Annotated in this window: 217 protein-coding genes, 2 tRNA genes, 1 other RNA gene and 1 pseudogene (1 of these 221 only partly in view); 105 read left to right on the top strand and 116 right to left on the bottom strand. The window is 63.2% G+C overall.

Going from position 1 to position 227271, the window contains the following annotated elements; all coding sequences use genetic code 11:
• The 4 genes from dnaN to HNQ71_RS30760 all read left to right on the top strand — a co-directional run.
• Positions 1-277 carry the final stretch of a DNA polymerase III subunit beta gene (gene dnaN / locus HNQ71_RS30775; protein WP_095082385.1) on the top strand. 842 nt of this gene lie to the left of the window's left edge, so the window shows 277 of its 1119 coding nt (coding positions 843-1119); the start codon falls outside the window, past its left edge; it ends in the stop codon at positions 275-277.
• 186 nt (positions 278-463) lie between these two features.
• Positions 464-1603 carry a DNA replication/repair protein RecF gene (gene recF / locus HNQ71_RS30770; RefSeq protein ID WP_184877586.1) on the top strand — a complete coding sequence of 380 codons (1140 nt, stop codon included), beginning with the start codon at positions 464-466 and terminating at the stop codon, positions 1601-1603.
• 155 nt (positions 1604-1758) lie between these two features.
• Positions 1759-2514, top strand: coding sequence for a molybdopterin-synthase adenylyltransferase MoeB (locus HNQ71_RS30765; protein WP_184877584.1), 756 nt, complete (start codon positions 1759-1761; stop codon positions 2512-2514).
• Positions 2515-2518: 4 nt separating this feature from the next.
• The gene (locus HNQ71_RS30760; protein WP_184877582.1) at positions 2519-3007 is read left to right on the top strand and encodes a GNAT family N-acetyltransferase; all 489 of its coding nucleotides are present in this window, start codon (positions 2519-2521) and stop codon (positions 3005-3007) included.
• A gap of 27 nt (positions 3008-3034) precedes the next feature.
• Here the strand turns inward: HNQ71_RS30760 and HNQ71_RS30755 are convergent, their stop codons facing one another.
• Positions 3035-4036, bottom strand: coding sequence for a 2-hydroxyacid dehydrogenase (locus HNQ71_RS30755; protein WP_184877580.1), 1002 nt, complete (start codon positions 4034-4036; stop codon positions 3035-3037).
• Between the two features lie 151 nt (positions 4037-4187).
• Between HNQ71_RS30755 and HNQ71_RS30750 the strand changes: the two genes are divergently transcribed.
• A complete protein-coding gene (locus tag HNQ71_RS30750) occupies positions 4188-4748 on the top strand; it encodes an SH3 domain-containing protein (RefSeq protein ID WP_184877579.1) in 561 nt (186 codons plus the stop codon).
• Between the two features lie 55 nt (positions 4749-4803).
• Here HNQ71_RS30750 and HNQ71_RS30745 read toward each other — a convergent pair whose 3' ends face one another.
• Both HNQ71_RS30745 and irrA read right to left on the bottom strand, forming a co-directional pair.
• Positions 4804-5163: a DUF4260 domain-containing protein gene (locus HNQ71_RS30745; RefSeq protein WP_184877577.1), complete on the bottom strand. Its 360-nt coding sequence runs from the start codon at positions 5161-5163 to the stop codon at positions 4804-4806.
• A 60-nt stretch (positions 5164-5223) separates the two neighbouring features.
• Positions 5224-5655: an iron response transcriptional regulator IrrA gene (irrA, locus tag HNQ71_RS30740; RefSeq protein WP_184877576.1), complete on the bottom strand. Its 432-nt coding sequence runs from the start codon at positions 5653-5655 to the stop codon at positions 5224-5226.
• Positions 5656-5898: 243 nt separating this feature from the next.
• Here irrA and fabA point away from each other — a divergent pair, with 243 nt between their 5' ends.
• From fabA to HNQ71_RS30720, 4 genes are all read left to right on the top strand, one after another.
• A complete protein-coding gene (gene fabA, locus HNQ71_RS30735; protein WP_184877574.1) occupies positions 5899-6417 on the top strand; it encodes a 3-hydroxyacyl-[acyl-carrier-protein] dehydratase FabA in 519 nt (172 codons plus the stop codon).
• A gap of 37 nt (positions 6418-6454) precedes the next feature.
• Positions 6455-7675 carry a beta-ketoacyl-ACP synthase I gene (fabB, locus tag HNQ71_RS30730; protein ID WP_184877572.1) on the top strand — a complete coding sequence of 407 codons (1221 nt, stop codon included), beginning with the start codon at positions 6455-6457 and terminating at the stop codon, positions 7673-7675.
• A 32-nt stretch (positions 7676-7707) separates the two neighbouring features.
• Positions 7708-8520, top strand: a complete 813-nt coding sequence (gene fabI, locus HNQ71_RS30725) for an enoyl-ACP reductase FabI (RefSeq protein ID WP_184877571.1) — start codon at positions 7708-7710, stop codon at positions 8518-8520.
• Between the two features lie 207 nt (positions 8521-8727).
• A complete protein-coding gene (locus HNQ71_RS30720) occupies positions 8728-10272 on the top strand; it encodes a putative bifunctional diguanylate cyclase/phosphodiesterase (protein WP_184877569.1) in 1545 nt (514 codons plus the stop codon).
• 72 nt (positions 10273-10344) lie between these two features.
• Here the strand turns inward: HNQ71_RS30720 and HNQ71_RS30715 are convergent, their stop codons facing one another.
• The 10 genes from HNQ71_RS30715 to rimP form a co-directional block, all read right to left on the bottom strand.
• Positions 10345-11364, bottom strand: coding sequence for a class I SAM-dependent methyltransferase (locus HNQ71_RS30715; protein WP_184877567.1), 1020 nt, complete (start codon positions 11362-11364; stop codon positions 10345-10347).
• Between the two features lie 114 nt (positions 11365-11478).
• Complete coding sequence (pnp, locus tag HNQ71_RS30710) at positions 11479-13626, bottom strand: polyribonucleotide nucleotidyltransferase (RefSeq protein ID WP_184877565.1); 2148 nt, start codon at positions 13624-13626, stop codon at positions 11479-11481.
• Positions 13627-13903: 277 nt separating this feature from the next.
• Positions 13904-14215, bottom strand: coding sequence for a 30S ribosomal protein S15 (gene rpsO, locus HNQ71_RS30705; RefSeq protein ID WP_269470859.1), 312 nt, complete (start codon positions 14213-14215; stop codon positions 13904-13906).
• Positions 14216-14355: 140 nt separating this feature from the next.
• Positions 14356-15450, bottom strand: a complete 1095-nt coding sequence (gene corA, locus HNQ71_RS30700; protein ID WP_184877564.1) for a magnesium/cobalt transporter CorA — start codon at positions 15448-15450, stop codon at positions 14356-14358.
• 104 nt (positions 15451-15554) lie between these two features.
• Complete coding sequence (gene truB, locus HNQ71_RS30695) at positions 15555-16550, bottom strand: tRNA pseudouridine(55) synthase TruB (RefSeq protein ID WP_184877562.1); 996 nt, start codon at positions 16548-16550, stop codon at positions 15555-15557.
• Positions 16550-16975 (bottom strand): 30S ribosome-binding factor RbfA, encoded by a 426-nt coding sequence (gene rbfA / locus HNQ71_RS30690; protein WP_184877560.1) that lies wholly within the window; start codon positions 16973-16975, stop codon positions 16550-16552. Before rbfA ends, truB begins: the two co-directional genes overlap by 1 nt.
• A 123-nt stretch (positions 16976-17098) precedes the next feature.
• Complete coding sequence (gene infB, locus HNQ71_RS30685) at positions 17099-19666, bottom strand: translation initiation factor IF-2 (protein ID WP_184877558.1); 2568 nt, start codon at positions 19664-19666, stop codon at positions 17099-17101.
• Positions 19663-20313 carry an RNA-binding protein gene (locus tag HNQ71_RS30680; protein WP_184877742.1) on the bottom strand — a complete coding sequence of 217 codons (651 nt, stop codon included), beginning with the start codon at positions 20311-20313 and terminating at the stop codon, positions 19663-19665. Before HNQ71_RS30680 ends, infB begins: the two co-directional genes overlap by 4 nt.
• 38 nt (positions 20314-20351) lie before the next feature.
• Positions 20352-21947, bottom strand: coding sequence for a transcription termination factor NusA (gene nusA / locus HNQ71_RS30675; protein WP_184877555.1), 1596 nt, complete (start codon positions 21945-21947; stop codon positions 20352-20354).
• A gap of 49 nt (positions 21948-21996) precedes the next feature.
• Complete coding sequence (gene rimP / locus HNQ71_RS30670; RefSeq protein WP_184877553.1) at positions 21997-22644, bottom strand: ribosome maturation factor RimP; 648 nt, start codon at positions 22642-22644, stop codon at positions 21997-21999.
• A gap of 289 nt (positions 22645-22933) precedes the next feature.
• On the opposite strand from rimP, the gene HNQ71_RS30665 reads away from it, so the two are divergent.
• Positions 22934-23098, top strand: coding sequence for a hypothetical protein (locus HNQ71_RS30665; protein WP_184877536.1), 165 nt, complete (start codon positions 22934-22936; stop codon positions 23096-23098).
• Positions 23099-23168: 70 nt separating this feature from the next.
• Here HNQ71_RS30665 and trmB read toward each other — a convergent pair whose 3' ends face one another.
• The 18 genes from trmB to HNQ71_RS30575 form a co-directional block, all read right to left on the bottom strand.
• The gene (trmB, locus tag HNQ71_RS30660) at positions 23169-23870 is read right to left on the bottom strand and encodes a tRNA (guanine(46)-N(7))-methyltransferase TrmB (RefSeq protein WP_184877535.1); all 702 of its coding nucleotides are present in this window, start codon (positions 23868-23870) and stop codon (positions 23169-23171) included.
• Between the two features lie 23 nt (positions 23871-23893).
• Positions 23894-25159 carry a methionine adenosyltransferase gene (metK, locus tag HNQ71_RS30655; RefSeq protein ID WP_184877533.1) on the bottom strand — a complete coding sequence of 422 codons (1266 nt, stop codon included), beginning with the start codon at positions 25157-25159 and terminating at the stop codon, positions 23894-23896.
• Between the two features lie 170 nt (positions 25160-25329).
• Positions 25330-25749, bottom strand: a complete 420-nt coding sequence (locus HNQ71_RS30650; RefSeq protein WP_095082429.1) for a helix-turn-helix domain-containing protein — start codon at positions 25747-25749, stop codon at positions 25330-25332.
• Positions 25750-25890: 141 nt separating this feature from the next.
• Positions 25891-27483 carry an apolipoprotein N-acyltransferase gene (gene lnt / locus HNQ71_RS30645; protein ID WP_184877531.1) on the bottom strand — a complete coding sequence of 531 codons (1593 nt, stop codon included), beginning with the start codon at positions 27481-27483 and terminating at the stop codon, positions 25891-25893.
• 103 nt (positions 27484-27586) lie between these two features.
• Positions 27587-28054, bottom strand: coding sequence for a VOC family protein (locus HNQ71_RS30640; RefSeq protein WP_184877529.1), 468 nt, complete (start codon positions 28052-28054; stop codon positions 27587-27589).
• A 36-nt stretch (positions 28055-28090) separates the two neighbouring features.
• Complete coding sequence (locus HNQ71_RS30635) at positions 28091-29164, bottom strand: hemolysin family protein (protein ID WP_184877527.1); 1074 nt, start codon at positions 29162-29164, stop codon at positions 28091-28093.
• A gap of 28 nt (positions 29165-29192) precedes the next feature.
• On the bottom strand, positions 29193-29699 hold the full coding sequence (gene ybeY / locus HNQ71_RS30630; RefSeq protein WP_184877525.1) for an rRNA maturation RNase YbeY: 507 nt from the start codon (positions 29697-29699) through the stop codon (positions 29193-29195).
• An 18-nt stretch (positions 29700-29717) separates the two neighbouring features.
• The gene (locus HNQ71_RS30625) at positions 29718-30710 is read right to left on the bottom strand and encodes a PhoH family protein (RefSeq protein WP_023758127.1); all 993 of its coding nucleotides are present in this window, start codon (positions 30708-30710) and stop codon (positions 29718-29720) included.
• Positions 30711-30793: 83 nt separating this feature from the next.
• Entirely contained in the window at positions 30794-32203 is a 1410-nt protein-coding gene (miaB, locus tag HNQ71_RS30620; protein ID WP_184877515.1) for a tRNA (N6-isopentenyl adenosine(37)-C2)-methylthiotransferase MiaB, read from the bottom strand.
• Between the two features lie 86 nt (positions 32204-32289).
• The gene (olsA, locus tag HNQ71_RS30615; RefSeq protein WP_184877513.1) at positions 32290-33090 is read right to left on the bottom strand and encodes a lyso-ornithine lipid O-acyltransferase; all 801 of its coding nucleotides are present in this window, start codon (positions 33088-33090) and stop codon (positions 32290-32292) included.
• Positions 33091-33173: 83 nt separating this feature from the next.
• Positions 33174-33668: a ribosomal protein S18-alanine N-acetyltransferase gene (gene rimI / locus HNQ71_RS30610; protein ID WP_184877511.1), complete on the bottom strand. Its 495-nt coding sequence runs from the start codon at positions 33666-33668 to the stop codon at positions 33174-33176.
• Position 33669: 1 nt separating this feature from the next.
• Positions 33670-34347, bottom strand: coding sequence for a tRNA (adenosine(37)-N6)-threonylcarbamoyltransferase complex dimerization subunit type 1 TsaB (gene tsaB / locus HNQ71_RS30605; RefSeq protein WP_184877509.1), 678 nt, complete (start codon positions 34345-34347; stop codon positions 33670-33672).
• Positions 34348-34454: 107 nt separating this feature from the next.
• Positions 34455-35561: a DUF1513 domain-containing protein gene (locus HNQ71_RS30600; RefSeq protein WP_184877507.1), complete on the bottom strand. Its 1107-nt coding sequence runs from the start codon at positions 35559-35561 to the stop codon at positions 34455-34457.
• Positions 35562-35563: 2 nt separating this feature from the next.
• Positions 35564-36643, bottom strand: a complete 1080-nt coding sequence (locus HNQ71_RS30595) for an imelysin family protein (RefSeq protein ID WP_184877505.1) — start codon at positions 36641-36643, stop codon at positions 35564-35566.
• The gene (locus tag HNQ71_RS30590; RefSeq protein WP_184877503.1) at positions 36643-38244 is read right to left on the bottom strand and encodes a di-heme oxidoreductase family protein; all 1602 of its coding nucleotides are present in this window, start codon (positions 38242-38244) and stop codon (positions 36643-36645) included. Before HNQ71_RS30590 ends, HNQ71_RS30595 begins: the two co-directional genes overlap by 1 nt.
• Before the next feature lie 12 nt (positions 38245-38256).
• A complete protein-coding gene (gene bfr, locus HNQ71_RS30585) occupies positions 38257-38742 on the bottom strand; it encodes a bacterioferritin (protein ID WP_184877501.1) in 486 nt (161 codons plus the stop codon).
• Positions 38708-39019 carry a (2Fe-2S)-binding protein gene (locus tag HNQ71_RS30580; protein ID WP_184877499.1) on the bottom strand — a complete coding sequence of 104 codons (312 nt, stop codon included), beginning with the start codon at positions 39017-39019 and terminating at the stop codon, positions 38708-38710. Before HNQ71_RS30580 ends, bfr begins: the two co-directional genes overlap by 35 nt.
• A 113-nt stretch (positions 39020-39132) precedes the next feature.
• A complete protein-coding gene (locus HNQ71_RS30575; protein ID WP_184877740.1) occupies positions 39133-40425 on the bottom strand; it encodes an imelysin family protein in 1293 nt (430 codons plus the stop codon).
• Positions 40426-40876: 451 nt separating this feature from the next.
• On the opposite strand from HNQ71_RS30575, the gene HNQ71_RS30570 reads away from it, so the two are divergent.
• Positions 40877-42130, top strand: a complete 1254-nt coding sequence (locus HNQ71_RS30570) for an NAD(P)/FAD-dependent oxidoreductase (protein ID WP_184877497.1) — start codon at positions 40877-40879, stop codon at positions 42128-42130.
• Positions 42131-42144: 14 nt separating this feature from the next.
• Here the strand turns inward: HNQ71_RS30570 and HNQ71_RS30565 are convergent, their stop codons facing one another.
• Positions 42145-43422: a 4-aminobutyrate--2-oxoglutarate transaminase gene (locus HNQ71_RS30565; protein WP_184877495.1), complete on the bottom strand. Its 1278-nt coding sequence runs from the start codon at positions 43420-43422 to the stop codon at positions 42145-42147.
• A gap of 239 nt (positions 43423-43661) precedes the next feature.
• Between HNQ71_RS30565 and HNQ71_RS30560 the strand changes: the two genes are divergently transcribed.
• The 3 genes from HNQ71_RS30560 to HNQ71_RS30550 are packed head-to-tail and all read left to right on the top strand — an operon-like array spanning position 43662 to position 48969.
• On the top strand, positions 43662-44795 hold the full coding sequence (locus HNQ71_RS30560) for an efflux RND transporter periplasmic adaptor subunit (protein ID WP_184877493.1): 1134 nt from the start codon (positions 43662-43664) through the stop codon (positions 44793-44795).
• On the top strand, positions 44792-45868 hold the full coding sequence (locus HNQ71_RS30555; RefSeq protein ID WP_184877491.1) for an efflux RND transporter periplasmic adaptor subunit: 1077 nt from the start codon (positions 44792-44794) through the stop codon (positions 45866-45868). Before HNQ71_RS30560 ends, HNQ71_RS30555 begins: the two co-directional genes overlap by 4 nt.
• The gene (locus HNQ71_RS30550; protein WP_281391478.1) at positions 45868-48969 is read left to right on the top strand and encodes an efflux RND transporter permease subunit; all 3102 of its coding nucleotides are present in this window, start codon (positions 45868-45870) and stop codon (positions 48967-48969) included. The genes HNQ71_RS30555 and HNQ71_RS30550 overlap by 1 nt, the downstream gene beginning before the upstream one ends.
• Positions 48970-49000: 31 nt before the next feature.
• Here the strand turns inward: HNQ71_RS30550 and HNQ71_RS30545 are convergent, their stop codons facing one another.
• The 5 genes from HNQ71_RS30545 to HNQ71_RS30525 are packed head-to-tail and all read right to left on the bottom strand — an operon-like array spanning position 49001 to position 54214.
• A complete protein-coding gene (locus HNQ71_RS30545) occupies positions 49001-49747 on the bottom strand; it encodes an ABC transporter ATP-binding protein (RefSeq protein ID WP_184877489.1) in 747 nt (248 codons plus the stop codon).
• A complete protein-coding gene (locus HNQ71_RS30540; RefSeq protein ID WP_184877487.1) occupies positions 49744-50577 on the bottom strand; it encodes an ABC transporter ATP-binding protein in 834 nt (277 codons plus the stop codon). The genes HNQ71_RS30545 and HNQ71_RS30540 overlap by 4 nt, the downstream gene beginning before the upstream one ends.
• Positions 50574-51494, bottom strand: coding sequence for a nickel transporter permease (nikC, locus tag HNQ71_RS30535; RefSeq protein ID WP_184877485.1), 921 nt, complete (start codon positions 51492-51494; stop codon positions 50574-50576). The genes HNQ71_RS30540 and nikC overlap by 4 nt, the downstream gene beginning before the upstream one ends.
• Positions 51491-52552, bottom strand: a complete 1062-nt coding sequence (locus tag HNQ71_RS30530) for an ABC transporter permease (RefSeq protein WP_184877483.1) — start codon at positions 52550-52552, stop codon at positions 51491-51493. Before HNQ71_RS30530 ends, nikC begins: the two co-directional genes overlap by 4 nt.
• 18 nt (positions 52553-52570) lie before the next feature.
• Entirely contained in the window at positions 52571-54214 is a 1644-nt protein-coding gene (locus HNQ71_RS30525; protein ID WP_184877481.1) for an ABC transporter substrate-binding protein, read from the bottom strand.
• Between HNQ71_RS30525 and HNQ71_RS30520 the strand changes: the two genes are divergently transcribed.
• On the top strand, positions 54159-54428 hold the full coding sequence (locus tag HNQ71_RS30520; protein ID WP_184877750.1) for a hypothetical protein: 270 nt from the start codon (positions 54159-54161) through the stop codon (positions 54426-54428). The two genes, HNQ71_RS30525 and HNQ71_RS30520, sit on opposite strands and share 56 nt — an antisense overlap.
• Positions 54429-54467: 39 nt before the next feature.
• Here HNQ71_RS30520 and HNQ71_RS30515 read toward each other — a convergent pair whose 3' ends face one another.
• The 7 genes from HNQ71_RS30515 to ffs all read right to left on the bottom strand — a co-directional run bounded on the left by HNQ71_RS30515 (position 54468) and on the right by ffs (position 60296).
• Entirely contained in the window at positions 54468-55727 is a 1260-nt protein-coding gene (locus HNQ71_RS30515; protein WP_184877479.1) for a lytic murein transglycosylase, read from the bottom strand.
• A 29-nt stretch (positions 55728-55756) separates the two neighbouring features.
• Positions 55757-56362, bottom strand: a complete 606-nt coding sequence (gene recR / locus HNQ71_RS30510; RefSeq protein ID WP_184877477.1) for a recombination mediator RecR — start codon at positions 56360-56362, stop codon at positions 55757-55759.
• A gap of 88 nt (positions 56363-56450) precedes the next feature.
• The gene (locus HNQ71_RS30505) at positions 56451-57377 is read right to left on the bottom strand and encodes a cell wall hydrolase (protein ID WP_184877475.1); all 927 of its coding nucleotides are present in this window, start codon (positions 57375-57377) and stop codon (positions 56451-56453) included.
• Between the two features lie 131 nt (positions 57378-57508).
• Positions 57509-57916, bottom strand: coding sequence for a hypothetical protein (locus HNQ71_RS30500; protein ID WP_184877473.1), 408 nt, complete (start codon positions 57914-57916; stop codon positions 57509-57511).
• A 20-nt stretch (positions 57917-57936) separates the two neighbouring features.
• On the bottom strand, positions 57937-58260 hold the full coding sequence (locus HNQ71_RS30495) for a YbaB/EbfC family nucleoid-associated protein (protein ID WP_013527931.1): 324 nt from the start codon (positions 58258-58260) through the stop codon (positions 57937-57939).
• Positions 58261-58291: 31 nt separating this feature from the next.
• On the bottom strand, positions 58292-60094 hold the full coding sequence (locus HNQ71_RS30490) for a DNA polymerase III subunit gamma/tau (protein ID WP_184877471.1): 1803 nt from the start codon (positions 60092-60094) through the stop codon (positions 58292-58294).
• A gap of 105 nt (positions 60095-60199) precedes the next feature.
• Positions 60200-60296: signal recognition particle sRNA small type (gene ffs, locus HNQ71_RS30485), an RNA gene on the bottom strand.
• 154 nt (positions 60297-60450) lie between these two features.
• Between ffs and HNQ71_RS30480 the strand changes: the two genes are divergently transcribed.
• The 3 genes from HNQ71_RS30480 to HNQ71_RS30470 are packed head-to-tail and all read left to right on the top strand — an operon-like array spanning position 60451 to position 62195.
• Positions 60451-60870, top strand: a complete 420-nt coding sequence (locus HNQ71_RS30480) for an HIT family protein (protein WP_184877469.1) — start codon at positions 60451-60453, stop codon at positions 60868-60870.
• A 37-nt stretch (positions 60871-60907) separates the two neighbouring features.
• Complete coding sequence (nudC, locus tag HNQ71_RS30475; RefSeq protein ID WP_184877467.1) at positions 60908-61852, top strand: NAD(+) diphosphatase; 945 nt, start codon at positions 60908-60910, stop codon at positions 61850-61852.
• A 37-nt stretch (positions 61853-61889) separates the two neighbouring features.
• Positions 61890-62195, top strand: coding sequence for a Dabb family protein (locus tag HNQ71_RS30470; RefSeq protein ID WP_184877465.1), 306 nt, complete (start codon positions 61890-61892; stop codon positions 62193-62195).
• A gap of 99 nt (positions 62196-62294) precedes the next feature.
• On the opposite strand, the gene HNQ71_RS30465 is transcribed toward HNQ71_RS30470, so the two are convergent.
• A complete protein-coding gene (locus tag HNQ71_RS30465) occupies positions 62295-63158 on the bottom strand; it encodes a prephenate dehydratase (protein WP_184877463.1) in 864 nt (287 codons plus the stop codon).
• 42 nt (positions 63159-63200) lie between these two features.
• On the bottom strand, positions 63201-63929 hold the full coding sequence (locus HNQ71_RS30460) for a 3-deoxy-manno-octulosonate cytidylyltransferase (protein WP_184877461.1): 729 nt from the start codon (positions 63927-63929) through the stop codon (positions 63201-63203).
• 193 nt (positions 63930-64122) lie between these two features.
• Between HNQ71_RS30460 and HNQ71_RS30455 the strand changes: the two genes are divergently transcribed.
• The 7 genes from HNQ71_RS30455 (at position 64123) to HNQ71_RS30425 (ending at position 73621) form a co-directional block, all read left to right on the top strand.
• Positions 64123-64830: a c-type cytochrome gene (locus tag HNQ71_RS30455; protein WP_184877460.1), complete on the top strand. Its 708-nt coding sequence runs from the start codon at positions 64123-64125 to the stop codon at positions 64828-64830.
• Between the two features lie 164 nt (positions 64831-64994).
• Positions 64995-66872: an extracellular solute-binding protein gene (locus tag HNQ71_RS30450; RefSeq protein WP_184877458.1), complete on the top strand. Its 1878-nt coding sequence runs from the start codon at positions 64995-64997 to the stop codon at positions 66870-66872.
• Positions 66872-68740 carry an extracellular solute-binding protein gene (locus HNQ71_RS30445; protein WP_184877456.1) on the top strand — a complete coding sequence of 623 codons (1869 nt, stop codon included), beginning with the start codon at positions 66872-66874 and terminating at the stop codon, positions 68738-68740. The genes HNQ71_RS30450 and HNQ71_RS30445 overlap by 1 nt, the downstream gene beginning before the upstream one ends.
• 30 nt (positions 68741-68770) lie before the next feature.
• Positions 68771-69868, top strand: coding sequence for a microcin C ABC transporter permease YejB (locus HNQ71_RS30440; RefSeq protein ID WP_095082500.1), 1098 nt, complete (start codon positions 68771-68773; stop codon positions 69866-69868).
• On the top strand, positions 69868-71013 hold the full coding sequence (locus HNQ71_RS30435) for an ABC transporter permease (RefSeq protein ID WP_184877454.1): 1146 nt from the start codon (positions 69868-69870) through the stop codon (positions 71011-71013). Before HNQ71_RS30440 ends, HNQ71_RS30435 begins: the two co-directional genes overlap by 1 nt.
• Positions 71010-72641, top strand: coding sequence for an ABC transporter ATP-binding protein (locus tag HNQ71_RS30430; RefSeq protein WP_184877452.1), 1632 nt, complete (start codon positions 71010-71012; stop codon positions 72639-72641). The genes HNQ71_RS30435 and HNQ71_RS30430 overlap by 4 nt, the downstream gene beginning before the upstream one ends.
• A gap of 38 nt (positions 72642-72679) precedes the next feature.
• Positions 72680-73621, top strand: a complete 942-nt coding sequence (locus HNQ71_RS30425; protein ID WP_184877450.1) for a 2-hydroxyacid dehydrogenase — start codon at positions 72680-72682, stop codon at positions 73619-73621.
• A 101-nt stretch (positions 73622-73722) separates the two neighbouring features.
• On the opposite strand, the gene HNQ71_RS30420 is transcribed toward HNQ71_RS30425, so the two are convergent.
• Positions 73723-74079: a hypothetical protein gene (locus HNQ71_RS30420; RefSeq protein ID WP_184877448.1), complete on the bottom strand. Its 357-nt coding sequence runs from the start codon at positions 74077-74079 to the stop codon at positions 73723-73725.
• A 123-nt stretch (positions 74080-74202) separates the two neighbouring features.
• Positions 74203-75117 carry a class I SAM-dependent DNA methyltransferase gene (locus tag HNQ71_RS30415; protein ID WP_184877446.1) on the bottom strand — a complete coding sequence of 305 codons (915 nt, stop codon included), beginning with the start codon at positions 75115-75117 and terminating at the stop codon, positions 74203-74205.
• 106 nt (positions 75118-75223) lie between these two features.
• Between HNQ71_RS30415 and HNQ71_RS30410 the strand changes: the two genes are divergently transcribed.
• Both HNQ71_RS30410 and HNQ71_RS30405 read left to right on the top strand, forming a co-directional pair.
• A complete protein-coding gene (locus tag HNQ71_RS30410) occupies positions 75224-76231 on the top strand; it encodes a ligase-associated DNA damage response exonuclease (RefSeq protein ID WP_184877444.1) in 1008 nt (335 codons plus the stop codon).
• Between the two features lie 4 nt (positions 76232-76235).
• Entirely contained in the window at positions 76236-77837 is a 1602-nt protein-coding gene (locus HNQ71_RS30405; protein ID WP_184877442.1) for a cisplatin damage response ATP-dependent DNA ligase, read from the top strand.
• A gap of 138 nt (positions 77838-77975) precedes the next feature.
• Here the strand turns inward: HNQ71_RS30405 and HNQ71_RS30400 are convergent, their stop codons facing one another.
• Complete coding sequence (locus tag HNQ71_RS30400) at positions 77976-79148, bottom strand: hypothetical protein (protein ID WP_184877440.1); 1173 nt, start codon at positions 79146-79148, stop codon at positions 77976-77978.
• A gap of 328 nt (positions 79149-79476) precedes the next feature.
• On the opposite strand from HNQ71_RS30400, the gene HNQ71_RS30395 reads away from it, so the two are divergent.
• Positions 79477-79552, top strand: a tRNA-Thr gene (locus HNQ71_RS30395).
• A gap of 80 nt (positions 79553-79632) precedes the next feature.
• On the opposite strand, the gene HNQ71_RS30390 is transcribed toward HNQ71_RS30395, so the two are convergent.
• The 3 genes from HNQ71_RS30390 to HNQ71_RS30380 are packed head-to-tail and all read right to left on the bottom strand — an operon-like array spanning position 79633 to position 80522.
• Positions 79633-80055 (bottom strand): DUF488 family protein, N3 subclade, encoded by a 423-nt coding sequence (locus tag HNQ71_RS30390; RefSeq protein ID WP_184877438.1) that lies wholly within the window; start codon positions 80053-80055, stop codon positions 79633-79635.
• 34 nt (positions 80056-80089) lie between these two features.
• Positions 80090-80362 (bottom strand): hypothetical protein, encoded by a 273-nt coding sequence (locus HNQ71_RS30385; RefSeq protein WP_184877436.1) that lies wholly within the window; start codon positions 80360-80362, stop codon positions 80090-80092.
• Positions 80355-80522: a hypothetical protein gene (locus HNQ71_RS30380; protein ID WP_184877434.1), complete on the bottom strand. Its 168-nt coding sequence runs from the start codon at positions 80520-80522 to the stop codon at positions 80355-80357. The genes HNQ71_RS30385 and HNQ71_RS30380 overlap by 8 nt, the downstream gene beginning before the upstream one ends.
• Positions 80523-80879: 357 nt before the next feature.
• Between HNQ71_RS30380 and HNQ71_RS30375 the strand changes: the two genes are divergently transcribed.
• Positions 80880-81305 (top strand): hypothetical protein, encoded by a 426-nt coding sequence (locus tag HNQ71_RS30375; RefSeq protein ID WP_184877432.1) that lies wholly within the window; start codon positions 80880-80882, stop codon positions 81303-81305.
• 20 nt (positions 81306-81325) lie between these two features.
• Here the strand turns inward: HNQ71_RS30375 and HNQ71_RS30370 are convergent, their stop codons facing one another.
• The 3 genes from HNQ71_RS30370 to HNQ71_RS30360 form a co-directional block, all read right to left on the bottom strand.
• The gene (locus HNQ71_RS30370; RefSeq protein ID WP_184877430.1) at positions 81326-81577 is read right to left on the bottom strand and encodes a hypothetical protein; all 252 of its coding nucleotides are present in this window, start codon (positions 81575-81577) and stop codon (positions 81326-81328) included.
• A 570-nt stretch (positions 81578-82147) separates the two neighbouring features.
• The gene (locus HNQ71_RS30365; RefSeq protein WP_184877429.1) at positions 82148-84724 is read right to left on the bottom strand and encodes a DEAD/DEAH box helicase; all 2577 of its coding nucleotides are present in this window, start codon (positions 84722-84724) and stop codon (positions 82148-82150) included.
• Positions 84721-86862, bottom strand: coding sequence for a site-specific DNA-methyltransferase (locus HNQ71_RS30360; RefSeq protein ID WP_184877427.1), 2142 nt, complete (start codon positions 86860-86862; stop codon positions 84721-84723). The genes HNQ71_RS30365 and HNQ71_RS30360 overlap by 4 nt, the downstream gene beginning before the upstream one ends.
• Before the next feature lie 282 nt (positions 86863-87144).
• Here HNQ71_RS30360 and HNQ71_RS30355 point away from each other — a divergent pair, with 282 nt between their 5' ends.
• Together HNQ71_RS30355 and HNQ71_RS30350 are read left to right on the top strand one after the other, a co-directional pair.
• Positions 87145-88563 (top strand): PIN-like domain-containing protein, encoded by a 1419-nt coding sequence (locus HNQ71_RS30355; protein ID WP_184877425.1) that lies wholly within the window; start codon positions 87145-87147, stop codon positions 88561-88563.
• A 208-nt stretch (positions 88564-88771) separates the two neighbouring features.
• On the top strand, positions 88772-89041 hold the full coding sequence (locus HNQ71_RS30350; protein WP_184877423.1) for a hypothetical protein: 270 nt from the start codon (positions 88772-88774) through the stop codon (positions 89039-89041).
• Positions 89042-89372: 331 nt separating this feature from the next.
• Here the strand turns inward: HNQ71_RS30350 and HNQ71_RS30345 are convergent, their stop codons facing one another.
• The 4 genes from HNQ71_RS30345 to HNQ71_RS30330 form a co-directional block, all read right to left on the bottom strand.
• Positions 89373-89696 carry a HigA family addiction module antitoxin gene (locus HNQ71_RS30345; protein ID WP_184877422.1) on the bottom strand — a complete coding sequence of 108 codons (324 nt, stop codon included), beginning with the start codon at positions 89694-89696 and terminating at the stop codon, positions 89373-89375.
• Between the two features lie 52 nt (positions 89697-89748).
• Positions 89749-90051, bottom strand: coding sequence for an addiction module antidote protein (locus HNQ71_RS30340; RefSeq protein WP_184877420.1), 303 nt, complete (start codon positions 90049-90051; stop codon positions 89749-89751).
• Complete coding sequence (locus HNQ71_RS30335) at positions 89978-90340, bottom strand: type II toxin-antitoxin system RelE/ParE family toxin (RefSeq protein WP_210334104.1); 363 nt, start codon at positions 90338-90340, stop codon at positions 89978-89980. Before HNQ71_RS30335 ends, HNQ71_RS30340 begins: the two co-directional genes overlap by 74 nt.
• 153 nt (positions 90341-90493) lie before the next feature.
• Positions 90494-90787, bottom strand: a complete 294-nt coding sequence (locus HNQ71_RS30330) for a hypothetical protein (RefSeq protein ID WP_184877418.1) — start codon at positions 90785-90787, stop codon at positions 90494-90496.
• A 56-nt stretch (positions 90788-90843) separates the two neighbouring features.
• On the opposite strand from HNQ71_RS30330, the gene HNQ71_RS30325 reads away from it, so the two are divergent.
• Positions 90844-91719, top strand: coding sequence for a hypothetical protein (locus HNQ71_RS30325; RefSeq protein WP_184877416.1), 876 nt, complete (start codon positions 90844-90846; stop codon positions 91717-91719).
• A 546-nt stretch (positions 91720-92265) separates the two neighbouring features.
• Here the strand turns inward: HNQ71_RS30325 and HNQ71_RS30320 are convergent.
• From HNQ71_RS30320 to HNQ71_RS30295, 6 genes are all read right to left on the bottom strand, one after another.
• Positions 92266-92589 carry a hypothetical protein gene (locus tag HNQ71_RS30320; protein WP_184877414.1) on the bottom strand — a complete coding sequence of 108 codons (324 nt, stop codon included), beginning with the start codon at positions 92587-92589 and terminating at the stop codon, positions 92266-92268.
• A 195-nt stretch (positions 92590-92784) separates the two neighbouring features.
• Positions 92785-93390 (bottom strand): helix-turn-helix domain-containing protein, encoded by a 606-nt coding sequence (locus HNQ71_RS30315; RefSeq protein ID WP_184877412.1) that lies wholly within the window; start codon positions 93388-93390, stop codon positions 92785-92787.
• Positions 93391-94641: 1251 nt separating this feature from the next.
• Entirely contained in the window at positions 94642-94845 is a 204-nt protein-coding gene (locus HNQ71_RS30310) for a DNA-binding protein (RefSeq protein WP_184877410.1), read from the bottom strand.
• 85 nt (positions 94846-94930) lie between these two features.
• On the bottom strand, positions 94931-95596 hold the full coding sequence (locus tag HNQ71_RS30305; protein ID WP_184877408.1) for a hypothetical protein: 666 nt from the start codon (positions 95594-95596) through the stop codon (positions 94931-94933).
• Positions 95596-96948, bottom strand: coding sequence for a tyrosine-type recombinase/integrase (locus tag HNQ71_RS30300; RefSeq protein ID WP_184877406.1), 1353 nt, complete (start codon positions 96946-96948; stop codon positions 95596-95598). The genes HNQ71_RS30305 and HNQ71_RS30300 overlap by 1 nt, the downstream gene beginning before the upstream one ends.
• A 302-nt stretch (positions 96949-97250) precedes the next feature.
• Positions 97251-97326 (bottom strand) — tRNA-Cys (locus HNQ71_RS30295).
• A gap of 150 nt (positions 97327-97476) precedes the next feature.
• On the opposite strand from HNQ71_RS30295, the gene HNQ71_RS30290 reads away from it, so the two are divergent.
• The 8 genes from HNQ71_RS30290 (at position 97477) to HNQ71_RS30255 (ending at position 103142) form a co-directional block, all read left to right on the top strand.
• Complete coding sequence (locus HNQ71_RS30290; protein WP_095082538.1) at positions 97477-97665, top strand: YodC family protein; 189 nt, start codon at positions 97477-97479, stop codon at positions 97663-97665.
• A 234-nt stretch (positions 97666-97899) separates the two neighbouring features.
• Positions 97900-98328 (top strand): EF-hand domain-containing protein, encoded by a 429-nt coding sequence (locus tag HNQ71_RS30285; protein WP_184877404.1) that lies wholly within the window; start codon positions 97900-97902, stop codon positions 98326-98328.
• A 45-nt stretch (positions 98329-98373) separates the two neighbouring features.
• A complete protein-coding gene (locus HNQ71_RS30280) occupies positions 98374-98916 on the top strand; it encodes an RNA polymerase sigma factor (protein ID WP_184877402.1) in 543 nt (180 codons plus the stop codon).
• A 38-nt stretch (positions 98917-98954) separates the two neighbouring features.
• Positions 98955-99407 carry a hypothetical protein gene (locus HNQ71_RS30275; RefSeq protein WP_184877400.1) on the top strand — a complete coding sequence of 151 codons (453 nt, stop codon included), beginning with the start codon at positions 98955-98957 and terminating at the stop codon, positions 99405-99407.
• Positions 99404-99859 carry a periplasmic heavy metal sensor gene (locus HNQ71_RS30270; RefSeq protein ID WP_184877398.1) on the top strand — a complete coding sequence of 152 codons (456 nt, stop codon included), beginning with the start codon at positions 99404-99406 and terminating at the stop codon, positions 99857-99859. Before HNQ71_RS30275 ends, HNQ71_RS30270 begins: the two co-directional genes overlap by 4 nt.
• Positions 99860-99963: 104 nt before the next feature.
• Positions 99964-100242, top strand: a complete 279-nt coding sequence (locus HNQ71_RS30265) for a GCG_CRPN prefix-to-repeats domain-containing protein (protein ID WP_184877396.1) — start codon at positions 99964-99966, stop codon at positions 100240-100242.
• Between the two features lie 118 nt (positions 100243-100360).
• On the top strand, positions 100361-101857 hold the full coding sequence (locus HNQ71_RS30260; protein WP_281391470.1) for a DUF1800 domain-containing protein: 1497 nt from the start codon (positions 100361-100363) through the stop codon (positions 101855-101857).
• A 49-nt stretch (positions 101858-101906) separates the two neighbouring features.
• On the top strand, positions 101907-103142 hold the full coding sequence (locus HNQ71_RS30255) for a DUF1501 domain-containing protein (RefSeq protein WP_184877394.1): 1236 nt from the start codon (positions 101907-101909) through the stop codon (positions 103140-103142).
• A gap of 11 nt (positions 103143-103153) precedes the next feature.
• Here HNQ71_RS30255 and HNQ71_RS30250 read toward each other — a convergent pair whose 3' ends face one another.
• From HNQ71_RS30250 to HNQ71_RS30230, 5 genes are read right to left on the bottom strand one after another with little or no spacing between them, the layout of a single operon-like run.
• On the bottom strand, positions 103154-104710 hold the full coding sequence (locus HNQ71_RS30250; RefSeq protein ID WP_184877392.1) for an indolepyruvate oxidoreductase subunit beta family protein: 1557 nt from the start codon (positions 104708-104710) through the stop codon (positions 103154-103156).
• Complete coding sequence (locus tag HNQ71_RS30245) at positions 104703-106856, bottom strand: thiamine pyrophosphate-dependent enzyme (RefSeq protein ID WP_184877390.1); 2154 nt, start codon at positions 106854-106856, stop codon at positions 104703-104705. The genes HNQ71_RS30250 and HNQ71_RS30245 overlap by 8 nt, the downstream gene beginning before the upstream one ends.
• Before the next feature lie 44 nt (positions 106857-106900).
• The gene (locus HNQ71_RS30240) at positions 106901-107383 is read right to left on the bottom strand and encodes a MarR family winged helix-turn-helix transcriptional regulator (protein WP_184877388.1); all 483 of its coding nucleotides are present in this window, start codon (positions 107381-107383) and stop codon (positions 106901-106903) included.
• On the bottom strand, positions 107383-108954 hold the full coding sequence (locus HNQ71_RS30235; RefSeq protein ID WP_184877386.1) for an NAD(P)-binding protein: 1572 nt from the start codon (positions 108952-108954) through the stop codon (positions 107383-107385). Before HNQ71_RS30235 ends, HNQ71_RS30240 begins: the two co-directional genes overlap by 1 nt.
• 15 nt (positions 108955-108969) lie before the next feature.
• A complete protein-coding gene (locus HNQ71_RS30230; protein WP_184877384.1) occupies positions 108970-109761 on the bottom strand; it encodes a cyclase family protein in 792 nt (263 codons plus the stop codon).
• A gap of 119 nt (positions 109762-109880) precedes the next feature.
• Here HNQ71_RS30230 and HNQ71_RS30225 point away from each other — a divergent pair, with 119 nt between their 5' ends.
• The 13 genes from HNQ71_RS30225 (at position 109881) to HNQ71_RS30165 (ending at position 123501) form a co-directional block, all read left to right on the top strand.
• Entirely contained in the window at positions 109881-111455 is a 1575-nt protein-coding gene (locus tag HNQ71_RS30225) for an FAD-dependent oxidoreductase (protein ID WP_184877382.1), read from the top strand.
• A gap of 112 nt (positions 111456-111567) precedes the next feature.
• Positions 111568-113097 (top strand): ABC transporter substrate-binding protein, encoded by a 1530-nt coding sequence (locus tag HNQ71_RS30220; protein ID WP_184877380.1) that lies wholly within the window; start codon positions 111568-111570, stop codon positions 113095-113097.
• Positions 113098-113186: 89 nt separating this feature from the next.
• Complete coding sequence (locus HNQ71_RS30215) at positions 113187-114194, top strand: ABC transporter permease (protein ID WP_184877378.1); 1008 nt, start codon at positions 113187-113189, stop codon at positions 114192-114194.
• Complete coding sequence (locus HNQ71_RS30210) at positions 114187-115035, top strand: ABC transporter permease (protein WP_184877376.1); 849 nt, start codon at positions 114187-114189, stop codon at positions 115033-115035. The genes HNQ71_RS30215 and HNQ71_RS30210 overlap by 8 nt, the downstream gene beginning before the upstream one ends.
• A complete protein-coding gene (locus HNQ71_RS30205; RefSeq protein WP_184877374.1) occupies positions 115032-115910 on the top strand; it encodes an ABC transporter ATP-binding protein in 879 nt (292 codons plus the stop codon). The genes HNQ71_RS30210 and HNQ71_RS30205 overlap by 4 nt, the downstream gene beginning before the upstream one ends.
• Complete coding sequence (locus tag HNQ71_RS30200; RefSeq protein ID WP_184877372.1) at positions 115903-116736, top strand: ATP-binding cassette domain-containing protein; 834 nt, start codon at positions 115903-115905, stop codon at positions 116734-116736. Before HNQ71_RS30205 ends, HNQ71_RS30200 begins: the two co-directional genes overlap by 8 nt.
• Before the next feature lie 79 nt (positions 116737-116815).
• Positions 116816-117415 (top strand): VOC family protein, encoded by a 600-nt coding sequence (locus tag HNQ71_RS30195; RefSeq protein WP_184877370.1) that lies wholly within the window; start codon positions 116816-116818, stop codon positions 117413-117415.
• Between the two features lie 141 nt (positions 117416-117556).
• Positions 117557-119851 (top strand): bifunctional salicylyl-CoA 5-hydroxylase/oxidoreductase, encoded by a 2295-nt coding sequence (locus tag HNQ71_RS30190; protein WP_184877368.1) that lies wholly within the window; start codon positions 117557-117559, stop codon positions 119849-119851.
• On the top strand, positions 119848-120621 hold the full coding sequence (locus HNQ71_RS30185) for an SDR family NAD(P)-dependent oxidoreductase (RefSeq protein WP_184877366.1): 774 nt from the start codon (positions 119848-119850) through the stop codon (positions 120619-120621). Before HNQ71_RS30190 ends, HNQ71_RS30185 begins: the two co-directional genes overlap by 4 nt.
• On the top strand, positions 120615-121085 hold the full coding sequence (locus tag HNQ71_RS30180; protein ID WP_184877364.1) for a MarR family winged helix-turn-helix transcriptional regulator: 471 nt from the start codon (positions 120615-120617) through the stop codon (positions 121083-121085). Before HNQ71_RS30185 ends, HNQ71_RS30180 begins: the two co-directional genes overlap by 7 nt.
• A complete protein-coding gene (locus HNQ71_RS30175) occupies positions 121082-121894 on the top strand; it encodes an enoyl-CoA hydratase family protein (RefSeq protein ID WP_184877362.1) in 813 nt (270 codons plus the stop codon). Before HNQ71_RS30180 ends, HNQ71_RS30175 begins: the two co-directional genes overlap by 4 nt.
• A complete protein-coding gene (locus tag HNQ71_RS30170; RefSeq protein ID WP_184877360.1) occupies positions 121894-123042 on the top strand; it encodes an acyl-CoA dehydrogenase family protein in 1149 nt (382 codons plus the stop codon). Before HNQ71_RS30175 ends, HNQ71_RS30170 begins: the two co-directional genes overlap by 1 nt.
• 63 nt (positions 123043-123105) lie before the next feature.
• Entirely contained in the window at positions 123106-123501 is a 396-nt protein-coding gene (locus HNQ71_RS30165; protein ID WP_184877358.1) for a RidA family protein, read from the top strand.
• A 7-nt stretch (positions 123502-123508) separates the two neighbouring features.
• On the opposite strand, the gene HNQ71_RS30160 is transcribed toward HNQ71_RS30165, so the two are convergent.
• Positions 123509-124600: an LLM class flavin-dependent oxidoreductase gene (locus HNQ71_RS30160; RefSeq protein WP_184877357.1), complete on the bottom strand. Its 1092-nt coding sequence runs from the start codon at positions 124598-124600 to the stop codon at positions 123509-123511.
• A 122-nt stretch (positions 124601-124722) separates the two neighbouring features.
• On the opposite strand from HNQ71_RS30160, the gene HNQ71_RS30155 reads away from it, so the two are divergent.
• Positions 124723-125499 (top strand): HpcH/HpaI aldolase family protein, encoded by a 777-nt coding sequence (locus HNQ71_RS30155; protein WP_184877355.1) that lies wholly within the window; start codon positions 124723-124725, stop codon positions 125497-125499.
• Here HNQ71_RS30155 and HNQ71_RS30150 read toward each other — a convergent pair.
• Complete coding sequence (locus tag HNQ71_RS30150) at positions 125496-125642, bottom strand: hypothetical protein (RefSeq protein WP_184877353.1); 147 nt, start codon at positions 125640-125642, stop codon at positions 125496-125498. The two genes, HNQ71_RS30155 and HNQ71_RS30150, sit on opposite strands and share 4 nt — an antisense overlap.
• A 41-nt stretch (positions 125643-125683) precedes the next feature.
• Here HNQ71_RS30150 and HNQ71_RS30145 point away from each other — a divergent pair, with 41 nt between their 5' ends.
• The 4 genes from HNQ71_RS30145 (at position 125684) to HNQ71_RS30130 (ending at position 129916) form a co-directional block, all read left to right on the top strand.
• A complete protein-coding gene (locus tag HNQ71_RS30145) occupies positions 125684-126874 on the top strand; it encodes a pyridoxal phosphate-dependent aminotransferase (RefSeq protein WP_184877734.1) in 1191 nt (396 codons plus the stop codon).
• An 89-nt stretch (positions 126875-126963) separates the two neighbouring features.
• Positions 126964-127761 carry an ABC transporter substrate-binding protein gene (locus HNQ71_RS30140; protein WP_184877351.1) on the top strand — a complete coding sequence of 266 codons (798 nt, stop codon included), beginning with the start codon at positions 126964-126966 and terminating at the stop codon, positions 127759-127761.
• 159 nt (positions 127762-127920) lie between these two features.
• Entirely contained in the window at positions 127921-128595 is a 675-nt protein-coding gene (locus HNQ71_RS30135; RefSeq protein ID WP_184877349.1) for an amino acid ABC transporter permease, read from the top strand.
• Between the two features lie 46 nt (positions 128596-128641).
• Positions 128642-129916: a cysteine desulfurase-like protein gene (locus HNQ71_RS30130; RefSeq protein WP_184877347.1), complete on the top strand. Its 1275-nt coding sequence runs from the start codon at positions 128642-128644 to the stop codon at positions 129914-129916.
• Between the two features lie 157 nt (positions 129917-130073).
• On the opposite strand, the gene HNQ71_RS30125 is transcribed toward HNQ71_RS30130, so the two are convergent.
• The 5 genes from HNQ71_RS30125 to HNQ71_RS30105 are packed head-to-tail and all read right to left on the bottom strand — an operon-like array spanning position 130074 to position 135312.
• The gene (locus HNQ71_RS30125) at positions 130074-130904 is read right to left on the bottom strand and encodes a dipeptide ABC transporter ATP-binding protein (protein ID WP_184877345.1); all 831 of its coding nucleotides are present in this window, start codon (positions 130902-130904) and stop codon (positions 130074-130076) included.
• Entirely contained in the window at positions 130901-131752 is an 852-nt protein-coding gene (locus HNQ71_RS30120) for an ABC transporter ATP-binding protein (RefSeq protein ID WP_184877343.1), read from the bottom strand. The genes HNQ71_RS30125 and HNQ71_RS30120 overlap by 4 nt, the downstream gene beginning before the upstream one ends.
• A complete protein-coding gene (locus HNQ71_RS30115) occupies positions 131752-132636 on the bottom strand; it encodes an ABC transporter permease subunit (protein ID WP_246462206.1) in 885 nt (294 codons plus the stop codon). Before HNQ71_RS30115 ends, HNQ71_RS30120 begins: the two co-directional genes overlap by 1 nt.
• A 26-nt stretch (positions 132637-132662) precedes the next feature.
• Positions 132663-133670, bottom strand: a complete 1008-nt coding sequence (locus HNQ71_RS30110; RefSeq protein WP_184877338.1) for an ABC transporter permease subunit — start codon at positions 133668-133670, stop codon at positions 132663-132665.
• Positions 133671-133713: 43 nt separating this feature from the next.
• The gene (locus tag HNQ71_RS30105) at positions 133714-135312 is read right to left on the bottom strand and encodes an ABC transporter substrate-binding protein (protein ID WP_184877335.1); all 1599 of its coding nucleotides are present in this window, start codon (positions 135310-135312) and stop codon (positions 133714-133716) included.
• A 456-nt stretch (positions 135313-135768) separates the two neighbouring features.
• Here HNQ71_RS30105 and HNQ71_RS30100 point away from each other — a divergent pair, with 456 nt between their 5' ends.
• Positions 135769-137787: a long-chain-fatty-acid--CoA ligase gene (locus HNQ71_RS30100; protein WP_184877332.1), complete on the top strand. Its 2019-nt coding sequence runs from the start codon at positions 135769-135771 to the stop codon at positions 137785-137787.
• The gene (locus HNQ71_RS30095) at positions 137784-138515 is read left to right on the top strand and encodes a class I SAM-dependent methyltransferase (RefSeq protein ID WP_184877330.1); all 732 of its coding nucleotides are present in this window, start codon (positions 137784-137786) and stop codon (positions 138513-138515) included. Before HNQ71_RS30100 ends, HNQ71_RS30095 begins: the two co-directional genes overlap by 4 nt.
• A gap of 1 nt (position 138516) precedes the next feature.
• Here the strand turns inward: HNQ71_RS30095 and HNQ71_RS30090 are convergent, their stop codons facing one another.
• Positions 138517-139239: an HAD family hydrolase gene (locus HNQ71_RS30090; RefSeq protein ID WP_184877328.1), complete on the bottom strand. Its 723-nt coding sequence runs from the start codon at positions 139237-139239 to the stop codon at positions 138517-138519.
• A 5-nt stretch (positions 139240-139244) separates the two neighbouring features.
• The gene (gene pgi, locus HNQ71_RS30085; RefSeq protein WP_425492281.1) at positions 139245-140888 is read right to left on the bottom strand and encodes a glucose-6-phosphate isomerase; all 1644 of its coding nucleotides are present in this window, start codon (positions 140886-140888) and stop codon (positions 139245-139247) included.
• Between the two features lie 324 nt (positions 140889-141212).
• On the opposite strand from pgi, the gene pdxR reads away from it, so the two are divergent.
• Entirely contained in the window at positions 141213-142706 is a 1494-nt protein-coding gene (pdxR, locus tag HNQ71_RS30080; protein ID WP_184877324.1) for a MocR-like pyridoxine biosynthesis transcription factor PdxR, read from the top strand.
• 191 nt (positions 142707-142897) lie between these two features.
• Positions 142898-144484: a trimethylamine methyltransferase family protein gene (locus tag HNQ71_RS30075; RefSeq protein ID WP_184877322.1), complete on the top strand. Its 1587-nt coding sequence runs from the start codon at positions 142898-142900 to the stop codon at positions 144482-144484.
• Between the two features lie 15 nt (positions 144485-144499).
• Here the strand turns inward: HNQ71_RS30075 and HNQ71_RS30070 are convergent, their stop codons facing one another.
• From HNQ71_RS30070 to HNQ71_RS30060, 3 genes are all read right to left on the bottom strand, one after another.
• Complete coding sequence (locus HNQ71_RS30070; RefSeq protein WP_184877732.1) at positions 144500-144898, bottom strand: hypothetical protein; 399 nt, start codon at positions 144896-144898, stop codon at positions 144500-144502.
• A gap of 123 nt (positions 144899-145021) precedes the next feature.
• Positions 145022-146407 (bottom strand): chromate efflux transporter, encoded by a 1386-nt coding sequence (gene chrA, locus HNQ71_RS30065; RefSeq protein ID WP_184877319.1) that lies wholly within the window; start codon positions 146405-146407, stop codon positions 145022-145024.
• On the bottom strand, positions 146404-147228 hold the full coding sequence (locus HNQ71_RS30060) for a chromate resistance protein ChrB domain-containing protein (protein WP_184877317.1): 825 nt from the start codon (positions 147226-147228) through the stop codon (positions 146404-146406). Before HNQ71_RS30060 ends, chrA begins: the two co-directional genes overlap by 4 nt.
• Between HNQ71_RS30060 and HNQ71_RS30055 the strand changes: the two genes are divergently transcribed.
• A complete protein-coding gene (locus tag HNQ71_RS30055) occupies positions 147227-147421 on the top strand; it encodes a hypothetical protein (protein WP_184877315.1) in 195 nt (64 codons plus the stop codon). The genes HNQ71_RS30060 and HNQ71_RS30055 overlap by 2 nt on opposite strands.
• On the opposite strand, the gene HNQ71_RS30050 is transcribed toward HNQ71_RS30055, so the two are convergent.
• Complete coding sequence (locus tag HNQ71_RS30050) at positions 147415-149220, bottom strand: IlvD/Edd family dehydratase (RefSeq protein ID WP_184877313.1); 1806 nt, start codon at positions 149218-149220, stop codon at positions 147415-147417. The genes HNQ71_RS30055 and HNQ71_RS30050 overlap by 7 nt on opposite strands.
• 146 nt (positions 149221-149366) lie before the next feature.
• On the opposite strand from HNQ71_RS30050, the gene HNQ71_RS30045 reads away from it, so the two are divergent.
• Positions 149367-149819, top strand: coding sequence for an SRPBCC family protein (locus HNQ71_RS30045; RefSeq protein WP_184877311.1), 453 nt, complete (start codon positions 149367-149369; stop codon positions 149817-149819).
• A gap of 61 nt (positions 149820-149880) precedes the next feature.
• Here the strand turns inward: HNQ71_RS30045 and HNQ71_RS30040 are convergent, their stop codons facing one another.
• Positions 149881-151059 carry an Mrp/NBP35 family ATP-binding protein gene (locus tag HNQ71_RS30040; RefSeq protein WP_184877309.1) on the bottom strand — a complete coding sequence of 393 codons (1179 nt, stop codon included), beginning with the start codon at positions 151057-151059 and terminating at the stop codon, positions 149881-149883.
• A 219-nt stretch (positions 151060-151278) separates the two neighbouring features.
• On the opposite strand from HNQ71_RS30040, the gene HNQ71_RS30035 reads away from it, so the two are divergent.
• The 11 genes from HNQ71_RS30035 to HNQ71_RS29985 all read left to right on the top strand — a co-directional run bounded on the left by HNQ71_RS30035 (position 151279) and on the right by HNQ71_RS29985 (position 161962).
• Positions 151279-151656 (top strand): VOC family protein, encoded by a 378-nt coding sequence (locus tag HNQ71_RS30035; RefSeq protein WP_184877307.1) that lies wholly within the window; start codon positions 151279-151281, stop codon positions 151654-151656.
• Between the two features lie 141 nt (positions 151657-151797).
• Positions 151798-152697, top strand: coding sequence for a LysR family transcriptional regulator (locus tag HNQ71_RS30030; RefSeq protein ID WP_184877305.1), 900 nt, complete (start codon positions 151798-151800; stop codon positions 152695-152697).
• A 134-nt stretch (positions 152698-152831) separates the two neighbouring features.
• The gene (locus tag HNQ71_RS30025; RefSeq protein WP_184877302.1) at positions 152832-153311 is read left to right on the top strand and encodes a formate dehydrogenase subunit gamma; all 480 of its coding nucleotides are present in this window, start codon (positions 152832-152834) and stop codon (positions 153309-153311) included.
• A complete protein-coding gene (locus tag HNQ71_RS30020) occupies positions 153308-154864 on the top strand; it encodes a formate dehydrogenase beta subunit (protein WP_184877300.1) in 1557 nt (518 codons plus the stop codon). The genes HNQ71_RS30025 and HNQ71_RS30020 overlap by 4 nt, the downstream gene beginning before the upstream one ends.
• 10 nt (positions 154865-154874) lie before the next feature.
• A complete protein-coding gene (gene fdhF, locus HNQ71_RS30015; RefSeq protein ID WP_184877298.1) occupies positions 154875-157787 on the top strand; it encodes a formate dehydrogenase subunit alpha in 2913 nt (970 codons plus the stop codon).
• A 2-nt stretch (positions 157788-157789) separates the two neighbouring features.
• Positions 157790-158620: a formate dehydrogenase accessory sulfurtransferase FdhD gene (gene fdhD, locus HNQ71_RS30010; RefSeq protein WP_184877296.1), complete on the top strand. Its 831-nt coding sequence runs from the start codon at positions 157790-157792 to the stop codon at positions 158618-158620.
• Positions 158610-158921, top strand: a complete 312-nt coding sequence (locus HNQ71_RS30005) for a formate dehydrogenase subunit delta (RefSeq protein ID WP_184877294.1) — start codon at positions 158610-158612, stop codon at positions 158919-158921. The genes fdhD and HNQ71_RS30005 overlap by 11 nt, the downstream gene beginning before the upstream one ends.
• 110 nt (positions 158922-159031) lie before the next feature.
• Positions 159032-160585: an alpha/beta fold hydrolase gene (locus HNQ71_RS35730; RefSeq protein WP_184877292.1), complete on the top strand. Its 1554-nt coding sequence runs from the start codon at positions 159032-159034 to the stop codon at positions 160583-160585.
• Positions 160586-160694: 109 nt separating this feature from the next.
• Complete coding sequence (locus HNQ71_RS29995) at positions 160695-161174, top strand: carboxymuconolactone decarboxylase family protein (protein ID WP_184877289.1); 480 nt, start codon at positions 160695-160697, stop codon at positions 161172-161174.
• An 83-nt stretch (positions 161175-161257) separates the two neighbouring features.
• Positions 161258-161620 carry a nuclear transport factor 2 family protein gene (locus HNQ71_RS29990; protein WP_184877287.1) on the top strand — a complete coding sequence of 121 codons (363 nt, stop codon included), beginning with the start codon at positions 161258-161260 and terminating at the stop codon, positions 161618-161620.
• A 27-nt stretch (positions 161621-161647) separates the two neighbouring features.
• Positions 161648-161962, top strand: a complete 315-nt coding sequence (locus HNQ71_RS29985; protein ID WP_184877285.1) for a hypothetical protein — start codon at positions 161648-161650, stop codon at positions 161960-161962.
• A 52-nt stretch (positions 161963-162014) separates the two neighbouring features.
• Here the strand turns inward: HNQ71_RS29985 and HNQ71_RS29980 are convergent, their stop codons facing one another.
• From HNQ71_RS29980 to HNQ71_RS29950, 7 genes are all read right to left on the bottom strand, one after another.
• A complete protein-coding gene (locus tag HNQ71_RS29980) occupies positions 162015-162500 on the bottom strand; it encodes an ester cyclase (protein WP_184877284.1) in 486 nt (161 codons plus the stop codon).
• A 49-nt stretch (positions 162501-162549) separates the two neighbouring features.
• Positions 162550-163977, bottom strand: coding sequence for a gamma-aminobutyraldehyde dehydrogenase (locus HNQ71_RS29975; RefSeq protein WP_184877282.1), 1428 nt, complete (start codon positions 163975-163977; stop codon positions 162550-162552).
• A gap of 29 nt (positions 163978-164006) precedes the next feature.
• Positions 164007-164822, bottom strand: a complete 816-nt coding sequence (locus HNQ71_RS29970) for an ABC transporter permease (protein ID WP_184877280.1) — start codon at positions 164820-164822, stop codon at positions 164007-164009.
• A complete protein-coding gene (locus HNQ71_RS29965) occupies positions 164812-165780 on the bottom strand; it encodes an ABC transporter permease (protein WP_184877277.1) in 969 nt (322 codons plus the stop codon). The genes HNQ71_RS29970 and HNQ71_RS29965 overlap by 11 nt, the downstream gene beginning before the upstream one ends.
• Positions 165777-166787: an ABC transporter ATP-binding protein gene (locus HNQ71_RS29960; protein ID WP_184877275.1), complete on the bottom strand. Its 1011-nt coding sequence runs from the start codon at positions 166785-166787 to the stop codon at positions 165777-165779. The genes HNQ71_RS29965 and HNQ71_RS29960 overlap by 4 nt, the downstream gene beginning before the upstream one ends.
• Positions 166788-167002: 215 nt before the next feature.
• Positions 167003-168157, bottom strand: a complete 1155-nt coding sequence (locus tag HNQ71_RS29955; RefSeq protein WP_184877273.1) for an ABC transporter substrate-binding protein — start codon at positions 168155-168157, stop codon at positions 167003-167005.
• A 215-nt stretch (positions 168158-168372) separates the two neighbouring features.
• Positions 168373-169218: a class I SAM-dependent methyltransferase gene (locus tag HNQ71_RS29950; RefSeq protein WP_184877271.1), complete on the bottom strand. Its 846-nt coding sequence runs from the start codon at positions 169216-169218 to the stop codon at positions 168373-168375.
• Between HNQ71_RS29950 and HNQ71_RS35910 the strand changes: the two are divergent.
• Positions 169217-169402, top strand: a pseudogene (locus HNQ71_RS35910) (MerR family DNA-binding transcriptional regulator); the annotation flags it as partial. The gene HNQ71_RS29950 and the pseudogene HNQ71_RS35910 sit on opposite strands and share 2 nt — an antisense overlap.
• A gap of 94 nt (positions 169403-169496) precedes the next feature.
• Positions 169497-169778: a MerR family transcriptional regulator gene (locus HNQ71_RS35905; protein WP_425492280.1), complete on the top strand. Its 282-nt coding sequence runs from the start codon at positions 169497-169499 to the stop codon at positions 169776-169778.
• A gap of 4 nt (positions 169779-169782) precedes the next feature.
• Here the strand turns inward: HNQ71_RS35905 and HNQ71_RS29940 are convergent, their stop codons facing one another.
• From HNQ71_RS29940 to HNQ71_RS29930, 3 genes are all read right to left on the bottom strand, one after another.
• Complete coding sequence (locus tag HNQ71_RS29940; RefSeq protein WP_184877269.1) at positions 169783-170688, bottom strand: LysR family transcriptional regulator; 906 nt, start codon at positions 170686-170688, stop codon at positions 169783-169785.
• Positions 170689-170769: 81 nt separating this feature from the next.
• The gene (locus tag HNQ71_RS29935; RefSeq protein WP_184877267.1) at positions 170770-171387 is read right to left on the bottom strand and encodes a DedA family protein; all 618 of its coding nucleotides are present in this window, start codon (positions 171385-171387) and stop codon (positions 170770-170772) included.
• Complete coding sequence (locus tag HNQ71_RS29930) at positions 171384-171983, bottom strand: class I SAM-dependent methyltransferase (RefSeq protein ID WP_184877265.1); 600 nt, start codon at positions 171981-171983, stop codon at positions 171384-171386. The genes HNQ71_RS29935 and HNQ71_RS29930 overlap by 4 nt, the downstream gene beginning before the upstream one ends.
• Positions 171984-172273: 290 nt before the next feature.
• On the opposite strand from HNQ71_RS29930, the gene HNQ71_RS29925 reads away from it, so the two are divergent.
• Positions 172274-172948, top strand: a complete 675-nt coding sequence (locus tag HNQ71_RS29925; protein ID WP_184877263.1) for a response regulator transcription factor — start codon at positions 172274-172276, stop codon at positions 172946-172948.
• A gap of 10 nt (positions 172949-172958) precedes the next feature.
• On the top strand, positions 172959-174320 hold the full coding sequence (locus tag HNQ71_RS29920) for a sensor histidine kinase (protein ID WP_184877261.1): 1362 nt from the start codon (positions 172959-172961) through the stop codon (positions 174318-174320).
• 31 nt (positions 174321-174351) lie between these two features.
• Here HNQ71_RS29920 and HNQ71_RS29915 read toward each other — a convergent pair whose 3' ends face one another.
• Positions 174352-175128, bottom strand: a complete 777-nt coding sequence (locus HNQ71_RS29915) for a DeoR/GlpR family DNA-binding transcription regulator (RefSeq protein ID WP_184877259.1) — start codon at positions 175126-175128, stop codon at positions 174352-174354.
• 428 nt (positions 175129-175556) lie between these two features.
• On the opposite strand from HNQ71_RS29915, the gene HNQ71_RS29910 reads away from it, so the two are divergent.
• Positions 175557-176444 carry a phosphotransferase gene (locus HNQ71_RS29910; RefSeq protein WP_184877257.1) on the top strand — a complete coding sequence of 296 codons (888 nt, stop codon included), beginning with the start codon at positions 175557-175559 and terminating at the stop codon, positions 176442-176444.
• A complete protein-coding gene (locus HNQ71_RS29905) occupies positions 176441-178882 on the top strand; it encodes a GcvT family protein (RefSeq protein WP_184877255.1) in 2442 nt (813 codons plus the stop codon). The genes HNQ71_RS29910 and HNQ71_RS29905 overlap by 4 nt, the downstream gene beginning before the upstream one ends.
• A gap of 19 nt (positions 178883-178901) precedes the next feature.
• Here the strand turns inward: HNQ71_RS29905 and HNQ71_RS29900 are convergent, their stop codons facing one another.
• Complete coding sequence (locus tag HNQ71_RS29900; RefSeq protein WP_210334102.1) at positions 178902-179564, bottom strand: class I SAM-dependent DNA methyltransferase; 663 nt, start codon at positions 179562-179564, stop codon at positions 178902-178904.
• Positions 179565-179633: 69 nt separating this feature from the next.
• Here HNQ71_RS29900 and HNQ71_RS29895 point away from each other — a divergent pair, with 69 nt between their 5' ends.
• Positions 179634-180536 carry a phosphotransferase family protein gene (locus HNQ71_RS29895; RefSeq protein WP_184877251.1) on the top strand — a complete coding sequence of 301 codons (903 nt, stop codon included), beginning with the start codon at positions 179634-179636 and terminating at the stop codon, positions 180534-180536.
• A gap of 18 nt (positions 180537-180554) precedes the next feature.
• Here HNQ71_RS29895 and HNQ71_RS29890 read toward each other — a convergent pair whose 3' ends face one another.
• From HNQ71_RS29890 to ilvD, 3 genes are all read right to left on the bottom strand, one after another.
• Positions 180555-181478: a DMT family transporter gene (locus tag HNQ71_RS29890; protein ID WP_184877249.1), complete on the bottom strand. Its 924-nt coding sequence runs from the start codon at positions 181476-181478 to the stop codon at positions 180555-180557.
• Positions 181479-181710: 232 nt separating this feature from the next.
• Positions 181711-183003, bottom strand: a complete 1293-nt coding sequence (locus tag HNQ71_RS29885) for an amidohydrolase family protein (RefSeq protein ID WP_184877247.1) — start codon at positions 183001-183003, stop codon at positions 181711-181713.
• A 260-nt stretch (positions 183004-183263) separates the two neighbouring features.
• Positions 183264-185108 (bottom strand): dihydroxy-acid dehydratase, encoded by a 1845-nt coding sequence (gene ilvD, locus HNQ71_RS29880; RefSeq protein ID WP_184877245.1) that lies wholly within the window; start codon positions 185106-185108, stop codon positions 183264-183266.
• 197 nt (positions 185109-185305) lie between these two features.
• Between ilvD and HNQ71_RS29875 the strand changes: the two genes are divergently transcribed.
• The 3 genes from HNQ71_RS29875 to HNQ71_RS29865 all read left to right on the top strand — a co-directional run bounded on the left by HNQ71_RS29875 (position 185306) and on the right by HNQ71_RS29865 (position 186760).
• The gene (locus HNQ71_RS29875; RefSeq protein ID WP_184877243.1) at positions 185306-185650 is read left to right on the top strand and encodes an ArsR/SmtB family transcription factor; all 345 of its coding nucleotides are present in this window, start codon (positions 185306-185308) and stop codon (positions 185648-185650) included.
• Between the two features lie 72 nt (positions 185651-185722).
• Positions 185723-186250: an SRPBCC family protein gene (locus tag HNQ71_RS29870; protein WP_210334101.1), complete on the top strand. Its 528-nt coding sequence runs from the start codon at positions 185723-185725 to the stop codon at positions 186248-186250.
• A gap of 39 nt (positions 186251-186289) precedes the next feature.
• Positions 186290-186760: a VOC family protein gene (locus HNQ71_RS29865; protein WP_184877240.1), complete on the top strand. Its 471-nt coding sequence runs from the start codon at positions 186290-186292 to the stop codon at positions 186758-186760.
• 180 nt (positions 186761-186940) lie between these two features.
• On the opposite strand, the gene HNQ71_RS29860 is transcribed toward HNQ71_RS29865, so the two are convergent.
• The 3 genes from HNQ71_RS29860 to HNQ71_RS29850 all read right to left on the bottom strand — a co-directional run bounded on the left by HNQ71_RS29860 (position 186941) and on the right by HNQ71_RS29850 (position 190156).
• Positions 186941-188533, bottom strand: a complete 1593-nt coding sequence (locus tag HNQ71_RS29860; protein ID WP_184877238.1) for a peptide chain release factor 3 — start codon at positions 188531-188533, stop codon at positions 186941-186943.
• A 100-nt stretch (positions 188534-188633) separates the two neighbouring features.
• Positions 188634-189563, bottom strand: a complete 930-nt coding sequence (locus HNQ71_RS29855; RefSeq protein ID WP_184877236.1) for a haloalkane dehalogenase — start codon at positions 189561-189563, stop codon at positions 188634-188636.
• Positions 189560-190156 carry a TetR family transcriptional regulator C-terminal domain-containing protein gene (locus HNQ71_RS29850; RefSeq protein WP_184877234.1) on the bottom strand — a complete coding sequence of 199 codons (597 nt, stop codon included), beginning with the start codon at positions 190154-190156 and terminating at the stop codon, positions 189560-189562. The genes HNQ71_RS29855 and HNQ71_RS29850 overlap by 4 nt, the downstream gene beginning before the upstream one ends.
• Before the next feature lie 120 nt (positions 190157-190276).
• On the opposite strand from HNQ71_RS29850, the gene HNQ71_RS29845 reads away from it, so the two are divergent.
• A complete protein-coding gene (locus tag HNQ71_RS29845; protein WP_184877232.1) occupies positions 190277-191350 on the top strand; it encodes an NAD(P)/FAD-dependent oxidoreductase in 1074 nt (357 codons plus the stop codon).
• Here the strand turns inward: HNQ71_RS29845 and HNQ71_RS29840 are convergent.
• The 3 genes from HNQ71_RS29840 to HNQ71_RS29830 all read right to left on the bottom strand — a co-directional run bounded on the left by HNQ71_RS29840 (position 191344) and on the right by HNQ71_RS29830 (position 194122).
• Positions 191344-192717, bottom strand: a complete 1374-nt coding sequence (locus tag HNQ71_RS29840) for an amidase (protein ID WP_184877230.1) — start codon at positions 192715-192717, stop codon at positions 191344-191346. The two genes, HNQ71_RS29845 and HNQ71_RS29840, sit on opposite strands and share 7 nt — an antisense overlap.
• Positions 192718-193057: 340 nt before the next feature.
• Positions 193058-193858 carry a class II glutamine amidotransferase gene (locus HNQ71_RS29835; protein WP_184877228.1) on the bottom strand — a complete coding sequence of 267 codons (801 nt, stop codon included), beginning with the start codon at positions 193856-193858 and terminating at the stop codon, positions 193058-193060.
• Positions 193859-193873: 15 nt separating this feature from the next.
• Entirely contained in the window at positions 193874-194122 is a 249-nt protein-coding gene (locus HNQ71_RS29830; RefSeq protein WP_184877226.1) for a DUF6356 family protein, read from the bottom strand.
• A gap of 115 nt (positions 194123-194237) precedes the next feature.
• On the opposite strand from HNQ71_RS29830, the gene HNQ71_RS29825 reads away from it, so the two are divergent.
• From HNQ71_RS29825 to HNQ71_RS29800, 6 genes are all read left to right on the top strand, one after another.
• On the top strand, positions 194238-194708 hold the full coding sequence (locus HNQ71_RS29825; protein WP_184877730.1) for an Lrp/AsnC family transcriptional regulator: 471 nt from the start codon (positions 194238-194240) through the stop codon (positions 194706-194708).
• A 131-nt stretch (positions 194709-194839) separates the two neighbouring features.
• Positions 194840-195325: a dUTP diphosphatase gene (gene dut, locus HNQ71_RS29820; RefSeq protein WP_184877224.1), complete on the top strand. Its 486-nt coding sequence runs from the start codon at positions 194840-194842 to the stop codon at positions 195323-195325.
• Complete coding sequence (locus HNQ71_RS29815) at positions 195325-195990, top strand: HAD family hydrolase (RefSeq protein ID WP_184877222.1); 666 nt, start codon at positions 195325-195327, stop codon at positions 195988-195990. The genes dut and HNQ71_RS29815 overlap by 1 nt, the downstream gene beginning before the upstream one ends.
• Before the next feature lie 72 nt (positions 195991-196062).
• Positions 196063-196917, top strand: coding sequence for a hypothetical protein (locus HNQ71_RS29810; protein ID WP_184877220.1), 855 nt, complete (start codon positions 196063-196065; stop codon positions 196915-196917).
• A gap of 78 nt (positions 196918-196995) precedes the next feature.
• Positions 196996-197799: an isocitrate lyase/PEP mutase family protein gene (locus HNQ71_RS29805; protein ID WP_184877218.1), complete on the top strand. Its 804-nt coding sequence runs from the start codon at positions 196996-196998 to the stop codon at positions 197797-197799.
• A 12-nt stretch (positions 197800-197811) separates the two neighbouring features.
• Positions 197812-198810: a proline racemase family protein gene (locus HNQ71_RS29800; RefSeq protein ID WP_184877216.1), complete on the top strand. Its 999-nt coding sequence runs from the start codon at positions 197812-197814 to the stop codon at positions 198808-198810.
• A 7-nt stretch (positions 198811-198817) separates the two neighbouring features.
• Here the strand turns inward: HNQ71_RS29800 and HNQ71_RS29795 are convergent, their stop codons facing one another.
• Positions 198818-199528 carry a sulfate transporter family protein gene (locus HNQ71_RS29795; protein WP_184877214.1) on the bottom strand — a complete coding sequence of 237 codons (711 nt, stop codon included), beginning with the start codon at positions 199526-199528 and terminating at the stop codon, positions 198818-198820.
• Positions 199529-199873: 345 nt separating this feature from the next.
• On the bottom strand, positions 199874-200758 hold the full coding sequence (locus HNQ71_RS29790; RefSeq protein WP_246462202.1) for an EamA family transporter: 885 nt from the start codon (positions 200756-200758) through the stop codon (positions 199874-199876).
• 308 nt (positions 200759-201066) lie between these two features.
• On the opposite strand from HNQ71_RS29790, the gene HNQ71_RS29785 reads away from it, so the two are divergent.
• Together HNQ71_RS29785 and HNQ71_RS29780 are read left to right on the top strand one after the other, a co-directional pair.
• The gene (locus tag HNQ71_RS29785; RefSeq protein WP_184877210.1) at positions 201067-202059 is read left to right on the top strand and encodes an adenosine kinase; all 993 of its coding nucleotides are present in this window, start codon (positions 201067-201069) and stop codon (positions 202057-202059) included.
• Between the two features lie 391 nt (positions 202060-202450).
• Positions 202451-203164 carry an antitoxin Xre/MbcA/ParS-like domain-containing protein gene (locus tag HNQ71_RS29780; RefSeq protein WP_184877208.1) on the top strand — a complete coding sequence of 238 codons (714 nt, stop codon included), beginning with the start codon at positions 202451-202453 and terminating at the stop codon, positions 203162-203164.
• Positions 203165-203175: 11 nt separating this feature from the next.
• On the opposite strand, the gene HNQ71_RS29775 is transcribed toward HNQ71_RS29780, so the two are convergent.
• The 3 genes from HNQ71_RS29775 to HNQ71_RS29770 all read right to left on the bottom strand — a co-directional run bounded on the left by HNQ71_RS29775 (position 203176) and on the right by HNQ71_RS29770 (position 206819).
• Positions 203176-204267 (bottom strand): diguanylate cyclase domain-containing protein, encoded by a 1092-nt coding sequence (locus HNQ71_RS29775; protein ID WP_184877206.1) that lies wholly within the window; start codon positions 204265-204267, stop codon positions 203176-203178.
• A complete protein-coding gene (locus HNQ71_RS35900; RefSeq protein WP_425492286.1) occupies positions 204264-204323 on the bottom strand; it encodes a hypothetical protein in 60 nt (19 codons plus the stop codon). The genes HNQ71_RS29775 and HNQ71_RS35900 overlap by 4 nt, the downstream gene beginning before the upstream one ends.
• 216 nt (positions 204324-204539) lie before the next feature.
• Positions 204540-206819 carry an NADP-dependent malic enzyme gene (locus tag HNQ71_RS29770; RefSeq protein WP_184877204.1) on the bottom strand — a complete coding sequence of 760 codons (2280 nt, stop codon included), beginning with the start codon at positions 206817-206819 and terminating at the stop codon, positions 204540-204542.
• 219 nt (positions 206820-207038) lie between these two features.
• Here HNQ71_RS29770 and mutS point away from each other — a divergent pair, with 219 nt between their 5' ends.
• Positions 207039-209762 carry a DNA mismatch repair protein MutS gene (gene mutS / locus HNQ71_RS29765; protein WP_425492285.1) on the top strand — a complete coding sequence of 908 codons (2724 nt, stop codon included), beginning with the start codon at positions 207039-207041 and terminating at the stop codon, positions 209760-209762.
• Here the strand turns inward: mutS and HNQ71_RS29760 are convergent, their stop codons facing one another.
• From HNQ71_RS29760 to HNQ71_RS29750, 3 genes are all read right to left on the bottom strand, one after another.
• Positions 209763-210608: an aldo/keto reductase gene (locus HNQ71_RS29760; RefSeq protein ID WP_184877201.1), complete on the bottom strand. Its 846-nt coding sequence runs from the start codon at positions 210606-210608 to the stop codon at positions 209763-209765.
• A gap of 89 nt (positions 210609-210697) precedes the next feature.
• On the bottom strand, positions 210698-211090 hold the full coding sequence (copM, locus tag HNQ71_RS29755) for a CopM family metallochaperone (protein ID WP_184877199.1): 393 nt from the start codon (positions 211088-211090) through the stop codon (positions 210698-210700).
• A gap of 43 nt (positions 211091-211133) precedes the next feature.
• Positions 211134-213497 carry a heavy metal translocating P-type ATPase gene (locus HNQ71_RS29750; protein WP_184877197.1) on the bottom strand — a complete coding sequence of 788 codons (2364 nt, stop codon included), beginning with the start codon at positions 213495-213497 and terminating at the stop codon, positions 211134-211136.
• A gap of 200 nt (positions 213498-213697) precedes the next feature.
• On the opposite strand from HNQ71_RS29750, the gene HNQ71_RS29745 reads away from it, so the two are divergent.
• The 6 genes from HNQ71_RS29745 (at position 213698) to HNQ71_RS29720 (ending at position 221582) form a co-directional block, all read left to right on the top strand.
• Positions 213698-214549, top strand: coding sequence for a glycosyltransferase family 25 protein (locus tag HNQ71_RS29745; protein ID WP_184877196.1), 852 nt, complete (start codon positions 213698-213700; stop codon positions 214547-214549).
• A 33-nt stretch (positions 214550-214582) separates the two neighbouring features.
• Complete coding sequence (locus tag HNQ71_RS29740) at positions 214583-217384, top strand: [protein-PII] uridylyltransferase (RefSeq protein ID WP_184877194.1); 2802 nt, start codon at positions 214583-214585, stop codon at positions 217382-217384.
• 46 nt (positions 217385-217430) lie between these two features.
• On the top strand, positions 217431-219038 hold the full coding sequence (murJ, locus tag HNQ71_RS29735; RefSeq protein ID WP_184877192.1) for a murein biosynthesis integral membrane protein MurJ: 1608 nt from the start codon (positions 217431-217433) through the stop codon (positions 219036-219038).
• Positions 219039-219156: 118 nt separating this feature from the next.
• Positions 219157-220224 carry a tryptophan--tRNA ligase gene (gene trpS / locus HNQ71_RS29730; RefSeq protein WP_184877190.1) on the top strand — a complete coding sequence of 356 codons (1068 nt, stop codon included), beginning with the start codon at positions 219157-219159 and terminating at the stop codon, positions 220222-220224.
• A gap of 104 nt (positions 220225-220328) precedes the next feature.
• The gene (locus HNQ71_RS29725; RefSeq protein ID WP_184877188.1) at positions 220329-220820 is read left to right on the top strand and encodes a universal stress protein; all 492 of its coding nucleotides are present in this window, start codon (positions 220329-220331) and stop codon (positions 220818-220820) included.
• Positions 220821-221012: 192 nt separating this feature from the next.
• On the top strand, positions 221013-221582 hold the full coding sequence (locus tag HNQ71_RS29720) for a NifU family protein (protein WP_184877186.1): 570 nt from the start codon (positions 221013-221015) through the stop codon (positions 221580-221582).
• Between the two features lie 196 nt (positions 221583-221778).
• On the opposite strand, the gene HNQ71_RS29715 is transcribed toward HNQ71_RS29720, so the two are convergent.
• The gene (locus HNQ71_RS29715) at positions 221779-222396 is read right to left on the bottom strand and encodes a L,D-transpeptidase (protein ID WP_184877184.1); all 618 of its coding nucleotides are present in this window, start codon (positions 222394-222396) and stop codon (positions 221779-221781) included.
• A gap of 213 nt (positions 222397-222609) precedes the next feature.
• Between HNQ71_RS29715 and cueR the strand changes: the two genes are divergently transcribed.
• The gene (cueR, locus tag HNQ71_RS29710) at positions 222610-223032 is read left to right on the top strand and encodes a Cu(I)-responsive transcriptional regulator (RefSeq protein ID WP_184877182.1); all 423 of its coding nucleotides are present in this window, start codon (positions 222610-222612) and stop codon (positions 223030-223032) included.
• 57 nt (positions 223033-223089) lie between these two features.
• On the opposite strand, the gene HNQ71_RS29705 is transcribed toward cueR, so the two are convergent.
• Together HNQ71_RS29705 and HNQ71_RS29700 are read right to left on the bottom strand one after the other, a co-directional pair.
• Complete coding sequence (locus HNQ71_RS29705) at positions 223090-223275, bottom strand: hypothetical protein (RefSeq protein WP_184877179.1); 186 nt, start codon at positions 223273-223275, stop codon at positions 223090-223092.
• Between the two features lie 312 nt (positions 223276-223587).
• A complete protein-coding gene (locus HNQ71_RS29700; protein WP_184877177.1) occupies positions 223588-224154 on the bottom strand; it encodes an NADPH-dependent FMN reductase in 567 nt (188 codons plus the stop codon).
• 917 nt (positions 224155-225071) lie between these two features.
• Between HNQ71_RS29700 and HNQ71_RS29695 the strand changes: the two genes are divergently transcribed.
• The 3 genes from HNQ71_RS29695 to HNQ71_RS29685 all read left to right on the top strand — a co-directional run bounded on the left by HNQ71_RS29695 (position 225072) and on the right by HNQ71_RS29685 (position 227072).
• Positions 225072-226025 (top strand): IS1595 family transposase, encoded by a 954-nt coding sequence (locus HNQ71_RS29695; protein WP_184877175.1) that lies wholly within the window; start codon positions 225072-225074, stop codon positions 226023-226025.
• Between the two features lie 57 nt (positions 226026-226082).
• Positions 226083-226619 carry a Panacea domain-containing protein gene (locus HNQ71_RS29690; protein ID WP_184877173.1) on the top strand — a complete coding sequence of 179 codons (537 nt, stop codon included), beginning with the start codon at positions 226083-226085 and terminating at the stop codon, positions 226617-226619.
• Positions 226620-226859: 240 nt separating this feature from the next.
• Positions 226860-227072: a hypothetical protein gene (locus tag HNQ71_RS29685; protein ID WP_184877171.1), complete on the top strand. Its 213-nt coding sequence runs from the start codon at positions 226860-226862 to the stop codon at positions 227070-227072.
• Positions 227073-227271 lie beyond the last annotated feature (199 nt).

The raw sequence follows: 227271 nt of genomic DNA, 5'->3' as shown, positions 1-227271 counted from the left end.
CGAACGTGGCCGCGCGGTGAAGCTTTCGATCAGCGACGGCCAGGTGACGCTTGCGGTCAACAATCCGGATTCAGGCAGCGCCACCGAGGAACTGGCCGCCGACTATTCGTCCGATCCGATCGAGATCGGCTTCAACGCCAAGTACCTGCTCGATGTCGCCGCACAGCTGACCGGCACCGAGGCCAAGTTCATGCTCGCCGACGCCGGTTCGCCGACGCTGATCCACGACATGGCCGATGAGACCGCACTTTATGTGCTGATGCCGATGCGGGTCTAGCCGGCGCGGCGTCACCAATCCGGCGCCACGACTGGACCGGCAGCGAGAACGATGGTTGCGGCGACTTCCAGAGCAATTCCAGGAAAAGTATGAAACGGTTTTCCGCCCGGAATTGCGTCAAAACAAAGAGTTGGAGCGATTCTGCGTTTCCGTGAAACGACGAACCGCTCTTTAGGCGGATAGCGGTTGCCGGCACAGACTCACATAAGTAAGCTTACACTTACTAATTTCCGCAACTATGCGGGGTTGGCGATCGACTTGGTGCCTGGTGCCGTGGTCTTTTCCGGCGACAACGGTGCCGGCAAGACCAATCTTCTCGAAGCGATCTCCTTGCTGACGCCGGGACGCGGCTTGCGCCGCGCGCCTTATGCGGATGTCGCGCGCGAAGGCGGCGACGGCGGCTTTGCCCTGCACGCCCGGCTCGATGGGCCCGACGGCCAGGTCGAGATCGGTACTGGCATTTCAGGTGGCGACAGTGCCGGCGAAGGCGGCAGGCGGGTGCGTATCAACGGCGCTTCGGCGCGATCAGCCGAAGAGATGCTGGAGTGGCTGCGCGTGGTGTGGCTGACGCCGGCGATGGACGCCTTGTTCACCGGACCGGCCGCGGATCGCCGGCGCTTTCTCGACCGGCTGGTGCTGGCGATCGACCCCGGCCACGGCCAGCGCGCGATCGACTACGAAAAGGCGATGCGCGGCCGCAATCGGTTGCTTGTTGAAGGCTCCCGGGACGACCGCTGGTTCGACGCGATCGAGACACAAATGGCCGAAACCGGTGTGGCAATCGCCGCCGCACGCGCCGAGATGGTGCGCCTGCTGGCCGCGATGATCGACAGGCTGCCCGACACTGGACCGTTTCCGCAGGCCGATATCGGCCTTTCGGGTGACCTGGAGGCCGAAATTGCCATCGCTCCGGCCGTCGATGTCGAGGAGCGGTTCCGCCGGACGCTTGCCGAGGGTCGTGACCGCGACCGCGCCGCCGGGCGCACGCTCGAGGGACCTCACCGTTCGGATCTGGTGGTTCGGCACCGTCCCAAGGCAATGCCGGCCGAACTCTGCTCGACGGGTGAGCAGAAGGCGCTGCTGGTCGGCATCGTCCTGTCGCACGCCCGGCTGACGGGCGAGATGTCAGGCATGACACCGATCCTGCTGCTCGACGAAATCGCCGCACATCTGGATGGCGGGCGGCGCGCGGCGCTGTTTTCCATCCTCGAAGACCTGAACTGCCAGGCATTCATGACCGGGACCGATGCAGCGCTGTTTTCCAGTCTCAAGGGGCGTGCGCAATTCCTGACTGTCGACCACGGCACGGTTGGGCCAACGATCTAAATCTTTGTCTAAGTATGTCGTCGTCCCAAAACCGCTGACATTTCTGGGCGCCATGCATCGGGTTTATGCATGGCGTGGTCCCAAAAGCGCTTCACACTTTTGGGCGCCATGCATTAGCTCCTGACAAGGTTTTTCAGCCGCTATATGGTCCGGTAATGACCACTGCCACCCTGACCGCCGACGAGATCGAACGCTATGCCCGCCACATCGTGCTGCCCGAGGTCGGCGGCGCCGGCCAGCAGAGGCTGAAGCAGGCGCGGGTGCTGGTGATCGGCGCCGGCGGACTGGGTGCGCCGGTGCTCGAATATCTTGCCGCCGCCGGCGTCGGCACGCTCGGCGTGATCGACGATGACACCGTGTCGCTTTCCAACCTGCAGCGCCAGGTCATTCACGGCACCGACACCGTCGGCATGCTGAAAACCGATAGTGCCAAGGCGGCAATCGCGCGCATCAATCCCAACACCGCTGTCGAGATACACGCGTTCCGGCTGACCGCGGACAACGCCCCTGCCCTCGTCGCCCGTTACGACATCGTCGTTGATGGTTCCGACAATTTTGAAACCCGCTATACGGTGGCCGACGCCTGCGCGAGCGAGAGGAAACCGCTGGTGCACGCCGCCGTCGGACGCTTCGATGGTTCGGTGACCGTGCTGAAGCCATTTGAAGACGGCAAGGACGGGAAGCCAAATCCGGGCTATCGCGATCTGTTTCCGGAAGCGCCGCCGCCTGGCCTGGTGCCGTCCTGTGCCGAGGCCGGGGTGCTTGGTGCGCTGACCGGTGTTGTCGGCACGCTGCAGGCGATGGAGGCGATCAAGCTGATCACCGGCATCGGCGAGCCGCTGGTCGGCCGGCTACTGCTCTATGATGGGCTGGCCGCGCGCTTCGATACGATCCGCTACAAGAGAAGCTGATATCGTGGATCGGACCGAAGCTGTTTCCATCACGCGGATCCCGGCCGATTTCGACCGTTGGGACGATGTGCTCGCACTGATCATGCACGCGTTCGCCACCATGGACGGTGTCATCGACCCGCCCTCCTCGGCGCATCTGCTGACCGCCGAAACTTTACGCGACAAGGCGCGGTGTGAGACCGGATTCGTGGCCTTCGAGGGGGACAGGATCGTGGGCTGCGTTTTTGCCCTTGAAAGGACAGCGGAATTTTACGTCGGTAAGCTCGCCGTCGCGCCGGATTGTCAGGGACAAGGCATTGGCCGGCGGCTGATGCTGGCGGTCGAGGATCTTGCCCGCAGCCGCGGCAAGGCTGCGGTCGAACTTCAGACGCGGATCGAGTTGACCGGAAACCATGCTGCCTTTGCCCGCCTCGGCTTTCACGAGACCGAACGGACGGCGCATGAGGGCTACATCTGGCCGACCTCGATCACCATGCGCAAGGTCCTTGCGTAAGCCTGGACTTTCGTTCGAAGGCTGGTGTCAGGTTCTGAGCGGCAGCACGCGATCCGGCGGCCGGTGGCCGTCGACGAATGCGCGGATGTTGATGATGACCCTTTCGCCCATGTCGATGCGGCCTTCGAGCGTCGCCGAGCCCATATGCGGCAGGAGCACGACCTTGCCCTTGGCGGCGAGCTTCAGCAGCTTGCCGTTCAGTGCCGGCTCGTGCTCGTAGACGTCGAGGCCGGCTCCGGCGAGCTTGCCGTCCTGGATCATCTTCACCAGCGCCTCTTCGTCGATGATGTCGCCGCGCGCGGTGTTGACGACGTAGGCCGTAGGCTGCAGCAGCGCCAACCGCCGCGCCGAAAGCAGATGGAAGGTCGCCGGCGTTGACGGGCAATTGACTGAAATAATGTCCATGCGGGCCAGCATCTGGTCGAGGCTTTCCCAATAGGTCGCCTCCAGCTCGTCTTCCACGGCCGGTAGCACGCGATGGCGGTTGTGGTAGTGGATCGACAGGCCGAAGGCCTTGGCGCGCCTCGCGACCGCGGTACCGATGCGCCCCATGCCAACAATGCCGAGCCGCTTGCCCCAGATGCGGCGGCCAAGCATCCAGGTCGGCGACCAGCCGGCCCATTTCTTGTCGCCGGTGAGCACGTTGGCGCCTTCCGCCAGACGCCGCGGCACCGCCAGCATCAGCGCCAGGGTCATGTCGGCGGTGTCCTCGGTCAGCACATTGGGCGTGTTGGTGACGGTGATGCCCTTCCTGGCTGCCGCCGTGACATCGATCTTGTCGACGCCATTGCCGAAATTGGCGATCAGCTTGAGATTGTCGCCGGCCTGGGCGATTAGCGCCGCGTCGATCTGATCGGTCACCGTCGGCACCAGCACGTCGGCTTCCTTGACCGCCGCGACCAGCTCCGGCTGCGTCATCGGCCTGTCCTCGACATTCAGCCGGGCGTCGAACAGTTCGCGCATGCGGGTCTCGACCGGGTCGGGCAGCTTTCGCGTGATGACCACGAGAGGCTTCTTTTTGCCTGCCATTGTTTCCTCGTACCCCGATCTCGTTGAGACCTCTTTAACCAAGACCGGCGAAACTGAAAGCCGGTCGCGGTGCCGATTACCCCATGTAACAAGCGGTGCCGCCGAAGACAAAGAAAAAGGGGCGCCAAGGCAAGCGCCGAAAGGAACGAAAGTGTCTGGTTTCGCGTCGCTTCGCCTGACCCTCAGTGCAGCATTTCTCGGCGCTCTGCTTTATTCTCCGCTTGCCGCGGCGCAGAGTGCGGCAGCACCTGCCCAGAGCGTCGTCACGCTTGGCCCGAGCGGTCTGCCGCTGCCGCGATTCGTCAGCCTGAAATCCGGCCGCGTCAACTCGCGCGTCGGGCCCGGCGCCAACTACTCGGTCGACTGGATGTATATGAAGGCCGGCCTGCCGATGGAGATCATCCAGGAATTCGATACATGGCGCCGCGTACGCGATGCCGACGGTTCGGAGGGCTGGATCAACCAGTCGCTGCTTTCCGGCCGGCGCACCGCAATCGTCGCCCCGTGGCAGCGGGGCAAGGGCGCCCAGGTCAACCTTCTCAACAGCCCTGAAAATGACGCAAGGGTCGTCGCGATGGTGGAGCCTGGCGTCATGGGCACGATCAAGTCCTGCGACGGCCAGTGGTGCGAAATGACGTTCGAGGGCCACACCGGCTGGCTCGCCCAGTCGCTGGTCTGGGGCGCCTATCCCGGTGAACGGGTCAAGGACTGATTTTTTGACCGTTTGACCACGATCGTTCCGGACCAAAGAGTTTCCAAACAGCCTCTTAGCGGCCGATACGGCCCAGATGCGTGTCCTGAAAGCCGGTTGACAGCTTCAGGCCGTAGCCCAGCGCACGATCGATGGCGATGTGGGCGATCCAGATCAATGCAAGCGCCGTCGCGGTCACTCTGCCGGACAGGTGACCGGCAAGCAGAAGCAGCACGGGCACGATCAGGATATGCAAGGCGTTGTAGGCAAGGGCACCGGCGCGCGGCCCCGCCAGATAGCCTGACATGGACAGGTCAGGCGCCAGGATAAGCAGTCCGAAAAGCCACCAGCTTATGCCGGTTGACCCGTAGAAGACGATGGCAGCCACCGCAACGATGGCCCATTCGAGCCGAATTGTCAGGTCGAGGGGTTTCATTCCTGGCCGATCATTCTTGGCCGATCATTCCGGCCTTGCCGTTCATTCGGGCGTCGCCGGTCATTCGCAGCGCTTGGGGCGCAGCCTCACCACGATGTCGACATTGGCGATTTCCATCCCCTCCGGCGGCTCCGGCAGGTTGGCGACCGTCACCGGACCGCTGTCGATGTCGAATATGCGGTTTTCACCTTCGATGTAGAAATGGTGGTGGTCGGAGGTGTTGGTGTCGAAATAGGTCTTCGCGCCCTCGACGGCGAGGATGCGCAACAGGCCCGCCTGGGTGAACTGGTGAAGGGCATTGTAGACGGTGGCCAGGGACACCGGCACGCCGGCGGCGACCGCCTCCTCGTGTAGTTCCTCGGCCGACAGATGGCGGTCGCCCTTGGCGAAAAGCAGGTCGGCCAGCGCAATGCGCTGGCGTGTCGGCCTCAGGCCGGCTTCACGGACCCGCTTGTCCACAGTGACATTTTCCTTCCGACCGTCCAGGCCCATCTTCTCGTCGAACCCCACAGTTCCGCCCTAAGACACGCCCAGAATGGCAAAAAAATGAATGTCTGCCGAAACCGGACCCCTGCTGACATATATTCTGTCGTCCGAATGCGATCAATAGCGCGCATTGACCCGGGCGGACGAGCAGGTTAAGCGCAAACGCCGGTTTCCGGCCTGAAACAGATTGTGTTAGGAAACCAACGACAAGGGCGCCCGATAGCCCGGAACGATGTGGGGACGAAATTGATGGCGGGATCGAAATCCAGCTACGACTACGAGGAATTGCTGGCCTGCGCCCGCGGCGAACTGTTCGGACCGGGCAATGCCCAGCTTCCCTATCCGCCCATGCTGATGTTCGACCGTATCACCGAGATCAGCCAGACGGGCGGCACCTTCGACAAGGGCTTCATCCGCGCGGAATTCGACATCAAGCCGGACCTGTGGTTCTTTGCCTGCCATTTCATCGGCAATCCGATCATGCCCGGGTGCCTCGGCCTCGACGCCATGTGGCAATTGACGGGCTTCTATCTCGGCTGGCTCGGAGAACCCGGCAAGGGAATGGCGCTGTCGACAGGTGAGGTAAAATTCAAGGGCATGGTGACGCCCTCGGTGAAGAAGGTCGAGTATGGGATCGACTTCAAGCGCGTGATGCGCGGCCGGCTGGTGCTCGGCATCGCCGATGGCTGGCTGAAAGCTGATGGCGAACCCATATACGCGGCAACGGATTTGAAGGTCGGTCTGTCCAAGCAGTCGGCGGTCGGCTGACCGGCATCCCCGGCTGACCCCCTGGAAGGAGTTGCGAATGAGACGTGTCGTAGTCACAGGCATCGGCATCGTGTCGTCGATCGGCAACAATGCCAACGAGGTGCAAACCTCGCTGCATGACGCCAGATCCGGCATCAGCTTCTCCGATTCCTTCGCCGAGCATGGCTTCCGCTGCCAGGTCTGGGGAGCGCCGACGCTCGATCCATCCGCGATGATCGATCGTCGTGCGATGCGCTTCCTGTCGAAAGGTGCCGCCTGGAACCACGTCGCCATGGATCAGGCGATCGCGGATGCCGGCCTCGGCGAGAGCGACATCACCAATGAGCGCACCGGCATCGTCATGGGATCGGGCGGACCATCGACCAGCACCATCGTCGAGGCGGCAGAGATCACGCTGAAGAACAACAGCCCCAAGCGCATCGGTCCGTTCGCGGTGCCGAAAGCGATGTCGTCGACCGCATCGGCAACGCTTGCCACATGGTTCAAGATCCACGGCGTCAACTACTCGATCTCGTCGGCGTGCTCGACCTCGGCGCATTGCATCGGCAATGGCTACGAACTGATCCAGTGGGGCAAGCAGGACATGGTCTTTGCCGGCGGTCACGAGGACCTCGACTGGACGATGTCCGACCTGTTCGACGCCATGGGCGCCATGTCGTCGAAATTCAACGACCGGGCATCCGCCGCCTCGCGCGCCTATGACGCCAATCGCGACGGCTTCGTCATCGCCGGCGGCGCCGGCGTGCTGGTGCTGGAAGAGCTGGAACATGCCAAGGCGCGCGGCGCCAAGATCTACGCCGAGATCGTCGGCTATGGCGCGACCTCGGACGGCTTCGACATGGTGGCGCCATCCGGCGAAGGCGCGGTCCGCTGCATGCGCCAGGCAATGGCGACAGTTTCCACACCGGTCGACTACATCAACACGCATGGCACGTCGACGCCGGTGGGAGATTCCAAGGAAATGGCCGCGATCCGCGAGGTGTTCGGCCAAGAGATGCCGTACATCACGTCGACGAAATCGCTGACCGGCCATTCTCTGGGCGCCGCCGGCGTGCAGGAATCCATCTACTCGATCCTGATGATGCAAGGCGGTTTCATCGGCGAGAGTGCCCATATCGAGACCCTCGACCCCGAATTCGAGGGCATGCCGATCGTGCGAAAGCGTATCGACAACGCCAAGATCGACACTGTTTTGTCAAATTCGTTCGGCTTCGGTGGCACCAACGCAACGCTCATTTTCCAGCGCTATTCCGCGTAAGGCCAGCGTTGTTTTCATAAGGATTGGCGGCCATGGACGGATTGATGAAGGGCAAGCGCGGGCTTGTCATGGGTGTCGCCAACGATCATTCGATCGCCTGGGGCATCGCCCGGAAATTGTCCGAACATGGGGCGGACCTCGCCTTCACCTATCAGGGTGACGCCTTCAGGCGCCGGGTAAAGCCACTCGCCGACAAGCTCGGCGCCTCGCTGGTCATGCCGTGCGACGTCGAGGACAGCGCTTCGGTCGCCGCCACCTTCGAAACCCTGGGGAATGCCTGGGGCGGGCTTGATTTCGTCGTCCACGCCATCGGCTTTTCCGACAAGAACGAACTGAAGGGCCTCTACGCCGACACCAGCCGGGACAATTTCGTCCGCACCATGGTGATCTCCTGCTATTCCTTCACCGAGGTCGCCCGTCATGCGGCCGCCTTGATGAAGGACGGCGGATCGATGATCACGCTGACCTATGCGGGTTCGGTCCGTGTCATGCCGAACTACAATGTCATGGGCGTCGCCAAGGCCGGGCTGGAGGCGAGTGTGCGTTACCTCGCCAACGACTACGGTCCGCGCGGTATCCGGGTGAACGGCATATCGGCAGGACCGGTGCGCACGCTCGCCGGCGCGGGGATTTCCGATGCGCGCCACATGTTCTCCTACCAGCAGCGCAACTCGCCGCTGCGCCGCACCGTGACCATCGACGAGGTCGGCGGTTCCGCGCTTTATCTGTTGTCCGATCTGTCTTCGGGCGTTACCGGCGAAATCCATTATGTCGATTCCGGCTATCACATCGTTTCCATGCCGACGCTCGATGAATTGAAGCAGACCGATAACGGGCGAGACTAATGCATGGCGCCCAAAAGTGCGCAGCGGTTTTGGGACGACGACGCGCATAAAAACAAAAGCTTAAAATGCGCCGACGAAATCCGTTTCAACGAGACGCGCTTTAATCCGCCTAAGAAATACTACCGGTCCAATAAAATTGGACGCATTCGCGGAAACTCATTTTAAGGACATATCCGCTAGAAAGCCCTGTACTCTGGGGACCTTTCAATGTCGGCCGTCAGCAACCCGAAGCGAACACCGGTGTTCCGGCTGCTCACCATAGCAAGCTCGGGTATCGGCAGTTTCGTCCTCGGACTCTGGGGCCTGAAGCATGGTCTCAGCGATAGTTTTGCCGGGATATCGGCGGACATGATGGTCGCGATGATGGCCGCCCTGTGCGCACTGGCGGCGTCGGTGGCCGCGATGTCCTTCTTCGCCGGCGTCGATGAATCGGCGGATTTCGTCTTCGAGGAAACCCAATTCGACAAGCTGACCGGCCTGCTGGCACGTCCGGCGATGGTCGGCAAGATCGCCGAGGCGGCATGCGCGACGAGCCGGACCGGCGAGCCGGTGTTCCTCATCGACGTCGACATCGATCGGTTCAAGCAGATCAACGACGCCATCGGCTACAGCCAGGGCGACGAGTTGATCCGTGAGTTCACCAAGCGATTGAAGACTTGCCTACCGCAACGGGCGGTGATCGGACGTATCGGCGCCGGTGAATTCGCGATCCTCCTCCCCGACAATCAGGTGTCAGGGTCACTGGAAAGTGCCACCGAGAGGCTCATCGACGAGATGATGGAGCCCTATGAGCTCAGCACGCACATGCAATCGGTCAGCCTGTCGGTAGGCATCGTGGCGATGCCAAAAGACGGTGTCGATCCCGTCCTCATCCTGCGCCGCTCCAATCTGGCGCTGCAGAATGCGCGCGCCAGCGGCCTCGGCAACTGGTCGGTCTTCCACGCGGAAATGGGCAGGGTCGCCGACCATCGCCAGTGGGTCGAATCCGAGCTGAACGTTGCCTTCGAGCGGGGCGACTTCGACCTTCACTACCAGCCGCAGCTCGATCTCCCAACCGGCCGCATCGTTGGCTATGAAGCGCTGATCCGCTGGCGGCATCCCGAACGCGGCATGATCCCGCCGATGGAGTTCATTCCGATCGCCGAGGAAACCGGCATGATCGGTCCGATCGGAGAGTGGGTGCTGCGCAAGGCCTGCAGCGACGCGCGCCATCTGCCCGAAGACTGCTTCGTCGCCGTCAACATCTCGCCCGTGCAGTTCATGACCAAGGACTTCGTCGGTATCGTGCGTGACACCATGACCAGCACCGGCATCAAGCCGTCGCGGCTGGAACTGGAAGTGACCGAGACCGCGATGATGCAGGACCGCGACCGCGCCGCCACCATCCTGAAGCAGTTGGCAGACATGGGCATCTCGGTTGCCGTCGATGATTTCGGCACCGGCTATTCCAATCTGAGCTACCTGATCGACTTCTCGTTCGGCAAGCTGAAGATCGACCGCTCCTTCGTCAGCCGCCTCGACACGGACTCCAGCTCCGGCGCAGTCGTTTCGACCATCGTCGGGCTTTCGCGCGCACTTGGCGTCAGCATCATCGCCGAAGGCGTCGAAACCGAAAGCCAGGCGACGCTGCTTAGGGCAGCCGGCTGCGAAGTGGTGCAAGGCTACCTGTTCGGCAGGCCGGCGCCACTCAGGTTCAGGGTCGGCGACGCTCACGTCACCGACGAGACGCGGCGCGTCGCCAATCTGCATTGAACGCGGCGCCGCATCTGTTCTCTCGAGCATGATCTTTTTCGAAAACCGGTTCCCACTTTTCGGGATCAAGCTTTAACGACGCGCGACAAGCACCTTGAACATACCGTCGCGGGCAAGCTCGGCATGGCTCGAAAAAGCAGCCGACAGCACCGGCTCGTAGGGAAGCTGACGGTTGGCCACCATGAACAGCCGCCCGCCGGGCTTCAGGGCCTTGGCCGCGGCGCGGATCATGCCGGCGCCGATCTCCGGCTCGGCCGCGCGGCTGCGGTGAAAGGGCGGGTTCATGGCGATCGCGTCATAGCGCTTCTCGACCGGCTCCTTCAGCAGATCAGTCCAGAAGAATTCCCTGGTGATTGACTGGCCAACCTCTGCCAGATTGAGCTTTGCGGCTTCGAGCGAGGCGAAGTCCGCCTCATAGAGGTCGAGCGCCGAGATGCCCGGCGCCCGGGCGGCTATCTCGGCAGCCACATACCCCCAGCCGGCGCAGAAATCGGCGACGCTGCCACGCAGATCATTGGGCAGGTTCTCGACCAGTAATCTCGAGCCTGTATCGACCCGATCGAAGGAAAACATGCCGGGCGCCGTGCGAAACCGGCCTTCCACCAGCAGAGCGGGATTGGCCGCGCGCAGATCTTGCGCGGCGGCCAGGTCGGCAGGCCGGCGGAACCAGAAGGCGATGCCGTGATATTTCGGCAGATGGCCCTCAAGCGGCACCAGTTCGCCTACACGCTTGCGCAGGCTGGCGATGCCGTCGTCCTTGCCGCCGGCAATGACGATCAACCCCCCCGGCGCCACGCGCTCGAGCGCCTCGGCGAGGCGCAATTCGTTCAGGCCGCGATGCCGGCCGACAAGCACAAGTGCCATGTCGAAACCACCACCTTCGGCCTGCGCGGTGACGATGAGCCCAGACGCCTGCAACGCGCGAAAATGCGGCCGGAAGCCCTGTACGAGGTGAAGCTCGGCCTCGAAGCCTTCGGGCGGGCGAAAGCCCGGTTCAGCGCCAAGAAACAGGGCGCGATCGCCTTTTCGCGGCAACGGAACCGCCTCGGCCTCAAAGGGATGAAAAAGCGTCTTCAGCGGCTCGGCGGACATTGTTCGATCTCGAAGCGAGGCCTGAGGAAAGGCGGGCCAAAAATGAAACCCAGGCTGAAAATGAAAACGGGCGCGACATAAGCCGCGCCCGCTTCGATTACGATCTCAGGCCGATCAGGCGGCGTTTTCTTCGCCTTCGGTCTTCTTGTCGCGGGCGAGTTCCTTGCCGGTGGCCTGGTCGACGACCTTCATCGACAGGCGGACCTTGCCGCGCTCGTCGAAGCCCATCAGCTTAACCCAGACCTTGTCGCCTTCCTTGACGACGTCCGAGGTCTTGGCGACCCGGTCGTTGGCAAGCTGCGAGATGTGGACGAGACCGTCACGCGGACCGAAGAAGTTCACGAAAGCGCCGAAGTCGGCGGTCTTGACGACCGTGCCTTCGTAGATCTCGCCGACTTCCGGCTCGGCGACGATGGTGTGGATCCACTTCTTCGCCGCCTCGATCTCCTTGGCGTTCGACGAAGCGATCTTGACGGTGCCGTCGTCCTCGATGTTGATCTTGGCGCCGGTCTTTTCGACGATCTCGCGGATGACCTTGCCGCCCGAGCCGATGACGTCGCGGATCTTGTCGGTCGGGATGTGCATGACCTCGATGCGCGGCGCGAACTCACCGAGTTCCGAACGCGCGCCGGAGAGCGCATTCGACATCTCGCCGAGGATATGCAGGCGGCCGTCCTTGGCCTGGCCGAGCGCGATCTGCATGATCTCCTCGGTGATGCCGTCGATCTTGATGTCCATCTGCAGCGAGGTGATGCCGTTGGCGGTGCCGGCGACCTTGAAGTCCATGTCGCCGAGGTGATCCTCGTCGCCGAGGATGTCGGAGAGAACAGCGAAACGCTCGCCCTCCTTGATCAGGCCCATGGCGATACCGGCAACTGGCTTGGCCAGCGGAACACCGGCATCCATCAGCGCCAGCGAGGTGCCGCAGACGGTCGCCATCGACGACGAGCCGTTGGACTCGGTGATCTCCGAGACGACGCGCAGCGTGTAGGGGAACTGGTCAGCGCTCGGCAGCATCGGGCGGATAGCGCGCCAGGCGAGCTTGCCATGGCCGATTTCGCGGCGGCCCGGCGAACCCATGCGGCCGGTTTCACCGACCGAGTAGGGGGGGAAGTTGTAGTGAAGGAGGAACTTCTCCTTGTACATGCCGGTCAGCGAATCGACATACTGCTCGTCCTCGCCGGTGCCGAGCGTGGCAACGACCAGTGCCTGGGTCTCGCCGCGGGTGAACAGCGCCGAACCGTGGGTGCGCGGCAGGACGCCGACTTCGGAGACGATCTTGCGGACCGTCTTGAGGTCGCGGCCATCGATGCGCGAGCCGGTGTCGAGGATGTTCCAGCGCACGACCTTGGCCTGGAGTTCCTTGAACACGGCGCCGATCTGCTCGGACGTGTACTTGGCGTCTTCGCCCTCAGCCGGAGCAAACGCGGCCTTGACCTTCGCCTTGACGGCGTCGACGGCGGCGTAGCGCTTCTGCTTGTCGGTGTTCTTGTAAGCATCGCGAAGCTCGCCTTCGACGATCTTCAGCATTTCGGCTTCGAGCGCGGAATAGTCCGGCGCGGTGAAGTCGCGCGGCTCCTTGGCGGCAACTTCGGCCAGCTTGATGATGGCATCGATGACCGGCTGGAAGCCCTTGTGGCCGAACATGACGGCACCGAGCATCAGCTCTTCGCCAAGTTCCTTGGCTTCGGACTCGACCATCAGAACGGCGTCGGTGGTGCCGGCGACGACGAGGTCGAGCTTGGATTCCTGCATCTCGTCGACATGCGGGTTGAGCACGTATTCGCCGTTGATGTAGCCGACGCGGGCGCCGCCGATCGGGCCCATGAAGGGAACGCCCGAAAGGGTCAGGGCCGCCGAGGTGGCGACGATCGACAGGATGTCGGGATCGTTCTCGAGGTCATGCTGGACGACGGTGACGACGATCTGGGTGTCGTTTTTGTAGCCTGCGGCGAAAAGCGGGCGGATCGGGCGGTCGATGAGGCGGGAAACCAACGTTTCCTTTTCGCTCGGACGGCCTTCGCGCTTGAAATAGCCGCCCGGGATTTTGCCGGCGGCGTAGGTCTTTTCCTGGTAGTTGACGGTCAGCGGGAAGAAATCGAGGCCTGGCTTCGGCTCCTTCATCGAAACGACGGTGGCGAGAACCTTGGTCTCACCGTAGGTCGCGAGCACCGCGCCGTCGGCCTGGCGCGCGATCTTGCCGGTTTCGAGGATGAGCGGGCGACCGCCCCATTCGATTTCCACTTTGTGGTGATTGAACATGTCTTGTCCTTAATAAGCGGAAAGGGCCGCGCCGTTTCACGGTGCGCGGATGCCCTTTCCCTGGCTTCCTTTCTCGGGCAGCCACGGGCAAGACAACGGGAAGCTCGGGTGGTTTTAGCGCTGCGAGCGCGCGAGCGTCCTGCAATCCTGCCCCATGACCGTCCATGGGCGGTTTCGAGTGGCCCTCTGCGTGCTCGAAACCGGGTCTGGCCAGTCGATGCGACTGGCAGAATGCGCGACCGGCGGGCCCTCCGAAGAAAGCCCGCCGGTCAATTCGTCAACGGCGCAGACCGAGCTTCTCGATCAGCGTCTGGTAGCGCGCGTCGTCCTTGCGCTTGAGATAATCAAGCAGGCTGCGGCGCTGGGAGACGAGAGCGAGCAGACCACGGCGGGAATGGTTATCCTTCTTGTGGTCCTTGAAATGGTCGGTCAGGTTCTTGATGCGCTCGGAAAGGATGGCCACTTGGACTTCCGGAGACCCGGTATCGCCCTTGGCGGTTGCGAATTCACCCATCAATTCCTGTTTGCGCTCGGCAGTAATCGACATCGTGTTTTTCCTTATCTGTTTGAGGAAACGGGTCGCCCTCAGCCGGGATGTCGTCCAGCAGGGGCCGGTGCAAGCAAAGCGTCATAGCGCTATGCTGCGGCGCGTATAGTGCAATTCCCGGGAAAACACCAGCCCAATTCACAAGCCGGCTTTTCAGCCCAAAATGACAGGTTTTATCCTTGTTATAGCCATTTCTTCCATTTGAAGAAGGCGATCAGCCCAAACGCGACAAGCGCCATGAACAGCAACGATGCCGGATAGCCATAATAGGCTTTCAGCTCCGGCATGTTCCAGGGCGAAGACTCCGGATCGAAATTCATGCCCCAGATGCCGACCAGGAAGGTGAGCGGCATGAAGATGACCGAGACGATGGTGAGGTAGCTGATGACGTCGTTGGTGCGCGCCTGGCTCAGCGACAGATGCATCTCGATCAGGCCGGTCAGCATGTCGCGCTGGGTTTCGACCAGTTCGATCAGCCTGAGCGAATGGTCGAGCGTGTCGTTGAGAAAGATCTTGGTTTCGGCCTTCACATAGGGCACGTCGTTGCGGATTAGCGTTGCCAGCGCATCGCGCATCGGCCACAGCACCCCCTTCAGCACATTGGCATCGCGCCGCAATTCATGCAGCTGCCGCATCTGATGCTTGTGTGTCGTGTGCAGCATTTCGTCCTCGATGCCGTCGACCATGTCGCCCGCGGCCTCGATCGGCGGGAAATAGCTGTCGACGACAGCGTCGATCAGCGCGTAGGCGAGGTAGTCGGCGCCGCGCGCGCGCAACCGGTTGGGCGCCGAGCTCTCGATGCGCTTGCGCACGGGATTGAACGGATCGCCTTCACGCTCCTGGAAGGTGACGACGAAGTTCTTGCCGAAGAAGACGGCGATCTGCTCGTAGCGGTGCGACGTAACATCGTCGATCATCCTGACGACGACGAAGGCATGATCCTCGAAGAAGTCTACCTTCGGCCGCTGGCCGGTGTTGACGACGTCCTCCAGCGCCAGCGGATGCAGGCTGAAAATGCGGCCGATCTCCTCGATCAGCGGAATGTTGGCGAGGCCGGTGCAGTCGAGCCAGATGACCGGCCATTTGTCGCAATGGGTGTTCAGGTCGTCGATGCTGGCATTTTCGATGGTCTTGAATTTCTGCGGCGAGATCAGGGTCAGCCGCAGTTCCGAGCGCCGCGCTGCCGGATCGGCGATCAGCGTGCCAGGCGACGCCCCGACCGGCGGCCGCCGCGTCTTCACCGGCGCCCGCTTTTTCACCGCCTCGGCCTTTTCCATATGCCCCTCGAGCGCAAAGTCGACCTGAAGTTAAAACCTTGTTTTGTTTTGTCGCAATTCCGGACGGAAAACCGCTCTCGCTTTTCCTGGAATTGCTTTGGCCGTCAGCCGGCAAAGACCCGCTTGGGCTTGAACATGCCTTGCTCGATGGCACCGATGGCGACCAGCTTGCCGCGCGCCGTGGCGCAGGCTTCCTCGGCTTCCACTGGTGCGTCGCGGCCGCGGATGATGACCGGATTGCCGAGGCGGATCTTCGTCGCCGCTTCGTCGCTGATGGCGACCTGCGGCAGGCAGTCGAGGGCAGCGGATGTATCCACCAAAAGCGCGTCGATGGGGTCGAAGTCGATCGGCGCTTCCACCGCGCCAGCGGCTTCAACCGTGTCAGCGGCATCTGTCGCGTCCGGGTCGTCTTCACCCGGCGCGCCGAAACGGGCGGCCTCCAGTTCGGCGATGGTGACGAAGTCCTCCGGCGTGAACGGCTCGACCTCGACCCGGCGCAGTTCGGAAATATGGCCGAAACAGCCGAGATCGCGGCCCATGTCGCGGGCCAGCGAGCGCACATAGGTGCCCTTGCCGCATTCGACCTCGAAAACAGTATGGTCGCCATCGTGCTCGACAATATCGAGCCGGCCGATCTCGACCTCTCGTGCGGGTATGTCGACCGTCGCACCGTCGCGGGCCAGATCATAGGCGCGCTCGCCTGATATCTTGATGGCCGAGAATTGCGGCGGCGTCTGCATGATGACGCCGGTGTATTTCGGCAGCAGCGCAAGCACCTCGGCTTCCGCTGGACGCAGGTCCGAGCTCTTCGTCACAGGACCTTCGAGGTCATCGGTCGAACGCTCCTGCCCCCAGGCAACGGTGAAGCGATAGATCTTGGCGCCGTCCTGCACGTAAGGCACGGTCTTGGTGGCTTCGCCAAGCGCGATCGGCAGCATGCCGGACGCCAGCGGATCGAGCGTGCCGGCATGGCCGGCCTTTTCCGCCTGGAACAGCCATTTGATCTTTGAGACGGCTTCGGTCGAACCCATGCCGACCGGCTTGTCCAGGACCAGCCAGCCCGAGATCGGCCGGCCCTTCTTCTTGCCGCGACGCGCCACTATTCGGTGTCCTTGTTGTCGTCTTTGTCCTGGTCTTCGGAGCCAAGATCGCGCGCTACTTCGGGCGACTTCAAGAGATCGTTGATCCTGGCGAAATTGTCGAAGGAGGTGTCGAGCTTGAAGCGGAACTCCGGCATGAACTTCATCTGCCGCAGCGCGCCGGAGACACGGCCACGCACGAACTTCGCATGCTTGTTCAGCGCCTCGACCACCGCATCGGTATCCTTGGCGCCGAGCGGAGAGACGAAAGCGGTGGCGACCTTCAGGTCGGGCGACATGCGCACTTCCGAGACCGAAACCACGGTGTTCTCGATCAGCGGATCGATGATCTCGCCGCGCTGCAAGGTTTCGGACAAGGCATGGCGCACCTGTTCGGCGACGCGCAGCATGCGCTGGGATGGGCTGGATGTGGTTGGACGGGGCATTTTTCTCGATCCTGAAAGCGTGGGGCGCGGGATGGGACCGTGCCGCATGTTTCATATGGTCATTCAACAGGACTGGGGCGGCGGTCTTTCGACCACCGCCCGGTATCGACAAGTCACTCGAACTCAGAGCGTCCGGGTCACCATCTCGACGCGGAAGCACTCGATGATGTCGCCGACGCGCATGTCCTCGTAGTTCTGGAAAGCCATGCCGCACTCCTGGCCGCCGGGAACTTCCGCAACCTCGTCCTTGAAGCGCTTCAGGGTCTTCAGCGTGCCTTCGTGGATGACGACATTGTCGCGGATCAGGCGCACGCCCGCACCACGCTCGACCTTGCCTTCGGTGACACGGCAGCCGGCGATCTTGCCGACCTTGGTGATGTCGAAGATTTCGAGGATCTGCGCATTGCCGATGAAGGTCTCGCGACGCTCCGGCGACAACAGGCCCGACAGAGCCGCCTTCACGTCATCCACAAGGTTGTAGATGATCGAGTAGTAGCGAATCTCGATGCCGGCGGCAGCGGCAGCGGCTCGTGCCTGCACGTTGGCACGAACATTGAAGCCGATGATCGCCGCACCCGAAGTCTCCGCCAGCGACACGTCGCTTTCGGTGATGGCACCGGCGCCGGCATGAACGATGCGCGCACGCACTTCGTCGGTGCCGAGCTTGTCGAGCGCCGCGTTGATCGCCTCTATCGAGCCCTGCACGTCGCCCTTGATGACCAGCGGGAATTCCTTCAGCCCGCTTGTCTGCAACTGCGACATCATCTGCTCGAGCGAACCGCGCTGACCGGCATGCTTGGCAACCGCCTTCTCGCGCGCCAGACGCTGGCGATATTCGGTGATCTCGCGGGCACGGGCTTCGTTGTTGACCACGGCGAAGCGGTCACCGGCCTGCGGAGTACCCTGCAGGCCAAGCACTTCGACCGGCATCGCCGGCGGTGCTTCCTTGATCTGCCCGCCACGATCGTTGACCAGCGCGCGCACCCGGCCCCATTCGTTGCCTGCGACAAGGATGTCGCCCGGCATCAGCGTGCCGGTCTGCACCAGCACGGTGGCGACGGGGCCACGGCCCTTGTCGAGTTGGGCCTCGATGACGACACCCTCGGCGGTACGGTCCGGATTGGCCTTGAGGTCGAGGATTTCGGCCTGCAGCAGGATCGCCTCGAGCAGCTTGTCGAGATTGGTGCCCTTGGTCGCCGACACTTCGACGTCCAGCACTTCACCGCCCATGGATTCGACGAAGACCTCGTGGCGCAGCAGTTCGGAGCGCACCTTCTGCGGATCGGCATCATGCTTGTCGATCTTGTTGATCGCCACGATGATCGGAACGCCGGCCGCCTTGGCGTGGCTGATCGATTCGATCGTCTGCGGCATGACGCTGTCGTCGGCCGCAACCACCAGGATGGCGATGTCGGTCGCCTGGGCGCCGCGAGCACGCATCGCCGTGAAGGCGGCGTGGCCGGGCGTGTCGATGAAGGTGATCTTGTGACCGTTCTTCTCGACTTGGTAGGCGCCAATATGCTGGGTGATGCCACCGGCTTCGCCGGAGACGACATTGGCATTGCGAATGGCGTCGAGCAGCGAGGTCTTGCCGTGATCGACGTGGCCCATGATCGTCACGACGGGCGGACGTGTCACCAGGTCCTCGGCATTGTCGGCGATGTTGAACAGGCCTTCCTCGATGTCGGATTCGGCGACGCGGCGAACCGTATGGCCGAATTCGGTGGCAACCAGTTCCGCCGTATCGGCGTCGATGACGTCGCCTGGCTTCAGGATCTGGCCCTGCTTCATGAAGAACTTGACCAGGTCGACCGCACGCTCGGACATGCGTTGCGCAAGTTCCTGGATGGTGATGGTTTCTGGCAAGATCACTTCGCGCATGACTTTCTCGCGCGGCTCATTGTGCATCGCGCGCTTGAATTTTTCCTGGCGGCGGCGCATCGATGACAGCGAACGGGCCCGCGCGTCCTCATCGGACAATGCGGAATTCAGCGTCAGCTTGCCACGGCGGCGATCTTCCTCGGCCTTGGTCGGCTTGGCCGGACGCGCCACTTCAGGCGTGACCGGACGGCGCACCGGCACACCGGCGCTAGTCCGCTTCGGCTTGACCTCTTCTTCGTCGTCGACCGTCGCCAGTTCAGCGGCCAGCGGCGCACGGCGGCGTGCCTCTTCCTCGGCGCGACGGCGGGACTCGGCCTCGGTCTGCAACCGCGCCTCTTCCTCGGCCTGGCGGCGCGCGGATTCCTCGCGTTCGCGGCGACGGCGCTCTTCGTCCTCGGCGCGGCGCTTGGCGTCCTCGGCGGCGCGCTGACGGTCCTCGACCTCGCGCACCTTCGAGCCTTCGAGCGCCCTGCGGCGCGCTTCCATTTCACTGCGCGACAGTTCGTTCAGCACCATGCCGCTGCGCTCGACCGGAGGCGGCGGTGGTGGCGGCGCCTTCGGCGCTTCCTGCACGACGGGTGCGGCCACAACCGCCGGCTTCGGTGTGAAGACGGGTGCGGCAACCGGCTCCGGCTTGTCGCCGGGCATCGAGAATTTGCGCTTCTTGGTTTCGACGACGACCTGCTTGGTGCGGCCGTGCGAGAAGTTCTGGCGCACTGTGCCCTGTTCCATACCGGGGCGCTTCAGCGTCAAGGTCTTCTTCGGCGTCACACTCAGCGTATTGTCGTCACCCGATTTCGTATCGCTCATTCCATATCCTCTGCGGCATCATCTTCGTCAGCAACAGCCGCAAGCATTGCCAGATCGTCCGGGGAACCGCCCCGATACCGGTCGAGCGCAACCATGCGCTTCTGGACCGCCCTGCCCGCGTCTCCCGCGAGAACGGCAGCATGTATCACATTTGTACCCCCCAATGCCAAGCTCAACTCGGCCTCGGAGAAAAGTTTGTAGGCAAGGATAGCGGGCCCGCCGAGATGGACTGTCGCCCGTCGCGCCTGGCTGATCTTGCGCACGCCGTCGTCGGAGGCCTCGGTCGCATGGAGCACGAAAAGCGCCAGGCCGCCGCGCACCGCGCTCTCGACCTTTGTGGCTCCAAGAGAAATCGCGCCTGCCTTGCGAGCAAGCCCAAGCATGCCCAGAGCGTATCTGGAAAGTAGCCCGTCGACCATGCCGCCAAGATCGGGCGGCACGACCACCTGTGCCTTGAAGGCGCGGGCAAAAAGGTTCTTCGCCGCAGCCTTGTCGATATGTAGGCGGTCGGCGGTCACCCAGCAACCACGGCCGGGCAGATTTCTCTTGATGTCGGGAACGACGGCCGAATCCGGGCCGACGACGAACCGGATCAATTCATCCGGTTCGGCCTGCCTGCGGGTGACGATGCAGGTGCGATCGTTCATCTCGTCCAAGGGCGGGTTCGGTGCGATGCGGTTTCACCTCACGCACCAACGGCTTCGTCAGCCGTTTCTTCTTCGGCTGCAAGCTCGTCTTCGGTGATCCAGCCAGCCTTGAGGCGGGCGGCCAGAACCATCTGTTCGGCATCGGCGCGTGTCACGCCATGACTGGCCAGCACGCCCGGATACACCTTCGTCTCGCCGTCCTTGCGTTCCTTCCAGCCGGTCAGGTCGTCGGCGGCATAGCCGGCAAAATCCTCGATCGTCTTCACGCCGTCCTCGCCAAGCGTCACCATCATGGCGGTGGTGATGCCGGGGATTTCGCGCAATTCGTCGGAGACGCCGAGCGCCTTGCGCTTGTCGTCGTGCTCGGCTTCGATCTTCTCCAGGTACTCGCGGGCGCGGGTCTGGATTTCCGAAGCGGTGTCTTCGTCGAAGCCGTCGATCGAGGCGATCTCGCCGGAATCGACATAGGCGACTTCCTCCACGCTGGTGAAGCCTTCGGAAGCCAGCACCTGGCCGACCATCTCGTCGACGTCGAGGGCTTCCATGAACAGCGACGAGCGCTCGACGAATTCCTTCTGGCGACGCTCGGATTCTTCGGCCTCGGTCAGGATGTCGATGTCCCAGCCGGTCAGCTGCGAGGCGAGCCGCACGTTCTGGCCGCGGCGGCCGATAGCCAACGACAGCTGGTCGTCGGGAACCACGACTTCAATGCGTTCGGCATCCTCGTCGAGCACGACCTTGGCGACTTCCGCCGGCTGCAGCGCGTTGACGATGAAGGACGCGGCCGAAGGCGACCACGGAATGATGTCGATCTTCTCGCCCTGCAATTCGCCGACGACGGCCTGGACGCGGCTGCCGCGCATACCGACGCAGGCACCGACCGGATCGATCGAAGAATCACGCGAGATGACGGCGATCTTGGCGCGAGAACCGGGGTCGCGGGCGACCGACTTGATCTCGATGATGCCGTCATAGATTTCCGGCACTTCCATGGTGAACAGCTTGGCCATGAACTGCGGATGGGTGCGCGACAGGAAGATCTGCGGGCCGCGCTGCTCGCGGCGCACGTCGTAGACATAGGCGCGGACGCGGTCGCCATATTTATAGTTTTCGCGCGGGATCAGTTCGTCGCGACGGATGATCGCCTCGCCACGGCCGAGATCGACGATGACGTTGCCATATTCGACACGCTTGACCGTGCCGTTGACGATCTCGCCGATGCGGTCCTTGTATTCGTCATACTGGCGGTCGCGCTCGGCCTCACGCACCTTCTGCACGATGACCTGCTTGGCCGATTGGGCGGCGATGCGGCCGAAATCCATCGGCGGCAGCTGTTCGGCGATGAAGTCGCCGAGCTGGGCGTCGGGATTGCGCTCGCGCGCCGAGGAGATGGCGATCTGGGTGGCGTAGTCGTCGACCTTCTCGACCACTTCCATCAGCCGCTGCAGCTTCATCTCGCCGGTGTTCGGGTTGATGTCGGCGCGGATGTTGGTCTCCTGACCGTAACGCGAACGCGCTGCCTTCTGGATCGCATCGGCCATGGCGGCGATGACGATCGACTTGTCGATCGACTTTTCACGCGCGACCGCATCGGCGATCTGCAGCAGTTCAAGCCTGTTGGCGCTTACAACCATCGTTTTTCTCCCGAGCCTGTTTGCCGGACCTTTGCGCCCGGCAGCTCAATCATAGTTCCTGTTCGGTTTCGTTTTCCGCGCCGGCATCCGCACCCTCGGGCGCATCATCGTCCGGTTCGCCGCGGCGTTTCTTGGCTTCCTTGCGCGCCCTGTTGTCTTTCGACAGAGCATCGCGAATGAGATCGTCCGTCAGGATCAGGCGCGTTTCGGCAATCGCGTCATAGGGGACCCGCACCGTCGGCTCTTCGCCATAGGCGGCCTTTTCGCGCTCGATCAGCACATCGTTGTCACCGGCCTCGACGATCTTGCCCTTGAACCGCTTGCGGTCGGCGACGATGATCGACGTCTCCATCTTGACCAGATGGCCGGTCCAGGTCGCGAAATCCGATTTGCGGACCAGCGGCCGGTCGATGCCGGGCGAAGAGACTTCGAGGTGATAGGCCTTTTCGATCGGGTCATCGACGTCGAGGGCCGGCGACACCGCGCGGCTGACCTCTTCGCAATCCTCGACGGTCATGGTGCCGTCCTCGCGCTCGGCCATGATCTGCAGCGTCAGCCCGTTCTGGCCCGACAGATGCACCCGCACGAGGCGGAAGCCGATGCCGCGCAGAACCGGCTGGACGATCAGCGCGATGCGCGCATCGATGCCGCTTTCGCGGATGATGCGGTCGTCGCTTTCGCTTGCCGTTGCAGTCATTCGATCCCTGTCGTTCTACCCGAAGCTACCGGCAGGTAATAAAAAAGAGCGGGACCGGGTGGACCCACTCTTCGTCATACCGACCAAGAATTTGAGGCTGATATAAACGATCATGGCCGTTGTTTCAAGCCCGCCGTGCCCGTGCGGACAAAAGCCGTGGCAACCTCAGTGTTGCGCCAGACGCATGGCCTCCATGCGGTAGTGCTCCTGTGAGCCTCGACCTTGCATCACCATTTATGTTGCATCGCGCAAAGATGACGACACGTCACAGCAGCGAAAGGATACGACAATGACCAACCGCAAGATTCTATCCGCCATAGGCGATCTCTTCACGACATTTGGCAGTGCAGTCGCTGCGTCGCGTTCCGTGGAAGCCGGTCGTAGGCCGCGCGCGGACGACCTGCGCAAGCTCGGCATCGATCCGGCTGTCTTCAACAGGATCGGCCGTTTCTAAGGATTTGGCGGACTGATGAGGCACGCACTTGCCGCCGGCGAACGCCGGAGGCCGCGTGCGATCAGTCAGCTTAGGTCGTGATGAAGGTAAGATAGGCGGGCCGCCGGCCCTCACGAATGGCTTTCGCCTCGTAACGCGTACCCGGCCAGCCATCGTAGGGCCGATGCCAATCCGCCGCCTCCGAAGCCTGCCAAGCAAATGCGCCATGCGCCCGGCAGTGCAGCAAGGTCCAGTTCACATAGGTGTCGATATCGGAGGCAAAGCGGAATTTTGAACCCGGCTTCAGCACGCGCGCGAAACGGTCGAGATTGATCGGGCTGACGAAACGGCGCTTCCAATGCTTCTTCTTCGGCCACGGATCCGGATAGAGAAGATCGATGCCGGCGAGCGACGCCTGCGGCAGCCAGTCGAGCAGCCGGGTGGCGTCGTCGTCATAGACCTTGAGATTGGCAAGCGGCTTTTCCCTCACCGCCATCATCATCTTGGCCATGCCGTTGACGAAGGGCTCGACGCCGATAAAGCCAATCGATGGAGCCTCGGTGGCGCGATGCAGGAGATGTTCGCCGCCGCCGAAGCCGATTTCGAGACGAACCGCTGAAACATCCGCTTCAAACAGAGTGCTGAGATCTACCGGCGGTTCAGCCGTCAGATCAAGCCGATATTTGCCAAAGCCGCTTTCCAGTGCGGCCGCCTGCTGCGGCCGCATGGCCTTGCCGCGCCGGCGACCGAAGAAGGCTTCGGTCGCGCGGCTTGGTCTGTCCTTCGGGTCCATGGCGGGACTTTGCGGTGCCGCTATCAGGCTGCGACCGCGTCCTTGAGCGCCTTGGCGAGATCGGTCTTTTCCCAGGAGAAGGACCCGTCGCGGCCAGCCTTGCGGCCAAAATGGCCATAGGACGACGTCTTGGCGTAGATCGGCTTGTTGAGATCGAGATGACGGCGGATGCCTGACGGCGACAGATCCATCACCGTGCGCAGCGCTTCTTCAAGCTTGGCCTCGTCGACTTTGCCGGTGCCGTGCAGGTCGACATAGACCGACAGCGGCTGGGCGACGCCGATGGCGTAGGAAAGCTGGATGGTGCAGCGGTCGGCGAGTTTCGCCGCCACGACGTTCTTGGCGAGGTAGCGCGCCGCATAGGCGGCCGAACGATCGACCTTGGTGGTGTCCTTGCCCGAGAAAGCGCCGCCGCCATGCGGTGCGGCACCGCCATAGGTGTCGACGATGATCTTGCGGCCAGTCAGCCCGGCGTCGCCATCCGGCCCGCCGATGACGAACTTGCCGGTCGGGTTGATATACCACATGCAGTTGTCGGCGATCTTGAGCTCGCCCAGCGCCTCGCGGATATAGGGTTCGACGACCTTGCGGACCTTCTTCGAATCCCAGCTCGCATCGAGATGCTGTGTCGACAACACGATCTGCGTCGCCTCGGCGGCCTTGCCATCGACGTAGCGGACAGTGACCTGGCTCTTGGCGTCAGGACCGAGCTTGCCGGCCTCGCCGCTGCCTTCGTGGCGGGCGGCGGCCAGCAGTTCGAGGATCTTGTGGCTGTAGTAGATCGGCGCCGGCATCAGATCCGGTGTCTCGCGGCAGGCATAGCCGAACATGATGCCCTGATCGCCGGCACCTTCCTCGCCCTGACGGTCGGACGCGTTGTCGACGCCCTGGCCGATATCGGGCGACTGGCCGTGCAGCAGCACCTCGATCTTCGCGTTCTTCCAGTGGAAGCCGGCCTGCTCATAGCCGATTTCACGGATCGCCTTGCGGGCTACCGACTTGAACTTCGCCGGATTCACGACCGGATGGCCGGCGGCATCCTTGAGGATGTTGCCTTCCTTGTCCTTCTTCAGCAGCGTCTCGGGGACGCGCACCTCACCGGCGATGACGACGCGGTTGGTGGTGGCCAGCGTCTCGCAGGCGACACGGACTTTCCATGGGTCCATGCCGGTCTTCTTGGCTTCGCGATAGACCAGATCGACGATCTCGTCGGAGATCCGGTCGCAGACTTTGTCGGGATGGCCCTCGGCAACGGATTCCGAGGTAAAGAAGTAATTCTGCCGCGTCACGGGTGTCCCCTCTTGAAAAAACGATCGGCAGGCTGCCGATTTTGGCGCGCCACGTGTTAGCGGGGTGGAGCGCCGCTCGTCAAGCGGTGCTGCCGTTCTGGCATGAATGTCGATGCAGTTATCTTGTGCCACCGGCGGCAGGCTGCCGCCGGTCCAAACGGGATTGCGGATCAGTCGAGATCGTCCGTGGAGAGGGATTTGACCAGGTCAATGATCCTGCGGCGCACCTTGGCATCGGCAATCTTGACAAAGGCGCGGTTGAGCTGAAGGCCTTCGGGACTGCCGCAGAATTCGACGGCGAAAGCCATCGACGTGTCTTCGGCAAAGCCACGGCCGGGCGCGGCCTCCTGGCCGGGCGCATCCTCGAAAAAGAAGGCGACTGGCACGCCGAGAATCGACGCTATCGCCTGCAGGCGGCTGGCGCCGACGCGGTTGGTGCCCTTTTCATATTTCTGAATCTGTTGAAATGTGATGCCGAGATTCTCGCCAAGTTTCTCCTGGCTCATTCCCAGCATATTGCGGCGAAGCCGGATGCGACTGCCAACGTGGATGTCGATCGGATTCGGTTTCTTCTTGTTGTCTTCTGTCATTTTTTCCTCGCCGAATTTTTTCGGCTTTCTCTATTTTTTCTTTGCCCAAACGAAGCCGGCGGCAACTGCCCCAACAGAACGATCCACCGACTTCGAGAAAATTTCAGGCGCTTACAGTATGAGTTTCTAATGTGTGGGCTGTCAATTCACCCGTAGCCTTTGCCTTACGTTCAACAATGCGGCGGCGATGGCAAACAGCAACATGATCAGCATTCCGTTAATGCGTCTTTGGCCGGCGGATATGACCGCCTGTCCGGAAATCGGCACGCGTGCATCGATGGCGCCACGCGCGTCGATGGCCAGGGCATCGACGACGCGCCCGCGCGTATCGACGACGGCCGAGATGCCGTTGTTGGCAGCACGCAACAATGGCAATCCATTCTCCACCGCACGGATCTGGGCCTGCCTGAAATGCTGATACGGACCCGGCGTGTCACCGAACCACGCATCATTGGTGACGTTCACAATAAGCTGCGCTGACGTAGCGTCAACTGCCACCAGATCGGGAAAGATCACCTCATAACAGATAAATGGCAGCGCACGGACGCCGCCAGGCAAAGTGATGGCGTGCCGCTCGTTGCCGGCCGCAAATGTCATCGGCCCGGCAACCAGCTGCTCGATGCCGAAACGCTCGAGCAGGTCGGCGAAAGGCAGGTATTCGCCGAACGGCACCAGATGAACCTTGTCGACGGCGTCGGCGATTTCACCCTTGTCGTCGATCGCCACCACGGAGTTGTAGTAGCGGCTGTCGGCATTCGCGGCCGAGCCGCCTTCCTCGCGGACGACGCCGGCGATCAGCATCTGGCCGGGTCCGAGCATGTCGCCCAGCGCCGTCAATGCGTCCGGACGCTCGGTGAAGAGGAACGGCACCGAGGTTTCGGGCCAGAGGATCAATTGCGGCTTTTCATGACCGGGGTCCGGTGCCTTTGCCGATAGCCCCATCAAGGTTGCAAAGATGCGGTCGCGCACCGAGGCATCCCACTTTTCCGACAGATCCACGGCCGGCTGGACGATGCGGACATCCAGGCTGCGTGTCGCCGGCTTTTCGGGAGTGGCAAGCCTGACATAGCCGAAACCGACATGGGCGGCGGCGAGAACGGCAAACAGCGCCGCGCCGAGGCGCAGATGCCGGCGCGCCACCAGCAGCGCCGGTAAGGCGAAGACGAACACCGCGAGCGCGTTCATGCCGATCATGCCGGTCACCGAGACGCTCTGCATCAGCAAGGGCACGGGCATGGCCGCATAGCCGACCGCGTTCCAGGGAAAACCAGTGAACAGGAAGTCGCGCAGCCACTCCGCCAGCCCAAAACCGAAGGCAAGGGCAGCGATGCGGCCGATATCGCTGCTCCACAGCAGGCGGGCGACCATTGCCGCAAAGCCGTAGAAAAAGGCGAGTGCGAAGGGAATGCCGACCACCGCGAAGGGAAGTGCCCAGGCAAAACTGTCGGCCTCGACCAGCAGTGCCGAGCCGATCCACCAGAGGCCGGCGAGGAAATAGCCGAAGCCGAACCACCAGCCGACGGCGAAGGCAGGCAGCAGGCGACGAAACAGACTGCCGGAGGATTCGCCGGTGGCGCCGTCGAGCAGCCAGACCAGCAAGGGAAACGAGATGAAGCAGGCAGCGAAGAAATCGTAAGGTGCCTGGCCAAGCACGGCAAACGCCCCGGCGAGAAACGCCACCAGCGCGCGCCGCCAACCCCAAAGCAGAATTATCCGGCCGGCCAGGCGCTCCATGCAAACTTCCGAGTCGCGCGAATCAGGAAGCAAGATTTAACAGGCCGCGGTCAGCACTCCAAACGTCGGATGGCTGGCTCCAATGCAAGCTCCGGCCACCGCTCTACCGGTGCCAGCCCTCGATGCGCACGCCGCCCAGCCGTTCGGCCTCTTCACGCGAAACAGCGCGAATGGCCTGCGTGAAGGTCCAGACATGGCCTTCGGGATCGCGTGCCCGGTACTGGCGTTCGCCGTAGAACTGATCCTCCGGCTCCTGGATGATCTCGGCGCCCTTTGCCCTGGCGTGCTCACAATGGGCGTCCAGGCCGTCCTTCAGCCGCACATAGACTGATTGCGTGTTCTTGCCCGAAATGGAAGCGGGGCTGGCGACGTAGCCGGTCCATTCGGAATCGACGATGTAGCCGTCGCCGAACCGCATCTCGGAGTGGACGAGCTTTCCATCGGCGTCGCTGACCACCATGCTGCGCTCGAAACCGAAGGCCGTTTCCAGCCAGTCCAGCGCGGCGCGAGGGTCCCTGTAGAACACCCCGGACCCCAAGATCGAATGTTTGAAGGGGTCTTCGACCGTCATCCGCGGGCGCTTAAGTCCTTGTCTAGTCGCATGATGTTAGGCCTGTTCGGTGCGTGCGGCGCGCCGGCGGCGCTCGGCCTTCTGGCTCTGCACGATGCGCACGCGCTTGACACGGCGCGGATCGGCATCGAGGACATGGAATTCGAAGCCGGGGATGGCCTGCACCACCTCGCCGCGCGCCGGAACCCGGCCAAGCGTGTTGAAGATCATGCCGCCGATGGTGTCGACATATTCGCCATGTTCGCCGGCGGCGAAATCCTCGCCGATCATCTTGGCGACATCGTCGATCTCGGCCTTACCGTCGACAATAAACACGCCGTCGCCGCTCTGGGTAATCATCGGCTCATCGTCGTCATGCTCGTCCTCGATGTCGCCGACCACCATCTCGACGATGTCTTCCAGCGAGGCAAGGCCATCGGTGCCGCCATATTCATCGATGACCAGCGCCATTTGCGTGCGCGTCGTCTGCATACGGCCCATCAGGTCGGAGGCAAGCATCGACGGCGGCACGAACAGCACCTGGCGGATCAGGTTGAGGTCGCCAATGGTGCGCGCGAGGTCAACCTGCGTGAGGTCGAGAACCGTGGCGGCAGGGGTTTTTCTTGTCGAGCGGCCCTTCTTGACGCGCGCGATCTTGGTGATGTGGGCCAGCACGTCGCGAATATGCACCATGCCGCGCGGATCATCGAGCGTCTCGGAATAGACCGGCATGCGCGAATGGCCGGACTGCTCGAAGGTGCCCAGCAGATCGCCGAGCGTCGTCGTGATCTCGACCGCCTCGATATCGGCGCGCGGCACCATGACGTCCTCGACGCGCACTTCGCGCAAGCGCAGGATGTTGTTGAGCATGGCGCGTTCGCCAGGCGAGAAGGCGCCGGCGTCGCTCGCCGTTTCGGCAAGCGCCCCCGCGATTTCCTCACGCAGGCTGGTTCCGTTGCGCTGCCGGAACAGGCCCAGCACGCGGTCGAACAGGGAGGGACCGGCTGGCGATGTTTCGCTGGCAACGCCGCCGGTAACGGTACTCGGACTTGATCCCTCTTCCGACGTATCGGAAGCCTTGTTCGCACTGCCGGCGTCGGGGCGGGCGGCAGTCTCTGGTTTGTCGTTCATCGTCGTCCGGTCAATTGATCTTTTGTAGTTACGCGTAGGGATCGGGAATGGCAAGCCTTGCGAGCGCTGCGCGCTCGATGGCCTCCATCGCCTCGGCCTCGGCATCGGTCTCGTGATCGTAGCCCAGAAGGTGCAGCAGGCCGTGGATGACGAGATGAGTGATATGGTTCTCGACAGGCTTGTCTTCCAGTGCCGCTTCACGCGCGACCGTCTCGGCGGCGAGCACGACGTCACCCAGCATCGGCGGCAATGGAGCGCCTTGCACAAATGGAAAAGCCGGGAAAGACAAGACGTTGGTCGGTTTGTCCTTGCCGCGCCAGCCGGCGTTGAGGGTCCGGATATGGGCGTCGTCGGAAAAAACGAGGCTGAGTTCGGAGCGGCCCGCCACGCCGGTCTCGGCAAAAGCAGCCGCGACAGCGCGATCGACCAGCCGTGTCAGGCTTGCCTCATCGGGCCAATTGCCTGCTTCGACTGATATATCAATATCGACGGGGACCGGACGTGCCCCGTCGCCGGATATGTTGTCCTCAGGCATGAGGCCGCATCGTCAAAATCAATTCTCGGCGCCGAGGCCGCGCGCCAGTTTGGCATCCCGGTCATACGCCCGGACGATTTCCGCCACCAGCGGATGGCGGACGACGTCGCCATCGTTGAAGCGCACGGTTACCGCGCCGGCCACGCCATCCAGCACGCGTAAGGCTTCGACCAGGCCCGATTTGGTGTTCGAGGGCAGGTCGATCTGCGTCGGATCGCCGGTGACGATCATGCGCGAATTCTCGCCGAGACGCGTCAGGAACATCTTCATCTGCATCGGCGTGGTGTTCTGCGCTTCGTCGAGGATGACGGCTGCATGGGCCAACGTGCGGCCGCGCATGAAGGCGAGCGGCGCGATCTCGATCACCTCCGCGGCAATGGCGCGCTCGACCTTGTCGGCGGGCATCATGTCGTAAAGCGCATCATAGAGAGGGCGCAGATAGGGGTCGACCTTCTCCTTCATGTCGCCCGGCAGGAAGCCCAGCCGTTCGCCGGCTTCCACGGCCGGCCGCGACAGGATGATGCGTTCGACCATGCCGCGCTCGAGCAGCATCGCCGCGTGCGCTACCGCCAGATAGGTCTTGCCGGTGCCGGCCGGGCCGATGCCGAACACCAGTTCCGACCGCTCCAGCGCGCGCATATAGGCGTCCTGGTTGAGCGAGCGGGCATAGATCGTCTTCTTGCGGGTGGCGATCTGGGCGGCCGAGACCTTGCCCTTGCGCTCCAGCGTCGGCAAGGTCAGCTGATCGTCCGCGGCAATCGCCATGCGCACGGCGCCGTCAACGTCGGACTGGCCGATATCGACACCCTTCTGAAGAATGCCGTAGAGATTATCCAGCGCCCGGCGGGCCTGCTCGGCGGCCGACGCCGAGCCCTTGATGGTCAACTGGTTGCCGCGCGAGCGGATGTCGACGCCGAGCTTCTGCTCGAGCCTGGCCAGGTTTTCGTCGAACTGACCGTAAAGGGCGCTGGCAAGCTTGTTGTTGTCGAAAGTCAGAACGATGTGCGCCATGTCAGAAGCCCCAGATGCCGGTGCCGGGGGCAGGCTCTTCACTTCTGCAGCGCTCAACCGTCTCTCCTCATCTGCCGAGACCCCTAGGCCAATTCGGCGAACAGGCTGTTGTAGCCCGTCTTCGTGATTCGCACCTGGATAATGTCACCGATTTCGCCGGCCTTTTCATCAACAATAACCGGCTGCAGCCAAGGTGAGCGGCCGACCTTCTGGCCGGCCTGGCGGCCGGGCTTCTCGATCAGCGTGTCGATGGTGCTGCCGACGAGGCTTGTGCCGAAATCCTGCTGCTGCTTCAGAAGCAAGGCCTGCAGCCGCTGCAGGCGCTCGTCCTTGACCGTTTCCGGCACATAGTCGGCCATATCGGCGCCCGGCGTGCCGGGACGCGGCGAATATTTGAACGAGAAGGCCGAGGCATAGTTCACCTGGCGCACCAGTTCCATGGTCGCCTCGAAATCCGCGTCGGTCTCGCCGGGGAAGCCGACGATGAAGTCGCCGGAAAGCGCGATGTCCGGCCTTGCAGCACGGATGCGGTCGAGCAGCGCCAGATAATCCTTCGCTGTGTGCCTGCGGTTCATCGTCTTGAGGATGCGGTCTGACCCGGATTGCACTGGCAGATGTAGATAGGGCATCAACGCCGGCAGATCACGGTGGGCTGATATCAGTTCATCGTCCATGTCGCGCGGGTGGCTGGTGGTGTAGCGCAAACGCGCCAGTCCGGGGATTTCGGCCAGCCTGAACAGCAGGCGGCCAAGGCCCCATTCCTCGCCGTTTTCGCCCTGGCCATGCCAGGCATTGACGTTCTGGCCAAGCAGCGTCACCTCGCGCACGCCGGCTTCGGCCAGACGCTGTGCCTCGGCAACGATCTGCGCCACCGGCCGCGACACTTCGGAGCCTCTGGTGTAGGGCACGACGCAGAAGGTGCAGAACTTGTCGCAGCCTTCCTGCACGGTAAGAAACGCGGTGACGCCGCGCTTGACGACCTCGGCGCGCTTGGGCTGCGGCAGGTGCTCGAACTTGTCCTCGATGGCGTAATCGGTCTCGACGATCTTTTCGCCGCCACGCACCCGCGCCAGCACGTCGGGCAGCCGGTGATAGGTCTGCGGGCCGATGACCAGATCGACGGCCGGCGAGCGGCGGATGATCTCGGCCCCTTCGGCCTGCGCCACGCAGCCGGCAACGCCGACCAGCATCTCGCGGCCGGCGACGGCGCGTTCTGCCTTCATATCGCGGATACGGCCGAGCTCGGAATAGACCTTTTCGGCCGCCTTCTCCCTGATGTGGCAGGTGTTGAGCAGCACCAAATCGGCCTCGCCGATGGCATCGGTGGCGGTATAGCCGTCGGCGGCCAGCGCATCGGCCATGCGCTGTGAATCATAGACGTTCATCTGGCAGCCATAGGTCTTGATGAAGACCTTCCTGGTCGCTGCCGCCGGCATGGCCATCGCTTCGGCCGCGGCGTCGGTGTCGTCACGCTCTATCGTGTTCAAGTCCATCCGGCGGCTTCTAACGCCTTTCGATGACAAAAAACAGACGATTCTCCGCCACGGCCGTCACGCACACTGGCGCACCCATCACCAGTCTATCGGCTCGGGCGCGGATCGGCGAGTGCCGCCTGCATCATCGCGCGTACCTGGCTTTCCATCAGTTTCGACGTTTCCTTGCGGTTCGAGCCCTTGGAAAAGGCGATCGGTTCGCCGAAATGCACTTCGACGTCTAGCGCGCCCTCCGCCAGCAACACCTTGAGATGCGGCATCAAATCCTCATCGCCGATCCAGGCGGCAAGTGGCCGGTGCCGGCGGCCAAGCGGCACGCCGTGCAGGCGCGTGTAGGCGATCGCCACCGGCTGGATGAAGACCTGCTCGGCCGCACCTTCTGAAATCGCCATCGAGGCGGCGCCGAACAGCGTGCTCTTGAAGGGCAGGACGATGTTGCCGTCGCCGGTCGATCCCTCGGCGAACAGCACCATGGCGTCGCCCTTGGCCATGCGGCTGGCGATCTCGTTTGCCTGGTCGCCCGACGAGCGCTTGCGCTCGCGCTCGATGAAAACGGTGCGCTGCAGCTTCGAAAGCATGCCGATCAGCGGCCAGCCTTCCATATCGGCTCTCGCGATGAACTTCACATCGACCATCGAGCCGAGCACCATGATGTCGGTCCAGGAGATGTGGTTGGACGCCACCAGCAGCGGGCGCTTGTCGGACAGGGCGCCTTTGACATGGATGCGCATGCCCAGCGCCCGTATGATCAGCCTGTGCCAGATTTTCAGGATAAAAGTCTCCGGCCACCAGCCGGTCTTCATCGATAGTATCTGCAACGGCACGAGGACCAGCGAACCGGCTGCGACGAAGCCCAGCGCCAGGAAAATCCTGATTTTTGCGATCATACAGTCCCGGCCCTGCCGTTACAGCGCCGCGCGACCTTTTGGACGCGCTTGGACGCTGTAACCCTTGGATTTGGCGCCTCTGGCTAGCGAAGATCGCGACGCATGACAAGCGCCCCGGTCGGTCCGTGCTCGGACGACCTGTAGTAATTGGGGCGTTTTCCCACCTCGCGGAAGCCCAGCCGCCGGTAGAGGGCGATCGCCGCAACATTGGTCTCGTCGACCTCGAGGAACAGCGCTTCGGCGCGCTGAGCGTGCAGTTCGCGCAGCACCGCGTCCATCAACTGCCAGCCCAATCCTTGCCGGCGGTGCGAGCGCGCCACCGCGACGGTCAGGATCTCGCCCTCACCGGCCGCCAGCCTGGCCAGCACGAAGCCGACCGGCGGCTTGGCGCCGTGCCCAGTCTCGCGCGCGGCATAGCCGAACACGGTGTCCTGTTCGAGCAAGGCGGCGAATTCGCCGTCGGTCCAAGGGCGGACAAAATCCTCGCGATGCAGCAGCGAGACCGCAGGGCTGTCGGTGATCCTCAGCGGCTCGAGCGCATAGTCCCGGCGGCGTGGTTGGAGAAAAGGTATGCGCATTTTATCTTTCTTGCCTTGATAAAATGAACCCTGCCTGCGGCTTGGCGTCCGCACCACGCAAATAAAGCGGTTTCGGCCTTTCGCTCCCGCCCTTGCCGGCCGCCAGGCGAGCGTAGGTGAGAATGTCGGCGGTGGCCGTCTCGGGGCCGATATCGAAGGCGCGCCCTGCTGAGGCAGCGATTTGCGCAGCCGCGCTGCCGGCGAGCACCGAAGCGCTTTCCGTCGCCATGGCCACGGCACCCGCCAGTGTGGTCACAGCCGGACCGTAAGTCAAAACTGACGTTTCATCGAAAAGGGCGGTATGAAGCTCCTCGCGGCCGGCGTCGAGCGCCGCCAGTACGGCACGACCGGGAAATCTCGCTGCCGCCTCGGCGGCCAGCGCCTCGAGCGTCGTCACTCCGATCGCCCGGACCTTCAGCGCCAGCGCCAGACCGCGCGCGGTCGAGACGCCGACGCGCAGGCCGGTGAAAGAGCCGGGACCGACAGAGACGGCGATGGCGCCGAGACCGGCATAGTCGGTTGCGCCTGCCTTCAGCGCTTCAGCGATGGCGGCCATCAGGTGCTCGGCGTGGCCCTTGGCGAGATCGAGCACCGAGCGGCCAAGCTCCTGCTTCGCCTCGGTGTCATAGACGCAAGCGGCGCAGAGGTTGGAGGCACAGTCGATGGCAAGCAATTTCATAAAACGACCGGTTCGAAGGACATAGTTTCCTGTGCCCGCCACGGCCCGCCATCGCAAGGGGATATTGCATAATTTGTTAAGCGGCTTCGCTTCGGCGGAAAAATCATTTATGCGGCTTGGTCGATGCGCAGCATGTGGTTGTCCCAGACGTAGTCCGGTTCGGAGCGTGTCGCTCCGCTGCCCTCGATGATTTCGCCGGCGCCTGTGGTCGCCATGAAGCTCGTTCCGTCGGGCGCCACGCCGCAGACCTCGACCAGCGCGCTGTTCGAGACGACCCGGCCGCTCGCCGCGTCGATCACCACAAGCGAATTGCCTTCCGGCGAAGAGACGGCGACGGTGTCGGCAACCGGATTGGCGGCGACCGAGCCGATATAGTTGCGGAAACCGGACAGCACGTCTTGCGGCATGTCGAGCAACTGCAACTCCTTGCCACGCGCGGCACGGCCGACCAGCAGCGGACGATCGATGCCCGGCCCCCGGTACTGGCAGCCGAACCAGACCGTGCCGGATCGATCGGTGTCCATGTGGCGGATCGACAGCTGGTGCAGTGCCGCCGGCAGTTCGTGCTTCTCGATAAGGTCGCCGGTGAGACGGTCGATCAGCACATAGGACGGCTTCATGGTGGCGATGTTGAGCTCGGCGCGGCCATAGTCCGGATGGGTCTCGATGCCGCCATTGGCAACCGCAATTGTCCTGCCGTCGCCCATGAGCAGAAGCTCGTGCGGACCTATGCCATAGGTTGGGAATTCGCCAACGCGGCTGAATTTCGCTCGCGCATCGTAGATACCGACGACACCGGCGGCATTGTCGAAATCGTTCTCGGTTGCATAGAGCAAAGCGCCGTCGGGCGAGAACACGCCATGGCCGAAGAAATGCCGGCCGGTGATGCTGGTGATGGTCAGCGGCTCCTCGCGGCCCGAATGATCGAAGACCACGGCGAAAGTGCCCGGCTGGCGAGCGAAGACCACGGAGCGCTTCGACACCGGATCGAAAGTGACGTCGTGGCCGCGATCGGGCAGGGCGATCGCATGCACGAGCTTGCCGGCCTCGGACAGGACGGCGGCGCCATAACTGCCGTCGCGCTTCACGAATGCGGTGGCGAAGACGGCATCGGCCGCAAGCGTCTTTGCCCAGGCAGACGGCGCCATCGCGGCGGCAAAACCAACGCCTGCGGCCGTGAGGAAATCGCGGCGGTCGATAAGCGGCGTAGGCATGCTCAGTCTCCGTCGAGCGACGAGAAGCCGGCGGTCAGGCCGAATTCGGCGGTCAGCCTGGTGCCGATCAGCGTCGACAGGCTGGAGGTGATCAGCGCGAAATGATCGAGTTTGTCGCGCAGCGCCGGATCGGCGAGCGCCTTGTCGATCGGACCACTGACCGCCTTGGCGGTGGCGACACCATTGACCAGCTGGATATGGATCGATTCCGCCATCCAGCGCGCGTCCGACGGCAGTGCGTCGCCGAGCTTCGAGGCCTGGAACAAATCGTCTATTCCCGACAGGTTGGCGGCCAGCGAATTGGTGGTGTTTTGCGACCGCCAGTAGATTGCTTGCCTCGGCTTGTCCGCATCTGGCTTGCCGCCGAAAAAGCCCTTCAGGCGCACGTCGCGCACCATTTCCAGTTCATTGATGAAGACGCCAACCAGTTCGGTTACCGCTTCGTTGCCGTCACGGTAAAGCGCGTTCTGCGGCCCAGGACTGGCCCAAAGGGCGGCAAAGCCGTCGGGCTCGTTCCAAGCGGCGCTGACCTCGCCGGCCATGGTTTCGATGTTGCCGGCAACCGCCGCGCCATAGGCACAGCGATAGGGGTCGCCCTTGCCCGTCAGTGCCTCGGCGCCATCGCCGTAAAGGACGAATTCCAGCGCGCCCAGCCCCTGCATGGCGACGCTCTTGCCGGCCAGTTGTACCGCATCGGTTGCGGTCGGGTCCTTGTCGGACAGCGCCGCCTGCACCTGCTTCAGGCCGATGCTCTTGCGGTCCGGCCAGAACAGCATGCGCTCCAGCCGGTTGTTCTCCTTAATCGGCCCGAACCCGATGATCTCGGCTGACGACCAGGCTTCGACCGTCGCCGAAAACTGGGCCCGCGCCGCATCGAGGTCTTCTTGAGAGGGCGCGGCGCAGAGTGTGTGCATCGACTTGGTCAACCGGCCGGCGTGGTCGTGCAGGCTGGCATAGGCCGGGCGGACAAAGCCGTCGATCGCCCGCTGGATGATTTCGGAGGCTTTCACAGCCGCCGACGCCGGGACGACGCCCAGCAGGGCCAGCGGCAGAACAAGAACCAGTGCAGAGCGCTTGAGCATCACAGTGACTCCAGGAATTTGAGCAGCGCATCACGGTCGGCCGCGCTAGCGGCGGCAAAGCGGTCGCGCGCCTTCTGCGCCTCGCCACCATGCCACAAGATCGCTTCGGTCAGGCTGCGCGCGCGCCCGTCATGCAGGAAGAAGGAATTGCCGTTGACCGTTTCGGTGAGACCAATGCCCCATAGTGGCGGGGTGCGCCACTCATTGCCCGTCGCCTCGCCCACGGCCTGGCCGTCGGCCAGATCAGGCCCCATGTCGTGCAACAGGAAGTCGGAATAGGGCCAGATCAACTGGAAGGCCTGCGCCTTGTTGGGCGTGTCGCGACGGGTGACGAATTTCGGCGCGTGACAGGCAATGCAGCCTGTCTCATAGAAGATTCTCTTGCCGGCGAGCACTTGCTGCGTGTCGAGGTGGCGGCGTGCCGGCACCGCCAGGTTCTGCGAATAGATGGTGACGAGATCCATCACCGGCGCCGGCGCCTCGACCGGGCCGAGGCGCTGCTGCACGCCATTCGGCATGGCGAGGCATTTTTCCTGTGCGGCGGTGCAGTCGCCCCAATGTTTCGGCACTTCCGGCGTCGAGATGCCTATGTCGCCGGCAAACGCATCCGCTGCCTGCTGGCGGATCGACGCGGTCTGCCCCTTCCAGCCGAAACGGCCAAGCGCCAGCTCTCCGCTGTGGACGTCGCGCACGATGTTGGGCCGGCCTGAAATGCCGTCACCGTTCCGGTCGTCCGGGTCGGTATTGGCAAGGATATCCGCCGGCGCGATCTGCTCGACCAGGCCAAGGCCGATCATCGGCGGCGTCAGACGTGGCGACAAGGTGGTGCGCGGATCAAGCGGCCCATAGCCGGGATCGACGACCGAATAGCTGGGTTTGCGCAGCGAAATCACGGTGCCGTCCGCCAGCGTCACCTGCCGTTCCTGGTAGTCGACATGCATCCTGCCTTCGCCACGCAGGCCGGGCACGGCCAGCTCCTGCAATTGCGTGCCGTAGACCGGGTCGGGAAAATTGAGCAACCGGTGATCGGCAAGCGCTGCCTTCTCTTCCGCGCTGCTCGCCTCGCGGGCCAGCCGCAGGAACATCGACGTGGTGCCGACGTCGCCTTGCGGCGGACGGCCGCGGCCGTCCTTCAGATGGCAGTTCTGGCAGGCGCGTTCGTTGAACAGCGGTCCGAGTCCGTCCGAAGCTTGCGTCGAGGATGGCGACGACACCCAGTTCTTGCGGAACAGGGCGTTGCCGAGTTTGAAGGTGCCCTCTTCCTCGAAGGTGATGTTGGCCGAGGGTTGCGAGAATGAATCGCGGCTGATGTCCTTCTTGGACGTGCCGGCGCCCCCTTGCATCAGTTCGAACGGCTCGGGCTTGGAAAAATCCGACGTCGGCCGGGTGATGGCAGTGACGCGCGCCTGATCCTTCGGATTGAGGTCGGTGCGCGCGGTGGCGAGGCCGGCTGGCTGAAGGTCTCCGGCAATCGCCGAAGAGGTGAGCGCCACCGCAAGGATGACACGGCGCCCGCGCGCCGATCCGGCTGGCGTTTTGTGACGAGGCAGCGAGCCATCGGCCCGCCGCAAGCGGCGCACGAATTCTAGCAGGCGCCGCATTCCCGCATGTCCTTAGTCCGCCTCGTCCGCCGATGCGGCGTTGAGCTGGCCGTATTTTTCCTCACCTATCGAAGCAAGCAGGTCGAGTTGCGTCTCGAGGAAGTCGATGTGACCTTCCTCGTCGGACAGCAATTCCTCGAACAGCTTCATCGACACGTAATCGCCCGCTTCCTCGCAGATCTCACGCGAGCGCTTGTAGGCGGTACGCGCGTCATATTCGCCGGCAAGGTCGGATTCGAGCACTTCCTTGACGTTCTGCCCGATGCGCAACGGCGCTACGGATTGCAGGTTCGGATGGCCTTCAAGGAAGATGATGCGGGCCACGAGCCGGTCGGCATGGTGCATCTCCTCGATCGATTCCGCCCGCTCCTTCTTTGCGAGCTTGGCGTATCCCCAGTCCTCCAGCAGACGGAAATGCACCCAATACTGGTTGACGGCTCCCAGCTCCAGAAAAAGAGCCTCGTTAAGCCGCTCGATGACCTGCGGTTCGCCTTTCATGGATTCTGCTCCCATATTGGACGCGCAGGCCTCTGACGCGGTCCAGGTGTGAAACGATGTCGACGCCACTCGCCTCCGAGCGGGCGTGGTAATTTTCGGTGACCCGAATGATCGTTTCGACCACATTTGGGAAGCAGCCGCAACAGCGGCCGCGCTTCTGCATGGTGTGATAGACCTTCGCCGGCACGATCAGTTGCCAGGGATCCTGATCCAGCAGATCGATGATCGTCTGCTCGATTTCCCTCTCGGTGATGATGTTGCAATGGCAGATCAGCATTTGGCGGCTCGGATGGCTGACGGCGCCTTCCGCGCCGTGTGGCTTGATTTCTTACCATGGCCTATTCCGAAGCCGGTTGTCAGGCTTCGGATCAGGCCATGGCCCGTCGGCGGTTACTTGAAAACCTTGTCCGGCGCGTCGAGACTGTCGGAACCCTCGAAGGCAATAGCATTGAGCTTCAGGGTGCCGACGGCGCGTTCGATCGACTTGGTCTGGTCGATCAGCGCGTCGATCGCCGCCTGAACGGTGGCGTTGCCTTCCGTGTTGCCCTCGGCGATCTGCTGGTCATAGGCCTCGCCGGCCAGTGCCCGCGTCTTGATCGCCTCCATCTTGGCAACGGTGAAATCAAGCTTGCCAGACAGTTCCTTGTCGATCGCCGGATCGGCCGCCTTCACCATATCGGCCACCGAGGGTCCCGAAACGACGGTGCCGTCGAGCCTGGTATAGGTGGCATGGTAGGCGGCGCGAATGCCGATGGCATCGTAGAGATGGGAGTTGTAGGTGTTGTCGGAGAAGCAGTCCTGCTCCTCTTCGGGATCGTGCAGCAGCAGGCCGAGCTTCATGCGTTCGCCGGCTAGCTCACCGTAGGACAGCGAGCCCATGCCGGTGAAGATGATCGAGATGGCGGTGTTCGGCTCGCCATCGACGAGGTTCTTGCGTGCGGCGCCGTCTTCCTTCCAGTCTTCGACCATCTTCTGCAGCTCGGAAACCAGAAGGTTACTCGCCGACTTTAGATACTGGGCGCGGCGGTCGCAATTGCCGCCGGTGCAGTTCTTGAGATCGTAGTCGGTATAGGGGCGCTCGCCGGCGCCGGGACCGGTGCCGTGCAGGTCCTGGCCCCAGAGCAGGAACTCGATAGCGTGATAGCCGGTGGCGACATTTGCCTCGATGCCGCCCGCTTGCTGCAGCGTGCCGGAGAGGAATTCCGGCGTCAGGTTGGTGGCATCGACCTTCTTGCCGTTGATCTCGATCTCCTTGTTGGCGATCACATTGGCCGTATAGAGCGAATTCGCGTCCGATTCCGTGCCATAGCTCTTGGCGACATAGTCGATCAGCCCTTCGTCCAGCGGCCAGGAATTCACCTCGCCTTCCCAATCGTCGACGATCTTGTTGCCGAAACGGTAGACTTCGGTCTGCTGGTAGGGGACGCGCGCTGCCTTCCAGCCGTCGCGGGCGGCGTTGAGGGTTTCCACCGATGGATTGGCAATCAGGGCGTCGACCGCCTTGTCGAGCGCCTGCGCGGTGGTCAGCGAATCCTCGTATTTGGCCAGCCCGATATCGGCATAGGTCTTGATGACCGCCTTCGCATCGGTTCCCGCCTTGGCCGGCAGCACGAACACCGCCGCCGTCAGCAGGGCGGTGGCGCCGATCGCGGCGAGCCTGCCGCCATGCCGTGCCGTTATCATCGCTCTCATGACTGTCGTCTCCTCAGGAATTCACTGAATTATGGGCGCGGCAACAGGCGGCCTGCACAAGTCAGGCAGGGCAACGCCATCCGGCAAAAAAATGGCCACGACAAGACGTGGTCTGCGGAAGAAAGACACCGAAATGCCTCCAATCGAAAGGGTTCAAGGCCCAGACATCAAAGGGATGCGCCATTGCGCGAGGCTCCATAAAGCTTCGACGTTGGTGGAAGTCAATCAAAATCGACAAGAAAAACCAATTGAAACAATAGTTTAGAATTATTCTAAACTACAACAGTCAACTTTAAGCCTTGCCCAGGCGCTGGGTCTTGCCGCTGAACTGTGCGATTGACAGCCGCCATTCCGGGTGCGACCCGCAAACGCTCTCTCGCGGCGGCGGCAGACAATTGCCACCTGGCGGGACATCCTAAAATCGAATCGGGATTGGAATGCGATGAAGAACGGTGTGGTCATTGTCGGCGCGGGTCATGCGGGCGTGCAAGCGGCCGCAAGTCTGCGCGAGGAGGGTTTTGACGGACAGGTGATCCTCGTCGGTGACGAGAACGAATTGCCGTACCACAAGCCGCCGCTGTCGAAGACCTTCATCAAGGATGCCGAGGCCAAACCGCAGCCGCTGCGCGGCGAGGCCTTCTACACCGGCAGCGCCATCGACTACCGGCCTGGCGTCAGGATCGAGCGTATCGACGCTCCCCGTCGCAGCCTGGACATCGCCGGTGGCGGAGCGCTTGCCTTCGATCACCTGATCCTGGCGACCGGCTCGCGCCCGCGCATCCTGCCGCTGGCCGGTTCGGAGCTTTCCGGCGTGCTGTCGCTGCGCTCGCTGGCCGATGCGCGGCTGATCCGCGAATTGAGTGCACAGAGCGACGATGTCGTCATCCTCGGCGGCGGTTTCATCGGTCTGGAGATCGCCGCCACGTTGCGGGCCGCCGGCCGCACGGTGACGGTGGTCGAAGCGGTCGACCGGCTGCTCGGCCGCGCCGTGGCGCCGGTCGTGGCGAGCCATGTCCGCAAAAGGCTGGAAGCGATCGGTGTGCGCATCCTCACCGGCACCTCGATTGCAAGGCTCGAAGGCGAAAACGGCCATGTCTCGGTCGCGATCACCTCAACCGGTGAAAGGCTGCCGGCACGCATGGTCATCGTCGGCATCGGCGCCGTGCCGAATGTCGAGCTGGCGCAGAAAGCCGGCCTCGCTGTCGCCAACGGCATCCGAGTCGATCACCAGATGCGCAGCTCTGCGCCAGAAATCCTCGCCATTGGCGATGCCGCTTCCTACCGGCATTGGTTCACCGGCGGCGACGTGCGGCTGGAATCGGTGCAGAACGCCACCGACCAGGCGCGGCTCGCTGCACGCACCGTTACCGGCCATGTGGACGCCTATTCGGCGGTGCCGTGGTTCTGGTCCGACATCGGCGACATGAAGCTACAGATGGTCGGCCTGACCGCCGGCGGCGACAGGCATGTCGTGCTGGGCGACCTGCCCGACAACAAGTTCTCGATCTACCACTATGCCGGAGACCGGCTGCTCGGCATCGAATCCGTCAACCGTCCGGGCGACCACATGCTTGGGCGCAAGATGCTCGGCGCCGGCTTCTCCCCGACGCCGCAGACAATTGCGGCTGGCCCCGAAGGCCTGAAGGCGGCGCTGGCCGCTTTCCTTGAGAGTGAACCGGCCAGAGCGGCTGGATAATTCCGGCCCGTCGATCAGGCGGCGCAGACTTCGCGGATCGAGCTTTCCAGAATGTCAAGCGCCTCGTTCATGACGCCGTCCTGGATGGTGATCGGCGCGAGGAAGCGGATGACGTTGCCATAGACGCCGCACGTCAGCAGGATCAGCCCCTTGTCGAGCGCCTTCAGCCTGATCGCATTGGCGATCTCCGCCGACGGCAGGCCTTTCTTGACGTCGTTGAACTCGACGGCGTTCATGAAACCGAGGCCTCTGATATCGACGATCTCGGGCACGTCGTCGCGGATCGACTGCAGCCGCTGCTTCAACCTTGCGCCCAGCGTGTTGGCGCGGTCGCAAAGCTTCTCCTCTTCGATCACGTCAAGCACGGCATGCGCGGCGGCGACACCGATCGGGCTGCCGCCATAGGTGCCGCCGAGCCCGCCGGGGCCGGGCGCATCCATGATCTCGGCACGGCCGGTGACCGCGGCCAGCGGGAAGCCGCCAGCCAGGCTTTTGGCCATTGTGGTGATGTCGGCCGCCACCTCATGGTGATCCATGGCAAACATCTTGCCGGTCCGGGCAAAGCCGGTCTGCACTTCGTCGGCAATCAAAAGCATGCCGTGCTGGTCGCAGAGCTTGCGCAGCGCTGTCAGGAACTCACGCGGTGCGTCGTAGAAGCCGCCCTCGCCCTGGACCGGTTCGATGATGATGGCGGCGACGCGGGCCGGATCGACATCCGCCTTGAACAGCCGGTCGAGTGCGGCCAGCGAATCGGCGATCGACACACCGTGCAGCGGCACCGGGAACGGCGCATGGTAGACATCGCCGGGCATGGCGCCGAAGCCGACCTTGTAGGGCACGACCTTGCCGGTCAGCGCCATGCCCATGAAGGTGCGGCCGTGGAAGCCGCCGGCGAAGGCGATGACCGCCGGACGGCCGGTGGCGTTGCGGGCGATCTTGATGGCGTTCTCGACCGCCTCGGCACCGGTGGTGACGAAAATCGTCTTCTTCTCGAACTTGCCGGGCAGCATGCCGTTCAGCCGTTCGGCCAACCGCACATAGCTCTCATAGGGCACCACCTGGTGGCAGGTGTGGGTGAAGCGGTCGAGTTGCGCCTTGACCGCCTCGATCACCTTCGGATGGCGATGACCGGTGTTGACGACGGCGATGCCCGACGAGAAGTCGATGTAGCGGCGGCCTTCGACATCCCAGATCTCCGAGTTTTCAGCCCGGTCCGCGTAGATTTGCGTGGTCATGCCGACGCCGCGCGAGATCGACTGGTTCTTGCGTTCGGAAATGGCTGAATTCTTCATGGGATCCTCATCGGGCCGGCGCCCCTTCTTGTTTGATGTCGCTGAGATGTCTTCTGACCCTATTTCACGTTTTCCTCAAGTCGGCACCGTCAACAGGCGATTGGGCCTGCCGCTCCTGCGCCGCCTAACCAGTCGACCGATCCGCGTACGAGAGAGGTTCCCTTTTCATCGGGATCGATTATCTTTGAACGGCCCACGAGGCTCCGCAGGGGGAGCGTCCTACGCAGGCAGGGGAAGCCATGAGCAGGAACGCGAAATCGTCTGCCTTGCAACCATTGCTTCCGAGCCCTTTGCCTTACCGAGACGCCTCGATCCTTGCCTGCGCGATGGCGAGCCTGCTGCTTGCCGGCTGCCAGAAGCAGGAGGCGGCCGAACACAGGCTGCCGGTGATGGTGCGAACCGAGACAGTGGCGATCGCAGACTTTTCGCCAAGGACCTCGCTGACCGGCGTGATCGCGGCGCGCACGCTGAACAATCTGTCGTTCCGGGTCGGTGGCCGCGTCGCCGAGCGGCTGGTCGATGTCGGCCAGCATGTCGATCAAGGTGCCGTGCTCGCCCGCATCGATCCGCAGGAGCAGGAATCCGATTTGCGCTCGGCACAGGCCAATCTTGACGCCGCGCAGGCACAGCTGACCCAGTCGGCCGCCGCTTTCGAGCGGCAGAAGACGCTGCTTGCCCAGGGTTTTACCACCAGGCGCGACTATGACGCCGCCGACCAGGCGCTGAAGGTGGCGCAAGGTAGTGTCGATGCCGCGCATAGCGCACTCTCCAACGCCCAGCAGAACCTGTCCTACACCGAGCTCAAGGCGGGTGCCGCCGGCGTCATCACCGCCCGCCAGGTCGAAACCGGACAGGTGGTGCAGGCGGCGCAGACCGTCTTCACCGTCGCCGAGGACGGCGATCGCGACGCGGTGTTCAATGTCCAGGAAACATTGGTTGCCAAAACGGCGCCATCGCCGGCGGTGACGATCACGCTGTTGTCGGACCCGCAGGTGAAGGCCGTGGGCAAGGTGCGCGAAGTATCGCCAGCGGTGGATCCGCCTTCGGGCTCGATCCGGGTCAAGGTCGCCATTCCCGACACGCCCGCCGGCATGCCACTGGGAGCGGCTGTCATCGGCTCGGTCAGCGCCAGGCCGACGAAGGCTATCCTGTTGCCCTGGCAGGCGCTGACCTCCGCTGCCGGCCAACCGGCTGTCTGGATCGTCGACCCTTCGACCAAGGCGGTTGCGACGGCGCCGGTCGAGGTGCTGGCATTCGAATCGGGCACGGTCGTCATCGCCAGCGGCCTGAACGAAGGCCAAAGCGTCGTCACGGCAGGCGGGCAGTTGCTCAGTCCCGGGCAAACGGTCGAGATATCGGGAGCGAGCCAATGAGAAGGCTGCCGCACCTTATGCTTGGCCTGTTTGCACTTGGCACGCTCGTGTCCTGCTCGAAGTCCGAGGAAAAGCCGCCCGAAATCATCCGGCCGGTGCTGTCGGTGGTCATCGAGCCACGCACCACCCAGACCTTCGGCTTTGCCGGCTCGGTCGAGCCGCAGGTCAGTGCCGACCTGGCCTTCCGCCTGCTTGGCCGGGTTGTGTCGCGCGACGTCAATGTCGGCGACATCGTCAGCAAGGGCACGACGATCGCCGCGCTCGACCCGACCGCGCTGGAGCTGGCCGTCCAGGCCGCCAAGGCGGAACTCTCCAACGCCGAGGCGCAATTCGCCAACGCCGCGGCCAGCGAGGAACGCCAGCGCCAGCTGCTTGCCGCCGCTAACACCACGCAGGCGGTCTTCGATGCCGCGCAACAGGCGAGGAAAGCGGCGGAGGCCGGCGTCGAACGGGCCAAGGCCTCGCTTGCCAAATCGCAGGAGCAGCTTGGCTACGCCCGGTTGTTCTCGGATTTCGACGGCGTCGTCACCGCCACCGGCGCCGAGGTCGGCCAGACGGTCTCGCCTGGCCAGACGGTCGTCACGGTGGCGCGCTCGGACCTGCGCGAGGCGGTGGTCGACATTCCCGACCAGTTGATCGGTGACCTCACGGCCGGCACGCCATTCCAGGTCATCCTGCAATCGCTGCCGACGATCCAGACCGAGGCCAAGCTGCGCGAGATCGCGCCGCAGGCCGAAGGCTCGACCCGCACGCGGCGCGTGCGTCTGACGCTCACCGATCCGCCGCAAGCCTTCCGACTCGGCTCGACAGTGACGGCGACCCGCGTGACCAAGGTTGCGCCGACGATAGAATTGCCCATGTCGGCACTGCTTGAGAAGGACGGCGTCGACAAGGTGTGGATCGTCGATCCGCAGACATCGAGCGTTAGCGCCAAAGATATCAAGGTCGCCGCCAAGGGCGCCGCTACCTTCACCGTCGCCGGAGGGCTGGAAGCCGGTATGCGCGTCGTCACCGCCGGCGTCCACAGCCTGAGCGAAGGCCAAAAGGTCAAAGTGCCGGAGGGCGGCGTCTGATGAAGGGCTTCAATCTCTCCGACTGGGCGCTCAGCCACCGCTCCATGGTCTGGTACTTCATGCTGGTCTTCGTGGTGGCCGGCATCTTCTCCTACCTCAATCTCGGTCGTGAGGAAGATCCCAACTTCACCATCAAGACGATGATCATCCAGGCAAACTGGCCGGGCGCGTCGGTCAAGGAGACCGGGCAGCAGGTGACCGACCGCATAGAGAAGAAACTCGAGGAGCTCGACAGCCTCGACTTCACCAGATCCGTCACCACTGCCGGCCAGACCGTCATCTTCGTCAACCTGAAAGACACCACCAAGGCGCGCGACGTCGTGCCGAACTGGATTCAGGTCCGCAACATGGTCAACGACATCCGGACGCAGTTTCCGCAAGGCGTGCAGGGACCGTTCTTCAACGACCGCTTCGGCGATGTCTTCGGCAACATCTACGCCTTCACGTCGGACGGGCTGACGCCGCGCCAGCTGCGCGACTATGTCGAGGACGTCCGCACCAAAATCCTGACGGTGCCGAATGCCGGCAAGGTCGATCTCGTCGGCGCGCAGGACGAGGCGATCTATCTCGAATTCTCGACCCGCCAGATCGCCGCCCTCGGCCTCAACCAGCAAGCGATCATTGCCAGTCTGCAAGCGCAGAACGCGATCACGCCGTCCGGTGTCATCGAGTCCGGACCGGAGCGCATCAGCGTGCGCGTCGGTGGCCAGTTCACTTCCGAAGAGAGTCTGCGTGCCATCAATCTGCGCGTCAACGACCGCTTCTTCCGGCTGAGCGATGTGGCGACGATCACGCGCGGCTATGTCGATCCGCCGACGGCGCTGTTCCGCTTCAATGGCCAGGATGCCATCGCGCTCGCCATAGGCATGAAGCCCAACGCCAATCTGCTGCAGTTCGGCGAGGCGCTGCACACGGAGATGAACAAGGTGCTGGCCGACCTGCCGGTCGGCGTCGGTGTGCATCTTGTCGCGGACCAGCCCGTCATCGTCGAGGAGGCCGTCTCGGGCTTCACGCGCGCGCTGTTCGAGGCGGTCGCCATCGTGCTCGCGGTGTCCTTCATCAGCCTAGGCATGCGCGCCGGCTTCGTCGTGGCGCTGTCGATCCCGCTGGTGCTGGCCATCACCTTCACGGTCATGGCCTATCTCGGCATCTCGCTGCAGCGCATCTCGCTGGGGGCGCTGATCATTGCGCTCGGCCTCCTGGTCGACGACGCGATGATCGCGGTCGAGATGATGGTGGCGCGGCTTGAGGTCGGCGACAATCTGCGCAAGGCAGCGACTTACGTCTACACATCGACTGCCTTCCCAATGCTGACCGGTACGCTGGTGACGGTGGCCGGCTTTATCCCGATCGGCCTCAACAACAGCGCCGCCGGCGAATACACCTTCACCCTGTTCGTCGTCATCGCGGTATCGCTTCTGGTCTCATGGATCGTGGCAGTGCTGTTTGCGCCGCTGCTCGGCGTCACGATCCTTCCGGCGACGATGAAGACGAAGCACCACGACCAACCGGGCCGCTTCACGTCGCTGTTCCGGCGTGTGCTACTCGGCTCTGTGCGGCATCACTGGCTGACCATCATCGCCACCGTGCTGTTGTTTGCCGGCTCGATAGCCGGCTTCGGCCTCGTCCAGCAGCAGTTTTTTCCGCCTTCCGACCGGCCGGAGCTGATCGTCGACTGGAACCTGCCGCAGAACTCGTCGATCACCGAGACGCGGGACCAGATCGAGCGTTTCGAAGCGCGCGCGCTGGCCGGCAACCCCGACATCGACCATTTCAGCTCCTATATCGGCCAGGGCGCGGTGCGCTTCCTGCTCGCTTTCGACGTGCAACCGGCCAATCCGTACTTCGGCCAGACCGTCATCGTCACCAAGAGCATCGAGGCGCGCAACCGGCTGAAGCCGCAACTGGAGAAACTGCTGCGCGAGGAGTTCGTCGGCACCGATGCCTTCGTCAAGCCGCTCGAGCTGGGGCCGCCGGTCGGCCGCCCCGTACAGTACCGCGTCGGCGGTCCCGATATCCAGACGGTGCGCGGCCTGGCGCAGCAATTCGCCGGCCTCATCTCGACCAATCCGAAGCTTGCCGCGCCAACCTTCGACTGGAACGAGCCGCAGCGTGTGCTGAGGGTCGACGTGCTGCAGGACAAGGCGCGCCAGCTCGGCATCACCTCCTCCGATATCGCCAGCGCGCTGAACAGCACGGTCGGCGGCGCCACCATCACGCAGGTGCGCGACGCCACCTATCTGATCAACGTCGTGGCGCGCTCTCGCGATGCCGAACGCGGCTCGATCAGGACGCTGCAGAACATGCAGCTGCCGACCGGCACCGGCGAGGCGATCCCGCTCGCTGCGGTGGCCAACTTCCGCTACGAGCTGGAGCAGCCGACGGTGTGGCGGCGTAATCGCATTCCGACGATCACCGTGCGCGCCGGATTGGTCGGCGACACGCTGCCGGCCACCGTGGTCAACGAACTGAAGCCAGCCGTCGATGGCTTCATCGCCAAACTGCCGCCGGGCTATTCGGTCGAGACCGCAGGCTCGGTCGAGGAAAGCGCTAAAAGCCAGGGACCGATCGCCGCCGTCGTGCCGCTGATGCTGTTCGTCATGGCGACCATCCTGATGGTGCAGTTGCAGAGCTTCCAGCGCCTGTTCCTGGTCGTTGCTGTGGCGCCGCTCGGCCTGATCGGCGTGGTGGCCGCACTGGTGCCGAGCGGCGCGCCGCTCGGCTTCGTCGCCATCCTCGGCGTGCTGGCGCTGATCGGCATCCTGATCCGCAACTCGGTCATCCTGATCGTGCAGATCGAGGATCTCGTCACCGAAGGCAAGGACCGCTGGGCGGCGGTGATCGAGGCGACCGAGCACCGCATGCGGCCGATTGCGCTGACGGCAGCGGCGGCGAGTCTCGCGCTGATCCCGATCGCACGTGAGGTGTTCTGGGGACCGATGGCCTATGCCATGATGGGCGGCATCATCGCCGGCACCGCGATCACGCTGTTGTTCCTGCCGGCGCTTTATGTGGCGTGGTTCCGGATCAAGGAGCCAAAGCGGGAGCAGGAAAGCGAAGGCGCGCACAGTGAAACGGTGCCCGAAGGTGGGGCAGCCTAAGACGGAAATTTCGGTCGCGCCGCGATAGAAACTACGCCCTCACGAACCCGTCGCTCGCCCTAAGCAGATTGCGCGTATAATCCTTCGTCACGCGGCGCTCGACAAGGTCGTCCGCGTTCAGATTCTCCACCGCCTCGCCGCTCTGCATCACCATCAACCGCTCGCACATATGGGTGATGATGGCGAGGTCGTGGCTGACCATCAGGAAGGTCAGCTTGCGCCGCCGGCGGACCTCTTCCAAAAGGTTGAGCACCTCCGCCTGCACCGAGGCATCAAGCGCCGAGGTCGGCTCGTCGAGCAGCAGGATCGACGGTTCGAGGATGAGCGCACGCGCGATCGCCACGCGCTGACGCTGGCCGCCCGACAATTGATGCGAGTAGCGGAAGCGAAAACCGTTACCGAGGCCAACCTCGTCGAGCGCCCGCTGGATGCGCTTTTCGCCGTCGGCAAAGCCATGGATGGCAAGCGGCTCCTGCAGCAGGCGGTCGACGGTCTGGCGCGGGTGCAGCGAGCCGTACGGATCCTGGAAGACCATCTGCACTTCGCGGTAAAAGGCCTTGTCGCGACGCGCGCCAAGCTTCTTGCCATTGACGGTGATGCTGCCAGAAGCGACTGGCGCGAGCCCGGCGATGGCTCGCAGCAACGTCGATTTGCCTGAGCCGGATTCGCCAACCAGGCCGAAGGATTCGCCCGGCTGCACATCGAGGCTGACACCTTTCAGCGCGTGAAAGCGGTCGAAGATCACTCCCAGCCTGTCGACGGCAATCGCTGCTGTCATGCCGCCCACTCCGGCTTGCGGTCGAGCACCGGCAGCGGGTGACGGTCAGCGCCGATCTTGGGCATGCAGTTGAGCAGGCCGCGCGTATAGGGGTGCTGGGCGCGGCCGAGTTCGGACGCCTTGAGCTGCTCGACCACCTTGCCGGCATACATGACGATGACACGGTCGCAAAAGGACGAAACCAGGCGCAAATCGTGCGAGATGAAGATCAGCCCCATGCCGCGCTCGCTGACCAGCCGGTCGAGGATGCCGAGCACATCGAGCTGCACGGTGACGTCGAGCGCCGAGGTCGGCTCGTCGGCGATCATCATTTCCGGTCCGGCGATCAGCATCATGGCGATCATGGCGCGCTGGCCCATGCCGCCGGACACTTCATGCGGATGCAGGTCGAAGACGCGGGCCGGGTCGCGGATCTGCACCGCTTCCAGCATCGCCAGGGCGCGGTCACGGGCCTCGGCCTTGCCGACCTTTTCATGGGTGCGCAGCGTCTCGACGATCTGGCGGCCGATGCTCATCACCGGATCGAGCGAATATTTCGGATCCTGCAGGATCATGGCGATGCGTTTTCCGCGCAACGTGCGGCGTTCGCGTGGCGACGCTGCCAGCAGGTCGATGCCGTCAAAGACAAGCTTGCTCGCCGATATCCGGGCCTGCGGCGGCGTCAGCCCCATGATGGCGCGGCCGGTCTGCGATTTGCCGGAGCCGGACTCGCCCACAATGCCGAGCCGTTCGCGGCCGAGTGAGAAGGTGACGCCGCGCACCGCCTCGACCAGCCCGGTGCGGGTCGGGAAAGTGACGCGCAGGTCCTCGACGTCGAGAAGCGTGCTCATTGGTCACCACTGCGCGGATCGAGCGCGTCGCGCAGGCCGTCGCCAAGCAGGTTGAAGCCAAGGCTGACGATCAGGATGGCGAAGCCCGGCGCACCGGCCACCCACCACTGGTCGAGCACGAAGCGGCGGCCCGACGCGATCATGGTGCCCCATTCAGGCAGCGGCGGCTGCGCGCCGAGGCCAAGGAAGCCGAGACCGGCGGCGGTCAGGATGATGCCGGCCATGTCGAGCGTCACCCGGACGATCAGCGAGGAGATGCAGAGCGGCATGATGTGGCGCAGTACGATGCGGAAGGGCGAGGCGCCCATCAATTGCACCGCCTTGATGTAATCGGAATTGCGCACGGTCAGCGTTTCCGCGCGGGCAATTCGAGCGTAGGGCGGCCAGGAGGTGATGGCGATGGCGAGCACCGCGTTCTCGATGCCGGGGCCCAGGGCCGCAACAAAGGCCAACGCCAGGATCAGCTTGGGGAAAGCGAGGAAGATGTCGGTGATGCGCATCAGGATGGCATCGGTCCAGCCGCCGGCATAGCCGGCGACGGTGCCGACCAAAAGGCCGATCGGTGCGGCGATGATGGCAACCAGGATGACCACGTAGAGCGTCCAACGCGAGCCGTAGAGAATGCGCGAGAGGATATCGCGGCCGAGATCGTCGGTGCCGAACCAATGCTCGGCGCTCGGCGCCAGCAGGCGCGAGCCCTTGAGGTCGCCGAATGTCGGCGAATAGGGCGCCAGCACGCCGGCAGAGGCGGCAACGACCAGCAGCGCGATGATAATGAGCAGGCCGAGAAACGCCAGCCGGTTGGCGGAAAAGCGCCGCCACGCGACATAGGCGCGGCCGAGCCTTGCCTGCATGCGCGACGCCGGCCGCTCGCTGAGCAGCCAGTCGCGACGGGTCTGGATGGCGTCGGCGCTCATGCGGACTTCGTCCTCGGATCGAGCACGCGGTAGAGCAGGTCGGAGAGAAGGTTGATGGCGATGAACACCGAGCCGATGATGATGGTGCCGCCGAGCACGGCATTCATGTCGGCGTTCTGCAGCGAGTTGGTGATGTAGAGGCCGATGCCCGGCCAGGAGAACACTGTCTCGGTCAGCACCGAGCCTTCGAGCAGCCCTGCATAGGAGAGCGCGATCACCGTCACCATCGGCACCGCCGCGTTCCGCAGCGCATGGCCCCAGATGATGCGGGTTTCCGACAGGCCCTTGGCGCGCGCCGCGACGATGTATTCCTGGGCGAGCTCGTTGAGCATGAACGAGCGCGTCATGCGGCTGATATAGGCAAGCGAGAAGTAGCCGAGCAGCGAGGCCGGCAGGATGATGTGGCGGAAGGCATCATAGAAGACATCCCACTGCCCCTGCCACAGGGAATCCAGGAGATAGAAACCGGTGATCGGCGTGAAAGTGTATTCGTAGACGACGTCAAGCCGGGCCGGGAAGGCGACCCATTGCAGCTTGGCGTAGAACAGCACCAGCGCCAGCAGCCCAAGCCAGAAGATCGGCACCGAATAGCCAATGAGGCCGATGATGCGCACGATCTGGTCGATGAGGCTGCCGCGCCTAACCGCGGCCAGCACGCCAAGCGGTACGCCGAACAGCGCACCGATCAGCGTTCCCAGCGTCGCCAGTTCCGTTGTTGCCGGGAGGGCGCGGCGAATGTCGGTCATGACCGGATTGGTGGTCAGCACCGAGGTGCCGAAATCCCCATGCAGCGCGCTTTTCACATAGATGTAGAACTGCTCAACCAGCGGCAGGTCAAGGCCCATCTCGCGGCGCGTCCGTTCGACGACATTGGCCGGCGCCCGGTCGCCGAGCACCGCCAGCACAGGGTCGATCGGGATGACGCGGCCGATGAAGAAGGTCACCGCGAGCAGACCGAGATAGGTCGTGACCGCGATGACCAGGAAACGGCCGAGCGATGATGCAAGAGCAACGGCGCGGGCGCTGCCGCGCCTGCCCTCGTTTTCAATCGCGCTCATGCGGCGCGCCCGTCGGCGTTATTCTTTCGAGACCGGCCCGACGAAGTTGCTGTCGAAGCTCGGGCCGAGCGCGAAGCCCTTGAGGTTCTTGCGCAGGCCGGCCACTTCCAGCTGCTGGTGGATAACGACGAAGGGGCTGGTGTCGAGGATCTTCTTCTCGAGATCCTGGTACATCGTAGCGCGCTTGCCCGCATCCTTCTCGAGCAGGGCGGCTTCCGTCTGCTTGGTCAGGTCCGGAATGTCCCAGGCGTTGCGCCAGGCGAGCGTCTTGGTCTTGCCGGCATCCGAATTGTCCGGGTTCGAGGCAAAGGTCTGGGCGTTGGAGTTCGGATCGAAATAATCCTGGCCCCACTGGCCGATATAGATGTCGTGGTTGCGGACGCGGTACTTGGTCAGGGTCTGCTTGCCGTCGCCGGGAATGATCTCCAGCTTGATGCCGGCCTGGCCGAGCGTCTGCTGGATCGATTCCGCCATGCCGGTGGTCGGCTGGCCGGTGCGTACGTCCATGGTTACGCTGAAGCCGTCGGCCAGACCGGCCTTGGCCAGCAATTCCTTGGCCTTGGCAACATCGAACTTGAACGGATTCTCATCGAGTTCGCCGAGCACGCCCTTTGGCAGGAAGGTCTGGTGGATTTCGCCGATGCCCTTGAGGATGGTCGAGCCCAGGGCATCATAGTCGACCAGATATTTGAACGCCTGGCGCACCTCGGGTTTGGCAAGGTTCGGGTTCTTCTGGTTGAGGCTGATGTAATAGACCGTGCCCTTCGGCGCACTGGTGGTGGTCAAATCGGCATTCTTGGCGATGGCGTCGAGGTCGTTGGGCTCGAGATTGCGGGCAACGTCGATGTCGCCGGCTTCGAGCGCCAGGCGCTGGGCCGAGCTTTCCTTCATGTTGCGGTATATGACGCGGGCAAGCTTGGCCTTTTCGCCAAAGTAATTGTCATTGCGCTCCATGACGACGGCTTCGTTGGCGCGCCATTCGCGCAGCTTGAAGACGCCAGAGCCGGCATAGCCGGTCTTCAGCCAGGCATTGCCGAAATCATTGTCCCACTTGTAGTCGGCACTCGGCGTGACCGCGGCGACATGTTCCTTGACCAGCTTGGCGTCGACCACCGAAGCGACCGTTGCCGACAGACAGTTCAAGACGAAGCTCGGCGCATAGGCCTTGTCGACCGTGAATTGGAAGGTGGTGTCGTCGACGGCCTTGGCCTTTTCGGTGACATTGTCGCCGCTGATGCCGAACTGATCGATGATGAAGGCCGGGCTCTTGTCCAGCTTGACGGCGCGCTCGAAGGAATAGGCGACATCGGCCGCGGTGATCGGATTGCCCGAAGCGAATTTCAGGCCGGGCTTGAGCTTGAACGTGTAGGTCAGGCCGTCGTCGGAAACGGTCCAGCTTTCGGCGAGGTCGCCCTTGACCTTGGAGGTGTCGCTGAGGTCGAGACGGACGAGCAGATCATAGGTGTTGCCAGTGACCTCGGCGGTCGACAGCTCGAACGCCTCGCCTGGATCCATGGAAATGATGTCGTCGATCGCGAAACCTTCGACCAGCGTGTCGGCGGGGGTGACCGCGCCCGCTGGCGCGCCGGCCAGAAGCAGCGCGGACATGGCTGCACCCGCGAGCAGGATGCGCGAGCGTAGAGCAAACTTTTCCATCATCATTGTGATTGTTCCCTGTTTTGTTGACCTGAGTTCCCGGCTCAGGATTGCAGTATTCTTTTCGGGGCCGACAATGGCCCTCTGCCCGCTTACCGTCGTGGTTTTTGTCCAATTGGTCAACACCATATCCGGCGGTATTCTGGCCGGCAACGAGCATTTGCACGACAGCGTATTGGACCAGAATGGGCTGGGGCGAGTCGATGCACGCGCCGGCTAATTGATGCCGCCAATCGGGAAAAATCTGCTAATTTCGCAGCTACTTCAGCGTCGCGACCAGATCGGCATCGGGAAAACAGGTTGCGGCCCGGCCGTTCTTGGCCTGCCACTTGCCGATTGAGCGGCGGGTCTTGAAGCCGGGCAGCCCGTCGGCGGTGCCGACATCATAGCCCTTGGCTTCCAGCGTCCGCTGCAAAGCCGCGATATCCGACCGGTAGAGCCCGCCGACCGCGCCCCAACTGCCGGCAAAGTTGCTGTCGCCATGGGCGATGCGATCGGCGCCGTGGCCGATGAACAGCGCGTAGAGGTCGCTGGTGTTGTATTCCTTCAGCACATAGAAATTGGGGGTGGCGATGAAGGCCGGCCCACTGCGCCCGGCCGGCATCAGCAGGAAGCCTTCAGCTTTCAGCTCGCTTGCCGGAAACGGCTTTCCGCCAACGCGCTTGATGCCCATGTCAGCCCATTGCGAAATTGTCTTGCCCTGGTCCGGACCTTCCAGCGAACAGGAGACCGTCTCCGGGACGGTCACCTCAAAGCCCCAGCCACGCCCCCTCACCCAGCCATAGTGGACGAGGTAGTTGGCGATCGAGGCCAGCACGTCCGGCGTCGAGTTCCAGATGTCGACACGGCCGTCGCCGTCGAAATCGACGGCGTGCTTCAGGAACGAAGTTGGCATGAATTGCGGCTGGCCGAGCGCGCCGGCCCAGGACGATTTCATCGCGCCGACCGGGGCCAGCCCGCGCTCGACGATTTCCAGCGCGGCCAAAAGCTCCGTGCGAAAGAAATCCTTCTTGGTCGACATGAACGCCTTGGTGCCCAGCACCTCGAAGGCGTCGTAGGGCATTTTCGCCGCGCCGAAGCCGGTCTCACGACCCCAGATCGCCAGCAGCACTTCGCCCGGCACGCCATAGCGCTTTTCTATAGCGGCCAGCGTGCCGGCATTGGTGGCTTCGCGAGCCCGGCCGCCGGCCGTCACCGCACCGATGGTCTTCTCTGCGAAATAGGCGCCGGGCGAGCCGAATTCGGCCTGATGCTGTTTCTGCGGCGTGGTCGCCTTTTCGCCCGGCTTGACCAGGTCGGGCAGCTTCAGATTGGGCTTGATGCCATCGAAGGCGGCGTCGAAGGTTTTTTTGGAAATGCCTTTCGCCTTGGCTTCCGGCCACAGGTCGTTCTGCAGCCAGGCGTGGAATTGGTCGTCGATTTTTGCAGCAGAGGCGGGGGCTGAAGCGCCCAACGCTATAAGGATTGCGAGGAGAATCGTAGTGGCCAGTTCGCAGAGGCCGCGTTCCTTCGCAGTCATCTCAGGAGCATCCTTCTCCGCCAATTGCGTCAAAACGCCGTCCGTGAGCGCAGCGCGGCAGCCAGCGTGCCTTCGTCGAGATAGTCGAGTTCGCCGCCGACCGGCACGCCATGCGCCAGGCGTGTCACCTTGATGTCGAAGCCGGACAGCTGGTCGGTGAGGTAATGCGCGGTGGTCTGGCCCTCGACCGTCGCGTTGACGGCGAGGATGATCTCCTTGACCTCGCCGCCGGCGACGCGGTCGATCAGCGAGCGGATGTTGAGCTGGTCGGGGCCGATGCCGTCGAGCGGCGACAGCGTGCCGCCAAGCACGTGATAGCGCACATTCATCGCTGCCGCCCGCTCCAGCGCCCACAGGTCGGAAACGTCCTCGACGACGATGATGGTGCCGGCGTCACGGCGCGGATCGGTGCAGATCATGCATGGGTCCGACGTATCGACATTGCCGCAGGTCGAGCAGATGCGCACCTTGTCGGCCGCCTCGGCCATGGCGGCGGCGAGCGGCGACAACAGTTGCTCCTTCTTCTTGATCAGATGCAGAGCCGCACGCCTCGCCGAACGGGGGCCCAGCCCCGGCACCTTGGCCAGGAGCTGGATCAGGCGTTCGATCTCGGGACCGGCGATTCGCTTGGACATCGCTCTGATCTAGGATTTTTCAGAACGCTTTGGAACATCCGCGTCCGCATGACCCGCCATATTGTCCTGGCGGGCCATGGAGTACGGATCAGTTGACCTCGAGCGGACGGCTCTGGCTGGCGATCATCGCGCCGATGGCGTCAGTGTTCTCCGGCGTCGACTGGAATCCCATCGACGCCTCTTGTGGCGCGTTCGCAACCGAGGAAATGACCGGTTTGGCCAGAGTTCCGCCAAAACGGGCGGCATCCGGTTCCTCCATCGGTTCCTGCATCGCCACCACCGTCGGCTCCGCCGAGGCGCGCAGGGGTTTCGCGGTCGGCACCACGGCGGCGGTCACAAAGGCCTGTTGGGCAGGCGCGGATCGGATGGTTGCCGGCTTGGCCGGACGGATCGGCTCGGCGGAAGCAACGAGGATCACCGGTGCTGCCGGCTTCACGGGCGCCGCCGAGGCAATGGCGACCTGCGGCTCATCCGGCAGCGGCTGCCAATTGCGGCCACGCTTCTCGTAGAAGGCATTGCCGCCGGCAACCATGGTGTAATGCATGTTCTTGTAAGGGAAACGCAGTCCGGCGGTGTGGAAATACATCGTGTTCTTCAACTTGGCCTTGCGCTCGCCCTTGAGCACGGCGTCGGCGGCTTCCTCGACATCGGGCATTGCCCGCGAATTCATCTGCCGGGTCATGACGCCGGGCGCAAACTGCCCGGGCTCGCCCACCACCTCGCAGATGGTGCTGCCGTGGTTGCCGGAGCGCAGCCGGTTCATCACCACCGTGCCGACCGCGATCATGCCGTCGCGGCTCGACCGATTAGACTCGAAGAACATCGCCCGTTCCAGGCATTCCTTGTCCTTTGGCGAGTGGCTGTAGGAACGGGAACTCAGGAAACTCGGCGTGATGGCGTCGGTCAGGCTGGCGACGGACATGCCGTGCGAGGTGGTCTGGCTGCAGGCAGCCAAAAACAAGGGTGAAATGACGGCGCCGAGCAACAGCGGCGTCTTCCATCGCATGGCAATCAACAGGTAACCCTCACTTCGATGCCCGCCCCCAGGCTGCGGCAAGAATGAGACACTTTCAGGCAAAATGATGGCTAAAACGTTATTGGCGAGGCACTGTTGCCAAACTGGCACAGTTGCATGGCTTTATTCGGTCAACGCGCCGCAGCCATCGAGACCGGCTGACCAGGTTCGATCTCCTCGATTTTCTCCGAAAACAGGCCGCGCCTGAGGAACAGCGCCAGCGCGTCCCTGGCCGTCGGCGCGATCTTTCCCGGCCAGTCGCTTTCGATGAATTCGGCCTTGGTGAAGTCCGGATTTGTCTCGCAGGCCGCCTCCAGGAATTCGGCGATCTCGAGCACGATCACACGCTCGTCCTTCGACAGTGCCGACGTGCCGGCCTCGATCGACGGGCGATGCACGTAGTCCTCGAACAAGTCGAAGTAGCCCTTGATGCCGACAAGATCGACGCCGGCGTCGCAATCGGCCAGGATTTCCAGGATCTCGTAGATCCTGCTGCGGACACGCTGCTCGATCAGTCTTTCGGAGGGCTCTTCGATCATGGGCGTACCGCCGTCGAACGCTAGAAGGGCAGTTTCATTCCTGGCGGGATCGGCAGGCCGGCGGTCAGCGCCTTGGTCTTCTCCTGCATGATCTGCTCGACCTTGGTCTTGGCGTCGTTGTGAGCGGCGAGCACCAGGTCCTCCAGGATCTCGACATCATCCTCCTTGAACAGGGACGGATCGATCTTCAGCGACTTCATCTCGAATTTTCCAGTCAGGGTCACGTTGACCAGGCCGCCGCCGGCCTGGCCGGATGCTTCCAGCGTGGCGATCTCGTCCTGCATGGCCTGGAATTTGGCCTGCATTTCCTTCGCCTTGCCCATCAAGCCGAGAAGATCTTTCATGGTCGGGTCCTTTGCGGATTCATCGCTGTGGTCAGGTTTCGTCGTCGTCCGCCGGCGGCTCGACCGGCACTTCGGCCTCGGTCGTGTCGGCTTCCGGCGAGTCGGGAATGCGCACGTCGATGATCTTGGCGCCGGGGAAACGCGCCAGAATGGCGGCTACGGTGGGATCGCTCTTGGCATCGAGGAAGGCGGTCTCGCGCTTGGTCGATTCCATTTCGGCGAGCGTCTGGCCGCCCTCTTCCTTCGACAGCGAGACCAGCCAGCTGCGGCCGGTCCAGGCGCGCAGTTTCGTCGTCAGGTCGTTGAGCAACATCTTGGGCGCATCAGCGGTCAGACCGACGTCGATGCGGCCGGGCTCGATGCGCACAAGACGGATACAGCTCTTGACCAGCACCTTGAAAGCGATGTCACGCTGCGCATCGGCAAGGGCAATGATGTCGGCCAGCGATTTCAGCGGTACCTGCGGCGTCTCCAGCACCGGTTGCGGAGGCGCAACGAAAGCGGCAGGCGCGGGCGTGGCCTCGACCAACCGCATGGTCTGCGCGCCGCCTGGCCCGGATGGCATGCGGGTCTGTGCAACCGCGCTGGCGCCGCCACCATTGCCGGAACCCGCGGGCGCGCCGGTAGGGCGCGAGGCGCCATTTGGAACCGGCGCCGTGCCCTCGAGCGATCTCAAGGCCTCGTCCAGTGTCGGCAGGTCGGCGGCGTGGGCCAGCCGGATCAGCACCATCTCGGCGGCGCTCACCGGCCGGTTGGAGGACTGCACCTCGGGAATGCCCTTGAGCAGCATCTGCCATGTCCGCGACAGCACCCTGACCGACAGCGTCCTGGCGAAATCCGCGCCGCGTTGCCGCTCGTCCTGCGACAGCGCAGCGTCGTCGACAGCCGACGGCACGAAACGCAGCCGGGTGACGAGGTGGTTGAACTCGGCCAGATCGGTGAGCACGGCAGCCGGATCGGCGCCGGTGTCGTACTGAGCGCGAAATTCCCCAAGAGCGGCGGCCACGTCGCCCTTCATCACATGTTCGAACAGATCGACGATGCGGGCACGGTCGGCCAGCCCCAGCATCGCCCGCACGGCGTCGGCGCTGACGCTGCCCGCGCCATGGGCGATCGCCTGGTCGAGGATGGAGAGCGAATCTCGGGCCGACCCTTCGGCGGCGCGTGCGATCATAGCCAGCGCGTCGTCGTCGACCGAAATGCCTTCCTTGGCCGAGATCGAGGAGAGGTGCGCGACCAGCGCGCTGGCATCGATGCGCCTGAGGTCAAAGCGCTGGCAGCGCGACAGGACGGTGATCGGAACCTTGCGGATTTCGGTGGTGGCGAAGATGAATTTGACGTGCGGCGGCGGCTCTTCCAGCGTCTTCAGCAGGCCGTTGAAGGCCTGTGTGGAAAGCATGTGCACTTCGTCGATGATGTAGACCTTGTAGCGGGCCGAGACCGGCGCATAGCGCACGCGCTCGATGATATCCCTGATGTCGTCGATGCCGGTGTGCGAGGCGGCATCCATCTCGATGACGTCGACATGGCGGCCTTCCATGATCGCCTGGCAGTGCTCGCCGAGCACGACAAGGTCGACCGAAGGTTGGTCTGTTGTCGGGGTTTTATAGTTCAGGGCCCTCGCCAGTATGCGCGCCGTCGTGGTCTTGCCGACGCCGCGCACGCCGGTCAGCATCCAGGCCTGGGCAATGCGGCCAGTGGCAAAGGCGTTGGTGAGGGTGCGCACCATCGGCTCCTGGCCGACCAGCTCGGAGAAATTCGACGGACGGTACTTGCGCGCCAGCACGCGATAGGCCGCGGCCTTGTCCGTTCCCGAATTTCCGGCTTCGCTCATTCGCCCGTAAAGCTCCAAAGGGCCGCGCCCGAAGGCTGCCTATTCCAGCGCATAGTCTCGCCCGCGCAGCAATGCGTCGTCAATGTCGCGAGAGGAGCCGATGAGGTGGGAGGCTGGAACAATGACCCGTTCCGGGCTCGTTAGGGCTGCTTCCTTCCGGACCTGACCCGGTTGGCGAGTGGATCGTCCACCACCAACCTCCCGCTGTCCATATCGGCAATTCGGCGATGAAATGCAAGTGCGCAGGCGAATCGGCATCACGAACCGCTGGGGATCAATGATTCACTTGCAGCCCTGTTGCTGCCGCTCTAGCGTTCATGAGTTTGAGGAAACCAAGAAAAGCAAGGGAAACGCCGATGCTGCCGGGCCTTAAGGCCGGATTCACGCTGGATGCCCGACTGGAGGCGGACAGCGAGCAGTTGATGTGGCTTGGGCTGTGCGAATTGCGGGTGATGAACGACCGGCGCTGGCCATGGCTGCTCCTGGTGCCGCAGCGGCCGGGCGCGGAAGAAATCCACGACATGACGCCGCTCGACCAGGCAATGCTGACCTTCGAGACCAATATGGTGGCGCAGGCGCTGAAGAAGGCGACCGGCTGCACCAAGATCAACACCGGCGCGCTCGGCAACATCGTGCGCCAACTGCACATCCATGTTGTCGCGCGTTCGGAGGGCGACCCCGGCTGGCCGGGGCCGGTGTGGGGCCACGGCCTGCGCGAGCCTTATCAGCGTTCCGACCTGCGCCGGTTTGCCCAAACGATAAGGGCGGCGCTATAAGCCTTCCCCGTGTCCATCCCAAAGCATCAGAGTCCGCATGAGCTTCCGCCTGTTTGACGCGCCGCTGCGCGAGCCGAGCCAGTTCGTCGGCTTTGCCGGCAACATCATCGACCGGCAATCCGAAAACCGCGCCGACGATTCCGTCGACAAGGCGCTGGCCGATCCAACGACAAGGCTGCTTCTGATGAATGGCGGCCGGCTCTATCTGAAGCTCGGCGGCAACGGTGGCCTCGACCCCTGGTTCGGCGCCGCCGAGAGCGAACCGTTCAAGGTTTCCTTCGCCCACGGCGTCCTGCTCGGCTTTTCCGACCTTGGACCCGTACTGGCGATACCAGCCGGCGTCGAGGCCGAACATTTGCCCGAGACCATCAAGGCGATCGACTATCGCTCGGTCTACATGCAAGGGCTGATCGATGAGGCGGCCGCCGGCGCGATGGCGCAAGGCGCTGCCTTGCTCGCCTGGCATGCAAGCCATCGCTTCTGCAGCAAATGCGGCACCGAATCACAGATGCGGGCCGGCGGCTACAAGCGGCATTGCCCAAATTGCGGCACCGAGCATTTTCCGCGCACCGACCCGGTGGCGATCATGCTGACGGCGACGCGGGACAAATGCCTGCTCGGGCGCGGCCGGCATTTCGGGCCGGGCATGTATTCGGCCCTCGCCGGCTTCATCGAGCCGGGCGAGACGATCGAAGCGGCGGTGCGCCGCGAGACGCTGGAGGAGGCCGGGATCCGGCTTGGCCGTGTTGTCTATCACGCCAGCCAACCGTGGCCGTTTCCCTATTCGCTGATGATCGGCTGCTTCGGCGAGCCGCTCAACGACGACATCCAGGCCGACCTCAACGAGCTTGAAGACTGCCGCTGGTTTGCCCGCGACGAGGTGCGCTTGATGCTGGCCAGGGAACATCCCGGCGATCTGGTCACGCCACCGAAAGGCGCCATTGCGCATCACCTCATCCGCGCCTGGGTGGACAGCGAATGATGGCAGCCAGTACTGAGAGACATTGCAGGAGCAGAAAATGATCCGTCACACCGTCGTGTTCACGCTGAAGCATGCGCCGCATTCGCTGGAGGAGAAGAGATTCCTGGTCGACGCCAAGAAAATCCTGTCGGCGATAAAAGGTGTTACGCATTTCGAGCAATTGCGGCAGGTCAGCCCAAAGAACGATTACCGCTTCGGCTTCTCGATGGAGTTCGCCGACCAGGCCGCCTACACCAGATACAACGACCATCCCGACCACGTCGCCTTCGTGCGCGACCGCTGGGTACCGGAAGTCGAGACGTTCATGGAGATCGACTATGTGCCGTTGGGCGCGGTGATTTAAAGCGCGACGCGTCCAAACGGATTCCTGCGACGCGCTTTAAGTCTTTGCTTCATGCATGTCGTTGTCCAAAAACCGCTGCGCACTTTTGGGCGACATGCACTAATCCGCCACCTTCCACTGCTCGCGTGACTCGCTGGCCGGATAGACGCCCAGGATCCGCACCTCGCGGGAGAAGAAGCGAAGCTCGTCCAGCGCCAGCTTGACCAGCGGATCGTCGGGATGGCCCTCGATGTCGGCGTAAAACAGCGTCGCCGTGAAGGCGCCGAGCTGGTAGCTCTCCAGCTTGGTCATGTTGATGCCGTTGGTGGCGAAACCGCCCATTGCCTTGTAGAGCGCGGCCGGCACGTTGCGGACGCGGAAGATGAAGGTCGTCATCATCTTGGTGTCGGCTGACGGGCGTTCGGCCCATTGCTTGTTCTTGCTCAGAACGACAAAGCGGGTGACGTTGGAATCGGTGTCCTCGACATTCTCCTCGATGATGTCGAGCCCGTAGAGCTCTGCCGCGAGCGCCGGGGCGAGCGACGCCATGGTGCGGTCCTTGACCTCCGAAACCAGCTTCGCCGAACCCGCCGTGTCGCCGGCGACCACCGGCTTCCAGCCGTTCTTGCGGATGTATTTGCGGCACTGGCCAAGCGCGTGGATGTGGCTGTGCACGGTCTTGATCTCGTCGCGTTTGACGCCGGGCAGCACCATCAGCTGGAAGTGGATCGGCAGGAAATATTCGCCGACGATGTGCAGCCTCGATTCCGGCAACAGATGATGGATGTCGGCAACACGCCCGGCGATGGTGTTCTCGATCGGGATCATGGCGAGATCGGCCTTGCCCGTCTCGACCGCGTTGAACGCATCCTCGAAGGTCGGGCACGGCAACGGCTCCATCGATGGATAGACATTGCGGCTGGCGGTGTCGGAATTGGCGCCCGGCTCGCCCTGGAAGGATATTCTGTTGGTCTTTTCAGGCATGCCCAAGTCTCGATTCAAGGTGTCGCTGTTCGAAGGGATTGTTCAGTGGGAAAGGATGGTTCTGGCGCGTTCGAGGTCTTGCGGCGTGTCGACGCCAAGCGGCAATGAACGCACGATCTCGGCATCGATGCGCATGCCGGCTTCCAGCGCCCGCAGCTGTTCCAGCCGTTCGCGCCGTTCGAGCGGCGACGGCTTCAACGCGACGAAGCGCTCGAGTGCTGCGCGGCGATAGGCATAAAGGCCGACATGGTGATAGAGCGCGCCCTCGCCCCATGGCGCGGTGGCGCGGGTGAAATAGAGCGCCCTCAGCCTGGTGCCGGAGAGCGGCGAGCCGACGATCTTGACGACGTTGGGATTGGTCTTTTCCTCGTCGCGGACGATCTCGACGCCGAGCGTGGCGATATCCACCGCCCGGTCCTCGAACGGCCTGAGCGCCGCGGCGATGATTTCCGGGTCGATTGTCGGCAAATCGCCTTGCACATTGACGATCGTTTCGACCTTGCGTTCGGGATCAAGCGCAACCAAAGCCTCATGGATGCGATCGGAGCCGGATTCGTGATCCATGCGCGTCATCACGGCCTCGAAACCATGCGCGCGCACCGCTTCCGCCACGCTTTGCGTGTCGGTCGCCACAACCACCCGGCCGAGGCCGGCCTCGGCGGCGCGACGGGCGACATGGACGATCATTGGCGCGCCGGCGATGTCGGCCAGCGGCTTGCCCGGCAGGCGGGTCGAGGCCATGCGGGCCGGGATCAGGATCAGCGTGGACATGCGCGTTGCAAGGCGTCTCAAAAGGGGAAGGGAAAAGTGGCAAAAGGTCTCACTGGAAGCGCCCTTATAGGTGTTGCAACGCCGGAGCAAAAGACCTAGTTTCCGCCCGATTTGACCGCCTTAGCAGGGTGGGTCACGATACCGACGGACGGAGTGGACGGATCGGTCCGCCGGAAAAGGGAGCAAGGGGCGTATGGATTCCAACGAAGTCAACAAGCTGCTCGCCGGATTGCTCGGAACTGTTTTCGTGGTCTTCTCGGTTGGCCTTGTGTCCGATGCGCTGTTTGCCTCGCCGGCGCCGGAAAAGCCTGGCTTCGCCATCGAAGCCACCGAGCCCGCTGAAGGCGGCCCGGCCGCTCCGGCCGCCGAAGCCAAGCCGATCGCCGACCTTTTGGCGACTGCCAATGTCGAAGCGGGCGCTGCGGTGTTCAAGAAATGCCAGGCCTGCCATTCCGGTGAAAAGGGCGGCCCCAACAAGGTCGGCCCCGATCTGTGGGATCTCATCGACCGTCCGGTCGGCGAGCATGAAGGCTTCGCCTATTCGGCCGGCATGAAGGAATTCTCCAAGGGCGGCACCGAGAAGTGGACCTATGACAACATCAACCACTTCATCACCTCGCCGAAGAAATTCGTGAAGGGCACGGCCATGGGCTTTGCCGGCCTGCCCAAGGACGAGGACCGCGCCAACGTCATCGCCTATCTACGCACGCTGTCCGACAATCCCAAGCCGCTGCCGGCGCCAGGGGCTGCGGCCGATGCGACCGCGCCTGCCAAGCCTGCCGAAGCAGCCGCCCCTGCCAAGCCGGCAGTGGGTGCCGCTCCTGCCAAGCCCGCGGCTCCGGCTGCGCCGGCCCCCGCCGCCCCGGCTCCGGCCGCTCCGGCACCGGCGCCTGCCCAATAAACAAATTGTCACCTCGACGATCTTGAAAAAGCCGGGTTCAGCCCGGCTTTTTTGTTAGCAAGATCGCATATGCAGCGACAAAGCCGCGCATTGCGGTTTTCACGAGCGGCAAATCAACTAGATTGCCTTTCTGGAATGGACACGCAGCGCGAAGAGGACAGTGCATGACGGTTGGCCGAACGCTTCTCAAATCGTTGCTGGCGGCAGCCCTGCTGGCGGCGGGATTGCAAGCGTCGCAAGCCGACGAATGGCGCACCACCTCATCGCTGATCGGCGAGTCCAAATACGGCGACAATTTCCAGCACTACGATTACGTCAACCCGAACGCGCCCAAGGGCGGCACGCTGAATTCGGTGCTGCTCGGCACGTTCGACAGCTTCAATCCCTATGTCGTCCAGGGATCGCCTGCTGCCGGCCTTGTCGCGTTTGGCGGCGGCCTGCTCTACGACACGCTGATGGAGCAGGCGACCGACGAAGGCAGCACCAGCCATCCGTTGATCGCCGACGCCTACAAATATCCCGCCGATTATTCGTCCGCGACCTACCGGCTCGACCCGCGCGCCAAATGGCATGACGGCCAGCCGATCACCGTCGATGACGTGATCTGGTCGTTCCAGGTGCTGAAGGCGAACAGCCCGCAATACAGCCGCTATTTCGAGAACGTTACCGAGGCCGTTGCCGTCTCCGACCGCGAGGTCGAGTTCCATTTCAATCAGAAGGGCAACCGGGAACTGCCGAAGATCATAGGCGACCTTGCCGTCCTGCCGAAACACTGGTGGGAAGGCACCGATGCCAACGGCAAAAAGCGCGACGTGACCAAGCCGACGCTGGAAATTCCGCTCGGTTCGGCCGCCTACAAGATCGCCAGTTTCAAGCCCGGCTCGGAGATCATCTGGCAGCGCGTGCCCGACTACTGGGCAGCCAAACTGCCGGTAAAGATCGGCCGCGAGAATTTCGACACGCGACGCTATACCTACATCCTCGACGACAACGCCGCATGGCTGGCCTTCACCAAGGGCGGGCTTGAGGACATCAACCGCGAATACAGCTCGCGCAAATGGGCAACGGCTTACAATTTTCCGGCATTCCAGGCCGGCGATGTCGTCAAGAAGGACTTCCAGACCCACGCGCCACAGGCGATGCAGGGTTTCGTCCTCAACCAGCGGAGGCCGCTGTTCCAGGACCGGCTTGTGCGTGAGGCGCTAACCATCCCGTTCGATTTCGAGAGCATGAACCGCACGCTGTTCTTTGGCTTCAACACCCGCACCTCAAGCTATTTCCAGGGCACCGAACTGGCATCGAGCGGATTGCCGCAAGGCAAGGAGTTGGAAATCCTGGAAAAATATCGCGACAAGCTGCCTCCCGAACTGTTCACCCAGGAATTCAAGCTGCCGGTCTACGATTCCCCACAGGCGGAACGGAAATACCTGAAACAGGCGGTTGATCTGTTCGCCAAGGCTGGCTGGGTGATCAAGGGCGGCAAGATGGTCAATGCCAAGACCGGCGCGCCGTTCAGGTTCGAAATTCTCGGCTGGAACGACACCGACCAGGTGATCGCCAGCCCCTACATCGCCAATCTGCGCAAGATCGGTGTCGACGCCACGCTGCGCATCATCGACCAGACGCAGTACATCAACCGCGTCAACAATTTCGATTTCGATGTCGTCACGGGGATTTTCCAGCAGTCGGATTCGCCGGGCAACGAGCAACGCGACTTCTGGACTTCGAAAGCCGCCGATGCGCCGGGTTCGCGCAATCTGATGGGCATCAAGGATCCGATCATCGACGCGCTGGTCGACCGCATCATCTTCGCCACCGATCGCGACGACCTTGTCGCCGCCACCCACGCGCTCGACCGTATCCTGCTGTGGAACTTCTATGTCGTGCCGCAATACTACCGGTCCGCCGTCTGGCTGGCCTATTGGGACAAGTTCGGCTTTCCAGACAAGCAGCCCGCCTATGTAGGCGCCGATATCGATTCCTGGTGGATCGACCCCGACAAGGAAAAGGCGCTGGCCGCCAAGTACAAGGGCGGCAATTGATGGCGGTCCTTGCCCGCCGCGATTTTCTGGCATTGGGCGGTGCTACCGCAGCAGCCGCCCTGCTGCCTGGCCGGGCCTTCGCCACCGTCCCGACTGGCGTAAAACTGCACGGCCTGTCGGCTTTCGGCGATCTCAAATACAAGCCGGACTTCGCGCATTTCGACTATGTCAATCCGGACGCGCCCAAGGGCGGCCAGATGAACTTCGCGCCGCCCAACGCCACCTTGAATCAGAGCTTCCTGACTTTCAACACGTTGAATTCCCTGGTGTTGAAAGGAGATTCCCCGCCGCGAACGGAGCTTTGTTTCGATTCCCTGATGGCAAGCGCGCTCGATGAGCCGGATGCGGTCTATGGCCTGCTTGCCGAGTCCGTCACCTTGTCGCAAGACCGCAACGGCTTCCGTTTCAGCCTGCGACCGCAAGCGCGCTTCAACGACGGGTCGCCGCTGACCGCTGAAGACGTTGCCTTCGCGTTGAAGCTTTACAAAGACCAAGGCCATCCGAACCTTTCCAAGGCGCTGCGGTATATGACGGAAGCGGTCGCGGTCGATCCCACCACTCTCGACCTGACCTTCAACGGCGAGCAGTCGCCGCAGAACATCCTTGCAATCGTGGCAATGCCGATCGTGTCCAAGGCCTTTTATACGGCCAATGATTTCGATGCCTCGACGATGACACCGCCGCTCGGCTCTGGGCCTTACAAGATAGGGCGCGTGGCAGCCGGACAGACTGTCGAATATGACAGCGTCGCCGACTATTGGGGCCGCGATCTCGCCGTGAACCGCGGACTGTACAATTTCGACCGCATCCGCATCGACTTCTATCTTGATCGGCAGGCGGCTTTTGAAGCCTTCAAGAAAGGTGACACGCATTTTCGCGAGGAATTTACCGCGCGGGTATGGGCGACCGGATACGACTTTCCGGCGCTCAAGGATGGCAAGATCGTCAAACGGGAATTTCCCGGTGAGAAGACGCCAGACATGCAGGGCGTGGCGTTGAATCAACGTCGTCCGCAATTTCGCGACGAGCGGGTACGGCGGGCGATCGCCAGATGCTTCGATTTCGAATGGATGAAGCGGGCCCTGTTTTACGGCTCCTACGAGCGCTCTCAATCGAACTTCGAACGGTCGGACTACAAGGCCGAAGGTCTGCCATCGCCTGGCGAATTGGCCCTGCTCGAGCCGTTCCGGGCCGAGTTGCCACCAGAGGTCTTTGGCGAAGCCGTGACGCAGCCTCTGTCCGACGGCTCGGGCCATGACCGCAAGCTGCTGGGCGAGGCTTCGAGATTGCTTGCGCAAGCCGGCTGGAAACGTGCGGACAGTTTCGTCGTCAACGACAAGGGTGAGCGTCTGCAGGTTGAAATGCTGGCAGAGGATGACGGCATCGTTCGCATCTTCACCCCATGGTCCGAGAATATGAAGGCGATCGGGATCGACGCCTCGATCCGGCAAATCGATTCGGCACAGTATGAACAGCGGCACAGTGATTTCGACTTCGATCTTACCGTGCTGCATTGGTCGATCGGAGCGACGCCGACTGAAGACGGCCTGGAGATGCTCTATGATTCCCGAATGGCGAAAACGCCGGGGCAACGCAACTATCCGGGCACGGAAAGCAAGGTCATCGACGCGCTGATCGTGGCTGCCGGCAAGGCGCAAAGCCGAAATGAACTCGTCACCGCGCTCAGGGCGCTCGACCGGGTCTTGCGCGCACGGCTAGACTGGATTCCAACATACTATCTGGCGAATCACCGCGTCGCCTATTGGGACATGTTCGACTTCGTCGAGCAAAAGCCCGATTTCGGCTTTCCGGTCGAGACGCTATGGTGGTTCGATAAGGGCAAGGCGGCAAAAATTGGCAAAGGCTGAGATGTTCGCTCAAGCAGGGCAAAAGACCTGATGGGCGCTTATATCCTGCGCCGCATCCTGTTGATGATCCCGACCCTGTTCGGCATCATGGCGATATCCTTCGCCGTCATCCAGTTTGCGCCGGGCGGCCCGGTCGAGCAGGTCATCGCCCGGCTGACCAACCAGGGCGGCAGCGATCGCCTCGGCGGCGGCGGTGGTGACGCGGTCGGTGGCGCCAATGTCGATGTCGCCGGTGATGTCAGCTCGAAATATCGCGGCGCCCAAGGCCTCGATCCGGAATTCATCAAGAAGCTGGAGAAGCAGTTCGGCTTCGACAAGCCGCCGCTCGAGCGCTTCGGCATGATGTTGTGGAATTATGCGCGCTTCGATTTCGGCGACAGCTATTTCCGCGATATTTCGGTGCTCAACCTGATCCTGGAAAAAATGCCGGTGTCGATCTCGATCGGGCTGTGGATCACGCTTCTGTCCTATCTGATCTCGATCCCGCTCGGTATCCGCAAGGCGGTCAAGGACGGCACGCCTTTCGACGTCTGGACCAGCGGCGTCGTCATCGTCGGCTATGCCATTCCAGGCTTCCTGTTCGGCATCATGCTGATGGTGCTGTTTGCCGGCGGATCGTTCTGGGACTGGTTTCCGCTGCGCGGCCTCACCTCCGACAATTGGGACCAGCTATCCTGGTCCGGCAAGATCATCGACTATTTCTGGCACATGACCTTACCGCTGACGGCGCTGGTGCTGTCGGCCTTCGCCACCACGACGCTGTTGACCAAGAACTCGTTCCTGGAAGAGATCCGCAAGCAGTATGTGGTGACGGCGCGCGCCAAGGGCCTGTCGGAGCGGCAGGTGCTCTACGGCCACGTCTTCCGCAACGCCATGCTGATCGTGATCGCCGGTTTTCCGGGCGCCTTCATCTCGGCCTTCTTCACCGGCTCGCTGCTGATCGAGAACATCTTTTCCCTCGATGGCCTCGGCCTGCTCGGCTTCAGATCGGTGGTCGAGCGCGACTATCCGGTGGTGTTCGCCAATCTCTATATCTTCTCGCTGCTCGGGCTGTTCGTCGGATTGCTGTCCGACCTGCTCTACACCTGGGTCGATCCGCGCATCGATTTCGAGCGGAGAGACGTCTGATGTCGGACACCACCGCGACCACGGAGGCCGCACCGGAGCGGATCGTGCGGCCGTGGCTGTCGCCGCTCAACAAGCGCCGCCTGCAGAACTTCAGAGCCAACCGGCGCGGCTACTGGTCGCTGTGGATCTTCCTCGTCCTGTTCGTGCTGTCGCTGTTTGCCGAATTCATCGCCAACGACAAGCCGATCATCGCCTCCTACAAGGGTGAGATCCTGTTTCCGGTGCTGGTCGCCTACCCCGAGGAAAAGTTCGGCGGCTTCTACGCGGTCACCGACTATCGCGACCCGGTCATCCAGGACGAGATCAACGCCAATGGCTGGATGATCTGGCCGCCGGTGCGCTACTCCTACCAGACCGTCAACAACGCCATTCCGGAAGCGGCCCCAGCCAAACCGTCCTGGCAGTATGACGCCAAGGCGCGCTGCAGCCAGTATCCGCAAGGGGCGGCCGATCCGGCCTGCATCGTCGGCAACTGGAACTGGCTCGGCACCGACGACCAGGCGCGCGACGTGCTGGCGCGTGTCATCTACGGCTTCCGCATTTCGGTGCTGTTCGGCCTGATCCTGACCGCCGGTTCGGCCCTGATCGGCGTCGCGGCCGGCGCCGTGCAAGGCTATTTCGGCGGCTGGACCGATCTCCTGTTCCAGCGTTTCATCGAAATCTGGTCGGCGATCCCGGTGCTCTATCTCCTGCTCATCGTCGCCGCCATCCTGCCGCCGGGGTTCTTCATCCTGCTCGGCCTGATGCTCTTGTTCTCCTGGGTGGCGCTGGTCGGCGTGGTGCGGGCCGAGTTCCTGCGCGCCCGCAACTTCGAATACGTCAACGCGGCGCGAGCGCTGGGCGTGCCCAACCGCACCATCATGTTCCGGCACCTGCTGCCCAACGCCATGGTGGCGACGCTGACCTTCCTGCCGTTCCTGCTCAGCGGCTCGATCTCGACGCTGACCTCGCTCGACTATCTCGGTTTCGGCCTGCCGCCCGGCTCCGCCTCGCTCGGCGAATTGTTGAAGCAGGCGCAGCGCAATCTCAACGCGCCGTGGCTCGGCATTTCCGGCTTCGTCGTCATCTCGCTGATGCTGTCGCTGCTGGTCTTCGTCGGCGAGGCCACGCGCGACGCCTTCGATCCGCGCAAGACGTTCCGATGAGCGAGGCGCCCCTGCTCAGCGTGCAAGATCTCAGCGTCGCCTTTGCGCAAGGCGGACAGCAGTCGCTAGCCGCCGACCATATCTCGTTCGACATCGCCAAGGGCGAGACGGTGGCGCTGGTCGGCGAATCCGGCTCCGGCAAATCGGTGTCGGCACTGTCGGTGCTGAAGCTGTTGCCCTATCCCAGCGCCAGCCATCCCTCGGGAAAGATCCTGTTCCAGGGCGCCGACCTGCTTGCGATGAGCGAGAAGCAGTTGCGGCAGGTGCGCGGCAACAAGATCACCATGATCTTCCAGGAGCCGATGACCTCGCTCAATCCGCTGCACACGATCGAGCAGCAGATCGTCGAAATCCTGAAGCTGCACCAGGGCATGGCCGACCGCCCGGCCAAGGCGCGCACGCTGGCCTTGCTCAACGAGGTCGGCATCCGCGATCCGCAAAAGCGCCTCGATGCCTATCCGCACCAGCTGTCCGGCGGCCAGCGTCAGCGCGTGATGATCGCCATGGCGCTCGCCAATGAACCGGAGCTGCTGATCGCCGACGAGCCGACGACGGCACTCGACGTCACCGTGCAGGCGCAGATCCTCGAGCTGCTGGCGGGGCTGAAAAGCCGCAAAGGCATGTCGATGCTGTTCATCACCCACGATCTCGGCATCGTGCGCAAGATCGCCGACCGGGTCTGCGTGATGACCAAGGGCAAGATCGTCGAGACCGGACCGACCAAGGACATCTTCGCCAACCCGCAGCACCCCTATACGCGCCACCTGCTGGCCGCCGAGCCGAAAGGCAAGCCGCCGGCCGCCAATGCGGCAGCCAAGCCTGTCATGACCGGCAAGGACATCAAGGTGTGGTTTCCGATCAAGCAGGGCTTCTTCCGGCGCACCGTCGACAATGTGAAAGCGGTCGACGGCATCGATGTCACCGTGCGCGCCGGGCAGACGCTCGGCGTGGTCGGCGAATCCGGCTCCGGCAAGACGACGCTGGGACTGGCGCTGGCGCGCATGATCTCGTCGACCGGGAGCATCAAGTTCAACGGGCGGGACATCAACCAGCTCTCCTTCAACGCCATGCGGCCATTGCGGCGCGAGTTGCAGATCGTCTTCCAGGACCCGTTCGGCTCGCTCAGCCCGCGCATGTCGATCGCCGAGATCATCGAGGAAGGCCTGAAGATCCACGAGCCGAAACTGTCGCCCGACCAGCGCGACGCGCGCGTCGCCGACGTGCTGAAGGAAGTGGGGCTCGATCCGGCAACCCGCAACCGCTACCCGCACGAGTTTTCCGGCGGCCAGCGCCAGCGTGTGGCCATTGCGCGCGCCATGGTGCTCAACCCGCGCTTCGTCATGCTGGACGAGCCGACATCGGCGCTCGACATGAGCGTGCAGGCACAGGTCGTCGACCTGTTGCGCAGCCTGCAGGCCAAGCACGACCTCGCCTATCTTTTCATCAGCCACGACCTCAAGGTCATCCGGGCGCTGGCCAACGACGTCATCGTCATGCGCAACGGCAGGATCGTCGAAGCGGGCCCTTCCGAACAGATTTTTGGAAATCCGCAAACCGACTATACTCGGGCGCTGATCTCGGCCGCCTTCAAGATAGAGACGGCGCCGGTCGGCATCGTCAGCGAATAGCCTGGACAACGGGCACGCATAACAGGGAAACTCCATTGATGGAAAAAGGCCGAATCCTGCTTGCCGTCACCGGCTTTCATCCCCAGCGCTGGCGCGAGCTCTTGTCGGCCGAGCGCGAGGTGGTGCTGGAACCGGACGGCGCCAGCGACCCGTCGATCACCTATGCGGTGGTGTGGAAGCAGAAGCCGAACATTCTGGCAGCTTTGCCCAATCTGCGGGCCATCTTCTCGATCGGTGCCGGGGTCGACCATATCTTCGCCGATCCGGGCCTGCCCGATGTGCCTGTCGTCAAGGTCGTCGCCGACAACCTCACCCAGTACATGACCGAATATGTCGTCTGGCGGGTGCTCGACCATCATCGCCACGGCCTGCTCTACCGGTCGCAGCAGCCAAAAAAGATCTGGCACGAGCCGCAGCAGCGGCCGGCCACCGACATTTCGGTCGGCATCATGGGCCTCGGCAATCTCGGCCGCGCCGCAGCCTCGGTGCTTTTGTCGCTCGGCTTTGCCGTCAATGGCTGGTCACGCAGCGAGCGACCTATGAAAGGCGTTGCGACCTACGCCGGCGAGGCCGGACTGATCCCCTTCCTCAAGGCAACCGATATCCTGGTCGTGCTTTTGCCGCTGACGCCGGAAACGCATGGCATCATCAATTACGGCGTGCTGAAGGAACTGAGGAAGCGCAACGGTCTCGGCGGCTCGGTGCTGATCAATGCCGGTCGTGGCCGCCTGCAGAAGGACGCCGACATCGTGCGGGCACTGGATGACGGCACGCTGAAGGAGGCGAGCCTCGATGTGTTCGAAGTCGAACCGCTGCCGAAGACCAGCCCGCTGTGGGGACATCCAAAAGTGTTCGTGACGCCGCATTCGGCGGCGACCTCCGATCCTGTCCACCTGGCGCCGATCATGCTGCGCCAGATGGATGCTTTCGAGCGTGGCGAAAAGCTCGACAATCTGGTGGACCGCAAAGCGGGGTATTAGGCAACTCCAGGAAAGGCGTGAAACGGATTTCCCGGGAAAAGCGCGTAGCGTTTTCCCTCTGGAAATTGCGTCAAAGCAAAGAGAGCGGCGCCTGCCCGATCCTAGCCAGGCAGCAGTTTCTTCTGCTGGTCAGGCTTGCCGCAGTCGCGGCGATCGATCGACCGGTTCATGGCATCCATCTCGCCGGTCGCCTTGTCGGCGTCCTGCTTGGCCTTGGAGCGCACATCCGGCATGAACGGGCCGAAGCCCATCGCCGGATTGGAGAAGGTGGGCTTCGCCTTCGTCGACAAATTGTGTTGCTGTGCCAGCGCGTTGCGCTGCGCCAGCAGCTGGCCGCAGGGCACACTGTCATACTGCAGGGAGGACTGGATGTCGGCGTCCTGCCTCTCGGCCATCGAACTGCCCGCGCAGCCGGCGGTCACCAGGCAAGATGCCAAGACAATCATGTTCCAGCGCATCGACTCTGCTCCTCCTGATATCCCGCCTTGATGTGACCAGATCGCAAATATCAGTCGCGCATGCAAATCAGACTTTTTCGCAGCACCGACTATTTGCGGGCGCGACTGCAGGGGATTGCCGCCTCATCCCGGTAGCTTGCCTGCCACAGCGACCAACCCGTTGACGGGTTCCCGGCGGTCCTGGCGGATCACGGTCGTTTCCAGCCACAGGACCGAAAACCCGTTGGCAGCCAGGATCTTACGCACATAATGTTCCGAATGCGCGTAGCGGCGCGATGGCAGCAACACAAAATCGCCATTGCCGGCCAAGCTCTCGACGGAAAAGGCGAACAGGCCATCCCCGGCAAGCAAGCCGGCAACCGTCTTCACCACGCCGTCGAGCGCGCCGACATAGATGAAGACATCGGCCACCGCCACCAGATCGGCTTTCCGGCCGACATAGGAAAAATCCCGCAGATCGGCCTTGCCTAGGAAATCGTAGACGCCCTTGACCCGCGCCTGCTTCAGCATCCTGGCCGAAATGTCATACCCCTCCAGCCGATCGGCGATCGGCCGCAGCCTCTGCCCCATCAGCCCGGTGCCGCAGCCGAGATCGAGCGCCAGCGGGAAGCGGCCCGGCCTTGTCGACCGAATGGCCTGATCGAGCAATTCGGGCAGCCGATACCCCAGCCTGTCGACCAGTGATTCATCGAAGCTGTCGGCATAGTGGTCGAACAGCGTCTCGACGAAGGCGCTGGGTAGCGCGCCGGTCTCCGGCGCCTTGCCGATCAATTGCAGGTTCAGTGCGGCACCTTGACGATCCGTCGGATCGAGTTGCAGCGACATCGCCCAAGCCTGCGCGGCGAGGTCTGGCGCACCGGCAGCCTGCTGCATCTCGCCGAGGCGAAACCAGCCCATCGCCCATTGCGGCTTCAGTTCCAGGGCACCGAGCAGCAATTCCGCCGCCGCAGCATGATCGCCGTCCGCATGCAGCATCTCGGCATAATCGGCACGGCGATCGGCGTTCAAGTCGCCGGACGAGGCCTGAAGCGGTTTCATGGTTATGAGTCCTGTTGGCGGATAGAGCCGACGGTGCTGTATGCGGGAGTCAGCAGTCACTTACAACAGGCTTCCCGCAGCGGAATTATATCCTATCTTGGGGATCATGCGCGCCTCAGACCTGCTCCATCCCCGGCCCGAGGGCCTGTATTGCCCGCCAGGCGATTTCTTCATCGACCCGGTGCGGCCGGTGAACCGGGCGCTGATCACGCATGGCCATTCCGATCATGCGCGTTCCGGCCACCGCTCGGTGCTGGCGACACAGCAGACGCTCGACATCATGGGCTTGCGCTATGGCGAGGATTTTGCCGGCACAACGCAAGCAGCACAGCTCGGCGAGGCGATTGCCCTAGACGGCGTCAGCATCAGCTTCCATCCCGCCGGCCACGTGCTTGGCTCGGCGCAGATCGCCGTCGAGCACCAGGGCACGCGCATCGTCGCTTCGGGCGACTACAAGCGGCAGAAAGACGCGACCTGCGCGCCGTTCGAGCCGATCGCGTGCGATGTGTTCATCACCGAGGCGACTTTCGGCCTGCCGGTGTTTCGCCATCCACCCGACACGGAAGAGATCGCCCGCTTGCTGAAATCGGCGGCGCAGTTTCCCGAACGCTCGCATCTGGTCGGCGCCTATGCGTTGGGAAAGGCCCAGCGGGTGATGCGGCTGTTGCGCGACGCCGGCTACGACAGGCCGATCTACATCCATGGTGCGCTGGCCAGGCTCAGCGAATATTACCAGAGCCAGGGCATCGAGCTCGGAACGCTCGAACCGGCAACGGTTGAGGGCGGCAAGCAGGATTTCGCGGGCGCCATCGTGGTCGGTCCGCCTTCGGCTTTCGCCGATCGCTGGGCGCGGCGCTTTCCCGATCCGATCTCGTGCTTCGCGTCGGGCTGGATGCGCATCCGCCAACGCGCCAAGCAAGGCGGCGTCGAACTGCCGCTGATCATCTCGGACCACGCCGACTGGGACGAACTGACCGCCACCATCAAGGAGACCGGAGCCGAGGAAATCTGGGTGACGCATGGCCGCGAGGAAGCGCTGGTGCGCTGGTGCGAACTTGAAGGCATCGCCGCGCGGCCGCTGCATCTGGTCGGCTACGAGGACGAGGGCGATTGATGGCATGAACCGCTTCGCCGAACTTCTCGATCGCCTGGTGCTGACGCCGTCGCGCAACGGCAAGCTGACGCTGCTGACCGACTATTTTCGCAGCGTGGGGGATCCCGACCGTGGCCTGGCGCTGGCTGCCATCACCGGCGATCTCAACATCGCCGCGGTCAAGCCGGCGATGCTGCGCACCCTGGTCACCGAGCGCATGGACCCGGTGCTGTTCGGCTATTCCTACGACTATGTCGGTGATCTTGCCGAAACGGTGTCGCTCGTCTGGCCGCAAACGCCCGGCAACATCCCGAACCGCGAGCCGACGCTCGGCGAGGTCGTCGCCAGGCTGCAGGCGGCAAGCCGCTCCGACGGGCCGAAGGTGCTGGCCGGGCTGCTCGACAGCGCCGGCATCTCGGCCCGATTTGCCATCATCAAGCTGGTCACCGGCGGCCTGCGCATCGGCGTGTCGGCGCGGCTGGCAAAACAGGCGCTGGCGGATTTCGGCAAGGTCGATGTCACCGAGATCGAGGAGCTTTGGCATGGGCTGTCGCCGCCTTACACGGCGCTGTTCGCCTGGCTGGAAGGCAAGGCTGAAAAACCCAGGAATACGGCGATGGCCCTGTTTCGCCCGGTCATGCTGTCCAACCCGGTCGGCGACGGCGATCTCGAAAAGCTCGACCCCGCGGACTATGCGGCCGAGTGGAAATGGGACGGCATCCGCGTCCAGGCGGTGGCCGAAGGCGGTATCCGCCGGCTCTATTCGCGCACCGGCGACGATGTCTCCGGCGCCTTTCCGGATCTCGCCGACGCCATGCGTTTTTCCGCAACGCTGGACGGCGAACTGTTGGTCGGCGATCCCCGGCAGGCGACCGGCACCTTCTCGGACCTGCAGCAAAGGCTGAACCGCAAGACGGTGACGCCGAAGATGCAGCAGCAATATCCGGCCTTCATGCGCTGCTACGACGTGCTGCAGATCGGCGCCGAGGATTTGCGTGCGCTGCCGTTTCGCGAGCGGCGCGGCCGTCTGGAGACCTTTGTCGCAGCGCTCGATCCGAGCCGTTTCGATCTTTCGCCATTTGTCGACTTCGCCGACTGGCAGGCGCTGGAGGAACTGCGCCGCGCGCCGCCGCATCCGATCATCGAGGGCGTCATGCTGAAGCGCTGGGACTCGCCCTACGTCGCCAGCCGGCCGAAAGGCCCGTGGTTCAAATGGAAGCGCGATCCGCACACGGTGGATGCCGTGCTGATGTATGCCCAACGCGGCCATGGCAAGCGCTCGAGCTTCTATTCGGACTACACGTTCGGCGTCTGGTCCGGCGGCGAAGGCGAGGAGGAACTGGTGCCGGTCGGAAAGGCCTATTTCGGCTTCACCGACGAAGAGCTGAAGCAGATCGACAAATATGTCCGAGACAACACCGTCGAGCGTTTCGGGCCGGTGCGCTCGGTGCGGGCCGACCGAGACAACGGCCTGGTGCTGGAAGTCGCCTTCGAGGGCCTAAACCGCTCGACCCGGCACAAATCCGGAGTCGCCATGCGCTTTCCCCGCATTTCGCGGCTGCGCTGGGACAAGCCGGCCAACGAGGCCGATCGCATCGAGACGCTGCAGGCGCTGCTCGATCGCTAGAGCATGACGCCGAAAAGTGTGAAGCGGTTTTCGGACGACATCATGCTCTATCTCTTTGATTTAGAGGCGGATTCAGATTTCAGGTCGATTCGACCTGAAATCATCCGGCTCTAAGCCACTTGTCCTGCACGGATGCGCCTAGGGCTCGACCGAGACGCGGATTTCGTAGATGTCCGCCGCCTTGCCCTGCTTGTCGAAGTCGGAATTGACGGCGATCGTGCCGGCCGAGCCCGGGTGCTTCTTGGGAAACTGCACGTCGAACAGATATTCGTTCTGCTGCTGGCCGACCGCGTAGCGCTTGCGGCCGCAGTCGCCCAGTTCGCCGAAATTGCAGTCGACGGAAATCTGCGTCTCCTTGCCTTCTTCGGAGCGGGCAATGATGTCGAACACGGCATGCTTGCCGGCGAGCTGCTCCAGCACGCCTTGCCCGACATCGAAGCTGATCGCCGAACCGGAGGCGCCGGAACGGATGCGCAGGAACGACCCGGTGTCGTCCTTCATCACTTCGGCCTTGGCATCCGACGGGGCGCTGACATGCGACGCGTCGGTCGGCGAAAACACGTTGATCCAGTCGCGCGACTGGTCCGCGGCGCCGGGCTTTGCCGGGCCGGTGTCGCTATCGGCCGGTGTGAAATCGTCGTCGTTGACGGTCGGCGGCGCTTCGGGCGGAGCGGTGTCGAGCTGCGCCTGCGTCTTGAACACGCCGGTCTGCATGGCAAAGAACAGGCCGATGCCGACAGCGGCAAGCAGCGTCACGGTCAGGAAGATGGCGGTCAGCGGCAGGCGACGCCCCCTTATGCGCCGTTCATCGCGATCGGGTGCTACTTCCGTTGCGGCGTCGGCCGAGTCGGGAGCAGACATGTCGATGGCCGGCGCGCCGGGAAGGCCGGCGTCCGGCATGATGTCGGGAACGACTGGCAGCACACGCGAGCGAGGCGCATCGGAGGCGGATTGCACGGGCTCGTCGACGACAACGACGGGTGATGCCGGTTGCCCGGTCTCAACCGCGGGAGCGGGGTCCGCACCCACCTCGACCGCAGGAGCCGGGTCCCCACCAAGCTCGACCGCCGGCGCATCGCCCTGCGGACCGATATCCGGCACCGCCGGCAGGTACTCGGATTCGATCTCGGTGATTTTCGCCTGTATTGCCTTGCGGCGCTTGATCGCGACTTCCACCGTCACGTCAGGATTGGCCTGGAGCGCACGGTCGAGCGCGGCAAAAGCCGATCGATAGACCCTTTCGCGGAACGCGCGGTCCTCGGCATTGCCTTTCTCGAAGGCATTCCGGATCGCCTTTTCGATTGCGTCCAAGCGGATCCCTCTGCACGTTTGCCCAACCTTGCCATGATCGTTAGCCGCAGGCGACCAATCAATCAACGGGCGAGCGGCGCATTCTGCCTTGTCAGGGTGTGCAAAGTCCATTCCGACGCTGTTCCGGCAACGAAATCAGCGTGTTTCATCAATTTTGACCAGCAGGAGGGCGCGAACCGCACGCCTGACGTCGCGCCTGATTGGCGAGCAAACGCGACGGACGGCATTCGACGCCACATGGACCCTTGCATGAATTGCCAAGTCGCATCTTGAATTCGCCGCCGGTTGAGTCTATCACCCCCGCATCTTGGAGGCTCTGGCCTCCTGGGCCGCTTTAGCTCAGTTGGTAGAGCACATCATTCGTAATGATGGGGTCAGGTGTTCGAGTCACCTAAGCGGCACCAAGTTTTCCAAGGGCTTGCGGGCCAAACCGATCTCCGGCACCATCCCAATTTCGAGATCAGGACACGTTTCGGGACACAATTCAGAGCAGCGTCGGCTGTGTCGGGCCTGGCCTGTGCGCTTCCGGCAGCTTGGGGTGATGGTGGCCGCAACCGTCCAGGCCGAGCTCGTAGATGTCAATTCCCAGCTCGTCACGGAGCCAGGCGCTGACATAGCCGCGGTGGCAGAAATTGCCGTCGCGCGGCCGCTCCCAGCAGAGCAGCGCCGCCGCCCTGCCGGCCGCCAGATCCTGGATCCGGCGGACGGTTTCACGCGGGTCGAGCATGTCGAGCTGCTCGAGGTAGCGCCGGCGATATTCGTCGACGTCGATGCTTCGGAACCATTCGCCAGGCGTGAGCTCGCGCAGCGTCGGACCCTGGAAGCGTTGCGGGGCCCAGCGCGCGATCGAGATCGGCGCGAACTCCACCGGCAGCTTGGTGAAGAAGCTCGAAGTGACGATCTTCATGGGCGGCCTCCCTGGCGCGGGAAACGGTGAGGGATCATAACCCGCCCGGTAAATTCTTACCGACCGATTTGCGGTCCCCGATTTCGGGGAGCGGCTTTTGCTCGTTCTTGAGCGAAACCTGGGACCGCCAAAGCGCCCCGACGACCTGGTCGGCCCGCCACTTGCCGGCGTGCGCTTCGATGAACAGCGCGCCGGCGCACATCTGGGCGATGGCGATCCTCATCGCCTCGTCGCGGCTGGTGCGATTTTCCAGGTGGGCGAGTTCCGCCATCGCGTCGCGGATGGCGATATCATCTTGCTCACGCATCGACCGTCTCCCTGACCTTCTCTGTTGCGCCGTCGGTCAGCACCGGGCTCCGAGGGGCGAGAATCGCCGGCTGTGTGCACTGGTCCCGCTCACAGCGCTCCAGGAAGGCCGCAACGATCGGGTCGCGTGCGATTTTCGAAAGCCGTAGTTTGCTTGTCATCTGTTTTAATCCTCTGTTGGCGTCACTAATCAAATCCAACAAATAGAGTATATGTTGCAATTAACACCAATGTAATTGGTCCAAAATGGTTATTTTTGCACCAAATTGGTTCAACGATACTTATTTGTAACCGATATGGTGACAAGTCGCAGAATCGAGTATTAGCGTCTGTTGCCGCGCGCGGTTGATGTCGTCGCGGAGAGTAGAGAGGTCGGGGTGTCTGAAAGGCCAGTCGGTCAACGGTTTTCGCAGGTGTATCTGGAGCGGCAAGACCTGCTTCCCGACAGTGCCAGGATGAGGCGCCGTCTCGCTGCGTTGTACGTTGAATTGGACCACCTCACTGCTCTTGAAAGCCTGATGATCAGTGAGCTCGGAGTGGCCCGTTACCCCAATCTTCGCTGGGGCGACTACTGGGCAGGATACTTGGAGAAGATCGAACTTAGGGATTTGCTCGACTCTGTAACGCTCTGCTACTCAACAATTCAGGACTACGACGGCCGGCCAGATCAGCGGGCGCGCCAGGAGTTCGTGAACTCGGTCCCACGAATATTCGGAGAGGAGGGCGTTCGCTACAGTGTGGACGACCGCGCTGGCGTGCACTTTGCACTGGACGTCGAATTTGAGCGGTCCCGAATTTCGACCGTGGCCGTTCTGGGAGGGGCACGTTACAAAGGCGTGCGCACCCTGTTCTATGACGCCTACACTGCTCTTGACGGCGCACCACCGGACGGAAAGGCTGCCATTCGCTCGTCGTTTTTGCCGTCGAGAGCCTTTTCCGGCTGATGTTCCCGTCCGCTAGTAAGCTAAGCACCGGCGAGATCCAGCGTGAGCTCAAGCAACTGGTCGACACTATCCACCAGGGCCAAAGGCCAGCGATTAACGTTGCGCAGAAGCAGGTCGCGGCTTTCACTGACTGGGTGGAGGGAGCCCACTTCTACCGGCATGAGCCGGGATCGGAAGAGCCGGCGCAACCGCCGCTGGACCTCGCAATCCTCATGCTCTCTCAGGCGGCCGCCTATCTTCGATGGCTCGCCGGCATCGATGCGATCGCTCAACGAGGTGGCGCGCCGAGGGCATAAATGTGTCCCAGATCGTGTCCTCAATCGACGTTAGCCCAGCTGGCTGGCGCGCTGTCGGTTACGATTTGAGGTCCTACAGCGCTGCCGCCACAGAATGTCGACATATGTGCTTGGGTGTCGCTGTGTCACCGGCGTTGCGCAACATGTCCGCCGTTGAGGTTAGCTTGGCCACCGCCTGAAAAGCAGACCGTGCCGGTGAAGCACGCCGGAAGTCGCCGTTGCGCCAGCAGTCGACGTTCAACACTCAAGTATTGAAGGTCTCAATAGGGGCCGGTTGCCGACTGTCAGCTCCTGGCGCGGTATCGGCGAAAGCCGCTATGCATAAATCGAGCCCTCGACTGTTAATCTCGCAATTATCTTGGGCCGAACGCTGCGATGCGGCTTTCGGCGGGACCTGGACAAGCAGATCCGTCAGGGTCGTCTCCAGCGCTTCTTTTCTGGCGGTCTCGCACTCCCAATGCCTTCGTCCTTGAGGACCGAAAGAAGTCTGGACACCCTGCGCTGGCTGCTAAGAGGGCACCTCTGCGACGTCATCTGGCGGGTCCCTTAGTAGGCGCGTGCCAGCGCGCTCTGGTAAAGCTCAGCTGCGCTCTCAGCTGTTGCGATGGCGTTGCGCACGATCCTGTCGGTGAGATCGAGAACCTTTAATTCGTCATCGACCTTCGCGACGCTCTCGATCCGCCGAAACGCGCCAGAATGCGTCTCCGCATATTGGGCCAAGCCCCGAATCTTGGGTAGCGCATCGCTAAGTTGGGTGCCATGCGGGTCGACGAGATCGGCCACCACCGTTCCATCGGCTAGTCTCGACAGAAACAAGAAGTCGGGGCGGAGGATCTTATAGCCGCCGTTCGACTCATAGGCGATGCCAAGAGCTTCCGGCGTTGCTCTCGCTGGGTTGCGATACCAAGCTTCGAAACCCACCCGGGCACTCTCACGATCGAGCACCGCTTGCTCCCAGCCATTCAGCTCGGCGGGAAACAGGCCTTCGGCGTCGCACATCAGATGATCGCGATATCTCGGCAGTGAAATCTCTTCCCCATTTTGCTCGCGCGCCATTGACGCGACGAGCCACTCACGCGGATGGCCGAGATCCTGTGCCTCGGGTTCCGCGCTCATTGCGCGGATTTGGCGATACTCCTCCTGACGCTCGTCCCCGAGCGACTTGATGGCGATCCGGTACTGGTCCAACCATCGCCGCGTAAGTCGCTCGGCCTCGATTTCGAGATACTCGCGCACCCCCTCCACCAAGGCAAGTGCCGCAGTTTCGACATGTGCTGCAATCAACGCCTCTTCCGGGTCACTTCCGGGCATGTTGCGGGCAAGATGCTCAGCGTAGGTGCGAGCAAGATCAGGGCTGAACACCCGCGCGGCGCGCCTGTAAGCATCGTCGATCACCGCCATATCGGCGCTTTCGACGAAGGCATTGAACCGCGTGACCCGCTCGCGGAGGTCTGCCGTGAGCGCGACGCCCTCGACCGTCAGGACCGACTGCCTAGCTGCTTCCAACTGACTAGCGTAGCGCACGCGCGCCGCGTCGAGCGCCGCATGCATCTCGCGGTGCGCTTCCTTGCCGGCATCGGCGAGGATTCCATCTGTCGCCAATTCGTGCGCTAACGCGGTCAGGCGTTTAACGGGCCGCGGCGCGCGGTGGGGAAGCGACTGCGATGGCAGGGACAGGAATCGAGCCCAGGCATCGGCGGCAACCGATGGGTTGGGCATCATCTCTGCAGGATTGATCAAGACACGCCGACCCGAAAGCGGCTGCTCCCCGTCGCCTCCACCCGCCATCAGGGCATCGGCAACCGCCTTCACCGCGGCCCTGTCGAAGAACGGAAGCAGGCAGTCGACGGAATTGAGCTTGTCGTTACCCGGGATGCGCCGCGCGAGCGGAGTGCGTACCATGCGACCGAGGAGTTGGGTAATATGCGTCGGATCCTGCGCTGCGCGGAATGACACCATCACCTCCGCACGGGGACAATCCCAGCCGGTGCTGATCGCGTCTTTGGCGATCAGCACGCGAACCCATGCGGAATCCTGAACCCTCTCTGGCGAGATATACGGCACCACGTGACGCCCGAATGTCTGCGTTACGTGCTCACCGAATACGTGAGCGATCGCATCCTGAGACAAGCCAGGCCAGCGCTCGTAGATCATGTCCAGAGCTCGGCCGATCTCGTCAGGGTCGGGTGTGTTCCTGACCTGAAGGACGAGCAGAGGCTGGACGATCGGTGTGCCAGGCTGTTGCGCCGCATAGTCAGCCCAGGCCTGACTCGATTCGACGATCTTGTCCGTTGCCCGCCGCACCAGCACCGTTTCGAAATGCCCAGCCTCGTCGGGAATATCGAGAACGATCGTGTCTTTCAGTAGGCCAGATTCCTGCACCTTTGCAGGATCGACCGCAACGCCAGGCAAAATGCTCCGCCCCCGCGCTTCGCGCATCGCGACGTTGAACCGCTCGACCGTAGCCGAGATGCCCCAGACTATCGGCATCGACGGCATCGAGCCTGCGCCGTTGATCAGCCGACGAACGATGGTCGACCGGTCCTGCAGCGTGCGGCCTTCGCCCATCCCGCGGTGCGCCTCGTCGAGCACCAGATAAAGCGTCAGCGCCGGGTCCTCGATCGTGTTCCGGATCGTGTCCCAGATCGTGTAGGAGCGCGCGTCCGGCCGCATGTCAGGCAGGCTCGGCTCCGCTTCATCCTCCGGTTCGTGACCACGGACAAGCAAGCTGTTGCGCGACAGCTTGTGGGTATTGAGGAAATAGACCTTCCCTGGCGAGAGCTTCTCGCGGTTGAAGCTGTTCTCGACGACGTGCAGGTCGGTCCAGTTGAGACGATCCGACGCCTCACCCAACCGGAAACGCGTCTGTTCGTTCAGCGAGGGATCGTCGCTGAACCAGATAACCACGGCGCCCGGATCGGCATCGAATTCAAATGTATCGGCACCGTGAAAGAGAGCTTCGAAGACCGCAGCGGCCATGATGGTCTTGCCGGCGCCCGTAGGTGCCGTCAGCGAAAAGGCCTGAACCTCATTGTCCTCGCGCCACCGGCGCCGGGCACGGCGAAGCCGCTTCAGAACTTCGGAGACGGCGTCTTCCTGATAATCCTTCAGCGTGAACTTCATTCGTTGCCCCCGCTGACGAACCGGAAATTTGAGAGGTAGGATTCATACAGGCGGACAGCCTCGATCCCATCCGGAAGCTGGCGCGACACCGATTGGTAGCGCCTGTCGTCATTGGTCACGATAAAAGCGTAGGTGGCTTCTTCGGCTTCCTTCATCGCCGCGCAAAACTCCGATGATCTATCGAGATCGACAAGTAGGCCGTACGCCTGAACGATCATCCAGCCGTTGGCCGGGACCTCCTCAATACGGTCGCCGAAGGCGCCGGCGCGAAGCCAGAGCAGCGGGGCGACACGTTGAAACGCGAGGTTGTGGCTGACTGCGATCGGCGTTTCATAAGTGAGGGTGAAAAACTCCGCATTCTCGGCGAAGCCTTCGGCCATCGGGAATTCATCATTGAACCGATAGTCACCGGGGACGGCCGTGCCATCAGCGCGTTCCCCGGTAATCGCGGCAGCGATACGCGGCTTGGTGATGTAGTCGCATATCCCGAGCTGCTCCCACTCTTCATCGCCCGGTCGCAAACCGCTACGCCGCAACGCCGTCTGCTCCTCGGCGCTCACCTCGTTGTTGGTGATGCTGATTGCGCGTCTCGAGCCGCCATCCTGGCGGTTGAGGCGCATGACTGCATGTGCGGTCGTTCCTGACCCGGCGAAGAAGTCCAGAATCACTGCATAAGGAATATCGGCTACGAAAAAACGAAGGATATCTTCAACCGCGTAGAGCGACTTGGGGTAGGGAAAGCGCCGGCCGACCAGCAGGCTGCTCAAGACATTCGTTCCTCCAGTCTCGGCATTATGTGACGCGAGGTTCCAGACGCGCTTGGGCGGCGGGGCATCATCGTCGGTCGCCGCGGTGCCGATAACCGAGCCATCGCGAGCCTTGCCGGTGATCTGGATCGTTCCTGCCGTGATAGCTGAGATCGTGCCGCCGGCAAGATATTGAACGGTCCCGCTAAGCGTTGTGCGGTTCCAGCGATTCACGCGAGCGTATCCGTTCGCCCAATTGCGTTTGAGGACCTCAGGCGTCAGGCCCCAGAGCATTTCGGTGCCGTCCGGCTTGAGCGGCCACAGCGCGACAGTGCCTGGAGGAACGGCAATAGTTTCACGGTCGATACCGTCCGTGACCGCGTCGCCGACCGAGTGGAGGCGTCCGGTCGCCTCGTCGACGAAGACTGGATAGAACTGGTTGGGCCGAGCTCCCCGCGCGCTGCTCGGTTCGCGACGGCGCAAACCTAACCATTCGAGCGCTTGCTGGTCGCCGGCGTCGCCCTTGATGGGATCGAGCATGTTGCGCACCCAAGGGATCAGTTTCGCCTCGCCCAGCGTTACGACAAAGATATGCTCTTCAACCCGTGAAAATTTGCCGACCCTGACCGCGCCCTTCGCGCTGATTACGCTTGTCACCATCTGGATATCTGCGTCCGGAAAAACCTGCTCGAGAAGCAGTGCGAGGCGGTGGACCTCCTTTTCGTCGATGCTGACCAGGATCACGCTACGTTCGGGCCGCATCAGCTCACGCGCGATGCGGAGCCGCCGCTCCATCATGGCAAGCCACTTACTATGGCGATACTGGTCCTCAGCCTCGACGTAATCGTTGTTGTATTTCCAGTCCCGCGCGCCCGAATTGTAGGGGGGGTCGATGTAAATCGCATCGATCCGCCCGCGATCGCTGAACGTCAGCGCCTGAAGCGCGTGAAAATTCTCACCGTTAATGACGACATGCTTCGGGCGGGTGTCAGAGCGTTTGACCTCGCCGGTGCTGACAAGCCCCGGATAGATGATGTCGCGAAACTCAGCCATCACGACGAGATCGGCGAGGTCGACGGTCCGCCTGTCTGCCTCCTCCGCGCCACGGCTCAATCGCTCGACGTCGGCGGTTCGATTGGCGCGATCGATATCGCCGACGGTCCAGAGATCGCGCGCACCCGGTCCAGGGGAGCCTCGCGGCGCGCAGATTCGAACCTTGTCGCCTTTGCGCACGGGGCGCCCCGGAAGCTCGACAGCCTCTGGCCGATGGCGCTCGAAATTCAGTCCGAAGGCGCGACGCGATGCAAGCGCGCGAAACTCGCGCTCGAGATCCCGACCGAGCTGCGCATCACTTGCTTTAACTTGGCCCAGTAGCTCCGTCAGCCGTGACAAACGATTCCCCCGAAAACTCGATGTCGCGCTTCCCCCACGCCGATGCTGAATGGCATTGCGAGCAAGGCCTGACAAGCAACCGCGCCACCGGGCGATTCGTCGAGGCGCATGGAGGGTCTCAAAGGGGCTTCACGCATCATCCGCTATGCATAGCGGTAAGTCGCTTGAATTGCAGCAGCCATCGGCTTCGGATCGGGCACAATCAGTACGGAGTCGCCGCCGGGCGACAATGTCTTTACAGTTGCGGGTAGGCGGACTGACTGGCGCTGGAGTAACGCACGAATGAGCAAAGCCAAGCCGGAAGCGGCGCCCGAAGCGAAGGCGGTGCCGGAAGGCGAAAAGCGCCAGCCGGCCGCGCCGTCTAGGCGCGATGACCCGGCGGTCGCGGCGAACCCATTCCTGCTCGAGGACATATTCCCGGACCCGGTCGATCTCCTGCGCTCCAGCTTGGTCGCTGGCGTTGCCGATTCGGACGTCCTGGTCGCGATCGATACAAATGCGCTGTTGCTGCCGTACGCCATCGGAAAGGACGACCTCGGCGCACTTGCGGCCACTTACAAGAAGCTCGCCGAAGAGGGGCGGCTGTTTCTACCTGCCCGATCTGCCCGCGAGTTTATTAAGCACCGGGATCGCAAGATAGCCGAGCTTCTGAAGACGATCGCGGACCTCTCTTCCAGAATTTCGGTCGAAGGGGTCGTCTCTCCGATTCTGGAAGGTCTGGACGGGTACAACGAGCTCAAGAAGGCCGGACAGGATCTGGCCGATGGACGCAAAGCCTATCTGAAGGCGCTTGGCCGCATTCGCACCGGCGTGACCGCGTGGCGTGGTGACGACCCGGTCACGACGCTCTACGCAGAGGCATTTGCCGCGGGCAACGTCATCGAACACGAAGAAGAGCGAGAAGCGCTTCAGGCAGAATGGGCGGACCGGTTAGCGAACAAGATACCTCCGGGCTACAAGGACGGGGGCAAGCAGGACACCGGCATTGGCGACTTTCTTATCTGGAAAGCGCTGCTGCGCATCGGCCGCGAAAAGCAGAAGGACCTGGTGTTCGTCACCGGCGAGGAGAAGGCGGACTGGTTCGTGCGCTCGGGCGGCGAGCCCGTCTTCACCCGCCCCGAACTGCTGATCGAGTATCGTAGGGCATCAGGCGGGAAGAATCTGCACCTCTCCAGCCTCGCCGAGCTGCTGCGGCAGTTCGGCACGGCGGACGAGATCGTGGAGGAGGTTCGGTCGGCCGAAGCGTCGGCGAACTCTGCGGTACGGATGCGAACTTCCGCGGTCTCAAAAGCGCGGAGGTCTGGCCCGTCGGGTCGGGAGTCGGCATCAGGTGAGATCGACTTCGATTATTCGCGTGACGATGGAAAGATTAGTGTGCCGTCGCCCTTGGGCACCATCGATCTGCGCTTTTCCGAGGCAAGCGATACAGAGGTGCTCCTATATCGCACGCCTACGCTGGTCGCGATTATGCGGTTGAAGGGCGTTGTTCGGGACGCTCTCCTCGACATGGAGGAGTTCGACGGCAGCTCACACGTTTACACGATTGGTCTAGGCGAAGCCTTTGCCGCGTTGAACAAGAGGGGTGAAGTGTTGGTTGGAAGGGTCCTGGCGATTGCCGCCGACAGCCGCGGCGCATCTGCCGATCAAGTGCGATTTGAATATCGGATTTTTCAATCCGGTGTACCGCTGAGCGCGCCCTGACAAAGCTTTAACCTAAATTGAGGCGGCCAACACCTGCGCCGCGTAAGCGATATGCGCGGAATCGGGCCGTCAAGTAACAGCGCCTTCCGGTCGAAGCCGTGGTTCTGGACAATGCGCAGACGCCCCGGATCCGCATAGATTTGGAAGATCTTCTATTCGCAACGATGCAGATCGCTTGAGAAATACCTAGCTCGTTTTGGCAACACTGATGTCATTGCTGATTGAGAATATGCGGATGTCCGCTTTTAGAACCGCTGCCTATACGATCGATATAGTGACGGATGACCGCGCCGGCCGTCTCGTCGATCCCTTTATTGATCCTACGGACAAATATCGGATGATCCGAGTTACGGGAAGAGCTTCTTCAACCGGGGGCTTTGCCGTCACGATCCCAAGCACCTTCCGCTTGCTGCCCTTTAACCTGGATCAGAAGTACAGCGACGATGAAGTCGCTCACGGACACGGCGAGACGAACTAGCCCTGGCCGGCCAGAAGGTCGGCCGGAGAAGGTGACGCGCCGCGCTAGTCTTGAGATAGATAGGCCGCCCCTTCGCTCCCTAGGCAGGAGGGGGGAGGTCGGTACCTGATGGCGTCGCTGGCCCGTTCGACGATACCAGGATCTCGCCGCTCGGCATCGGCCAGCTTGCGCGCGTCGTGGATTTCCTTGCTGGTCAGCCCCGCATCGGCCGCCGTGAAACCATTCTCGTCGGGAAGGGTCTTCTTCGGCCGGCCGCCCTTTGACCTTCGCGGTTTTTTCCGAAACCGGACCCTCTCGGTGGCCGTCCGGCGAAGGAATACGCGGAAAGCCTTCAGCGCTGTGATGTATCCGCATGCAGTGTCGGGATGGCTTCGATCTCGGCGCTCAGTGTTTTCTCTGCCTGCTCAAGATCGTACATGCGCTGGAGGTTGAGCCAGAACACCGGACCGTTGCCGATCAGCTTACCAAGGCGCAGCGCCATGGCGACGGTGACAGGTTGCTTCTCGTCCAGGATGTCGTAGAGCGTGCGCCGGGAAATGCCCAGCAGCTTGGCGATCTCGGTCTTCGACTTGTCGAGCGCCGGGATGAGGTCTTCGCGCAGAAGCTCGCCGGGGTGCATAGCGGGCAGGCCGCGCTTGATGGATGTCATGTTCATCAGTGGTAATCCTCTGGCTGCCGGTGCGCTGGGTCGATAGTTGGTCCTCCCGTCAAGCCGCGCGCTCATGCTCGCGCGGGGCGACTGACAGCCGAAGCCCCATCGCGTCGAGCACTGACACGACCGTGGCAAGGGACGGGTTCCCATTCTCGCTGAGCGCCTTGTAGAGGCTTTCGCGAGACATGCCGGTTTTCTTGGCGATTTCCGTCATGCCCTTGGATCGGGCGACATGACCGAGTGCCTTGCACAGGAACTGGAGGTCGCCTTCCTCCATGACAGCGTCAAGGAAGGCGACGATCGCCTCCTCGGTGTTGAGGTAATCGGCGGTGTTCCAATTGCTGGTCGTGATTGCCATTTCTAAACCTCCTTTGCGATATCGAGCGCGCGCTTGATGTCGCGGCTCTGACTGCCCTGTCGCCGCCGCACAGCAAGATCACGACAACGTCGCCGCGCTTCAAAAAGTAGATGCGGTAGCCCGGTCCATAATCGATGCGAAGTTCGCCGATGCCGTCGAAGAACTTGGCATCGCCGAGGTTGCCGTCCTCGACGCGGCTGACGCGGGCCAGAATGCGCGCCTTCGCCCTGCCGTCACGAAGCCTCTCGAACCATGCGTCAAAGATATTGGTCTTGATGACTTCGAACATGCATATTTGTATCTTATGGGATACAATTAGCAAGGACATAATTGATAACAAAGGGCAAACCTGCGCAGAATCGCAAACTGACCTGAATGCTTGACTCTGCCTGCCCCAAGATTTGAGCTCGCCGAATTGGGCGAGCTCAAATGGCGATTGGTTTCACAACGTTCGATGCCGCTCCCCAAGACGGGGGAGCGGGAAATCGGGGCTCGAAGATTTGCGGTCACCGAATTTGGTGAGCTCAAATGGCGAAAGAACTTCTCGATGGTCGAGCGATCGAGCAAGAGCCGCGATTGCGTCCGCTGAATTTTCAGCACACATCGAAATCGCTCCAGATGCCAAACGGTGGTGCGCGACAGGACCGCCAATATCATGACGAAGCTTTCCGCCGCCTGCAAACTGGCCGTTTGCCAGATCGAACTCGACTGTGATTTGCTTCTGGCTGAAGGCCATGAGTCACTACCCTCGCTTGGTTACAGCCTTTGAAACCTCCCCCACGAGATCAGATCATGAAAAAGCGCATCCCTCTCTGCCTTGCAGCCGCGACAGCGGCGCTCCTTCTGACCGGCACGGCGCAAGCGGCCCAACCGAACCCGGCCGCGCTGGGAATGGCCTACCGCCATCTGGACGATCTGTGCCGTGGCGGCTCAGGCGACGACCCGGCTACGGACAAGGCCTGCGATCAGCGCAATGTAGTTTCGGCGCAGATGCGCAAGCTCTTCAACCTCTGCGTTCTCACTGCCGAGGGCGATTTCGAAGACTGTTCCAAAGCGCCAAGCCCGTCTGCCGACGATGAGGTCGCCAACACACCAAGCCCGCCGGATATCGATAACGGCTTCACCGTGACGAAATACCAAGACCGGTTTGGAGGATGGGACCTGACTTTTACCGTCAGGGGCGACGAGCTAGCAATCAATCGCGTTGCCGTAAACCGCAACAACTGCCCCATACAACAACGTCAATGGGGAGCCGGGGAGCGGATGAAGTTTGGCGAACAAATCCGCTTTACGACCCTTTGCGAACCCATCGAGCTGTCTATCGATACCGATCAGGGACACAGTGTCGTTGGCTGGGATGGACCAGTCGACCCCTCACTCGAAACGACAGCTGCTCCAGTCGAGACGCATGACGACACAGGCGCCTTTTGGGCGCAAAAATACACCTACTATGGAGCGTGGCACCTCCTTCTTACTCTCCACGACGACAACGCGACAATCACCGGCGTGACCGTCAACCATGGCAACTGCGCGATTTACAACCCCTCGAATGCCGCTGACCGTAAAATGCGCTTTGGCCAACAATTCGATATCGTACCGAAATGCGATCCAATCGCAGTCTCAATACAGACGGCCACCGGGACCCAGGAAATAACCTGGGGCCAATAAGTGATCAGCCCCGGCCGGCCAGAAGGTCGGCCGGCGATAGGTTCCAGCTTCGCTTCCGACCGAGGACGGCCCATGCTGTCGATGAAATGTTCATCCCCCAATGGGGGAAGACCGATCACACCTGTACATGAAAAACCGGTTCCGCGCGGGTCACCGGTTCTCACTGGCGACGTCTCCAGTGACGGGTCCGGCCCGATTCGGATCAAGGATCGAAGATTTGCGCTCCCTCAATTCGGGGAGCTCAAATAGAAGCCCGCCAGCGCGCGTTCAGTCGCCGGCCTTCCCATCCACGTCCGATGGTCGCCGCGCTCACCCTTGCCCGCCTGTGGCTGCGCAGGGATCTATTCCGCGCCTTCCCGATCCTCACCATACGGTCGGTAAAAATTACCGGGCGTGGCGCCGGATTGTTTTTCGACCGATTGAAATCAACGGCTTGCCGGTCGCTTCCCGACCCCAGCGCAATCTTGCGCAAGGGGTCGACAGGTCAGATCACTGGACGAAACGCCAGTGACCCGTGTCACGTGAAGCATTTGGACATGTCCAAAATCAAAACATTCCAGCGGCGAAGCGATCGGCTTCCCGGTTCTCCTTCCCTTTGAGCCGGGCGATAAGCTCGGGGTGCGACCAGGTAGGAGATTTGAGGCGAGTGGCCTCGGCGACGATCAGATCCTCCAGCACATCGATGCCGGCGCCGAACCAGTGCTGACCGAGCGCATGGCCTGTATCGGTCACGAAACGCTCGGCGCCGACGACGATGGTGCGCGCCACGGCCAAGCCTGGCGTCCAGATCAACCTCACGAAATGGAGCTTCTCCAAGCGGCCCGGCTGGAGCAGTTGGATGAGGCCTTCGAGATTCTCGGCGACAGCCAACCGGAACACTCCGGGATCCGCGTGGAAGCCTGCGGCAACAACAGCGGCGTAGCCAGCCGCCGTTAGGGCGCAGCCGAGCAAGCTTCCTGGCGTCCATTGCGACGAAGGTTCGCTTCGAGCCTTGAATTCAGCTCGGGAATGTTGGCAAAGCGGTGGAAAGTTGCCGTTCGGCTCGTCTAGGGGTGGTCACTGGAATCAGGATCCGCGTTGGCCTGGCATTTGCTCACGCGTTAGTGCGGCCTTGCCTTCGCGGTGTGCCTCAGATTTTCTTAGGGCTTCTCGCTTCTCGCGGGCCTCTGCGATCGCCAGCATCTGCTCGAGTTCTTCGTCGCTGTACCCAGAAAGGTCATGCTTTTGCTGGACCTCCACCGGGCCTCCACCGGAGCCGGTGCTCTCGACGCGGCGCACGTAGCCCCGATCCTTGCCCTTGAGCTCCATGTACCAACGGACGGTCGGCATATCGCCCGCACGGATGGCCTTGATCACCTGGTCCTCGGCGTCGTCTTTCAGGACTTCCTCGATATCGTCCGCGAATGCCTGCAGGCTGGGGTGCTTGTTCATGAAGGAGCAAAGGGTCGACCGATGCACGGCCAGCATTTTGGCGGCGATCGTTCGGATGCTGCCCGACTTCTCAAGGGCTTGCTTTGCCCTCGCGATTGAGAGCTTCGGTTTCCGTCCTCGCTTCGCCATCCACATTCCTCCAATTTCACGACATTTCGCGACACTCACATGCGCGCGCGAGGGTTTCGACAACCGCAACGACACCGAAAACACGCCTTCCGGGTGAGACGTGTGGCTCAAAATGTGTCCTAAGTCGAGATATGCACCGAAATTTCCACATAACTATCTGTAAAATAATTGGACACTTTCGCCGAGCACGTGTTTAATCATTATGTGCTCCAATTTTGTTACGCTGCTCCCCCCTCCAGGCACAGGTTGGCGATTCTGTTCACGGGGACTTTGGTATTGGTACCTTCTTCCTAAGCCGCTTAGGCCTCTCCGATCTGAATGAATCAGACTGGTTTCCCGTGGTAGGGCACGAATGTCCCCCTATGCGGCGAGGCTTAGGGCCCATTTTGATCCACATCGCCCACTCGTCCGAAACGATGCGCACGACGTTGGATAAGTGCTTGCGGCCGGTTACTGGCCGCTCCTCGACTGCGATCCATCGCAACTCTGCGAGGCGGTCCTGCGCCCGCTTTGCCGTCTTGCGACACATCCCGCCCCGTGCGCCAATCTCGTCCAGCGTGAGGTCACAGCGACCCGTCCTGTGAACCTCGTCTGCCACGATGCGAGCATAGGCAACTTGGCTCGTAGTGAGCATGCCCGCCATGAAGGGAGGCATGGGCCAGGTCGCGGCGAGCGTTCGGCGTCGATAAATCGATCTCTCGCGGTCGGGGGAGCGCTGCGGCCGCGCACGGGTAAATCGCCCGCCGAAGGGTCGCGAAGGGTTGTTCCGGCGCAGTGATGCGCCGGGAGTAACGATCGAGCCTGACGTGTAGCCTTCGACCAATTCGGCATCCTGGCATCGGTTCGCGATGTCCTGGATACGCGCACGGTTAGGCCTCAGCCCGCCCGCCATTAGCTCTTGGTAGGTGCTCATCTTGCACCTCCATTTGCCTGCCGGATCGCTGCTACGACCTCGATCGCAGAAAGGTCAAACCTGGAGCGAAGAAAAGGCACGATAGGTCGCGCGCAATCTTCGCGATGCTCCAAATACCAGTGCGCGGCTCGCGCAATTGCTTGCGATTGCGAGCTTCTAGCGCTAGATTGTCTTTCGTCGATTTTCGAAACCCTACCACGGATTTGTTTATCGGCTTCGGGCGATCCCTCGACTGCAATCGAGAGATCGCCCTTCGCTATTTCAGGGGGAAATCGCACTGGCGCCCCCTGATTTTGCAGCCTCTGTTAGCGCCGCGCACGCCTCAGCACAGGTGAGGCCAAACCGACTTCGCAAAAGAGGCACCGTCGGCCGTTCCATTCGATGAGGTCTTGTCGTGATCCAGCGTGCCGCCTCATCGATGACAGCGCTGTTCTCGTGATCAACACCGGTCATGCTGCGCCTGCCAGCAGGCTCTCGTCGTAGCGATCGAGCTCTGCCTCATCGAACAGTTTTCGCCGGCCCTCATAGACGGGTTTCGGAAAAGGAAGCAAAGGATCCGGACGGTTGACTCTGCGCCAGAGCGTCATCTCGGAAAAGTTGTATCGCTCCTTGACTTTTCGAGCGGGCACCCAGCGCCTTACTTGTTTAACCATTGATTGCTCCCGATGGGTTTAGAGCAATCAAGTTGACCCATTCGGCGGGCAGTCGCTATTTGTCGATTGTCGATATTGCCGGCGGCTAGCCATTTGTAGACAGTACCCGACGTCGAACCGCCTCGCAGGTAGAGCGCGCAGCTCCGAACCTACGCACCATGTCCTCCTGCTTCATGCCCTTCAAGTCCTGTGGAGCAAGCGCGCGCATTTCAGCCTCGATACGCGATCCTTGTGTAGGTTTGGGTCCGCGCTTTCCCCCACCACGGGGAACATCCGATGTCTGACCGTCCCGCCTCTTTGACAAAACTTGGAGCAGTGTCTTAGGCAACAAATCACGCTTCTTTGGGCGGAGATAGAACCATTCGACGGCACTTATAGGATTAATGAGTCGATCATCCGAGAACCCATCTGGGGTAACGCCAGCAATCCAAGACTCGCCTTCTCTACACGCCTGCTTCAGCGCATGCCTAAGCAGGGTCTCGATCGGAATCACCTGTCCGCGACCTTCGTCAGCCATCCGCTCAGGATCCTTAGAGTGGTGGTATAGTAAGCTGACAAACGAACCGACAGTCATGCTCTCGGAAAGTGCCTTTTCCCAAAAATCAAAGGGGCCGAGGTAACCGTTCCGGCGCATAATTTGTTCGTCCCTGTCTCCACCGTACATGACGTGCTCACCAGCGATCTCGCCATTGGTAATGGCGAACCGGGTTTGTTCGTAGGCAAAGTCGCCTGGCTTTGGAGTTCTGGCCATCAGGTGCGGTCTCCGAACAGCGAGATCACCTTTTTCTTCGAGGTCACTCCAACGATTCGATCCACAAGATTCGCCCAGGCGCTGAGCGCCTCGCGCTTCTCGCGCGCATAGTCGTGACGGTTGTAGACCGCGGCCACGCCCGAAATCTTGCCGGACTTGTGATTGAGGACAGCCTCGACGACATGCACGGCCACCCCTAGACCAGCCATGCCAGAAGCTGCAGTTCTGCGCAGGTCGTGGAACGTCCAGTTATTGATCTTGACGTCAGGGTTTCCAGTCGCCTTTCGGGCAGCTTCGATCATCGCTTGATCGATTTGCTGCTTTGCCCGGCTGAAGCCGCTGACCGGCGTGGCGCCATTGGTGGAGAGTATCCATGGACACTCTTCCTGCTCTTGAGGCGACCCTTCCTCGAGCGGCGACTGTTCTTGCTTAACCCGTGGCAGCCTGGTCAATATGTTGAGGACCTGGGGCGTCAGCGGGACAACTTGGCGCCGACCGTTCTTCGTGCGCTCCCCCGCGATGGACCATTTCGGCTCATCGCCATCCAGTTCGAATTCTGCCCACATCGCTCCTGAGACCTCGGCGCGCCGCTGGCCGGTCAGCAGCAACAAGCGCGCCATGTCGCCGAACGGCCAGGCCACGGCGCTAGCGGCAGACCAGAAATAGCGAATTTCGTCATCGGAGAGCACACGATCTCGGGCCACCGGTGACGCCGGAACCTCAATGTCGCGAAAGGGATTTTCGGCAATGATTGACTTTGCCGCAAACCAAGAAAAGGCCTTCGATAGTAGCGCACGAACCCTGACGGCCGATTGCGGTCGACCCTCTGCGACAACCTGGCCATCAGGATCTCGCTTGCCATCCGCGATGCCGTCGACCAACTCAATTATGTCCTGGCGGGTGATGCTTTGTATTCGCCGACCGCGCCATCTGGGCACAATTTCTCTTTGAATGATGGCCTCGTTATCGAGAATCGTCCTCGCCTTGTTTCTCGCCCTGGAATGTCTCTCCACGAAATCGGCAAAGGCGTCTTCGATCGTGTGGTTCCGGCGCTTTGCCGCTTCATTCGCCTGCCGCGGATCACGCTGTTCGGACACCGCATGTAGCGCGGCCTGCGCTGCTTTGCGAGCGTCATGGAGACCCAGCGCAGGCCGCACTGAGCCGTAGTTGCCTATCGTCAGCTTGACGTTTTGCTTCGTGCCCGGAGCTCGGTAACGCACGATCCATTTCGCCGTGCGCGGGCCAATCACCAGGTAGAGACCTGGCTGGCCCCCATCTGCCACCTCGCGCTTGCCTGCTGGACGGTCCTTCAAAAGCCCATCAATTTTCTTCTGGCTGATTGCCACGGCCATGTGTCTCACCATACTACGGGACACCGATCAGGACACATTTGGGCTGATAGGCATCGGTTGAAAGTGAGAATATCAAAGCCTACCAAGTGCAATGAAGTCAATGACTTTGCGAGGTGATGCAGCGGTCGCGCGATAGGCTCTGGGAGGCCTCGATAACTGGCCGCATCTCATTCGTAATGATGGGGTCAGGTGTTCGAGTCACCTAAGCGGCACCATTCCTTCAAGCAGCAATCAATCGCGACGTCACGGGACCAAGCCCCGGCTCCGGCCGTTCGCTGCTTTGTCGGACAGGTAAGTGAGGATGGAGGCCTCGCCTCGGGATCGAACCGAGGCTTCAGAGATTTGCAGTCTCCAGCGTAGCCGCTCCGCCACGAGGCCATCGCTGCCCAAGTAGCAGCCAAATATTTACGGAAAGGTTAAGGCTAAACCGCCGCAGGAGCAAAGGCTTGCGGCGCCGGCAAGGCATATCGGCCATTGTCCAGACCCCGGTTTGGTGTGAAACTCTAAGCCTCTGAATGGAGGTCGAAAATGCCCAACAATTTCAAGACCGGAGACGTTGTCAGGCTGAAGTCCGGAGGCCCGAAGATGACCATAAGCGACGGCGCGGCCTCAGGCATATTCATGTGCCATTGGTTCAACCGCGAGGGTGACGTGTGGACCCCGCAACATGCCGGCTTCAAGCCCGACCAGCTGGTCGCGGCCGACCAATCAGACTAGGTCCCTGCCGACGCGGCTTCGCCTGGGCCGGCGACAGTCTGGCACGGTTCACGTCCAGCGTTGAGGCGCCGGGTTCGGCACGTCATTGCAGCCGCCGACGGCGCCCTTGCATCCAAGAAATGCGTCCGAAACAGATTTGCGCGACCGACGGATTTCCGTCGTCGCGGCGTTTAACGGTCGAAGCGTAACCTCGGCACAAGCCGTGGCGGACGCGCCAACCGGAGACGCCAACGCATGATACGCCGTTCGATACTTGCCGCTGCCTTGAGCCTGCTGACCGTAGCGGCTCTTGCCCAGACAGCGACGCAGCCGCCTGCCGCGACGCCCCCGGTTGCCGCGCCGGCCACGCCAAAGGCCAGGTCCGACATCACGCTGGCCAAATTCCAGAAGCGGCGCGAGAAGGCGATCATGGCTGCCGACACGGATGGCGACGGCAAGATCAGCCTGCTGGAATGGGAAGCCTTTCAGGCCAAGCGCAACATCAAGGGCGACCCCGTCATATCCTTCGCGCGTATCGATTCCAACCATGACGGCTTCATCGACCGGGCCGAACTCGATGCCTTCTTCGCCAAGCGCTTTGCCAGGCTGGACAAGAATTCCGACGGCGTCCTGACGGCCGACGAACTGCCGGGCCACAAAACCGCTCCCAAGCAGGAGCAATGACCAAGAGGCAATGACGTGCGATGAACATCGGGAGTGCGCCGGCTGATGAGCGCCGATCCGGACGAGGAGCTGGTTCGCCGTGTCGGCGCCGGCGATCCGGCAGCCGTGCAGACGCTCGTCGCGCGCAAACTGCCGCGCATCCTGGCGCTTGCCGTGCGCATGCTCGGCGACGCGGCGGAGGCCGAGGATGTCGCGCAGGAGACCTTCGTGCGGATCTGGCGCCATGCCTCGGGCTGGCGGCGCGGCAATGCGCGCTTCGACAGCTGGATCCACCGGGTGACGCTGAACCTCTGTTACGACCGGCTGCGCCGCAAGCGCGAATGGGTGACCGACGACCTGCCGGAAATGGTCGATCCCGCCCCACTTCCCGATGCCCATCCGCAGGAGGACGCGCAGCGGGTCGAACGGGCGCTGAAAGGCATAGCGCGGCGCCAGCGCGAAGCGATCGTTCTGGTCTATTACCAGGAGATGTCCAATGTCGAGGCGGCGGCGACCCTGGAGATCAGCGTCGACGCCCTGGAGAGCCTGCTTTCGCGCGGCCGGCGGTCGCTGCAGACGATCCTGGCCAGGGAAGGCGCCGATGAGTGAGAGCCGGGCAAGCGGCGCCGATGGGCAAGGGGAAGACCATGGCTGAAGGATCCAGGAACGAACCGGCAATGGATGCCAAGCGCTTTGCGGCCCTGGCTGCGGCCTATGGCGGTGACTTGCGGCGTTGGCCGGAGGCCGAACGGGTTGCCGCCGCGATCTTCGCGCCGAGCGAGACTGGCCAGGCCATTTTGCGGCATGCCGGGACACTTGACGCCCTGCTGGACGGCTACCGCGTCGGCGCGCCCGACAAGGCCCTGCACGGCAGCATCGTGCAGGCCGCCGGCCGGTACCTCGCCCAACGCCGGCGTCAGCGGTTCTGGTGGCTCGGACTGGGGCTTGCCGGCATTGGCCTGGCCGGCGCTGTCGCCGGATTGGCCCTGGTGAGCATCGTCACGCCCGAGGTCCAGCCGGACCACTATGTGCTGGACGCCAATGCGACGGCGTTCGGCGACGCCAGCCCGGACCGCGACACGATCGAGGAAGACCTATGAACATGAGCCGAAACCTCGTCACCCTGTCGGTGGTGCTCAACGTCTTTCTGGCCGGAGCGCTTGCCGGCGGGGCCGTCTGGATAAGAAACGGCAAGTCAGGCCAGGGCTACTCATTGGAGACGGCCGGCGGCCGTCTTCCCGAGCAGGATCGCACGGTGTTCCGCGAGGCGCTGCGCGACGTTCGCCGCGAATCCCATCAGGTCATCCTCGACGGCCAGCAAGCCAGGCGCGAGGCGGCAGACCTGCTGCGACAGCCGGTTCTGGACGCGACGGCCCTGTCGGCGGCGCTGGAGCGGGCGCGCAATGCCGACGTCACCGTGCGCATGAGGCTGGAACAGCGCATCGTCGAGTTCGCGGCGGCAAGTTCCGCCGAGGGCCGCCGCGTGCTGGCGGAAGGGCTCACCAGACGCGCTGGGTCGCAACTGTCGGCGGTGTCGAAAAAATCGCCGTGACGACCGACGGAAAACGCCGACGACGCCGTTTAACAGGAGAAGGGCAGGACCTGCCGGACCATGTGCGTGCAGGTTTTCAACCTCGGACACTTCGGAGTATGGCCATGAATTATTTGACAAAATACGCGCTCACCGCGGCTCTCGCCGTGACCGGAACGGTTGCGACGGCTGCGGCATCCTCGGCGATGCCAATGGCGCCGCTTGCCGCGCCGGCGCTGGTCGAGCATGTCGCCTGGGGCTGCGGTCCGGGCTGGCATCCCAATCCCTGGGGACGCTGCGTGCCCAACCGTGTGGTGGTATACCCTCGCTATATCTATCGGCATGGCCCGGCCTTCTACGCCTGGCATCGGCACCATGTCTGGCACCGCCGGCATCACTGGTAGGATGCGCGTCGGGGGTCGGCCACTCCGTGCCGGCCTCCTCCCCCCGTTGACTATGCACGAACGGCTCGAACGAGCCTCATGCGCCGGGCGCGTGAGGCTCAGGCAATGGAGGGCTGACTTGGCTGTCCCGGCCCCCAGTTCCCTGCCGCCAGATCCGGTGCTCGTCGCGTTCAACCGCTTCGGGCTTGGTGCAAGGCCTGGCGACCGCGAGATGCTGGCCGGCGACCCGCGCGGGTATCTCAGGGCGGAACTGCGGCAACCCGACATCGCCATGATCTCGCTCGACGATCCGGCCTATGCCGGCTTGCTGGGCAGCACGCCAGCCATTCAGGCCAGCATGGCGGCAAATTTCCAGCTCAAGCGCGAGCGCATGGCCGCCGCGGCAGCGCAGCCAGCGACGGCGAGCGCCCAAGCTGTGCCCGCACAGGCCATGCCCGCCCAGATCACGCCCGCCCACCCCGTGCTTGCCCCTGCGCCGACCGACAAACCCGCCGTGCCGCAGGTCGAGGCGACGTTGTTCCGGGCGGAAGCACAGGCGCGCTTCGACAAGGCCATTCGGGCGAAGGCTGGCTTCGTCGAACGGCTCGTCTGTTTCTGGTCGAACCATTTCTGTGTTTCGGTCGCGAAGGACATCCTCATTGAAGCCAGCGCCGGCGCCTTCGAGCGGGAGGCCATCCGCCCTTTCGTGCTCGGCCGCTTTGCCGACATGCTGCTGGCGGTGGAGCATCATCCGGCGATGCTGCTCAATCTCGACAACCAGCAGTCGGTCGGGCCGGACTCTCGTGCGGGCAGCAACCGCAAGCGAGGGCTCAATGAAAACCTCGCCCGTGAAATCCTGGAACTGCACACGCTCGGCGTCGGCAGCGGCTACAGCCAGGCCGATGTCACCAGTTTCGCACGCATCCTCACCGGCTGGACGATGGCCGGGCGCGACGGGCGGCTGGGCGAGCCAGGCAATTTTGTCTTCAACGCAAACGCACATGAGCCGGGGGATGCAGTGCTCCTCGGCAAGACCTATCCTGCCGGTGGAATGGGACAGGCAGAGGCCGCGCTCAACGATATCGCCCGCCACCCGGCAACGGCCCTGCATATCGCCACCAAGCTGGCCCGCCATTTCATCGCCGACACGCCGCCGCCGTCTGCAATCGCCCGCCTCGCCAAGGTCTTCGCCAAGACCGACGGCAATCTGCGGGCGCTGGCCGCCGCCCTCATCGCCATGCCGGAGGCGTGGTCGACGCCGTTGGCGAAGATGCGTTCGCCCTTCGAGTATGTCGTCGCCATCCGAAGGGCGACCGGCCCCGGTCCGGCCAACGATCCCGGCCAGTCGCTCGGCTGGCTCAACGCGCTGGGCGAGCCGCTGTGGCAACCGCCGGGACCCAACGGCTTTCCCGACGGGGCCGACGGCTGGGCATCGGCGGAGGGCATGAAGACCCGCCTTGACATCGCCTGGCAGGCAGCGCGGCAGGCCAGGGATATCGGCAATCCCAACGACATGCTCGATGCGCTGATCGGCCCTGCCGCCTCACCGGAGACGAGGCAAGCGATCGCAAGGGCCGAATCCAAGCAGCAAGGGCTGGCGCTGTTGCTGATGGCTCCCGAATTCCAACGAAGATAATTCCAGCGCAGATAGTTCCAGCGAAGATCGCTGCCGCGGAGACGAAGTCATGAGCCTGCTGTGCGAAATTCCCAATCCCTCCCGTCGCGCCGTGTTGACGACCGGCGGCGCATTGTTTGCATGGGCCTACATGCCCCGCTTTGCCCGTGCTGCCGACAATCGCGATCCGCGCCTGATCGTCATCGTGCTGCGCGGCGCGCTTGACGGGCTCTCGGCGGTCGGTCCGGTCGGCGATCCCGACTATGCCGGCCTGCATGGCGACATCGCCCTGTCGCTGGCAGGCCCGCATGCAGCGCTGCCGCTCGACGGCTTCTTCGCGCTCAACCCGGCGATGCCGGTGTTTGCGCGGCTGTATAGGAATAACCAGGCGGCGGTCGTGCATGCGGCCGCCACCGCCTATCGCGAGCGCTCGCATTTCGATGGCCAGGATGTGCTGGAAAGCGGCTTTGCCGGCCCCGGCCATGTCACGACCGGCTGGCTCAACCGGGCGCTGGAAAGCCTGCCAGCGGGCGACCGCGTGGCAACGCTTGGCGGTCTGGCCGTCGGGCCGTCGACACCACTGGTGATCCGTGGGCCGGCGCCGGTGCTTGGCTGGGCGCCGCTATCGCTGCCGATGCCCGGCGACGGGCTCGCGTCGCGCGTTCTCGATCTCTACCAGCACCGCGACCCGGTTCTCGCGGTGGCCCTGCAAAACGGGCTCGACGCTGACCGGATGGCCGTGGACGACAAGATGGGCAAGACAATGAAGCCGAAGGGCGGCCTCGACAGTGCTGCGGGGATGCGTCAGGCAGCACAAGGCGCCGCCAGGCTGATCGCGGCCGATGACGGGCCGCGCGTTGCAGCCCTGGCCTTCGATGGCTGGGACACGCATGTCAATGAAGGCGGTGCGACCGGCCGGCTCGCCACCTTGCTCGGTGGCCTCGACGGCGTCTTCGAGGAATTCGAGAAAGGTCTCGGCGAGCGTTGGAAGGACACGGCGATCGTCACCATCACCGAGTTCGGGCGCACGGCGCAGGTCAACGGCACCGTCGGTACCGATCACGGCACCGGCACCGTGGTGCTGCTGGCCGGCGGCGCGATCAAGGGCGGCCGCGTTATCGCCGACTGGCCGGGGTTGAAGCCGGCTCAGCTTTACGAACAACGCGATCTGGCGCCGACCAGCGATGTCAGGGCCGTGTTGAAAGGGCTGCTTGCCGATCAGTTCGGCCTTTCGGCCGCCGTGCTTGGCGACAAGGTGTTTCCGGAGTCCGCTGCGGTGAAGCCGATGCGGGGGCTCGTAGCCTGAAGTAGCTTGCTTCAGAGCGTCGCCACGGTCTTCAGCGCGCCATCGAGCATGTCGCCCTTCTCGTCCTTCAACGCTGCCTCGCGCAGGCGGCGGATCCAGTCGGCGGCGTCCGGGCGGCCCTTGACCAGATCAAGCGCCGACAGCACCCGGTCGAATTTCGACTGGGCGCGGACGTGGGTGTCGCTGTAGCCTTTGATCAGGCGGCGGCAGTTGAGGATTTCGACGGCCAACGTGTAGTCCACCGGCACGTAGCCAAGCGCCATCGCGTACCAGCGTTCGAGATGCGCAGTCTCCACCTGGTGACGCAGCAGGCTGCGGCGCCAGCGGCGCAGGCCACCGATGAACCAGAGCGCGGCAAAGCCGACGAAGCTGTCGGTGCGGATCCGGCGGCCATGGTTGATGCGGCGGTCGAGAAACGCGGCGAGTTTCGGCCGGCTCTCGATATATCCGCCAAGCCTTGCCGGCAAAGTACCGCAGAATTCCTCGATGCGCGGATGGAAATATTCGGTCACCTGCAGGATCGAACCGTCCTTGACGCCGACCTCGCGGCGCACCCGCCGGTCGCGCGTCGAGCGCGTCTTGAGATCGGCGACACGGATCATGTCGTCGTAGCACATGGCGTTGGCGAGATGCTTCGCGGCAGCGACCGACAAGTCATATCCGAGATCCGGCCCCTCCAGCGCGATGGCCTTGTCCAGCCGGTCGAGATATTCGCCCCCGTAAGCGATGTCCTGATAGTCGACGACCTTTCTCAGGCCCCTGAGTGCCATGTCGCGTACTGCCTCGGGCATCACATCGATGCGGGCGGCCAAGGTCTGCCAGCCTTGCAGCAGATTTTGCGGGCCACTCACCTGCCCTGCGCCCGGGGCAGATCCGACAGTCGCTGGCTCTGCCATACTTGGCGTAGGGGCCGCCGTGCCGCGCGCGCGATCGAACGCGGCGCCAAAGGCGGCGAGGCTGGCCTTCGCACCGCGGCCGCCGGCGCCGATCGCCTGCTCGTAGCTTTCGCGGGTGAACGGCAGCGCGTCGGACCCGGCCAGCGCGCCGAGCAGGCTGGCCGAGATCATCGAGCCATTGTCGGCGGCGATCTTCTCCATGTCGAAAGCGATGAAACGCTTCGATGCGGCCTCCGCCGTCGCATGCACCTTGGAAGACGACGCCCGGCCGTCGCCCGGCTCGATCTTTTCCGAGACGGCGGCGATGCGGTGCGACGATGCGATCAGTGTCGTGCGCTCGGGCGTGACGAAGCCGCGTATGATGGCGCGGCCGGCCTCCATCAACTCCGCCGCGATCAGGATGTCGACGTCCCCTTGCGAGGGCGACAGCGCGAAGACCGGCAGCCGGCCGGTGTCGCGGGCCATCTCGACATAGTAGATGGTGGCGCCGGTGCGCTGGGCGACGCCGGCGACCGAGGTCGATTGCGCGACGTAGCCATTGCGCTCGGCGACATCGGTGATCCAGTCGGCCAGCACGCCGCCACCCTGGCCGCCGACCGCCAGCACGGCAAGCTTGATGACGCGCTCGTCGTCGTGAGCGCCAGCGCGCAATGGTGGGACAGCGTCAAGCATCGGCGAAGGTCAGGCGCCGGCTTTCGCGGCGGCGCTGCAACAGGCTGATGGTGGCGCGCCGCGCTGCTTCGAGGAAGCGGTCCCAGCGGCCCGGATTGTGCACGACATCAGCGCGGTAGAAGGACGGGCAGAGCACCGCCGCATCGGCGACCTCGCCGCAATTGCCGCAACCGACGCAGCTCTGGTCGATATGCGCGACCGGATCGTCGCGCAGCGGATCGTCGAGCGACTTGACCGACAGCGACGGGCAACCGGACAGCCGCATGCAGGCATGGTCACCGGTGCAGATGTCTTCGTCGATGCCGAACTTCGGCTTCACCACGCGCTCGCCACCCTTGATCGCCTTGTCGACAAGCGGCCTTTCGCGGCGCTGCCGGTTGAGCATGCATTCGGACGAGGCGACGATGACCTTCGGCCCCTTCTCGTCGGTGGTCAGCGCCTCGCGTAGCGTGTCCTGCATTTTGGTCACGTCATAAGTGCGGTCGATGTGGCGCAACCATTTGACACCCATGCCTTTCACCGCCTCGGTGATCGGATGCTTGGTCGATTTGGTCTTGTTGCCGGCGCGCGACGAGAGGATGTCCTGGCCGCCGGTGGCGGCGGAGTAATAATTGTCGACGATGACGATGACACCGTCGTTCTTGTTGAACACCGCATTGCCGATCGAGGAGGTCAGGCCGTTGTGCCAGAAGCCGCCGTCGCCGACGAAGGAGATCGAGCGGCGCTTGGCGTCGGGCGAATTGAAGGCAGAGGCCGAGGCCGGCCCCAGCCCGTAGCCCATGGTGGTGGCGCCGAGCTCGAATGGCGGCATGATCGAGAACAGATGGCAGCCGATGTCGGAAGCGATGTGGTGCTTGCCGAGTTCCTGCTCGACCAGCTTGGTGGCGGCAAAGATCGGTCGTTCCGGGCAGCCGATGCAGAAGCCCGGCGGACGGCCCGGCACGACGTTGATCAGATCAGCGGTGTCAACGCCGTCGCCGACCTTGTTGGGCGCGCGCACCTCGCCCGGCAACAGATGCGGGGCCTCGGCGCGCAGGAAGGCGCCGATGCCGTCGAGCATGACCTGGCCGGTGTATTCACCAGCCATCGGCAGATGCTCCTTGCCGACCAGCCTGGTGCCGCGCCCGGCCTTATGCAGCATCGCCGCAAACGCCTGCTCGATGTAATTGGGCTGGCCTTCCTCGACGACCAGCACGGATTGCTTGCCCTCGCAGAAGGACAGGAACTCGTCGTCGATCAGCGGATAGACGGCATTGAGCACGTAGAGCGGCACATCGGTATCGCCATAGGTGTCGGCGAGGCCGAGCCGCTGCAGCGCGCGGATGACCGAATTGTACATGCCGCCCTGCATGACGATGCCGACCGAGCCGTGGTCCGAGCCGAACATCTCGTTGATCTTGTTCTTGCGGATGAAATCCACCGCTGCCGGCCAGCGCTTCTGCACCTTCTCCTTCTCGTGCAGGAAGGAGGCGGGCGGCAGCACGATGCGGCCGGTGTCGCGGCGCGGAGCGTCGAGCGCATCGGCCACCGTCATCGGCGGCCGCTTGTTATCCTTGGCGATGAAATGGCCGTGCACATGGCAGCAGCGGATGCGGACCTGCAGCATGACCGGCGTGTTGGAAATCTCCGACAGCTCGAAACTGTCCTCCACCGCCTTGACGATCGACGGCAAATTGGGACGCGGGTCGAGCAGCCAGACCTGGCTCTTCATGGCGAAGGCATGGCTGCGCTCCTGCATGATCGAGGAGCCCTCGCCGTAATCCTCGCCGACAATGATCAGCGCACCGCCGGTGACGCCGCCCGACGCCAGATTGGCGAGCGCATCGGAGGCGACATTGGTGCCGACGGTCGACTTGAAGGTCGCCGCGCCGCGGATCGGGTAATGCACCGATGCGGCCAGCATGGCGGTGGCGGTGGCCTCCGAAGCGCTGGCTTCGAAATGCACGCCGAGTTCGCCCAGAATGTCCTGCGCGTCGGCCAGCACGTCCATCAGATGGCTGATCGGCGCGCCCTGATAGCCGCCGACATAGCCGACGCCGCATTGCAGCAGCGCCTTGGTGATGGCGAGAATGCCTTCGCCGGCAAATTCCTCACCGGCGCCGAGCCGCAGCTTTTCGACTTCCTTGGCAAAAGACCGTTCGGCCATTTTTTTCTCCCTTCCGTTACCGCCAGCGCTGGCGGCGCGTAGGTCTAGATGTCGTGCTTGCGAATGTTTTTGAGCATCTTCAAAAGTGTGGCGATGAGCGCGGAATATTCGGCGTCGTCGATATCGTTGAACATCGCCTCGAACGCGTCATGCATGGCCGGCCAGGCGCGGGTGAACTCGGCGCGGCCATCGTCGGTCAGGAAGACATGGCGGATGCGGCTGTCGGTGACACCCTGCTCGCGCCGCACAAGGCCCTGGCCCTCCAGCGTGTCGAGCGTCCGGCTCAAGGTCGACTGCTCGATCACCGTATAGACCGACAGGTCGTTGACGGTGATGCCGTCGGTGACCGACAGCACGGCCAGCGTGCGGACCTGCGGAATGGTCAGCCCCTGTTTGCGGAAATCGTCGCGCAGGGTGGCGTTGTAGCGGCCCATGATGCGGTTCATCAGATAGGGCGCGAATTGCTGCAGGCCGATCTGCCCCAGGGTCGAAATGCGCTGGCGCTTTTCCCCGACCTTCTGTTCCATCACAGCCTCCCCGCCAGGAGAAAGCCGGAGCCGCCGCCGAGGCCGGCGCCCGGATGGGTCGAGGCGCCGATATGGTGAAGGCCCTTGATGCCGGTCTCGTGGTTGCGGCTGGTCTTGAACGGCCGCCACAGGAACGACTGGTCGATGGTCGACGAGCCGCCATAAGGGTCGCCGCCAACCAGATTGATGTTCATCGCTTCGAGATCGGCCGGCGAAAAGGCGCGGCGCGCGATGACGCTATCCTTGAAGCCGTCGATATGGCTGGCGAGGATGGCCTCGACGCGGTCGGCATAGGCTTCCCGCAGCGCCTCGGTCCATTGGCCATCAGCCGGTGTCCCCAACTTGCCGGCGGCGTCGCCCTTGATATGCCTCGGCGCCTCGGGCAGTTGCAGCCACAGGATCGCCTTGCCCGGCGGGCAGCGCGACGGATCGAGCGCATGCGGCTGGCCGACGCAGATGGTCGGAACCTCCGGCAGCATGCCGCGCGCCGCCTCGTTGCAGGCCTTCGACACGCCATCCAGTCCCGGCGTCAGGTGCAGCAACGCGACCTTGTCGAGACCTTCGCCGCGCCATGCCGGCGGTCTGTCCAGGGCGTAGTGGATCTGGAAATTGCCTTTGCCGTAGCGGTATTTCCGCGTCGCCTCGGCATCGTCCTTTGGAGCATCGGCGCCGAGCAGCCGGCCATAGAGTTGCGTCGGCGTGACCGAGCAGATGACGCTCTTCTTCGCGTTGACCGCTTCGCCCGAAGCCAGCCGCACGCCGGTGGCCCGGCCTCCAGTCAGGATGATGGAGGCAACGTCCGCTTCGGTGGCAATGACGCCACCGCGCTCGATGATGAGCGCTTCGAAGGCGGACAGCAGGTTCTTCGCCCCGCCCTTGACGATCGGCGCGCCGGCCGCCTCCAGCGCAAAGGCGATGACCTTGGCGATCTGGCCGGAAAAAGCATCTTCCGGTCCGAGCCCGGCATGCAGCACCCAGGGTGCCCACAGCGCGCGGATGGTCTCGGACTGGTAGGTGCTTTCGAGCCAATTGCGCGCCGGCACCAGCGCTTCGCCGAGAAAGGCGGCAAGGCCGCGCGGGCCGCGCCGCCAGCCGTCACCGGCCAAAAGCTTCGCCGTCGGATAGGACCACAAGCTGCCGCCGAGCAGGCCGAACAACAGGCCGGCGTTGCGTTCGATGCCACCGACATCGTCTGCATGCCGGTCGCCATCGCCGGCCGCGATGGCATTGAGCGCCGCGATGTTGGCGGCGCGGTCGGTGCTGAGCGCGGCATGGCTGCCGTCCGGCCGCAGCACGCCGGTCGGCGTGCCGGTGTGGCAGAATTCCAGCCCGTGCCGGGCGAGGTCGGCGCCCAGTGCTGCAAAGGCCGGAGAGGTGATGAACAGCACGAAGGTGGTCGCCATCACATCATGGATGAAGCCGGGCGCGGTGATCTCCTCGGTGCGCATGCAGCCGCCGATGCGGTCGTTGCGCTCGAGGACGAGCACCTTCGCCCCCTTGCCGCCAAGCATCGCCGCGCAGACCAGCGCGTTGATGCCGCTGCCGACGATGATGTGATCCGGCGGGCTCACGTCAAACGCCTTCGCCTAGCCCTTCGGAACAAGCGCCAGCGCGCGGATCGGGCTGCCGGTGCCATGTTCGATCTTGAGCGGGGCTGCGATCAGGATCGCACCCTTCGGCGGCAACTGGTCGAGGTTGCAGAGGCTGGCAAGCCCGTAGCGATTGGCCTTGTGCATCAGCGTATGCGCCGGGAATGGCGGCTCCATGCCACCGGCCTTGCCGGCGTCGGTGCCGATCGTCTCGCTGCCCCAGCCCTTGATGTCCTTGCTGATCAGGAACTGGATGGCTTCGGCCGTCGGGCCCGGCGTATGCGGGCCGGTCTCGTTGGCGTTGAGGAACTCGGCTTCGGAGCCATTGCGCTTGTACCAGTCGGTGCGCATCACCACCCATTCGCCGGCATTGATGGCGCCATGCTTGGCTTCCCACGCCTTGACGTGGTCGACGGTGAGCAGGAAATCGTGGTCGGCGGCGGCTTCCTTCGAGCAGTCGATGACATTGACGGGGCCGACGAAGTTCTGTGCAGGAATGGTGTCGGTGGCGCCGTCGGGATAGTCCTTGCCGGTGATCCAATGCTGCGGCGCGTCGAAATGCGTGCCCGAGTGTTCGCCGAGCTTCAGCCAGTTCCACGCCCACCACGGGCCGTTCTTGTCATAGCGGGAGATGCTATGGATTTCGACCTTCGGCGTGTCGACGGCGAGTTCCGGCGGCAGCTTGATCAATGGCGTATCGGGCCCGAGCGACGCCGACAGGTCGACCACCTTGATGGCGCCTGAAAGAAGCTGGCCGGCGACTTCGCCTAGGAGTTTTTGCGTGTCCATGGTCTCTGTTCCCTCTTTCGTGATGATGATCAAGGCTCGTCTCGGCCCTTAATATCCTACTAGACGAAAACATATGCATCTGCAATTATCTTTAAGCATAAAGGAAATGGGAACGGGGCGTGAGCGAGTTCGACGCCATCTTTGTCGGAGCGGGCCACAACAGTCTGGCATGCGCCGCGCATTTGGCGCTCAAAGGCTGGAAAACCGGGATTTTCGAGCGCAATGCAGCAATCGGGGGCGCCGTCCAGACCCGCGAATTCACCCTTCCGGGTTTCCGCCACGATTTCGGGGCGATGAATCTGAGCTTGTTTGCCGGCTCGGCGTTCCACCGGAAATATGCAAATGAATTGAACCGCAAAGGACTGGAATTCGCACCGGTCGCCGACTGTTTCGCCAGTGCCTTCCCGGACGGACGCTGGTTCGGCGTCAGCAGCGACCTGGAAAAGACCGCGGCGCGCATGGCTGCCTTTTCGGCCGCGGATGCCGCGACATGGCGCAGGCTGGTTGCCGCCTTTCCCGCAGAGGCCGAACATCTATTCCGGCTGCTGGGATCGCCGATGACCGCTCGCGCCCTTGCCGGCACGGCATGGAACCTATGGCGCAAGAAGGGTGTGTCCGGCGCGCTCGACACCGGCCGGTTGTTGCTGTCTTCACCTCGCGCGTGGCTGGAGGAAAATTTCGAGTCGCCTTATGTGCGGGCGACGCTCGCCACCTGGGGGATGCATCTCGACTTCGCGCCTGACATCGCCGGCGGCGCGGTGTTCCCGTATCTGGAATCGATGGCCAACCAGAGTTTCGGCATGGTGCTGGGCAAGGGCGGGGCAGATACCATCATCCGGGCACTGTCCGGCATGGTGACGTCCGCCGGCGGCACAATCGTCACCGGTGCCGATGTCGCCGAGATCACGATTACCGCAGGCAAGGCAACCGGCGTGCGGCTCGCCTCCGGTGAGACGCACACCGCGACCAAGGCGGTCATCGCCGGCGTCGCGCCGAGCGCACTGACCGGCAAGCTGCTGCCCAATGGTTCGGGCGACGCCGGGTTCGATAGCGCAATGCGGAAATTCCGCCACGCACCGGGCACGATGATGATCCACCTAGCGCTCGACGACCTGCCGGACTGGCGCGCCGGCGCCGAGTTGCGGCAGTTTGCCTATGTGCATCTGTCTCCCTCGCTCGACGCCATGTCGCGCACCTATCAGCAGGCGATGGCGGGCATGCTGCCGGACGAACCTGTGCTGGTCGTCGGCCAGCCGACAGCGATCGATCCGACACGAGCGCCCGCAGGCAAACACGTGCTGTGGGTGCAGGTGCGCATGCTGCCCGCCGAAATCCTCGGCGACGCGGCCGGCAAGATCGCACCCGCGCATTGGGACAAGGTCAAGGACAACTACGCCGAGCGCGTTCTCGACATCATCGAGAGCTACGCAGCCGGCCTGCGCAACAAGATCCTCGGCCGGGCGGTGTTTTCGCCCATCGACCTCGAACGCGAGAACCCGAACCTCGTCGGCGGCGACCAGGTCTGCGGCAGCCACCATCTGGCGCAGAATTTCCTGTTCCGTCCAGCGCGCGGTTTTGCGGGCTGGAACACGCCAGTGGCGCACCTGCATCTCACGGGAGCCGCGACGTGGCCGGGCGCCGGCACCGGTGCCGCCTCGGGCTACATGCTCGCGCAACAACTTGGCGGGAGGTAGGAGCCCTGGGATTTTTCTGGGTGAAGAAGGGCAAGGCGCTGCTGCCCAAGGAGCCTGAACCGATGAACTGAGATTGCCGCGCAAAGACAATAAACCAACAAGGGGAACGACCATGACAATCAACAGACGCGAATTGCTCGGATACAGTGCCGCGGCACTCGGCGCGGCTGCAATCGGCCTGCCGCAGATGGCCAAGGCGGCGGCCGGCGAACTGACGATCGCCTACAATGTCAACCTGCCGTCCTGGGATCCGACGACCGGACCTTCGGCCGTCAACCCGACGATCCAGGGCCTCTACCAGTCGGTGTTCGACCAGTTCATCCCGCAAAAGCCGGACCTTTCCTTTGCGCCGGGCCTGCTCACCGAATGGGGCTGGAACGACGACCGCACGAAGATCATGATGACGGTGCGCGAAGGCGTCACCTGGCATGACGGCTCGCCATTCACGGCCGAGGACGTGGTCTGGTCGCTGCAAAGGGCGGGTGACGAAAAGACTGGCAACCCGATCCAGTTCGTCTGGAAGAACGTCAGCAACTTCAAGATCGACGGCAACAAGATCACCGGCGACGTCGTCCAATTCGACCCGGTGTATTTCAAATGGATGTCGTTCCTGACCGGCTACATCATGCCCAAGGCCTACTACGAGAAAGTGGGTGCGGAAGGTTTTGAGAAGGCGCCGATCGGCACTGGCCCCTACATGGTGGAAAAATTCGAGCGCAACGCCTTCCTGCGGCTGAAAGCCAATCCGCACTACTGGGGCGGCAAGCCGGCCTTCGAGAATGTGACGATCAAGTTCGTCGCCGATGCGGCGAGCCGCGTCGCCGAAGTCGAGTCCGGCTCCTCGCAGGTGACGCTCGAAATCCCTTATGAGGAGTATGACCGGCTGATCGCCAAGGACGGGCTTGCCGGCACCTGCAAGAACGTGTCCGACATCGGCATGATCTTCTTCAACGACATCGAAGCGATGCTCGACAAGAATGTCCGCCAGGCAGCCGTGATGTCGATCGACAAGAAGCTGCTGGTCGACCGCCTGCTGCGCGGCTACGGCCAGCCGATCGACACGCTTGAGACGCCGGAATACACGGCCTACGACGCGTCGATCAAGGTCGAGCACAATCCGGATAAAGCCAAGGAATTGCTCGCCGCCTCCGGCTATTCGCCGGAAAAGCCGGTCAAGTTCACCATACAGACGACCAAGGGCTTCAAGCCAAAGGACTACGAAATGATCCAGGCGATCGTCGGCATGTGGCGCAAGGTCGGCATCGAGGCGACGATCGAGGTCTACGAGATCGCCAAGCACTACGAGCTGCGCGCCGCCGACAAGCTGGCGCCGGCCGCCTTCTACAATTGGGGCAATGCCATCGGCGATCCGACCACCTCGACCGGCTTTGCCATGTATGGCCCGAGCCCGCACTCGGTGTGGGACAGCCAGGACCTGATCGACATGATCAACCCGCTGTGGGGCGAGAAGGACGAGGCCAAGCGCATTGCCGGCTGGAAGGCGGTCGACAAGTACATCGCCGAGCAGGCCTACGTGCTGCCGCTGATGCAGTATGCGCAGCCGATCGTGCATGCCAAGGGCGTCAACGTCGTCCAGCATGTCTCCGGCGCGTTGCTGCCGGCTTTGATGACCCCGGCCTGACAGCGGCCTGGGATTGCCGCGCGCCGTCCATCGAGACGGCGCGCATTTCTATCCGGCATACGAGCCAGCGGGCTCCTGCAAAGATTTACATGCTTCTGCAAAGATTCCTGATCCGTCTTTTGACGATGCTGGTGACGCTGTTCGGCGTGGCCGTCGTCGTCTTTGTCGTGATTCGCGTTGCTCCGGGCGATCCGATCGCGATGATGCTGCCGCCCGGCGCCACGGACGCCGACATCGCCCGGCTGCGCGCACTCTACGGTTTAGACAAGACCATCGTGCAGCAGTTCTTCATCTGGCTGTCCGGCGTTGTCAGGGGCGATTTCGGCACCTCGATCTCGCTGCGGCAGGATGTGCTGGGGCTTGTCTTCAACCGGCTGCCGGCGACGCTGGAGCTTGCCATCGTTGCCCTTGTGATGGCGGTGGCGATGGGCGGCACGACCGCGATCCTCGGTGCGCGCGAACGCGGCACGGCGGTCGAGGCCGGCATCGACATCGCCAGCGGGGCGGCGCTGTCCATTCCCGATTTCCTGTGGGGCCTCGTGCTGATCCTGCTGTTTGGCGTGCTGGTGCCGATCTTCGACATTTCCGGCCGGGTGTCGCCGCAACTCGACCTTCCCTTCGTCACCCAGTTTTATCTCGCCGAGAGCATCCTGAGACTCCGCTTCGACCTCACCTGGGATCTCCTCAAGCACATGCTGATGCCGGCGGTTGCGCTGGCACTGCCGCTGGCGGCGATCATCTCGCAGCTGCTGAAACAGTCGCTGAAGGAAGTGCTCGACCTCGACTATGTCGTGCTGGCGCGGGTGAAAGGGTTTTCGGAAACGCAGGTCATCCTGCGCGAAGCGCTGAAGAATGCCGCCCTGCCGACGCTGACCCTGATCGGCGTTCAGTTCACCTTCCTGATCGGCGGCACGGTCATCGTCGAGCGGTTGTTCTCCTATGAGGGCCTCGGCAATATGGCGATCGATGCCGTTATCAACCGCGACCTGCCATTGATCCAGGGCATCGTGCTGGTCTTCGCGCTGCTGTTCGTGCTGATCAACCTCACCGTCGACATGATGTATGCGCTGCTCAATCCGAGGCTGCGCCATGGATGAGGCGCGTGCTCCGAGGCGTGGCGTATCCCCCCGCTTGTGGCTGGCCGGCGGCTGGCTGCTGCTGGCGCTGCTGGCCGCGATCTTCGCGCCGCTGGTAGCGCCGCAGGATCCGCTGGCGCAGGACCTGATGCTGGAGCGGCTGCCGCCGTTCTGGATGAGCGGCGCCGAGCCCGGCTATTGGCTCGGCACCGACAGCCTTGGCAGGGATCTGTTGTCGCGGCTGATCTTCGGCGGCCGCATCGCCTTTGTCGTCGCTTTCGCCGCAGCCATCGCCGCCTGTGTGGTAGGCTCGACGCTCGGGCTGATATCAGGCTATTTCGGCGGCTGGGCCGACCGCATCATCTCGCGCATCGTCGACGTCTGGATGGCGTTTCCGCCGGTGCTGTTCGCCATCCTTCTGGTCGCCGTGCTGGGCACCGGCCTGAGTTCGGTCATCATCGCCATCGCCGTCATCGACTGGACGCGTTTCTGCCGGGTTATCCGCGCCGAGACCATGGGTCAGTCGCGCATGGACTACGTCGAGAATGCACGCATCGCCGGCTATGGCCGCATCGGCATCATGCTGCGCGAAGTGCTGCCAAATGTGGTGCCGTCGATCGTCGCCCTGTTGTCGCTGGAAATGGGCATCGCCGTCATCGTCGAGGCGATCCTGTCCTTCGTCAATCTGTCGATCTCGACCGACGATCCGACCTGGGGCGGCATCATCGCCGAGGGGCGGCTGTCGATCCACCAGGCCTGGTGGGTACTGGTATTTCCGCTGATCACGCTGATCCTGACGGTGCTGTCGTTCAGCCAGTTCGGCGAGGCGTTGAAGACGCGTTTCGACCCGGTGCTGCGATGAGCGCCTGTCTCGACATCAGGGATTTGAGCGCCGTGCTGCCGAACGGCCAGCGCGTGCTGCGCTCGGTGTCGCTCTGCGTGCAACCCGGCGAAGTCCGCGCGCTGGTTGGCGAGAGCGGCGCCGGCAAGACGATGATCGGCAAGGCTGTGCTTGGCGTGCTGCCGTCGAGCGTGCGCATTGTCGAGGGCGACATGATGCTTGAGGGCGAAGACCTCGGCAGGCTGCAGCCAAAGGCAAGGCGCACGCTGATCGGTGCCCGCACGGCGCTGATCCCGCAGGACCCGCTGACCGCGCTCAACCCGTCACGCCGCATCGGTTCTCAGATGACCGACCGGCTGGTGCGCATCCTGGGCTGGAGCGGTGAGAGGGCCGATACCCGAATTCGCCAATTGCTCGACGAAGTGCAGATCCGCGACCCCGACCGCGTGCTGAAGAGCTATCCGCACGAGCTTTCCGGAGGCATGCGCCAGCGCGTGCTGATCGCCGCGGCCTTCGCCGCCGAACCACGGCTGATCGTCGCCGACGAGCCGACGACTGCACTCGATGTCACCGTGCAGAAACAGATCCTGCGGCTGATCGTGCAGTTGCAGCGCGAGCACGGCACCGCGATCCTGTTCGTCACCCATGATCTCGGCGTCGTCGCCAAGATCAGCCAGAAGGTCTCGGTGCTCTACGCCGGCAAGGTCGTCGAAGAGGCTGAGACTGCAGCTCTCTTCGCCAGCCCACAGCACCCCTATACGCGGGCGCTGATGGCCGCCACGCCGCGCTACACCGACCCATTCGCCTCGCTAAAGCCGGTGGACGAGGCGGTGCTGGCCGGGCTTGCCACCGAGATCGCGGCGGCAGACCAGGCTTGGAGGCGGCCCCATGGCTGAGCCGCTGTTCAAGGTGCGCGGGCTGAAGGTCGCGCTGCCCGACATGACGCGCAAGCCGCTGATAGGCCGCGCGCCGCTGGCCGAGATCCTGAAAGGCCTGGACTTCGACCTACCCAGGGGCTCGGTGACCGGCATCGTCGGCGAATCCGGATCGGGCAAGTCGACGCTCGGTCGCGCCCTGGTGCGCCTGCTGGAACCCAGCGCCGGCAGCATCAGCTTCGACGGCCGTGACATCACGCATCTGCCGGAGCCGGAACTCAGGCCACTGCGCCGCAACCTGCAGATGATCTTCCAGGATCCGATGTCGTCGCTCAACCCGCGCCGCACCATTGCCAGCATCATCGCCGCGCCGCTGAAGCAGAATGGCCTTGGCGACAATCTGAAGGCGCGCGTCGCCGAGGCCTTGCTGCGCGTCGGCCTGCCGCAAAGCTTCGCCAGCCGCTATCGCCACGAACTGTCGGGCGGCCAGCGCCAGCGCGTCGGCATTGCGCGCGCGCTGGCGCTGGCGCCGAAATTCGTGCTGGCCGACGAGATCGTCTCCGGCCTCGACGTGTCCACCCAGGCACAGATCCTGACCTTGCTGGAAAAGCTTGCAGCCGAGATGGGCCTGACCGTCGCCTTCATCAGCCACGATCTGTCGGTCATTCGGCGGCTGTGCCGGCAAGTGATCGTCATGCGCGAAGGTGTGATCGTCGAAGCGAGCGCCACCGATGCCTTGTTCGATCATCCGCAGCAAAGCTACACGCGCGACCTGATCTCAGCGATCCCGCTGCCGGAAATCGACCCGGGCTGGCTGGACATCCCTTCCGCTGCCAAGGCGACATGATTGCATACGCACGCCGAAAAGCGGGCCTCGGACGTGCGACCGCCACATGACCCAGGCCCCGCCATGGAGGAGGACTGACATGAAGACGATACTTCGAAATGCAACGCTCGCCGCCGCTATCCTTGGCAGCGCCGGAACGGCCGCCGCCAGCTCGATACCCGGCATGCGCGGCCACGATCACACCGGCATCACGGTTCCCGACATGAAACAGGCGGTCGACTTCTTCACCGGGGTGGTCGGCTGCAAGAAGGCGATGTCGTTCGGTCCGTTCGCCGACGACAAGGGCACCTTCATGCAGGACGTGCTTGGCGTCGACAAGAAGGCGGTAATCGAGCAGATCACCATGGTTCGCTGCGGCAGCGGATCGAACATCGAACTGTTCAAATACACCGCGCCCGACCAGAAGGATCTGACGCCGAAGAACAGCGACATAGGCGGCTTCCACATCGCCTTCTATGTCGATGACGTCGCCGCCGCCAAAGCCTATCTCGACGCCAGGGGCGTCAAGACGCGCATGGGGCCGATACCGGTTTCCGAAGGGCCGGCCGCCGGCCAGACCATTCTCTATTTCCAGGCGCCGTGGGGTCTGCAACTGGAAGCGATCAGCTACCCCTCGGGGATGGCTTACGAGAAAGGCGCCGAGACCGTGCTGTGGAGCCCGAAGAACCCGGAAAAATAATCGGGGCGGCGCGCTTGCGCGAGGTCACGCAAGCGTGCCTTCGTGATATCCGGACAATCATTTCGATATAAAACTTTAAGCTTGAAATAATTTGCCGCCGGCGCGATACTGGAACCAGCGAGCGAAGAGGAGATCGCACAGATGAAGGTTGCGGTTCTCGGCGGCGGACCAGCCGGCCTCTACTTTGCCATCTCGATGAAGCTGAGGCACGCCGCGCACGAGGTGACGGTGTTCGAGCGCAACCGCGCCGACGACACATTCGGCTGGGGCGTCGTGCTGTCGGCCGAGACGCTCGACAATTTGTCGAAGAACGATCCGGTCAGCGCCGTCTGGATCAAGAAGCATTTTGCCTATTGGGACGATATCGCCGTCATCCATGACGGTGTGCGCACGGTTTCGACCGGACACGGTTTCTGCGGCATCGGCCGCAAGCGGCTGCTGGTTCTGCTGCAGCGTCGCGCACGCGAACTCGGCGTCAAGCTGATGTTCGAAACCGACATCGCCGATCCCCGGCCCTTTATGGAGACGCATGATCTTGTCGTCGCCGCCGATGGCCTGAATTCCAAAGCGCGCAACACCTTCGCCGACGTGTTCAAGCCCGACATCGACACCCGCAAATGCAAGTTCGTCTGGCTGGGCACCAACCAGAAATTCGACGACGCCTTCACCTTCATCTTCGAAAAGACCGAGCATGGCTGGGTGTGGGCGCACGCCTACCAGTTCGATAGCGACACCGCGACCTTTATCGTCGAGTGCAGCGAAAAGACTTGGGCTGCCTTCGGTTTCGGCGCGATGTCGCAGCAGGAATCGATCGCCGTCTGCGAGCGCATCTTCGCAAGGCATCTTGGCGGCCACGCGCTGATGACCAATGCCAACCACATCCGCGGTTCGGCCTGGATCAATTTCCCGCGCGTGCTGTGCGAACGCTGGTCCTACAAGAACTTGGCGCTGATGGGCGATGCGGCCGCATCGGCACATTTCTCGATCGGCTCCGGCACCAAGCTGGCGCTGGAGAGTGCGGTGGCGTTGGCCGAGTATGTCGAGTCCGAGCCGGACCTTGACGCCGCGTTCCGCAAATATGAGGATGCCCGCCGCACCGAAGTGCTGAAGCTGCAGTCGGCGGCGCGCAATTCGCTCGAATGGTTCGAGGAGGTCGAGCGCTATCTCGGCCTCGATCCGGTGCAGTTCAACTATTCGCTCTTGACCCGCTCGCAACGCATAAGCCACGAGAATTTGCGTCTGCGCGATGCCGAATGGCTGGGCGGCGCCGAGGAATGGTTCCAGCGCCAGGCCGGTGCCGGCGGCAACAGCCTGCGCCGCGCGCCGATGTTTGCGCCGTTCAAGCTGCGCGACATGGCGCTGCAGAACCGCATCGTCGTCTCGCCGATGGCGCAGTACAGGGCCGTCGACGGCTGCCCGACCGACTGGCATTTCACCCATTATGCCGAGCGCGCCAAGGGCGGCGCTGGCCTCATTTATATCGAGATGACCTGCGTCAGTCCCGAGGGCCGCATCACACCAGGCTGTCCCGGCTTCTATGCGCCCGAACATGAGGTGGCGTGGAAGCGGCTGGTCGATTTCGTCCATACCGAGACAGAGGCAAAGATCTGCGCCCAGATCGGCCATTCCGGCGCCAAGGGCTCGACCCGGCTCGGCTGGGAAGGCACAGATGTCCCGCTGCCCTCAGGCAACTGGCCTGTGATGGCCGCATCGGCCGTTGCATGGTCGCCGCAGAACCAGGTGCCGAAGGCAATGGACCGCGCCGACATGGACAGGGTGCGCGACGAATTCGTGGCCTCGGCGGAGATGGCCGATCGCTGCGGCTTCGACATGCTCGAGATCCATGCCGCGCACGGCTATCTGCTGTCGTCCTTCATTACGCCGGTCACCAACCGGCGCACCGACGCCTATGGCGGCTCGCTCGAAAACCGCATGCGCTATCCCCTCGAAATCTTCCGCGCGGTGCGCGCCGCCTGGCCAGCGGAGAAGCCGATCTCGATGCGCATTTCGGCCAATGACTGGGTCGGCATCGAGGGCGTGACCCCGGCCGATGCGGTCGAAATCGCGCGGCTGCTGCATGAGGCCGGAGTCGACATCTGCGACGTCTCGGCCGGCCAGACCTCGGCATTGGCAAAGCCGGTCTACGGCCGCATGTTCCAGACACCGTTTTCCGACCGCATCCGCAACGAGGTCGGCATGGCGACGATGGCGGTCGGCAACATTTACGAGCCGGACCATGTCAATTCGATCCTGATGGCCGGCCGCGCCGATCTCGTGGCGCTGGCCCGGCCGCATCTCGCCGATCCCTACTGGACGCTGCATGCGGCGGTGACGCTCGGCGACCGTGGCGTCAAATGGCCGGATCCCTATCTACCAGGGCGCGACCAACTCTACCGGCTGGCCGAGCGCGACGCCGCGGCGGGGCTGAAAGTATGAGCGCCGCTGCAACGATTGCCGGCAAGCATGCGCTGGTTACCGGCGGCGGCTCCGGCGTCGGCCGGGCCATCGCGCTGGCACTGGCGGGTGCGGGCATTGAAGTCACTATTTGCGGCCGCCGCCAGTCGGAGCTCGCCAAGGTGGCCGGGGAAAGCGACCGCATCTTCGACATTGCCGCCGACGTCACCGATGAGGCAGCCATGGCATCGCTTTACGAGACGGCGGAAGCCGCGCGCGGGCCGATAGACATCGTCGTCGCCAACGCGGGCATGGCCGGCAGCACAGCGGCGCACAAGACCACCCTTGCCGACTGGCAGCGGACGCTGGATGTGAACCTGACCGGAGCCTTCCTGACGGTGAAGCCGGCGCTGGCCGGCATGGCCGCGCGAAAGGCGGGCCGGATCGTCTTCATCGCCTCGACGGCCGGCCTGAAAGGCTACGCCTATGTTGCACCCTATGTCGCCGCCAAGCATGGTGTCGTCGGCCTGATGCGGGCGTTGGCGGCCGAGACCGCCAAATCCGGCGTCACCGTCAACGCGGTGTGTCCGGGTTTCGTCGAGACCGAGATGCTGGAGGAGTCCATCCAGCGTATCGTCGAAAAGACCGGCCGCTCTGTCGAGCAGGCGCGGTCGAGCCTTGCCTCGACCAATCCGCAAGGCCGCTTCATCCAGCCGCAAGAAGTTGCTGCCGCCGTGCTGTGGCTGTGTGGCGATGCCGCCCAGTCGATCACCGGACAGGCGATTTCCATTTCAGGAGGCGAAACATGGTAGCCGGCCCCCTGCCCGCCCCGTCGGGACCCGGCAAGGACCGCTTGCGCCTCTGGATAAGGCTGCTGCGTGCCTCGCGCACGATCGAGGCCGACTTGCGCGAGCGCCTGAAGAAGGACTTCAACACGACGCTGCCGCGCTTCGACGTGATGGCCGCTCTCTATCGCGCGCCGGAAGGCATGCTGATGAGCGACCTGTCGCGCTTTCTTTTGGTATCCAACGGCAATGTCACGGGCATCGTCGATCGGCTGGTGTCGGAAGGACTTGTCGCCCGCGCGCGGCGCAATGGCGACCGCCGCACCTCGATGGTGCGGCTGACCGAGGACGGTGTGAAGTCCTTCGGCATCATCGCCGCCGCGCATGAAGGCTGGATCGGTGAATTGCTGGGCAAGGTAAGCGAGGACGACGCGCGCCGGCTGACCGGCATGCTGACCTCGTTCCGCAGCAACTGGGAGGGACGCGAATGACCGGGATGGCCGGCCTCGAGCCGAAGCATTTCCTCTGGCAGGTCGAGGGCAGGATCGCCAAGGTTCGGCTCGACAGACCTGAGCGCAAGAACCCGCTGACCTTCGACAGCTATGCCGAGCTGCGCGATACGTTCCGCGACCTCGTCTATGCAGACGACGTCGACGCGGTGGTGTTCCTGTCCAATGGCGGCAATTTCTGCTCCGGCGGCGATGTCCACGACATCATCGGGCCGCTGGTTAAGATGGACATGAAGCAGCTCTTGGCCTTCACCCGAATGACTGGCGATTTCGTCAAGGCAATGCTGAATTGCGGTAAGCCGATCATTGCGGCGGTTGACGGCGTTGCGGTCGGCGCCGGCGCCATCATCGCCATGAGTTCCGACATCCGCATCGCCACGCCGGAGGCCAAGACGGCATTCCTGTTCACGCGCGTCGGCCTTGCCGGCTGCGACATGGGCGCTTGCGCGATCCTGCCGCGCATCATCGGCCACGGCCGCGCCGCCGAACTGCTCTACACCGGCCGCACCATGACGGCAGCGGAAGGCGAGCGCTGGGGTTTCTACAACCGGCTGGTCGATGCCGCATCGCTGGAGGCCGACGCGCTGGACATGGCGGCGCGTATCGTCTCCGGCCCGACCTTCGCCCACGGCATCACCAAGACGCAGCTCAACCAGGAATGGTCGATGGGTCTCGACCAGGCGATCGAAGCCGAAGCGCAGGCACAAGCGATCTGCATGCAGACACGCGATTTCGAGCGCGCCTACAAGGCATTCGTGGCCAAGGAAAAGCCGGTGTTCGAGGGCAATTGATGGCTGACAAGAGTTTCCTCTCCTGGCCGTTCTTCGAAGACCGCCATCGCGAACTGGCCGAGCGGCTGGAGGCATGGTGTTCGAAGAACCTGCCTGTCGACCATCATGACGTCGATGCCGCCTGCCGCGAACTGGTGGGCAAGCTCGGCACGGACGGATGGCTGAAGCCGACGGCTGTAGACACGGACAATCCCGGCCCCCTCGACGTGCGCACGCTGTGCATCACGCGCGAGACGCTCGCCCGCCATGACGGGCTGGCCGATTTCGCCTTCGCCATGCAAGGGCTCGGCACCGGCGCGCTCAGCCTGTTCGGCACGCCCGAGCAGCAGCAATGGCTTTCGAAGACACGTGCCGGCAAGGCGATTTCCGCCTTCGCCCTGTCGGAACCGCGCTCCGGCTCGGACGTCGCCAACACGGAGATGATGGCGACCCGCGACGGCGACAGCTATGTTCTGTCCGGTGAAAAGACCTGGATCTCCAATGGCGGCATCGCCGATCTCTATGTCGTCTTTGCCCGCACCGGCGAAGCGCCGGGCGCCAAGGGGCTTTCCGCCTTTCTGGTGCCGGGCGATGCCAAAGGCCTTGGCATCGCCGAGCGCCTTGAAGTCATCGCGCCGCATCCGCTGGCGCGGCTGTCGTTCGAGCAGGTCCGCCTGCCCGTCTCGGCGCTGATCGGCAGACCGGGCGACGGCTTCCGCATCGCCATGTCGGTGCTCGACGTGTTCCGTTCGACTGTGGGTGCGGCAGCGCTCGGCTTTGCCCGTCGCGCACTGGATGAAAGCATCAAAAGGGTGGCCGAGCGCAAACTGTTCGGCGCGCCGATGGCCGAGTTGCAGATGGTGCAGGGCCATGTCGCCGACATGGCGCTCGACGTCGATGCGGCGGCGCTCCTGGTCTACCGCGCCGCATGGACCAAGGACATGGGTGCCCCGCGGGTGACGCGCGAGGCGGCGATGGCCAAGCTGTTCGCCACCGACAAGGCGCAAGAGGTGATCGACAAGGCAGTACAGCTGCATGGCGGCGACGGCGTTCGCAAAGGTCATATCGTCGAAAGCCTGTATCGCGAGATCCGCGCGCTGCGCATCTACGAGGGTGCCTCGGACGTGCAGAAGGTGGTGATTGCGCGACAGGTAATGGGCGCGGCCTGACGGCAGGAAATTGACGGGTATTCGATTTTGAGACTTGGTTTTTGGACTACCGGGAGGTTTTGAATGCACGAGATTCTGCAGCCGGAGGGCTGGGCAAAACCTGTCGGTTACGCCAATGGCGTCGCCGCGCGCGGCAAGCTCGTCTTCGTTGGCGGACAGGTCGGGTGGAACGGCCAGTGCCAGTTCGAGACCGACGATTTCGTCGGCCAGGTGCGGCAGACGCTTCAGAACATCGTGGCGGTGCTGGCGGAAGCCGGGGCCGGGCCGCGGCACATCACTTCGATGACCTGGTATTTCACCGACAAGGCTGAATACCGCGCCAACCTCCGGGGCATCGGCGAGGCCTATCGCGAGGTGATCGGCCGGCATTTTCCGGCGATGGCCGCCATGCAGGTGATGGCGCTGGTCGAGGACCGCGCCAAGGTCGAGATCCAGGCCACAGCCGTCATCCCAGAATGACCTTTGCTTATCCTCGATAGCCAGCCCGCCTCAAAAGCGGCAGCACATGATCGCAGAAATAGGGCAATTCCTGCGTGTAGTTGACGAAGGACAGCGCGATCCCGTGGTAGCCCTGCTCGGCAATGGCGGCCATGTCGGCGGCAATCGTTTCGGGCGTTCCAATCAGGGGATAAGTGCCGGCGCCGCCGGCAAAACGCTGCCGGTAGCGGTCATAGGCATGCGGGTCGTGCGATTGCGAGAATTCCTTCTTGCCGGCCATGTGGGCATCGACCGCGTCGTGGTCGGCCATATTGACGGCATAGCGCGTGTAATAGGCCTGCGCCTCTTCCATCGTCGGGCGGCAGACGACATGCGCCACCGTGTAGACGCCGACATCACGGCCCACCTTGTCGGCGCGCTCGCGAATGTCGGCGACGTGCTTGCCGGCATCGCTCATCTCGGAAAAGGTCGTGAACAGGTAGTCGCATCTGGCGGCGGCGAAATCGCGACCCGGCCCGCCGAAAGCAGCGTTCATCGTCACCGGGCGCGGAACTTGCAAACTGGCCGGCCGGCTCACAGCTTCCTTGAGGCGATAATAGGTGCCTTCATAGTCTAGAGGCTCGCTCGAGGCATAAAGCTGTTCGAGGATTTCGATCCATTCGGCCGCCTGGTCGTAGCCCTTTTCGACCAGCGGCGTGCCGAACATGCCGAACTCCTTCGGGTTCCAGCCGCAGACGATGTTGAGCCCGGCGCGGCCCTGGCTGATGTGATCGACCGTCGCCAGCGCCTTGGCAGCGTAGAGCGGATGCACGAGCGGCACATGCACGGTCATGAACAGGCCGATCTGTTCGGTAGCCATGCTGAGTGCCGCCGCCCAGGTGAAGGTCTCGAACGACCATTCACGCACCTTGTTGCGGCCGCCGAAGCCGCGCCAGCGTGCGATCGGCAGCATGAATTCCAGCCCGGCGCGGTCGGCGATCTGGGCCGCCGTCAGATTGTCCTGCCAGCCTGCCGCCCAGCGTTCCGGAACGTCGGTGATGGCAAGGCCGCCATCGGCATTGGTCGAAAAGACGCCGAGCTTCAGTTTGTTCGGGCCGTGCAGGGGATGCGCTTTGATCATGTCTGGAACTCGTGGCGGGAGAGCACACGCTAGGCTCGCGCGAAAATATTTCAAGCCTGAAATAGCTTCGCCTGACGGTCGTTTGCGGATATGGATTCCGGCAGAGCGAGAAAGGGATGGGCATGAGCGAGTTCCGCCAGAAGTGTATCGGCAAGACGAGCCTCGTCGGTTCCTTTGCCGCCATTCCCCACCCCGTCGCAGTCGAAGTGATGGCGCAGTCCGGCCTCGATTTTGTCTGCATCGACTGGGAGCATGCGCAGGTCTCGCGCGACATGATCGAGACCATGGTGCGAGCGGCCGACGTGCATCGCGTGCCTGCCATGGTCCGCGTTCCCGGCCATGCGCCGGAAGCCATCCAGGCGGCGCTGGACAGTGGCGCGCAAGGGGTGCTGATCCCACGCGTCTCGACCGCCGCCCAGGCGGCGATGGCCGTCAAAGCCTCGCGCTATCCGCCACAGGGCGAGCGCGGCGTCGGGCCCGGCCGGGCGGCCGGCTACGGCTATCGCATTCCAGAATATCTCGCCGGCGCCAATGACAGGATCGTCGTCGCGGTCCAGGTCGAGACATCGGAAGGGCTGGCCAACATCGAAGTGATCGCCGCCGTCGACGGCGTCGACGTGATCTTCGTCGGCCCCGGGGATCTCTCGGTGTCGATCGATGCGATCGGACCGAAAGGCGCCGACAAGCTCACCTATGCGATCCGCAGGATCATCGGCGTCACGGTTGCGCATGGCAGGACATCAGGCATCTTCTGCGCAAAGCCGCAGGACGTGGCCCAATGGGCCGCCATCGGTGCTAGCTTCTTCGTGCTGGCCAGCGACACGATGTTTCTCGGTGCGGGCGCTGCCGCCGGCGCCTCCGCCGCGCGTGCCGAGTTGGCACGAGAAGGGCGCAGCTAGCGCAAAAAGGCGTATCGGCCCGGCAACAGGCCGGCGAAACTTTTTAAGCTTAAAACTTTCGCCTTGAAAAGCGCCGCGCTTTGGATAAGCATTCCAAGATCGGTGGCGACTGCGGTGCCGGACGGGCTTGCCGGCCAGTCCATCGTGGTGCTCCGGGTGGGAGGGGTTTCAGTCCTTGTCGTTTATGCTGCCCCAGTCATCGTCCAGCGCGCGCTATGCCTTCGATGGCATTCGCGCGCAGATCCGTGACCTGCACACCGAGAACATCGCCAATCTTGCCGTTCGGGCGCGCGAACTCGGCGACGTCATCGCGCTCTGGTACGGCGAAGGCGACATGGTGACGCCCGCTTTCATCCGCGACGCCGCCAAGGCGGTCTTCGATGAAGGCCTGACCTTCTACGTTCCCAACATGCGCGGTCATGGCCCCTTGAATGAGGCGCTGTCGGAGTACCAGACGGGCATCCATGGCCGGCCGATCCCGGTCGCGCGCACCACGGTCACGCCGGGCGGCATGCAGGCGCTGTACCTGGCGCTGGAGCTGCTGGTCGATACCGGCACCAACGTCGTCTATGTCGCGCCGCAATGGCCCAACATCCACAACGCCATCCACTTGATCGGCGGCGAGCCACGGCCGTTCTCGCTCGACTTCAATGGCGACTGGCATCTCGACCTAGACCGGCTGTTCGCGACCTGCGACGCCCGCACGCGGGCGATCTTCCTGTCGACGCCGTCCAACCCGACCGGCTGGACCGCCTCTGCCGAGGAAATGCGCGCGCTGCTCGAGTTCAGCCGGCGCACCGGCATCTGGATCATCTCCGACGAGGTCTACGGCCGGCTCTATTTCGATGGCGATGTTGCGCCCTCCATCCTGCAGATCGCCGAGGATGGCGACAGGGTGCTGTCGGTCAACAGCTTCTCGAAGGCCTGGGCGATGACCGGCTGGCGCATCGGCTGGCTGACGCATCCGTCCGGGGTGGCCGACCAACTCGGCGCCATGACGCAATATGTCAACAGCGGCACCGCCGCGCCAATCCAGGCCGGTGCGGTTGCAGCGATCCGCCAGGGCGAGCCGCTGGTCGAGGGGATCAGGCAGCGGATCAGGACTGGCCTTGACCTCGCCTATGACCGGCTGGCGCAAATTCCGGGTGTCATCCTGCCAACGAAACCGCGCGGCGGCATGTATGCCTTCTTTGCCATGGAAGGCGAGAGCGATGCCCGGCGCGCCTGCACCAGGATTCTCGAGACGGCGCGCGTCGGGCTGGCGCCCGGCCATCTCTTCGGAAGTTCGGCAACGGCCTTCCTGCGGATGTGCGTGTGCCGTGAACGCAAGGAGATAGCGACCGCGCTCGACCGCATGGTCGCGGCCATGAATTGACGCCCTGCCGAAGGTGGGGCGGCAAGAAACCGTGCGGGGCCAGCCCCGCCCGATCAACAACCAGAGGGAACACCCCAGAGGGAACACCAATGAACCTGAACCGTCGCAATCTCATGCTTCTCGCCGCCGCCATCGGCATCGCCGCCGGCCCGGCTACCGCCTATGCCGCCGATGTGCTCAATGTCGGTGCCTACCCGACCAATCCGCCCTTCGAGTACAAGAACGAGAGCGGGACGTTCGAGGGCTATGAAGTCGACATCGTCAACGAGGCGGCCAAGCGCGTCGGCATGACCACGGATATTGCCGACCTCGGCTTCCAGGCACTGTTCGCCGCCACAACCTCGAAGCGCATCGATGTCGCCATCTCGTCGATCACCATCACGCCGGAGCGGCTGAAGTCGCAGTCTTTCACGCAGCCCTATTATGATTCCGACATGGGCATCGCCACCAAGACCGACAGCCCGATCAAGGCCGAAGCCGACCTCAAGGGCAAGATCGTCGGCGTGCTGTCCGGCTCGACGGGCGAAACCTGGGTCAAGGCGCATCAGGAAGCCGATGGCTTCGCCGACGTGAAGGGCTATGACACGCAGCAGAACCTGCTGCTCGATCTCAGCGCCGGACGCGTCGATGCGGCAGTCAGCGACATCCCTGGCATGCAGTACTCCTTCACCAAGATGAAGGACCTGACGGTCAAGGAGCGCATCAAGACCGGCGAACAGTACGGGCTGATGATGACCAAGGACCACCCGCTGCTCGGCAAACTGAACGACGCGCTCACCGCGATGAAGAAGGACGGCACGCTGGCCGCGATCCACAAGAAGTGGTTCGGAAGCGACGCGCCAGCCGATTCTTCGACCGTCAAGGAAATGCCGCTGCCGAAGGCCTGAGCGGCGACTGACAGAACGCAGGCGTGCCGGCTCGAAAGGCCGGCACGTCCTGTTTTCATTCATGCCCTTCCCGGAGCCGCCATCGATGTGGCTCACCGATTTCGGTGTTCGGGTCTTGCTCTGGCGTCACGGGACGCAAAACGGTTCGGGAACGCTCCCATGTCGCTGATCGACACCTTCTTCAACCCAGATGTCATCATGTCCAGCCTGCCGGCGCTGCTGCGCGGCTTCCTGAACACGCTGCTGCTCGGCATCTTGAGCATCGGCATCGGCATCCCGATCGGCCTGACGATCAGCCTGGTGCGGCTTTATGCGCCGAAGCCGCTGCGGTGGCTCGCGGTCGGCTACACCGACATATTCCGCGCCCTGCCGGTGCTGGTCGTGCTGATCCTGATCTACTATGCGCTGCCCTTCCTCGGCATCCGCCTGTCGTCCTGGGCGTCCGCCGTGACGGCCTTCGCCATCATCATGTCGGCCTACTCGGCCGAAGTGTTCCGCTCCGGCATCGAAAGCATTCCGCGCGGCCAGTTCGAGGCGTCGCAGGCACTCGGCCTGCCGTTCTTTTTGACCTTGCGCAAGGTGGTGCTGCCGCAGGCGATCCGCGTGGTCATCCCGCCGATGACCAGCAACTGCGTCTCGATGTTCAAGGACACTTCGCTTGCCTCGACCGTGGCGCTGCCGGAACTGTTGAAGGAAGCGACCAACGCGCAGTCGCTCTACGCCAACCCCTCGCCGCTGATCGGCGCCGCTCTAGTCTATCTCATCTTCCTCTGGCCGATGGTCCGCCTCGTCAGCCTGCTTGAAGAACGCTTCAAGACCGAGAAGACGCGCTGACCTCGCCAACCGATCCCACCCGCCAAGCCCTTCGCAGGAGCCAACCTTGAACAAGCATCAAACCGACAATGCGAACGCCGCCGCGTTCCCCGTCGACACCATCCGCACCATGTTTCCAGCCTTGCAGCGGGCCGGCGATTTCATCTTCATGGACAATGCCGCCGGCGCGCAGATTCCACAGAGCGTGCTCGACGCGGTGACCAACCATCTGGTTTCGCACAATGTGCAGCGCGGTGGCCGCTATGGCCGCAGCGTCACCGTCGACCAGTCGGTCGCCGACGCCCGCGAGAGTGTCGCCCTGCTGATCAACGCCGCCAGCCCAGCCGAAATCTGCTTCGGCATGAACGCCACCTCGTTCATCCGCCTGGTCAGCCTCGGCATCGGCCAGATGCTTCAAGAGCGCGACGAGATCGTCATCACCGACATGGACCACGACGCCAACATCGCCACGTGGCTGGCGCTGGAGTCCGCCGGCGCCAAGTTCAAATGGTGGCGTATGCGCGAGGACGGCAATCTGCATGTCGACGACCTGCGCCCGCTGGTTTCCGACCGTACCCGGCTGGTCGCCTGCACGGTCACCGCACATTCGATCGGCTCGATCGTCGATGTCGCTTCGGTGGCCAAGATCGCGCACGCGGCCGGCGCCGAGGTGTTCCTCGACTGCGTGCACTATGGGCCGCATGGGTTGATCGACGTGCAGGCCTGGGACTGCGATTACCTCGTCTGCTCCGGCTACAAGAACTTCTCGCCGCATATGGGGTTCCTGTGGGGGCGCTTCGAGACGCTGAAGCGGCTGCCGACCTTCCGCGAGGATTTCATTCCCGACGAGCCGCCCTACAAGGTCGAGGCCGGCACCTTCATTTATGAGAACGTCTCGGGCATGGATGCGGCCGTGCAGTATCTCGAACTGATCGGCCGCAATCTCGCGCCATCCAACAACCGCTCGCGGCGCGAAAACATCGTCGCCGGCATGGGTGCCATCCGCGACTATGAGCTGGTGCTGGCGCGCGAGATGCTTGGCGTGCTCAAGGATTGCGGCGCGACGATCTACGGCGTTTCCGACGAAGCCCGTATCACCGAACGCGTGCCGACTTTCTGCTTCAACATCGGCAAGCTGTCACCGCAAAGGATCGTCGAGGAAATGGCCGACATGCAGATCGGCATCCGCGATGGCCACATGTACGCGCCGCGGCTGATGAAGCGGCTCAACCTGTCGATGGACAGCGGCGCCATCCGCGCCTCGCTGGTCCACTACAACACGGTCGATGAGATCCACCGTTTCGGCGAAGCGCTGCGCACCATCATCGCCAAGCTGTCGTAAGCGGCTTGGCTTAGGGTGTGTTGAGATTCGGGTCAGGCCGAGTCGAGAATGGTGGCTTCCGAGAACCGGAGCGGAGCGTACTTAAAGTACGTGAGCACCGGAAGCGCAGGAAGCCGCCATTCGCAGGCCGGCCTCACCTGAATATCGACACGCCCGGTCAGGCCGCCTTCTTCTTTGCCAGCCTCGCCTTGATCGAGGCGACGTCGGCGCGCGGCGTCGCGGCGAACAGCGTCCTGGTGTAGCTGTGCTTGGGGTCGGCGAAGACCTCTTCGCGCGAGCCGTATTCGACCGCTTCACCGAAATACATCACCATCACATCGTCGGCGATGTAGCGCACCACCGACAGATCGTGGCTGATGAAGACGTAGGTCAGCTGGAACTCGTCCTGCAGGTCGGCGAGCAGGTTGAGCACCTGCGCCTGTACAGACAGATCGAGAGCGGAGACCGGCTCGTCCAGCACCAAGAGGCTGGGGTTGAGCATCAGCGCGCGGGCGATGGCGATACGCTGGCGCTGGCCGCCGGAAAACATATGCGGATAGCGATTGTAGTGCTCGGGTCCGAGACCGACCTTCTTCAGCATCTTCATGGCGAGGTCGCGCCGCTCCTCGGCCGGCTTGCCGGTGTTGATGAGCAGCGGTTCGCCCAGCACGTCGCCGATCTTCTGGCGCGGGTTGAGCGACCCGTAAGGGTTCTGGAAAACGATCTGCACCTTGCGGCGCATCTCCTTGCTCAGCCCGTCCTTGGCGATGTCGACCTTGTTGCCGTCGATGAACAACTCACCCGAAGTCGCAGGATCGATCAGCGTGATGATGCGGGCAAGCGTCGACTTACCGCAGCCGCTTTCGCCGACGATTGCGAGCGTCTTGCCCTTGTCGACGCTGAACGAAACGCCCTTGACCGCATGCACCGTGCGCTGTGCGCGAAACAGCCCGCCCCCGACATGATAGTCGCGGACGATATTCTTGCCTTCGACGACCTTGATGCTCATGCGGCGGCTCCCGAAGGCGCCGGCTCGAACATCATGTCGGAAACGGTCGGCAGCCGGTCGCCGACGGCATTCTCCGGCAGTGCCGACAAAAGTGCGCGCGTGTAATTGCTCTTCGGCGATTCAAACAGCGACAGCACGTCGGCCTCTTCCATCTTGCGGCCCTTGTACTGAACGATGACGCGGTCCGCGGTCTCGGCAACGACGCCCATATTGTGGGTGATCATGATCAGGCCCATGCCGTATTTGGCCTGCAACGAGACCAGGAGATCGAGGATCTGCTTCTGGATGGTGACGTCGAGCGCGGTGGTCGGCTCGTCGGCGATCAGCAGCTTCGGATTGCAGGCGATGGCGATCGCGATCATGACGCGCTGGCACTGGCCGCCCGACATCTGGTGCGGGAACGAGTTGAGCCTTTCCGCCGGCTCGGCAATACCGACCTGGGTCAGCAGTTCGATGGCGCGCTCGCGGCGCTGCGCACTGTCCATACCCATATGGAAACGCAGCACCTCTTCGATCTGGAAGCCGACGGTGAAGCAGGGATTGAGGCTGGCCATCGGCTCCTGGAAGATCATCGACATGTCCTTGCCGACGATCTTGCGCCGCTCGGCAGAGCTCAACTTCAGAAGATCGCGGCCATTGAAGTTCATGCGGTCGGCGGTGACCGTGGCCGTCCATGGCAAAAGCCCCATGACCGCCAGCATCGACACCGATTTGCCGGAGCCGGATTCGCCAACGATCGCCAGCACTTCGCGCTCGTCGACATGGAGCGACACGCCATCAACAGCGCGGAAAGAACCGGAAACAGTCTGGAACTCGACGACGAGGTTCTGGATATCGAGCAGCGCCATCACGACCTCCTCAGTTTCGGATCGAGCGCGTCGCGCAGGCCGTCGCCGATCAGGTTGATGGCAAGCACGGTGATTAGGATGGCGAGACCGGGGAAGGTCACCACCCACCAGGCGCGTAGGATGAATTCGCGCGCCGAAGCGAGCATCGTTCCCCATTCGGGCGTCGGCGGCTGGGCGCCGAGGCCGAGGAAGCCGAGAGCAGCCGCCTCGAGGATGGCGTTGGAGAAGGACAGCGTGCCCTGGACGATCAACGGTCCCAGGCAATTCGGCAGGATGGTGCGAAGCATCAGCCTGATATGGCCGGCGCCGGCGACCTTCGCCGCCACGACGTATTCGCGGCTCTTCTCCGCCATCACGGCAGCGCGCACCAGCCGCGCGAAATGCGGCTGCAGGACAAGCGCGATGGCCAGCATCGCATTGAACAGACCAGGGCCAAGGATGGTGACCAGAACGAGCGCCAGAAGCAGCGACGGGAACGCCAGGATAAGGTCCATCACGCGCATGATCGCCACATCGACCCAGCCGCGGAAATAGCCGGCCAGCAGTCCGAGCGTAATGCCGCCGGTGAGCGCCAGCGTGACCACGACCGCGCCGATGAGCAGCGAAAAGCGCGCGCCATAGAGCAGGCGCGAAAGGATGTCGCGGCCGACTGGATCGGTGCCGAGCAGATATTGGGCGCTGCCACCGGCCTGCCAGGCTGGCGGCCTCAGAAACGCGGTCTTGTCCTGAATGTCGGGCGCATAGGGCGCGAGCAGCGGCGCAAACAGGGCCGCCAGCACCAGCAGGATGAAGACGAACAGGCCGATCACGGCGCCGCGATTGACCGAGAAATAGTGCCAGAAGGTCCTGAAGCCCGTCAGACGGTCAGGGTTGCCGGCGGCCATTGGGGCGATTTCGGTCGACTGGCTCATCACGACGCCCGTATGCGCGGGTTGATGACGGCATAGAGCACGTCGACGATGAGGTTCACGGCCATGACGATGAGGGCGATCAAAAGCAGACCTGACTGCACGACGACATAGTCGCGCTTGAAGATGGAATCGACCATCCATTTGCCGATGCCCGGCCAGGCGAAGATGGTTTCGGTGAGGATGGCCCCGGCAAGCAGCGTGCCGACCTGCAGGCCGATGGTGGTGACCACGGGGATGAGCGCATTGCGCAAGGCATGCAGGCCGATCACCCGCGACGGCGACAGGCCCTTGGCGCGCGCCGTGCGGACATAGTCCTCACCCAGAACTTCCAACATCGCCGAACGCGTCTGGCGGGCGATCACCGCCAGCGGAATGGTACCGAGCACGATCGCCGGCAGCACCAGGTGGCTGAGCGCCGAGCGGAAGGCATCCCATTTGCCGTAGAGCAAGGTGTCGATGGTCATGAAGCCGGTAATCGGCTTGAAGAAGAACTGCAGGCCGATCCGGCCCGAGACCGGCGTCCAGCCGAGGTAACCGGAGAAGAAGATGATCAGCAGCAGGCCCCACCAGAAGATCGGCATCGAATAGCCGACGAGCGCCGTGCCCATCAGCGATTGATCGAACCAGGAGCCGCGCTTGACGGCCGCGAAGATGCCGGCCGGAATGCCGAGCACCATGGCGAAAATCATGGCGAAAAACGACAGTTCCATCGTCGCCGGAAAAAGGATCTTGAACTCTTCCATCACCGGGCGCTTGGACGAGATGGAGACCCCGAAATCGCCGGTCACGACCTCGCCGACATAGCGCGCGTATTGCTGCCAGATCGGCAGATTATAGCCGAACTGCTCCTTGAGCTCCTCGTAACGCGCCGGCGCCACGCCGTGTTCGCCGGCCATGGCAAGGATGGGATCGCCGGGCAGCAGCCTGACGAAGGCGAAGGCACAGATAGTGATGCCGACAAGCGTCGGGATCAAAAGTGCAATTCTGTGAAGAATATATTTGAGCATGGCGAAGGGGGCGGCGCTCTACAGCGCCGCCCCACTCAATATCTTATTCGGCTTTGTCGACGCCGTCGAAGCGGTGAATGCCGAGCGGGTCCATCATGAAACCGCTGACATTCTTGCGCACGACTGCGTAGACTTGGCTGTGTGCCAGCAGGAAGGCCGGAGCCTGCTTCTGGAAGACGACCTGCGCCTGCTCATAGAGCTTGGTGCGCTCGGCCTGGTCACTGGTCTTCTTGGCCTTCTGGATCAGGTCCTCGAAGTCCTTGTCGCACCAGCTCGAGTAGTTCGAGACGCCGATGGCGGAGCAGGCGAACAGGGTGGCGAAGAAGTTGTCCGGATCGCCATTGTCACCGGTCCAGCCAATCTGGAAGGCGCCTGGACGGTCCTTCTTCTTGCCCTCCGAGCGATACTTGGTCCACTCGTAGTTGACGATCTCGGCCTTGACGCCGACCTTAGCCCAGTCGGCCTGGATCAGTTCGGCGGCGCGCTGGAAGTTCGGGTTGTAAGGACGAACGCGATCGGAAGCCCAGAGCTGGATTTCCGTGAGCCCGGCAGCGGACAGAACCTTCTTGGCCGCATCCGGATCATAGGCGTCTGCCTTCACATCCTTATCCCACGACCACATGGTCGGCGGGATCAGGTTTTCGGCGGGCGTGGCGCCGGCGTCCTGGAACAGCGACTTGATCAGGGCTTCCCGGTCGATGGCCTGGTTGAGCGCATGGCGCACCTCAGGCTTGTCGAGCGGCGGGATGGTGGTGTTGTAGCTCATGTAGCCGATGTTCAGGCCGGCCTGATCCATCAGGGTCACGTCCTGGTTGGCCTTGATCGTGCCGATGTCGGCCGGATTCGGATAGGGCGCGATGTCGCATTCGCCGGCAAGCACCTTCTGGATGCGGGCGGTCGCGTCAGGGGTGATGGCGAAGACGAGATCGTCGATCTTCTCCTTGCCCTTGAAATAATCCGGATGGGCCGCATAGCGGATGACCGAATCCAGCTGATAGTCGACGAACTGGAACGGGCCGGTGCCGATCGGCTTGGTCGAGAAATCGGCCATCTTGCCGGACTTCTCCAACTGCTCGGCATATTCCTTCGACACGATCGAGGCGAAGTCCATGCCGAGGTTGGCCAGCATCGGCGCATTCGGCTCGGTCAGCGTCAGCTTGACGGTCAGGTCGTCGACCTTTTCCCACTTGGCGACGTATTTCGGCATGTCCATGCCGGTGTAGTAGTCCCAGGTCAGGTTGGGCAGATACTTGTCGCCGTTCCACGGGTTCGCCTTGTTGAACTGGCGGTCGAAGGAGAAGACGACGTCGTCGGCATTGAGGTCACGGGTCGGCTTGAAATAGTCGGTGGTCTGGAACTTCACGCCCGGGTGCAGGTGGAAAGTATAGACCAGGCCGTCGTCGGAGATTTCCCACTTGTCGGCGAGACCGGGCTCGACCTCGGTGCCGCCATGCTTGAATTCGACCAAGCGCGAATAGACGGTACGCGACGAGGCATCGAAATCGTTGCCGCCCGTCGTCGTACCCGGATCAAAATTGGCCGGCGACGCTTCCGAGCAATAGACAAGCGTCTTTGCATTGGCCATGCCGCCCAGGACGCTTGCGGCCAGCAACGCGGCCGCAAAAGCGAGTTTCTTTTTCATTGAGCACTCCCTGATGTTCTTCCAAGCCCCTCTATCAGGCTCGCGAAGCGCGCATATAAGCACCGTTTTTCCGGCTTTGGAACACCCCGTTTGCTTACCCCTCGGGAAGCAGGAAAAAAATCCGCGATTTTGCTAAATGGCAGAAAAAATTAGCAGTTCTTTCCATTCACGGGATTGTTAACGACCGCATTTTTTTATTGATCTCCGATCTGGCGATACAGGTCGTGCGCAGGCGTTGGCCCGGCCGAGGATGCGGCAGGACACCGGCCCGCAGTATCGGCGGGAGGGAAGATTTTCGGCGGCAAATCTTTCGCCGCCTTGCCGCAGGGGCAAGACTTGCACGGCCGCCGATAGAGGCAATACATAGAACACATCCTGGCGGCATTGGGGGACGTCTCCGTCAATTCGGGGGCGAGCGCGGCACGGGCGAACAAGAACTATCCAGGGAGGAAACGGGTGGCAAAAGCATCAAAGACGACGGCGCCGGTGAGAGCCAAGGCGGCTCCTAAGGCAGCCGCCGGCGTGGTCAAGCCGAAAGCGCCCGTTGCCAAAGCCGCCGCGGCCAAGCCGAAGGCGGCCCCGGTGCCGGTGAAGACAAGCGCAAAACCTGCGGCCAAGGCCCCGGCCAAGCCTGCCGCCGCAAAGCCGGCATCCAAGGCAAAGCCCGCCGCCGCCAAGGCCGCGGCAGTCAAGCCTGCTGTTGCCAAGCCGATAACGACGGCTGCAGCGGCGAAGGCCCCACCGGCGGCGAAGCCGGCAGTGACCTCGCCATTGCCGAAGGCGCTGACGGCGCTGGCTGCCGGGTTGCCGGAAAAGCCTTGGCTCAAGAGCTATCCGAAAGTCGTTCCGGCCGAAATGGGCCCCCTGGCCTACAGTTCCATTGGCGACCTGCTTACCGCCGCCTGCAAACAGTTTTCCGGCCAGCCGGCGTTCATCTGCATGGGCAAGGCGATCACCTATGGCGATCTCGATCGGCTGTCGGCTGCCTTCGGCGCCTATCTGCAGTCGAAAGGCTTGCAGAAGGGCGCGCGCGTCGCGCTGATGATGCCGAACGTGCTGCAATATCCGGTGGCGATGATGGCCGTCCTGCGAGCCGGCTATATCGTGGTCAACATCAACCCGCTGTACACGCCGCGCGAACTCGAGCACCAGCTCAAGGATTCCGGCGCGCAGGCCATCGTCATTCTCGAAAACTTCGCCAACACCTTGCAGGCGGTGATCGCCAGGACGGCGGTCAAGCATGTCGTGGTCGCCGCGATGGGCGACATGCTCGGCGGCCTGAAGGGCACGATCGTCAATTTCGTCGTGCGCCGCGTCAAGAAGATGGTGCCGGCATGGGCGCTGCCCGGCCATGTCAAGTTCAATGCGGCGCTCAAGGCTGGTACCGGCATCAGCCTGAAGCCCGTCAAGGTCGTGGCCGACGATGTCGCCTTCCTGCAATATACGGGGGGCACCACCGGTGTTTCGAAGGGCGCGGTGCTGTTGCACAGGAACGTATTGGCCAATGTCGCGCAGAATGCGCTGTGGCTGGAAGACGCTTACACGATCAAGCCGAAACCGGCGCATCTGAACCTTATCTGCGCATTGCCGCTCTATCATATCTTCGCGCTGACGGTGAATGCGCTGATGGGCATGCAGATGGGTGGCCAGAACATCCTCATTCCCAACCCGCGCGACATTCCCGGCTTCGTCAAGGAATTGCAGAAATATCCGGTCCACATCTTTCCCGGCCTCAACACGCTGTTCAACGCGCTGCTCAACAATGAGGATTTCCGCAAGCTCGACTTCAAGCCGCTGGTCCTGACGCTGGGCGGCGGCATGGCGGTGCAGAAGGGCGTTGCCGAGCGCTGGAAAGCGTTGACCGGCTGTTCGGTCTCGGAGGGCTACGGTCTTTCCGAAACCTCGCCGGTGGTCACCGCCAACAGGTTCAGCGCCAGCGACTTCACCGGCACCATCGGCCTGCCCCTGCCATCGACGGAGATCGCGATCCGTGACGACGACGGCACCAATCTGCCGCTCGGCGAGGTCGGCGAAATCTGCATCCGGGGACCGCAAGTGATGGCGGGCTACTGGAACCGGCCGGATGAGACCGCCAAGGTGATGACCAAGGACGGCTACTTCAAATCCGGCGACATGGGCTTCATGGACGAGCGCGGCTACACCAAGATCGTCGACCGCAAGAAGGACATGATCCTGGTCTCGGGCTTCAACGTCTATCCGAACGAGATCGAGGAAGTCGTGGCGATGCATCCGGGCGTGCTCGAAGTGGCGGCGATCGGCGTGCCGGACGAGCATTCGGGCGAAGTGCCGAAGCTGTTCGTGGTCAAGAAGGATCCGGCGCTGACCGCAGAGACGCTCACCGCCTATTGCCGCGAGAACCTGACCGGCTACAAGCGGCCGAAATACATCGAATTCCGGACCGAGCTGCCGAAGACGCCGGTCGGCAAGATCCTGCGGCGGGCGCTGCGGGAATGACGGCAGCCGACGGCCTGGGCGCCGTGGATGCACCTTGCCGTCCTGACCCGGCTGAGTTCATCAGGGCGAACATGCGCATCGCCCCGGTGCCGTCGCTTCCCGAGATCCTGCTCTATACGCCTCATCCGGCCAGCGGCCTGAGGCGGCTTACCGATCCGCGGCAAGGCTCCGATGACGACACGGCCGAGGCGGAAGAAGATGGACCCGAGCCGCAGCCGCCGTATTGGGCCTACGCCTGGGCCGGCGGCGCGGTGCTTGCGCGCTATATACTCGACCATCCGCAAACCGTGGCCGGCCGCCGCGTGCTCGACCTCGGCGCCGGTTCCGGCCTTGTCGGCATCGCCGCGGCCAAGGCTGGGGCGAGCGCGGTGATCGCGGCCGAGATCGATCGCAACGGCGTTGCCGCCCTCGCGCTCAACGCGGCGGCGAACGGGGTCGCGATGACGGTCATGGCGCAGGATATTACCGGCGGATCGCCGCCCACGGTCGATGTCGTGACCGCCGGCGACGTCTTTTATGGACAGGACGTCGCCGAGCGCGTCATGCCTTTCCTCGACCGCTGCCTTGATGCCGGTATCGAGGTTCTGGTCGGCGACCCAGGCCGCGCCTACCTGCCGCGATCGCGGCTGCGCTTGCTTGCCGAATACCAGGTGCCGGATTTCGGCCAGACGAAAGACAGCGCGCCGAAGAGTGGTGTCTTTCGTTTCGAGGGTAAATCCAGCCGCTAGACTAGATCGTTTCCTTGACCCGTGCCGCAAGGAAGTCCGGCAGATCGGCAACCGAATCCAGCACGATATCGGCGATCGACGACAGCGATTCACGCGTGCCAGTGCCAGAGAGCACGCCGATCGCCAGCCCGCAGCCGCCGGCTCGCGCCATCTCCAGGTCGTGGCGATTGTCGCCGACCATGGCGATCTGCGCCGGCTTCAGCCCGGTCAGGTCGCAGAAGGCGTAGATCGTGTCTGGCGCCGGTTTGGGATTGGCCACAGCGTCATAGCCATAGGCTGCGTCGAAGAGCTGGGCGACGCCCAGCGTGACCATGGTTTTCTCCGCGCCGCTGGTCGAATCGTTGGTAGCGACGCCGAGCCGGTAGGATCGCTTGTGCAGCGCTGTCAGCGTTTCGACGATGCCGGGCAGCGCCACCGCCATCGACGAGCCTTGCACGGACGTGATTTCGTTGAAGCGGGCGACGGCCAGCATCTGGTCCTCGTCGGACAGGCGCGGGAACCACAGTTCGACGACATCCATGTTGGTGCCCGAGGCAAAGATCGAGTCGGGCCTGAACCGCTTGTTGACGAAATCGAAACCCGCCGCCGAAAGCAGCCTGTCGGCCTTCCAGCGATCGCCCTCGGCGGCATCCATGGCCATGAAGTCGGCAATGCCGAGCCATGTTGCGTTGAAGTCGACAAGCGTCCCGTCCTTGTCGAACAATATGCCCTTGATGTCTGCCAAACTGCTTACTCCGATCCACGCAAATGCTGGATGTATCCCACTAGGCCAGCGGTCGAGGCATCCCGCTTCGCGGCACTTTCCTTGCCCTCCACGACAGGCAAGAGGCCGGTGGCCAGTTCCTTGCCGAGCTCGACGCCCCACTGGTCGAAGGAGTTGATGTTGAACAGCGTTCCCTCGACGAAGACGCGATGCTCGTAGAGCGCGATCAGCCGGCCGAAGGTGCGCGGGTCGAGCTTACGGTAAAGGATGGTCATCGAGGGCCGGTTGCCGGAGAAGACGCGGTGCGGCGCGATCTTGTCGACCTCTGCCGGCTTCATGCCCTTGGCCAGCATCTGGGCGCGCGCCTCCTCCAGCGTGCGGCCCTTCATCAACGCTTCCGACTGCGCCAGGCAGTTGGCGAGCAGCAGATCATGCTGATGCTTGAGGTCCGGCTCGTGGCCGACTGCCGCGGCGAGGAATTCGACCGGGATGAAATCGGTGCCCTGGTGCAACAGCTGGAAAAAGGCATGCTGTCCGTTGGTGCCAGGCTCGCCCCAGACCAGCGGTCCGGTCGGCGTCGTCACCGCACCGCCTTCGAGGGTGACGCTCTTGCCGTTCGATTCCATGTCGAGCTGTTGAAGATAGGCCGGCAGCCGGGACAGGCGCTGATCGTAAGGAATGACGGCGCGCGCCGGGTATCCGCAGATCACGCGATGCCACCAGCCGACCAATCCCAGCAGCGCCGGCAGGTTCTCCTGCACCGGCGCGGTGCGGAAATGCTCGTCCATCTCGTGCGCGCCATCGAGGAAGGCGCGAAAATTCCGTGGCCCGACAGCGATCATCACCGGCAGGCCGATCGCGCCCCAGACCGAATAGCGGCCGCCGACCCAGTCCCAGAAGCCGAAAACGCGATCCGATTCGATGCCGAACTTGGCCACCAGCTCGAGCGCAGTCGAGACGGCGGCGAAATGCTTGCCGACCGCTTCCTTGCCGAGTGCCTTCTGCACCCATTTGCGCGCCGTCTCGGCATTGGTCATCGTCTCGACGGTGGTGAAAGTCTTGGAGGCGATGATGAAAAGCGTGGTTTCCGCCGACAGGCCCTTCAGCGTGTCATGGATATGGGCGCCGTCGATGTTGGAGACGTAATGCGCGCGCGGCCCGTCATGATAGGGCGCCAGCGCCAGCGTCGCCATGGCCGGGCCGAGATCGGAACCGCCGATGCCGATGTTGACGATGTCGGTGATCTTCTTGCCGGTGGCGCCGGCCGCCTTGCCGGAGCGCACGGCATCGGCAAAGGCGCCCATCGCGTCGAGCACCGCAATGACGTCCGCCTTGACGTCCTGGCCATCGACGGTGACGCCCTTGCCGGTCAGGTTGCGCAGCGCGGTGTGCAGCACTGCACGGTCTTCGGTGACGTTGATCTTCTTGCCGGCGAACATCGCCGCCCGGCGGCCTTCGAGATCGGCTGCCTTGGCAAGTTTCTCCAGCATGTCCATGGTGAGCGCGTCGACCGCGCATTTCGACCAGTCGAGCAACAGGTCGCCGTCGGTGGCGGAGAATGTCTTGAACCGCTGCGGATCGGCGGCGAAGGCCTGGCGCATGCTGGATGGCGCCGCGGCGCGATGATCGCGCAAGGCGGCGAGCTGTTTCTGGAAAGCTGACTGATCCACTGGCGGGGACTCCTGGCGTTTTCGACACAGCATATCAGACCGGATGTTTCCGGCGCGTGTCGTCGCGCCAAAACTAGTGAGCCGAATTCCGTGCGGTCAATACGCGGCGATGACGCGAATCGTCACGCGGCATGACTCAAAATCCCCACGCGGTGATGACGTGTCCGCGTCACGAGGGTGGGCGCGGTGCCGGATTTTCCGCCGAAGGATCACTGGCATAAATCCCAACGATCAGAAAAATTGATTGGCGCAACCCCTTGTGCCACCGTTACATTCGACTGGTCCAGCCAAGCGAAAAAAGTTGGCCATCGAGGAACATCTTCCATGCCCCAGCGAAACGACACGGCGATATGGTCCGGCCTGTTCCGGATTTCGGCCGAATCCGGCCAGACCCTGCAGGCACAGATCCGCCAAGCCATCGTGGCCGCCATTCTCGACCGCCAGATCGCCGCTTCGATGCCGCTTCCCTCCTGCCGGATCCTGGCCGAAAAACTCGGCGTGGCACGGGGAACCGTGGTGCTGGCCTTTCAGCAGCTCGTCGACCAGGGCTTCCTGGTGGCACGCGAGCGGCGTGGCCATTTCGTCAATCCCGATGTGCTGGCGACACCGGCCAAGCCGCACCAGAAGGCGCCCGACCAGGCCAACGAGATCGACTGGAAGGCACGCCGCAAGATCGCCGCCAGCGACATGCCGCCACCGGCCAAGCACGAGAACTGGATCAAGTCATCCTACCCCTTCGTCTACGGCCAGTTCGACCCGGCGCTGTTCCCGACCGCCGAGTGGCGCGAGTGCAACCGCATGGCGCTTGCCGTGCTCGAAATCCGCAACTGGGCGTCCGACATGGTCGATCGCGACGATCCGCTGCTGATCGAACAGATCCAGGCGCGGCTGCTGCCGCGGCGCGGCATCTTCGCCAATCCCGACGAAATCATCGTCACGCTGGGTGCCCAGAACGCGCTCTACATGCTGGCGACGCTGCTGATGAGCAAGGGCTCCAAGGTGGCGATGGAAGACCCTGGCTACCCCGACGCACGCTCGATCTTCCGCCTTGCGGGTGCCGACATACAGCCGGTGCCGGTCGACCAGTCCGGCATCGTAACCGCTTCTATTCCCAATGATTCCGGGTTCGTCTTCGTCACGCCCAGCCATCATTGCCCGACCATGGTGCCGCTGTCGGCGGAACGGCGGCAGGATCTCCTGGCGCGGGCCAACCGCTACAACCAGATCATCATCGAGGACGGCTATGACAGCCAGCTTCTCGACGAGGCGCCGCAGCAGGCCTTGAAGAGCCTCGACCGCTCCGGCCGCGTCGTCTATGTCGGCTCGATGTCGAAGACACTGGCTCCGGGCCTGCGGCTGGGCTACATCGTCGCCTCGGCTGGGCTGATCTCGGAACTCAGGGCGCTGCGCCGCTTCATGCTGCGCCATCCGCCGGCCAACAACCAGCGCGCCGTCGCGCTGTTCCTGTCGCTCGGCCATCACGAGGCCCTTGTGCGGCGGCTGTCGAGCGCCTTCGACGAGCGGCGCAAGCGCCTGGTCCATGCGATTTCCGCTTTCCTGCCGGAATGGCGTTCGACCGATTCGGCCGGCGGCACGTCGCTGTGGCTCGAAGGGCCGCGCGGCACCGATGCGCGTGGGCTGGCCGAGGCTGCGGCCTCGCGTAGTGTCATCATCGAGCCGGGCGACCGTTTCTTCGATCGCACTGAAAAGCCTTCGCGTTTCATGCGGCTGGGCATTTCCTCGATCGCGCTGCAGCACATCGAGCCAGGCATCCGCGAACTGGCCACTGCCGCCGGACGCAGGCCGGCCGCCGCCTGATCCACCATCCGATCCCCTGGCCGGAGCCACACAGTGTGGCTCCGGCGCCATTCGCTCTGGCATATGCAGCCGGACCGTCTGGCCCATAGGCTGTGCCAATGCCGGCGGCATAGTCGGGGCACAAAGGGGAAGAAGCAGCCGATGGTGGACCAACCGCCGCGTCCTGCTTCTCGGAAAGGTGGAGCGTCTCCATGTCAGTTCTTGAAAAGCAGGAAGCGGCGGCGGATCAGCGTTCGCGCCGCTCCGGCGGGCGCGAAGCTCGCCGCGCCATGCGGGCAGCACCGTTGGCCGATGACATCAAACCGGTGCGCGCCGGCCTCGAAGGCGGCAGCTATGGGCCGCTGACCGAGAACGACCAGGAACGCATCCACGAAGCCGTGTTGACGCTCCTGGAAACGGTTGGCTTCGCCAATGCCATTCCCTCCTGCATCGAAGCGCTGACCGAGGCCGGTGCCGGCTATGGCGACGATGGCCGCATCCGTTTCCCGCGCGCGCTCGTGCTCGACACGATCAAGAAAGCGGCCCGGCATTTCACGCTGCACGGCCAGGACCCCAAGCACGACATGCTGATCAAGGGCAAACGCGTGCATTACGGCACGGCGGGCGCCGCCGTGCATCTGGTCGATGTCGAAAAGCGCGAATATCGCGAGTCGCTGCTGCAGGACATCTATGACGCCGCCCGCCTCGTCGAAGGGCTCGACAACATCCATTTCTTCCAGCGGCCGATGGTGCCGCGCGACATTCCCGATCCGCTCGATATGGATTTCAACACGCTCTATGCCTGCGTGATGGGGACGTCGAAGCATGTCGGCACCTCATTCACGGTGCGCGAGAACGTGCAACCGGCGCTCGAAATGCTCTATGCCATTGCCGGCGGCGAGGAGAATTTCCGCGCCCGGCCGTTCGTCTCGAACTCCAACTGCTTCGTCGTGCCTCCGATGAAGTTCGCCGAGGACGCCTGCGGCGTGCTCGAGGCCTGCGTCGAAGGCGGCATCCCGATCCTCTTGCTGTCGGCCGGACAGGCAGGTGCTACGGCCCCCGCGGCGATTGCCGGTGCGGTGGTGCAGGCGGTGGCCGAAGTGCTGGTCGGCCTTATCTATGTCAACGCCATCAAGCCTGGCCATCCGGCGATCTTCGGCACATGGCCGTTCGTATCGGATCTCAGGACCGGCGCCATGTCGGGCGGTTCGGCCGAGCAGGCGGTGCTGACCGCGGCCTGTGCGCAGATGGCGCAATTCTACGACCTGCCGGGCGGCTCGGCCGCGGGCATGACGGATTCGAAACTGCCCGATATCCAGTCAGGCTATGAAAAAGGCATCACCGATGTCATGGCCGGCCTTGCCGGGCTCAACCTGGTGTACGAATCGGCCGGCATGCACGCCTCGCTGCTCGGTTTCTGCCTGGAAAGCCTGATCATCGACAACGACATGCTCGGCCACTGCCTGCGCTGCGTGCGCGGCATCGAGGTGACGGACGAGGCGTTGTCGATCGACACCATCGCCGATGTCTGCCTGAAAGGACCGGGCCACTATCTCGGCAATGAGCAGACGCTGCGCCTGATGCAGACCGAATATTTCTATCCGGCCGTCGGCGACCGCTTTTCGCCCAAGGAATGGAACGAGAAGGGCCGGCCCGACATCCTGCAGCGGGCGATCCTCGAAAAGAAACGCGTGCTTGCCGAGCGCTTTCCGCGCCATGTGCCGAAGCTGATCGACGACAGGCTGCGCGCCCGCTTTGGCGAGATGATCAAGCTGCCGCGCGCTAGCATGGGCGGGTAGGCCCTCGCAAAACAATCACTCGCTAACCAGCCCATAGCGCTCGACGACTTGGGCATTGATCAGCTTGGCGTGCAGCGTCATCAGTACGATTTGCGCATCGAAGCTGTCGCCGGTTTCAAGGGCGGCCTCGATCCGGCGTTCTGCCTCCAGCCTGTTCTGAAGACCATTGGATCGCTCGAAGGCTTCCGGGCCGGCGATGCAATAGCTGAACAGTCGCGCCACGCCTGGATAAGCGTGGGCAGGCGGCTCGTCGGGCCAGCGATCCTTCATCAGATTGACGATGGTGAGTTTTACCCCCTCCGGCACGAGGGCTGGATGAAGGTCAGCGCCGCGCAATGCCGCATCGAGCTGTCTCAAGTCGCCCGAGCGGCCGAACATTCCGAGGAAGCCGAGGGAAGAGCGTCGTGGCGCCATCATGTTCCAATCCGTTTCCAACCACTTAGGTGGTTGGCAAGCGGAATACAAAGCAGTGACTTAACGTGTGTCGCGTTGAAACGCATTCACGCGACGCGCTTTAAGTCTTTGTGGTTGTGCCTGTCAGCCACTCGCCGCCAGCAGCAAGACACCGGCAAGGGCGGATCCGGCAAGCGTCGGCAGCATGCCGATCTTAAGCTTCAGGACGGCGATCATGGTGGCGCAGGAAAGCAGCGCCGCGCGCCAGTCGATCGACGAAAACACCGGCACATTCATGCCGAGGCCCATCGCGCGCACCTCATGGAAAATGACGTGCAAGGCAAACCACAGGGCCAGGTTCATGATCACCCCGACAACAGCGGCGGTGATCGCGCCAAGTGCCGCCGACAAAACCTTGTTGCCGCGCAGGGCCTCGATATAGGGTGCGCCGAGGAATATCCAGAAGAAGCAGGGCGTGAACGTAACCCACAACGTCAGCAACGCCCCCAGCGATCCGGCAAGCAACGGGTCCAGCGAGCCGGGATGGCGGAACGCTGCTATGAAGCCAACGAACTGCAGCACCAGGATGAGTGGACCAGGCGTCGTTTCGGCAAGCCCAAGACCGTCGACCATTTCGCCAGGGGCGAGCCAGCCGAAGGACTGGACGGCTGCCTGGGCGACATAGGCGAGCACCGCGTAGGCGCCGCCGAAGGTAACGACCGCCATGAGACTGAAGAACCGGCCGATCTCGGTCCAAACGCTTGCAGAGCCGGTCAGCCACCAGATCAGCAGAACAGGCCCGAACCAGATCGGCAGCCAGATCGCAATCGTGCGCGGCGCATGCCATTTCGTCGGCCTGAGGTGGGCCAACTCGCCTCGCTCGAACATCAGGTCGACCGCTCCCTTGATGTCGGCAACATCGTCCTTGCCATGTGCCGATCCGGAAAACAGCGCCGGAGCAACGCGGTTTCCCAGCCATCCCGTCAGGCCGGCGAGCAGGATGATGAGTGGGAACGGCACATTCAACGCATAGATGGCGATGAAAGCCGAGGCGGCGATCGACACCATGACCCGGTTCTTAAGGGCACGCCGTCCGATCCTGATCACCGCCTGGATGACAATGGCGAGCACCGCCGCCTTCACCCCGAAAAACAGAGCCTCGACGGGCGGGATGTCGCCGTAGAGCACGTAGAGGCTGCTCAGGACGAGCATGACGACAGCGCCCGGCACGACGAACAAGATGCCGGCGACAAGGCCGCCGATCGTCCTGTGCAGCAGCCAACCGACATAGATGGCGAGTTGCTGGGCTTCGGGGCCAGGCAGCAGCATGCAGTAGTTCAGCGCATGCAGGAAACGCTGCTCACCGATCCAGCGGCGCTCCTCGACCAGTTCCTTGTGCATCAATGCGATCTGCCCGGCCGGCCCGCCGAAGCTGAGCAGTCCGATTTTTGCCCAGAGCTTAACGGCTTCGGTGAAGGTCGGCGCAGCCGGGCCCTGGACCACCGCGTCTTGCGACTCGAGCGCGCTCATGACGATTTGCCCGCACCTGCACCGGGCCAGTTGTGCGTTTCCTCAGTGGCGTCGCGACACCAACGGAAGAACGCATCGTAGAGCAGCATGCCTGCGTCCAGCTGTTCCAGATCGTCGCGAAACATACGCGACAGGCCAAGCGAAGCCGCCAGGAAGCCGGCAGCCTGGGGAACAAGGTCGAGGCTTGCCGTGTCGGCCGCGCGCACGATCAGGGCAAGGCGATCGAGCGCCTCGGATTCCAGCCCGAACTCCTCGATCATCGTGTCGAAGGTGCAGCGTTCACCGCGATGGCTCCAGAACACATCGTCGATGTCGAAAGGCACGGCCTGGAAGCGATCGGCCACGGCAAGAACTTCGGCCGGCTCGACAAACAGAAAGATCGCGTGCGGATCGACGAAACGCCGGATCAGCCACGGGCAAGCGATGCGATCCACCTTCGGGCGGGCTCGCGTCACCCACACCGTGCGGCCCCTTTCGTCGCGCGATGGCAAGGTGTCGGTGCGAACCAGAAGACCCTTCGCATCGCGCCAGGCTTCGAACCCACCCTCGAGGCTTTCGGCGGAAATGCCTTCGTGGCGCAGCCATGCGGCGACGCCTTGCGAGAGTTTCAGCCCTTTCTGGCAAACGACCGTCACCGATTGGCCGGCGAACTCGGCGGCCCAGGTCGAAACGGTCTTGAAATCGCGCCGGCTCGAGACCGGCAGAAGGCGCGGATCGGCGTCGAAGTCATCATCGATACGGACATCGATGATGACAGGCGCGCCTGGCATACCGATCAGGCGGGATAGCTGCGATACGGTGATAGCGGTTGTTGACGGCATGGCGTCCACCTCCTGGAATGAGAAGCTTGGACGCGAACGTTGGGCTGACGCCTCACGGGGTCGTCGCGATACACCCCTTGTCACGATGGTGGATGCATCGCGCGGGCTTGTCAAGGATGGCGGCGGCCTGATCCGGATCAAGCCGCCGTTTGTCATTTATGTAAGCATCTACGAACAGATGCTCGCTCAGTGATTGTCCCTGGGGACACCTCTGGTGTGCGCGACATCCTGGTATTTCACCGCCGGCTTCAGCACCATTCCCTCTGAAAACTGCGCGACCATGCCGCGCTGGATCTCCTGCCAGGGCGTCTGGTGCTTGGGATAGTCATAGCCGCCATTGTTCTGCAGTTCGGCACGGCGCCGGGTGATCTCATCGTCGGTGACGAGGATGTCGGCCGTGCCCTTGCGCAGGTCGATGCGGACACGGTCGCCCGTCTTGAGCAGCGCCAGCCCGCCGCCGATCGCGGCTTCCGGCGAGGCGTTGAGGATCGAAGGCGAACCCGACGTGCCTGACTGGCGGCCATCGCCGATGCAGGCGAGAGCATGGATGCCCTTCTTGATCAGATAGGCCGGCGGCTGCATGTTGACGACCTCGGCGCCGCCGGGATAGCCGATCGGGCCGGCGCCGCGCATGAACAGGATCGTGTGTTCATCGATGCCTTGCGCCGGATCGTCGATGCGGGCGTGATAGTCCTCGGGCCCGTCGAAGACCATGGCGTTGCCTTCGAAAGCCTCGGGATCCTTCGGATTGGAGAGATAGCGCTCGCGGAATTCCGGCGAGATGCCGCTGGTCTTCATGATCGCGGAATCGAACAGATTGCCCTTGAGGTTGATGAAGCCGGCATTGGCCTTCAGCGGCTCGGCAACGGTGCGGATGACGTCGGTGTTCTCGTTGGCGACACCCTCGCTGTTCTCACCGATCGACTTGCCGTTGACCGTGCGCGCGCCGGGATGCGGCAACAGCCCGCCCTTCATCAGTTCGGCGATCACCGCCGGCACGCCGCCGGCATGATGGTAGTCCTCGCCAAGGTATTCGCCCGTCGGCTGCAAATTGACCAGCAGCGGCACATTGAGGCCGACCGTCTGCCAGTCGTCATTGTCGAGCTTGACGCCGAGGTGGCGGGCGATGGCGTTGAGATGGATGGGCGCGTTGGTCGAACCGCCAATTGCCGAATTGACGACAATGGCGTTCTCGAAAGCCTCTCTCGTCATGATGTCGGACGGCTTGAGGTCTTCATGCACCATGTCAACGATACGTTTGCCCGTCTCGTAGGCGATCTGGCCGCGCTCGCGGTAAGGCGCCGGGATGGCAGCCGAGCCTGGCAATTGCATGCCAAGCGCCTCGGCCAGCGAGTTCATGGTCGTGGCGGTGCCCATGGTGTTGCAATAGCCGGTGGACGGCGCCGAAGAGGCGACGATGTCCATGAACTCGTCGTAATCGATCTCGCCGGCAGACAGGCGCTGGCGCGATTCCCAGACGATGGTGCCGGAGCCGGTGCGCTTGCCCTTGTGCCAGCCATTGAGCATCGGGCCAACCGACAGCGCGATCGCCGGGATGTTGACGGTGGCCGCCGCCATCAGCAGGGCCGGCGTTGTCTTGTCGCAGCCGATGGTGAGCACGACGCCGTCAAGCGGATAGCCGTAGAGCACTTCGACCAGGCCGAGATAGGCAAGGTTACGGTCAAGAGCCGCGGTCGGGCGCTTGCCGGTCTCCTGGATCGGATGGCACGGGAATTCGAACGGAATGCCGCCCATCGAGACGATGCCTTCGCGCACGCGCTTGGCCAGCTCGATATGGTGGCGGTTGCAGGGCGACAGATCCGAACCGGTCTGGGCGATGCCGATCAGTGGCTTGCCGGACATCAGTTCGGCCCGCGTCAGGCCGTAATTGAGGTAGCGCTCCAGGTAGAGCGCCGTCATGCCCGGATTGTCGGGATTGTCGAACCACTCCTGCGAGCGAAATTTTTTCTTCCTGGTGGGGGCGCCTGCCATCGTGGTCTCCGTATTTGTAAGACAAATCGATATGGCAACGCGCGGGAGCAGGCAAGAGGGCGCAGGGTCGCATCCAGACTTTGGTGCGATAGACATGCATGCAGCCGTGCGTTAGGGCTTCGATCAATCGTGTCAGGGAGGTTTTCATGGCTTTGGTGATCGAAGGCGAGGAGCGCATTGCCGCGCCCCTGCAAAAGGTGTGGGAAGCGCTGAACGATCCTGAGGTCTTGAAGGCGACGATTCCCGGCTGCCAGAGCCTGGAGATGAAGTCACCGACCGAGATGGCGGCGACCGTGGTGGTGAAGATCGGGCCGATCAAGGCGACGTTCAACGGCGAGGTAACGCTCAAGAATCTCAAGCCGCCGCATTCCTACACCATCCAGGGCGAAGGCAAGGGCGGCATAGCCGGCTTCGCCAAGGGCGGCGCCGACGTGACGCTGACGGAGGACGGGCCGGATACCACGGTGTTGAAATACGCCGCCAAGGCCGATGTCGGCGGCAAGATCGCGCAACTCGGCAGCCGGCTGATCGAATCGACCTCGAAGAAGCTGGCCGGACAGTTTTTTTCAAGCTTCGGCGAAAAGGTCGGCGCGGCTTAGGTTACGTCCTCGCTCGAACGACGCCTGGCTTCTCTGGAGCCAGCGCCTACCGAGCGAAAAACTATTCGAACACGATGTTCGGCACCGCGTCCGCGGCCGCACCACGCTCTTCATTGATCCGGTCCCAAACCTTCGAAGCGATATCCCGATAGATCTTTGCCTCGGCACCGTCGGGCTTCGAGACAACCACCGGCGTACCGGCATCCGAACTTTCGCGAATGCCCATCTCGAGCGGCACTTCGCCAAGGAAGGTGACGCCCAGACGCTCGGCTTCGCGGCGCGCGCCGCCATGGCCGAAGATGTCGTAGCGCTTGCCCGTATCCGGAGCGATGAAATAGCTCATGTTCTCGACGATGCCGAGCAGTGGCACGTCGACCTTCTTGAACATGTTGAGGCCCTTGCGGGCATCGATCAGCGCCAGATCCTGCGGCGTCGAGACGATGACGGCGCCAGCCAGTGGCACTTGCTGGGCCATTGTCAGTTGCGCGTCGCCGGTGCCGGGCGGCATATCGACGACGAGCACGTCGAGCCGGCCCCATTCGACCTCACGCAGCATCTGCGTCAGCGCCGACATCACCATCGGACCGCGCCAGATCATCGGTGTCTCCTCATCGACGAGGAAGCCCATCGACATCACCTTAAGCCCGTAATTCTCCATCGGTTTCAGGATCTTGCCGTCGACGGTCTGCGGCCGGCCGTGGATGTTGAGCAGCCGCGGCATGGACGGGCCATAGATATCGGCGTCGAGCACGCCGACGCGCAAACCATTGGCGGCGAGGCCAAGAGCGATGTTGACTGCGGTGGTCGACTTGCCGACACCGCCCTTGCCGGAAGCGACGGCGATGATCGCTTCGATACCGGGCACGCCACGCCTGCCCTGGCTGTGCGAGGCAGGGGCGTGCGGCGCGGCGCGCGGCGCGGCGGCGGGCGGAGCTGGCGGCGCTGGCCTGGGTGCGGGGCGCGATGGAACCGGCGCCTCCATGCCGCCGCCCTTCTTTTCCGCCGTCAGTGCGACGACGGCGCCGGCAACGCCGGGAATAGCCTTGACGACACGCTCGGCGGCGGCGCGTAGCGGTTCCATCTCCTGGGCGCGGGCGGCGGGAACGGTTATCGAGAAGAAGACCTTGGAATCGGCGATGAAAATCTCGGAAACCATACCAAGGTCGACGATGTTGCCGGTGAAATCCGGCCCGTTGACCGTCTTCAGTCGTTCGGTGACGATTTCCTTGGTGACGGACATCAGTTCTTCCTTATGCAAGCTTTGCCCTGAGATAGTGCAGTTTCCGGACAGAACCAAGCCGTGGAGCAATAGCTGCCTTGGCGTGCCCGCAAAAACGACGGGCGGTGTCGGGGCGGGCGGCATTTTGCAGACTGGCGGTCGCCAAACAGCGCCCCTGATCTAATTCAAGCCTCGACATGAGCAATCAATCGAGATGAGCAATCAGGGAAGGAGACGATCATGCTCGCAAACAGCAATGCAACGGCCAATGTCGCGGTGAAAGACCTGGCGAGGGCAAAGGCCTTTTATGAAGGGACGCTGGGCCTCAAGCAGGTGGATGATATGGGTGGCGAACTGATCGTCTACAAAAGCGGCGACACGCTTATCAACGTCTATCATTCGCAATTTGCAGGCACCAACAAGGCGACGGCGGTGACGTGGACGGTGGGCGACGCGATCGAGACCATCGTCAAGTCGTTGAAGTCGAAGGGTGTCGCCTTCGAGCACTATGAGATGCCCGGCCTGACGCTGGAGGGCGACGTCCATGTCGGCTCCGGCATAAAGGTCGCATGGTTCAAGGACCCCGACGGCAACATCCTGAACCTTGTCGACAAATAGGTTTGTTCCGCATTTCGGGGAGGTGGCGCCCGCATGATCCGGAACGGGCACTCCTGGCCGGCTTTCCTGGAGACGGTGGCTCGCTCTAACCGTTTGTCCTGCTGCATTTATGCGGACGCCAAAATGCTCTAGCTTCCGTTCATGATCGACAAGCTGGAATTCTTCATCGCACTGGCCAAGGAAGAGCATTTCGGCCGGGCAGCCGACGTGTGCGGAGTCACCCAGCCGACGCTGTCGGCCGGCATCAAGCAGTTGGAGGGTCAGCTCGGCGTGATGCTGGTGCTGCGCGGCTCACGCTTCCAGGGGCTGACGCCCGAGGGCAAGCAAGTTTTGGTGTGGGCGCGCCGCATCGTCGGCGATACCAGGACCATGAGAGAAGAGATGCGGGCGGCGCGCCACGGCCTGTCTGGTCGCATCCGCATTGCCGCCATCCCGACGGCGCTCGCCATGGTGGCGCGGCTGACGACGCCGTTTCGGGCAAAACATCCCGGCGTCACCTTCTCGGTGCTGTCGCGGACCTCGATCGAGGTGCTGTCCCTGCTCGGCAATTTCGATATCGACGCCGGCATCACCTATCTCGACAACGAACCGTTGGGGCGGGTGACCAGCGTGCCGCTTTATGACGAGCGCTATCAACTGATCACCGCGATGGGAAATCCCTATTCCGACCGCGACAAAGTGACATGGGCGGAGCTCAGCAGCCTGCCGCTCTGCCTGCTGACGCCGGACATGCAGAACCGCCGCATCATCGATCAGCACCTGGCCGAGGCCGGGGTGCAGGTGCGCCCGACACTCGAATCCAATTCGATGATCGTGCTGTTTTCGCACATCCGCACCGGCAAATGGTCATCGATCATGCCCCTCAACCTCGCGGAAACATTCGGCTTTTCCGAACCGATCCGGGCCATTCCGATCGTCGAGCCGGACGCCAGCCACACGGTCGGCCTGGTGGCGACGCCGAGCGAGCCGCACACGCCGCTGGTCTCGGCGCTGCTGGACGAGGCGATGGCGCTGGCGGACGATTTCCACGCCCGCCGTTAGGCTAGACAATACCGGCTGACCAAGCTCGATAGAAGATTTCTATCGAGCAACGAAACAGCTTTATTGATTCCGAAGGTTTCCTCTGATTTTGTAAAGACTTAGCGAGAAAAGCTATCGACCAGGGAGGGCGCTGCATGCCAATGCAGCCTGCAAGTACCGAGATCACATCGCGCACGACCGCGATCATCCAGGAGTTGAAAGGCCTCGAAGGGCCGTTGCTGCCGATCCTGCACGGAATCCAGGAAGAGTTCGGCCATGTGCCGCAGGATGCGCTGCCGGTCATCGCCGAAGCGCTGAACATCTCCAGGGCCGAGGTGCACGGCGTCGTCACCTTTTATCACGATTACCGCCGCCATCCGGCCGGCCGGCATGTGCTGAAGCTCTGCCAGGCAGAATCGTGCCAGTCGATGGGTTCCGACGCCATCGCCGCCAAACTGAAGCAATTGCTGGGCATCGGCTTCCACGAGACGACCCGCGACGGTTCGGTGACGCTGGAGCCGGTCTATTGTCTCGGCCTGTGCGCCTGTTCGCCCGCCGCCATGCTCGATGGCGAAGTGATTGGGCGGCTCGATGACGAAAAGCTCGACGAGATCGTTGCCGAGGTGCGCTCATGATCCCGCGTATCTACATTCCCGCCGATTCCGGGGCACTGGCGCTTGGCGCCGAAAAGGTCGCCAAGGCGATCGCCAGTGAACTGGCAGAGCGCGGCATCGAGGCCAAGATCGTGCGCAACGGTTCGCGCGGCGCTTATTTCCTCGAACCGATGGTCGAAGTTGCGACCGCCAACGGCCGCGTTGCCTATGGGCCGGTCAAGCCATCCGACGTCAAGAGCCTGTTCGAAAGCGGCTTCCTCACCGGCGGCCACCACAAGCGCTGGCTGGGCGCCCCGGACAAAATCCCCTTCCTGGCAAAGCAGACGCGGCTGACCTTCGCGCGTTGCGGCGTCATCGATCCGCTGTCACTCGAATCCTACAAGAAGCATGGCGGTTTGAATGGGCTGACGAACGCGTTGGGATTGACGCCCGCCGCCATTGTCGCCCAAGTCACCGAATCCGGGCTGCGCGGGCGCGGTGGCGCGGGCTTCCCGACCGGCATCAAATGGAAGACGGTGCTCGATACCGCTGGCGACCGCAAATACATCGTCTGCAACGCCGACGAAGGCGACTCGGGCACCTTTGCCGACCGCATGATCATGGAGGGTGACCCCTTCGTGCTGATCGAAGGCATGACGATTGCGGGGATCGCAACGGGTGCGACCAAAGGCTTCGTCTATGTCCGCTCGGAATATCCGCATGCGGTGGCGATGATGAACAAAGCCGTCGAGGTTGCCCGCAAGGCCGGTGTGCTTGGCGCCAGCGTGCTGGGTTCACCCTACGCTTTCGACATGGAGATCAGGGTCGGAGCAGGCGCCTATGTCTGCGGCGAGGAGACGGCGCTGCTTGACTCGCTTGAAGGCAAGCGCGGCATGGTACGGGCAAAGCCGCCGCTGCCGGCGCACAAGGGGCTGTTCGGCAAGCCGACGGTGATCAACAACGTCATCTCGCTGGCCTCGGTGCCAATCATCATGGACAAGGGTGCGGCCTTCTACAAGGATTTCGGCATGGGCCGCTCGCGCGGCACGATCCCGATCCAGATCGCCGGCAACATCAGGTATGGCGGCCTGTTCGAAGCGGCCTTCGGCATGACGCTGGGCGAGATCGTCGACGACATCGGCGGCGGCACGGCGACGGGGCGTCCGGTCAAGGCGGTGCAGGTCGGCGGACCGCTCGGCGCCTATTTCCCGCGCGCGCTATTCGACACGCCGTTCGACTATGAAGCCTTCGCGGCCAAGGACGGGCTGATCGGCCATGCCGGCATCGTGGTGTTCGACGACACTGCCGACATGTTGAAACAGGCACGCTTCGCCATGGAGTTCTGCGCCATCGAAAGTTGCGGCAAGTGCACGCCCTGCCGCATCGGCTCGACGCGCGGTGTCGAGACCATCGACAAGCTTGCCGCTGGCATCGAGCCGGAGAAGAACCTCGCTCTGGTCGCCGACCTCTGCAACACGATGAAATTCGGCTCGCTCTGTGCGCTGGGCGGCTTCACGCCTTACCCGGTTATGAGCTCGATCACCCATTTCCCCGACGACTTCAAGCCTGCGCCAGTGCGCGTGGCTGCTGAATAGGAGCTGGCAGATGAACATCAAGGCCGACTTCCCATCACTCGTCGAAGAGATCGACTACGGGACTCCGCAATCGGCGGCGCACAAGCAGGTCACGCTGAGCGTCGACGGCCGCAGCATCACCGTGCCGGAAGGCACCTCGATCATGCGTGCGGCGATGGAAGGCGGGGTTGAGATCCCGAAGCTTTGCGCCACCGACATGCTGGACTCCTTCGGTTCATGTCGTGTCTGCCTTGTCGAGATCGAAGGGCGCGGCGGCACGCCAGCGTCCTGCACGACACCTGTCGGCGAAGGCATGGTGGTGCATACGCAGTCCGGGCGACTTGACGCCATTCGCCGCGGCGTCATGGAGCTTTACGTTTCCGACCATCCGACCGGCTGGAACGAGACGGCCGGAACCGGCGCCAGCGAGTTCGACACGGTGGCGAAGTCGATCGGCTTGACCGAGAACCGCTACGGCATCGAGGGCCGTAACCACGTCAAGCAGGAAAACGGCGTGGCGCCCGGCCACGGCTCGCTGACGGTCGATTACATCGCCCGCGACGAAACCAACCCTTATTTCACCTATGATCCCACGCAATGCATCGTCTGTTCGCGCTGCGTGAGGGCCTGTGAAGAGGTGCAGGGCACCTTCGCGCTGACTATCGAAGGGCGTGGTTTCGAATCCAGGGTTTCGGCGGGAATGCACGAGGCGTTCATCGATTCGGAATGCGTGTCCTGCGGCGCCTGCGTGCAGGCCTGCCCGACCGATGCGCTGCGCGAAAAAACAGTCCTTGCAAAAGGCCTGCCGGAGCGCTCGGTCGTCACCACCTGCGCCTATTGCGGCGTTGGCTGCTCGTTCAAGGCCGAAGCGAAGGATGACGAGGTCATTCGCATGATGCCCTACAAAGAGGGCAAGGCGAACCACGGTCATTCCTGCGTGAAGGGCCGTTTTGCCTATGGCTACGCCACCCACAAGGACCGCATCTTGTCGCCGATGATCCGCGAAAAGATCACCGACCCATGGCGCGAGGTGACCTGGGAAGAGGCTATCGCCCACACGGCCAAGGAATTCCGCCGTATCCAGTATCAGTACGGCCGCACCGCGATTGGCGGCATCACCTCGTCGCGCTGCACCAACGAGGAAACCTACCTCGTCCAGAAGATGGTGCGGCAGGGGTTCCGCAACAACAATGTCGACACCTGCGCGCGCGTCTGCCATTCGCCGACGGGCTACGGGCTCGGCCAGACCTATGGCACCTCGGCCGGCACACAGGATTTCGACTCCGTCGATTACACTGATGTTGCCGTCATTATCGGTGCCAATCCGGTTTCAGCCCATCCGGTGTTCGCCTCGCGGCTGAAGAAGCGGCTGCGTCAGGGCGCCAAGTTGATCGTGCTCGATCCCCGTCGCACCGAGATGGTCAAGTCGACACATGTTGAGGCGGATTATCACCTGCCGCTGAAGCCCGGCACCAATGTGGCTGTGCTGACGGCGCTGGCGCATGTGATCGTCACCGAAGGTCTTTTCAACGAAGCCTTCATCCGCGAACGCTGCGACTGGGCGGAGTTCCAGGACTGGGCCTCGTTCGTCGCCTTGCCGGAAAACAGCCCCGAAACCGTCGGCAAGTTGTCGGGCGTCGATCCGGAGTTGATCCGCGGCGCGGCGCGTCTCTACGCAACCGGCGGCAACGGCGCGATCTATTACGGCCTCGGGGTGACGGAACACAGCCAGGGTTCAACCACGGTGATGGCGATCGCCAACCTCGCCATGGCCACCGGCAATATCGGCCGGCCAGGCGTCGGCGTGAATCCGCTGCGCGGCCAGAACAATGTGCAGGGCTCCTGCGACATGGGTTCGTTCCCGCACGAACTGCCCGGCTACCGTCATATCTCCGGCGAAGCCGTGCGCGACATCTATGAGAGCCTGTGGGGGGTGAAGCTGGACGACGAGCCCGGCCTGCGCATCCCCAACATGCTGGATGCCGCCGTCGACGGCACTTTCAAGGGCATCTACATCCAGGGCGAGGACATTCTGCAGTCCGATCCCGACACCAAGCATGTCGCTGCCGGTCTGGCTGCCATGGAATGCGTCGTCGTGCATGACCTCTTCCTCAACGAGACTGCAAACTACGCGCATGTCTTCCTGCCCGGCTCGACCTTCCTCGAGAAGGACGGCACGTTCACCAATGCCGAGCGCCGCATCAACATGGTGCGCAAGGTTCTGAAGCCGAAGGCGCGCTACGCCGATTGGGAAGCGACGCAGGAGCTTGCCCGCGCGATCGGGCTGGATTGGAACTACCAGCATCCCTCCGAGATCATGGACGAGATCGCCCAGACGACGCCGAGCTTCGCCGGCGTCTCCTTCGAATTGCTCGACCGTGTCGGATCCGTGCAATGGCCCTGCAACGAGAAGGCACCGCTCGGCACCCCGATCATGCATGTCGATGGTTTCGTGCGCGGCAAGGGCAAGTTCATCCGCACCGAATATGTGGCGACGGACGAAAGGACCGGCCCGCGCTTCCCGCTGCTGCTGACCACCGGCCGCATCCTGTCGCAGTACAATGTCGGCGCGCAGACCAGGCGCACCGACAACGTCGTGTGGCACAGCGAGGACCGGCTGGAGATCCACCCGCACGATGCGGAGAATCGCGGATTGCGCGACGGCGACTGGGTCCGGCTGACCAGCCGCTCGGGCGAGACGACGTTGCGTGCGCTGATCACCGACCGTGTGTCGCCCGGCGTGGTTTATACGACGTTCCATCATCCGGACACGCAGGCCAACGTCATCACGACCGACTTCTCCGATTGGGCGACCAATTGTCCGGAATACAAGGTGACGGCGGTGCAGGTCGGCGCCTCGAACGGCCCGTCGGAATGGCAGCGCGATTATGACGAGCAGGCCAAGCAGAGCCGGCGCATCGCGAAATTGGAAGCGGCGGAGTAGTCTTGAGCGAGCGCCGCCAAGCCACGACGCAGGTATCGCGGCTGGCGCGTCGCGCGAGCGGGACGACGGCTGCCAACCGGATGGTGCCGGAAGAGACGCCGGTGGCGTTCTCCTTTGCCGGCACCACCCATGCGGTGATGATGGCAAGCCCGGCCGATTTCGAGGATTTCGCGCTCGGCTTCTCGCTGACCGAAGGCATCATCGCCAAGCCTGACGAGATCGACGCCATCGAGGTCGAGGATCATGGCGCCGGTATCGATATCCAGATCCGGTTGAAGGACAGCGCCAATACGCGCTTCGAAGCGCGGCGCAGACGGTTGGCAGGACCGGTCGGTTGCGGATTGTGCGGCATCGAATCGATCGAGGAAGCGATGCGTTCGGTTGACGCGGTCGGTTCGTCGACGCTTACATTGGATGCCGACGATATCGTCGGCTCGGTCAAGCTTTTGTCGAAAGTGCAGCCACTGCACACCGAGACCGGAGCCGTGCACGCCGCCGGCTTCTATATGCCGGGCAAGGGCGTCGTCATGGCGCGCGAGGACGTCGGCCGCCACAATGCGCTCGACAAACTCGCAGGCGCGTTGGCGAAAGCCGGCATCGACGGCTCGACGGGTGCTGTCGTGGTGACATCGCGCGTTTCGGTGGAAATGGTGCAGAAGACGGCAGCTATCGGCGCCGCCATCATCATCGCCGTTTCGGCGCCGACCGCGCTCGCCATCCGCACTGCGGAGGCCGCCGGGATGACCCTCGTTGCGCTGGTTCGCGGCGATGATTTCGATATTTTCACCCACCCCGACCGGGTGGTTTGCGGAGTTGCCAAGCATGTCGCATGACGAAGAACACATCATGAGCACCAGCGAGAAGCTGGTGCGCATGGCAAACCAGATCGCCGATTTTTTCCATTCCAAGCCGCGCGAGGAAGGCATTGCCGGCGTCGCCGAGCATATCAACAAGTTCTGGGAGCCGAGGATGCGTCGGCAGCTGTTCGATTTGCTGGATGGCGACACCGAGAATTTCAACGAGTTGGTGGTCGCCGCCTCGGCCAAGATCAGGCGACCGATCACGCCGGCCGAGGCCGACCTCCGACTCGGGCTCGAGGCCTCCCCGGCCGACGTCGCCGCCTCGCAAAAATAGCGCCGAGGCACCGCGCTTTATATTTTCCATCGCTAAAGTTTGAACTGCCGCAACCAAGCTGTTCTGCTATGGTTTGACGACCAGAAGTCGTCAGGCCGGGGCGGAACCTCGTGAGGCCGATCGAGACCCGATATGCCCGTAGCGGCGATGTGCGGATCGCCTATCAGGTGGTCGGGCAGGGATCGTTCGATCTCGTCTTCGTGCCCGGCTTCATTTCCAATCTCGACCTTCACTGGGAAGACGAAGGCTACAGCCGGCTGCTGAAGCGGCTTTCGGCGTTCTCGCGGCTGATCCTGTTCGACAAGCGCGGCACGGGTCTGTCCGACCGTGTCGACGCGCATCACCTGCCCAGCCTCGAAACGCGCATGGACGATGTGCGTGCCGTGATGGACGCGACCGGCAGCGGCCGCGCGGCACTGCTTGGCGCCTCGGAAGGAGCGCCCATGGCGATGCTGTTCGCCGCCACCTATCCGGAAAGGACGCGGGCGCTGGCGCTCTATGGCGGCTATGCGCATTTCCACAAATGGGTGATGCCGCCGGAACGCCTCAAGGCCTTCATCGAGACGGCTGAAACGTCATGGGGCACGGGTGCTACCTTGCCCAGCTTCGCACCGGGCCGGGTCGACGACCCGCATTTCACGCAGTGGTGGGCGCGCTTCGAGCGCTTGTCGGCAAGCCCGACCGCAGCGGCGGCGCTGGCGCGGATGAACGCCGGGATCGACGTGCGCGGCGTGCTGTCGGCTATCAGCGCGCCAACGCTGCTGATCCATCGCCGCAACGATGTGCGGGTCGATCCTGACGCCAGCCGCTTCCTGGCCAAGACCATCCCGAATGCACGGCTGGCGGAAATCCCCGGGCGCGACCATCCGATCTGGACCGGCGATGTCGATCGGGTGGCTGACCTGATCGAGGAATTCCTGACCGGCGCACGCGCCGTGGCGGAAGCGGAGCGCGTGCTGGCGGCGCTTTTGGTGACACGCATCCATGACACGGCGCGGCTCGGCGACCGCATGTGGAGCGAACGCAGCCAGCGCTTCCAGGAAACATGGCGAACCCTTGTCGGACGCCATGGCGGCCGCTGCGTGGACACGCATGGCGAGGTGATGATTTCACGTTTCGACGGACCGGGGCGGGCCTTGCGGTGCGCGGCGGCATTGCGCGAAGCCGCACAGGACATCGGCGTCGCGAGCGCGCAGGGGGCGCATGTCGGCGAGATCGAGTTGCGCGGATCGCCGGAAGGGCTGACAGCTCGCGTGACGATGCAACTCGCTGCTCGTGCCGGGCGCGGCGACATCCTGGCATCGCGGCTGGTCGCGGAACTGGCGGCCGGCTCGGGGCTCCATTTCGCCGATGCCGGCCGCATCAGCATCGACGAACTGGACGAGCCGCTGGGGCTCGTGCTGGCGATGTCCGAACAGCATCTGGAACCGGCCTGCCGTCCCAAGGCCAGGGCGACGGAGCCGGCTTCGCTGACGGCGCGCGAGAGCGAGGTTGTGAGCCTGATTGCCGATGGCAAGAGCAATGCCGCGATTGCCGCCGAGCTCGGGCTGAGCGAGCACACGGTCAAGCGCCACGTCGCCAACATACTGCTCAAGCTGGATTTACCGTCGAGGGCAGCGGCAGCGGCATTTTCCGCCAGGCACACTGGCCCGGACGGGCCATAGGAGCCATGGCGCTTTCGGGCGAAGCGGCACGAGGCCTGCAGGCGCTATCAATTCTCTCCATGCGGGCCAGGCGGATGTCGCCGGGAAAGGCCTGCCAAGGGAGGATCAAATGCTGAAGTCAAACCGGACACTCGGATCGCTGGTGATTGCGGCAGGTGTTGGAGCGTTGTTCGCCATCGCTCCCGCAAAGGCCGAGGACGCGTCTGCGACAGCCGCCTACAAGGATATCCAGGCGACGCTCGGCTCGGTCCCGGACATGTTCAAGACGCTGCCTGATGTGGCCGTCGCCGGCGCCTGGGCCGAGATCAAGGGCGTGCAGCTCAACCCGAAGACCGCGCTCGACGGCAAGACCAAGGAACTGTTGGGGCTCGCCGTCGCGGCGCAGATCCCATGCCAATACTGCATCTATTTCCATACGGAGGCGGCCAAGCTCAACGGCGCCAGCGACGAGGAGATCAAAGAGGCGGTGGCGATGGCGGCGATCGTGCGCCACTGGTCGACAATGCTCAATGGCAGCCAGGTCGACCTCGCGACCTTCAAGAAGCAGACCGACGCCGTATTCGCAGCCGTCAAGGCCAAGTCACAGTGAAGAAATCCTGCCCGGCGATGAGCGCCCGGCAGCATCATGATCATCGACCGCCCGATCGCGAAGACGGGCATATGGAGGATAAAATGCTGACCAAGACACAGACCGTAGACGGCGCGGCGATCAAGAAGGCGATCGAAGGCCGTGATGGAAAGATGCTGTCGAGCTTCTATTCGGACGATGCGCTGGTGCGGGTGATCGACCGCAACAACCCGCCGAGCAAGCCGCGCGAAATCCGCGGGCGCGCCGCGATCAGCACGTTCTGGGACGACATCTGCAGCCGGGCGATGACCCACAAGGTCGATACCACGATCGCCGATGGCGACAGCCTCGCCTTCACCCAGGCCTGCACCTACCCGGACGGCACGAAAGTGTTCGCGGCAGCGATGCTGGAGATGAAGAACGGACGGATCGCACGGCAGACCGTGGTGCAGGCGTGGGACGAATAGGTCACCGCAAACCTGGAGGAGAAGACAATGTTCAGCGCCAGATGGCAGATCGACGCCAAGTTCGGGCACAAGCAGACCGTGCTCGAACTGATGAAGAAATGGGAACGCGAGATCGGCTCGCAGGTCGGCCTCGCCGACCTGGAATTCCAGATCATGACCGGATCGATCGGCGCGCGGGAGGCGACGATCGAATCCCACCACAAGGTCGAAAGCCTGGCCCAGTTGGAGGCGTTCTTCGCCAAGATCGGCAAGATCGACGCGCACGCCAAATGGGGCAAGGACATCGAGCCTTATGTCGTGTCGGGCACCAGCCTGTGGAACATCTACCGCATCGTGGAGTAGTGGCCGACCCCCTTCTCCCCGGCAACGGGGAGAAGGGAAGCAGGTGGCGCTGCTACATCAGGCCAAGCTGCTTGTAGAAACCGAGCGCATCGTAATAGTCGCTCTGGGTGGCGATCTTGCCGTCCTTGATCGAGAACATCGAGGCGCCGGTGAAGGAGAACTTCTTGCCTGTGGCGGCGGTGCCGTCGGCCCAGGGGCCGGTATTGGTGCCGGAAAATTCCCATTCGAACGAGACGCGGTCGCCCTCTACCACGGGCGCGCCCTTCATCGTCCACACTGCGTCGGGGACTGCTTTCAGGAAATTGTCGATGACGCCCGTCTTGGCGGCTTCCTTGCCCTTGACCGGTTTGCCGACAGAAGCGTCGTAGTAGGTGACGTCGTCGGCGAAGTAGCCGGCCGCCTTGGCCGCGTCATGGGCGTTCCAGGCGGCGACATAGGCTTCGACCACCGATTGCGCGGTGTCGGCGGCAAAGGACGGCGCCGCGACGAAGAGCGCGGCGGCGACAGTTGCGGATGTCAGAAATTGGCGGCGATGCATGGTTCCTTCCTCCCTTGTTGATGGCTTCTTGATGGCTTCCTTCAGCGCGCTAGCCGTGAGCCACCATCACATGGCGCACGGCGGTGTAGTCTTCCAGCGCATAGAGCGACATGTCCTTGCCGTAGCCGGATTGCTTCAACCCGCCATGCGGCATCTCGTTGGTCAGCATGAAGTGGGTGTTGATCCAGGTGCAGCCATATTGCAGGCGGGCAGCCGTCGCCATGGCGCGCGAGACATCCTTGGTCCACACCGATGACGCCAGGCCATAGTCGCTGTCGTTGGCCCAGTTCACCGCCTCGTCGACCTCGGAAAAACGGGTGACGGAGACGACCGGGCCGAATACCTCACGGCGCACGATCTCGTCTTCCTGCAGCGCGCCGGCAACGACGGTCGGCTGGTAGTAGAAGCCTGATCCCTCGCCCGGCTTTCCGCCGGTGGTGATCTCGATGTGCTTCAGTTCCGAGGCGCGCTCGACAAAGCTCGAGACACGGTCGCGCTGGCGGCGCGAGATCAGCGGCCCGATCTCGTTTTCGGTGTCGTCGGGGCGATTGTACTTGATGGTCGAGACAGCCGAGGACAGATCGGCGACGAGCTTGTCGTAGATCTTCTTGCCGGCATAGATGCGGCAGGCGGCGGTGCAGTCCTGGCCGGCATTGTAGTAGCCGAAGGCGCGCAGGCCGTTGACCACCGCGCCGAGGTCGGCGTCGTCGAAGACGATGACCGGCGCCTTGCCGCCGAGTTCGAGATGCGTGCGCTTGACCGATTTGGCGGCCGCCTGCAGCACCTTCTTGCCGGTGGCGACATCGCCGGTGATCGAGATCATGTTGACCTTGGGGTGATTGATCAGCGTGTTGCCGACGCTGTCGCCGCGGCCGAGCACGACATTGACGACGCCTTCCGGCAGGATTTCGGCGAGGATCTTTGCCAGCTTCAGCGCCGTCAGCGGCGTTTGCTCCGACGGCTTGAAGACGACGGTGTTGCCGCCGGCGATCGCTGGCGCCAGCTTCCAGGCCATCATCATCAGCGGATAGTTCCACGGCGCGATCGAGGCGACGATGCCAATGGCGTCGCGGCGTACCATCGAGGTATGGCCGGGCAAATATTCGCCGGCGACGACGCCTGGCATCGAGCGAACGGCGCCGGCAAAGAAGCGGTAGCAATCGACGATCGCCGGGATCTCGTCGTTGAGCACGGCGTTGATCGGCTTGCCGCAGTTGAGGGCTTCGAGCGTCGCGAACCCCTGTGCCTCGGCCTCGATGCGGTCGGCAATCTTCAGGAGATAGCCGGAGCGTTGCGCCGGTGTGGTGCGCGACCACAAGACGAACGCTTGTTCGGCGGCCATGACCGCCGCCTCAATCTGGGCCGGGCTGGCTTCGGGCAGGTTGAGAATGGTCGCCCCGGTCTTTGGATTGAGGATCGGCTCCTCGGTTTCGGTGCCCTTTTCGAATTTCGAGCCGATCAGCATCTGGGTGTCCATGGGTGTCTCTCCCTTACGAATTCGTGGATTTATTTGCCCGAGCCGGCGATCTGGTCGGCGTCGCGGGTCAGGTAATAGGCGGCGAGGATCGGCAGCAGCGTCACCAGCACCACGACCATGGCCACGACATTGGTGACCGGGCGCTGGCGTGGTCGGATCAGCTCTTCCAGCATCCAAATCGGCAGCGTCTGCTGCTGGCCGGCGGTGAAGGTGGTGACAATGACCTCGTCGAAGGACAGAGCGAAGGCCAGCATGCCACCGGCCAGCAGCGCGGTGGCGATGTTGGGCAGCACAACATGGCGGAAGGTCTGGAAACCGTCGGCGCCGAGATCCATCGACGCTTCGATCATCGAACCCGAGGTGCGGCGGAAACGGGCGACGGCATTGTTGTAGACGACAACGACGCAGAAGGTGGCGTGGCCGAGCACGATCGTCCAGAATGAGAATGGAATGTCTGCCAGCGAAAAGGCCGAGCGCAGCGCGATGCCGGTGATGATGCCGGGCAATGCGATCGGCAGGATGACCAGCAGCGAGATGGTCTCACGGCCGAAGAATTTGGTCCGCGACACCGCCGCCGAACACAGCGTGCCGAGGACCAGCGCGATCGCTGTCGAGATCGCGGCAACCCTGACCGACAGCGACAGTGCCTGCCAGACATCGGGCCTGTTCCAGGTGACGGCGAACCACTGCGTGGTCAGGCCGGGCGGCGGCCAGACAAAGCTCTTCTCCTCCGTCGTGAAGGCGTAAACGAAGATCAGCAGGATCGGCAGATGCAGGAACAGCAGACCGCAGGCGGCGGCGATCTTCAGGCTGAGCGGAGCCGACTGTGAGCCGTCAGAGCGCATCGAAGGCCCCCATGCGCTTAGCGCCCCAGAGGTAGAAGCCCATGATGACGATGGGAACGACGGTGAAGGCGGCTGCGAGCGGGATGTTGCCGGCGGTGCCTTGCTGCGAATAGACCGCCTGGCCGATGAACAGGCGCGAGGTGCCGATGATCTGCGGGATGATGTAATCGCCGAGCGTCAGCGAGAAGGTGAAGATCGATCCGGCGACGATGCCCGGCAGCGCCAGCGGGAACAGCACATTGCGAAAGGTCTGTCCTGGCGAAGCCCCCAAATCGGACGAAGCCTCGACCAGATTGCCCGGCACGCGCTCGAGCGCCGCCTGCACCGGCAGGATCATGAACGGCAGCCAGACATAGACGAAGACGATGAAGGTGCCGGTGAACGACACCGACAGCGAATTGCCGCCGACGACCGGCAGCGACAGCCAGGCGTCAATCAGCCATTGCAGATGCAGCTTGCCGAACAGCCAGGTGAGGATGCCTTCCTTGGCGAGGATCAGCTTCCAGGCGTAGATCTTTACCAGATAGCTCGACCACAGCGGCAGCATGATGCCGAGATAGAACAGCGCCTTCCAGCGGCCACGGGCATAGCGCGCCGCGTAATAGGCGATCGGAAAGGCGATGACTGACGAGGCCAGCGTGACCAGAGCCGCCATCGTCACCGTGCGCAGGATGATGTCGAGATTGGCCGCCTGGAACAGGTCGCCATAGGTCTTGAGAGTGAACTCGCGGTTGATGAGGCCGGAGAACTCGTCGATGGAGAAAAAGCTCTGCGCCAGCAGCGCGAACAGCGAGCCTATATAGACGATGCCAAGCCACAGAACCGGCGGCAGCAGCATGAGGAGCAGCAGAACCTTGGGCCTGCGCCAGAAAAGATCCGATAGCGCGCCGCGCACGCCACCGCTGCCCGGCAGGATAGCGGGCGCCGTGGCGCGCGGGATGGCGGCGTCGAGGCTCATACCGGCTCGTCCATCAGATGCAGGTGCTCGCGGTTGAAGGTGAGCACGACCGCCTCACCTTCCACGGGCAGGGCGTTGCCGGCCGGCACGATGGCGTGCAGCTTCAATCCGTCGGCATCGAGCGCGAGTTTTGTCGTGGCGCCGAGATAGTTGGTCGAGACGAGGCGGGCGGAAACGCCTTCGCCACTTGCCGCCCCCTTGGCCGTGCGGCCGACGCGAATGGATTCAGGCCGCAGGCTGCCCCAGCGATGCTGGCCGCAATAGCGCTGGACGAAATCCGGCGGCAACACGTTGGAGGAACCGACGAAATCGGCGACAAAGCGGGTCTTCGGCCGCTGGTAGATATCCTCCGGCGTGCCGATCTGCATAATCTTGCCGTCATTGAAGACAGCGACGCGGTCGGCCATCGACAGCGCCTCGCCCTGGTCGTGGGTGACGAAGACGAAGGTGATGCCGAGCACTTTCTGGAGCGACTTCAACTCCTCCTGCATGTTCTCGCGCAGTTTGAGGTCGAGGGCGCCGAGCGGCTCGTCGAGCAGCAGCACCTTGGGCTGGTTGACCAGCGCACGGGCGAGCGCGACTCGCTGGCGCTGGCCGCCGGAAAGCTGGCCGGGGCGGCGGGCGCCATAGCCGGGCAGCCGCACCAGCGACAGCGCCTCTTCAGCCGCCTTGTGCCGTTCAGCCTTGCCGATGCCCTTGACCATGAGGCCATAGGCAACATTGTCGAGCACGCTCAGATGCGGGAACAGCGCGTAGTCCTGGAACACGGTGTTGACGTTGCGGCGATAGGGCGGCACGCCCTCGGCGCGTTCGCCGAAGATCGAGATCGAGCCCGAGGTCGGCTGCTCGAAACCGGCGATGAGGCGCAGGCACGTGGTCTTGCCGGAGCCGGACGGCCCGAGCATGGCGAAAAACTCGCCCGGCGCGATGTCAAGATCGACCGCATCGACGGCGCGAACGCTGCCGAAATGGCGCGAGGCTTTCTGGAAGGAAACGGCGGTGGTCATGGGTTGTCAGCCTGTTGCCGGTTTAGTTTTGTCATCCTCACCTGCAGAACCCCGGCTGGGATGGCCAATTCGCGCGCCGCTTCACCTCCCCCTCGATGGGGGAGGTCGCGGCGAAGCCGCGGGTGGGGGTGGTTTCACAAGCAAGCCATGTCAGGGCAGACCCCCACCCCGACGCTACGCGTCGACCCTCCCCAAAAGGGGGAGGGTAAGGGCACTCACCGCCCGCCGATGACGCCGATATAGTCCGACACCCAGCGGTAATAGGGCACGCACTGGTCGTTCTCGGTGGCGCATTTCGACACCGGCGTCTTCCAGAACTTGATCTTGTCGAAATTGTCGTAGCCGTTGGTCTTGCAGCCTTCGTCGGTCAACAGCTCGTTGCCCTTGCAGGCAGCGGGCACGACCGGCAGCGAACCGAACCAGGCCGAGACATCGCCCTGCACTTTCGGCGACAAGGAATGTTCCAACCACTTATAGGCGCAGTTGGGGTTGGCCGAGTCGGCCTCCATCATGGTGGTGTCGGCCCAGCCGGTGACGCCTTCTTCCGGCACGGTCGACGCGACCGGTTTCTTGGCGGCGACCAGCGCATTGACCTGATACGGCCACGAGCCGGAAGCGACGACGCCTTCGTTCTGGAAATCGTCGACCTGGATGGCGGCATCATGCCAGTAGCGGCCGACCAGCGTGCGCTGGACGCGCAGCAGTTCGAGCGCTGCCTTGTACTGGTCCTCGTTCAGTTCATAAGGATCCTTGATGCCGAGTTCCGGCTTGTGGAACATCAGATAGTTGGCGGCGTCGGCGATATGGATCGGTCCGTCATAGGCCTGGACCCGCCCCTTGTTGGACTTGCCGTCCGGCAGCTTCATTTCCTCGAAGACCACGTTCCAGCTCTTGGGCGCTTCCTTGAACACGTCGGTGTTGTACATCAGGACGTTCGGACCCCACTGGTAGGGAACGCCATAGTGAACGCCACCGACGGTGAACCACGGGGCATCCTTGAGGCGTTCGTCGACAGTCTTCCAGCTCGGGATGAGATCGGTATTGATCGGCTGCACGCGCTTGCCGGCAACCAGGCGCAGCGACGCATCGCCCGATGCGGTGACGAGGTCGAAGCCGCCCTCGTTCATCAGCGAGACCATCTCGTCAGAGGTGTTGGCGGTCTTGACGTTGACCTTGCAACCGGTCTCCTTCTCGAAGGAGGTCACCCAGTCATAGCCCTTGTCGGTTTCGCCGCGTTCGATATAGCCCGGCCAGGCAACGATGTTGACCTGGCCTTCGCCCTTGCCAAGTTCCTTGACCTGGGCGACGGCCTGACCGGAGAAGGTCAGCGCGACCGTCAAAGCAGTGCATGACTTCAGGAATGAATTCATCATCGATCTCCCATTTTGGCGCCTGACCCCGAAAGCCGGTTTCGGTCTTCGCTAGGGGTCACGCGCGGACTGAAAACTGTCAGTTCGTGCGTTGGACTTGACGTCGCTCTGGTGGCGACTTTGGTCCCTGAACCGAAAGTGCTTTGAAAATTCCGGTTTCGCAAATTCATTTATCAGAAAGGCGATATCGGTTTTTCCGATAGCCAGGCACCCCTTCAGGCCAGCGCCGTCACCAGCCAGCAGGCGGCGTTGAAGCGAGCCTCACCGTCCTCCACGAAAGGCGCGAACGCAGCAGGCAACACCGCGGTGATTTTTTCGGCCGTTGCCCTGTCAACCTCACGTAGCGCGGCGCCGACCGGCCCTAGCCGGGTGACAAACGTTATCAGATCATCTTCGGCGATCTGACACTGGACATCCACCTGTTCGACTTCGATCGACGACCAGCCGCTCGCTTCAAGAATCCGCTTCACCTTGGCGGCGTTGGCAAAGGCAAACTGCCCCGGCGCATCGGGATCCGGCACCGGTGCGGGCGGCAGGAAAGGCGCAGCCGCTCGCGCGGCGGTCGTCATGAAATCATTCTCGACCGGACTGCGCCAAGCAACAAAGGCGAGTTTGCTACCGCGGCTTGCGGCCTGTCTTATGTTCGCGAACGCGGCCACGGGATCATCGAAGAACATGACACCAAAACGGGAGACAACAGCGTCGAAGTCCCCGGATTCGAACGCATACGTCTGGGCATCGCCCACTTCAAAACTTGCGTTTGCTACATCTTCTGCCCCCGCGCGCTCCGTCGCCAAGGCGACAAGCGGCTGCGAGATGTCGAGCCCAACACAACGTCCGTAGTTGCCCACGCGACGCGCCATCGCCAGAGTTGTGGCGCCGGCGCCGCAGCCGATGTCAAGGACATTGCCCCCTTCCCCGGGATAGCCTGCATCGACTACCAGCCGCTCGAACGGCGCCAGTATCTGGTCGAGGATCGGTTGCATCTCAACCCAGGCTTTTCCGCTGGCGTCGTTCCAGAGCGCGGCTTGCCGTGTGTTTGGCTGCGCGGATTGCGGCATGACGGACCTCGCTTTTCTGTTGCTCTCACTGTTCGTCGCAAGCACTCTACGAGTTCAAGCCGACTTGAGGTCAAGCATGAAAGATATGGACATTGCCGAAGTGTCGCGCCGCACCGGCCTGCCCGCCTCGACACTTCGCTACTATGAGGAAAAGGGCCTCATCGCCTCAATCGGCCATCGCGGCCTGCGCCGCTTGTTCGACCCGGCCGTCCTGGAACCGCTCGCTTTGATCACGGCTTGGACGCGCCGGTGGATTCGCACTGGACGAGATTTCCGCGATGCTGAGGCCCGACGGCCTGTCGAAAATGGATCGAGGGCGCCTGGATGCCAAGGCAAACGAACTGGACCACACCATCCAGCGCCTGACCGCGATCCGAGAGGCTTTGCGCCACGCCGCCCGATGTCCGGCCGCCCGGCCGATGGAGTGTCCGACGTTCCGCCGCGCCGTCAGGCTTGCCGGTGCTGGCCGTTTCGAGGTTGCTCCTATCGGGTCGTTCAAGGCGGAGGCGGTTTCCGTCACAACGCGCAAGCGCGAGACTGGCGACGTCAGGCTTGAGTAGGCCACTAGCGGCGGACCGTGCGCTGCGACTGGGCAAGGCCTATAAAATCGCGCGCCGCCTGCGGCAGGCCGGACCCGCGACGCCAGACCATGCCGACCTGGACCACCGGCAAGGAGCCGGAAATATCGCGCGATTCGATGCGGTCGCCTTCCAGCGACCAGGGCCGGTAGACGAGGTCGGGCAGCAGCGCCACGCCGGCGCCGGTGGCAACGAGACTGCGCACGGCTTCCACGGAACGCGTACGAAAGGCGACATGCGGCTTGGCGCCGATCGCCGTCAGCAGCTTGCCGGTGTTCTCCTCGATCTCGTCGACTGTCAGCATGATCAGCGGCTCGAAGGCGATGTCGCCAATGCTGATGATGTCGGCGCCGGCGAGCGGGTGGCCGAGCGGCAGCCAGAGGCGATAGGCCGAGACCTCGAGGATTTCCGACTGCAGTGCCGTGCGGTCGCGCAGGTTGGAGGTGACCATGACGGCAATGTCGAGCTTGCCGCCGATCAGGAGATGTTCGAGATAGTCGCCATTGTCCTCGATGGCCGAGACCTCGACGCCGGGATAGGCGCGGCGGTAGCGGGCAAGAAGGTCCGACAGCACATAGCCGGCGACCATCGAGGTGACGCCGAGCTGCAGCCGGCCGCCTGCTGCGGCCTGGTCGCCGGAGAAAGAGCGGCGTGCATCCGAAACGTCGGCAAGGATTTTCGTCGCATGGCGCAGGAACTGGTGGCCCTTGTGGGTGATGTTCAGGCCGCGCGGATGGCGTTCGAACAGTTCTACCCCGAGATCGCTTTCGAGTTCCTTGATCGCTTCGGTGACCGATGATTGCGAGATGGATAGGTTCTGCGCGGCGCCCGACACCGTGCCTTGCTCGGCGACGGCGATGAAGAACTGCAACTGGCGGATGGTGAAGGCCATGGCCGGACTAAACACCGGCGCGCGGGGGAAGGAAAGTCGACGGCAGAGCTTATCCCGTGACTGGTGACTGGTGCTGCGGGCTCAGCCTCGCACCAGCCTGATACGCCGCCGGCAGGCAGGACCATAACGCAATGCAAGCATGAATGCCGTCTCCAGCGCCACGACAATGACAATGACGCGGAAACCGACAGTGAAGGAGTCCTGGCCGCTGCCCTGCAGCAGATAACCGGTGACGAGAAAGCCCGCATTCCAGAGCATGGCGCCGAACAGCGTCGTGGCCGCGAAGGGCAAAGCAGGCAGACAAAGCGCGCCGGCCGCGATCGGGAGATAGTTGCGCACAGTCGGTATGAACTGCGCCAACAGCGAGATCCCGAGATGATTGAGGCGGTAGGTCTGACCAAGCTTGTGGTAGGTTGCGGGGCGCAGGAACACATATCTGCCGAGGTGTTCGACCAGCCTGCCAGCACGGTCAAATCCGATCCGGCGGCCGACCGCATACCAGACAAGGCAACCGCTGGTGGAGGCAAGCGTCGTCACGGTCAGCAGGATCAGCAGTGTCACGCCATCCGGGGCCGCCGTCATGCCAAGGAACAGCAGCAGCACATGCGAGGGCGGGATCGGCAGTATTTTTTCGGTAAAGGCGAGGCAGAACACGCCGAACAGGCCGAAGCCTAGAATGGCCGACAACGGCCCGGTCATGCGAAGCGCCAGTCATAGGTGCTGAGCGTCTTGATCCTGGCGATGCGATAGACCGTCGCTGGCGGGAAGTTGCGAAAGGTGTGGCCGACCCGTGTGACCTCAAGGTCGAGCCGATCGAGCAGCGATTGATCGAACGGGCAGCGCCTGCCGAGCGTGAACTGATAGAGCGCCCCGCCCGGGCGAAGATTAGCGAAAACGCCGTCGAGAATGGCAAACGTCTTGCGCGGCGAAATCAGCCGGAAGGGCAGTCCGCTGACAGCGGCGCCGACCACCGGCCCCTGGAACAACGACAGATGGCGCAGACCGACGGCATCCATTCCGAGGATCCGGGCCGCGGGGAAACGCCGCTTGAGCAACGCGGCAAAATCCGCATCGGATTCGATCAGCGTCAGATCCTCTTCGTTCACCCCACGGCTCAGCAGCGCCCGGGTGAACGGGCCGGTTCCGGGACCAAGCTCCAGCACCGGGCCGGTGCCGGGGCCGATGTCGCGCGTCATCAACGCCGCCAGACTGGAACTGGACGGCGTGACGGAGCCGACCCTGAACGGCGCAACGGTCCACGCCACGAGAAAAGACAAGGCATCACTTGCAGGCATAGCCAACCTCAATCCTGGGCCGCGGCGCTCCAACCGGATTGCGGCCGCTTGCAGATTTTTGTTTCAGCGTCGGACCCGAAATCGGTTTCGGGCCCGACGCCTTGGTGTCGGCTGCGGGCGAATCGCCGACACTCGACGGGCGCTGTGTGCCGCGATTGGATTGCATGGACATTGCGCAAGGTGGCAGATGCAAAGAAAGGGTGTCTCGACGCCAGCCGCCAGGCTTTGCCATGTTCGCGCAATGTTGGCGCTGTAGCGCCGGAGCAACTGACCTCCTCAAGGGACAATCGATGCGTATCTTGCTGGTCGAAGACGAGCCTGAAATGGTCTCGGCCTTGCGTGCCGCCCTGAAGCGCCACGACATGGTCGTCGATCACGCCGGCTCGCTGCTCGAGGCGGAGGGCTTCGTTGCCGTCGACAGCTACGACGCCATCCTGCTCGACCGCCAGTTGCCGGATGGCGACGGGCTGTCGCTGGTGCCGAGACTGCGTTCAGCGAAAAACACCACGCCCGTGCTGATGCTGACCGCGAAGGGCGACACGTCGGACAAGATCGATGGTCTGAACACGGGAGCGGACGATTACCTGGCGAAACCGTTCGCCTTCGAGGAATTGCTGGCCCGGTTGCGCGCACTGCTTAGGCGCCCGGCGCCGATGCAGTCGCAGTTCATCCGTGCCGGCCATCTGGTTCTCGACGTCGGGCATCGCGAGGTGTCGATCGGTGGCGAGGCGCTCGGCCTGCCGCGCCGTGAACTCCTGGTGCTGGAGGCGCTGATGCGGCGCACCGGCCGCATGGTACAGCGCGAGGCGCTGATGGAGGCGGTGTTCGGCCTCGACGACGAGATCCAGTCCAACGCACTCGACACCCATGTTTCGCGGCTGCGCCGCAAGCTTGCCTACGCGAACAGCGGCGTGACGATCAACGGCATTCGCGGCGTCGGCTATCTCTTGCGCGAGACGACATGAGCATCAAGCGATGAGTATGAGGCGCCCGCGTTCGCTCAAATGGAGCCTGGTGCTACGCATCGCCTTGCTGCAATGCGCGATGCTGACGCTGATCATCGTCGGCATTCTCGGAACCATGCTGGCCACGGGGCTCATTCCGCATGACTACGAGGACGGCACAATGGACGTGCTGGCGGATGCGGTGGCGCGCGATGCAAGTGGCAAGCTTGTCCTCGACGAAACGCCTGACATGACGACGCTGCGGTCGAACGTTGCGGACCTCTGGTTCATCATCCGCGACAAGCAAGGGCAGCGGCTGCAGGAGGGAACGGTGCCTGCCACCTTCCAACCCTTCGTCGGGCTGCTGGACAACATCAGCGACGCCCGTGTCGACCTCGCCCTCGGGCAAGCCGCGCCGCCAGCGGGAAAGATACGCTGGACCGAGACGGCGGCCGGCAATGTCCAGATCATGACCGGCACCAAGGGCGGACTTTCGCTCCTGCGCCTGCTCGGGCAGGCGCCACAATTCTTCCTGCAGGGGATACTGCCGCTTGCCGGGTTGATGGCGCTGGCCACGCTGTTCGCCACGCCCTGGGTGGTGCGCGGGGCACTGTCTGGCCTTGGCCATGCGGCCGCCGAGGCCGAGCGCATCGACATCGACCAGCGCGGTGTGCAGCTGCCGCTGAAGGACGTGCCTAAGGAAGTGACGCCGCTGGTGAAGGCAGTGAATGCCGCGCTTGCGCGTCTCGACAAGGGCTATGAGCGTCACAAGCGGTTCCTGACCGACGCGGCACATGAGCTCAGAACGCCGGTCGCCATCCTCAACACGCGCCTTGCCTCATTGCCGGCGACACCGGAGCGGGCGCGGCTGCTGCAGGATGCAGCCAGGCTTTCGACGCTGACCGACCAGTTGCTCGACCTGCAGCGCCTCGACCGGCAGGCGACGGCTTTTGAAAAGGTCGATCTTGTGGCGATCGCCCGAGGGGTCATTGTCGACCTCGCGCCGATGGCGTTTTCGGCCGGATACGAGATGTCGTTCGAACCGGCGAGCGAGACGGTTTTCGCCACCGGCGACCGCACGGCGATCGAACGCGCCGTCACCAATCTCGTCCAGAACGCGATCGAGCATGGCGGGCGCACCGGCAAGATCACTGTCGGCGTCACCGCGTCAGCTATCATCGAGGTGCGGGACGAAGGCGGCGGCGTGCCACCAGGCGAGCGCGAGCGCATCTTCGAGCCCTTCGACCGGCTGCGCCCGCAGGATCATGGCGCCGGGCTTGGCCTCAACCTGGTGCAGGAAATCATGCAATTGCATGGCGGGCGGATCGATATCCTCGACGGCAGACCGAGCGGCGCCTGCTTCAGGATGACTTTTCGCGCTCTGCCGGCATAGGCATTCCCGCCGGCGTGAAACGATGACCGCTCTAGAATCCGGCTGCGTCGCCGGCAATGCTGAGCCGCGCGCCGGCTTGCGCGAGGGCTGCGGCAATGTCGCGTGACGGCGACCGGTCGGTGGCGAGTTCGGAAAAGCCGTCGAGGCCGCAGACCTGGACCAGGCCCAGGCGGCCGAACTTGCTGTGATCGGTAATGACGAGCGAACGCTGGCCGCGCGACAACACCATGCGGGCGAACTCGGCCTCTTCCAGATCGTAGTCCATGACGCCCATCACCGCATCGACGGCGCCGGTGGAGATGATGGCATGGCTAACCGAAAAACGGCTGACGAAGTCGATGGCCGAGGCCCCGAAGGCAGCGCCTGAATCGCTGCGCAATTCGCCGCCGGCCATGTAGACCTTGTTGCCATTGACGGTGGCCAGCGTGCGGGCGATGTCCGACGAGTTGGTGACGACGGTCAGGCGCCGGTGGCCGAGCAGCTCACGGGCCAGGAACGAGGTCGTCGTGCCGGTGTCGAGCATGATCGATTCGCCGTCGCGGATGGTGGCGGCGACCATGCGGGCAATGATCCGCTTGGCATCGGCATTCTCGCGCATGCGCCGTTCGAATGGCGCTTCGCCGATCATCGACGGCAGGCCGATGGCGCCATGCATCTTGAGGACGGAGCCATCGCCGGTGAGCGGCTTGACGTCACGGCGCACGGTCTCGAGTGAAACGCCCAGCCGGTCGGCCAGGCTGGCGATGGTGACGGTCCCCTCTTCCTGCAGCAACCGCAGGATTTCGCCGTGTCGTTTTGAATGGACCATTGGGTTTCCCGGACTTAGCCCTTTTGCCCGATTCTAAGCTAATCCGAGCGATTTTAAAGGAATTGCCTGTGATTTCGGGCAAAATACCCAAAAAAAGTCACAACTTTTTGTTGACAGCCAGGCAACCTTGGCGTGAAATTGAGGTACCAAACACGGGTTCGGAGCTGCAACGGGAGGGTGATGGCAGAGCCGCAACTCACTGACCAGGCAGTTTTGAACGTGTCTGGCGCAAGGTATTTTCAGATCCGCGGGGGCGGATGCCGGGGTAAAAAACCTGGCCAAGGGGCTCGTCGGTGCGGTGCGGGATACCGATCCTGGCGTCTCGCACCGACGAGGTTTTTTCGTTTCTCCTCGCTGTCGTTGGGATGTCCATGGCGCCCTTGTCGACGCTCAGCAAAGTCGACGCTCAGCAAACCAGGGATGATTCCGTGATTGCCGAAGACCGCATCCGCGCCCTGCCCTGCTGGACCGGCAGCATCGAGATTGCGCCGTTGCCGGGCGGTCTCAGCAACGCCAATTATGTGGTCAAGGACGCCGCCGGAAAGCACGTCGTACGCTTCGGCAGGGACTATCCGTTCCATCACGTCTTTCGCGAGCGCGAGGTGATGACGGCACGCGCTGCACATGCCGCCGGTTTCGCACCAGCCGTCCTCCATGCCGAACCGGGCATCCTGGTGACGGAATACCTTGGTGCGAAAACCTATCTTGCACAGGACGTGCGCGCCAATCTTGGTCGTGTCGCAGCGCTGATGCGCGGCTTCCACCGGGAGATGCCCAATCACGTCTCCGGCGCCGGCTTCATGTTCTGGGTGTTCCATGTCATTCGCGACTACGCGCGCACGCTTGAAGAAGGCGGCAGCCGCAAGCGCAGCGAATTGCCGCGCCTGCTGACACTAGCCGACGAACTGGAGCGTGCGCAGAAATTGTTGCCGATCGTCTTTGGTCACAATGATCTTTTGCCGGCTAATATTCTCGACGACGGCAGCAGGCTGTGGCTGATCGACTTCGAATATGCCGGCTTCAACACTGCGATGTTCGACCTTGCCGGCGTCGCCTCGAACGCCGGCATGAGCGACGAGGAATCCTTCGCCTTCCTGACCGCCTATTTCATGAAGGAACCGGACCAGGCGATCCGCCGCTCGCACGCGGCCATGCAATGCGCGTCGCTGCTGCGCGAGGCGATGTGGAGCATGGTGTCCGAACTCTACCTAGACGCGCCCGGCATCGACTACGTCGCCTACACCGAGGAGAACCTGACGCGCCTCGAAGGCGCGCTGGAAAACTACAGAACGAAGTACGGGATACAGAAATCATGACTTTGCCCAGCCAGGCCGCGATCGTCGTCATTGGCGGCGGCATCATCGGCTGTTCGACGGCCTATCATCTGGCGCGTGACCACAAGGCCGACGTGGTGCTGCTCGAACAGGGCAAGCTGACCTCGGGCTCGACCTGGCATGCCGCCGGGCTGGTCGGGCAATTGCGCTCGTCGGCCTCGATCACCCGCGTGCTCAAATACTCCGTCGACCTCTACAAGGGACTGGAGGCCGAAACCGGCCTTGCCACCGGCTGGAAGATGACCGGCTGCCTGCGCCTCGCCACCAATGCCGACCGCTGGACCGAGTACAAGAGGCTGGCGACGACAGCGAAAAGCTTCGGCATGGACATGCAGTTGCTGTCGCCGGCGGAGGTCAAATCCATGTGGCCGCTCCTGGAAACCGGCGATCTCGTCGGCGCCTCCTGGTTGCCGACCGATGGCCAGGCGAGCCCTTCGGACATCACGCAGTCGCTGGCGAAAGGCGCGCGCATGCATGGCGCCAAACTGTTCGAGGATGTGCGCGTCACCGGCTTCGAAATGAAGGACGGCCGCATCGCGATGGTGAAGACCAGCAAGGGCGACATCGCCTGCGACAAGGTGGTCAACTGCGCCGGGCAATGGGCGCGGCAGGTTGGCGCGATGGCCGGCATCAACGTGCCGCTGCAGCCGGTCAAGCACCAGTACATCATCACCGAGAAGATCGACGGACTGGCGACCGACGCGCCGACCATCCGCGACCCGGACCGGCGCACCTATTTCAAGGAGGAGGTCGGCGGGCTGGTGATGGGCGGTTACGAGCCCAACCCGCAGGCCTGGACGACCGGGGATGTGCCTGACGATTGGGAGTTCCGGCTCTTCGACGACGACTACGACCATTTCGAACAGCATATGCGCCAAGCCATGGCGCGCGTGCCGGCGCTCGAAACCGTCGGCGTCAAGCAGATGATAAACGGGCCGGAGAGTTTTACGCCGGACGGCAATTTCATTCTCGGCGTGGCGCCCGAATGCGCCAACATGTTCGTCGGCGCCGGCTTCAACGCTTTCGGCATCGCCTCGGGTGGCGGCGCCGGCTGGGTGCTCGCGCAGTGGGTGGTCGACGGCGAAGCGCCGCTCGACCTGTGGGTTGTCGACATCAGGCGCTTTTCCAACCTGCACCGCGACCGGCAGTGGGTCTGCGACCGCACGCTGGAAGCCTATGGCAAGCACTATACGATCGGCTTCCCGCATGAGGAGTACGCCAGCGGGCGGCCGCGCATCGTCTCACCCCTCTACGATCGGCTGAAACAGCAGCGCGCCGTGTTCGGCTCGAAGCTTGGCTGGGAACGGCCGAACTGGTTCGCGCCCGAAGGCGTCGAGCCGCAGGATGTCTATTCGATGGGTCGCCAGAACTGGTTTGCGGCGGTCGGCGACGAGCACCGGCATGTGCGCGAGAGGGTCGGCATCTTCGATCAATCGTCCTTTGCCAAATACGAACTGAGCGGACCTGACGCGCTGAAGGCGCTGGACTGGATCTGCGCCAACGACGTCAGCAAGCCGGTCGGCCGGCTGACCTACACGCAGCTTCTCAATACGCGCGGCGGCATCGAGGCGGACCTGACCGTGGCGCGGCTGGCCGAGGAGAAATTCTACATCGTCACCGGCACCGGGTTCCGCACGCATGATCTGTCATGGATCGGCGACCATATCGGCGAAGGGCTCGATGCCACGCTTGTCGACGTCACCGAGGATTTCGGCACGCTGTCGCTGATGGGGCCTCGGGCGCGCGACGTGCTTTCGGCCGTGACCGAAGCCGATGTGTCGAACAGCAGTTTCCCCTTCGGCCATGTGCGCGAGATTGCCATTGCCGGCCACACGGTGCGAGCGCTGCGCGTCACCTATGTCGGCGAGCTCGGCTGGGAACTGCATGTGCCGATCGCGGCGACAGGCGAAGTGTTCGATGCACTGATGGCCGCAGGCGGGAAGCATGGCATCCGCCCGGTCGGCTATCGCGCCCTGGAATCGCTGCGTCTGGAAAAGGGTTATCGCGCCTGGGGCTCCGACATCACGCCCAACGACACGCCGCAGGAAGCCGGCTTGGGCTGGGCGGTCAAGCTGCGCAAGAACACCGATTTCGTCGGACGTCGCGCGCTCGAGAAGACCAGCGGCGCGGCACTGAAGAAACGCTTTGCCGGCTTCACTGTGGTTGACCCGGAGATCGTGCTGCTCGGCCGCGAGACCATCCTGCGCAATGGCGAGCCGGTCGGCTATCTCACCAGCGGCGGCTATGGCTACACGGTGAGCCGAAACATCGGCTACGGCTACGTGCGCAACGCCGACGGGGTGAGCGACGATTTTCTCGCCTCGGGCGACTATGAACTGGTCGTGGCGATGGAGCGGACGCCGGCCCAAATCCATATCGAGCCGATGTACGACCCGACAGCCGCCAGGGTCAAAATGTAGAACAGGGTCAAAGCGTAGATCAGGTGACGCGCAGGGCGAGACCTCGGCTCGGCACTGTGTCGGTCTCGCCCGGCATCGAGACATAGGGGCGCGTTTCCTCGATGCGGGTGATGAGGCCTTGCGCTTCGAGTTCGGCGATGCGCGCTGCAAAGCCAGCTTCCCACAGCGTGTTCTTGACCGTCAGCACGATGATACCGCCTGGCCGGCAGATGCGGATCAGCTCGTCCAGCCCTTCGGCGCCGACATGGCCGGAGGTGAAGACGCCGGCCGAAATGATGCCGGCATAGGCATCGTCGGCAAAGGGCAGCTTGCCGCCGAGCGCCAGGCAATGCAGCGCCGAATAGACCCCCTTGCGGGCGGCCTGAGCCAGCATACCTTCCGAAATGTCGAGCGCCTCGACCAAGGGGTAGCCTGTTATATCAAGCCATTCGCCGATGAGCCCGGTGCCGGCTCCCGCATCGAGCAGCGGTGCGGCACCGCGCGGCAGATGGCGGGCCAGCAAGGCAAGGCAGATCGTCGGATGGCGATAGCCGGCGGCCGACATGTCGGCGTCATAGGTCTGCGACCAGCAGTCATAGAGTGCCGCGACGTCCTCTGGCCGTTTCGCCGCGTAGGCCGCGGCAAGCGGGCCCCGATGTTTGCTGTGCGCCACTTTTGTCCTATCCACCAATCGGTCTTGCATCGCATGATAGCCAAAGCACGAAAATTGTGGAACCGTCGCCGCGACAAATAACAGCGTGGGGGCGCAGGCATGGTGACAGACGAAGCGCGTGCGGCACTTGCCGACATTTCCATGCTGGCCGGCTACACCGGTCCGCTCGACCGGCTCGGCGGCCTCACCAATCTGGTCTTCAAGGCTGGCGAGTTCTGCCTGCGCATTCCCGGCAAGGGCACCGAGGAATACATCAGCCGCGCCAACGAAGCGGTGGCGGCGCGCGAAGCGGCAAAGGCGGGCGTCAGTCCAGAGGTGCTGCATGTCGATCCCGCCACCGGGGTCATGGTGACGCGCTTCATCGCTGGCGCGGAGACGATGTCGCCGGAGAAATTCAAGGTTCGGCCCGGCAGTCCCGCGCGGGCCGGCGAGGCTTTCCGCAAGCTGCACAATTCCGGTGCGGTGTTTCCCTTCCGCTTCGAACTGTTTGCGATGATCGACGACTATCTCAAGGTGCTGTCGACCAAGGACGTCGCCCTGCCCACCGGCTATCACGACGTGGTGCGCGAGGCCGGGAGTGTGCGCTCGGCGCTGGCCGCCCATCCCTTGCCCCTTGCCGCCTGCCATTGCGATCCGCTGTGTGAGAATTTTCTCGATACGGGCGACAGGATGTGGATCGTTGACTGGGAATATTCTGGCATGAACGACCCGCTCTGGGACCTTGGCGACCTGAGCGTGGAAGGAAAATTCGACACCGCACAGGACGAAGAGATGATGCGCGCCTATTTCGGGGGCGAGGCGAGAGCGGCGGAGCACGGCCGCATCGTCATCTATAAGGCGATGTGCGACCTGTTGTGGACATTGTGGGGGCTGATCCAGCTTGCCAACAGCAATCCGGTCGACGACTTCCGCGCCTATGCCGACGGGCGGTTCGCGCGCTGCAAAGCCTTGATGGAGACGCCGGAGTTTTCACGGCACCTGGCGGCGATACGCCTGGGTTAGGCACAGGAAATCTGGACCCTAATTGACGCCCTTTGGCACGTTTTCGGGCGGCACCGTGGTGTCGACCACTTTCTGGCGGTGGAAGATAAACAGGCCGGCGAGAACGACAATGGCTGAGCCGATCAGGATGCGCGGGCCGGGAACGTCACCGAAGAACACCAGCCCGAACACCACCGCCCACAGGAGCAGCGTGTAGTGCAGCGGCGCCAGCGTCGAGGCCGGGGCCAGCTTGAGCGCCCTGGTGATCATCAGATGCGCGCCGCATGAAACGATGCCGAGCAGCAGCATGGCGCCGAAGTCGAGCGCCGACGGGGTCTGCCAGGCGCCGATGGTCAACACGCCGCCGACCACCATCGTGCCGATGGTCTGCCATGTCACCAGATTGGTGTCACTGGTGCCGCGCAAGCGCCGGTTGAGGATGATGGCGAAGGCGAAGGCAATGCTGCCGGCGAGGGCGAAGCTCGACGACAGCGAGAACGCCGCCGAGGACGGTTTCAGCATGATCAGCACGCCGCAGAAGCCGAGCAGGATCGCCATCCAGCGGCGCCAGCCGACCTTTTCGCCGAGCAACAGATGCGAGAGTGCCGCGACATAGATCGGTCCGGCCATGTAGAAGCTCATCACGTCGGCAAGCGGCAGGTAGACGACGGCGGCGTAGAACAGTGCCGTGTCGAGCGTCGTCATCACCACGCGCAGCAGCTGCAGTTCCAGGCGCTCCATGTGAAACAGCTTGGCCGTTCCCTGGTGGGCGATCATCGGGCCAAGCACGAAGAACGCGCCGATGGAACGGATCAGCACCACCTGGCCGACGGAGAAGCTGGCGACCAGCCACTTGCCCATGGCGTCGTTCAGCGCAAACAGGAAATCGCCGGCCAGCATCAGCAGGATGCCGGCCAGAAGCACGTTCCTGATTGTGGAATTCTGCGCCACGGGCTGCGTCATGCCGATCCCGATTCCTCCCTAGAGCATGATGCCGAAAAGCGTGAAGCGGTTTTCGGACGACATCATGCTCTATCTCTTTGATTTAGAGGCGGATTCAGATTCCAGGTCGATTCGACCTGAAATCCTCCGGCTCTAGGGTAAGCCGCGTCGTAGACCGAAGCGGCTGCTTTGACGAGGAGAAATCCGGAAATCCGCAAGGCCAGAACCGGGAATCGGCTGGGTCTGGCCTGTTCTATTGGGCCTGATGCGGCGTCCGGTGTCTGCGATTCACGAGGCCGGGCCTGCCCGGGATGGTCAGCCTGGTGTCCTGCTTCGTCCGCTGCGCCACCACCTTGCCCCTGGCGATGACGCACAGGCGTTCGGCGCGCAGGCGCAGGGCTTCGATCGGATTGCCGGCGTCGAGAATGACCAGGCTGGCGCGCTTGCCGACCGCCAGGCCGAGATGGTCGAGCCCCATGATCGACGCGTTGACGTTGGTGACCATGTCGAAGCAGCGGCCCATGTCGGCCGGGCTCGACATCTGGGCGACGTGCAGGCCCATGAAGGCGACGTCGAGCATGTCGGCGGTGCCGAGCGAATACCAGGGATCGAGCACGCAATCCTGGCCCCAGCCGACGCGGATGCCCAGCGCCTGCATCTCCTTCACCCGGGTCATACCGCGGCGCTTGGGGAAGGTGTCGTGGCGGCCCTGCAGCATGATGTTGATCAGCGGATTGGGGATCGCCGAAACACCCGCCTCGGCGATCAGCGGCAGCAGTTTCGAGACATAGTAGTTGTCCATCGAATGCATCGATGTGAGATGCGAGCCGGCTGCCTTGCCCTGCAGGCCCAGACGCTGCGTCTCATAAGCAAGCTGCTCGATATGGCGCGACAGCGGGTCATCGGTCTCGTCGCAATGCAGGTCGACCATCAGGCCGCGCTCTGCCGCGATCTCGCACAGCTCCGTCACCGAGCGCGTGCCGTCGGCCATGGTGCGCTCGAAATGCGGAATGCCGCCGACAATGTCGACGCCCATGTCGAGCGCGCGGATGGTGTTGTCGCGTGCCGTCGGCGAGCGATAAAACCCGTCCTGCGGAAAGGCGACCAATTGCAGATCGATATACGGGGCGATCGTCTTCTTGACATCGAGCAGCGCCTCGACCGCCAGCAGCCTGTCGTCGCAGACATCGACATGGGTGCGGATGGCGAGCAGGCCCATCGACACCGCCCAATCGCAATAGGCAAGCGCACGGTCGCGCACGGCTTCATGCGTCAGCAGCGGCTTCAACTCGCCCCACAACGAGATGCCTTCGAGCAGGGTGCCCGACGCATTGATGCGCGGGATGCCGTAGGAGAGCGTTGCATCCATGTGGAAATGCGGGTCGACGAAAGGTGGCGAGACCAGATTGCCATTGGCGTCGATCGCCGTGCCGGCGGTGACATCGAGCTTCGGCTCGATCGCCGCGATCGTCTCGCCGACGATGCCGATGTCGGCGACCCTGCCATCAGGCAGCGTGCCCCCGCGAACGATAAGGTCGAAATCCATCCGTCGTCATCCCGCTTGAAGAATCAGCATCCTATCGTGGCGGCAAAAAATCTGCAGCGCTTGTGCCGCCCCTCATCCGCCTGCCGGCACCTTCTCCCCTATAGTGACGGGGAGAAGGGAGATGCTGCGACCTAGCCGCTCTTTGTCAACGCCAACAATTGGCAAAATCGTTGGTGACGTCCCCTTTCTCCCCGTCACACTACAGGGAGAAATGTCCGGCAGGACAATGAGGGGCAGCGCCACGCTAATGGAATTCAGCCCTACTCCGGTACGAACCTGACCGCGCCCTTGGCCGCGCTGGTCGCCATCGCGGCGTAGGCGCGCAAGGCTGTCGTCACCTTGCGCTTGCGCTTTTCCTCGGGCTTCCAGGCAGCAATTCCCTTGGCCTCCATCGCCGCCCGGCGGCTGGCGAGTTCGGCATCGCTGACCGCGAGGCGTATGGTGCGGTTCGGGATGTCGATCTCGACCGTATCGCCCTCCTGCACCAGGCCGATCAGACCGCCCTCGGCGGCTTCCGGCGAGACATGGCCGATCGACAGGCCGGAGGTGCCGCCGGAGAAGCGGCCGTCGGTGACCAGCGCGCAGGCCTTGCCCAGCCCCTTCGACTTCAAATAGCTGGTCGGGTAGAGCATTTCCTGCATTCCGGGGCCGCCACGTGGCCCCTCATAGCGGATGACGACGACATCACCGGCCTTGATCTCGTTGGCCAGGATCGCCTTGACGCTGGCGTCCTGGCTTTCGAACACCCGGGCCGGGCCTGTGAACTTCAGGATCGATTCGTCGACGCCGGCGGTCTTCACGATGCAGCCGTCGAGCGCCAGATTTCCCTTCAGCACGGCAAGGCCACCATCCTTGGAGAAGGGGTGCTGGACTGAGCGGATGACGCCTTTCTCGCGGTCGAGGTCGAGGTCGTCCCAGCGGCGGTCCTGGCTGAAGGCAACCTGCGTCGGCACGCCGCCAGGCGCGGCGAGGAAGAAATCGCGCACGCTTTGGCTGGTCGAGCGCGAAATATCCCAATGGTCGAGCGCTTCACCTAGCGTGCGCGTGTGCACGGTCGGCAAGTCGCGGTTGATCAAGCCGGCATTGTCGAGCTGGCCGAGGATCGCCATGATGCCGCCGGCGCGGTGGACGTCTTCCATATGCACATCCGCCTTGGCGGGAGCTACCTTGCACAGCACCGGCACCTCGCGTGACAGCGCGTCGATGTCATCCTGATCGAAGTTGATCTCGCCTTCATGCGCGGCGGCCAGGATGTGCAGCACGGTGTTGGTCGAGCCGCCCATGGCGATGTCGAGCGTCATGGCGTTTTCGAAAGCGCCCTTCGAGGCGATGTTGCGCGGCAGCGCTGTTTCGTCGTCCTGCTCGTAGTAACGCTGGGCGAGATCGACGATCAGGTGGCCGGCTTCGACGAACAGGCGCTTGCGGTCGGCATGCGTGGCCAGCGTCGAGCCGTTGCCAGGCAGCGACAGGCCAAGCGCCTCGGTCAAGCAATTCATCGAATTGGCGGTGAACATGCCCGAGCAGGAACCGCAGGTCGGGCAGGCCGAGCGCTCGATGACCTTGACGTCCTCGTCGGAGATCTTGTCGTCGGCGGCCGCCACCATGGCATCGACCAGGTCGAGCGCCTGCGTCTTGCCGGCCAGCACCACCTTGCCGGCTTCCATCGGCCCGCCGGAGACAAAGACGGTCGGGATGTTGAGGCGTAAGCTGGCCATCAGCATGCCGGGCGTGATCTTGTCGCAATTGGAGATGCAGACCATGGCGTCGGCACAATGCGCATTGACCATGTATTCGACGGAATCGGCGATCAGCTCGCGCGACGGCAGCGAATAGAGCATGCCGTCATGACCCATGGCGATGCCGTCATCGACGGCGATGGTGTTGAATTCCTTGGCGACGCCACCGGCCTTCTCGATCTCGCGCGCGACCAGTTGGCCGAGGTCCTTCAGATGGACATGGCCCGGCACGAACTGGGTGAAGGAGTTGACCACCGCGATGATCGGCTTGCCGAAATCGGAATCCTTCATGCCGGTGGCGCGCCAGAGACCGCGGGCGCCGGCCATGTTACGGCCATGGGTGGTGGTGCGGGAGCGATAGGCAGGCATGAATTTTCCTTGGCTGGCTTGCTGCGCTCCATGCGGAGCGTGGCGGCGCTGTATTCGGACCGCAGGCCTTATAGACGCGCAAGCCTGGTCTGGCCACAGTTTTGCAAGGCGCCACGAAATCCGGATGGGCGGTTGACGAGCGGCGTTTGCCTGTATATAGCCAATCAGGTATATACCCTTTTGGCTATGGATATCCGATGAACCAGTTGGACGCCACTTTTGCCGCACTCGCCGATCCGACGCGCCGCGCCATTCTTGCCCGGCTCATCCAGGGCGAAGCATCCGTGATGGAACTCGCCGAGCCTTTCGCGATGAGCCAGCCGTCGATTTCCAAGCACCTCAAGGTGCTGGAAAACGCCGGACTGATTTCACGCGGCCGCGACGCACAGCGCCGGCCGTGCCGGCTCGAAGCAAAACCGCTGGCAGAGGCCAATGACTGGCTGGAGCGTTACCGAAAGATCTGGGAAGGCAACTTCCAGCGCCTCGATGCCTTGCTCGGCGCGATGAAGGCCGAGAAAGCCCCCGACAGTACCGACCAATAGCCCGAAAAATCGCGGCCTGTGTCGGATCACCGGCCTGCCGCACGTCCTTTGGCAAACATCAGGAGGAGCATCATGAGCACCACAACCTTGCCCGGTTCGACCGTCGCCACGCTGACGGTGACCACGCCCAGCGACCGCGAGGTCCAGATCACCCGCATCTTCGATGCGTCGCGGCCGATGGTCTTCGACTGCTGGACGATACCCGAGTTGCTGAAGGGCTGGCTGCACGGCCCCGATGGCTGGCGGCTGGCGGTGTGCGAAATCGACCTCAGGGTTGGCGGCGCCACACGCTACGTCTGGCAGCACCGCGATGGCCGCAGCATGGGCATGAGCGGCGCCTATCGCGAAATCGTGCGTCCAGCCAGGATCGTCGCCACCGAATTGTTCGACGAGGACTGGACCGGTGGCGAAACCGTCGGAACGGTGGTCTTCACCGAACAGAGTGGGAAGACGCTTCTGACGCAGACGGTGCTCTACGCTTCGCAAGCGGCCCGCGACGGCGCGCTCGGCACCGGCATGACCCGTGGCATGGCCGAGAGCCATGCCAAGCTCGACGCTTATCTCGCTTCACTTCAGGACGCTGCCAAAGGCGCCGCCTGACGCTTCCTTCATCCCCCAAGAGAAACGAGGAGAAAGACCATGCAAAAGATCACCACCTTCCTGTGGTTCGACGGACAGGCCGAGGAGGCCATGAACCATTACATGTCCGTCTTCAAGAATTCGAAGGAGCTGAGCGTGACGCGTTGGCCCAAGGGCCACGCTGATGAGGGCAAGGTGCTGGTGGCTTCGTTCGAACTCGACGGCGTCCCGTTCCTGGCGCTCAACGGCGGACCACAATACAAGTTCACCGAGGCGATCTCACTGTCGATCGACTGCAAGACGCAGGACGAAGTCGATCATTTTTGGACCAGGCTCACAGAGGGTGGCGGCGAACCAGGACCCTGTGGCTGGCTGAAGGACAAGTTCGGTGTTTCCTGGCAGGTCGTGCCGGAACAACTGCCGCGCCTGCTGCAGGATCCGGACAGGGCCAAGGCCGGCCGGGCGATGAATGCGATGATGCAGATGGGCAAGATCGACATCGCCAAGATCGAAGAAGCGGCCAGAGGGTGAGAAGCGGTCCGCTCTAGCGGACGATAAGCCAATTGCTTGGCTTTTCGAGCTTCGAACGCCCTGGGCCTGCGAAGGGCCGGAGGTTCATTGGAGCCCTTTGATCATCGAGGTCGGCGTCGCCCCTCATCCGCCCTTCGGGCACCTTCTCCCCGTGTGAACGGGGAGAAGGAAAGCAACGCTTCAAGCCGCTTTGTCGCGGACCTGATAGTCCTTGATCGTGGCGAAGCGGATCGCCTTCCAGCGTTCCGCTTCGTAGTTCAGCGAGAAGGCGTGCTGGGCGAGGAACACCGGATCATTGTCGAGGTCGCGGGCGATGTCGCCGCGATGCGCCTCGATGAAACGCAGAACCTCGGCCTTGTCGTCGGCCGAGATCCAGCGGCAGACCGAAAAGCGTGACATCTCGAACTCGACCGGGAGCGTGTATTCGAAGTTCAGCCGCTCCTTCAGGACGTCGAGTTGCAGGGCGCCGACGACGCCGACGATGGCCGGCGAGCCATCCTCCGGCGAGAACAATTGCACGACGCCCTCCTCGGCCATCTGGTGCAGCGCTTCCTTGAGCTTCTTGGCCTTCATCGCGTCACCTAAGCGGACGCGGCGCAGGATTTCCGGGGCGAAGTTGGGCACCCCTCGGAACAATATCTCCTCGCCCTCGGTCAGCGTATCGCCGATGCGCAGCGTGCCATGGTTGGGGATGCCGACGACATCGCCGGCAAACGCCTCGTCGGCGGTAACGCGGGTGCGGGCAAAGAAGAACTGCGGCGCCGACAGGCTCATCGGCTTTCCGGTGCGCACCAGCTTGGCCTTCATGCCGCGCTCGAGCTTGCCGGAGCAGACGCGAACGAAGGCGATGCGGTCGCGGTGGTTGGGGTCCATGTTGGCCTGGATCTTGAAGACGAAGGACGTCATCTTGTCCTCGGTCGCCTCGACCTTGCGGGCATCGGCCTCCTGCGCGCGCGGCGGCGGCCCAAAGGCGCCAAGCGCCTCGATCAGGTCGCGGACGCCATAGTTACGCAGCGCCGAGCCGAAATAGACCGGCGTCAGATGGCCCTCGCGAAAGGCGTCGATGTCAAGCGGACGGCAGGCTTCGCGCGCCAGTTCAAGCTCCTCGATGAAGGCCTCGCGCTCGTTCTCCGGCAACAGGCCGGCGACGCGGTTGGAATCGGGACCGTTGACCGGCGTGCGCTCCTTCTCGTCGTCGCCCTTGCGCACCGCATTCAGCGCCAGGTGATACGTGCCGGAAAACGTCTTGCCGCGACCGATCGGCCAGGTGATCGGTGCTGTATCCAGCGCCAGCTTCTGTTCGATCTCGTCCAGAATCTCGAACGGATCGCGGCTCTCGCGGTCCATCTTGTTGACGAAAGTGATGATCGGAATGTCGCGCAGCCGGCAGACCTCGAACAGTTTCAGCGTGCGCGGCTCGATGCCCTTGGCGGCATCGATGACCATGACCGCGCTGTCGACCGCCGACAGCGTGCGATAGGTGTCGTCGGCGAAATCCTCGTGGCCGGGCGTATCGAGCAGGTTGAAGACATTGTCCTCATATTCGAACGTCATCACCGAAGTGACGACCGAAATGCCGCGCTCGCGCTCGATCTTCATCCAGTCGGAGCGGGTCTGGATCCTGTCCTTCTTGGCCTTGACCTCGCCGGCAAGCTGAATGGCGCCGCCGAACAGCAGCAGCTTTTCGGTGAGCGTCGTCTTGCCGGCGTCCGGGTGCGCGATGATCGCGAAGGTGCGGCGGCGCGCCACTTCTTCTTCTATTGCTTCAGGCATTGTTCAGGATTTCCGTGTGACAGGCCGGGCTTCTAGCAGCGCAGTGCCGGGCTGTCGACCGGTCCGGCGGCGCTGACGCCACCGGTTTGCCGTGGCTCGCTCAGGCCAACTCGCTCATGTGGCCCGCCGGAACGATCGCCGGAAGCCAGCCGGCAATGGCCTCGCCTATCGCGTCGGCATGGTCCTCCTGCAGATAGTGCGCGCCGGGCCCGAGATTGATGAACCGGCAGTTCTTCAGCCCGGCGGCGAATTCGCGTGCGGCTTGCGGCGAAACAAGCGCACCTGGATCGCCGGCGAACAGCAGTTTCGGATAGGTAGAAAGCCGCAGCGCGCGATGGTCATGTTCGCTGATGGCGGCAACGTCTGCAGGCTGGCCCTCGATCGGCAATTCCCTGGGCAGGCGCAGCACCGGCTTGCGCGATCGCGGTGTCGGGAACGGCGCCCGGTAAGCCGTCATCTCCTCGTCGCTCATTGTGCGCAACACGGAGGCGGGCAGCACTTTTTCGACGAAGACATTGTCTTCCAGAACCAACTTTTCGCCGATATCGGGCGTGCGCAGCGCCTTGAACAGCTCGCGGGCCTGCGGACGCTGATGAAAATCCTCCCAACGCTCGAAGGGCCGGATGAATTCCATGAAGGCGAGGCCGAGAATGTTGCGCGGCCGCCGCGCCGCGAGATGGAAGGCAAGTGCCGTGCCCCAGTCCTGCGCGACCACCACCATTTCCCTGATGTCGAGCGCATCGAGGAAGGCGTCGAGATAGCGCACATGATCGAAGAAGCGATAATCGATATCGGGCTTGGCGGACTGGCCGTAACCGACCAGGTCCGGTGCGATGCAGCGACCGAGAGGCGCGACATGCGGGATGATGTTGCGCCAGATGTAGGATGAGGTCGGATTGCCATGAAGGAACAGCACGGTCGGGCCGCCCGCGCCGGCCTCGACATAGGACATGGTCGAATCGAGTACGGCGATTTCCTCGCGCCGCAGCGCGGTTGAGCCGGCTTTCGGCTTGTCGGCGTTCAAACTCATTGGGTCGGCTCCTTTGCAAAGACTGTGCTGAAGATGATTTTCTTGAAGCGCTCGAGCGGCGCAGGGCTGCGCTCGACCTTCATGCGCAGCATGGCGCCTTGCCAGGACGACAGCAGGAAGTCTGCGAGGTCGTCGGCATCGAAAGCCCGGGTGATGTCACCGGCCGCCTGGCCCTCGGCGATGCAGGCCGCGAATGGCTGGCGCCAACGCTCGAAGATGGCGACAAGCTGCAGGCGCAGCGGTTCGCTGTGCACCGCGGTTTCGAGGCTGAGATTGCCGATCATGCAGCCGCGCGCCCAGTCATGCGCTTCGAGCTTCGATGTGATGACATCGAGGTAGCGGCGCAGCCTGCCGACGGGCGACGTCCCATCCTGCGCGAGGGCTGCTTCGACCAGGCCGCTGACATAGGCGAAATAGCGGTCGAGCACCTCGCCGGCGAATTCCTCCTTGGAGGCGAAATGGTTGGTGAACGAACCCGGCCGGGCATCGGCCGCGGCAACAATATCGCGTACGCCGGTAGCGGCATAGCCTGAATTCCAGATGGTGCGGAAACCAGCGTCGAGGAGTTGTTCGCGGAGTGATTGTCTAGCCACGGCCGAATAATACGTACGTACGTATTGATGTCAAGCGGCATATTCCGCAGCGCTTGATGTTGGCAAGCGGCCACCGAGATGGCACTTGGACCCTCGGGATCACCAAACAGAGGGGCAAGCATGACCGTGGCGAAACAGGTGATCGTCATCGGCGCCGGCATCATCGGTGCCTCCATCGCATGGCATCTGACGAAGGCAGGGGCGCAGGTGACGGTCATTGCCGACGGCGTCGCCGGCGGCGTCGCGACGCCGAACTCTTTCGCCTGGATCAATGCCAGTTGGGGCAATCCGGAGCCGTATTTCCGGCTGCGCACCCGCGCGATGGCCGAATGGACGCGGCTGGCGCGGGACCTGCCTGAAATTCCGTTGAGCTGGTGCGGCGGCCTGTGCTGGGACCTGTCAGCAGCTGCAATGGAAACCTACGCCGCCCAGCACTCCGCCTGGGGCTACGGCATCAAACGCGTCGACCGCATTGGCGTGGCGCGCATCGAGCCCAATCTCGCCGAGCTTCCGGATGTCGCCTTGCATGTAGCCGAAGAGGGTGTCGCCGAGCCGGTGGCCGCCACCAAAGCACTGCTGGCCGATGCCGAACGGCGCGGAGCGCGGATCATCTCCAGCACGGTGACGGCGCTGGTCCAGACCGGCGGCCGGATCACCGGCGTGGACACATCGCATGGCCTGATAGCCGCCGACGATGTGGTGATCGCGGCCGGCGTCGGCTCACCGGCCATCGCGGCGACGGCCGGGGTCAACCTGCCGATCGAGACGCCGCCCGGGCTGATCGTCCATTCGCGGCCTTATACAAAACTGCTCAACGGGCTGGTGCTGGCCGAGCGGCTGCACATGCGCCAGACGGCAGAGGGCCGCATCATCGCCGGCTCGGATTTCGGCGGCGCCGACCCGGGAATGGATGCCGAGGCCACCGCCCGCGAGCTGTTTGCGGCCTTGAAAGCCATGCTGCGGGGCAGCGACGGACTGGAGCTGGATTTCCACACGGTCGGCTACCGGCCGACGCCGATCGACGGTTTTCCCATCATCGGCCGCGCCGAGGGCATGGACGGCCTCTATGTCGCCGTCATGCATTCGGGCATCACGCTGGCGCCGGCCGTCGGCCTGTTCGCCACCCGCGAAATCCTCGACGGCGAGGGCGACCCGTTGCTGGCGCCCTACAGGTTGTCGCGCTTCGCTCAATAGCCGGGCGGACGGCGAAAGCCGCCGGTCAATGGCTCGATTGCCCTCGCGATGCCGAGCAACCGCGACTCCGACCAGCGTTTGCCGACCAGTTGCAGGCCGATCGGCAAGCCGTCGCTGTCCTGTCCGCACGGCAGCGAAAGTGCTGGATGGCCGCTGTAGTTGAATACGGCGCCATAGGCCGGCAGCATCCAGTAGCTCTGCTGCTTGCCGTCGACCTGAATCGGCGAGCCCGGCGCGCAATGCGGGAAGGCCGTGGTCATCGCGACCGGGCAAAGCAGCGCATCCCAGGTTTCGAAGAACTGGTCCCAGGCGAGAATGGATTTGTCGCGGCGGGCGAGTGCGTCGAACCAGCGCGAGACCGATGTCGGCTCTTCCGGCGGCTCCGGCTGCGCAGCCTCCATCATCATGCCGATCAGTGCGCCGCCTTGCGTGAGTTCGTCGTGCAGGTCGAGCTTGGGAAGCTTTGCTTCCTCGACGGTCGCCCCTGCCGATTGCAGCTGCCTTGCCAGATTTTCGACCGCGGCGCTGATCGTGCCGGCCACCGAAAACCCTGGAAAGGTCGGTGCAAAAGCGATGCGCAATGTCTTGGGGTCGAGCTTCGGCACGCCTTCGACCGGCACCGGCGCAAGATCGGTATCGCTTCCATCGGGGCCGGCAATGATTTGATAGATCAAGGCCAGATCGTCCGCGCTGCGCACCAGCGGGCCGAGGCAGGACATCAGCCGCACGCTGCGCGCGGCACCGCCCGGATCGGGAAAGGCGCCGGCCAGCGAGACGCGGTGCTCGGTCGGTTTGAGCCCATAGACACCGCAGAAAGCGGCCGGCAGCCGGATCGAATCCTGCATGTCGGAGCCGACCTCGAACGGCGTCATCCCTGAACAAAGCGCTGCCGCCGCGCCGCCGCTGGAGCCGCCCGCGGTGCGCTGGAGGTTCCACGGATTGCCGGTGCGGCCGAACAACGGATTGTCCGACTGCCAGTCTCCCAGCATGGTCGCGACATTGGTCTTGGCCATCAGCACGCCCCCGGCTGCCTTCAGCCTGGCAACGACCGGGCTGTCCCGTTTGGCGACGTAATCGGCGAAGTGCGGAAAACCAACCGTGGTCTTCATGCCTGCCGTCTCGTGCATGTCCTTCAGCGTGAACGGCACGCCATGCAGCGGCCCGAGCGCCTCGCCGCACGCTTGAACTGCGTCCGCGTTCTTGGCGCGCTCGAGTGCACCCTCCCGGTCGAGCGAGATGACGGCGTTGACCGCCTCATTGTGGTTGTCGATCTGCGCCAGATGGGCGTCGAGCGCCTCCACTGCGGAGACTTTTCGAGTGGCGATCGCGGCGGCCAGTGCGACGGTTGAGGAAAAGACGATGTCCATGATCACTGCTCCGGCTTGGCTGCGCGTGTCCGGTCTAGATGGCGGACAACAGCACGACTTCAAGCCGAGTTGAGCATTTGAGTTCGGACTGCACTTGATCGGAATTGCACCGATAGGTTTTGTTGGGTCGGTGCTCTACGGCGCCCCCTCTGTCCTGCCGGACATCTCCCCCACGGGTGGGGAGATTGGATGTCACGATGGCTTTCGCCAATCTCCAACGTTGCAAGATTGAGCGAAGCGCTGAAGCTGCCAATCTCCCCCCTCGTGGGGGAGATGTCCGGCAGGACAGAGGGGAGCGCGAAGGAACGCGAGGTTGCCGCAAAACTGGAAAGCCGAAAGCCTACACGGCCAGCGCCAGCTTTGCGGCTGCCGGTGCAAAGGGACGGATGGCGATACCATCCCTGGTCATTGTGACGAAGCTCGATGGCGGGATCGCCTGCCAGTCGCCGCCCTCGCGATCGAACGGCTCGGAGACAATGCAGCGGCCGCCGCCTTTGCGGAAAACGGAGGTGTAGAGCGTCGGGGCGTGGGCGTCGGTGGCATAGCGCACCGCATGCAGCGCCTGCCCGTCCGAGAAGGCGGCGGTGAGTTTCAGCGCCGGCTCCAGGCCCGCCCGGCGCGAGGCTTCAAGCACGCGGCTGGTGGCGCGCGAGACGGCGCCTTGCGGATCGGTGGCCAATCCTTCGTCGATCATCAGCAGGAAAAACAATTCGGAATCAGTGGTGCCTTCGCGCTGGTCGAAGACGGCGTCGGACAGCGAGTTTTCCAGCGCCCGGCGGATCTTCTCGAAACCGCCGATCTGACCATTGTGCATGAACGACCAGCGGTCCGAAATGAAGGGATGGCAGTTCATGCGGCTGGTGGCGCCGCCGGTCGAGGCTCGCACATGCGCCAGAAACAGGCCCGACCTGATCTGCCGGCACAGGCTCTTCAGATTGGGGTCCGACCATGCCGGCAGGATGTCGCGGTAGAGACCAGGCTCCGGCCGGTCGCCATACCAGGCAAGGCCAAAGCCGTCGCCATTGGTCGGCGATTTCGCTTCCTGGGCGCAATGGCTCTGGGCAATCAGCGAGTGACAGGGCGCCGTGAGGATGTCTTCGAGAAAGACCGCTTCACCGAGATAGGCCGCCCACCGGCACATCGCTTCTGTCGTCCTCTAGGCACGATCCATGAGAGCGGCCGGCTCCTTGGTCCCGTGCGAGCCTCTGTTGTGCGTCCGCTCGTAAAGCTCGCGGACGATTCGGCTGGCGGTAGTCTCGAACAGAAATGGCAAGAAAGCGTGAACGAGCGCGGCACCCGCCGCCATCAGCAACCGCGATGAGAACCAGGCGGCAAAGGCCATATGGCCGAAATAGGTTTCGCCGACCTTGGCCGGATGTGAAGTGAAGATCTTTGCGAGCGACATGCTGTTCCCCTTTCAGCGCTTGGTGTTCTTGACATGAGTATCTTGACACGCTTCGCCGGTTCATCGGTCTCAAAATGTCCTTGTATTTGGCCACTCCATGGGACAACCATCCCACATGGCGCTGGAAATCGACGAAATCGACCGCAAACTACTGACCGAACTGCAACGCGACGGCACGCTGTCGGTCGACCAGCTGTCGGAACGGGTGGCCTTGTCGCGCAATGCCTGCTGGCGCCGGGTGAAGCGGCTTGAAGAGGATGGCGTCATCACCGGCCGGGTGGCGCTGGTCGATGCCGAAAAGCTCGGGCTTGGCCTCGCGGTGTTCATCCTGATCCGCACGTCCAACCACGACCCGGACTGGCTGCACAAATTCCGGGCGGCGGTGACCGGCTTTCCCGAGATCACCGGTGTCTATCGGATGTCGGGCGATCTCGACTATGTGCTGCGCGCCCGGGTCGCCGACGTGAAGGCCTATGACCGGCTCTACCAGCGGCTGATCGCCAAGGTGGCGCTGTCGGACGTTTCAGCCTCCTTCGTGATGGAGGAGATCAAGGAGACCACCGTGGTTCCGATGGAACTGCGCTAAGGTGAGCTCGGATTCAGGTGATGCCGGACTGACCTGAATGCTGGAGGCCATAGTGATGCCCGAAAGAAAGCCGTTGATAGCGTTAGACCTGAGTTGACTGAATCGCCGTTCGCGCCGATAGGATCGATTTTATGCGCGCAGCCCTTCAAAATCCCTCCGTCATCGGTCCGACCGTCGGCTTCGTCAGGTTGCCGCATGGTGAAGGACTTCCCCTCCCCGCCTATGAAAGCCCGGGCGCGGCCGGCTTGGATCTGCGTGCCGCGGTGCCCGACGACCGGCCGCTGCTGATCCTGCCTGGAAAACGCGCTCTGGTGCCGACCGGGCTGATCCTGGAAATTCCCGAAGGCATGGAGGGCCAGGTCCGGCCACGCTCCGGCCTTGCTTTCAAACATGGTCTTACCGTCCTCAACACGCCCGGCACCATCGACAGCGACTATCGCGGCGAGGTGAAGGTGCTCCTGATCAATCTCGGCGACGAGGATTTCGCGGTGACGCGCGGTATGCGCATCGCCCAGATCGTTTTCGCGGCGGTGACGCAGGCGGCCGTGGAAGAGCGCACCCTTGCTGGCGGCACGGCGCGAGGCTCGGGCGGGTTCGGATCGACCGGCACCGCCTGATGCCTGGGGTTCTGCCGAGACTCGTTATCTTCGACTGCGACGGGATCCTGGTCGATACAGAGAACCTCGCCAATCGACGCCTCGCCGAATGGTTGAATGCTGCCGGCTATCCGACAAGCTTCGAATATTGCCGCAAGAATTTCTCCGGCCGCAGCATGGCGTCGGTGCAAAAACAGATCGAAGAGGAAACCAGCGTCAGGCTCGGCGCCGATTTCGTCGACCGCTGGAATGCCGGCCTGCCGGACCTGTTCGCCCACGGCGTCGAGGCGATCCCTTACGTCCGCGAGTTTGTCGAAGCCGTGCGCTCAGCCGGCATCGCCTATTGCGTCGCAACCTCGGCCAGGGTTTCGAAGATGCACATCACGCTCGGCCAAACCGGGCTGTTGCCGCTGTTCGAACACGCGATGTTCAGCTCGACGATGGTCGCGCGCGGCAAGCCATTCCCCGACCTGTTCCTGCATGCGGCCAGGACGATGGGCTTCGCGCCCGCCGACTGCGTCGTCATCGAGGACAGCGTTGCCGGCACGCAAGCCGGCATTGCCGCCGGCATGCGGGTCTTTTCCTATCATGGCGACCCCTATTCCGACCGCGACGGCCTGATCCAGGCCGGCGGCATCCTGTTCAACGACATGCGCGAGTTGGCCGGGCTGGTGCCGATCCACTGACCTGATCTTCAGCGCACGGCTGTACGCCTCGATTGGCCGTGCTAGCGTGGCGCCGCCAACCCGGGACCGCGCATGAAATCCAGCCTGCTTCGCTTCATCCTCGCCTTGACACTGCTGCCATTTCTCTGGACCGCCGCCGGCGCGCAAGCCGTCAGCTTCCCGGAACTCGGCAGCGCGCTGCCCGGCCACAAGGACGTCACCTATCTCGACCTGGCGCGGATGGTCATCCCGGATCTCGCCGTGGACAAGGACGGCTTCTACAAGGGTGGGCTGCCGATCGACATGCGCCACATCGAGGGTCCGGACAGCGGCGGTTCGCCGCCCGAGACATCGGGCTTTTCCAATGCCGCGGTACTCGCCATCAAGGCTGGCGGCAAGGACCGGCTGACGATGCTGTTCGACCTCGGCGACTCTCCCGACAGTGCCGAAGGCTATGCGGTGCTGGCGCTGTACGACACTTCGGCCAAGCCAGAGCTGCTCGACGCCGTCAATGTCGCGGTCGACCGTGGCACCTATTTCCGAGAACCAGGCAAGCTTTCCGTCAGCGCCAACGATAACATCCTCATCACCATGAGCGCGCATTTCAATTCGAACCAGAACTATGTGGCCACACCGCTGATCATGGTCCGCGGGGACAAATTCGAACTGATCGACATGATCTATACGTTCGATGAAAACCTGTGCAGCTACAGCCGCAAGCAGGATGTGGCTTTCCAGTCCATCGCCGACGGCCAGCCATATGCCGCCATCAAAGTGACGGTGACCGATGCCACGGTGCCGAACGGTGAAAGCTGCGATGACGCGCCGCCCGCAGCTGCGTCGCAGGACACTTCCGTCACCTATCACTGGGACACCAAGGCCGCACACTACGCCAAGGATTCCGACGCGCTGGACAAATTGGCAGGAGAGAACGCCAAACGCTTCTGAACCAATGGCATTCGTTTGCCCGGCCAGGGACGGCAGGATAAAATCCTCTCCGCACGCCGCACAGATGGGGGAACTACCATGGACAAGGGCAAGATCTTTCGTGACCTGCATGCCTCGACCTTCGTCATGCCCAATCCCTGGGATGTCGGCACGACGAAGCTGCTGGATTCTTTCGGCTTCAAGGCGCTGGCGACGACCAGCGCCGGCTTTGCCTTTTCGCGCGGCCTGCCGGACGGCGCCGTGACCTTCGAGGCGATGATCCATCATTGCCGCGACGTGACGGCTGCGACCAGCCTGCCGGTCTCGGCCGATCTCGAGAGAGGCAAGGGCGACAGCGCCGAGCGGGCCGCCGAAACCATCTTCGCGGCCGAAGCGGCAGGCCTTGCCGGCTGCTCGATCGAGGACCACACCGGCGATCCGGACAAGCCGATCTATGATTTCTCGCATGCGGTGGAGCGCGTCGCGGCGGCCGTGGAGGCGGCGCGGGCGTTGAAGCGCGATTTCGTCTTCACCGCGCGGGCCGAGAATTTCCTGTGGGGCAGGTCGGACCTCGATGACACCATCAAGCGGCTGCAGGCCTTCGAGAAGGCCGGCGCCGACGTGCTCTATGCGCCAGGCATCGGCGATATCGAGACAGTCCGCACGATCTGCTCGGCGGTCAGCAAGCCGGTTAACGTCATGGCGAGACCCGGATTCACCATCGCCGATCTCGCCACGGCCGGCGTCAAGCGCATTTCGCTCGGGCCATGGCTGACCAATTTCGCCTATGGCATGCTGGAGACGGCGGCACGCGAGATCCAGCAGGACGGCACCTTCGGCTTCACCCGCGCCGCCATGCCGTTCGGCAAATTGCAGGCCTTGTTCGGCAAATCCCCAGATTAAGAGGCCTGTCGCATGACGCTGACTGTCGTCGACATGCATACGGGCGGCGAGCCGCTCAGGATCGTCACCGGCGGCTATCCGGATATCCCGAAAGGCACCATCCTGGAGAAGCGCGCCTATGTGCGCGACCATCTCGATCATCTGCGCAAGATTTTGATGTTCGAGCCGCGCGGCCATTATGACATGTATGGCGCCTTGCTGGTCGAGCCGGATCTGCCCGACGCCGATCTCGCCGTGCTGTTCATGCACAATGAAGGCTATTCGACCATGTGTGGCCACGCCATCGTCGCGCTCGGCCGCTACGCCGTCGACGAAGGGCTGGTGACGAAACGCGAGCCGGTGACGACCGTCAACATCGAGGCGCCGTGCGGATTGATCGTCGCTGCGGTGGAGGTCAGGGATGGCAAGGCCGGTTCGGTGTCGTTCGAAAGCGTTCCGGCATTCCTGTTCGCCGGCCGGCAGACGATCGAGTTGCCGGGCTATGGCACGGTCGGCTTCGACATCGCCTATGGCGGCGCCTTCTACGCGCTGGCCGACTGTCACCAGTTCGGGCTGGAATTCGGCCGCGACCGGGTGCGCGATTTCGTCGATGCGGCGACCGCGCTGACGAACAGGCTCAAGGCCGAGCTGCCGCTGTCGCATCCCGACCATGCCGACCTTGCTTTCCTTTACGGCACCATCCTGACCGATGGCCGCGACGCGTTTTCCGGCGACGCGACCAAAAACATCTGCGTCTTCGCCGAGGCCGAGGTCGACCGCTCGCCGACCGGCTCCGGCGTCACCGCCCGGCTGGCGGCCATGCATGCCAAGGGCGAGATCGGGATCGGGCAGACGCGGACCTTCGAAAGCATCGCCGGCTCGCGCTTTTCCGGGGCGGTGGCGCGGACGGCGAAGGCTGGCCCGCATGAAGCGATCATCGCCCGCGTCGGCGGCCGCGCCTATTATTCCGGGCGAACGGAATTCATCGTCGAAGCCGATGATGAGTTGGGGCGCGGATTTCTGTTGCGCTGAACGGAACTCAGCCCCGCGAGGCGCGAGCCGCTTCCCGTCCGCTGATCGCCTTGTGCAGATGCACCATCATGGCAGCGGCAAAAAGCGGCGTCACCAGGTTGAGCAGGGGCACGGCGAGGAAGGCTGATATGACCAGCCCGGCGAGGAACACCGTGCCGGCATAGTGCCTGCGCAAGGCCCTTGCCTCTTCTTCCGGGCGAAAGCGCATGGCGGCGAATTCGAAGAATTCACGCCCGAGCAGATAGCCGTTGACGATGAAGAAGGCGGCAATGTTGACGCCCGGCACCAGGAGGAGGAGCAGGGCGACGATGTTGCCGAGGATGACGACGCCCAGGAACCTGGCTGACAAGACCAGCGAGCGCAGCGCCGGCATGGCGCGTCCGGCCGGGTCGCCGGGATAATCGGTGCGTTCGACGACTTCGGCGATGTCGTCGAGGAACAGGCCGGCGACCATCGCCGTTACCGGGGCGATGAGCAACGCCATGCCGAAGGCGAGAGCGATGGCGGCGATGATACCGCCCAGCGAGCCGGCCCAGGACGGCATGCCGGGCAACAGCGTGTGGAGCCACGGCAGGGCAAGCCACTCGACGAGGCTGGTGAGGCCGAACCACAAGGCCACCAACGCCAGCAAGGTCAGCCCGAGTGTCTTGATGAACACAGCCCGAAACGGAGGCGATAGCAGCTCACTGGCTGAGGAACGGGCAGCGTCGAAAATCACAATGCTTCAACCTCACCTCGAAACGGGTCTTCGGAGATAGGCGAGGCGCCAGCTTGTCACAAGCGCGGATCGTTTTCAGGCCAAGGCAATCGTTTCAGGTTTCGAACTCGCCCCACTCCCCTTCCGGACGTGGGCGCTGCCCCTCACCTGGCTGCCGGCATCCTCTCATCGATGGTTCGCCAATTCCCAAAGTCGCAAGAAAGACGCCAAGGTTGCGGGCCAGCCCCTTCTCCCCGTCACTATACGGGGAGAAGTGCCCGGCAGGGCGATGAGGGGCGGCGCCGACTTCGACGATTGGTGGTCTTCGCCACAAGTCGGAGACTATCTTCGAAGCGATTGCCCGCTCTATCGCGCGAGCGCAGGCTTTCGAACCGGGATGGTCATGGCTGCGACGCCTGCGACAACAAAACCCATTCCCAGCCACGCCGTCGGACCAAGGCTCTCACCGAGGAAGACGGCGCCGATGCCGACGCCGATCGGCACGCGCAGGTAGGCTTGCGAGGTGGTGCCGACCGAGCCCAGCGTGTGGATGAGGCGGAAATAGATGACGAAGGCCAGCGCGGTCGAAAACACCGACAGGCCTAGCAAGGCCAGGATCGACGCCGTCGATGGCGCGAGCGTCCATGGCTGGTCGATCATCAGGCTGAGTGGCACCAGGATGATGGCGCCGCACAGCATCGAACCGGCGGCGGGCAGCATCGGGTCGAGGCCCTTGAAGCCACGGCCGAAGATCGCCGCACCGGCATAGCAGATCGTCGCCGCGACGATTGCCAACTGCGCCCAGAGCTCATGACCGAGACCACCCAGCGCCTCGGTGCCGATGATGAGGCAGATGCCGGCAATGCCGGCGCCGACGCCAATCAGTTTGCGCAACGTGACCGGCTCGTCGCGGGTGATGAGCGCGGTCAGCAGGAAGGTGAAGATCGGCGAGGTCGCGTTGAGGATGGTGGCGAGACCGGCATCAACCGAGCGCTCGGCCGCGGCGATCAGCGTAAACGGGACGACGCTGTTGAGGCACGCCTGGAAAGCGAAGCGGCGCCAGCTTGCCGCATCGCCCGGCATGGCGAGCCCTCGCCAGCGGATGATGGCGAAGAGGATGCCGCCGGCAATCAGCGTGCGAGCGGCAATGAACGTGACCGGCGGGATCGTCTCGACGCCGATCTTGATGAAGGTGTAGGAGGCGCCCCAAAGCACCGCCAGCACGGCGAGCAGTGCCAGGTCGGTGGTCATATCGTTGCTTGTCGGCATTTTCTTTGTAGGCACAGGGCTGGCTCGGCTTCGAAAAAGGATCGGCTGGGCCAGGCTTGTAAGCGGCGCTGCGATAAAATGCTTCGGCCACGGTCGAATTGTCATAGCGCCTCGTCGCGGAGGCGCACCCTGATTTGCGAGAACCGCGGCTCCGCGCCTTCCTCGACAACGGAATGGTCATCGCCACCACGCCGGCAACGACAGAAAATCGGTTGCCAATTTTCGGAGTCTTGCTGTAGACCCGCCCGGGCATGGCAAGAAGCCGGCTCGGGTTTTTGGCGGAGACATTGATGCCGGATTATGACGTGCTTTGCATCGGCAATGCCATTGTCGACATCATCGCCCAGTGCGACGAGGACTTCCTCGAGACCAACGGCATCATCAAGGGCGCGATGAACCTCATCGACACCCAGCGCGCCGAACTGCTCTACAGCCGCATGGGCCCGGCGATCGAAGCGTCCGGCGGCAGCGCCGGCAACACGGCGGCCGGCGTCGCCAGCTTCGGCGGCCGCGTCGCCTTCTTCGGCAAGGTTTCGAACGATGCGCTGGGCCAAATCTACGCGCACGACATCCACGCGCAGGGCGTTGCCTTCGACACCAAGCCGCTCAAGGGCGAGCCACCGACGGCGCGCTCAATGATCTTCGTCACCCCCGACGGCGAGCGCTCGATGAACACATATCTCGGCGCCGCCATCGAACTCGGGCCGGAGGATGTCGAGGCCGACAAGGCTTCCTGCGCCAAGGTCACCTATTTCGAGGGCTATCTGTGGGACCCGCCGCGCGCCAAGGAAGCGATCCGGCAGACCGCGAAGCTGGCGCACGCGGCAGGCCGCGAGGTGTCGATGACACTCTCGGATTCGTTCTGCGTCGACCGCTACCGCGACGAGTTCCTCGACCTGATGCGTTCGGGCACCGTCGACATCGTCTTTGCCAACAGCCACGAGATCAAATCGCTCTATCAGACATCGTCATTCGACGAGGCGCTGGCGCAGATCCGCAAGGATTGCCGGATCGCCGCCGTGACCCGCTCGGAAAAAGGCTCGGTCATCGTGCGCGGCGACGAGACCGTGGTCATCCAGGCGACCGCGATCAAGGAACTGGTTGACACGACCGGCGCCGGCGACCTCTATGCGGCCGGTTTCCTGCATGGCTACACGCAAGGCCGCGACCTCAAGGCTTGCGGCGACCTTGGCTCCCTGGCGGCCGGATTGGTGATCCAGCAGATCGGCCCGCGCCCGCGCCAGAACCTGCGCCGCGAGGCTGAACAGGCCGGGTTGCTGTAGGGGCAGTTTCTCCCTTCTCCCCTTGTGGAGAAGGTGTCGCCAAAGGCGACGGATGAGGGGTGCTCCAGCTTGACGCCGCCCCACTCCGTCCAACACCCCCTCAACCGTCTTCGCGCTGCGCGCCAATCCACCTTCTCCCACAAGGGGAGAAGGAAAGGCCGCCTCGCTTCTCATCGTCGCGCGGTTGTCATACATCGCTCCTACACGCAATCGGGGCGACCTGGGACTGACATTTCGGGACGCCTGCAGTCAGTTTGGGGTGTCAAAAAATGCAAGACAGCATGCTGTCGGGCCGCTGCATCTGTTGCCGCGGCGATCTCCGCTTTCCGCTGTAGCCGTTCAACAACCGGCCGCAGCTGTGGGAGGAGCGCCCGGCCCAAGAGACAGATGCATGAACAGATTTCAAATCCAGGCAACCGGCATCAAGCAGGACGACTTCGCGCAGATGGTCGCGGAGGACGTCGAACGTGCGCTTGCCCACTATGACGAGGCCATCAACAGACCCACCATGGTCTCGGTCGGCAAGATCGCCGGCAGCATAGCTTCCGCCGTCACCTTGCTGTCGCCGAAGCATCAGCGTGCCATCGACGCCATCCATGCCGACCTTCCCGGCCTTGCATCGAAATTCGTCCGCGCGCTGGCGGCGGAAGCCGCGCGCCGCAGCGAGGCGGGCACAGGCGGGGCGACGAGGCTGCCGCCGGCATCCCCCGTGGATATCGATGGACCTGCTTCCCCTCCGCCGCGCGCCGACGACCTCGAATCGATGCTGATCGAGGACTGGGCCGGCCGTGTCGCCGGTTCGACCTATCTGGAAGAGAACATGCGCATCGCCCGCTCGACCCTGCATCGCTGGCAAAGGCGGGGTGAAGTCATCGCCCTGCGCAAGGGCGGCCGCAAGCATGTCTTCCCGCTGGCGCAGTTCGTCGACGGCAGACCGGTCGCGGGCATCCATGACGTGCTGTCCCTGATCAGCAATCCCAGGCTGGCCTGGCTGTGGCTGACACGCCCCTCGGCACAGCTCGACGGCCGCACTCCGATCGACCTGCTGCGGCAGGATCAGATCGAGGAGGTCGTCGAGGCCGCACGCGTGTTCGCGCCGGGCTGATGGCTTTCAGCCTAGGCAGTCTTGCGGATTGAGGGACGAGGCCCCGACGATGGCTGTTGCGGCACCATCTCGTTGGCGGTGACCAACCGGTTGCGGCCACTCTTTTTTCCGACGTACATCAGGCGATCGGCTAGCGCGACCAGCGCTTCGGAATCGGCGGCTTCCGCCGGATACATGGCCACGCCAACGGTGCAGCCGACCTGGATGGCGCCATTCGGCGTGGGAACCTTGATCTGCAGCCTTTCCAGGATGCGTTCGGCGACGCGCACGGCCTTGTGCTGTGCCAGGTCGGCGGCGCCCGAGAACAGGAAGGCGAACTCGTCACCGCCAAGCCGGGCGACGAAATCGGCACTGCGCAGGATCGAGCGAAGCTGGCTCGATACGCGCTGCAGCAGTGCGTCGCCGGCCTCGTGGCCGAGCGTGTCATTGACTTCCTTGAACCGGTCGAGGTCGATGAACAGGAGACCGGCCGCCTCACCGGTGGCGCCGCAGCGCGCGACCACCGACTTGAGTTCGTTGTGGAAGGCACGCCGGTTGGGGAGGTCCGTCAACAGATCGTGGTTGGCCGAATGGTCGCTCTGCTGCTTGGCCAGTTCGATCTCGCGCTTTTGCGCGGAGAGCTCCTCGTTGGCGGTCTTCAGATCCAGCAGCAGCTGGGAATTGAGGTCCTCGACAACCTTGCGGTCGCTGATGTCGACGACGAAACCTTCCAGGAATTCGAGTTCGCCGGCGTCATCCCAGACACCGCCGCCGATCTCGCGAACCCAAAGCGGCTCGCCCACCTTCGGCACGATGCGGTAGTCGACATTCCAGTTGCAGCGCGCTTCGAGCGCGGCGTCGACGGCGGCATAGACCGAGGCGAGGTCGTCCGGGTGGATGGCCGAGACGTAGTCGCGCACGGCGTTGTGCACAAAATCCGTGGGCGGATAGCCGCTGACGGTGAGAACGCCGTCGCTGATGTAGAGCATGGTGTAGGACGCATCGTTGCGGCAGCGGTAGAGGTAGCCGTCCATGCGGCCGGTGATGCTGAGCAATGCGTCCAGGCGCTCGTCGTGATAGGCCCCCTGGCCGACCACGGTTGCGGGAATCGTATCGTGCTTCACGACTGCAAATCCATGATTGTCACCACCCCGGTCTGTCCAACATGCCGCTCTGGCACATCGACGACAGCGCTCTGGTATAACAACCGGATATTATCAATATCTTATGGATCGCGACGATTTTCCCGCAAATTTGGCTTGAATCGCGGGATTCCAGCGATTGCACACATCCAGGCGACGTGACGCGGGCTAGCGCGTTCAAGCTGCCCTCGACCACGGCCTTGCCTCACCCAAAAAGCCGTTCGCCGGCTTTTCGTCCGCCGCGCGGTGTCTCCTCAAGCCCCCGCAGTATATGCCGCGATCGCCGCCATGTTGACGATATCCGAGTCCTTGGCGTTCAGCGAGACGATCTGCACCGGCTTGTTCAGCCCGACCAGCAGAGGACCGATCACCGTCGAGCCGCCGAGCTCCTGCAGCATCTTGGTCGAGATCGAGGCCGAGTGGAACGCCGGCATGATCAGCACGTTGGCCGGGCCGGTCAGCCGGATAAACGGATATTGCGCCATGGCCCGCGCATTGAGCGCGACGTCGGCGGCCATTTCGCCGTCATACTCGAAATCGACGCGGCGCTTGTCGAGGATGCGCACGGCTTCCTGGACGCGTTCGGAGCGTTCGCCCTGCGGATGGCCGAAGGTCGAATAGGCGAGCATGGCGAGCCTCGGCTCGTAGCCCATGCGGCGGGCGAAGCCAGCGGCCTCCTCGGCGATGTCGGCGATCTGCTCGGCGTTCGGCATGTCGTGCACGGCGGTATCGGCGACCAGCACGGTCTTGCCCCGCGCCAACACGATCGAGACGCCGATGACGCGGTGGCCGGGCTTGGCGTCGATGACGCGGCGGATGTCGTCGAGTGCCGTCGAATAGTTGCGGGTTACACCCGTGACGATGCCATCGGCGTCGCCCAGCGCCACCATGCAGGCGGCGAAGTGGTTGCGGTCGTTGTTGATCAGCCGCTGGCAGTCGCGAAACAGGAAGCCTTTGCGCTGCATGCGCTCGTAGAGATAGTCGGTGTAGATGCCGTTGCGGCGCGACAGCCGGGCATTGATGATCTCGATGCCTTGCTTGTTGAGGTCGATGCCGGCGTGCTTGGCGTTCTCCTTGATGACGTCGTCGCGGCCAAGCAGGATGGCGGTGCCGAGCCGCTGGTTCACGTAGGAGACGGCGGCGCGCATCACCTGCTCCTCCTCGCCCTCGGCGAAGACGATGCGCTTGGGCTGGCGACGCACACGATCGTAGATACGCTGCAAGGTCGAGGCGATCGGATCGCGGCGGGCGGACAGCTCCTGCGCGTAGCGGTCGAGATCGAGGATCGGCTTGCGGGCAACGCCGGAGTCCATCGCTGCCTTGGCCACCGCAAGCGGGATGGCCGAGATCAGGCGCGGGTCGAACGGCACCGGAATGATGTAGTTGGGGCCGAATTTCGGCCGGTTGCCCTGATAGGCGGCGGCGACGTCATCGGGCACGTCCTTGCGCGCCAGTTCGGCAAGCGCACGGGCAGCGGCGATCTTCATGTCGTCATTGATGGTGGTGGCCCGCACATCCAGCGCGCCACGGAAGATGTAGGGGAAGCCGAGCACGTTGTTGACCTGGTTCGGATAGTCCGACCGGCCCGTGGCCATGATGGCGTCGGTGCGGATTTCGGCGACTTCCTCCGGCGTGATTTCCGGGTCGGGATTGGCCATGGCGAAGATGATCGGGTTCTTGGCCATCGACTGCACCATTGCGGGGGTCAGCGCGCCCTTGGCGGAGAGGCCGAGGAAAACGTCGGCGCCGTCGAGCGCCTCGGCGAGGCTGCGCGCCTCGGTCTTGACCGCATGCGCCGACTTCCACTGGTTCATGCCTTCGGTGCGGCCCTGGAAGACGACGCCCTTGGTGTCGCACAGGATGATGTTGTCGGGGGAAAACCCCATCGCCTTCATCAGCTCGATGCAGGCGATGCCGGCGGCACCCGCCCCATTGCAGACCATCTTCGTCGTCTTCATATCGCGGCCGGTGATCTCCAGCGCGTTGATCAGGCCGGCGGCCGAGATGATGGCAGTGCCGTGCTGGTCGTCATGGAACACCGGAATGTCCATCAGTTCGCGCAGGCGCTGCTCGATGATGAAGCACTCCGGCGCCTTGATGTCTTCAAGGTTGATGCCGCCGAAGGAGGGGCCGAGGAAGCGCACGCAATTGATGAACTCGTCGGCGTCCTCGGTGTCGACCTCGAGGTCGATGGAATCGACATCGGCGAAGCGCTTGAACAGCACCGCCTTGCCTTCCATGACCGGCTTGGAGGCCAGCGCGCCGAGATTGCCGAGGCCAAGGATGGCGGTGCCGTTGGAGATGACGGCGACCATGTTGCCGCGCGTCGTATAGTCGAAGGCGCGGCTGGGGTCCTCGGCGATGGCCAAAACAGGAACCGCGACGCCCGGCGAATAGGCGAGGCTCAAATCGCGCTGCGTCGCCATCGGCTTGGTGGCGACAACCTCCAGCTTGCCGGGGCGGCCCATGGCGTGGAACTCGAGCGCTTCCTGCGCACTGACGGACGGACCGTTGTTCTCGGTTTTTTTGGCCATGATGCTTTTGATTTCCTCGCCGGTGCAGCACCTCGTTAGGGCGGGTGCTTTGTGAGATTCCGAATTAAGACCACGCACCGCCGCGTGTAAACCGCCAGTGTTCGGGAATCGCGGCTTGAACTGGCGATTGCGGCATCTGGCCGTGTCGGTCGTCCCCCGTTTTTCGAAGCGCCGGCATTAAACCGCGCGACCACATCTGCTAGCGTGCCGCGCATGAACATGCATAGCCCGAACGAGCCGGACGCCCCCGAGGCGGTCACGCCCTTGCCGACAGCCGCTGCCGCCGTCACGCCGATGATGGAGCAGTTCATCGAGATCAAGGCGGCGAACCCGGATTCGCTGCTGTTCTACCGCATGGGCGATTTCTACGAGCTGTTCTTCGACGATGCCGAGAAGGCGAGCCGGGCGCTGGGCATCGTCCTGACCAAGCGCGGCAAGCACCAGGGCCATGACATCCCGATGTGCGGCGTACCAGTGCATGCCGCCGACGACTATCTGCAGAAGCTGATCGGCCAGGGTTTTCGCGTCGCCGTCTGCGAGCAGATCGAGGATCCTGCCGAGGCGAAGAAACGCGGTGGCAAATCGGTGGTGCGCCGCGACGTGGTGCGGTTGGTGACGCCGGGCACCATCACCGAGGACAAATTGCTGGCGCCGTCGGAATCGAGTTTCCTGATGGCGCTGGGAAGGGTGAAAGGTGGGGTGGACCACTCCTTTGCCCTGGCCTGGATCGACATTTCGACCGGGGCTTTCCGCGTCGCCGAGACCACCGCCGACCGGCTGCTCGCCGACATCTTCCGCGTCGATCCGCGCGAGATGATCGTTGCCGAGCCGGTGTTCTACGATCCTGAGCTGAAACCGGTCTTCGACGTGCTCGGCCGCGTCGCCAACCCGCAGCCGCCCTCGCTGTTCGATTCGGCCTCGGCTACGGGGCGCATCGCCCGCTTCTTCGACGTGGCGACGCCGGACAGCTTTGGCGCGTTTTCGCGCGCCGAACTGTCGGCGATCTCGGGCGCCATCGCCTATGTCGAGAAGACGCAGAAGGCCGAGCGCCCGCCGCTGTCGCGGCCGGAACGCGAGGAGCAGGGCTCGACGCTGTTCATCGATCCGGCGACGCGCGGCAATCTGGAGCTGCTGCGCACGCTGTCAGGCAGCCGCGAGGGTTCGCTGTTCAAGGCGATCGACCGCACGGTGACCGGCGGCGGCGCAAGGCTGCTGGCCGACCGGCTGATGGCGCCACTGACCGATCCGGCGGCGATCGGCGCCAGGCTGGACTCGGTGTCCTTCTTCCGCTCCGAAACGCGGCTCTGCCAGGCGGTGCGGGCAAGCCTGAAGAGCGTCGCCGACATGCCACGCGCACTGTCCCGGCTGGCACTGAACCGTGGCGGCCCGCGCGACCTCGGCGCGTTGCGCGCCGGTTTCGAGGCGGCCGGCGCGATCGCCGCGATCTTCGGCGAGACAATCCTGCCCCAGGAACTCACGGCGGCGCTGGGCGCCATCCAGGCGCTGCCCAGGGCGCTTTCCCAGCACCTGACGCAGGCGCTTGGCGATGAACTTCCGCTGCTAAAACGTGACGGCGGCTTCGTTCGCGGCGGCTACCATGTGGAGCTCGACGAAATGCGGGCGCTGCGCGATGAATCGCGAAAGGTCATCGCCGGGCTGGAGCGCTCGCTGATCGACGAGACCGGCATCCGCTCGCTGAAGATCCGGCACAACAATGTGCTTGGCTATTACATCGAAGTGACCGCCAACCATCATGCGGTGATGACCGGCAGCGACGGCGCCAAGGCGCGCTTCATCCATCGCCAGACCATGGCCAACGCCATGCGCTTCACGACGACAGAACTCGCCGAACTGGAGACCAAGATCGCCAATGCCGCCGACCGGGCGTTAAGCATCGAGCTTGCCGCCTTCGATGCGCTAACGGCGGAAGCGGTCGGCGAGGCGGAAAAGATCCGCGCCGGCGCCGATGCGCTGGCCGTGCTCGACGTGTCGGCGGCGCTAGCACTGTTGTCCGAGAGCGAAGCCTGGTGCCGGCCGGTGGTGGATTCGAGCCTTGCCTTCGAAATTTCGGGCGGCCGGCATCCGGTGGTCGAGCAGGCGCTGCGGCGCTCAGGCGAAGGCCCGTTCGTCGCCAATGATTGCGACCTGTCGCCGGAGGGCAGCGCCAAGAATGGTGCGATCTGGCTTTTGACCGGCCCCAACATGGGCGGTAAGTCAACATTCCTGCGGCAGAACGCGCTGATCGCCATCCTGGCGCAAACCGGCTCGTTCGTGCCGGCGGCGTCAGCCCATATCGGCGTCGTCGACCGGCTGTTTTCGCGGGTCGGCGCCTCGGACGATCTGGCGCGCGGCCGCTCGACCTTCATGGTCGAGATGGTCGAGACGGCGGCGATCCTCAACCAGGCCGGCGAGCGTGCGCTGGTGATCCTCGACGAGATCGGCCGCGGCACCGCCACTTTCGACGGCCTGTCGATCGCCTGGGCGGCGGTGGAATACCTGCACGAGAAGAACCGCTGCCGGGCGATCTTCGCCACCCATTTCCACGAAATGACCTCGCTGGCGGGCAAGCTGGCGCGGCTGCACAACGTCACCATGCGGGTCAAGGAATGGGAAAACGACGTCGTCTTCCTGCACGAGGTTGGCAAGGGTGCCGCCGACCGCTCCTATGGCGTGCAGGTGGCACGACTGGCCGGATTGCCGGAAGCGGTGGTCGACCGGGCCAAGGAAGTGCTGCACCAACTCGAAGAGGGCGAGGTTTCGGGCAAGACCAACCGTCTGGTCGACGACCTGCCGCTGTTTTCGGTGGCGGTGAAGCGTGAAGCGCCGAAGCCGGTGAAGAACGATGCTCTGGGCGCCGCACTCGGCGACATCAACCCCGACGAGATGACGCCACGCGAGGCGCTTGAGGCGCTGTATCGGCTGAAGGTGCTGGCGGGAAAGTAGTCAAATCATCTCCAGACCGCGCTTGCGGGTCGGTGGCAGAAAGGCGCGGTCGAGATCCGCGATGTCCTGCGGCGTCAGCTCGATCTCGAGCGCTGCAAAATTCTGGCGGACATGCTGCTGGCTGCTGGCTTTCGGAATTGCGATGACGCCCTCCTGGTGCATAACCCAGGCCAGGGCTATCTGGGCCGGGGTCGCATCGTGGCGAGCGGCAATGGCGTCAAGCCTGGTATTGCGCGCCAGCGAGCCTTGCTCGACCGGCGAATAGGCCATCAAGGGGATGCCGCGCTGGCGGCTCCAGGGCGCCAGGTCGAATTCGAGGCCACGCCGGACCAGATTGTAGAGCACCTGGTTGGTCTGGACGTTGCCGCCGTCGGGCAAGCCGACCAGTTCTTCCATCTCGTCGGTGTCGAAATTGCTGACACCCCAGTGGCGGATCTTGCCGGCCGCCTTCAGCGCCTCGAAGGCCGCGACGGTTTCGGCCAGCGGCACGCTGCCCGGCCAATGCAGCAGATAGAGATCGATCCGGTCGGTGCGCAGGCGCTTCAGGCTGTTCTCACAGGCGCGCTGCACGCCTGCGCGCGCTGCGTTTGACGGCAGCACTTTCGAAACCAGAAAGGTTTCGTCACGGCGCCCGGCGATGGCCTCGGCGACCACCTCCTCGGCACCACCGCTGGCATACATTTCTGCGGTATCGATCAGCGTGATGCCAAGGTCGAGGCCGAGCTTGAGGGCGTTGACCTCATCGGCGCGGCGCCTGATGTCCTCGCCCATTTTCCACGTGCCCTGACCAAACACCTGAACGGCTTCGCCGGAAGGCAGCGTGGTGGTTCTGATCGTCGATGGCATGGCGGGCTCCAGTTGAGGGCCTGATCGCATCACAGGCTCGGCGGGAAATCCACTGAGAGTTCTCGCCGAATCCTGCTTCGCGAAAAGGCTTACTTCACCGGATGGGCCGCGAGCCAGCCCTGCATCTGCTTGATCTCGGCTTCCTGCGCGGCGATGACCTCCTCGGCCAGCTTGCGGATCTCCGGGTCCTTGCCGTTGGCAAGCTCGACCTTGGCCATGTCGATGGCGCCCTGATGGTGCGGGATCATGCCACGGACGAAATCGGCATCGGCATTCCCGGTATATTGCAACGCCATCATGTCGGCATGCATCTTGTCCATCGCCGCCTTGTAGCCTTCGCTCGATGGGCCGGTCGCGTCCGTCGACATGCCAGCCATATCGTGTTTCATCTCTTCGCTCTGCGCCGGAACGCTTTCGAGGAAGACGGCAAGCAGCATTCCGGCAGCCATCAGCAAAAGCACGAGTTTTTTAGCCAAGGTCATTCATGGTCTCCTGTTGAGTGGGTTTCGTATTTGGGGGCTTTGCTCAGAGTTTCAACGCCCGTAGCCGCAAGGCGTTGGATATCACCGACACCGAGGACAGGCTCATTGCCGCCGCCGCCAGCATCGGCGACAAAAGCGTACCGGTCAGCGGATAGAGCACGCCTGCGGCGACGGGTACGCCGAGCACGTTGTAGAGGAAGGCGAAGAACAGGTTCTGGCGGATGTTGCGGATCGTCGCCTGGGCGAGCGTACGCGCCCGGACGATGCCGTTGAGATCGCCCTTGACCAAAGTGATGCCGGCGCTTTCGACTGCGACATCGGCGCCGGTGCCCATGGCGATGCCGACATCGGCGGCGGCAAGGGCGGGGGCGTCGTTGACGCCGTCGCCGGCCATGGCGACGCCTTTGCTCCTGGCGCGCAGCTCCTCGACAAGGGCTGCCTTCTGCTCCGGCAACAGGCCGGCGCGAACTTCGTCGATGCCGAGGCTCCTGGCGATCGCAGTTGCTGTGCGTTCATTGTCGCCGGTCGCCATGACTATCCTCAGGCCGCTGTCATGCAGCGCCCGGATCGCCTCGGCGGTGGTTGCCTTGACCGGATCGGCGACGGCGACGATGCCGGCCAGTTTGTCGCCGACGGCAACGAACATCACGGTCCTGCCTTCGGTCTGCAGCGTTTCGGACCTGGCGGAGACGGACGCGGTGTCGATGCCGAGATCGGTCATCATCGCCGCATTGCCGAGCGCGACCTTGTTTCCCGAGACGGTGCCGCAAACGCCCTTGCCGGTGACGGCCTCGAAGCCGCTGGCGTCGGCGATCTCTAGGCCGCGCGTACCGGCGCCTTCGACGATGGCCTCTGCAAGCGGATGCTCGGAGGCCTTTTCCAGGCCGACGGCAAGTGCCAGCAATTCGTCCTCGGAAAAGCCGTTTGCGGCAACGACATCGGTCAGTTTCGGCCGGCCTTCGGTCAGCGTGCCCGTCTTGTCGACGATCAGGGTGTCGACGGAGGCGAAGCGTTCCAGCGCGGCGGCTTCCTTGATCAGCACGCCGGCATGGGCGCCACGCCCGGTGGCGGTCATAATCGACATCGGCGTGGCGAGGCCGAGCGCACAGGGGCAAGCGATGATCAGCACCGACACCGCCGAGACGATGGCGAAGATCAGGCTGGGTTCGGGGCCAAAGACAGCCCAGCCGACGAAGGCCGCGATCGCGACCAGCACCACGGCCGGGACAAAGTAGAAGGAAACGCGATCGGCCAGCCCCTGGATCGGGGCGCGCGAGCGCTGCGCCTTGGCGACGAGTTCGACGATGCGCGCCAGCGTGGTCTCGGCGCCGATCCGGTCGGCGCGCAGGATCAGCGAGCCGTTTCTGTTGAGCGTACCGGCGGTGAGGCTATCGCCTTCGGCCTTTTCGACCGGCAACGGTTCGCCTGTGATCATCGATTCATCGAGCGAGGAACGGCCTTCCAGCACGGTGCCGTCGACCGGCACGGCGTCACCTGGACGGATGCGCAGGCGGTCGCCCGCCTTGACCGCGTCGAGCGGCACGTCGCTTTCGGAACCGTCGGCACCGATCAGCCGCGCGGTCTTCGGCGCGAGATCAAGCAAAGCGCGGATTGCCGACCCGGTCTTTTCACGGGCCTGCAATTCCAGCACCTGGCCGAGGAAGACCAGCGCGACGATGACGGCGGCGGCCTCGAAATAGACCGGCACCGTACCGCCATGGCCACGGAACTGATGCGGAAAAATTTCCGGGAACAGCGTGGCTGTGACGCTGTAGAGATAGGCCGCGCCGACGCCGAGCGAGATCAGCGTCCACATGTTGGGGCTGCGGTTGACGAGCGAATCCCAGCCGCGATGGAAGAAAGGCAGCGCCGCCCACAATACGACAGGGCTGGCCAATGCCAGTTCCAGCCAGACCATCGTGCGGTCGTCGACAACTGCCTCGAACGTCAGGCCGAGCATCGGGGCCATGGCGACGATCAGCAACGGCACCGACAGTGCGGCACTGACCCAGAATCGCCTGGTAAAATCGACGAGCTCGGGATTTGGGCCCTCATCGCCAGTGGGCACGCCCATCGGCTCCAGCGCCATGCCGCATATCGGGCAGGAGCCGGGCTTGTCGCGGATGATTTCGGGATGCATCGGGCAGGTGTATTGCGTGCCCTTGGGCATCGACTGCGGTGCGGCCCTGTCACCGAGATATTTCTGCGGTTCCGCCTCGAATTTCGCCTTGCAGCCGGCAGAGCAGAAGTAGAAGTCCCGCCCTTCATGACGGACAGAGTGCTTGGCTGTCGCCGGGTCGACGGTCATGCCGCAGACAGGATCCCGCATCACGGCCGCCTCTCCGGCTGCAGCTTTCGCTGTGCAGCAGCCGTCATGCGCGTGATGATGATGGTCTGAATGCGTCATTCAAATAGCCTCGATGCTTCGTTTCGATGCGGAGGTAGTGCTTCCAGCAACTGGAAGGTCAAGGGCATAATTTTCTTTTTCCGTATGTCGGCGCCGGGTCGGGCCACCATCGAAGAAAGTCGGATGCGCGGCGGCTTCTTGTGCTATGGACCCGCCGATTGACAATCCAAACGCATCCAGATGCCTCGATTCCATTTCCGATGAAGTGCCTGGTTATAAACCTCGACCGGTCCCAGGACCGACTCGCGCATATGACGTCGGAGTTTGCCCGTATCGGCATCGACTTCGAACGCGTCGCGGCGGTCGACGCCCAGGGCCGATCCGACCTCACCGAAACACCGATGCGGCCCAATCCGCTGACGCAGTTGCGTCTGACCAACACCGAGATCGCCTGTTTCCTCAGCCACAAGGCTTGCTGGGCAAGGATCGCCGATGGCGACGATGCCTATGGCGTCGTTTTTGAAGACGATGTCGTCTTCACGGAAAATCCCGGCGCGATGCTTGCCGACGCCAGTTGGATCCCGGCTGATGCCGAGATCGTCAAGCTGGAGACGTTTTTCAAGAAGACCCGGCTGGCATGGCGGCGCTCTCCGGCCGGCCACGGCTTTTCCACGTCCAGACTGCACGGAGCTCACGTCGGCGCGGCCGGCTACATACTCTCGAGGCAGGCGGCGCGCGATCTCATCGATGGCACCGCGGAGCTCAGCAGTCCCGTAGACCAGGTCATCTTCAATCCAAGATTCGCCCCTTCCCCCGGCACGGCAATCTATCAGCTGATTCCAGCTCTGTGCGCGCATGAGCGCTTCTTGCGGACTGCCGCACTGCCGAGCCTGCTTCTTGAGGAACGGCGGGACCAGTGGCTTGCCGGCATCCAATCCGGATCGCGCACGACCAAGACGTTGCCGATGAGAATCGGGGCTGAGGCCAGGAAATTGCTGAACAGGATCGTCGACCTCTGCCTGCTGAAGCAGAGAAATAGGCTCATAGCGTTCTATCGCCACGGCGAACGTGTCCGTCCTGCCCATACCCACAGCCGCGAAAAGGCGCTATAGACGCCGCCGAAAAGGCGAGACCAACCGGACCCTATGGCGAAAATCTCCCTGAAGCTCGACGAACTGATCGACGGCGAAGCCTTGCGCCGCGAGATGACGGCGCTGACCGCGGCCACGGCCGGGGACGGCTCCGGACAGGCCGCGCGCAGCGGTGTGCTTCAGCTTCTCAAGGGGCGGTTGGCGGACGGACGCGTCATTGCCGAACGCATGCTGAGGGACGACGGCGGCGGCCGTGCCTGTGCGGCGCGTCTGTCTCACCTCATGGACGAGATCATCCGGGCGCTTTACGATTTCGCCGTCACGCATGTCTACCGGGTCAAGAATCCATCCTCGGCGGAGCGCATGGCCGTCGTCGCGGTCGGCGGCTATGGCCGTGGCACGCTGGCGCCTGGCTCCGACATCGACCTTCTGTTCCTGTTGCCATACAAGCAGACGCCATGGGGCGAGCAGACCGTCGAGTACATGCTCTATATGCTGTGGGATCTCGGGTTGAAGGTTGGCCACGCCACCCGCAACATCGACGAATGCCTGCGCCTGTCGCGCACCGACGTCACCATCCGGACTTCGATCCTCGAGGCGCGTTTCCTATGGGGCGAGCTCAAGCTCTATGACGAGCTGATGCTGCGCTTCGACCATGAGGTGGTGCGCACGACCGGCCCCGAATATGTCCAGGCCAAGCTCGCCGAACGTGACGACCGCCACGCCAAGGCTGGCGAAAGCCGCTATCTCGTCGAGCCCAACGTCAAGGACGGCAAGGGCGGCCTACGCGACCTGCAGACGCTGTTCTGGATCGGCAAGTATTTCTACCGCGTGCGCACCGGCGAGGAGCTGGTCGACAAGGGCGTCTTCACCGAGGGCGAATATCGCGAGTTCCAGAAGGCCGAGGATTTCCTGTGGGCGGTTCGCTGCCACATGCATTTCCTCACCGGCAAGGCCGAGGAGCGGCTGCATTTCGACATCCAGCGCGAGATCGCCGAGCGGCTCGGCTACACCAGCCATCCCGGCTTGTCGGCGGTCGAGCGCTTCATGAAGCACTACTTCCTCGTCGCCAAGGATGTCGGCGACCTGACCCGCATCTTCTGCGCCGCGCTCGAGGAAGAGCAGGCCAAGCACGTGCCGGGCTTCAACCGCATCTTCCTCACCTTCTCGCGGCGCAAGCGCAAGCTTGCCGGCACCTCGGACTTCATCGTCGACAACCACCGCATCAACATCGCCGACGACCAGGTGTTCGAGCGCGACCCGGTCAATCTCTTGCGATTGTTCTGGTTCGCCGACAAGCACGGTCTGGAGTTCCATCCCGATGCGCTGAAGCTGTTGACCCGCTCGCTCGGCCTGGTCAACAAGTCGCTGCGGCGCGACGAGGAGGCCAACCGGCTGTTCCTCGACATCCTGACCTCGGACCGCAATGCCGAACTCAATCTGCGGCGCATGAACGAGGCCGGGCTGCTCGGCAAGCTGATCCCGGATTTCGGCAAGATCGTCGCCATGATGCAGTTCTCGATGTACCACCACTATACGGTGGACGAGCACCTGATCCGCTGCATCGGCGTGCTGGCCGAGATCGAGCGCGGGGACGGCGAGAAGGTCCATCCCCTGTCCCACACGCTGATGCCGGGCCTGAAGAAGAGCCGCGAGGCGCTGTATGTCGCCGTGCTGCTGCACGACATCGCCAAAGGCAGGCCGGAGGATCATTCCGAGGCCGGGGCCAGGATCGCCCGGCGCATCTGCCCGCATATGGGGCTGTCGCCGGCAGACACCGAAACCGTCGCCTGGCTGGTCGAGAACCACCTCGTAATGTCGATGACGGCGCAGACTCGAGACCTCAACGACCGCAAGACCATCGAGGATTTCGCCGCGATCGTGCAATCGGTCGAGCGGCTGAAGCTGCTTTTGATCCTAACGGTCTGCGACATCAGGGGCGTCGGACCCGGTGTGTGGAACGGCTGGAAAGGCCAGCTGCTGCGCACGCTCTATTACGAAACCGAACTGCTTTTGACCGGCGGCTTTTCAGAAGTGTCGCGCGCGCAGCGGACGGCGGCGGCGCGCGAGCGTCTGGCCGAGGCGCTCGCCAACTGGCCGGACAAAGCCCGCAAGCGCTATGTCGCCCTGCACTACGAAAACTACCTTTTGACCGTCGATCTCGCCGATCAGCTGCGCCATGCCGAGTTCATCCGCGAAGCGGACGCTTCGGGCAACAAGCTCGCCACCATGGTCAAGACCCACCAGTTCGAGGCGGTGACCGAAATCACCGTGCTGGCGCAGGACCATCCCCGCCTGCTCTCGGTCATCGCCGGGGCCTGCGCCGGAGCTGGTGGCAACATCGTCGACGCACAGATCTTCACCACGTCGGACGGCCGCGCCCTGGACACCATCCTGATCTCAAGGGAATTCGACCGCGACGAGGACGAGCGCCGGCGCGCCGAGCGCGTCGGCCGGCTGATCGAGGACGTGCTGTCGGGCAAGAGCTGGCTGCCGGAGATGATCGAGAAGCGCACCAAGCCGCGGCGCGGCGCCAAGGTGTTCAAGATCCCGCCGCGCGCCGAGATCCGCAACGCACTGTCGAACCGTTTCTCGGTCGTCGAGGTCGAAGGCCTGGATCGGCCTGGCCTACTGTCGGAGATCACCGGAACGCTATCCGACCTGTCGCTCGACATCGCATCGGCCCACATCACCACCTTCGGCGAGAAGGTCATCGACACCTTCTACGTCACCGACCTCACCGGCCAGAAGATCGACAACCCGACCCGCATCGCCACCATCCGCAACCGGCTGATGGCAGCGCTTGAAGGCATCGCGCCCGAGCGTGGGGGCAAGGCCAAGGCCGCCGCCGAGTGACAGCGACCATCACTTTGTCCCAATTCCGCAGGTAGTTCCCAAAAGCATGAGCCTCGTCAAGAAATTCGCAACGGTCGCTTCCGGCACGCTGATGAGCCGCGCGCTCGGCTTCGGGCGCGAGATGCTGATGGCGGCAGCGCTTGGCACCGGCCCGGTCGCCGACGCCTTCAACGCCGCCTTCCAGTTTCCCAACACCTTTCGCCGGCTGTTCGCCGAGGGAGCTTTCAACGCCGCCTTCGTGCCGCTGTTCGCCAAGGAGATCGAGACACACGGCACCGAAGGCGCCAAGCGCTTCTCGGAGGAGGTGTTCGGCGTCTTGTTCACGGCGCTGCTGGCGCTGACCATCGTCATGGAATTGTCGATGCCGCTGATCGTGCGCTACCTGGTGGCGCCGGGTTTTGCCGGCATACCGGGAAAATTCGACACCACGGTGACGCTGGCGACGATCATGTTCCCTTACCTGATCTGCATGTCGCTGGGCGCCATGATGGCGGGCATGCTGAATTCACTGCGCCGCTATTTCGCGGCGGCGGTGGCGCCGGTGTTCCTCAACATCATCCTGATCGGCGTGCTCGCCTATGCCTGGTACAAGGGTTCCGACGCCCTCACCGTCGGTTACGGACTGTCCTGGGGTGTGCTGGCCGCCGGACTGGTGCAACTGGCGATCGTCTGGGTGGCGGTGCGCCATGCCGGCATCTCGATCGGCTTCCGCCGTCCGAAAATGACGCCCGCGGTCAAGCGGCTGCTGATCCTGGCGCTGCCGGCGGCGATCACCGGCGGCATCACCCAGATCAACCAGTTGATCGGCACGGCGATCGCCTCGGCGCAGAACAGCGCGGTGTCCTCGCTCGCCTATGCGGACCGCATCTACCAGCTGCCGCTCGGCGTGGTCGGCGTGGCGGTGGCGATCGTGCTGTTGCCCGAACTGTCGCGGGCGCTGAAGTCGGGCAACCTGATCGAGGCGGCCAATCTGCAGAACCGCTCGGTCGAGTTCACGCTGTTCCTCACCTTGCCAGCAGCCGCGGCCCTGTGGGTGATGTCGGAGCCGATCGTGCGGCTGGTCTATGAGCGCGGCGCCTTTGCCGCCAACAACTCGACGCCGACAGTGGCGGCGATCCTGGCGATCTTCGGCCTCGGCCTGCCCGCCTTCGTGCTGATCAAGGCGTTCACCCCCGGCTATTTCGCACGCGAGGACACGCGCACGCCGATGATGTTCGCCGCCATCTCGGTGGCGGTGAACGTCACAACGGCGCTGACGCTGTTTCCGGAAATGGGCGCGCCCGGCATCGCCGTCGCCTCGGCCGTCGCCGGCTGGGTCAACGCGCTGATGCTGCTCGGCGTCCTGATCCGGCGTGGCCATTGGGGCCGCGACGTGCCGTTGATGAAACGCATTCCGCGGCTGGTGCTGTCGGCGATCGTGATGGGGGCGGCGCTCTATTTCGCCGAGCACTGGTTCGCCGTCAGGCTCGGCCGGGGCGCGCCGCTGGTCGTCAAGGCGACGACGCTTCTGGCGCTCGTCGCCGGCGGGGCGTTGCTCTACTTCATCACCGCCTTCGCCACCGGCGGCGCCGACTTCGGCATGATCCGGCGCAACGTCAAGCGCGGATCGGGGAAAGCGGCGCCACCGGTGGCGAAGACCGATCCGGACGAGTAGACCGGATAACCCGACGGCAAAGCCGGTCTTGATCGGATCGTCGTGTTCGTCCATAAGCGCGCCGTCGCAAGACTTTCGCCGCGCGCGAAACGGCCCTCCACAAGCCAAGGGAACAACCATGACCGCCTTCAAGCCACTCGTCTTTTCCGGCGTCCAGCCGACCGGCAATCTGCATCTCGGCAACTATCTCGGCGCCATCAAGAAATTCGTTGCCCTGCAGGAAACCTCCGACTGCATCTATTGCGTCGTCGACCTGCATTCGCTGACGGCACAGCTCGTCTATGACGACCTCGCCGACCAGACGCGGTCGATCACCGCGGCGTTTCTGGCCTCGGGCATCGACCCGAAGAAGCACATCGTCTTCAACCAATCGCGGGTGATGCAGCATGCAGAGCTTGCCTGGATCTTCAATTGCGTGGCACGCATCGGCTGGATGAACCGCATGACGCAGTTCAAGGACAAGGCCGGCAAGGACCGCGAGAACGCTTCGCTCGGCCTGCTTGCCTATCCGAGCCTGATGGCTGCCGACATTCTGCTCTATCGCGCCACCCACGTCCCGGTGGGCGAGGACCAGAAGCAGCACCTGGAGCTGACCCGCGACATCGCGCAAAAATTCAACAACGACTTTTCGGACCGCATCGCGGCTCTTGGCGTTGGCGTCGAGATGCAGGTCGGCGAGGAGACCGTGAACGGCTATTTCCCGCTGACCGAGCCGGTGATTGGCGGGCCGGCGGCGCGCATCATGTCACTGCGCGACGGCTCGAAGAAGATGTCGAAGTCGGACCCGTCGGACCTGTCGCGCATCAACCTGACCGACGATGCCGACGCCATCTCGAAGAAGATCCGCAAGGCCAAGACCGACCCGGAAGCGTTGCCGAGCGAGCTGGACGGTCTGGCCAGCCGGCCCGAGGCGGAAAACCTGGTCGGCATCTATGCGGGTCTCGCCGACATGTCGAAGGCAGACGTGCTCAAAGAGTTCGCCGGCCAGCAGTTTTCGGTGTTCAAGCCCGCGTTGGCCGACCTTGCGGTGGAGAAGCTGGCGCCGATCGCCAGCGAGATGCGCCGCATTTCCGACGACCGCCCCTATGTCGACGCGGTGCTGAGGGATGGCGGCGAGCGTGCCGGCGTGCTGGCCGAAGCGACGATGAAGACGGTGCGCGACATCATCGGGCTGCTGCAGAGCTGATCCCAACATCGGGTGCACTGCACCACACTGGCATAAGGCCGGCGGCTTGCCGCCGGTCTGCGGCAGTGGCAGATTGCGGCCGCAATGACACCGAGTAAGTAGACATGGTCTCCAAACGCCTCAGCCGCGAAGCCGGCCATCGCCGCAAGTTCCTGGCGATCATCGACGACACGCCGGAATGCGAGCGCGCCGTCGCCTACGCCTCGAAGCGGGCGCAGAGCACCAGCGGCACGCTGGTGCTGCTCTATGTCATCGAGCCCGACGATTTCCAGCACTGGCTGGGTGTCGAGAAGATCATGCGCGAGGAGGCAAATGCCACGGCGCGCGCCGCGCTTGACGGTTATGCCAACAAGGTGCGCCAGAAGCTTGGCATCGAGCCGGAGATGGTGGTCCGCGAAGGCAAGCCGACCGAAGAGATCCACAAGCTGATTGAGGAAGACCAGGACATCGCCATCCTGGTGCTGGCCGCCGGCGCCGGCAAGGAAGGTCCCGGACCGCTGGTCGGCGCCGTGGCCGGCAAGGGTGCCGCCTTCCCGATCCCGGTGACCGTGGTGCCGCAGAACCTGTCGGACGAGGAGATCGACAGCCTCGCGTGAGGTGTGCTGGTATTCAGGTGAGGCCGGCCTGCAAACGGCCAGACCTGAATCGCACCTCAAAGCGCATCGCAGGTCGCAAAAACATTCCGCCAGCCAGCCTTTCCGGCGATGCGTTTCGCTTGAATGTCCAGCCAATAGAGCCTATTTAGAACTATTCCAAACTGGTTGCCCGAAACGGGCACGGAGACGGCCATGTTCATCCAGACCGAATCGACGCCAAATCCGGCGACGCTGAAATTCCTGCCCGGCAAGGAAGTGCTTCTGGAAGGCACCGCCGATTTCCGCGATGCCGAGAGCGCCGCCACCGCGTCGCCGCTGGCTGGCCGGCTGTTCGAGATTCCCGGCGTTACCGGTGTTTTCTTCGGCTACGATTTCATCACCGTGACCAAGGACGGCCCCGACTGGCAGCATCTGAAGCCGGCGATTCTGGGCGCCATCATGGAGCATTTCATGTCCGGCGCGCCGGTCATGGCCAAGGCCGGCCCCGCCGCCGAGACCAGCCTGACGGGTGAGTTCTACGACAAGGCCGACGAGGAGCTCGTCATCACCATCAAGGAACTGCTCGACACGCGGGTGCGCCCGGCGGTCGCCCAGGATGGCGGCGACATCACCTTCCGCGGCTTCGAGAACGGCACGGTGTTCCTGCACATGAAGGGCGCCTGCGCCGGCTGCCCGTCATCGACGGCGACGCTGAAGCACGGCATCCAGAATCTTCTGCGCCACTTCGTGCCGGAAGTGCAGCAGGTCGAACAGGTTTCCTGATCGGCCCGCTGGCCGCTTTGCCGGCAAACAGATTCGATAAAGCGCAAGAAGCGGGCGTAAAAAACAAAAAACCGGGCCGAATTGCCCGGTTTTCTGTTTGGGACGTCCGTTGTTGCCTAGACGGTCCGCGCATGAATGGCGTCTGTATCTCACCATGATTTTGCCGAAAACCGGTACCGGTTTTCGGGATCATGGCCTAAAGAACTATGACCTTGGCGCCCACCGAAGTGCGGTCGTAAAGGTCGATAATGTCCTGGTTCATCAGGCGGATGCAGCCTGACGACATTGCCTTGCCAATCGAATTCCATTCCGGGCTGCCATGCAGGCGATAGCCCGAGTCGCCGCCCTTGTTGAACAGGTACATGGCGCGCGCACCGAGCGGGTTCTTCAGGCCCGGCTCCATGCCACCGGCAAACTTGGCCAGTTCCGGCTGGCGGCGGATCATCTGCGAAGGTGGCGTCCAGGTCGGCCATTCGCGCTTCAGCGCAATATGGGCGGTGCCGTGCCATTCGAAGCCCTCGCGGCCGACGCCGATGCCGTAACGAATTGCCCGGCCGTCACCCTCGATGAAATAGAGGAACTTGTTCTGCGTATCGACGATGATGGTGCCCGGCCTTTCCGAGCTGTCGTAGTTCACCTCTTGCCGATGATACCTCATCGGCACCTTCTCGATCGGGACGCGCGGCAGCTGGTAACCTGCATCGGTCACCGCACCGTAGTCGTTGGAGAAAATCTGCATGCCGATGCTGCTGCAACCGGCGATAGCAGTGGAAAGCGCCAGTGCGGCGACAATTGCAAACGACTTCATGCGCATAAGACGCCCCAACTCAGCGGCACGAGTCGGCCGCTTTCCTTCCATCATTCATGCTGGCATTTTCTTTGCTTGCCAAGCACCCGATGCCTATATGCAGGGGCTTACATGCTGGTAGGCGCATTACTATGGCATTTCGGCAACAGGCCTCACAGGATTGTGGAGTAAAATCAATGGCCCCGTCCGTAAGCCCATTAAAAATCAAGGAAAATCGTCATGAATGTCGGTGACGCCGCCCACCATTCAGGCCTGCCGGCCAAAACCATTCGCTATTATGAAGAGATCGGCCTGATAGCCCCTGCGCGTGCCGCCAACGGCTACCGCGACTATTCCGGCGACGACATCCACCGGCTGGCCTTTCTGCGCCGCGCGCGCAACCTCGGCTTTTCCATCGACGACTGCCGCCAGTTGATGGCGCTCTACAAGGATCGAAGCCGCGCCAGCCATGACGTGCGCGAGATCGCCGCCGCCCATGTCAAGGCGATCGAGGAAAAGGTGCGCGAGTTGCAGTCGATGCGTTCGACCCTGCAGACGCTGATCCACGCCTGTCACGGCGACGAACGGCCGGACTGCCCGATCCTGGATGACATGGCGGGGACCGCGCTGCCCGGCGGCAAGGATGCTTCGACGTCCGTATAGCGCCAACGGGCGCGGTGGCGGCTGTCCACGGCCCCAGCCGCACCGACCATCCGGCTATCAAGTCGGTTCGCGCGGACGATCTCTTTGTTTTTCGAGGAACTGATTGGCGTGTTCCGCCCAATCATCCGCCGTGATTTTATGTTCCTGAACAGACTTTCCGAAAGCCTTGTGCAGAGCGTCAAGGTCAAAGGCCCACAGTTGTTCGCCTTCGTTGCTGTTCGATGCCGCGTCACCCGTCCCCATGGGAGCAACGATAAGCTCCCCAAGTTCAGGCTTTCAAGGACCAATGCCTGACTTCTTTTGGGTGCATCCGGGTTAGATCATAAGATCGGCGTTCTCGCTCATTGGACGCCCGCTGGCTTAGCGGACGTTCATTGCCCAGTCCCGGAACGTATCAAGAAGCGAACGAAGGTGGAGGGGCCGCCAACGCCCTGAAACACGTTGTCCTTCGTCCAGCAGGCCCGCCAGTCGGTTTCGTGCTCGTAGTTGTGCGTTATCGGATCAAGGGTCCGCCCGTCACAGTCCGGGGCTTGCGGCCGCGCGGTGTCCTGTCACCTATGTGGCCAGGGCGGTGTAGACACGAGTGATGAAGCCGTGGAATTGCATCATGTAGTCGCGCAGGAACTCCTCGGTCCCGGCGTCGGTGACCTCGCCTTCATCGGTGATCAGGCCGGGTTTGAACTGGATGTAAGCCTCGATCGAGTTCATCTGCGGGGAGTTGCAGAAGCCAAGAACGCCGCGAAGGCTTTGCTGCGCCAGCGCGGTGCCTATCGAACCCGGCGAGGTGCCGATGACCGCCGACGGTTTTCGGGTGAACGAGTTGTGGCCGTAGGGTCGGCTCGCCCAGTCGATCGCGTTCTTGAGCCCACCTGGGATTGATCGGTTGTATTCGGGCGTGACGAACAACACGGCTTCGATCCCGGCGAGCGCCTCCTTGAATGCTTTTGCCGGCGGAGGGAAATCGGCGTCGTAGTCGTAGCTGTACAGCGGCAGGTCCTTGAACGGGATTTCGGTCATCGAGAGTTCGGCTGGCGCCAAGTTCACGAGCGCCTTGGCCAGCTTCCGGTTGATTGAGCCCTTGGCGAGGCTGCCGATGAGATAACCGACTTTGTACGCGGTCATGGGAAAGCCTCCTCGGGAGAAAGCCAGTATGCGGCTGGCAGCGCAGTCGTGAAGGGTACACCCCCAGGCCGATCAATGCACGCGTATCGTGGGTAGCGACGGCCCTACGGCTGGGTAGCGCGTGCCTGGGACTTCAGTCTTAGTTGAGCTTCCACTAATGTGCCTATAACTTGGGCATTGCGGGGGACATCACACCTTTCCCGCTGTGGCCGGTGCGGCCTACCCCAACACCAAGCACCCCGACCGTACCGGCCACTCCCATAGGGCAGGGGAATTGGCTAGGCCGACATTCATTGTAGCGCCTCTACCAGCGAAGCACCTGAAGACCTTCTATCGGCCTTTCTCGATTGAACTCGTGCCCTTGGGCACGAAGAAACACCGCCATCTGTATCTCTGGTAGGCCTCGAACTTCATATGGGGAATGATCGTTCGATAGAACGTCATTAAATGCTCACAGAGATGGTAGCGGTCATCGGGGGAGGCTTGGGCACGCTCTCTAGGGATAAACCACTCCGGCTCTTGTGGCTCATTCATGTATGCGGGGCGAGGCGACCTGACGTAATAGCCGTCTTTCGTCTCCTTGACCTCGCGAGGGTCTATCGGGTGGCAATCTTTGTTGCCGCAGCAATCAGATTGCATAACCGGGTCTTTTTTGCCGGTGTACCAATCATGGGCGTCCGCGTCGCCAGATAAGACCAGCCACGCCAGCGCGATCCAACCTCGTGGCTGTCGCATGACATCCCCCTCGCATTTCGGGATAAGAATATATTAGCGATGCCTAATTGTCAGCCTAGGGCCTCATGCCATCGGGTCGAAGCCGCCACCGGGTTTTTCAACCATATAATCCCCCCATAAAGGCGATTATCCGGTTGACAAACCCAACTTGATTACGTAGGGTAAGGGCATAGGAGATTTCCATGTCCGTTCTGTCCCGCCCCGAGTTCCACGACGAAGCCAAGGCTTTCGAGCATGTCGAAGGCATCTTGTGGCCGAATGGTCCGGTCTGCCCCAAGTGCGGTTCCGTTGATCGCCACTATGCGTTGAAGGGCGTTCGCACGAAGGCTTCCAAAAAGAACCCGAACGGCGTCGAGCGTCATGGCCTGTACAAGTGCAGCGCCTGCCGTTCGCAGTTTACGGTTCGCATGGGTTCGATCTTCGAAGAGAGCCATTTGCCGCTCACCAAGTGGCTTCAGGCTATCCACCTCATGTGCGCCTCAAAGAAGGGCATTAGCGCTCACCAGATGCACCGCATACTCGAATGCACCTATGAGGCCGCTTGGTTCCTGTGCCACCGCATTCGCCTTGCAATGGCGTCTGGCGAGCTTGCCCCGATGGGCGGCAACGGCAAGACCGTAGAGGTTGACGAAACCTACATTGGCCGCTTGGCCGATACCCCTGTGAAGCGTGGCGGCGGCGCTCACAAGAACACTGTCGTTACGCTTGTCGAGCGTGGTGGCCGCGCCCGTTCGTTCCATGTCGATACCGCCCGTATTGGCACGGTGATGCCTATCGTTCGCGCCAACATCGCCAAGGAAAGCGCATTGATGACGGACGAGGCGGGCATGTACCGCCGCGTGGGCCAGGAATTTGCATCGCACGATGTCGTTACACATTCCAAGGACGAATACGTTCGCTACGAAGGCGAAAAGACCGTCCACACCAACACGGTCGAAGGTTTCTATTCGATCTTCAAGCGCGGCATGAAGGGCGTTTACCAGCATTGCGGCGAACAGCATTTGCATCGCTATCTTGCTGAATTCGACTTCCGCTACAACAACCGCATCGCCTTGGGTGTTGATGACGGAACCCGTGCATTTATCGCCCTTACGGGTGCAAAGGGTAAGCGTTTATTATATCGTCAGGAGGCATGAGATAACCTATCTAACAGTAGGTTCGCCTCATGGTTAGTTAGCAGGCGCACAAGAGCAATGGTTGATAGGCCTTACGACAGAGAGCGCCTGAAACACCTATTTCACTATGTGATATGGGTCGCTGGCGCTCGCGCTGGATTTGGGGCAACTAAACTCTACAAAGTCGCTTGGTTCTCAGACGCTAGGCGGTTCGTCCTTACCGGCCAATCAATCACTGGCGCGCCGTACATTCGCGAAAAGCACGGCCCTATCCCGCGCGACGGGATAATCGTCCGCAACCAATTGGCAGCGGAACGACTGATAGAGCAGTGGCGCGGAACCGGCGATGAATGGGTGTTCAAGGGCATCGTCCCGCCAGATCGCAATATCTTCCATCCGGACGAACTCAAGGAGATCGATATCTGGATTAAGGAAATCGACGGCAAGCATACGGCTACGACCGTAAGCGATCTCTCCCATGATTACGGGTGGGAAATCGCGGCGATGAAAGAGCCATTGCCCTTCCACTCTATTCTGGCAGGACGAGGACGCGAGCCTACGGCTGTAGAAGCCGCTAGATTGCGCAACCGCGCGAAGGAACTTGGCCTGCTATAATGAAGGGCATTCGCGAGGAAGATCGTGTGCGCCTCGCGAGGGATTTGGCCGAAACCAAATGGACTAGAGCTAACGACGCGTGGGAATCGATAACCTGGACCATCTTGCGCGATGAGACTTGCGGTTTCCCAATGAACGAAATCGGGACAGTAAGAGGCTATGTCTGGGATGGCGCACGATCAATCGATTTGCCTTCCGTCGAAGTGATTTATGAAATCCAACTGGATCTGATTATCATTCATGAGGTCGATTTCCGCGATGCCACGTACGGACAAGCAGGACGAGCCTAAGTCACAGGTCGACAAGTTTCGCGATGCCGCTCGCGAACTGAAAACAGATCAGTCCGACACAGCCTTTGAGGCTGTGGTCAACAAAATCGCCCACGCGCCGAAGCTGACCAATGAGCAGATAAAGGAATTGGTGCGCCGGAAGCGCGAGCAGACCAAGCGCTAATCCGTTTTTTAAATCATATTGCCCGCTTTTTTCTAAGGAGCGTTACGCTTGGCCTTTGTGTTCGCATACGACGAAGACGAACCTCTCGACATAATCGATCTTAGGTATCCATCCGGCGTGTCGCGCCTTGTTCGGGTGATGAACGAGTGGTCTTAAGCGTGCTCTTATGAGCGCACTTAGGAGCAGTTGATGGGTCAGA

Origin of the sequence: Mesorhizobium sangaii (assembly GCF_014207355.1) — a bacterium.
GTDB lineage: Bacteria > Pseudomonadota > Alphaproteobacteria > Rhizobiales > Rhizobiaceae > Mesorhizobium > Mesorhizobium sangaii.
Note: the sequence above shows the minus strand (reverse complement) of the source record. Positions and strands in the feature narration are given on the sequence as shown.

Coding starts and splice junctions, on each gene's coding strand:
- chrA (WP_184877319.1), bottom strand. CDS start 146,407: ATGAGCGCGCTCGAGTCGCAAGACGCGGTGGTCCAGGGCCCGGCTGCG.
- HNQ71_RS30425 (WP_184877450.1), top strand. CDS start 72,680: ATGGAAAAAGGCCGAATCCTGCTTGCCGTCACCGGCTTTCATCCCCAG.
- fdhF (WP_184877298.1), top strand. CDS start 154,875: ATGAACATCAAGGCCGACTTCCCATCACTCGTCGAAGAGATCGACTAC.
- HNQ71_RS29685 (WP_184877171.1), top strand. CDS start 226,860: ATGAGGTCGATTTCCGCGATGCCACGTACGGACAAGCAGGACGAGCCT.
- HNQ71_RS30050 (WP_184877313.1), bottom strand. CDS start 149,220: ATGGCAGGCGCCCCCACCAGGAAGAAAAAATTTCGCTCGCAGGAGTGG.
- HNQ71_RS30515 (WP_184877479.1), bottom strand. CDS start 55,727: ATGACTGCGAAGGAACGCGGCCTCTGCGAACTGGCCACTACGATTCTC.
- HNQ71_RS30665 (WP_184877536.1), top strand. CDS start 22,934: ATGACCAACCGCAAGATTCTATCCGCCATAGGCGATCTCTTCACGACA.
- HNQ71_RS30070 (WP_184877732.1), bottom strand. CDS start 144,898: ATGGCGCCACGACGCTCTTCCCTCGGCTTCCTCGGAATGTTCGGCCGC.
- ilvD (WP_184877245.1), bottom strand. CDS start 185,108: ATGCCTGCCTATCGCTCCCGCACCACCACCCATGGCCGTAACATGGCC.
- HNQ71_RS30180 (WP_184877364.1), top strand. CDS start 120,615: ATGGTAGCCGGCCCCCTGCCCGCCCCGTCGGGACCCGGCAAGGACCGC.
- HNQ71_RS29925 (WP_184877263.1), top strand. CDS start 172,274: ATGCGTATCTTGCTGGTCGAAGACGAGCCTGAAATGGTCTCGGCCTTG.
- HNQ71_RS30145 (WP_184877734.1), top strand. CDS start 125,684: ATGCTGCCCCAGTCATCGTCCAGCGCGCGCTATGCCTTCGATGGCATT.
- HNQ71_RS30005 (WP_184877294.1), top strand. CDS start 158,610: ATGTCGCATGACGAAGAACACATCATGAGCACCAGCGAGAAGCTGGTG.
- HNQ71_RS29790 (WP_246462202.1), bottom strand. CDS start 200,758: ATGACCACCGACCTGGCACTGCTCGCCGTGCTGGCGGTGCTTTGGGGC.
- HNQ71_RS30580 (WP_184877499.1), bottom strand. CDS start 39,019: ATGCTGATCTGCCATTGCAACATCATCACCGAGAGGGAAATCGAGCAG.
- HNQ71_RS30255 (WP_184877394.1), top strand. CDS start 101,907: ATGAGCCTGCTGTGCGAAATTCCCAATCCCTCCCGTCGCGCCGTGTTG.
- HNQ71_RS30635 (WP_184877527.1), bottom strand. CDS start 29,164: ATGAACGACAAACCAGAGACTGCCGCCCGCCCCGACGCCGGCAGTGCG.
- HNQ71_RS30520 (WP_184877750.1), top strand. CDS start 54,159: ATGGCTGCACCCGCGAGCAGGATGCGCGAGCGTAGAGCAAACTTTTCC.
- HNQ71_RS30365 (WP_184877429.1), bottom strand. CDS start 84,724: ATGAAGTTCACGCTGAAGGATTATCAGGAAGACGCCGTCTCCGAAGTT.
- HNQ71_RS29785 (WP_184877210.1), top strand. CDS start 201,067: ATGCCGGATTATGACGTGCTTTGCATCGGCAATGCCATTGTCGACATC.
- fabA (WP_184877574.1), top strand. CDS start 5,899: ATGGCGGGATCGAAATCCAGCTACGACTACGAGGAATTGCTGGCCTGC.
- HNQ71_RS30595 (WP_184877505.1), bottom strand. CDS start 36,643: ATGCTCAAGCGCTCTGCACTGGTTCTTGTTCTGCCGCTGGCCCTGCTG.
- HNQ71_RS30480 (WP_184877469.1), top strand. CDS start 60,451: ATGCTGCCGGGCCTTAAGGCCGGATTCACGCTGGATGCCCGACTGGAG.
- HNQ71_RS30230 (WP_184877384.1), bottom strand. CDS start 109,761: ATGGACACGCAAAAACTCCTAGGCGAAGTCGCCGGCCAGCTTCTTTCA.
- HNQ71_RS30200 (WP_184877372.1), top strand. CDS start 115,903: ATGGCTGAGCCGCTGTTCAAGGTGCGCGGGCTGAAGGTCGCGCTGCCC.
- murJ (WP_184877192.1), top strand. CDS start 217,431: ATGAGCCTCGTCAAGAAATTCGCAACGGTCGCTTCCGGCACGCTGATG.
- HNQ71_RS29885 (WP_184877247.1), bottom strand. CDS start 183,003: ATGGATTTCGACCTTATCGTTCGCGGGGGCACGCTGCCTGATGGCAGG.
- HNQ71_RS30445 (WP_184877456.1), top strand. CDS start 66,872: ATGGCGGTCCTTGCCCGCCGCGATTTTCTGGCATTGGGCGGTGCTACC.
- HNQ71_RS30275 (WP_184877400.1), top strand. CDS start 98,955: ATGGCTGAAGGATCCAGGAACGAACCGGCAATGGATGCCAAGCGCTTT.
- HNQ71_RS29855 (WP_184877236.1), bottom strand. CDS start 189,563: ATGAGTTTGAACGCCGACAAGCCGAAAGCCGGCTCAACCGCGCTGCGG.
- HNQ71_RS29825 (WP_184877730.1), top strand. CDS start 194,238: ATGGCGCTGGAAATCGACGAAATCGACCGCAAACTACTGACCGAACTG.
- rimP (WP_184877553.1), bottom strand. CDS start 22,644: ATGACTGCAACGGCAAGCGAAAGCGACGACCGCATCATCCGCGAAAGC.
- nusA (WP_184877555.1), bottom strand. CDS start 21,947: ATGGTTGTAAGCGCCAACAGGCTTGAACTGCTGCAGATCGCCGATGCG.
- ybeY (WP_184877525.1), bottom strand. CDS start 29,699: ATGCCTGAGGACAACATATCCGGCGACGGGGCACGTCCGGTCCCCGTC.
- HNQ71_RS30465 (WP_184877463.1), bottom strand. CDS start 63,158: ATGCCTGAAAAGACCAACAGAATATCCTTCCAGGGCGAGCCGGGCGCC.
- nudC (WP_184877467.1), top strand. CDS start 60,908: ATGAGCTTCCGCCTGTTTGACGCGCCGCTGCGCGAGCCGAGCCAGTTC.
- HNQ71_RS30120 (WP_184877343.1), bottom strand. CDS start 131,752: ATGGCGCTGCTCGATATCCAGAACCTCGTCGTCGAGTTCCAGACTGTT.
- HNQ71_RS30150 (WP_184877353.1), bottom strand. CDS start 125,642: ATGGACTGGCCGGCAAGCCCGTCCGGCACCGCAGTCGCCACCGATCTT.
- HNQ71_RS29750 (WP_184877197.1), bottom strand. CDS start 213,497: ATGACGCATTCAGACCATCATCATCACGCGCATGACGGCTGCTGCACA.
- trpS (WP_184877190.1), top strand. CDS start 219,157: ATGACCGCCTTCAAGCCACTCGTCTTTTCCGGCGTCCAGCCGACCGGC.
- HNQ71_RS29770 (WP_184877204.1), bottom strand. CDS start 206,819: ATGGCCAAAAAAACCGAGAACAACGGTCCGTCCGTCAGTGCGCAGGAA.
- HNQ71_RS30545 (WP_184877489.1), bottom strand. CDS start 49,747: ATGACAGCAGCGATTGCCGTCGACAGGCTGGGAGTGATCTTCGACCGC.
- HNQ71_RS29800 (WP_184877216.1), top strand. CDS start 197,812: ATGACGCTGACTGTCGTCGACATGCATACGGGCGGCGAGCCGCTCAGG.
- HNQ71_RS30410 (WP_184877444.1), top strand. CDS start 75,224: ATGCGCGCCTCAGACCTGCTCCATCCCCGGCCCGAGGGCCTGTATTGC.
- miaB (WP_184877515.1), bottom strand. CDS start 32,203: ATGGACTTGAACACGATAGAGCGTGACGACACCGACGCCGCGGCCGAA.
- HNQ71_RS30210 (WP_184877376.1), top strand. CDS start 114,187: ATGGATGAGGCGCGTGCTCCGAGGCGTGGCGTATCCCCCCGCTTGTGG.
- HNQ71_RS30715 (WP_184877567.1), bottom strand. CDS start 11,364: ATGTCCGCCGAGCCGCTGAAGACGCTTTTTCATCCCTTTGAGGCCGAG.
- HNQ71_RS30460 (WP_184877461.1), bottom strand. CDS start 63,929: ATGTCCACGCTGATCCTGATCCCGGCCCGCATGGCCTCGACCCGCCTG.
- infB (WP_184877558.1), bottom strand. CDS start 19,666: ATGAGCGATACGAAATCGGGTGACGACAATACGCTGAGTGTGACGCCG.
- HNQ71_RS30405 (WP_184877442.1), top strand. CDS start 76,236: ATGAACCGCTTCGCCGAACTTCTCGATCGCCTGGTGCTGACGCCGTCG.
- HNQ71_RS30125 (WP_184877345.1), bottom strand. CDS start 130,904: ATGAGCATCAAGGTCGTCGAAGGCAAGAATATCGTCCGCGACTATCAT.
- HNQ71_RS30435 (WP_184877454.1), top strand. CDS start 69,868: ATGTCGGACACCACCGCGACCACGGAGGCCGCACCGGAGCGGATCGTG.
- fabB (WP_184877572.1), top strand. CDS start 6,455: ATGAGACGTGTCGTAGTCACAGGCATCGGCATCGTGTCGTCGATCGGC.
- HNQ71_RS29935 (WP_184877267.1), bottom strand. CDS start 171,387: ATGACCGGGCCGTTGTCGGCCATTCTAGGCTTCGGCCTGTTCGGCGTG.
- HNQ71_RS30440 (WP_095082500.1), top strand. CDS start 68,771: ATGGGCGCTTATATCCTGCGCCGCATCCTGTTGATGATCCCGACCCTG.
- HNQ71_RS29700 (WP_184877177.1), bottom strand. CDS start 224,154: ATGACCGCGTACAAAGTCGGTTATCTCATCGGCAGCCTCGCCAAGGGC.
- HNQ71_RS30330 (WP_184877418.1), bottom strand. CDS start 90,787: ATGGCCTTCAGCCAGAAGCAAATCACAGTCGAGTTCGATCTGGCAAAC.
- HNQ71_RS30525 (WP_184877481.1), bottom strand. CDS start 54,214: ATGATGATGGAAAAGTTTGCTCTACGCTCGCGCATCCTGCTCGCGGGT.
- HNQ71_RS29695 (WP_184877175.1), top strand. CDS start 225,072: ATGTCCGTTCTGTCCCGCCCCGAGTTCCACGACGAAGCCAAGGCTTTC.
- HNQ71_RS30060 (WP_184877317.1), bottom strand. CDS start 147,228: ATGCCGTCAACAACCGCTATCACCGTATCGCAGCTATCCCGCCTGATC.
- HNQ71_RS30455 (WP_184877460.1), top strand. CDS start 64,123: ATGGATTCCAACGAAGTCAACAAGCTGCTCGCCGGATTGCTCGGAACT.
- tsaB (WP_184877509.1), bottom strand. CDS start 34,347: ATGAAATTGCTTGCCATCGACTGTGCCTCCAACCTCTGCGCCGCTTGC.
- HNQ71_RS30490 (WP_184877471.1), bottom strand. CDS start 60,094: ATGAGCGAAGCCGGAAATTCGGGAACGGACAAGGCCGCGGCCTATCGC.
- rimI (WP_184877511.1), bottom strand. CDS start 33,668: ATGCGCATACCTTTTCTCCAACCACGCCGCCGGGACTATGCGCTCGAG.
- cueR (WP_184877182.1), top strand. CDS start 222,610: ATGAATGTCGGTGACGCCGCCCACCATTCAGGCCTGCCGGCCAAAACC.
- HNQ71_RS30195 (WP_184877370.1), top strand. CDS start 116,816: ATGAAGACGATACTTCGAAATGCAACGCTCGCCGCCGCTATCCTTGGC.
- lnt (WP_184877531.1), bottom strand. CDS start 27,483: ATGGAGCGCCTGGCCGGCCGGATAATTCTGCTTTGGGGTTGGCGGCGC.
- HNQ71_RS30340 (WP_184877420.1), bottom strand. CDS start 90,051: ATGGCAATCACGACCAGCAATTGGAACACCGCCGATTACCTCAACACC.
- HNQ71_RS30720 (WP_184877569.1), top strand. CDS start 8,728: ATGTCGGCCGTCAGCAACCCGAAGCGAACACCGGTGTTCCGGCTGCTC.
- HNQ71_RS29760 (WP_184877201.1), bottom strand. CDS start 210,608: ATGCCATCGACGATCAGAACCACCACGCTGCCTTCCGGCGAAGCCGTT.
- HNQ71_RS30640 (WP_184877529.1), bottom strand. CDS start 28,054: ATGACGGTCGAAGACCCCTTCAAACATTCGATCTTGGGGTCCGGGGTG.
- HNQ71_RS29840 (WP_184877230.1), bottom strand. CDS start 192,717: ATGGACATCGTCTTTTCCTCAACCGTCGCACTGGCCGCCGCGATCGCC.
- bfr (WP_184877501.1), bottom strand. CDS start 38,742: ATGAAAGGCGAACCGCAGGTCATCGAGCGGCTTAACGAGGCTCTTTTT.
- pnp (WP_184877565.1), bottom strand. CDS start 13,626: ATGTTCAATCACCACAAAGTGGAAATCGAATGGGGCGGTCGCCCGCTC.
- HNQ71_RS29830 (WP_184877226.1), bottom strand. CDS start 194,122: ATGTCGCTCGCAAAGATCTTCACTTCACATCCGGCCAAGGTCGGCGAA.
- HNQ71_RS30045 (WP_184877311.1), top strand. CDS start 149,367: ATGGCTTTGGTGATCGAAGGCGAGGAGCGCATTGCCGCGCCCCTGCAA.
- HNQ71_RS30650 (WP_095082429.1), bottom strand. CDS start 25,749: ATGACAGAAGACAACAAGAAGAAACCGAATCCGATCGACATCCACGTT.
- HNQ71_RS30095 (WP_184877330.1), top strand. CDS start 137,784: ATGACGGCAGCCGACGGCCTGGGCGCCGTGGATGCACCTTGCCGTCCT.
- HNQ71_RS30390 (WP_184877438.1), bottom strand. CDS start 80,055: ATGAAGATCGTCACTTCGAGCTTCTTCACCAAGCTGCCGGTGGAGTTC.
- HNQ71_RS30495 (WP_013527931.1), bottom strand. CDS start 58,260: ATGAAAGATCTTCTCGGCTTGATGGGCAAGGCGAAGGAAATGCAGGCC.
- HNQ71_RS30290 (WP_095082538.1), top strand. CDS start 97,477: ATGCCCAACAATTTCAAGACCGGAGACGTTGTCAGGCTGAAGTCCGGA.
- HNQ71_RS30590 (WP_184877503.1), bottom strand. CDS start 38,244: ATGCGGCGCCTGCTAGAATTCGTGCGCCGCTTGCGGCGGGCCGATGGC.
- HNQ71_RS29810 (WP_184877220.1), top strand. CDS start 196,063: ATGAAATCCAGCCTGCTTCGCTTCATCCTCGCCTTGACACTGCTGCCA.
- HNQ71_RS35905 (WP_425492280.1), top strand. CDS start 169,497: ATGCTGAGGCCCGACGGCCTGTCGAAAATGGATCGAGGGCGCCTGGAT.
- HNQ71_RS29715 (WP_184877184.1), bottom strand. CDS start 222,396: ATGCGCATGAAGTCGTTTGCAATTGTCGCCGCACTGGCGCTTTCCACT.
- HNQ71_RS30165 (WP_184877358.1), top strand. CDS start 123,106: ATGCACGAGATTCTGCAGCCGGAGGGCTGGGCAAAACCTGTCGGTTAC.
- HNQ71_RS29940 (WP_184877269.1), bottom strand. CDS start 170,688: ATGGCCTTCACCATCCGCCAGTTGCAGTTCTTCATCGCCGTCGCCGAG.
- HNQ71_RS30565 (WP_184877495.1), bottom strand. CDS start 43,422: ATGAAGAATTCAGCCATTTCCGAACGCAAGAACCAGTCGATCTCGCGC.
- HNQ71_RS30345 (WP_184877422.1), bottom strand. CDS start 89,696: ATGAACATGACATCCATCAAGCGCGGCCTGCCCGCTATGCACCCCGGC.
- HNQ71_RS30205 (WP_184877374.1), top strand. CDS start 115,032: ATGAGCGCCTGTCTCGACATCAGGGATTTGAGCGCCGTGCTGCCGAAC.
- HNQ71_RS30470 (WP_184877465.1), top strand. CDS start 61,890: ATGATCCGTCACACCGTCGTGTTCACGCTGAAGCATGCGCCGCATTCG.
- HNQ71_RS29895 (WP_184877251.1), top strand. CDS start 179,634: ATGGTGACAGACGAAGCGCGTGCGGCACTTGCCGACATTTCCATGCTG.
- HNQ71_RS30335 (WP_210334104.1), bottom strand. CDS start 90,340: ATGTTCGAAGTCATCAAGACCAATATCTTTGACGCATGGTTCGAGAGG.
- HNQ71_RS30385 (WP_184877436.1), bottom strand. CDS start 80,362: ATGCGTGAGCAAGATGATATCGCCATCCGCGACGCGATGGCGGAACTC.
- HNQ71_RS30500 (WP_184877473.1), bottom strand. CDS start 57,916: ATGATCGAAGAGCCCTCCGAAAGACTGATCGAGCAGCGTGTCCGCAGC.
- HNQ71_RS29815 (WP_184877222.1), top strand. CDS start 195,325: ATGCCTGGGGTTCTGCCGAGACTCGTTATCTTCGACTGCGACGGGATC.
- HNQ71_RS30380 (WP_184877434.1), bottom strand. CDS start 80,522: ATGACAAGCAAACTACGGCTTTCGAAAATCGCACGCGACCCGATCGTT.
- HNQ71_RS30025 (WP_184877302.1), top strand. CDS start 152,832: ATGCCAATGCAGCCTGCAAGTACCGAGATCACATCGCGCACGACCGCG.
- HNQ71_RS30270 (WP_184877398.1), top strand. CDS start 99,404: ATGAACATGAGCCGAAACCTCGTCACCCTGTCGGTGGTGCTCAACGTC.
- HNQ71_RS29955 (WP_184877273.1), bottom strand. CDS start 168,157: ATGAATTCATTCCTGAAGTCATGCACTGCTTTGACGGTCGCGCTGACC.
- HNQ71_RS30055 (WP_184877315.1), top strand. CDS start 147,227: ATGGCGTCCACCTCCTGGAATGAGAAGCTTGGACGCGAACGTTGGGCT.
- nikC (WP_184877485.1), bottom strand. CDS start 51,494: ATGAGCGCCGACGCCATCCAGACCCGTCGCGACTGGCTGCTCAGCGAG.
- HNQ71_RS29865 (WP_184877240.1), top strand. CDS start 186,290: ATGCAAAAGATCACCACCTTCCTGTGGTTCGACGGACAGGCCGAGGAG.
- HNQ71_RS30040 (WP_184877309.1), bottom strand. CDS start 151,059: ATGTCCGTCACCAAGGAAATCGTCACCGAACGACTGAAGACGGTCAAC.
- HNQ71_RS30075 (WP_184877322.1), top strand. CDS start 142,898: ATGTCAGTTCTTGAAAAGCAGGAAGCGGCGGCGGATCAGCGTTCGCGC.
- trmB (WP_184877535.1), bottom strand. CDS start 23,870: ATGGACCCGAAGGACAGACCAAGCCGCGCGACCGAAGCCTTCTTCGGT.
- HNQ71_RS30240 (WP_184877388.1), bottom strand. CDS start 107,383: ATGGAACAGAAGGTCGGGGAAAAGCGCCAGCGCATTTCGACCCTGGGG.
- dut (WP_184877224.1), top strand. CDS start 194,840: ATGCGCGCAGCCCTTCAAAATCCCTCCGTCATCGGTCCGACCGTCGGC.
- HNQ71_RS30350 (WP_184877423.1), top strand. CDS start 88,772: ATGTCATTGCTGATTGAGAATATGCGGATGTCCGCTTTTAGAACCGCT.
- HNQ71_RS30575 (WP_184877740.1), bottom strand. CDS start 40,425: ATGATAACGGCACGGCATGGCGGCAGGCTCGCCGCGATCGGCGCCACC.
- HNQ71_RS30030 (WP_184877305.1), top strand. CDS start 151,798: ATGATCGACAAGCTGGAATTCTTCATCGCACTGGCCAAGGAAGAGCAT.
- HNQ71_RS29915 (WP_184877259.1), bottom strand. CDS start 175,128: ATGGTCCATTCAAAACGACACGGCGAAATCCTGCGGTTGCTGCAGGAA.
- HNQ71_RS30300 (WP_184877406.1), bottom strand. CDS start 96,948: ATGGCCGTGGCAATCAGCCAGAAGAAAATTGATGGGCTTTTGAAGGAC.
- HNQ71_RS30420 (WP_184877448.1), bottom strand. CDS start 74,079: ATGCGCTGGAACATGATTGTCTTGGCATCTTGCCTGGTGACCGCCGGC.
- HNQ71_RS30220 (WP_184877380.1), top strand. CDS start 111,568: ATGACAATCAACAGACGCGAATTGCTCGGATACAGTGCCGCGGCACTC.
- HNQ71_RS30415 (WP_184877446.1), bottom strand. CDS start 75,117: ATGAAACCGCTTCAGGCCTCGTCCGGCGACTTGAACGCCGATCGCCGT.
- HNQ71_RS30355 (WP_184877425.1), top strand. CDS start 87,145: ATGAGCAAAGCCAAGCCGGAAGCGGCGCCCGAAGCGAAGGCGGTGCCG.
- HNQ71_RS29950 (WP_184877271.1), bottom strand. CDS start 169,218: ATGCCGCAATCCGCGCAGCCAAACACACGGCAAGCCGCGCTCTGGAAC.
- HNQ71_RS29995 (WP_184877289.1), top strand. CDS start 160,695: ATGCTGAAGTCAAACCGGACACTCGGATCGCTGGTGATTGCGGCAGGT.
- HNQ71_RS30765 (WP_184877584.1), top strand. CDS start 1,759: ATGACCACTGCCACCCTGACCGCCGACGAGATCGAACGCTATGCCCGC.
- HNQ71_RS29960 (WP_184877275.1), bottom strand. CDS start 166,787: ATGACCACCGCCGTTTCCTTCCAGAAAGCCTCGCGCCATTTCGGCAGC.
- HNQ71_RS30550 (WP_281391478.1), top strand. CDS start 45,868: ATGAAGGGCTTCAATCTCTCCGACTGGGCGCTCAGCCACCGCTCCATG.
- HNQ71_RS30115 (WP_246462206.1), bottom strand. CDS start 132,636: ATGGCCGCCGGCAACCCTGACCGTCTGACGGGCTTCAGGACCTTCTGG.
- HNQ71_RS30450 (WP_184877458.1), top strand. CDS start 64,995: ATGACGGTTGGCCGAACGCTTCTCAAATCGTTGCTGGCGGCAGCCCTG.
- HNQ71_RS30375 (WP_184877432.1), top strand. CDS start 80,880: ATGATCAGTGAGCTCGGAGTGGCCCGTTACCCCAATCTTCGCTGGGGC.
- HNQ71_RS30310 (WP_184877410.1), bottom strand. CDS start 94,845: ATGGTTAAACAAGTAAGGCGCTGGGTGCCCGCTCGAAAAGTCAAGGAG.
- HNQ71_RS29985 (WP_184877285.1), top strand. CDS start 161,648: ATGTTCAGCGCCAGATGGCAGATCGACGCCAAGTTCGGGCACAAGCAG.
- HNQ71_RS30190 (WP_184877368.1), top strand. CDS start 117,557: ATGAAGGTTGCGGTTCTCGGCGGCGGACCAGCCGGCCTCTACTTTGCC.
- HNQ71_RS30625 (WP_023758127.1), bottom strand. CDS start 30,710: ATGGCGCACATCGTTCTGACTTTCGACAACAACAAGCTTGCCAGCGCC.
- irrA (WP_184877576.1), bottom strand. CDS start 5,655: ATGGGCCTGGACGGTCGGAAGGAAAATGTCACTGTGGACAAGCGGGTC.
- HNQ71_RS30250 (WP_184877392.1), bottom strand. CDS start 104,710: ATGCTTGACGCTGTCCCACCATTGCGCGCTGGCGCTCACGACGACGAG.
- rbfA (WP_184877560.1), bottom strand. CDS start 16,975: ATGCCCCGTCCAACCACATCCAGCCCATCCCAGCGCATGCTGCGCGTC.
- HNQ71_RS29980 (WP_184877284.1), bottom strand. CDS start 162,500: ATGCATCGCCGCCAATTTCTGACATCCGCAACTGTCGCCGCCGCGCTC.
- HNQ71_RS29805 (WP_184877218.1), top strand. CDS start 196,996: ATGGACAAGGGCAAGATCTTTCGTGACCTGCATGCCTCGACCTTCGTC.
- HNQ71_RS30305 (WP_184877408.1), bottom strand. CDS start 95,596: ATGGCCAGAACTCCAAAGCCAGGCGACTTTGCCTACGAACAAACCCGG.
- HNQ71_RS30035 (WP_184877307.1), top strand. CDS start 151,279: ATGCTCGCAAACAGCAATGCAACGGCCAATGTCGCGGTGAAAGACCTG.
- HNQ71_RS29740 (WP_184877194.1), top strand. CDS start 214,583: ATGGCGAAAATCTCCCTGAAGCTCGACGAACTGATCGACGGCGAAGCC.
- olsA (WP_184877513.1), bottom strand. CDS start 33,090: ATGATCGCAAAAATCAGGATTTTCCTGGCGCTGGGCTTCGTCGCAGCC.
- HNQ71_RS30170 (WP_184877360.1), top strand. CDS start 121,894: ATGGCTGACAAGAGTTTCCTCTCCTGGCCGTTCTTCGAAGACCGCCAT.
- HNQ71_RS29690 (WP_184877173.1), top strand. CDS start 226,083: ATGGTTGATAGGCCTTACGACAGAGAGCGCCTGAAACACCTATTTCAC.
- HNQ71_RS29720 (WP_184877186.1), top strand. CDS start 221,013: ATGTTCATCCAGACCGAATCGACGCCAAATCCGGCGACGCTGAAATTC.
- HNQ71_RS30280 (WP_184877402.1), top strand. CDS start 98,374: ATGAGCGCCGATCCGGACGAGGAGCTGGTTCGCCGTGTCGGCGCCGGC.
- HNQ71_RS30745 (WP_184877577.1), bottom strand. CDS start 5,163: ATGAAACCCCTCGACCTGACAATTCGGCTCGAATGGGCCATCGTTGCG.
- HNQ71_RS29930 (WP_184877265.1), bottom strand. CDS start 171,983: ATGCCTGCAAGTGATGCCTTGTCTTTTCTCGTGGCGTGGACCGTTGCG.
- HNQ71_RS29970 (WP_184877280.1), bottom strand. CDS start 164,822: ATGCGCTCTGACGGCTCACAGTCGGCTCCGCTCAGCCTGAAGATCGCC.
- fabI (WP_184877571.1), top strand. CDS start 7,708: ATGGACGGATTGATGAAGGGCAAGCGCGGGCTTGTCATGGGTGTCGCC.
- HNQ71_RS30555 (WP_184877491.1), top strand. CDS start 44,792: ATGAGAAGGCTGCCGCACCTTATGCTTGGCCTGTTTGCACTTGGCACG.
- HNQ71_RS29835 (WP_184877228.1), bottom strand. CDS start 193,858: ATGTGCCGGTGGGCGGCCTATCTCGGTGAAGCGGTCTTTCTCGAAGAC.
- HNQ71_RS30245 (WP_184877390.1), bottom strand. CDS start 106,856: ATGGCCGAACGGTCTTTTGCCAAGGAAGTCGAAAAGCTGCGGCTCGGC.
- HNQ71_RS29905 (WP_184877255.1), top strand. CDS start 176,441: ATGACTTTGCCCAGCCAGGCCGCGATCGTCGTCATTGGCGGCGGCATC.
- HNQ71_RS29870 (WP_210334101.1), top strand. CDS start 185,723: ATGAGCACCACAACCTTGCCCGGTTCGACCGTCGCCACGCTGACGGTG.
- HNQ71_RS29975 (WP_184877282.1), bottom strand. CDS start 163,977: ATGGACACCCAGATGCTGATCGGCTCGAAATTCGAAAAGGGCACCGAA.
- copM (WP_184877199.1), bottom strand. CDS start 211,090: ATGACCTTGGCTAAAAAACTCGTGCTTTTGCTGATGGCTGCCGGAATG.
- HNQ71_RS30430 (WP_184877452.1), top strand. CDS start 71,010: ATGAGCGAGGCGCCCCTGCTCAGCGTGCAAGATCTCAGCGTCGCCTTT.
- HNQ71_RS30215 (WP_184877378.1), top strand. CDS start 113,187: ATGCTTCTGCAAAGATTCCTGATCCGTCTTTTGACGATGCTGGTGACG.
- HNQ71_RS30175 (WP_184877362.1), top strand. CDS start 121,082: ATGACCGGGATGGCCGGCCTCGAGCCGAAGCATTTCCTCTGGCAGGTC.
- mutS (WP_425492285.1), top strand. CDS start 207,039: ATGCATAGCCCGAACGAGCCGGACGCCCCCGAGGCGGTCACGCCCTTG.
- HNQ71_RS29920 (WP_184877261.1), top strand. CDS start 172,959: ATGAGTATGAGGCGCCCGCGTTCGCTCAAATGGAGCCTGGTGCTACGC.
- HNQ71_RS30560 (WP_184877493.1), top strand. CDS start 43,662: ATGAGCAGGAACGCGAAATCGTCTGCCTTGCAACCATTGCTTCCGAGC.
- HNQ71_RS29705 (WP_184877179.1), bottom strand. CDS start 223,275: ATGGGGACGGGTGACGCGGCATCGAACAGCAACGAAGGCGAACAACTG.
- HNQ71_RS29875 (WP_184877243.1), top strand. CDS start 185,306: ATGAACCAGTTGGACGCCACTTTTGCCGCACTCGCCGATCCGACGCGC.
- HNQ71_RS30140 (WP_184877351.1), top strand. CDS start 126,964: ATGAACCTGAACCGTCGCAATCTCATGCTTCTCGCCGCCGCCATCGGC.
- HNQ71_RS29900 (WP_210334102.1), bottom strand. CDS start 179,564: ATGCAAGACCGATTGGTGGATAGGACAAAAGTGGCGCACAGCAAACAT.
- HNQ71_RS29860 (WP_184877238.1), bottom strand. CDS start 188,533: ATGCCTGAAGCAATAGAAGAAGAAGTGGCGCGCCGCCGCACCTTCGCG.
- HNQ71_RS29990 (WP_184877287.1), top strand. CDS start 161,258: ATGCTGACCAAGACACAGACCGTAGACGGCGCGGCGATCAAGAAGGCG.
- pdxR (WP_184877324.1), top strand. CDS start 141,213: ATGCCCCAGCGAAACGACACGGCGATATGGTCCGGCCTGTTCCGGATT.
- HNQ71_RS29845 (WP_184877232.1), top strand. CDS start 190,277: ATGACCGTGGCGAAACAGGTGATCGTCATCGGCGCCGGCATCATCGGT.
- HNQ71_RS30110 (WP_184877338.1), bottom strand. CDS start 133,670: ATGCTCAAATATATTCTTCACAGAATTGCACTTTTGATCCCGACGCTT.
- HNQ71_RS29965 (WP_184877277.1), bottom strand. CDS start 165,780: ATGAGCCTCGACGCCGCCATCCCGCGCGCCACGGCGCCCGCTATCCTG.
- HNQ71_RS30285 (WP_184877404.1), top strand. CDS start 97,900: ATGATACGCCGTTCGATACTTGCCGCTGCCTTGAGCCTGCTGACCGTA.
- HNQ71_RS30105 (WP_184877335.1), bottom strand. CDS start 135,312: ATGAAAAAGAAACTCGCTTTTGCGGCCGCGTTGCTGGCCGCAAGCGTC.
- HNQ71_RS29890 (WP_184877249.1), bottom strand. CDS start 181,478: ATGACGCAGCCCGTGGCGCAGAATTCCACAATCAGGAACGTGCTTCTG.
- HNQ71_RS30185 (WP_184877366.1), top strand. CDS start 119,848: ATGAGCGCCGCTGCAACGATTGCCGGCAAGCATGCGCTGGTTACCGGC.
- HNQ71_RS30020 (WP_184877300.1), top strand. CDS start 153,308: ATGATCCCGCGTATCTACATTCCCGCCGATTCCGGGGCACTGGCGCTT.
- HNQ71_RS30540 (WP_184877487.1), bottom strand. CDS start 50,577: ATGAGCACGCTTCTCGACGTCGAGGACCTGCGCGTCACTTTCCCGACC.
- corA (WP_184877564.1), bottom strand. CDS start 15,450: ATGGAAAAGGCCGAGGCGGTGAAAAAGCGGGCGCCGGTGAAGACGCGG.
- HNQ71_RS30600 (WP_184877507.1), bottom strand. CDS start 35,561: ATGCCTACGCCGCTTATCGACCGCCGCGATTTCCTCACGGCCGCAGGC.
- HNQ71_RS30135 (WP_184877349.1), top strand. CDS start 127,921: ATGTCGCTGATCGACACCTTCTTCAACCCAGATGTCATCATGTCCAGC.
- HNQ71_RS29745 (WP_184877196.1), top strand. CDS start 213,698: ATGAAGTGCCTGGTTATAAACCTCGACCGGTCCCAGGACCGACTCGCG.
- HNQ71_RS30530 (WP_184877483.1), bottom strand. CDS start 52,552: ATGAGCGCGATTGAAAACGAGGGCAGGCGCGGCAGCGCCCGCGCCGTT.
- HNQ71_RS30155 (WP_184877355.1), top strand. CDS start 124,723: ATGAGCGAGTTCCGCCAGAAGTGTATCGGCAAGACGAGCCTCGTCGGT.
- HNQ71_RS29725 (WP_184877188.1), top strand. CDS start 220,329: ATGGTCTCCAAACGCCTCAGCCGCGAAGCCGGCCATCGCCGCAAGTTC.
- HNQ71_RS30755 (WP_184877580.1), bottom strand. CDS start 4,036: ATGGCAGGCAAAAAGAAGCCTCTCGTGGTCATCACGCGAAAGCTGCCC.
- HNQ71_RS30680 (WP_184877742.1), bottom strand. CDS start 20,313: ATGAACGATCGCACCTGCATCGTCACCCGCAGGCAGGCCGAACCGGAT.
- HNQ71_RS30160 (WP_184877357.1), bottom strand. CDS start 124,600: ATGATCAAAGCGCATCCCCTGCACGGCCCGAACAAACTGAAGCTCGGC.
- recR (WP_184877477.1), bottom strand. CDS start 56,362: ATGTCCAAGCGAATCGCCGGTCCCGAGATCGAACGCCTGATCCAGCTC.
- HNQ71_RS29780 (WP_184877208.1), top strand. CDS start 202,451: ATGAACAGATTTCAAATCCAGGCAACCGGCATCAAGCAGGACGACTTC.
- HNQ71_RS30325 (WP_184877416.1), top strand. CDS start 90,844: ATGAAAAAGCGCATCCCTCTCTGCCTTGCAGCCGCGACAGCGGCGCTC.
- HNQ71_RS30265 (WP_184877396.1), top strand. CDS start 99,964: ATGAATTATTTGACAAAATACGCGCTCACCGCGGCTCTCGCCGTGACC.
- HNQ71_RS30570 (WP_184877497.1), top strand. CDS start 40,877: ATGAAGAACGGTGTGGTCATTGTCGGCGCGGGTCATGCGGGCGTGCAA.